The organism is Thioalkalivibrio nitratireducens DSM 14787, assembly GCF_000321415.2.
GTDB lineage: Bacteria > Pseudomonadota > Gammaproteobacteria > Ectothiorhodospirales > Ectothiorhodospiraceae > Thioalkalivibrio > Thioalkalivibrio nitratireducens.
This window is the reverse complement of the sequence record NC_019902.2, coordinates 3294026-3520652: the sequence shown is the minus strand read 5'-3', so window position 1 is coordinate 3520652 and position 226627 is coordinate 3294026. Positions and strand designations below refer to the sequence as shown.

210 protein-coding genes, 3 tRNA genes, 1 other RNA gene and 8 pseudogenes (2 of these 222 cut by a window edge) are annotated in these 226627 nt (G+C 66.6%); 130 read left to right on the top strand and 92 right to left on the bottom strand.

Going from position 1 to position 226627, the window contains the following annotated elements; genetic code table 11:
• The 5 genes from TVNIR_RS16110 to pmbA all read left to right on the top strand — a co-directional run.
• Positions 1-626, top strand: the final stretch of a protein-coding gene (locus TVNIR_RS16110; protein ID WP_015260142.1) for a YhdP family protein. The gene continues 3196 nt to the left of window position 1, outside the view; the window shows 626 of its 3822 coding nt (coding positions 3197-3822); its start codon lies off the left edge, out of view; its stop codon occupies positions 624-626.
• A 19-nt stretch (positions 627-645) separates the two neighbouring features.
• Positions 646-1488: a carbon-nitrogen hydrolase family protein gene (locus tag TVNIR_RS16105; RefSeq protein WP_043739851.1), complete on the top strand. Its 843-nt coding sequence runs from the start codon at positions 646-648 to the stop codon at positions 1486-1488.
• Between the two features lie 38 nt (positions 1489-1526).
• A complete protein-coding gene (gene tldD / locus TVNIR_RS16100; RefSeq protein ID WP_015260140.1) occupies positions 1527-2969 on the top strand; it encodes a metalloprotease TldD in 1443 nt (480 codons plus the stop codon).
• A gap of 82 nt (positions 2970-3051) precedes the next feature.
• On the top strand, positions 3052-3315 hold the full coding sequence (locus tag TVNIR_RS16095; protein WP_043739850.1) for a hypothetical protein: 264 nt from the start codon (positions 3052-3054) through the stop codon (positions 3313-3315).
• A 113-nt stretch (positions 3316-3428) separates the two neighbouring features.
• Entirely contained in the window at positions 3429-4787 is a 1359-nt protein-coding gene (pmbA, locus tag TVNIR_RS16090) for a metalloprotease PmbA (protein WP_015260138.1), read from the top strand.
• Between the two features lie 27 nt (positions 4788-4814).
• Here pmbA and TVNIR_RS16085 read toward each other — a convergent pair whose 3' ends face one another.
• From TVNIR_RS16085 to purM, 4 genes are read right to left on the bottom strand one after another with little or no spacing between them, the layout of a single operon-like run.
• On the bottom strand, positions 4815-6230 hold the full coding sequence (locus TVNIR_RS16085) for a dihydrolipoyl dehydrogenase family protein (protein WP_015260137.1): 1416 nt from the start codon (positions 6228-6230) through the stop codon (positions 4815-4817).
• Positions 6227-6976: a DUF3108 domain-containing protein gene (locus TVNIR_RS16080; protein ID WP_015260136.1), complete on the bottom strand. Its 750-nt coding sequence runs from the start codon at positions 6974-6976 to the stop codon at positions 6227-6229. Before TVNIR_RS16080 ends, TVNIR_RS16085 begins: the two co-directional genes overlap by 4 nt.
• Positions 6958-7692, bottom strand: a complete 735-nt coding sequence (gene purN, locus TVNIR_RS16075; protein WP_015260135.1) for a phosphoribosylglycinamide formyltransferase — start codon at positions 7690-7692, stop codon at positions 6958-6960. Before purN ends, TVNIR_RS16080 begins: the two co-directional genes overlap by 19 nt.
• Entirely contained in the window at positions 7689-8750 is a 1062-nt protein-coding gene (gene purM, locus TVNIR_RS16070) for a phosphoribosylformylglycinamidine cyclo-ligase (RefSeq protein ID WP_015260134.1), read from the bottom strand. Before purM ends, purN begins: the two co-directional genes overlap by 4 nt.
• Before the next feature lie 389 nt (positions 8751-9139).
• Here purM and TVNIR_RS16065 point away from each other — a divergent pair, with 389 nt between their 5' ends.
• Together TVNIR_RS16065 and hda are read left to right on the top strand one after the other, a co-directional pair.
• Positions 9140-9721 (top strand): CDP-alcohol phosphatidyltransferase family protein, encoded by a 582-nt coding sequence (locus TVNIR_RS16065; RefSeq protein WP_015260132.1) that lies wholly within the window; start codon positions 9140-9142, stop codon positions 9719-9721.
• 82 nt (positions 9722-9803) lie between these two features.
• On the top strand, positions 9804-10538 hold the full coding sequence (gene hda / locus TVNIR_RS16060) for a DnaA regulatory inactivator Hda (protein WP_043739849.1): 735 nt from the start codon (positions 9804-9806) through the stop codon (positions 10536-10538).
• 8 nt (positions 10539-10546) lie between these two features.
• On the opposite strand, the gene TVNIR_RS16055 is transcribed toward hda, so the two are convergent.
• Genes TVNIR_RS16055 through arsC form a run of 3 tightly spaced genes read right to left on the bottom strand, consistent with a single transcriptional unit; the run spans position 10547 to position 11876 of the window.
• Positions 10547-10924, bottom strand: coding sequence for a DUF2069 domain-containing protein (locus TVNIR_RS16055; RefSeq protein WP_015260130.1), 378 nt, complete (start codon positions 10922-10924; stop codon positions 10547-10549).
• Positions 10921-11523 carry an NAD(P)H:quinone oxidoreductase gene (wrbA, locus tag TVNIR_RS16050; protein ID WP_015260129.1) on the bottom strand — a complete coding sequence of 201 codons (603 nt, stop codon included), beginning with the start codon at positions 11521-11523 and terminating at the stop codon, positions 10921-10923. The genes TVNIR_RS16055 and wrbA overlap by 4 nt, the downstream gene beginning before the upstream one ends.
• Positions 11523-11876, bottom strand: a complete 354-nt coding sequence (arsC, locus tag TVNIR_RS16045; protein ID WP_015260128.1) for an arsenate reductase (glutaredoxin) — start codon at positions 11874-11876, stop codon at positions 11523-11525. Before arsC ends, wrbA begins: the two co-directional genes overlap by 1 nt.
• A 21-nt stretch (positions 11877-11897) precedes the next feature.
• Between arsC and TVNIR_RS16040 the strand changes: the two genes are divergently transcribed.
• A complete protein-coding gene (locus TVNIR_RS16040) occupies positions 11898-12191 on the top strand; it encodes an acylphosphatase (RefSeq protein ID WP_043739848.1) in 294 nt (97 codons plus the stop codon).
• Positions 12192-12378: 187 nt separating this feature from the next.
• Here TVNIR_RS16040 and TVNIR_RS16035 read toward each other — a convergent pair whose 3' ends face one another.
• Complete coding sequence (locus TVNIR_RS16035; RefSeq protein WP_015260127.1) at positions 12379-14097, bottom strand: proline--tRNA ligase; 1719 nt, start codon at positions 14095-14097, stop codon at positions 12379-12381.
• Positions 14098-14151: 54 nt separating this feature from the next.
• Complete coding sequence (locus TVNIR_RS16030; protein WP_015260126.1) at positions 14152-14493, bottom strand: phenylpyruvate tautomerase MIF-related protein; 342 nt, start codon at positions 14491-14493, stop codon at positions 14152-14154.
• Between the two features lie 205 nt (positions 14494-14698).
• Between TVNIR_RS16030 and TVNIR_RS16025 the strand changes: the two genes are divergently transcribed.
• From TVNIR_RS16025 to TVNIR_RS16015, 3 genes are all read left to right on the top strand, one after another.
• Positions 14699-15757, top strand: coding sequence for an efflux RND transporter periplasmic adaptor subunit (locus TVNIR_RS16025; RefSeq protein WP_015260125.1), 1059 nt, complete (start codon positions 14699-14701; stop codon positions 15755-15757).
• Positions 15754-19041 (top strand): efflux RND transporter permease subunit, encoded by a 3288-nt coding sequence (locus TVNIR_RS16020; RefSeq protein ID WP_015260124.1) that lies wholly within the window; start codon positions 15754-15756, stop codon positions 19039-19041. Before TVNIR_RS16025 ends, TVNIR_RS16020 begins: the two co-directional genes overlap by 4 nt.
• Before the next feature lie 144 nt (positions 19042-19185).
• Positions 19186-20070, top strand: a complete 885-nt coding sequence (locus TVNIR_RS16015) for an alpha/beta hydrolase (RefSeq protein WP_015260123.1) — start codon at positions 19186-19188, stop codon at positions 20068-20070.
• A gap of 31 nt (positions 20071-20101) precedes the next feature.
• Here TVNIR_RS16015 and TVNIR_RS16010 read toward each other — a convergent pair whose 3' ends face one another.
• From TVNIR_RS16010 to TVNIR_RS15995, 5 genes and pseudogenes are all read right to left on the bottom strand, one after another.
• Entirely contained in the window at positions 20102-21277 is a 1176-nt protein-coding gene (locus TVNIR_RS16010) for a phospholipase D-like domain-containing protein (protein ID WP_015260122.1), read from the bottom strand.
• Positions 21278-21288: 11 nt separating this feature from the next.
• Positions 21289-21918 (bottom strand): annotated as a pseudogene (locus TVNIR_RS21335) (spore maturation protein); the annotation flags it as partial.
• Between the two features lie 104 nt (positions 21919-22022).
• A pseudogene (locus tag TVNIR_RS21330) lies at positions 22023-22635 on the bottom strand (nucleoside recognition domain-containing protein); the annotation flags it as partial.
• Positions 22636-22784: 149 nt separating this feature from the next.
• Positions 22785-23636 carry an SDR family NAD(P)-dependent oxidoreductase gene (locus tag TVNIR_RS16000; protein ID WP_015260120.1) on the bottom strand — a complete coding sequence of 284 codons (852 nt, stop codon included), beginning with the start codon at positions 23634-23636 and terminating at the stop codon, positions 22785-22787.
• An 18-nt stretch (positions 23637-23654) separates the two neighbouring features.
• Positions 23655-24032, bottom strand: coding sequence for a DsrE family protein (locus TVNIR_RS15995; protein ID WP_015260119.1), 378 nt, complete (start codon positions 24030-24032; stop codon positions 23655-23657).
• 136 nt (positions 24033-24168) lie between these two features.
• Here TVNIR_RS15995 and TVNIR_RS15990 point away from each other — a divergent pair, with 136 nt between their 5' ends.
• The 19 genes from TVNIR_RS15990 (at position 24169) to msrB (ending at position 38307) form a co-directional block, all read left to right on the top strand.
• Positions 24169-24459 (top strand): FmdB family zinc ribbon protein, encoded by a 291-nt coding sequence (locus TVNIR_RS15990; protein ID WP_015260117.1) that lies wholly within the window; start codon positions 24169-24171, stop codon positions 24457-24459.
• An 11-nt stretch (positions 24460-24470) separates the two neighbouring features.
• The gene (locus TVNIR_RS15985) at positions 24471-25136 is read left to right on the top strand and encodes a DUF502 domain-containing protein (RefSeq protein ID WP_015260116.1); all 666 of its coding nucleotides are present in this window, start codon (positions 24471-24473) and stop codon (positions 25134-25136) included.
• A gap of 89 nt (positions 25137-25225) precedes the next feature.
• Positions 25226-27004: an aspartate--tRNA ligase gene (gene aspS, locus TVNIR_RS15980; protein ID WP_043739847.1), complete on the top strand. Its 1779-nt coding sequence runs from the start codon at positions 25226-25228 to the stop codon at positions 27002-27004.
• Positions 27005-27016: 12 nt separating this feature from the next.
• Positions 27017-27634: an esterase/lipase family protein gene (locus TVNIR_RS15975; protein WP_015260113.1), complete on the top strand. Its 618-nt coding sequence runs from the start codon at positions 27017-27019 to the stop codon at positions 27632-27634.
• A 94-nt stretch (positions 27635-27728) separates the two neighbouring features.
• Entirely contained in the window at positions 27729-28469 is a 741-nt protein-coding gene (locus tag TVNIR_RS15970; RefSeq protein ID WP_015260112.1) for a YebC/PmpR family DNA-binding transcriptional regulator, read from the top strand.
• Positions 28470-28473: 4 nt separating this feature from the next.
• Entirely contained in the window at positions 28474-28989 is a 516-nt protein-coding gene (ruvC, locus tag TVNIR_RS15965) for a crossover junction endodeoxyribonuclease RuvC (RefSeq protein WP_043739845.1), read from the top strand.
• On the top strand, positions 28986-29582 hold the full coding sequence (gene ruvA, locus TVNIR_RS15960; RefSeq protein ID WP_015260110.1) for a Holliday junction branch migration protein RuvA: 597 nt from the start codon (positions 28986-28988) through the stop codon (positions 29580-29582). Before ruvC ends, ruvA begins: the two co-directional genes overlap by 4 nt.
• A gap of 112 nt (positions 29583-29694) precedes the next feature.
• On the top strand, positions 29695-30744 hold the full coding sequence (gene ruvB / locus TVNIR_RS15955; protein ID WP_043739843.1) for a Holliday junction branch migration DNA helicase RuvB: 1050 nt from the start codon (positions 29695-29697) through the stop codon (positions 30742-30744).
• Positions 30744-31196 (top strand): tol-pal system-associated acyl-CoA thioesterase, encoded by a 453-nt coding sequence (gene ybgC, locus TVNIR_RS15950; protein WP_015260108.1) that lies wholly within the window; start codon positions 30744-30746, stop codon positions 31194-31196. Before ruvB ends, ybgC begins: the two co-directional genes overlap by 1 nt.
• A complete protein-coding gene (tolQ, locus tag TVNIR_RS15945) occupies positions 31193-31876 on the top strand; it encodes a protein TolQ (RefSeq protein ID WP_015260107.1) in 684 nt (227 codons plus the stop codon). The genes ybgC and tolQ overlap by 4 nt, the downstream gene beginning before the upstream one ends.
• 9 nt (positions 31877-31885) lie before the next feature.
• The gene (tolR, locus tag TVNIR_RS15940; protein WP_015260106.1) at positions 31886-32341 is read left to right on the top strand and encodes a protein TolR; all 456 of its coding nucleotides are present in this window, start codon (positions 31886-31888) and stop codon (positions 32339-32341) included.
• A gap of 18 nt (positions 32342-32359) precedes the next feature.
• Positions 32360-33430: a cell envelope integrity protein TolA gene (tolA, locus tag TVNIR_RS15935; protein ID WP_015260105.1), complete on the top strand. Its 1071-nt coding sequence runs from the start codon at positions 32360-32362 to the stop codon at positions 33428-33430.
• A gap of 10 nt (positions 33431-33440) precedes the next feature.
• Positions 33441-34730: a Tol-Pal system beta propeller repeat protein TolB gene (tolB, locus tag TVNIR_RS15930; RefSeq protein ID WP_015260104.1), complete on the top strand. Its 1290-nt coding sequence runs from the start codon at positions 33441-33443 to the stop codon at positions 34728-34730.
• A gap of 178 nt (positions 34731-34908) precedes the next feature.
• Positions 34909-35490, top strand: a complete 582-nt coding sequence (gene pal, locus TVNIR_RS15925; protein ID WP_015260103.1) for a peptidoglycan-associated lipoprotein Pal — start codon at positions 34909-34911, stop codon at positions 35488-35490.
• Between the two features lie 67 nt (positions 35491-35557).
• Positions 35558-36346, top strand: coding sequence for a tol-pal system protein YbgF (gene ybgF, locus TVNIR_RS15920; protein WP_015260102.1), 789 nt, complete (start codon positions 35558-35560; stop codon positions 36344-36346).
• A 10-nt stretch (positions 36347-36356) separates the two neighbouring features.
• Positions 36357-37043, top strand: coding sequence for a 7-carboxy-7-deazaguanine synthase QueE (queE, locus tag TVNIR_RS15915; RefSeq protein WP_015260101.1), 687 nt, complete (start codon positions 36357-36359; stop codon positions 37041-37043).
• Positions 37027-37755 (top strand): 7-cyano-7-deazaguanine synthase QueC, encoded by a 729-nt coding sequence (queC, locus tag TVNIR_RS15910; RefSeq protein ID WP_015260100.1) that lies wholly within the window; start codon positions 37027-37029, stop codon positions 37753-37755. Before queE ends, queC begins: the two co-directional genes overlap by 17 nt.
• Before the next feature lie 62 nt (positions 37756-37817).
• Positions 37818-37893, top strand: a tRNA-Lys gene (locus tag TVNIR_RS15905).
• Between the two features lie 33 nt (positions 37894-37926).
• Positions 37927-38307: a peptide-methionine (R)-S-oxide reductase gene (msrB, locus tag TVNIR_RS19335; RefSeq protein WP_015260099.1), complete on the top strand. Its 381-nt coding sequence runs from the start codon at positions 37927-37929 to the stop codon at positions 38305-38307.
• A 365-nt stretch (positions 38308-38672) separates the two neighbouring features.
• On the opposite strand, the gene TVNIR_RS15900 is transcribed toward msrB, so the two are convergent.
• Positions 38673-40274 (bottom strand): oleate hydratase, encoded by a 1602-nt coding sequence (locus tag TVNIR_RS15900; RefSeq protein ID WP_015260098.1) that lies wholly within the window; start codon positions 40272-40274, stop codon positions 38673-38675.
• A 196-nt stretch (positions 40275-40470) separates the two neighbouring features.
• A complete protein-coding gene (locus tag TVNIR_RS20065; protein WP_211263122.1) occupies positions 40471-40716 on the bottom strand; it encodes a globin domain-containing protein in 246 nt (81 codons plus the stop codon).
• 393 nt (positions 40717-41109) lie between these two features.
• Between TVNIR_RS20065 and TVNIR_RS15890 the strand changes: the two genes are divergently transcribed.
• From TVNIR_RS15890 to TVNIR_RS19885, 3 genes are all read left to right on the top strand, one after another.
• Positions 41110-41538, top strand: coding sequence for a hypothetical protein (locus TVNIR_RS15890; protein WP_015260097.1), 429 nt, complete (start codon positions 41110-41112; stop codon positions 41536-41538).
• A gap of 240 nt (positions 41539-41778) precedes the next feature.
• Positions 41779-42210, top strand: a complete 432-nt coding sequence (locus TVNIR_RS15885) for a CBS domain-containing protein (RefSeq protein ID WP_015260095.1) — start codon at positions 41779-41781, stop codon at positions 42208-42210.
• 496 nt (positions 42211-42706) lie between these two features.
• Complete coding sequence (locus TVNIR_RS19885) at positions 42707-42862, top strand: hypothetical protein (protein WP_015260094.1); 156 nt, start codon at positions 42707-42709, stop codon at positions 42860-42862.
• A 376-nt stretch (positions 42863-43238) separates the two neighbouring features.
• On the opposite strand, the gene TVNIR_RS15880 is transcribed toward TVNIR_RS19885, so the two are convergent.
• From TVNIR_RS15880 to TVNIR_RS15860, 5 genes are all read right to left on the bottom strand, one after another.
• Positions 43239-50414, bottom strand: coding sequence for a PKD domain-containing protein (locus TVNIR_RS15880; protein WP_015260092.1), 7176 nt, complete (start codon positions 50412-50414; stop codon positions 43239-43241).
• Positions 50415-50680: 266 nt separating this feature from the next.
• On the bottom strand, positions 50681-50854 hold the full coding sequence (locus tag TVNIR_RS15875; protein ID WP_169794282.1) for a hypothetical protein: 174 nt from the start codon (positions 50852-50854) through the stop codon (positions 50681-50683).
• Between the two features lie 85 nt (positions 50855-50939).
• Entirely contained in the window at positions 50940-52214 is a 1275-nt protein-coding gene (locus TVNIR_RS15870; protein WP_015260090.1) for an NAD(P)/FAD-dependent oxidoreductase, read from the bottom strand.
• A gap of 406 nt (positions 52215-52620) precedes the next feature.
• On the bottom strand, positions 52621-52833 hold the full coding sequence (locus TVNIR_RS19880) for a hypothetical protein (protein ID WP_157092295.1): 213 nt from the start codon (positions 52831-52833) through the stop codon (positions 52621-52623).
• Between the two features lie 202 nt (positions 52834-53035).
• Positions 53036-53500 (bottom strand): hypothetical protein, encoded by a 465-nt coding sequence (locus tag TVNIR_RS15860; protein ID WP_015260087.1) that lies wholly within the window; start codon positions 53498-53500, stop codon positions 53036-53038.
• A gap of 307 nt (positions 53501-53807) precedes the next feature.
• Here TVNIR_RS15860 and TVNIR_RS15855 point away from each other — a divergent pair, with 307 nt between their 5' ends.
• Entirely contained in the window at positions 53808-55439 is a 1632-nt protein-coding gene (locus TVNIR_RS15855; protein WP_015260086.1) for a peptidoglycan-binding domain-containing protein, read from the top strand.
• A gap of 255 nt (positions 55440-55694) precedes the next feature.
• Positions 55695-56153, top strand: coding sequence for a CBS domain-containing protein (locus TVNIR_RS15850; protein WP_015260085.1), 459 nt, complete (start codon positions 55695-55697; stop codon positions 56151-56153).
• A 72-nt stretch (positions 56154-56225) separates the two neighbouring features.
• Here TVNIR_RS15850 and TVNIR_RS15845 read toward each other — a convergent pair whose 3' ends face one another.
• The 15 genes from TVNIR_RS15845 to TVNIR_RS15775 all read right to left on the bottom strand — a co-directional run bounded on the left by TVNIR_RS15845 (position 56226) and on the right by TVNIR_RS15775 (position 73159).
• Positions 56226-57278 carry a galactose-1-phosphate uridylyltransferase gene (locus tag TVNIR_RS15845; protein WP_015260084.1) on the bottom strand — a complete coding sequence of 351 codons (1053 nt, stop codon included), beginning with the start codon at positions 57276-57278 and terminating at the stop codon, positions 56226-56228.
• Between the two features lie 97 nt (positions 57279-57375).
• Complete coding sequence (locus TVNIR_RS15840; protein ID WP_015260083.1) at positions 57376-58386, bottom strand: zinc-dependent alcohol dehydrogenase family protein; 1011 nt, start codon at positions 58384-58386, stop codon at positions 57376-57378.
• A gap of 223 nt (positions 58387-58609) precedes the next feature.
• A complete protein-coding gene (locus TVNIR_RS15835) occupies positions 58610-59365 on the bottom strand; it encodes a sulfite exporter TauE/SafE family protein (RefSeq protein WP_015260082.1) in 756 nt (251 codons plus the stop codon).
• Position 59366: 1 nt separating this feature from the next.
• Positions 59367-61331: a TRAP transporter permease gene (locus TVNIR_RS15830; RefSeq protein ID WP_015260081.1), complete on the bottom strand. Its 1965-nt coding sequence runs from the start codon at positions 61329-61331 to the stop codon at positions 59367-59369.
• 60 nt (positions 61332-61391) lie between these two features.
• Complete coding sequence (locus TVNIR_RS15825; protein WP_015260080.1) at positions 61392-62465, bottom strand: TAXI family TRAP transporter solute-binding subunit; 1074 nt, start codon at positions 62463-62465, stop codon at positions 61392-61394.
• Positions 62466-62772: 307 nt separating this feature from the next.
• The gene (locus TVNIR_RS15820; RefSeq protein ID WP_015260079.1) at positions 62773-63765 is read right to left on the bottom strand and encodes an MDR family oxidoreductase; all 993 of its coding nucleotides are present in this window, start codon (positions 63763-63765) and stop codon (positions 62773-62775) included.
• Positions 63766-63835: 70 nt separating this feature from the next.
• Positions 63836-64786 carry an MBL fold metallo-hydrolase gene (locus TVNIR_RS15815; RefSeq protein WP_015260078.1) on the bottom strand — a complete coding sequence of 317 codons (951 nt, stop codon included), beginning with the start codon at positions 64784-64786 and terminating at the stop codon, positions 63836-63838.
• Positions 64787-65103: 317 nt separating this feature from the next.
• A complete protein-coding gene (locus tag TVNIR_RS15810; protein ID WP_015260077.1) occupies positions 65104-66552 on the bottom strand; it encodes a bifunctional 2-methylcitrate dehydratase/aconitate hydratase in 1449 nt (482 codons plus the stop codon).
• A 148-nt stretch (positions 66553-66700) separates the two neighbouring features.
• A complete protein-coding gene (gene prpC / locus TVNIR_RS15805; RefSeq protein ID WP_015260076.1) occupies positions 66701-67858 on the bottom strand; it encodes a bifunctional 2-methylcitrate synthase/citrate synthase in 1158 nt (385 codons plus the stop codon).
• Positions 67851-68762, bottom strand: coding sequence for a methylisocitrate lyase (gene prpB, locus TVNIR_RS15800; protein WP_015260075.1), 912 nt, complete (start codon positions 68760-68762; stop codon positions 67851-67853). The genes prpC and prpB overlap by 8 nt, the downstream gene beginning before the upstream one ends.
• Positions 68763-69121: 359 nt before the next feature.
• On the bottom strand, positions 69122-69583 hold the full coding sequence (locus tag TVNIR_RS15795) for a hypothetical protein (RefSeq protein WP_015260074.1): 462 nt from the start codon (positions 69581-69583) through the stop codon (positions 69122-69124).
• 208 nt (positions 69584-69791) lie between these two features.
• Positions 69792-71606, bottom strand: a complete 1815-nt coding sequence (locus TVNIR_RS15790; protein WP_237251659.1) for an energy transducer TonB — start codon at positions 71604-71606, stop codon at positions 69792-69794.
• Between the two features lie 23 nt (positions 71607-71629).
• Positions 71630-72055, bottom strand: coding sequence for an ExbD/TolR family protein (locus tag TVNIR_RS15785; RefSeq protein ID WP_015260072.1), 426 nt, complete (start codon positions 72053-72055; stop codon positions 71630-71632).
• Complete coding sequence (locus TVNIR_RS15780) at positions 72052-72456, bottom strand: ExbD/TolR family protein (protein WP_015260071.1); 405 nt, start codon at positions 72454-72456, stop codon at positions 72052-72054. The genes TVNIR_RS15785 and TVNIR_RS15780 overlap by 4 nt, the downstream gene beginning before the upstream one ends.
• Complete coding sequence (locus tag TVNIR_RS15775; RefSeq protein ID WP_015260070.1) at positions 72437-73159, bottom strand: MotA/TolQ/ExbB proton channel family protein; 723 nt, start codon at positions 73157-73159, stop codon at positions 72437-72439. The genes TVNIR_RS15780 and TVNIR_RS15775 overlap by 20 nt, the downstream gene beginning before the upstream one ends.
• A gap of 378 nt (positions 73160-73537) precedes the next feature.
• On the opposite strand from TVNIR_RS15775, the gene TVNIR_RS15770 reads away from it, so the two are divergent.
• Positions 73538-74776: an alpha/beta hydrolase family protein gene (locus TVNIR_RS15770; protein ID WP_015260068.1), complete on the top strand. Its 1239-nt coding sequence runs from the start codon at positions 73538-73540 to the stop codon at positions 74774-74776.
• A gap of 168 nt (positions 74777-74944) precedes the next feature.
• On the opposite strand, the gene TVNIR_RS15765 is transcribed toward TVNIR_RS15770, so the two are convergent.
• The 9 genes from TVNIR_RS15765 to TVNIR_RS15725 form a co-directional block, all read right to left on the bottom strand.
• Entirely contained in the window at positions 74945-75721 is a 777-nt protein-coding gene (locus TVNIR_RS15765) for a hypothetical protein (protein WP_083499484.1), read from the bottom strand.
• 330 nt (positions 75722-76051) lie between these two features.
• Positions 76052-76480 (bottom strand): GlcG/HbpS family heme-binding protein, encoded by a 429-nt coding sequence (locus TVNIR_RS15760; protein ID WP_015260065.1) that lies wholly within the window; start codon positions 76478-76480, stop codon positions 76052-76054.
• A gap of 103 nt (positions 76481-76583) precedes the next feature.
• Complete coding sequence (gene iolE, locus TVNIR_RS15755) at positions 76584-77501, bottom strand: myo-inosose-2 dehydratase (protein WP_015260064.1); 918 nt, start codon at positions 77499-77501, stop codon at positions 76584-76586.
• Positions 77502-77504: 3 nt separating this feature from the next.
• Positions 77505-80219 carry an MGH1-like glycoside hydrolase domain-containing protein gene (locus TVNIR_RS15750; protein ID WP_015260063.1) on the bottom strand — a complete coding sequence of 905 codons (2715 nt, stop codon included), beginning with the start codon at positions 80217-80219 and terminating at the stop codon, positions 77505-77507.
• Complete coding sequence (locus tag TVNIR_RS15745; RefSeq protein WP_015260062.1) at positions 80216-82246, bottom strand: amylo-alpha-1,6-glucosidase; 2031 nt, start codon at positions 82244-82246, stop codon at positions 80216-80218. The genes TVNIR_RS15750 and TVNIR_RS15745 overlap by 4 nt, the downstream gene beginning before the upstream one ends.
• 3 nt (positions 82247-82249) lie before the next feature.
• On the bottom strand, positions 82250-83521 hold the full coding sequence (locus TVNIR_RS15740; protein ID WP_015260061.1) for an FG-GAP and VCBS repeat-containing protein: 1272 nt from the start codon (positions 83519-83521) through the stop codon (positions 82250-82252).
• 18 nt (positions 83522-83539) lie between these two features.
• Positions 83540-84022, bottom strand: coding sequence for a hypothetical protein (locus TVNIR_RS15735; RefSeq protein WP_015260060.1), 483 nt, complete (start codon positions 84020-84022; stop codon positions 83540-83542).
• Positions 84015-85103 carry a ferritin-like domain-containing protein gene (locus tag TVNIR_RS15730; protein WP_015260059.1) on the bottom strand — a complete coding sequence of 363 codons (1089 nt, stop codon included), beginning with the start codon at positions 85101-85103 and terminating at the stop codon, positions 84015-84017. Before TVNIR_RS15730 ends, TVNIR_RS15735 begins: the two co-directional genes overlap by 8 nt.
• Positions 85104-85116: 13 nt before the next feature.
• Positions 85117-86982 (bottom strand): GMC family oxidoreductase, encoded by a 1866-nt coding sequence (locus TVNIR_RS15725; protein WP_015260058.1) that lies wholly within the window; start codon positions 86980-86982, stop codon positions 85117-85119.
• A gap of 1285 nt (positions 86983-88267) precedes the next feature.
• Here TVNIR_RS15725 and TVNIR_RS19875 point away from each other — a divergent pair.
• A complete protein-coding gene (locus tag TVNIR_RS19875) occupies positions 88268-88519 on the top strand; it encodes a helix-turn-helix domain-containing protein (protein ID WP_237251658.1) in 252 nt (83 codons plus the stop codon).
• Between the two features lie 267 nt (positions 88520-88786).
• Here the strand turns inward: TVNIR_RS19875 and TVNIR_RS15715 are convergent, their stop codons facing one another.
• Positions 88787-89155 carry a cupin domain-containing protein gene (locus TVNIR_RS15715; protein WP_015260055.1) on the bottom strand — a complete coding sequence of 123 codons (369 nt, stop codon included), beginning with the start codon at positions 89153-89155 and terminating at the stop codon, positions 88787-88789.
• A gap of 268 nt (positions 89156-89423) precedes the next feature.
• Here TVNIR_RS15715 and TVNIR_RS15710 point away from each other — a divergent pair, with 268 nt between their 5' ends.
• The 6 genes from TVNIR_RS15710 to TVNIR_RS21395 all read left to right on the top strand — a co-directional run bounded on the left by TVNIR_RS15710 (position 89424) and on the right by TVNIR_RS21395 (position 95052).
• Positions 89424-92081, top strand: coding sequence for a DEAD/DEAH box helicase (locus TVNIR_RS15710; protein WP_211263121.1), 2658 nt, complete (start codon positions 89424-89426; stop codon positions 92079-92081).
• Positions 92078-93199: a helix-turn-helix domain-containing protein gene (locus tag TVNIR_RS15705; protein ID WP_015260053.1), complete on the top strand. Its 1122-nt coding sequence runs from the start codon at positions 92078-92080 to the stop codon at positions 93197-93199. Before TVNIR_RS15710 ends, TVNIR_RS15705 begins: the two co-directional genes overlap by 4 nt.
• 186 nt (positions 93200-93385) lie before the next feature.
• On the top strand, positions 93386-93811 hold the full coding sequence (locus TVNIR_RS15700) for a YchJ family protein (RefSeq protein ID WP_015260052.1): 426 nt from the start codon (positions 93386-93388) through the stop codon (positions 93809-93811).
• A 224-nt stretch (positions 93812-94035) separates the two neighbouring features.
• Positions 94036-94488 (top strand): helix-turn-helix domain-containing protein, encoded by a 453-nt coding sequence (locus tag TVNIR_RS15695; RefSeq protein WP_043739833.1) that lies wholly within the window; start codon positions 94036-94038, stop codon positions 94486-94488.
• Positions 94488-94874, top strand: a complete 387-nt coding sequence (locus TVNIR_RS15690) for a PIN domain-containing protein (RefSeq protein ID WP_015260050.1) — start codon at positions 94488-94490, stop codon at positions 94872-94874. The genes TVNIR_RS15695 and TVNIR_RS15690 overlap by 1 nt, the downstream gene beginning before the upstream one ends.
• Entirely contained in the window at positions 94822-95052 is a 231-nt protein-coding gene (locus TVNIR_RS21395) for a VapC50 family PIN domain-containing toxin (protein WP_471546499.1), read from the top strand. The genes TVNIR_RS15690 and TVNIR_RS21395 overlap by 53 nt, the downstream gene beginning before the upstream one ends.
• A 103-nt stretch (positions 95053-95155) precedes the next feature.
• Here the strand turns inward: TVNIR_RS21395 and TVNIR_RS15685 are convergent, their stop codons facing one another.
• On the bottom strand, positions 95156-95326 hold the full coding sequence (locus tag TVNIR_RS15685) for a cupin domain-containing protein (protein WP_015260049.1): 171 nt from the start codon (positions 95324-95326) through the stop codon (positions 95156-95158).
• Between the two features lie 481 nt (positions 95327-95807).
• Here TVNIR_RS15685 and TVNIR_RS15675 point away from each other — a divergent pair.
• The 7 genes and pseudogenes from TVNIR_RS15675 to TVNIR_RS15645 all read left to right on the top strand — a co-directional run.
• Positions 95808-96020: pseudogene (locus tag TVNIR_RS15675) on the top strand (nucleotidyltransferase family protein); the annotation flags it as partial.
• A 115-nt stretch (positions 96021-96135) separates the two neighbouring features.
• Positions 96136-96744, top strand: a complete 609-nt coding sequence (locus tag TVNIR_RS15670; RefSeq protein WP_015260048.1) for a plasmid pRiA4b ORF-3 family protein — start codon at positions 96136-96138, stop codon at positions 96742-96744.
• A 117-nt stretch (positions 96745-96861) separates the two neighbouring features.
• A complete protein-coding gene (locus TVNIR_RS15665; protein ID WP_015260047.1) occupies positions 96862-97059 on the top strand; it encodes a DUF2283 domain-containing protein in 198 nt (65 codons plus the stop codon).
• 251 nt (positions 97060-97310) lie between these two features.
• Positions 97311-97565 (top strand): ribbon-helix-helix domain-containing protein, encoded by a 255-nt coding sequence (locus tag TVNIR_RS15660; protein ID WP_237251657.1) that lies wholly within the window; start codon positions 97311-97313, stop codon positions 97563-97565.
• Between the two features lie 8 nt (positions 97566-97573).
• A complete protein-coding gene (locus TVNIR_RS15655) occupies positions 97574-97900 on the top strand; it encodes a type II toxin-antitoxin system RelE/ParE family toxin (protein ID WP_043739830.1) in 327 nt (108 codons plus the stop codon).
• 267 nt (positions 97901-98167) lie between these two features.
• Positions 98168-98380 carry a type II toxin-antitoxin system RelB family antitoxin gene (relB, locus tag TVNIR_RS15650; RefSeq protein WP_043739829.1) on the top strand — a complete coding sequence of 71 codons (213 nt, stop codon included), beginning with the start codon at positions 98168-98170 and terminating at the stop codon, positions 98378-98380.
• Entirely contained in the window at positions 98364-98636 is a 273-nt protein-coding gene (locus TVNIR_RS15645; protein ID WP_015260043.1) for a type II toxin-antitoxin system RelE family toxin, read from the top strand. The genes relB and TVNIR_RS15645 overlap by 17 nt, the downstream gene beginning before the upstream one ends.
• Here the strand turns inward: TVNIR_RS15645 and TVNIR_RS15640 are convergent.
• Together TVNIR_RS15640 and TVNIR_RS15635 are read right to left on the bottom strand one after the other, a co-directional pair.
• The gene (locus tag TVNIR_RS15640) at positions 98633-98878 is read right to left on the bottom strand and encodes a HipA N-terminal domain-containing protein (RefSeq protein ID WP_015260042.1); all 246 of its coding nucleotides are present in this window, start codon (positions 98876-98878) and stop codon (positions 98633-98635) included. The genes TVNIR_RS15645 and TVNIR_RS15640 overlap by 4 nt on opposite strands.
• The gene (locus TVNIR_RS15635) at positions 98871-99206 is read right to left on the bottom strand and encodes a helix-turn-helix domain-containing protein (protein ID WP_043739827.1); all 336 of its coding nucleotides are present in this window, start codon (positions 99204-99206) and stop codon (positions 98871-98873) included. Before TVNIR_RS15635 ends, TVNIR_RS15640 begins: the two co-directional genes overlap by 8 nt.
• A 637-nt stretch (positions 99207-99843) precedes the next feature.
• Here TVNIR_RS15635 and TVNIR_RS15630 point away from each other — a divergent pair.
• The 7 genes and pseudogenes from TVNIR_RS15630 (at position 99844) to TVNIR_RS19320 (ending at position 103655) form a co-directional block, all read left to right on the top strand.
• Positions 99844-100041 (top strand): DUF2283 domain-containing protein, encoded by a 198-nt coding sequence (locus tag TVNIR_RS15630; protein ID WP_015260040.1) that lies wholly within the window; start codon positions 99844-99846, stop codon positions 100039-100041.
• Between the two features lie 185 nt (positions 100042-100226).
• The gene (locus TVNIR_RS15625; protein WP_015260039.1) at positions 100227-100532 is read left to right on the top strand and encodes a nucleotidyltransferase domain-containing protein; all 306 of its coding nucleotides are present in this window, start codon (positions 100227-100229) and stop codon (positions 100530-100532) included.
• A gap of 74 nt (positions 100533-100606) precedes the next feature.
• Positions 100607-101002, top strand: coding sequence for a hypothetical protein (locus TVNIR_RS15620; protein WP_015260038.1), 396 nt, complete (start codon positions 100607-100609; stop codon positions 101000-101002).
• A 245-nt stretch (positions 101003-101247) separates the two neighbouring features.
• On the top strand, positions 101248-101526 hold the full coding sequence (locus tag TVNIR_RS15615) for a nucleotidyltransferase family protein (protein WP_471545495.1): 279 nt from the start codon (positions 101248-101250) through the stop codon (positions 101524-101526).
• 112 nt (positions 101527-101638) lie between these two features.
• Positions 101639-102105: pseudogene (locus TVNIR_RS15610) on the top strand (DUF5131 family protein).
• A gap of 185 nt (positions 102106-102290) precedes the next feature.
• On the top strand, positions 102291-102761 hold the full coding sequence (locus TVNIR_RS15605; protein ID WP_015260033.1) for a helix-turn-helix domain-containing protein: 471 nt from the start codon (positions 102291-102293) through the stop codon (positions 102759-102761).
• 3 nt (positions 102762-102764) lie between these two features.
• Complete coding sequence (locus TVNIR_RS19320) at positions 102765-103655, top strand: PIN domain-containing protein (protein ID WP_083499483.1); 891 nt, start codon at positions 102765-102767, stop codon at positions 103653-103655.
• Here TVNIR_RS19320 and TVNIR_RS15600 read toward each other — a convergent pair.
• The 7 genes from TVNIR_RS15600 to TVNIR_RS15565 all read right to left on the bottom strand — a co-directional run bounded on the left by TVNIR_RS15600 (position 103574) and on the right by TVNIR_RS15565 (position 115535).
• Positions 103574-104713 (bottom strand): beta family protein, encoded by a 1140-nt coding sequence (locus TVNIR_RS15600; protein WP_043739826.1) that lies wholly within the window; start codon positions 104711-104713, stop codon positions 103574-103576. The two genes, TVNIR_RS19320 and TVNIR_RS15600, sit on opposite strands and share 82 nt — an antisense overlap.
• 2 nt (positions 104714-104715) lie before the next feature.
• Positions 104716-105933 (bottom strand): ImmA/IrrE family metallo-endopeptidase, encoded by a 1218-nt coding sequence (locus TVNIR_RS15595; RefSeq protein WP_211263120.1) that lies wholly within the window; start codon positions 105931-105933, stop codon positions 104716-104718.
• Positions 105934-106546: 613 nt separating this feature from the next.
• Complete coding sequence (locus TVNIR_RS15585; RefSeq protein ID WP_015260030.1) at positions 106547-109369, bottom strand: BPTD_3080 family restriction endonuclease; 2823 nt, start codon at positions 109367-109369, stop codon at positions 106547-106549.
• Complete coding sequence (locus TVNIR_RS15580; protein WP_015260029.1) at positions 109366-109845, bottom strand: hypothetical protein; 480 nt, start codon at positions 109843-109845, stop codon at positions 109366-109368. Before TVNIR_RS15580 ends, TVNIR_RS15585 begins: the two co-directional genes overlap by 4 nt.
• Entirely contained in the window at positions 109845-111011 is a 1167-nt protein-coding gene (locus tag TVNIR_RS15575) for an AAA family ATPase (RefSeq protein WP_015260028.1), read from the bottom strand. Before TVNIR_RS15575 ends, TVNIR_RS15580 begins: the two co-directional genes overlap by 1 nt.
• The gene (locus TVNIR_RS15570) at positions 111008-114307 is read right to left on the bottom strand and encodes a site-specific DNA-methyltransferase (protein WP_015260027.1); all 3300 of its coding nucleotides are present in this window, start codon (positions 114305-114307) and stop codon (positions 111008-111010) included. The genes TVNIR_RS15575 and TVNIR_RS15570 overlap by 4 nt, the downstream gene beginning before the upstream one ends.
• A 166-nt stretch (positions 114308-114473) precedes the next feature.
• Complete coding sequence (locus TVNIR_RS15565) at positions 114474-115535, bottom strand: hypothetical protein (RefSeq protein WP_043739825.1); 1062 nt, start codon at positions 115533-115535, stop codon at positions 114474-114476.
• A 275-nt stretch (positions 115536-115810) separates the two neighbouring features.
• On the opposite strand from TVNIR_RS15565, the gene TVNIR_RS19870 reads away from it, so the two are divergent.
• On the top strand, positions 115811-116149 hold the full coding sequence (locus TVNIR_RS19870) for a hypothetical protein (protein WP_157092293.1): 339 nt from the start codon (positions 115811-115813) through the stop codon (positions 116147-116149).
• A 60-nt stretch (positions 116150-116209) separates the two neighbouring features.
• Positions 116210-116995, top strand: a complete 786-nt coding sequence (locus TVNIR_RS15555) for an NERD domain-containing protein (RefSeq protein ID WP_015260024.1) — start codon at positions 116210-116212, stop codon at positions 116993-116995.
• Positions 116996-117085: 90 nt separating this feature from the next.
• On the opposite strand, the gene TVNIR_RS15550 is transcribed toward TVNIR_RS15555, so the two are convergent.
• From TVNIR_RS15550 to TVNIR_RS20850, 5 genes and pseudogenes are all read right to left on the bottom strand, one after another.
• On the bottom strand, positions 117086-118855 hold the full coding sequence (locus TVNIR_RS15550) for a DEAD/DEAH box helicase (RefSeq protein ID WP_015260023.1): 1770 nt from the start codon (positions 118853-118855) through the stop codon (positions 117086-117088).
• A 102-nt stretch (positions 118856-118957) separates the two neighbouring features.
• On the bottom strand, positions 118958-119395 hold the full coding sequence (locus tag TVNIR_RS15545) for a (deoxy)nucleoside triphosphate pyrophosphohydrolase (RefSeq protein WP_015260022.1): 438 nt from the start codon (positions 119393-119395) through the stop codon (positions 118958-118960).
• Position 119396: 1 nt separating this feature from the next.
• A complete protein-coding gene (locus TVNIR_RS15540) occupies positions 119397-123485 on the bottom strand; it encodes a DUF3427 domain-containing protein (RefSeq protein WP_015260021.1) in 4089 nt (1362 codons plus the stop codon).
• A 134-nt stretch (positions 123486-123619) separates the two neighbouring features.
• Positions 123620-124063: a nucleotidyltransferase domain-containing protein gene (locus TVNIR_RS15535; RefSeq protein WP_157092291.1), complete on the bottom strand. Its 444-nt coding sequence runs from the start codon at positions 124061-124063 to the stop codon at positions 123620-123622.
• Between the two features lie 139 nt (positions 124064-124202).
• Positions 124203-124286: pseudogene (locus TVNIR_RS20850) on the bottom strand (DUF433 domain-containing protein); the annotation flags it as partial.
• 130 nt (positions 124287-124416) lie between these two features.
• On the opposite strand from TVNIR_RS20850, the gene TVNIR_RS15530 reads away from it, so the two are divergent.
• Entirely contained in the window at positions 124417-124776 is a 360-nt protein-coding gene (locus TVNIR_RS15530) for a hypothetical protein (protein WP_015260019.1), read from the top strand.
• Positions 124777-124896: 120 nt separating this feature from the next.
• Here TVNIR_RS15530 and TVNIR_RS15525 read toward each other — a convergent pair whose 3' ends face one another.
• From TVNIR_RS15525 to TVNIR_RS15500, 6 genes are all read right to left on the bottom strand, one after another.
• On the bottom strand, positions 124897-125124 hold the full coding sequence (locus TVNIR_RS15525; protein ID WP_015256994.1) for a rhomboid family protein: 228 nt from the start codon (positions 125122-125124) through the stop codon (positions 124897-124899).
• An 18-nt stretch (positions 125125-125142) separates the two neighbouring features.
• On the bottom strand, positions 125143-125988 hold the full coding sequence (locus TVNIR_RS15520; protein ID WP_015256993.1) for an ExeA family protein: 846 nt from the start codon (positions 125986-125988) through the stop codon (positions 125143-125145).
• Positions 125985-127424, bottom strand: a complete 1440-nt coding sequence (locus tag TVNIR_RS15515; RefSeq protein WP_015256992.1) for an IS481-like element ISTni2 family transposase — start codon at positions 127422-127424, stop codon at positions 125985-125987. The genes TVNIR_RS15520 and TVNIR_RS15515 overlap by 4 nt, the downstream gene beginning before the upstream one ends.
• Positions 127425-127521: 97 nt before the next feature.
• A complete protein-coding gene (locus TVNIR_RS20060) occupies positions 127522-128067 on the bottom strand; it encodes a hypothetical protein (protein WP_237251654.1) in 546 nt (181 codons plus the stop codon).
• Between the two features lie 283 nt (positions 128068-128350).
• The gene (locus TVNIR_RS15505) at positions 128351-128650 is read right to left on the bottom strand and encodes a hypothetical protein (protein ID WP_015260018.1); all 300 of its coding nucleotides are present in this window, start codon (positions 128648-128650) and stop codon (positions 128351-128353) included.
• Positions 128647-128937 (bottom strand): DUF4258 domain-containing protein, encoded by a 291-nt coding sequence (locus TVNIR_RS15500; protein ID WP_006745909.1) that lies wholly within the window; start codon positions 128935-128937, stop codon positions 128647-128649. The genes TVNIR_RS15505 and TVNIR_RS15500 overlap by 4 nt, the downstream gene beginning before the upstream one ends.
• Before the next feature lie 224 nt (positions 128938-129161).
• Between TVNIR_RS15500 and TVNIR_RS15495 the strand changes: the two genes are divergently transcribed.
• The gene (locus TVNIR_RS15495; RefSeq protein ID WP_015260017.1) at positions 129162-129791 is read left to right on the top strand and encodes a transglycosylase SLT domain-containing protein; all 630 of its coding nucleotides are present in this window, start codon (positions 129162-129164) and stop codon (positions 129789-129791) included.
• Between the two features lie 97 nt (positions 129792-129888).
• The gene (locus TVNIR_RS15490) at positions 129889-130551 is read left to right on the top strand and encodes a dioxygenase family protein (protein WP_015260016.1); all 663 of its coding nucleotides are present in this window, start codon (positions 129889-129891) and stop codon (positions 130549-130551) included.
• 411 nt (positions 130552-130962) lie between these two features.
• Here the strand turns inward: TVNIR_RS15490 and TVNIR_RS15485 are convergent, their stop codons facing one another.
• The 5 genes from TVNIR_RS15485 to TVNIR_RS15465 form a co-directional block, all read right to left on the bottom strand.
• On the bottom strand, positions 130963-131457 hold the full coding sequence (locus TVNIR_RS15485; protein ID WP_237251653.1) for a hypothetical protein: 495 nt from the start codon (positions 131455-131457) through the stop codon (positions 130963-130965).
• Positions 131458-131483: 26 nt separating this feature from the next.
• Entirely contained in the window at positions 131484-131696 is a 213-nt protein-coding gene (locus TVNIR_RS15480) for a hypothetical protein (RefSeq protein ID WP_043739824.1), read from the bottom strand.
• A 393-nt stretch (positions 131697-132089) separates the two neighbouring features.
• Positions 132090-133217 carry an AbrB family transcriptional regulator gene (locus TVNIR_RS15475; protein WP_015260013.1) on the bottom strand — a complete coding sequence of 376 codons (1128 nt, stop codon included), beginning with the start codon at positions 133215-133217 and terminating at the stop codon, positions 132090-132092.
• A 53-nt stretch (positions 133218-133270) separates the two neighbouring features.
• Positions 133271-133666: a DUF2237 family protein gene (locus TVNIR_RS15470; RefSeq protein ID WP_015260012.1), complete on the bottom strand. Its 396-nt coding sequence runs from the start codon at positions 133664-133666 to the stop codon at positions 133271-133273.
• Positions 133667-133870: 204 nt separating this feature from the next.
• Positions 133871-134242 carry a hypothetical protein gene (locus TVNIR_RS15465; RefSeq protein ID WP_157092290.1) on the bottom strand — a complete coding sequence of 124 codons (372 nt, stop codon included), beginning with the start codon at positions 134240-134242 and terminating at the stop codon, positions 133871-133873.
• A gap of 168 nt (positions 134243-134410) precedes the next feature.
• Between TVNIR_RS15465 and TVNIR_RS15460 the strand changes: the two genes are divergently transcribed.
• The 7 genes from TVNIR_RS15460 to TVNIR_RS15430 all read left to right on the top strand — a co-directional run bounded on the left by TVNIR_RS15460 (position 134411) and on the right by TVNIR_RS15430 (position 142284).
• A complete protein-coding gene (locus TVNIR_RS15460) occupies positions 134411-135379 on the top strand; it encodes a glutathione S-transferase family protein (protein WP_015260010.1) in 969 nt (322 codons plus the stop codon).
• 256 nt (positions 135380-135635) lie between these two features.
• Complete coding sequence (locus TVNIR_RS15455) at positions 135636-137309, top strand: NAD-dependent malic enzyme (RefSeq protein WP_157092289.1); 1674 nt, start codon at positions 135636-135638, stop codon at positions 137307-137309.
• A 172-nt stretch (positions 137310-137481) separates the two neighbouring features.
• Positions 137482-138693 carry an FtsH protease activity modulator HflK gene (gene hflK / locus TVNIR_RS15450; RefSeq protein ID WP_015260008.1) on the top strand — a complete coding sequence of 404 codons (1212 nt, stop codon included), beginning with the start codon at positions 137482-137484 and terminating at the stop codon, positions 138691-138693.
• The gene (gene hflC, locus TVNIR_RS15445) at positions 138693-139577 is read left to right on the top strand and encodes a protease modulator HflC (protein ID WP_015260007.1); all 885 of its coding nucleotides are present in this window, start codon (positions 138693-138695) and stop codon (positions 139575-139577) included. The genes hflK and hflC overlap by 1 nt, the downstream gene beginning before the upstream one ends.
• A gap of 17 nt (positions 139578-139594) precedes the next feature.
• Complete coding sequence (locus TVNIR_RS15440; protein ID WP_006745897.1) at positions 139595-139783, top strand: DUF2065 domain-containing protein; 189 nt, start codon at positions 139595-139597, stop codon at positions 139781-139783.
• 24 nt (positions 139784-139807) lie between these two features.
• Positions 139808-140986, top strand: a complete 1179-nt coding sequence (locus tag TVNIR_RS15435; RefSeq protein WP_015260006.1) for an ATP phosphoribosyltransferase regulatory subunit — start codon at positions 139808-139810, stop codon at positions 140984-140986.
• 2 nt (positions 140987-140988) lie between these two features.
• Positions 140989-142284, top strand: coding sequence for an adenylosuccinate synthase (locus TVNIR_RS15430; protein ID WP_015260005.1), 1296 nt, complete (start codon positions 140989-140991; stop codon positions 142282-142284).
• Between the two features lie 331 nt (positions 142285-142615).
• Here TVNIR_RS15430 and TVNIR_RS15425 read toward each other — a convergent pair.
• Positions 142616-142702: transfer RNA gene (locus TVNIR_RS15425), tRNA-Leu, on the bottom strand.
• A 150-nt stretch (positions 142703-142852) separates the two neighbouring features.
• On the opposite strand from TVNIR_RS15425, the gene rnr reads away from it, so the two are divergent.
• The 8 genes from rnr to alr all read left to right on the top strand — a co-directional run bounded on the left by rnr (position 142853) and on the right by alr (position 151470).
• Positions 142853-145705: a ribonuclease R gene (rnr, locus tag TVNIR_RS15420; RefSeq protein WP_043739822.1), complete on the top strand. Its 2853-nt coding sequence runs from the start codon at positions 142853-142855 to the stop codon at positions 145703-145705.
• Entirely contained in the window at positions 145702-146463 is a 762-nt protein-coding gene (gene rlmB / locus TVNIR_RS15415) for a 23S rRNA (guanosine(2251)-2'-O)-methyltransferase RlmB (RefSeq protein WP_015260003.1), read from the top strand. Before rnr ends, rlmB begins: the two co-directional genes overlap by 4 nt.
• A gap of 176 nt (positions 146464-146639) precedes the next feature.
• Positions 146640-147062, top strand: coding sequence for a 30S ribosomal protein S6 (gene rpsF / locus TVNIR_RS15410; RefSeq protein WP_015260002.1), 423 nt, complete (start codon positions 146640-146642; stop codon positions 147060-147062).
• Positions 147063-147116: 54 nt separating this feature from the next.
• A complete protein-coding gene (rpsR, locus tag TVNIR_RS15405; RefSeq protein WP_006745891.1) occupies positions 147117-147344 on the top strand; it encodes a 30S ribosomal protein S18 in 228 nt (75 codons plus the stop codon).
• Between the two features lie 27 nt (positions 147345-147371).
• Positions 147372-148286, top strand: coding sequence for a hypothetical protein (locus TVNIR_RS15400; protein WP_015260001.1), 915 nt, complete (start codon positions 147372-147374; stop codon positions 148284-148286).
• A gap of 228 nt (positions 148287-148514) precedes the next feature.
• Entirely contained in the window at positions 148515-148964 is a 450-nt protein-coding gene (gene rplI / locus TVNIR_RS15395) for a 50S ribosomal protein L9 (RefSeq protein WP_015260000.1), read from the top strand.
• 62 nt (positions 148965-149026) lie between these two features.
• Positions 149027-150388 (top strand): replicative DNA helicase, encoded by a 1362-nt coding sequence (gene dnaB / locus TVNIR_RS15390; protein ID WP_015259999.1) that lies wholly within the window; start codon positions 149027-149029, stop codon positions 150386-150388.
• Positions 150385-151470, top strand: a complete 1086-nt coding sequence (gene alr / locus TVNIR_RS15385) for an alanine racemase (protein WP_015259998.1) — start codon at positions 150385-150387, stop codon at positions 151468-151470. Before dnaB ends, alr begins: the two co-directional genes overlap by 4 nt.
• Before the next feature lie 124 nt (positions 151471-151594).
• Here the strand turns inward: alr and soxB are convergent, their stop codons facing one another.
• From soxB to TVNIR_RS15370, 3 genes are all read right to left on the bottom strand, one after another.
• Complete coding sequence (gene soxB / locus TVNIR_RS15380; RefSeq protein WP_015259997.1) at positions 151595-153367, bottom strand: thiosulfohydrolase SoxB; 1773 nt, start codon at positions 153365-153367, stop codon at positions 151595-151597.
• Between the two features lie 124 nt (positions 153368-153491).
• Positions 153492-154916 (bottom strand): M48 family metalloprotease, encoded by a 1425-nt coding sequence (locus TVNIR_RS15375; RefSeq protein WP_043739821.1) that lies wholly within the window; start codon positions 154914-154916, stop codon positions 153492-153494.
• A gap of 54 nt (positions 154917-154970) precedes the next feature.
• Complete coding sequence (locus TVNIR_RS15370; RefSeq protein ID WP_015259995.1) at positions 154971-155282, bottom strand: hypothetical protein; 312 nt, start codon at positions 155280-155282, stop codon at positions 154971-154973.
• A gap of 265 nt (positions 155283-155547) precedes the next feature.
• Between TVNIR_RS15370 and TVNIR_RS15365 the strand changes: the two genes are divergently transcribed.
• The 11 genes from TVNIR_RS15365 (at position 155548) to TVNIR_RS15315 (ending at position 163796) form a co-directional block, all read left to right on the top strand.
• Positions 155548-155880, top strand: coding sequence for a rhodanese-like domain-containing protein (locus TVNIR_RS15365; RefSeq protein ID WP_015259994.1), 333 nt, complete (start codon positions 155548-155550; stop codon positions 155878-155880).
• A 134-nt stretch (positions 155881-156014) separates the two neighbouring features.
• Positions 156015-156245 (top strand): sulfurtransferase TusA family protein, encoded by a 231-nt coding sequence (locus TVNIR_RS15360; RefSeq protein ID WP_015259993.1) that lies wholly within the window; start codon positions 156015-156017, stop codon positions 156243-156245.
• Positions 156246-156445: 200 nt separating this feature from the next.
• Complete coding sequence (locus tag TVNIR_RS15355; protein WP_043740795.1) at positions 156446-157120, top strand: 4Fe-4S dicluster domain-containing protein; 675 nt, start codon at positions 156446-156448, stop codon at positions 157118-157120.
• Positions 157121-157164: 44 nt separating this feature from the next.
• Entirely contained in the window at positions 157165-158571 is a 1407-nt protein-coding gene (locus TVNIR_RS15350) for a heterodisulfide reductase-related iron-sulfur binding cluster (protein WP_015259991.1), read from the top strand.
• On the top strand, positions 158568-159620 hold the full coding sequence (locus TVNIR_RS15345; RefSeq protein WP_015259990.1) for an FAD-dependent oxidoreductase: 1053 nt from the start codon (positions 158568-158570) through the stop codon (positions 159618-159620). The genes TVNIR_RS15350 and TVNIR_RS15345 overlap by 4 nt, the downstream gene beginning before the upstream one ends.
• On the top strand, positions 159595-160422 hold the full coding sequence (locus tag TVNIR_RS15340) for a hypothetical protein (RefSeq protein ID WP_043739820.1): 828 nt from the start codon (positions 159595-159597) through the stop codon (positions 160420-160422). The genes TVNIR_RS15345 and TVNIR_RS15340 overlap by 26 nt, the downstream gene beginning before the upstream one ends.
• Positions 160423-160580: 158 nt before the next feature.
• Positions 160581-161297 carry a 4Fe-4S dicluster domain-containing protein gene (locus TVNIR_RS15335; RefSeq protein WP_015259988.1) on the top strand — a complete coding sequence of 239 codons (717 nt, stop codon included), beginning with the start codon at positions 160581-160583 and terminating at the stop codon, positions 161295-161297.
• A complete protein-coding gene (locus TVNIR_RS15330; RefSeq protein WP_015259987.1) occupies positions 161290-162201 on the top strand; it encodes a CoB--CoM heterodisulfide reductase iron-sulfur subunit B family protein in 912 nt (303 codons plus the stop codon). The genes TVNIR_RS15335 and TVNIR_RS15330 overlap by 8 nt, the downstream gene beginning before the upstream one ends.
• A gap of 261 nt (positions 162202-162462) precedes the next feature.
• Positions 162463-162909: a biotin/lipoyl attachment domain-containing protein gene (locus TVNIR_RS15325; protein WP_015259986.1), complete on the top strand. Its 447-nt coding sequence runs from the start codon at positions 162463-162465 to the stop codon at positions 162907-162909.
• A gap of 11 nt (positions 162910-162920) precedes the next feature.
• The gene (locus TVNIR_RS15320; RefSeq protein ID WP_015259985.1) at positions 162921-163325 is read left to right on the top strand and encodes a DsrE family protein; all 405 of its coding nucleotides are present in this window, start codon (positions 162921-162923) and stop codon (positions 163323-163325) included.
• Between the two features lie 33 nt (positions 163326-163358).
• Positions 163359-163796 (top strand): glycine cleavage system protein H, encoded by a 438-nt coding sequence (locus tag TVNIR_RS15315; RefSeq protein WP_015259984.1) that lies wholly within the window; start codon positions 163359-163361, stop codon positions 163794-163796.
• Positions 163797-163951: 155 nt separating this feature from the next.
• Here the strand turns inward: TVNIR_RS15315 and TVNIR_RS15310 are convergent, their stop codons facing one another.
• Positions 163952-166060: a TonB-dependent receptor plug domain-containing protein gene (locus TVNIR_RS15310; protein ID WP_043739819.1), complete on the bottom strand. Its 2109-nt coding sequence runs from the start codon at positions 166058-166060 to the stop codon at positions 163952-163954.
• A 500-nt stretch (positions 166061-166560) separates the two neighbouring features.
• On the opposite strand from TVNIR_RS15310, the gene TVNIR_RS15305 reads away from it, so the two are divergent.
• The 8 genes and pseudogenes from TVNIR_RS15305 to TVNIR_RS15275 all read left to right on the top strand — a co-directional run bounded on the left by TVNIR_RS15305 (position 166561) and on the right by TVNIR_RS15275 (position 173110).
• Positions 166561-167463: a hypothetical protein gene (locus TVNIR_RS15305; protein ID WP_015259980.1), complete on the top strand. Its 903-nt coding sequence runs from the start codon at positions 166561-166563 to the stop codon at positions 167461-167463.
• A gap of 65 nt (positions 167464-167528) precedes the next feature.
• The gene (locus tag TVNIR_RS15300; protein ID WP_015259979.1) at positions 167529-167864 is read left to right on the top strand and encodes a hypothetical protein; all 336 of its coding nucleotides are present in this window, start codon (positions 167529-167531) and stop codon (positions 167862-167864) included.
• Between the two features lie 373 nt (positions 167865-168237).
• The gene (locus tag TVNIR_RS20240; protein ID WP_015259978.1) at positions 168238-168552 is read left to right on the top strand and encodes a transposase; all 315 of its coding nucleotides are present in this window, start codon (positions 168238-168240) and stop codon (positions 168550-168552) included.
• Positions 168516-168629, top strand: a pseudogene (locus TVNIR_RS20845) (transposase); the annotation flags it as partial. The gene TVNIR_RS20240 and the pseudogene TVNIR_RS20845, both read left to right, overlap by 37 nt.
• A 146-nt stretch (positions 168630-168775) precedes the next feature.
• Positions 168776-170479 (top strand): IS1182 family transposase, encoded by a 1704-nt coding sequence (locus tag TVNIR_RS15290; protein ID WP_052316648.1) that lies wholly within the window; start codon positions 168776-168778, stop codon positions 170477-170479.
• Between the two features lie 654 nt (positions 170480-171133).
• Positions 171134-171568, top strand: a complete 435-nt coding sequence (locus tag TVNIR_RS15285) for a hypothetical protein (protein WP_043739818.1) — start codon at positions 171134-171136, stop codon at positions 171566-171568.
• Positions 171569-171629: 61 nt separating this feature from the next.
• Positions 171630-172613 (top strand): lipoate--protein ligase family protein, encoded by a 984-nt coding sequence (locus TVNIR_RS15280; RefSeq protein WP_043739817.1) that lies wholly within the window; start codon positions 171630-171632, stop codon positions 172611-172613.
• 113 nt (positions 172614-172726) lie between these two features.
• Positions 172727-173110, top strand: coding sequence for a hypothetical protein (locus TVNIR_RS15275; RefSeq protein WP_015259973.1), 384 nt, complete (start codon positions 172727-172729; stop codon positions 173108-173110).
• A gap of 103 nt (positions 173111-173213) precedes the next feature.
• Here the strand turns inward: TVNIR_RS15275 and TVNIR_RS15270 are convergent, their stop codons facing one another.
• Positions 173214-173531: a hypothetical protein gene (locus tag TVNIR_RS15270; RefSeq protein ID WP_015259972.1), complete on the bottom strand. Its 318-nt coding sequence runs from the start codon at positions 173529-173531 to the stop codon at positions 173214-173216.
• Positions 173532-173929: 398 nt separating this feature from the next.
• On the opposite strand from TVNIR_RS15270, the gene TVNIR_RS15265 reads away from it, so the two are divergent.
• The 6 genes from TVNIR_RS15265 to pssA all read left to right on the top strand — a co-directional run bounded on the left by TVNIR_RS15265 (position 173930) and on the right by pssA (position 180437).
• Complete coding sequence (locus TVNIR_RS15265; RefSeq protein WP_015259971.1) at positions 173930-175093, top strand: aldo/keto reductase; 1164 nt, start codon at positions 173930-173932, stop codon at positions 175091-175093.
• 288 nt (positions 175094-175381) lie between these two features.
• Positions 175382-177100, top strand: coding sequence for a biosynthetic-type acetolactate synthase large subunit (gene ilvB, locus TVNIR_RS15260; RefSeq protein ID WP_043739816.1), 1719 nt, complete (start codon positions 175382-175384; stop codon positions 177098-177100).
• A gap of 15 nt (positions 177101-177115) precedes the next feature.
• A complete protein-coding gene (gene ilvN / locus TVNIR_RS15255) occupies positions 177116-177610 on the top strand; it encodes an acetolactate synthase small subunit (protein WP_015259967.1) in 495 nt (164 codons plus the stop codon).
• A gap of 304 nt (positions 177611-177914) precedes the next feature.
• The gene (gene ilvC / locus TVNIR_RS15250) at positions 177915-178931 is read left to right on the top strand and encodes a ketol-acid reductoisomerase (RefSeq protein ID WP_043739815.1); all 1017 of its coding nucleotides are present in this window, start codon (positions 177915-177917) and stop codon (positions 178929-178931) included.
• Positions 178932-179013: 82 nt separating this feature from the next.
• Entirely contained in the window at positions 179014-179673 is a 660-nt protein-coding gene (locus TVNIR_RS15245; RefSeq protein WP_043740793.1) for a phosphatidylserine decarboxylase, read from the top strand.
• Positions 179670-180437, top strand: a complete 768-nt coding sequence (pssA, locus tag TVNIR_RS15240) for a CDP-diacylglycerol--serine O-phosphatidyltransferase (protein ID WP_006745871.1) — start codon at positions 179670-179672, stop codon at positions 180435-180437. The genes TVNIR_RS15245 and pssA overlap by 4 nt, the downstream gene beginning before the upstream one ends.
• An 81-nt stretch (positions 180438-180518) precedes the next feature.
• On the opposite strand, the pseudogene TVNIR_RS20840 reads toward pssA, so the two are convergent.
• Positions 180519-180707 (bottom strand): annotated as a pseudogene (locus TVNIR_RS20840) (hypothetical protein); the annotation flags it as partial.
• Positions 180708-180909: 202 nt separating this feature from the next.
• On the opposite strand from TVNIR_RS20840, the gene TVNIR_RS15235 reads away from it, so the two are divergent.
• The 4 genes from TVNIR_RS15235 (at position 180910) to TVNIR_RS15220 (ending at position 184673) form a co-directional block, all read left to right on the top strand.
• The gene (locus tag TVNIR_RS15235) at positions 180910-182451 is read left to right on the top strand and encodes a 2-isopropylmalate synthase (RefSeq protein WP_015259964.1); all 1542 of its coding nucleotides are present in this window, start codon (positions 180910-180912) and stop codon (positions 182449-182451) included.
• Between the two features lie 11 nt (positions 182452-182462).
• Positions 182463-183278, top strand: a complete 816-nt coding sequence (locus tag TVNIR_RS15230; RefSeq protein WP_015259963.1) for a uracil-DNA glycosylase — start codon at positions 182463-182465, stop codon at positions 183276-183278.
• A 64-nt stretch (positions 183279-183342) separates the two neighbouring features.
• The gene (gene rimI, locus TVNIR_RS15225; RefSeq protein ID WP_015259962.1) at positions 183343-183810 is read left to right on the top strand and encodes a ribosomal protein S18-alanine N-acetyltransferase; all 468 of its coding nucleotides are present in this window, start codon (positions 183343-183345) and stop codon (positions 183808-183810) included.
• Positions 183811-183998: 188 nt separating this feature from the next.
• Positions 183999-184673 (top strand): tetratricopeptide repeat protein, encoded by a 675-nt coding sequence (locus TVNIR_RS15220; RefSeq protein WP_043739814.1) that lies wholly within the window; start codon positions 183999-184001, stop codon positions 184671-184673.
• 156 nt (positions 184674-184829) lie between these two features.
• Here TVNIR_RS15220 and TVNIR_RS15215 read toward each other — a convergent pair whose 3' ends face one another.
• Complete coding sequence (locus TVNIR_RS15215; RefSeq protein ID WP_015259960.1) at positions 184830-185024, bottom strand: NF038104 family lipoprotein; 195 nt, start codon at positions 185022-185024, stop codon at positions 184830-184832.
• A 238-nt stretch (positions 185025-185262) separates the two neighbouring features.
• Here TVNIR_RS15215 and TVNIR_RS15210 point away from each other — a divergent pair, with 238 nt between their 5' ends.
• The 4 genes from TVNIR_RS15210 (at position 185263) to TVNIR_RS15200 (ending at position 188251) form a co-directional block, all read left to right on the top strand.
• Positions 185263-186852: a peptide chain release factor 3 gene (locus TVNIR_RS15210; RefSeq protein ID WP_015259959.1), complete on the top strand. Its 1590-nt coding sequence runs from the start codon at positions 185263-185265 to the stop codon at positions 186850-186852.
• Positions 186853-187075: 223 nt separating this feature from the next.
• Positions 187076-187372, top strand: coding sequence for a hypothetical protein (locus TVNIR_RS15205; RefSeq protein WP_015259958.1), 297 nt, complete (start codon positions 187076-187078; stop codon positions 187370-187372).
• Between the two features lie 145 nt (positions 187373-187517).
• Complete coding sequence (locus TVNIR_RS20055) at positions 187518-187685, top strand: hypothetical protein (RefSeq protein ID WP_169794303.1); 168 nt, start codon at positions 187518-187520, stop codon at positions 187683-187685.
• 209 nt (positions 187686-187894) lie between these two features.
• Positions 187895-188251, top strand: coding sequence for a YajD family HNH nuclease (locus TVNIR_RS15200; RefSeq protein WP_015259956.1), 357 nt, complete (start codon positions 187895-187897; stop codon positions 188249-188251).
• A 259-nt stretch (positions 188252-188510) separates the two neighbouring features.
• Here TVNIR_RS15200 and TVNIR_RS15195 read toward each other — a convergent pair whose 3' ends face one another.
• Entirely contained in the window at positions 188511-190373 is a 1863-nt protein-coding gene (locus TVNIR_RS15195; protein WP_015259955.1) for an ABCB family ABC transporter ATP-binding protein/permease, read from the bottom strand.
• Between the two features lie 145 nt (positions 190374-190518).
• On the opposite strand from TVNIR_RS15195, the gene recQ reads away from it, so the two are divergent.
• The 3 genes from recQ (at position 190519) to dacB (ending at position 195147) form a co-directional block, all read left to right on the top strand.
• Positions 190519-192447 (top strand): DNA helicase RecQ, encoded by a 1929-nt coding sequence (gene recQ / locus TVNIR_RS15190; protein WP_015259954.1) that lies wholly within the window; start codon positions 190519-190521, stop codon positions 192445-192447.
• A 35-nt stretch (positions 192448-192482) separates the two neighbouring features.
• On the top strand, positions 192483-193220 hold the full coding sequence (locus TVNIR_RS15185) for a DUF3581 domain-containing protein (RefSeq protein WP_015259953.1): 738 nt from the start codon (positions 192483-192485) through the stop codon (positions 193218-193220).
• Positions 193221-193707: 487 nt separating this feature from the next.
• Positions 193708-195147: a D-alanyl-D-alanine carboxypeptidase/D-alanyl-D-alanine endopeptidase gene (dacB, locus tag TVNIR_RS15180; RefSeq protein ID WP_015259952.1), complete on the top strand. Its 1440-nt coding sequence runs from the start codon at positions 193708-193710 to the stop codon at positions 195145-195147.
• A 225-nt stretch (positions 195148-195372) separates the two neighbouring features.
• Here dacB and TVNIR_RS15175 read toward each other — a convergent pair whose 3' ends face one another.
• Positions 195373-195924, bottom strand: a complete 552-nt coding sequence (locus tag TVNIR_RS15175) for a hypothetical protein (protein WP_015259951.1) — start codon at positions 195922-195924, stop codon at positions 195373-195375.
• A 145-nt stretch (positions 195925-196069) separates the two neighbouring features.
• Here TVNIR_RS15175 and TVNIR_RS15170 point away from each other — a divergent pair, with 145 nt between their 5' ends.
• A complete protein-coding gene (locus TVNIR_RS15170; protein ID WP_015259950.1) occupies positions 196070-196507 on the top strand; it encodes a Z-ring associated ZapG family protein in 438 nt (145 codons plus the stop codon).
• 195 nt (positions 196508-196702) lie between these two features.
• Here the strand turns inward: TVNIR_RS15170 and TVNIR_RS15165 are convergent, their stop codons facing one another.
• From TVNIR_RS15165 to TVNIR_RS15150, 4 genes are all read right to left on the bottom strand, one after another.
• Positions 196703-199468 (bottom strand): valine--tRNA ligase, encoded by a 2766-nt coding sequence (locus tag TVNIR_RS15165; RefSeq protein WP_015259949.1) that lies wholly within the window; start codon positions 199466-199468, stop codon positions 196703-196705.
• A 126-nt stretch (positions 199469-199594) separates the two neighbouring features.
• On the bottom strand, positions 199595-200311 hold the full coding sequence (locus tag TVNIR_RS15160) for a type 1 glutamine amidotransferase (RefSeq protein WP_015259948.1): 717 nt from the start codon (positions 200309-200311) through the stop codon (positions 199595-199597).
• A gap of 26 nt (positions 200312-200337) precedes the next feature.
• A complete protein-coding gene (locus TVNIR_RS15155) occupies positions 200338-200763 on the bottom strand; it encodes a DNA polymerase III subunit chi (RefSeq protein WP_015259947.1) in 426 nt (141 codons plus the stop codon).
• Positions 200764-200778: 15 nt separating this feature from the next.
• Positions 200779-202266 (bottom strand): leucyl aminopeptidase, encoded by a 1488-nt coding sequence (locus tag TVNIR_RS15150; protein WP_015259946.1) that lies wholly within the window; start codon positions 202264-202266, stop codon positions 200779-200781.
• Positions 202267-202343: 77 nt separating this feature from the next.
• Here TVNIR_RS15150 and lptF point away from each other — a divergent pair, with 77 nt between their 5' ends.
• Together lptF and lptG are read left to right on the top strand one after the other, a co-directional pair.
• Positions 202344-203504 (top strand): LPS export ABC transporter permease LptF, encoded by a 1161-nt coding sequence (gene lptF / locus TVNIR_RS15145; protein WP_015259945.1) that lies wholly within the window; start codon positions 202344-202346, stop codon positions 203502-203504.
• Positions 203501-204568, top strand: coding sequence for an LPS export ABC transporter permease LptG (lptG, locus tag TVNIR_RS15140; protein ID WP_015259944.1), 1068 nt, complete (start codon positions 203501-203503; stop codon positions 204566-204568). Before lptF ends, lptG begins: the two co-directional genes overlap by 4 nt.
• Before the next feature lie 372 nt (positions 204569-204940).
• Here lptG and TVNIR_RS15135 read toward each other — a convergent pair whose 3' ends face one another.
• Complete coding sequence (locus tag TVNIR_RS15135) at positions 204941-206476, bottom strand: LysM peptidoglycan-binding domain-containing protein (RefSeq protein WP_015259943.1); 1536 nt, start codon at positions 206474-206476, stop codon at positions 204941-204943.
• A gap of 252 nt (positions 206477-206728) precedes the next feature.
• On the opposite strand from TVNIR_RS15135, the gene TVNIR_RS15130 reads away from it, so the two are divergent.
• A complete protein-coding gene (locus TVNIR_RS15130) occupies positions 206729-207280 on the top strand; it encodes a c-type cytochrome (RefSeq protein ID WP_237251650.1) in 552 nt (183 codons plus the stop codon).
• Between the two features lie 7 nt (positions 207281-207287).
• On the opposite strand, the gene TVNIR_RS15125 is transcribed toward TVNIR_RS15130, so the two are convergent.
• Entirely contained in the window at positions 207288-208115 is an 828-nt protein-coding gene (locus TVNIR_RS15125) for a hypothetical protein (protein ID WP_015259940.1), read from the bottom strand.
• A gap of 146 nt (positions 208116-208261) precedes the next feature.
• Positions 208262-209692: a phospholipase D-like domain-containing protein gene (locus TVNIR_RS15120; protein WP_015259939.1), complete on the bottom strand. Its 1431-nt coding sequence runs from the start codon at positions 209690-209692 to the stop codon at positions 208262-208264.
• A 137-nt stretch (positions 209693-209829) separates the two neighbouring features.
• Between TVNIR_RS15120 and parC the strand changes: the two genes are divergently transcribed.
• Together parC and htpX are read left to right on the top strand one after the other, a co-directional pair.
• On the top strand, positions 209830-212082 hold the full coding sequence (gene parC / locus TVNIR_RS15115) for a DNA topoisomerase IV subunit A (RefSeq protein WP_015259938.1): 2253 nt from the start codon (positions 209830-209832) through the stop codon (positions 212080-212082).
• 91 nt (positions 212083-212173) lie between these two features.
• Positions 212174-213064: a protease HtpX gene (htpX, locus tag TVNIR_RS15110; RefSeq protein ID WP_043739810.1), complete on the top strand. Its 891-nt coding sequence runs from the start codon at positions 212174-212176 to the stop codon at positions 213062-213064.
• Positions 213065-213194: 130 nt separating this feature from the next.
• Here the strand turns inward: htpX and TVNIR_RS15105 are convergent, their stop codons facing one another.
• Positions 213195-213854 carry an MBL fold metallo-hydrolase gene (locus tag TVNIR_RS15105; RefSeq protein WP_015259936.1) on the bottom strand — a complete coding sequence of 220 codons (660 nt, stop codon included), beginning with the start codon at positions 213852-213854 and terminating at the stop codon, positions 213195-213197.
• Between the two features lie 442 nt (positions 213855-214296).
• Here TVNIR_RS15105 and TVNIR_RS15100 point away from each other — a divergent pair, with 442 nt between their 5' ends.
• From TVNIR_RS15100 to TVNIR_RS15070, 8 genes are all read left to right on the top strand, one after another.
• On the top strand, positions 214297-215772 hold the full coding sequence (locus TVNIR_RS15100) for a sensor histidine kinase (protein WP_052316677.1): 1476 nt from the start codon (positions 214297-214299) through the stop codon (positions 215770-215772).
• Positions 215773-215809: 37 nt separating this feature from the next.
• Positions 215810-217174: a sigma-54-dependent transcriptional regulator gene (locus TVNIR_RS15095; protein WP_015259934.1), complete on the top strand. Its 1365-nt coding sequence runs from the start codon at positions 215810-215812 to the stop codon at positions 217172-217174.
• A 197-nt stretch (positions 217175-217371) separates the two neighbouring features.
• On the top strand, positions 217372-217773 hold the full coding sequence (locus tag TVNIR_RS15090) for a DUF4168 domain-containing protein (protein WP_015259933.1): 402 nt from the start codon (positions 217372-217374) through the stop codon (positions 217771-217773).
• A 133-nt stretch (positions 217774-217906) separates the two neighbouring features.
• On the top strand, positions 217907-218335 hold the full coding sequence (rplM, locus tag TVNIR_RS15085) for a 50S ribosomal protein L13 (RefSeq protein ID WP_015259932.1): 429 nt from the start codon (positions 217907-217909) through the stop codon (positions 218333-218335).
• Between the two features lie 38 nt (positions 218336-218373).
• Positions 218374-218766 (top strand): 30S ribosomal protein S9, encoded by a 393-nt coding sequence (gene rpsI, locus TVNIR_RS15080; RefSeq protein ID WP_015259931.1) that lies wholly within the window; start codon positions 218374-218376, stop codon positions 218764-218766.
• 37 nt (positions 218767-218803) lie between these two features.
• Positions 218804-218877 (top strand) — tRNA-Gln (locus TVNIR_RS15075).
• Positions 218878-218911: 34 nt separating this feature from the next.
• Positions 218912-219044: non-coding RNA, RtT sRNA (locus TVNIR_RS19290), on the top strand.
• Positions 219045-219266: 222 nt separating this feature from the next.
• Positions 219267-221423, top strand: coding sequence for a putative bifunctional diguanylate cyclase/phosphodiesterase (locus tag TVNIR_RS15070; protein WP_157092288.1), 2157 nt, complete (start codon positions 219267-219269; stop codon positions 221421-221423).
• On the opposite strand, the gene TVNIR_RS15065 is transcribed toward TVNIR_RS15070, so the two are convergent.
• On the bottom strand, positions 221374-222660 hold the full coding sequence (locus TVNIR_RS15065) for an MFS transporter (RefSeq protein ID WP_015259929.1): 1287 nt from the start codon (positions 222658-222660) through the stop codon (positions 221374-221376). The genes TVNIR_RS15070 and TVNIR_RS15065 overlap by 50 nt on opposite strands.
• 116 nt (positions 222661-222776) lie before the next feature.
• Here TVNIR_RS15065 and TVNIR_RS15060 point away from each other — a divergent pair, with 116 nt between their 5' ends.
• From TVNIR_RS15060 to TVNIR_RS20830, 3 genes and pseudogenes are all read left to right on the top strand, one after another.
• Positions 222777-223970, top strand: coding sequence for an O-succinylhomoserine sulfhydrylase (locus TVNIR_RS15060; RefSeq protein WP_043739807.1), 1194 nt, complete (start codon positions 222777-222779; stop codon positions 223968-223970).
• Positions 223967-225163, top strand: a pseudogene (locus TVNIR_RS20835) (DUF4147 domain-containing protein); the annotation flags it as partial. The gene TVNIR_RS15060 and the pseudogene TVNIR_RS20835, both read left to right, overlap by 4 nt.
• A gap of 132 nt (positions 225164-225295) precedes the next feature.
• Positions 225296-226159 (top strand): ferritin-like domain-containing protein, encoded by an 864-nt coding sequence (locus tag TVNIR_RS20830; RefSeq protein ID WP_043740789.1) that lies wholly within the window; start codon positions 225296-225298, stop codon positions 226157-226159.
• Here the strand turns inward: TVNIR_RS20830 and TVNIR_RS15050 are convergent.
• On the bottom strand, positions 226126-226627 hold the 3' portion of the coding sequence (locus TVNIR_RS15050; protein ID WP_015259926.1) for a UDP-2,3-diacylglucosamine diphosphatase. 260 nt of this gene lie beyond the right edge of the window; the window shows 502 of its 762 coding nt (coding positions 261-762); its start codon lies off the right edge, out of view — the gene reads right to left on this strand; its stop codon occupies positions 226126-226128. The two genes, TVNIR_RS20830 and TVNIR_RS15050, sit on opposite strands and share 34 nt — an antisense overlap.

Here is a 226627-nt window from a genome sequence, read left to right as displayed (position 1 = left end):
GTGGCGACGACTGGGGTGCCGGGCTCGCGGCCATCGGGGTGTCGCGGGCCCTGGAGCAGGGTACGGGTGTGGCGCGGTTCCAGCTCGCCTGGCCCGGGCCGCTTCACGCCCCGGATCCGGCCACCCTGCAGGGGCGCGTGGAGCTCGACCTTGCGGATGGGGCGCTTCGGGATGTCGACCCGGGTGCGGGCCGACTGCTGGGGCTGGTCAGCCTGGACGTGATCCCGCGCCGACTGCGCCTCGACTTCCGGGACGTTTATACTCAGGGACTGATCTTCGACCAGTTGGCCGGTGACGCCACGATCGACGGGGGCGATCTGCTGATCTCCGGACTCCGGATCGGCAGTCCCTCGGCGGTGGTCCGGGTCAGCGGTCGCACCGGGCTGGTCGCGCGGGACTTCGATCAGTCCATCGTGGTGGTGCCGCGCCTGCGCTCGACGCTCCCGATCGTCGGCGCACTGGTGGGCGGGCCGGTGGCCGGTGTGGTGGTGTTGCTGGTGGAACGTGCGCTGGGGATCGGGGATCAGGTGGAGGAAGCGGCGCGAGTGGAATATTACGTGACCGGTCCATGGTCCAATCCAGTAGTCAGAGCCCGGGTCAGAACGGAACAGGATCTAGTCGATTGAACAACCCACGGTGCATGTGATGACGAACGTTGCCGCGATCCAGATGGCGTCCGGACCCCAACCCCAGGCCAACCTGCTGGAGGCGAAGCGCCTGCTCCGCGAGGCGGTGGAGAAGGGCGCGAAGCTGGTGGTGTTGCCCGAGAACTTCGCGATGATGGGCATGCAGGAGACCGATGTGTTGAAGATCGCCGAGGAACCGCAGGCAGGCCCCCTCCAGGCCTTTCTTGCCGAACAGGCGCGGCGCTTCGGAATCTGGCTGGTGGGCGGCACGATCCCGCTGAAGACGCTCCGTGGCGACCGGGCCCGTTCGACCTGCATGGTGTTCGACGACCAGGGCGAGCGGGTCGCGCGCTACGACAAGCTGCACCTGTTCGACGTGCGCCTCCCGGACGGCGACGAGCGCTACACCGAGTCGCGGATCTACGAGCCGGGCGAGCAAATCGTCACGCTGGATACGCCTTTCGGACGGATGGGGCTGGCGGTCTGTTACGATCTGCGTTTCCCGGAACTGTTCCGTGGGCTGCTGGATCAGGGCGCGGAGTTTGTGGCGATGCCGGCGGCGTTCACCGCGCAGACCGGGCAGGCACACTGGGACATTCTGCTGCGGGCCCGGGCGATCGAGAACCAGATGTTCATGCTTGCCGCGGCCCAGGGCGGATTCCATGTGAACGGTCGCGAGACCTACGGGCACAGTGCGCTGATCGACCCCTGGGGCCGGGTCGTGGCGCAGCTCGGACGCAACCCGGGGGTGCTGGTCGCCGATCTCGGCTGCGAGTGCGTCGGCCGGATTCGCACGCTCTTCCCCGCCGTGCAACACCGGCGGTTGGCCTGCGATGTCGAGGTTTCCCCGGCCTCCGGCTGACAGGACCGGGCCCCACCATTCCAACCAGCGGAAACACGATGATCGACAATCTGGTGCGCGAAACCCTTCTGGAACCTGGCGGCGTGACCGAGGCGCAGCTCGGCGATGTGCTGGCGGCGGCGTTCGGACGCGGCACGGATGGCGGCGACTGCTATTTCCAGTTCATTTGCCACGAGGGCTGGTCCCTGGAAGACGGGCTGGTCAAGAGCGCGAGTTTCAACATCGAGCGGGGCGTTGGCATCCGGGTGATCGCGGGTGAGCAGACCGGTTTCGCCTATTCGGACGAGATCACGCTGCCAGCGATGCTCGAAGCCGGCCGGACCGCACGCAGCATCGCCCGGGTCGGCCAGACGGCGTCGGCGGCGGTCCGCCCCGGTGCGGTCCGCGATGTCCCGCTGTACCTGCCGGTCGACCCGCTGGGCTCCCTGGACGAAGGGCGCAAGATCGAGTTGCTCAAACATGTCGATGCGGTGGCTCGTGCTGCGGACCCGCGCGTGACCCAGGTGATCTGTTCCCTCTCCGGGGTTCGGGAAATGGTGCTGGTGCTGAATGCCGAGGGCGAACTGGTCACCGACCTGCGTCCGTTGGTGCGCCTGAACGTCCAGGTGTTGGTGGAGCAGGACGGCCGGCGCGAGTCGGGCAACGCGGGCGGTGGCGGCCGGTCCGGCTACGACTATTTCACCGACGATGACCGGGCCGGTGCCTATGCCCGCGAGGCGGTACGACAGGCCCTGGTCAACCTCGAGGCGGAGGATGCGCCGGCCGGGACGATGAAAGTCGTGCTCGGATCCGGGTGGCCCGGGGTGCTCCTGCACGAGGCGATCGGGCATGGACTGGAAGGCGATTTCAACCGCAAGGGAACGTCGGCCTTCGCCGGGCGGATCGGCGAACGCGTGGCGGCCCCCGGCATCACAATCGTCGACGACGGCACGCTGCCCGGCCGGCGCGGTTCGCTGAACGTCGATGACGAGGGAACGGTCACGCAGCGCACGGTGCTGATCGAGGACGGGATCCTGCGCGGCTACATGCAGGACCGCCTGAACGGCCGTCTCAGCGGCAGCCGTTCCACCGGCAACGGCCGGCGCGAATCCTACGCCCACCTGCCGATGCCGCGCATGACCAACACCTATATGCTCGCGGGCGACCGGGAACCGGAGGAGATCATCGCCTCGGTGGACCGCGGGCTCTATGCGGTCAACTTCGGCGGCGGTCAGGTCGACATCACCTCCGGCAAGTTCGTGTTTTCGGCGTCCGAGGCGTACCTGATCGAAAACGGGCGGGTGACCCGGCCGGTGAAGGGCGCTACCCTGATCGGCCATGGCCCCGACGTGTTGACCCGGGTCTCGATGATCGGGAACGATCTCGAACTGGATACCGGGGTCGGCACCTGCGGCAAGGAGGGGCAGGGCGTTCCGGTCGGCGTCGGCCAGCCGACACTGCGCATCGACGGCATGACCGTCGGCGGGACGCAGGCCGCGTGACCGGGCCGGCGTCGGCGCCCGCAATCCCCGGGCGCGGGGGACGGGCGCGGATCCTGTACGCAAGCGATTTCCGGGGGTGCACATGACCGAACTCGCATTGCTCGACCAGGAGCATCCGCTGCCGGAGGGCCGCGGGAACGACCGAATCGTCCAATGGCACGTGTTCCGGGCGCGCGGGCAGGCCGAGACCTTCGCCCATGGCGTGCGGCTGGCCCCGGGCCAGCGTCTCGTCGGAGGGTTCACCCGGGACAGCCTGGGGCGGCTCTACTGGGTCGGGGTCCAGGTCGACGATCTCGACGCCTGGGGCAACCGGTCCGCAGTCAACAAGCACGGTGCCAGCCCCTGACCGGGCGCTTGTGTCGGCCTTTTCCAAGCAGCCCAGTCCCCGCATCGGTCGCGGCCCTGGCGGGCCGCCTGTCGCCCGCTGCAGCCGGGCTCAACGCAGTACACGGAATCAGCATGGATCGAACGAACGAGATACAGGCCCTGTCGCATACCCCCGAATCCCTGCAGGAGCGGGTCGCCCGGGTGCTCGAACACACGCGCGCCTGCGGCGCGTCGGCGGCACAGGTCGTCGTCAGCCACAATGTCGGTCTCAGCGTGACCGTGCGCAGGGGCGAGGTCGAGACGCTGGAACACGAGCGCGACCAGCAGATGGCACTGGTCGCCTATTTCGGTCAGTCCAGGGGGGCCGCGTCGACCACGGATTTCAGCCCGGCGGCTCTGCAGCAGACGGCCGAGGCGGCGTGCCGCATCGCCCGCCACACCGAGCCGGATCCATGGGCTGGCCTTCCCGACGCCGACACCCAGGCCCGCGACTGGCCGGAGCTCGAGCTCGATCACCCCTGGGACTGCCCGTCGGACCAGGCGATCGAACTGGCGCGGCGCACCGAGGCGGCGGGCTTCGCGCTGGACCCGCGCGTGGACAACTCCGAGGGTGCGAGTGTCGGCACGCGCCGGGCGATGTTCTGGCTCGGTGACACCCAGGGTTTTATGGGTGGCTACTGCAGCACCCGGCACACGCTCTCCTGCGCGCTCGTGGCGCGGGATGCGGGCGGCATGCAGCGGGACTACGAGTACAGCGTGGCGCGCGACGCCGTGCACCTGGCCGAAGCCGAGGCGATTGGCCGGGCGGCGGCGGAACGTGCACTGCGGCGGCTCGGGGCGCGCAAGCTCGGCACCCGGCAGTGCCCGGTCCTGTTCATGCCGGAGATGGCGCGCTCGCTGATCGGCAGCTTCACGCGCGCCATCGGCGGGTCCGCACAGTACCGCAGGAGCTCGTTCCTGCTCGATGCCGCCGGTCAGGCAGTGTTTCCCGACTGGATGCAGATCGACGAATTGCCGCTGCTGCCGGGGGCGCTCGGCAGTGCCCCGTTCGATGGCGAGGGTGTGCGTACCCGGGAACGGGCGCTGATCGCCGGCGGCGTGCTCGAGGGCTACATCCTGGACAGCTATTCCGCGCGCCGCCTGGGGCTGCAGACGACGGGCAACGCCGGGGGAGCACGCAACGTGACCGTCCGGCCGCACCCGGGCGACCGTGGCTTCACGGATCTGCTCGCGGACATGGGCACCGGTCTGCTGGTCACCGAGCTGATCGGCCAGGGAGTCAACGCAGTGACCGGCGACTACTCCCGGGGCGCAGCCGGGTTCTGGGTCGAGAACGGCGCAATCGCCTACCCGGTCGAGGAGATCACCATCGCCGGAAACCTCCGCGACATGTATCGGCGGATCGCCGCGGTCGGGAACGACACCGACCTGCGCGGGAACACCCGGACCGGATCCGTGCTGATCGAATCGATGACGGTTGCCGGCGACTGAAGATCCGGCTGACCGCGCACCCGCCTCTCAGCGGCGGTGGCGCCGGCCGAAAATCGGATCCTGCAGCTGCCATTTCGCGGCCATGGTCTCGGTGGCGTTCAGGATTTCCTCGGCGCGTGCCGGATGGTTCCAGGTTCCCCGTGCCAGCCACGCCAGTGCGGTCTCGCGGTCGGGAGCGAGCGACAGCAGGTGGATCAGTTCCCCCGCGTCGCCGCCGACGATCTCGCCGCCGAGCAGGGCGCCGGTGTCCAGGTCGCCGATCAGGCGCACGAACCCCTCGGGTTCGTCCTGTCCCAGGGCCCGGGGCGAGGTCTCGAACGCAGCGAAGCCCACGGCAGGCTCGTGTCCCTCGTCCTCGGCCATGTCCTCGTTCAGGCCCAGGCGGGCCATTTCCACGGCGCTGTAGACGACCGTGGGCACGAAGCGGCCATCCTGGCGCCGATCCTCGCCGAGAATGTTGGCCACCGCGACGGTGGCGTCGGACAACGCGTGGTTCGCGGTCATCGAGTCGCCCGCGACGTCGCCAATCGCATAGACACCGGCGGCCGCTGTCTGCAGCGTCGGGCCCCGCTCGATGAACCCGCGGCGGTCGGTGCCGACCCCGACCCGTTCCAGGCCCAGGTCGGCGGTCACAGGCTGTCGCCCCGTGCCGAGCAGGACCCAGTCGACCTCGAAGCGCTCGCCACTTTCGGTCGTGATGGCGACCGTGTCGCGCCCGATCTCGGCCTTCGCGTAAGCCCGGATCCGCCGGGGCTCGATGCCCTGCGCCTGCAGTCGTTCGTTCAGGGTCGTCAGTGCCTGGACGCTGAAACCGAGGCGCGCGAGCGGTCGGGAGCGCGACAGCCAGGTCACCTCGCGGCCAAGCAGCTGCAAGATGAACGCGAACTCCGTCGCCACCACGCCGCTGCCGATGACCGCGACCCGCGCGCCCGCGGGAGGCGCGCGATCGAACAGGTCGTCGGTGGTCAGAACGCGCGCTGACGCGAGGCGGAACGGTTCCGGCACGATCGGTGCCGCGCCCGTTGCGATGATCGTGTGGCGGGCGCGCACCGTATCGGAACCCTCCGCGCCGAGGATGTCGATTTCTCCGGGACCGGCAAACCGCGCATGTCCGGCCCGGGTCTCGACCTTCAGGTGTTTCAGGTAGGCCCGGTAGCTTTCGCGGACGCGGTCGACGACTCCGCGCTGGTGATTCCAGGCGGCCGCGAGATCGCCGGCGAGGCTGCCGCGGATGCCGCGGGCGGCGAAAGTGTGCTGGGAGGCGATCAGGCGCGCGCTGTGGTACCAGGCTTTCTTCGGCACACAACCGCGGTTCAGGCAGCAGCCGCCCCAGCGGTCCCGTTCGACGAGAACCACATCGAGGCCCCGCAGGGCCCCGAGCACCGCGGCGCGGTAGCCGCCCGGTCCGCTGCCGATGACCGCGAGGTCGAAGGTTCCGGTCAACGAACGTCCCCGCCGGGGGCGGTCAGCGGGTCGTGCCACTCCAGCCGGGTCAGGTTCAGCTGGTACACCGATCCGTCGGCCTCGTAGTCCAGCCGCACCGGAACATAGCCGAGCCCCTCGGCAAACCAGCTCGACAGTGCCACGTCGCTGTCCGTGTCCCGGCGCGTGATCTGCACCGTCTCGAGCGGGCCCAGCACCGTGTCCAGCCGCTCGGTGCCTTCGCGCCCCATCGTGTAGCTGCGGATGCGGGTGCGTTCGAGTATGGTGACCCGGATCGCGTTGTCCAGATCGCCGCGGCGCAGGCGGTCGATGGTCAGGTAGATCGACGACAGGTAATCCTGCGTGCCCCCGGGGATCTCCAGGGCGAAGCCATCCTGGTTCACCTGCCCCTGGGCGCGGCCGGCGGGCCAGTCGAAGCGCGTCTCGACGCGCCGTTCACGGCGAGGGGTGATCTGGACGCTGCGCGACTGCAGCGGGCGGATCTCCGCGCCGTCGACCTGGAGCAGGGTCTCGCGGTTGAACTCGAAGCGCCCGAGCAGGCGCAGGAAACCCGAGACATGCGCGTCCATCGCCATTCTCACGTTTTCCCCCTCGTGGCTGAGGGTGCTCTGCACGGTCAGGGTGTTGCCGAGTACCTGTGCCTCGTAGGTGGCGGTGTAGCCCGGAAAGGGCGCCGGCGTGGAAGCCGACACCGGGCTGCTCGCGGCCGACACGAGCATCAGTACGGTCAGGGGGAGCCAGTGCATCGTCTTGCGGCCTCCGGGAGCTCGTCCAGCAGAAGCGGGCGTTCCAGCGGTTGCCCGTCGTACAGCACCGTGCCCCCGGCGGACTGAATGCGTCCTGAACAGATCAGCGCGATAGCTGCGGGGTAGAGCCGGTGTTCGGCCAACTGGACGCGTGCGGCGAGAGTCTCGCTGGTGTCGCCCGCACACACCGGTACCCGAGCCTGCATGATCACCGGGCCGCCGTCCAGTTCCGAGGTCACGAAATGCACGCTGGCCCCGTGGGTCGGCATCCCCGCGGCCAGAGCCCGCGCATGCGTGTCGAGGCCCCGCAGCGCGGGCAGCAGCGAGGGGTGGATGTTCACCATCCGCCCGGCAAACCGGTTCACGAACTCCGGCGTCAGCACGCGCATGAAGCCCGCCAGGATCACCAGGTCCGGGGCACTGGAATCCAGCGCGGCCGCGAGCTCCCGGTCGAACGCTGTCCGGTCCGGGAAGCTGCGGTGGTCCACAACCGTGCGGGCAATTCCGGCCGCCCGCGCATGTTCCAGGCCGGGTGCCTGGGGCCGGTTGGAGACGACCGTAACGATCGTCCCGTCGATCCGCCCGTTCGCGCAGGCTTCGATCAGCGCCTTCAGGTTGCTGCCCCGTCCGGAGATCAGGACGGCCAGGCGCCAAGGCCGCGAACCGGCGCGAACCGGGCCGGGGAACGACTGCGGTTCTCCAGCCTCCGGCGTCATGCGCTGAGGTAATGCACGGAAGGGGGGCCGGCCCCGTGCACCACTCTTCCAATCGGCCATGCCGGGATGCCCGCCAGGGCCAGACCCGAGGTCGCCGCGTCCACCGCCGATTCCGGCAACACGACGATCATGCCGATCCCGCAGTTGAACGTGTGCAGCATCTCCGGCTCGTCGATATTGCCGGCGACCTGGAGCCAGTCGAACACCGGCGGGCGCGGCCACTCCGCGAGGTCGATCCGTGCATGCAGCCCCGTGGGCAGCACGCGCGGCAGATTCTCGGTGAGCCCGCCGCCAGTGATGTGTGCCAGCGCATGTACCGGCTGCGTTTTCAGCAGTTCGAGCAGTGGGCGCACATAGATGCGGGTCGGGGCCAGCAGCGCATCGCCGAGCGACTGCGATACCCCGTCCGGGCCCTCGAACTGCTGATCGAGATCGGTGCCGCCGAGTTCCATCACCCGCCGGATCAGCGAGTAGCCGTTGGAATGCGGTCCGCTCGATGCCAGGCCCAGCAACACGTCACCCGCCTGCACCGAACTGCCGTCGAGCAATTCGTCTTTTTCAGCGATCCCGACCGCAAAGCCCGCGAGGTCGTAGTCCTCGCCCTGGTACATTCCCGGCATCTCCGCGGTTTCGCCGCCGACCAGTGCGCATCCGGCCTGCACGCAGCCGTCGGCGATGCCCTTGACCACATCGGCGGCGATGTCCACGTTCAGGCGGCCGGTGGCGTAGTAGTCGAGGAAGAACAGCGGTTCCGCACCCTGTACCACGATGTCGTTCACGCACATGGCGACCAGGTCGATACCGATGCTGTCGTGCCGCCCCAACATCTGTGCCAGCCGCAGCTTGGTGCCGACCCCGTCGGTGCCGGATACCAGCACCGGCTGTCGATAGCGGTCCAGCGGCAGTTCGAACAGCGCGCCGAAGCCGCCGAGGCCCGCGAGCACGCCGGGTCGACGGGTACGGGCGGCCTGGGGTTTGATGCGCTCGACCAGCGTGCTGCCCGCCTCGATGTCGACGCCGGCGTCGCGATAGGTCAGACCACTGCGGGAATCGGGCATGGGGGATCTCGTCAAACGGGGCAGGAAATGGTAGCGAGCGCGGGGGGCGCATGCAAAAGGGGCTCCGGAAAGTGCGCAGGCCTGTGCTATGTTGCGCGCTGTTTGCCGAGGCGGTTGAGGTCCTGGAGCGTGGTGGTGTCTCGACAAGGAACGGGGACGACGGACGGTGACAGCCTGTGGCATGCCGCCCGGCATGTCGTGTCCGTGTGCCCGGCCAGCTTGGCGCGGGGCCCGCACCTCCTGGCGATCGGATCCGGGAGGCGGCCGTTGCCCAGCGTCCCCGGTGCGGCCACGCCGTGCGTGTCGCGTGTCGACGGGCGGGTGGGTTGGGCAACATGGGGGCGGTCCCTGGCGGACGCCGGGCATGCCGCGGTGGGCCGCTGAACCGCATGCGCCTGCGCCTGCGCCATCTCCCCAATGCCGTGACCGTGTCGCGCATCGTGCTGACCGTGCCGATCGTCTGGTTCATGTACCGGGGCGACTACTGGCCGGCGCTGGTGCTGTTGGCGATCGCGGGACTGACGGATGCGCTCGACGGTTACCTGGTCCGCCGCTACGGCTGGAGCACGGCTTTGGGCGCCTGGCTCGATCCGGCCGCGGACAAGATCCTGATGCTCGGCGTCTATCTTGCGGTGACCCTGTCCGGATTGCTTCCGCTTTGGCTGCTGTTCCTGGTCGTCGGGCGCGACCTGTGGTTGACGGCCGGGTCGCTGGCCTATCGGCACTGGGTGGGGCCGCTGCAGATCGAGCCGCTGATGATCAGCAAGGTCAACACCTTTTTCCAGATTCTGCTGGTGCTCGGTGCGATCCTGAAGGTCGGCATCCTGAACCTTGATCCGGTCTGGGTTCACCTGCTGGTCGTGATCGTGAGCCTCACCACCGTGTTCAGCGGACTGGCCTATACCGTGGTCTGGGGCCGCCGCGCCTGGGTCCATTTCTTTCCGCCGGCCGGTGCCGGGCGCGGGGCATGATCCGTACCGCAGCGCCATGGCTGCAGCCGGCACCAGTCTCCGCCCGTGGTGGGAAACGCCCCGCCCGGGCATCGGGGGTGTGATGACGTATCAGCAGTTGCCGCTGGACCTGAGGCTGCGCGACAGCTCGCGGTTCGAAACCTTTCACGCCGGGAACAACGGCCTGGCCGTTGCCGCGGTACAGGCCGTCGCGCGGGCGTTCCCGGAGGCCGGTACCGGGGAGCGGCAGGTCTACCTTCATGGAGACGCGGGTTCCGGCAAGACGCACCTGCTCCAGGCGGCCTGTCACGAGGCGTTCTCGCGTGGTCACCGCTGCGGTTACCTGCCGCTCGCGGAGTTCGCGGCACGCGATCCGGCGGCCGTACTCGAAGCGCTGGACCAGCTCGACCTGCTGGTTCTCGACGACCTGCAGGCGGTTGCGGGGCAGCGTGGGTGGGAACGGGCGCTGTTCGGGTTGATCAACCGCGTGCGGGATCGCGACGGCCGTCTCGTGCTGGCTGCAAGGGCCGGACCGGACGGGATCGGCTGCCTGCTGCCGGATCTGGTCTCGCGCCTCGCCTGGGGACCGGTGTTCCGGCTGGAGCAGCCCGGCGAAGCCGGGATCCGGACCATCCTGCAGCAGCAGGCCGCGCGGCGGGGGCTCACGCTGAGCACCGCGGTTGCGGACTACCTGCTGCGCCACGAGTGCCGCGATCTCGACCGGCTGCTGCGCCTGCTGGACCGGCTGGATCTTGCCGCGCTGGCCGCGCAGCGGCGGCTGACGATCCCGTTCGTGCGCGCCGAGTTGCAGCGGCTGTCCACCGCCGGTGGCGACTGAACTGCCGCTTACCCGGTGCCGGAACCGGTTCCCCGGCGGTTCCCGTGCGCCAGCGGGCGCCGCCGGCGTAGATACAGCAGGCAGCCGGTGAACAGCATCAACCCGAATACCAGCATTGACAGGCCGTAGACCCGCTCTTCCGGCATTGCGGCCAGCGTGATGCCCAGAGCCACGTAGAACAGGGACAGCAGGCTGGTCCAGGCGTGCGTGTACGGTCGGCCGTGCAGCAGCCCCCGAAGCGGTGCGAGCAGCGGCAGGAGCAGCACCAGCAGCACCAGCGCGCGGGGCAGGTGTTGGGGTGGTGCGATCAGCGTCGTCCATAGCAGGATCAGGAAGAACAGCCCGAAGTATCCGGCCAGTGTGAGCCAGCGGCCGGCGGTTCTCACGGCCGCTTTTCGCCAGCGAGGCGCGCGGCCAGTCGCCCGACGCGCTGGCCCAGTGCCTCCGCGATCCGACGCTCGTCACGCGTGAGCGCGCGCCCGCCTTCGGGGCCCGCAACGTGCGACGCCCCGTACGGGCCGCCGCCGCCGGTCGTGCTGCCGAGTTCGGGCACGGTGTACGGTACGCCGACCCAGACCATTCCCTGGTGGATCAGCGGCAGCGCCATGCTCAGCAGCGTGGTTTCCTGTCCGCCGTGCATGGTCGAGGTGCTGGTGAACACCCCGAACGGCCGGTCGACGAGTGCGCCGGTTGTCCACAGTCCGCTGGTACCGTCGAGAAAGTGTTTCAGCGGTGCGGCCATATTGCCGAAGCGCGTGGGTGAGCCCAGTACCAGGCCATCGGTTTCCTCGAGATCCCGAGGCGAGGCGTAGGGTGGCCCCCGTTTGGGGACGGCGGGGGCCGCTTCACCGATGCCGGAGGCCACCGGCGGGACCGTCCGCACGCGTGCGGCAGCGCCCGACCTTTCCACCCCGGTGGCGACTGCGCGTGCGAGGCTGGCGGTGGCGCCGTACCGGCTGTAGTAGAGCACCAGAATCTCGGCCATCAGAGGATCTCCAGCACGCGCTCAGGGGGGCGGCCGATCCGGGCCTGCCCCCGGTGGACCACGATCGGCCGCTCGATCAGTTTCGGGTGCTCGACCATCGCCTGAATCAGCTGTTCATCGGACAGCGCCGGATCCTTGAGCCCGAGTTCCCGGTATTCCGCCTCGCCGGTGCGCAGCAGGTCCCGCGGCCGGATCCCCAGACGCCTGATCAGGCCGGCAAGGGTCTCGCGGTCCGGCGGGGCCTTCAGGTACTCGACGATCTCGGGCTCGATCCCCTGCTCCCGCAGCAGGCTGAGCGTGGCGCGCGACTTGCTGCAGCGCGGGTTGTGGTAAATACGGGGGGAATCGGTCATCAAAGCCTCCGGAGGGAAAACATGAATGCGCATGCCAATGGTACCGAGGCCCTGCGTTGTCGGGTAACCGGCCGGGTGCAGGGCGTGTTCTTCCGTGCCTCGACCCAGCGCCACGCGGTGGAACTGGGGCTGGTTGGATACGCGCGCAATCGCTCCGACGGGAGCGTGGAGGTGCTGGCAGTCGGTACGCCCGCAGCGGTGGCCCGCCTGCGCGCCTGGCTGGCCGAGGGTCCCCCGGCGGCGCGGGTCAGTACCGTCGATTGCGAGCCGGTCCCGGTGCCCGACCCGTTGCCCCGGGAGTTCGGGGTGCGCTGACCCTCACCCCCGGCCCTTTACTCCCGGCATCGTGCCCTGCGCCCTTCGGGCCAGCCTCCGGCTGTTCGAAATCCGCTCCCGGCGAATTTGTCCCGCAAGCGGGAGAGGGGAGAATGCCCTTCCCCCGGGAACGCGGGAGGGGTTGGGGAGGGGTTGGGGAGGGGTGCTGTGCACGGCACGCCGAGGATCAGCTGGACTCGGCGTGCCGCTCCCGCAGGAAGTCCAGCAGTCCCGCGCGTTCGATCCTGGATGCCTCCGGATTCTGCCTGCCCTGGTACTCGATCACGCCTTCGTCCAGTGCGCGTTCGCCGATCACCAGCCGGTGAGGCAGGCCGATCAGTTCCATGTCCGCGAACATCACCCCGGGGCGGATGTCCCGGTCGTCCAGAAGCACTGAGAAACCGGCCGCTTGCAATTCGTCGTGCAGCGCGGTCGCGGCATCGCGCACGCGCTGGGATTTCTTCGCGCCGATCGGGCACAGTGCGATATCGAATGGCGCGAGGGCTGCCGGCCAGCAGATCCCGCGGTCGTCGTGGTTCTGCTCGATCGCGGCCGCGACCACCCGCGAGACGCCGATGCCGTAACAGCCCATGGTCACGACGCGCTCGCGCCCGGACTCGTCGAGCACGCTGGCATTCAGGGCGCGGCTGTACTTTTCGCCCAACTGAAAGATGTGCCCGACCTCGATGCCACGGCGGATCCCGATCGGGCCGGAGCCGTCCGGGGCCGGTTCGCCGGCGGTGATGTTGCGCAGGTCGGCGCTGGCCGGCAGCGGCAGGTCGCGCCCCCAGTTGACCCCGGTCAGGTGGAAGCCGTCCTCGTTCGCGCCGGCGGCGAAGTCGGCGAGTCCGGCAAGCACGTGGTCGGCGAGTACCGGAAGCGGCAGCCCGACCGGCCCCAGTGACCCGGTGCCGGCCCCGATCGCTGCCCGGATCTCGGCGTCGCCGGCCATGCGCAGCGGCGCCGCGATCCATGGGTGCTTCTCGGCCTTGACCGCGTTCAGTTCGTGGTCACCGCGCAGTAGCACGGCCACGAGCGGAGCATCGGCCTCAGCGCTGCCCTCCAGCACCAGGGTCTTCACCGTCTGCGTGACCGGGATGCCAAGGAATGCGACCAGATCCTCGATGCTGTGCACGCCAGGGGTCGCCACCTTTTCCAGCTCCCGGCTGGGCGCCGGAGCGGGTGACGGCTGCGTTGTCGGGGCGAGTTCCACGTTCGCCGCATAGCCACCTTCGGAGAAGGCGATGCTGTCCTCTCCGGAGTCGGCCAGCACGTGGAATTCGTGCGATGCGCTGCCGCCGATCGAGCCGGTATCGGCCTCGACCGCCCGGAACTCGAGTCCGCAGCGGTTGAAGATCCGTATGTAGGCCGCGTGCATGGCATCGTAGGTGGCCTGCAGGCTCCCGGCATCGAGGTGGAACGAATAGGCATCCTTCATCAGGAATTCGCGTGCGCGCATGATACCGAAGCGCGGCCGCCGCTCGTCGCGGAACTTGGTCTGGATCTGGTAGTAATTCACCGGCAGTTGCTTGTAGCTGCGGATCTCGCGGCGCACCAGGTCGGTGATGACCTCCTCGTGCGTTGGGCCGAAGCAGAACTCGCGCTGATGGCGGTCACGCAGCCGCAACAGCTCGGCGCCATACTCGTCCCACCGCCCCGACTCCTGCCAAAGTTCTGCGGGCTGCACCGCGGGCATCAGGAGCTCCAGAGCGCCGGCCCGGTTCATCTCCTCGCGCACGATGTGCTCGACCCGACGCAGCACGCGTAGGCCGAGCGGCAGCCAGGTATACAGGCCGGAGGCAAGGCGGCGGACATAACCTGCCCGGAGCAGCAGCTGGTGGCTGATGACCTCGGCCTCGGCCGGGGTCTCCTTCAGGGTGTTCAGGGGAAACTGCGAGACGCGCATGGGGATTCCGTCGGGATCGTGGTGACAGGGCAGAAGCGCATTCAGGAAGCGGATTCAGAAGGTGGAGCTGTTCCAGCCCCAGAACTGGCGGGGGGCATCGCTGAATTCGATGTAGATACGGTTCGGGGCCACGCCGATCCGTTCCTGCAACCGGCTGCACAGGGCCTCGGACAGTTCCCATGTTCGCGCCTCGGGCAGGCCGATACTCTTCAGTTCGCAATACGCGAGCGGATCGGTTGTGCCCGCGAAGCGCATCGCCGCGTTGTGGGCCAGCCGTACCATCACGTAGCCTTCGGGTTTTCCGAGCCACTGGGCCACCGCGGTCGAGAGGTCGGCGGTAAGCGGCGAGGGATCGGCCGGCAGCGGGACGTTGGTCTCTACGCTGAGCAGGGGCATGGGCAGGTCCGGGGCTGGGTCGGGGTTCGCCGGGCAATGGTAGCAGCTTGGCAGACCGGCGGGGGAGCCGCGTCGCTGCGGGATCTGCACTACACTACAGGCGCTGGGGTTGAGGCTGCAGATCAGGCCGCTGGGCTTTATATTAGCCAATTCTAATATATAGGGATCCGGGACCGGGTCCGCATCAAACGAACTGGGGAATGCCATGACGCTTGAATCGATGAAACGGAGCGCGGCGGGGCTCGCGCTGCTGCTGGTCATGCCCGTGCTGGCGGGAGCGGCGGACCTGCCGTTCCTGACGGCCACGGTCGAACGCCAGACGCTGATGCAGGAGCGGATCGTTGATGGCCGGGTCGAGGCGGTGCGCCGTTCGACCATCTCCGCCCAGACATCGGGCCGGGTGCTCGAGGTCCACTACGACGTCGATGACTTCGTCGAGCAGGATGCCCTGGTGCTGCGCCTCAGCGACAGCGAACAGCAGGCGCGGGTGCGTGCCGCGGAAGGCAGCCTGAGCGAGGCCCGTACGCGGTTCCAGGAGGCGCGTTCCGAGTTCGAGCGCATCGAAACCATCTTTGCGGATGGGCTGGTGTCACAAACCGAATTCGATCGTGCACGGGCGGCGAGGGATTCCGCGCGCGCCCGCGTCGAATCCGCCCAGGCGTCGCTGGCCGAGGCGCGTGAGCAGTTGGGGTATACGCAGGTGGTCGCGCCGTTCGCCGGAATCCTTACCGAGCGCCACGTGGAGGTCGGCGAGTCCGTGAGCCCGGGAACACCGCTGGTCACCGGGATCAGCCTTGATCAACTGCGCGTCGAAATCAACGTGCCGCAGCGGCTGATCCAGGATCTGCGCCGCTACCGCGAGGCGCACGTGGTGCTGGATACCGGGGAGCGCATCGAGGTCGAAAGCCTGACGATCTTTCCGTACGCGGATCCGTCGACCAACACCTTCCGAGTGCGGCTGAACCTGCCGGAGACCGAGCGGGATCTGGGCCTGTTCCCGGGGATGTTCGTAAAGGCCGCGGTCAAGCTGGGCGAGGACCGGCGACTGGTGGTGCCGTCCGAGGCCGTGGTGTTCCGCAGCGAGGTCGTGGCCGTCTATACGGTCGACCCCGAAGGGCGCGTCGGGTTTCGGCAGATCCGCGTCGGGCGCGAGCTACCGGAGGGCTTCGAGGTGCTGGCCGGACTGCGCGAGGGTGAGCGCATCGCGCTGGATCCGGTCCATGCCAGCATCTACCTGAAGGAAGCACAGCAGGTGTCCCGATGAGTGCGGAGGACAAGCCGATGGGGATCTCCGGGCGCATCGCCCGGAAATTTCTGACGACGCAGATCACGCCGCTGCTGGCGCTGGTCGGCCTGATGCTGGGGCTGTTTGCGGTGATGATCACCCCCCGCGAGGAAGAGCCGCAGATCAACGTCACCATCGCCGACGTGTTCATTCCGTTCCCCGGCGCGACCGCCGAGGAGGTGGCACAGCTGGTCGCGACCCCGGCCGAGCAGGTGCTGTCCGAGATCGAGGGGATCGACGACATCTTCTCCACCTCGCAGCCGAACATGGCCAAGATCACGGTGCAGTTCAAGGTGGGCGAGGACCGGACCGATGCGCTCGTGCGGCTGTACACGCAGGTGTTCTCGAACCAGGACTGGCTGCCGCAGAACCTCGGCGTCGGAGAACCCCTGATCAAGCCGATGGGCATCGACGACGTGCCGATCGTCACCGTAACCCTGTGGACCGAGGACGAAACCCGTGGCGGCCATGACCTCGCCGCGGTCGCGCATGCGATCGAGTCGGAACTGAAGCGGGTTCCCGGAACCCGCGATATCTACACCGTGGGCGGCCCGGATCACGTCGTCCACGTGCGTTTCCGCCCGGAGGCGCTCGCCGGTTACAGCCTGTCGGTCGAGGAACTGCGCAACGCCCTGCAGGCGAGCAACTTCAGTCGCGATGCCGGCGCGCTGTTCCAGGACAACCAGGAAGTCCTGGTCCAGGCCGGCGACTTCATCACGCGCGCTGAGGACTTCGCCGGCCTCGTGGTGGGAATGCACGACGGGCGGCCGGTCTACCTGGACGACGTCGCCGCGGTCGTGCAGGGCCCCGGCTACGCGACGCAGCACGTGAGCTACGCCGACGGTGCGGCAGCCGACCGGGAGGCGCATCTCGGCCATATGCACCCGGCAGTCACGGTCGCGATCGCCAAGCAGCCGGGCACCAACGCGGTGGACATCGCCAATTCGCTGGTCGACCGCCTCGAGCAGTTGCGTGGCACTTACATCCCGGACGGCATCGAGACCACGATCACCCGCAACTACGGCGCGACCGCGGATCAGAAGGCGAAAACCCTGATCCAGAAGCTGATCTTCGCGACGGCCTCGGTGGTGGTGCTGGTCTGGATCGCGCTCGGCTGGCGCGAGGCCTTCATCGTCGGCACCGCGGTGGTGATCACGCTCGCGATCACCCTGTTCGCATCCTGGGCTTGGGGCTTCACGCTGAACCGGGTTTCGCTGTTCGCGCTGATCTTCTCGATCGGGATCCTGGTCGATGACGCGATCGTGGTGGTGGAGAACATCCACCGGCACATGAGCATGGGCAAGAAGAAGTTCCTCGAGGCGATCCCGGTCGCGGTGGACGAGGTCGGGGGGCCGACCATCCTCGCGACCTTTACCGTGATCGCGGCACTGCTGCCGATGGCCTTCGTCACCGGCCTGATGGGCCCGTACATGAGCCCGATCCCGATCAACGCCAGCATGGGGATGATCATCTCCCTGGCGGTGGCCTATGTGGTCACACCCTGGCTTACCTACAAGGTGCTGCGGCGCCAGGCCGAACTGCACGAACGTGCGATCGAGGCCGGCCACAGCGAGCACAGCGACGAGCAAGCCTCGAAGAAGCTGGCGAGGCTGTTCGACGTGATCCTGCGCCCGTTCCTCGGCGAGACGCGCAAGGCGGTGCTGTCCCGGATGGTGATGCTCGGCGGTACCGTGGTGCTGATCCTGGGCTCGGTGTCGCTGGTTTACTTCCAGGTAGTGGTGCTGAAGATGCTGCCCTTCGACGACAAGTCCGAGTTCCAGGTGGTACTCGACATGCCGGAGGGGACCAGCCTCGAACACACCAAGCAGGTGCTGAGCGAGATGGGAGACTACCTGCGCGCCGTTCCCGAGGTCCGCGACGTGCAGGTCTATGCCGGCACCGCTGCTCCGATTAACTTCAACGGTCTGGTGCGGCAGTACTACCTGCGCGAGGGCGCCCACCTCGGCGACATCCAGGTCAACCTGACCGACGCCAAGAAACGCGACCGCAAGAGCCACGACATTGCGCTGTCGGTGCGCCCGGAGATCAACGCGATCGCCGAATACCACGGTGGCCGCGTGAAAGTGGTCGAGGTGCCGCCGGGCCCGCCGGTGCTGTCGCCGATCGTTGCCGAGATCTACGGCCCCGATTACGACGGCCAGATCGAGATTGCGCACCAGGTTCGCGAGGTCTTCAAGAACACCCGGAACATCACCGACATCGACGACTCGGTCGAGCATCCCGGTCCCAAGCGGATCCTGCGTGTCGACCGCGAGCGCGCGGCACGGCTGGGTGTCTCACAGCAGTCGGTGGTGTCCGCGGTGCAGACCGCGCTGGCGGGCGAGGACGTGACCTTCCTCTACGGAACCAACGTGAAATACGCGGTGCCGGTGCGCCTGCAGTTCGAGGAGGCCGACATGGCCGACCTCGAGACGGTTCTCGGGCTGCACGTGCGCGCGCAGAACGGCGCGCTGGTGCCGATCTCCGAGGTCGTCGAAGTCGTCGACACCACGCGCGAGCATGCGATCCACCACAAGAACCTGCTGCCGGTGGTCTACGTGGTCGGGGATCAGGCCGGGGGAGTAGACAGCCCGCTGTACGGAATGTTCGACCTGTTCTTCCAGCTGCGCGACATGCCGATGGCTTTCGGCGAGCCATTGACCCAGCTGTTCATCGACCAGCCGGACAACCCCTACCGCTTCAGTCTGAAGTGGGACGGCGAATGGCAGGTGACCTACGAGACCTTCCGCGATATGGGCATCGCCTACTCGGTGGGTCTGCTCCTGATCTACCTGCTCGTGGTGGCCCAGTTCCGGTCGTACATGGTGCCGCTGATCATCATGGCGCCGATCCCCCTCACCGTGATCGGGGTGATGCCGGGGCACGCGTTCATGGACGCGTTCTTCATGGACGCGAAGTTCACCGCGACGTCGATGATCGGGATGATCGCGCTGGCGGGGATCATCGTGCGCAACTCGATCCTGCTGGTCGATTTCGTCAACGAGGAGATCCGGCGCGGCGTTGCGGTGATCGACGCGGTAGTGAATGCCGGCGCGGTGCGGGCCAAGCCGATCGTGCTGACCGGGCTGGCCGCAATGGTTGGTGCGGGCTTCATCATCGACGACCCGATCTTCAGCGGGCTCGCAATTTCGCTGATCTTCGGCATCCTGGTGTCCACGCTGCTGACGCTGGTGATCATCCCGGTGCTGTACTACCTGTACGTGCGCTCGCGGGTCGAACTGATCAAGGCGCAGGAGGCCTGACGGCATGCCCCGGTGCGGATGCGCCGGGGCCGCCGGCAGCCGCAACCTCCCCGGCCCCGCATCGCGTCTGTGCGCGGGGCGACGGCGTGATGTCCGGGACGGGAGGGCCGCCGACCGTCACCGGAACCCCGGAGGAGGTGAGCGATGGACCGATCCCTGCTGAGCCTGGCACTGATGGGCGCGGTCGCCTACGGGGTGTTCGTCGCGTTCCTGTACGTGACGCAGGAGCGCCTGATCTATTTTCCGGTCGCAGCGCTCGCGACCACGCCCGAGCGCCACGGCCTGGCGTACGAGGACGTGGCGCTGAGCGCGGAGGACGGAGTGCGCCTGCACGGCTGGTTCGTGCCGGCGCCGGAGGCACGCACCACCCTGCTGTTCTTCCACGGCAACGGTGGGAACCTGTCGCACCGAATCGATTCGCTGCGCATCTTTCATGACCTGGGGCTGTCGGTGCTCATTCTCAGCTACCGCGGCTACGGACGCAGCGAGGGTCGGCCGAGCGAGGCTGGAACCCGGCTCGACGCGAATGCAGCCTGGCGTTACCTGCGCGAGGAGCGCGGTGTGCCCGCGTCGGAAATCGTGATATTCGGCCGCTCGCTGGGCGCGGCGGTGGGGGCCGAGCTGGCCGCCCGGGAACCGCCCGGTGCAGTGATCCTGGAGTCGCCGTTCACCAGCGCCGCTGACCTGGGCGCCGAGGTCTATCCCTGGCTGCCGGTGCGCCTGCTGCTCCGCCACGAGTACGACGTGCTCCGCCCGGCGCGGGAGATCACGGCGCCGCTGCTGGTGGTGCACAGCCGCGACGACGAGATCGTGCCATTCGCGCACGGCCGTGCGATCGCGGATGCAACCGGTGCCGACCTGCTGGAACTGCGTGGCGGACACAACGACGCGTTCCTGCGTAGCCGGACGGCCTATGTCGAGGGGCTGAAGGTTTTCCTCGACACGGCGTTTTCGCCAGCAGCACGGGGGCCGCGCGAACGCCCTGTGGAGCGTCGCCTGGTTCGATCCGAGCCGCGCAGGCTGCCATGAGCGCAACGCCGCAGCACGGAACGCGCTCCCGTCAGCCCTGCACGGAGGGCGGATGGCGCAGCGCGCGCCGGTAGCTCCACTGCACCAGCAGGTCGTCGAGGCTGCCCAGCACCCGCTCCAGCAGGCGCAGGCGCAGGCCGCGTTGCTGCCACGCGGCAAAGGTCCATTCCTCGCTGAGCGTGAAGTCGTGCCGGAAGACCGCGGCCAGATCCTCCGCGAACACCGGGCCGGTGACTGCCTGGTTTGCTTCCAGGTTCCAGCGTAGCGTCCAGTGGTCGAGGTTGCTGGAGCCGATGCTTGCCCACTCGTCGCAGAGCACCATTTTCGCGTGCAAGAACCGGGGCTGGTACTCGAAAATGCGCACGCCCGCCTGGAGCAGTGGCCCGTAGAACCGGCGCCCCGCATGCCAGACCGCCGGATGGTCGTTGCATGGACCGGCGAGCAGCAGGCGCACGTCGACCCCGCGACGGACCGCGCGTTTCAGCGCCCTGCGCAGGCGCCGGGTAGGGGCAAAATAGGCGGTCGCGATCCACACGCGGGTGTGGGCCTTGCCGATCTGCGCCAGCACCGCCCGCATCACCGCCTGTCCGCCCGCACGGACGTGGCCCAGAACCTGCCCGTCCGGTATCGTCGCCGCCGGCGACGCGAGTGAGGCGGGGAGCGCAATCGCATCCCGGCTCCACTGTCGCCAGCAATCGGCGAACAGGCTGTGCCAGTCGGCAACGCAGGGTCCCTCCAGCGCCAGCATCACCTCGTGCCAATGCGCCCCTGCGCCCCGGGTCGCCGGGTCGAAGGCATCGGTGATGCCCATGCCGCCGACGAAGGCGAGACGACCGTCGACCAGCAGCAGCTTGCGGTGGTCCCGGAACAGGGCGACACGCCAGCGGACCCATCCCAGCGGGTTGTAGAAGGTCAGCTGTACTCCCGCGGCGCTGAGGTGGGCCCGTTCCGCAGACCCGAGCCCCTGTGTCCCGAAGCCGTCGAGCAGCAGGTGCACGTCCACCCCGCGTCGGGCCGCAGCCGCCAGCGCGTCGATGAAATGCTCGGCGGTGGCCCCGGAGGCGACCAGGTACATCTCGAGCAGCACCTGCTCGCGCGCGGTCTCGATCGCCCCCAGCATCGCCGGGATGAAGGTGCCGCCATCGACGTGCAACTCGTAACGGTGCGGCCCACGGGGCGGAAAGCCGCGGCGCCGCCATGGCCGCATCCGCTGTCGGGTCACAGGAACAGCCAGCCGACGATGAACACTGCCGCCATCACGCCCACCACGTCGGCGGTCAGCGCCGCGGCCAGGGTATGCCGGACCCGGCGCACCTGGATCGCCCCGAAGTACACCGCGAGTACGTAGAACGTGGTTTCGGTCGACCCCTGCAGGGTCGAGACCAGCAGACCGACATGGGTGTCCGGACCGGTGGCCGGATCCTGCATGATGCCGGCCATGATCCCGTAGGCACCGGAGCCCGACAGCGGGCGCAGCAGCGCCATCGGCAGCGCCTCGGGGGGCAGGCCGAGCGGCGTGGTCCAGGGCGCGAGCAGTCCGACGAACACCCCGAGCGCACCGCTCGCGCGCAGCATGCCCACCGCGACCAGGATCGCGACCAGATACGGGATGATGCGCAGCGCGACCTGGAAGCCCTCCTTCGCGCCCTCCACGAACACCTCGTAGATGCGCACCCCCCGCGCGACACCGAACAGCAGGAAGCCGACGATCAGGCCCGGGATGATCCAGGGGGCGATCGTCTGCCCGTACAGGATCGTCAGCGGGATGATGCCGAGTACCCCGAGCAGCACCAGCGCGCTCACCCAGCCCGGATAGCCCTGCGTCGGGACGTCGATCCCCAGCGGTTGCGATTCCTGCTGGGCCGACGCGCCACTGTCGCGGGCTTCGGCTGCCTGGTTTTCCCGGAGCTCCGGCGCGCGAGTATCCGCATCAGAAGGGCCGGCATCCGGCGCGGAAGCCGGTGGCAGAAAGAACCGTTGCAGCACCAGCGCGCTGGTGATCCCGGCGATGGTCGCGAACAGGGTAGCGAACAGCGTGGTCGGCAGGATCGCCGCCGGCTCGGCCGACCCCAGACTGGCCCGCAGCGCGATCACGCCCGTCGGCAGCAGCGTGATGCTGGAGGTGTTGATCGCGAGGAACAGCGCCATCGCGTTGGTTGCGGTGCCGGGGTGCGGGTTCAGCTTGTTCAGTTCCTGCATCGCGCGGATGCCGAAGGGCGTCGCCGCGTTGCCGAGTCCGAGAATGTTGGCCGAGAAGTTCAGGATCATCGCGCCCATTGCCGGGTGCTCCGGCGGCACGCTCGGGAACAGGCGGGTCATCAACGGGCGCAGCAGTCGCGCCAGTACCGTCAGCAGTCCGCCGGCCTCGGCGATCTTCATCAGTCCCAGGAACAGGGCCATCACGCCGACCAGCCCGATCGCGAGTTCCACCGCACTGCCCGCCGAACTGATCGCGGCCTGCGACAGCTCCTGCATCGGTTGACTGTCGGCGTCGATCTCGGTCAGTTCACGCCAGGCGGCGGCGAGAAAGGCGGCGAGGATCAGGACCAGGAAGATGAGGTTCATCGGCGCGGGCGACTCCGTGCGGTGGGGTTCTCAGCGGTTGTCCGAACGCGGTTTCCGGTTCTCCTGCCGCGTGCCGGGCCTTGTTCTCTCTTCTGTTCCGGGAGAGGAGCGTGCCCCCTCGCCCACTCGCAAGAGAGGGAGCATGGCCGTCAGCGGTTTTCCCCCCGGGACACCATGCGCATCACGGTGTCCATGACCCGGGTCGGCAGCAGCCATCTCAGGGTCGCGAACAGGTGGGTCGGCACGGTCACCCGGTAGCGGGTCTTCGGCCGACGCGCCTCGAGCGCATGCACGACCGCCTTCAGCACGGCCTCCGGCCCCAGCGTGAACGGGGCTTCCCGCTCCGCGTGTGCGAGGCGGCGTTCCATGCGTTCGTAGGTTTCGCGCCAGTGGCTCTCGCGCGGGCGGATGAAGCGCCGGTAGGCGAGAAAAGCGTTGGCGCGGAAGCGGCTGCGGATCGGGCCGGGTTCGACCAGCGCCACGTGAATGCCGCTGCCGTGCAGTTCCTGGCGCAGCACGTCGCTGAGGCCCTCCAGCGCGAATTTGGAACATACGTAGGCCCCGCGCATGCGCAGTCCGACCAGACCCAGCACCGAGCTGTTCTGGATGATGCGGCCGGCGCCCCGCCTGCGCATCGCCGGGATCACCGCGTTGGTCAGCTCGAGCCAGCCGAGCACGTTGGTCTCGAGCTGGGCCCGCAGTGCGGGGCGGGACAGGTCCTCGACCGCGCCAGGCTGCCCGTAACCGGCGTTGTTGAACAGCGCGTACAGTTCGCCGCGGGTTCGCGCGAGCACCTCGTGCACCGCACTGCGGATGCTCGCCGAGTCGTCCAGGTCCAGCCGCAGGGCTTCAAGACCCTGGCTTTTCAGACGTGCGACCGCCTCGCTGCTGCGCGCAGTCGCAAAGACCCGGTACCCGCGCTCGTGCAGGGCCAGTGCCACGTGCTCTCCGATACCGGAGGAGCAGCCGGTCACGAGTACGGTGCGGGCACGGTTGGTCATGTCAAACGGTCGGTCATGTCAGTAGGTCAGGGTCACCACGTGGTCCTCGATCACCTCGCCGATGAATGTGCCGCCGCCGTGCACGCCATCGAGTTGCGGGATCGCATTGTCCAGGGTCAGGCCGTGTTCTTCCATGGCTCCGGCACAGGCGAAAAACCGGCAACCCGCCTCATGCGCATCCTGCATGAAGCTGTAGACCGATTTCTCATGTGCCGTGCCCGGGTGAATGGTCTCGGCAACGCCCCGGATCAGCAGTTTCGCGCTGTCGCCGGCGAAGTACATCTCCACCTCCAGATCCATCACCGCGGCGACCGTGGCCTGGAAAAACGGTGCGCCGAGGGTGGTCGGGCGTTCGAGATTCAGGTTCAGCAGCATGATCACGATCTTGTCCGCCATGGATTCGTTCCAATTCTTCTCCACCGTTGCGCCGGCCTGGTGTGTCCCGCGCCGATTGTCGCAGGGGGGGTACTTTATTTCACAGGATTCAGTCGCATAATACGCGCATCCCTGTTCAACATCCGGAGTTCGAAACATGCCGATTTACGAATACGAGTGCAGTGCCTGTGGCGACCGTACTGAGGTCATCCAGAAGCTGAGCGACCCCGTGCTGACCGACTGCCCGGCCTGCGGGACGAGTGCCCTGAACAAGCTGGTGTCGGCCGCCGGGTTCCGCCTGTCCGGTGGTGGCTGGTACGAGACCGACTTCAAGAAGGACAAGCGCCGCAACCTGAAGGAGGATGCGACCAGGACCGATTCCGGCCCCGCCGGGGGGTGCGGTGCGCCGGCCTGCGGCTCCGGATCCTGCGCAGCCCCGCCGGCATGAGTGCCTGACCGGTGCTGAGCCACCTGCGTCGCTACCTGATCGCGGGACTGCTGGTCTGGGTCCCGCTGATCGTGACCGGGTTGATCATCAAGTTCCTGGTCGACGCGCTCGATTTCACCATCCTGCTGCTGCCCGCGAGCTGGCGCCCGGAGGCGATTCTTGGTTTCAGCGTGCCGGGCACCGGGGTGGTGGTCGCGATCGTGATCGTGTTCGCGACCGGTGTGGTTGCGGCAAACATCGTCGGGCGGAAGCTGGTCGAACTGGGCGAGGCGATCGTGGATCGGATCCCGTTGGTCCGGTCGATCTACAGTGCGGTGAAACAGGTGATGCGCACCGTGTTCGACGACGGCGGCCAGTCGTTCCGGCGCGTGCTGCTGGTCGAGTATCCGCGCAAGGGGCTGTGGACGCTCGGATTCCAGACCGGCGTCGGCGTCGGCGAGGTGCAGGCGCGGACCGAGCGCGACGTGCTGACCGTGTTCGTCCCGACCACGCCGAATCCGACCTCCGGGTTCGTGATCATGGTCCCGCGCGAGGATGCGGTCGAACTCGACATGTCGGTCGAGGACGGTCTGAAATTCGTGATGTCGCTGGGGGTCGTGGTGCCGGAGTGGCCGCCGTTGGCGAAGGGCGGCGTGAAGGCCGGCGCGAAGCTTGCGCCGGGGATGACCAAACCGTAACATCCCAGCCCCTTTTTGCGCGGGCGGCGGTGCCGCCCGCCGACCCATCAACCGGGCGGAACCCGCCTTTCTGGCTTGGAACTGGCGCAATGCGGACTCATTTCTGTGGACTCGTCACCGAGGCGCAACTGGACTCGGAAGTCACCCTTTGCGGGTGGGTCAACCGCCGGCGCGATCATGGCGGGGTGATTTTCATCGACCTGCGCGATCACGAGGGGGTGGTCCAGGTCGTGTTCGATCCGGACCGGGCCGAGATGTTCGCGCGTGCCGAGCAGGTGCGCAGCGAATACGTGCTGCGCGTGACCGGCCGCGTGCGCCGGCGTCCGGAAGGCACGACCAACCCCGAGCTGAACACCGGTGCGGTGGAAGTCCTGGGCCTCGACCTGGAAGTACTGAATGCCGCGCGCACCCCGCCGTTCCCGCTCGACGACGAGGACGTCGGTGAGGAGACCCGGCTGCGTTACCGCTACATCGACCTGCGCCGGCCGGTGATGCAGGAACGCCTGCGCCTGCGCGCACGGGTGACCCGCAGCCTGCGCCGCTTTCTCGACGATACCGGCTTCGTCGACATCGAGACTCCCATGCTGACCAAGGCGACCCCCGAGGGGGCCCGCGATTACCTGGTGCCCAGCCGCACCCACCCCGGTCACTTTTTCGCGCTGCCGCAGTCGCCGCAGTTGTTCAAGCAGCTGCTGATGATCGGGGGCATGGACCGTTACTACCAGATTACCCGCTGCTTCCGCGACGAGGATCTGCGCGCCGACCGCCAGCCGGAATTCACCCAGCTCGACATCGAGATGGCTTTCGTCGACGAAGCCGACGTGATGGCGCTGAACGAGCGCCTGATCCGCACGATGTTCCGCGACGTGCTCGGCGTGGAGTTGCCCGACCCGTTCCCGCGCATGACCCATGCCGAGGCGATGGCCCGGTTCGGCTCCGACCGGCCCGATCTGCGCATTCCGCTGGAATTCACCGATCTGACCGAGCGCATGCGCGACGTCGAGTTCAAGGTCTTCAACGCCCCGGCGAACGATCCGGAAGGCCGCGTCGCGGCGCTGCGCCTGCCGGGCGGCGGTACGTTGTCGCGCAAGGAGATCGACGACTACACCCGGTTCGTGGGGCGCTTCGGTGCCCGCGGGCTTGCGTATATCAAGGTCAACCGGGTCGCGGACGGCGTCGCCGGGCTGCAGTCGCCGATCCTGAAGTTCCTCCCTGACGAGGTGGCCCTGGAGATCCTCGAGCGCACCGGGGCCGAGGACGGCGACCTGATCTTCTTCGGTGCCGACAAGGCGAACGTCGTCAACGAGAGCCTGGGAGCGCTGCGGGTACAGCTGGGGCATGATCGCGGGCTGGTCGCGGAGGGCTGGGCCCCGCTGTGGGTGATCGATTTCCCGATGTTCGAGTGGGACGCAAAGGAAGGACGCTTCTATGCGCTGCACCACCCGTTCACCGCGCCCGCGGTACCGGACGCCGAGGTACTGCGCGCGGACCCGCGGGCGGCGCTGTCGCGGGCCTACGACATGGTGCTGAACGGTACCGAGGTCGGTGGCGGTTCGATCCGTATCCACCGCCCGGAGATGCAGCGCGCCGCGTTCGACCTGCTCGGGATCGGCGAGGCCGAGGCGGCGGAAAAGTTCGGCTTCCTGCTCGACGCCCTGACCCAGGGCGCGCCCCCGCACGGGGGTATCGCGTTCGGGCTGGACCGGCTGGTGATGCTGATGGCCGGCGCCGGCAGCATTCGTGACGTGATGGCCTTCCCGAAGACCCAGAGCGCCGCCTGTCCGCTGACCGACGCGCCGGCTCCGGTCGGTGACGTGCAGCTGCGCGAACTCGGGATCCGCCTGCGCGCCCAACCGCCCGCTTCCTGATTCCGGCGCCCGATGCGGGCCAGTGTCGTCACCATCCACGGCTGGCACCTGACCGGTGTCGAGATGTGGCCGCTGCGCCGGCGACTGCAGCGGCACGGGTTCGAAGTCCACGCGTTCCGCTATCGTTCGCGCCGCGAAACCCCCGAGCAGGCGGCGCGCTGCCTGAGGGTCTTCCTGGAGCGGATTCCGGGCGAGGTAATCCATCTGGTCGCGCATAGCCTGGGCGGCATGGTCGTGCGCCACCTGTTCGCGCTTGCCCCGGTACAGCGCCCCGGGCGCATCGTGATGCTCGGGGCGCCGCTGGCGGGCAGCCGCAGCGCGGCGCGCATGGCCGGCACGCGGGCCGGGCGCTGGTGGCTCGGGGCGGCGCTGGACCGCGGCCTGGTGGGCGGCAGCCCGGCGCTGCAGGGCCGCAGGATCGGCATGATCGCGGGCAACCGCGGGCTTGGCGTCGGCAGCCTGCTGCCCGGGACGCTGCCCCGCCCCAACGACGGCACGGTCGCGGTCGACGAGACCTACGGGCCGGAGGTGGTCCACCATCTCGAAGTGCCCTACGGGCATTTCCGCCTGCTGCTGGCGGGCCCGGTCGCGGATGCGGTGGTCCGGTTCCTGGAGCAGGGCGAATTCTGAGCCGCGGGGGCGACGGGCGGCCAGGACCGGCGGCAGCGGGTACACTGGCGCGGAACATTCTTCAGCTTTTTCATTCAACGACACGGGACGCACGATGGCCGGTCACAGCAAATGGGCGAACATCCAGCACCGCAAGAACGCCCAGGATGCCAAGCGGGGCAAGCTCTTCACCAAACTGATCCGCGAGATCACCGTCGCGGCACGGGCTGGGGGTGCGGACCCCGCGTCGAACCCGCGCCTGCGCCTGGCGACCGACAAGGCGCTGGCCGCGAACATGACCCGCGACACCATCGATCGCGCAGTCAAGCGCGGCGCTGGCGCGATGGAGGGCGACGCCTACGAGGAGGTGCGCTACGAGGGCTATGGCCCGGGTGGCGCCGCGATCCTGGTCGACTGCATGACCGACAACCGCAACCGGACCGTGGCCGATGTGCGGCACGCGTTCACCAAGACCGGCGGTAACCTGGGCACCGACGGCTCGGTCGCCTACCTGTTCGAGAAGAAGGGCGTGATCGAGTATCCGGCGGGCACCGACGACGAGAAGGTGATGGAAGCCGCGCTCGAAGGCGGTGCCGAGGACGTGCAGGTGGACGACGACGGCGCGATCGAGGTGCTGACCGGCCCCGAGGACTTCGAGCCGGTACTCGCGGCGCTGCGCGAGCACGGGGTGGAACCCGAGAACGCCGAGGTCACGATGCGCGCGGGAACCCTGGCCCCGCTCGACGAGGAAACCGCGCAGTCGGTACTGAAGCTGCTGAACATGCTCGACGATCTCGACGATGTCCAGAACGTCTACACCAACGCCGACTTTCCCGAATCCGTGACCGGCGCCTGATCCGATGCGCGTGCTGGGCATCGATCCGGGGTCCCGGGTGACCGGGTTTGCGGTGGTGGAGACGCACGGTGGCGCGCTGTATCCGGTCGGATTCGGCGTGATCCGGCCGGCTGCCGGCGAGATGGCCGCGCGGCTGGCGGAGATCTTCGCCGGGGTGGCGCGGGTGGTGGCCGAACTGCGGCCCGAGGCGCTCGCGATCGAATCGGTGTTCCTGGCACGCAATGCACAGTCCGCATTGAAGCTTGGGCAGGCGCGCGGTGCCGCGATCTGCGCGGCGGCCCAGGCGGGTCTGCCCGTGTTCGAATACGCGCCCCGGGCGGTGAAACTCGCCGTGGTTGGCAGCGGACGCGCGGACAAGACGCAGGTCCAGCACATGATGCGCCAGATCCTGCGCATCGAAGAGCCGCTGGCCGCGGATGCGGCGGATGCGCTGGCTGTGGCTGTCTGCCACTCGCACACCGAGCAGACCCGCGGCTACTCGAGCCGGCGCCTGGCCGCCGCGCAGGACGCTGCGCGATGATCGCCCAGCTCGAGGGCGTGCTGCGGGTGCGCGACCTGCAGGGCGTGGTGCTCGATGTGGGAGGAGTCGGCTACGACGTCGAGGTGCCGCTGTCGACGCTGGCCAGCCTGCCGGAAGTGGGAAACCGGGTCATCCTGTTCACCCACCTGATCGTGCGCGAGGATGCCCACAGCCTGTTCGGATTCCTGAAGGCGCGTGACCGCGATCTGTTCCGGCGGCTGATCCGGGTCAACGGAATCGGCGCGCGGCTGGCGCTGGCGATGCTCTCGACGATGGGTGCGGACGAGCTGGCGGGGCACATCACCGGGGGGCATACGGCCGCGCTGACCCGCATCCCCGGCATCGGCAAGCGCACGGCCGAGCGGGTCGTGCTGGAACTCGGCGAGCGGCTGGCGGATCTCGGCTTCGGGCCGGAAACCGGTGTGGCGGCCGGCGCGCCGGCTCCGGGGATCGAGCGCGAAGCGGCGGCGGCGCTGGAGGCGCTGGGATACCGATCGGCGGATGTCGAGCGCATGCTGGCGGCGGTCCGAGGCCAGGCGGAGACCACCGAGGCCCTAGTGCGGCTCGCGCTGCGTGCGACGCTGCGGTCCTGAACGCAAGCGCGGGTACGGTGCGATCCGGCAGTCGGGCGGTGGGTCGCAGGGCGGGTATCTATTGACCCGGGTTCGGGTGTAAACCGCGATCCCTTGAGGTCATACTGTGACGATGGAATCGCGTCTGGTCGACATGCACCGCCTTCCGGAGGATCGGGGAAGCGAGGTTTCGCTGCGTCCGCAGCGGCTGGCCGAGTTCACCGGCCAGCCGCGCGTGCTCGAGCAGATGGACCTGTTCATCCGCGCCGCGCGCGGCCGTGGTGATGCGCTGGATCATACGCTGATCGCCGGCCCCCCGGGGCTGGGCAAGACCACGCTGGCGCACATCGTCGCCCACGAACTCGGCGTCGGGCTGCGCCAGACATCGGGTCCGGTACTGGAGCGGGCCGGGGATCTGGCCGCGATCCTGACGGCGCTGGAGCCCCGCGACGTGCTGTTTGTCGATGAGATTCATCGACTGCCAGCGGTGGTCGAGGAGGTGCTGTACCCCGCGTTGGAGGACTTCCAGCTCGACATCATGATCGGCGAGGGTCCGGCGGCTCGCTCGATCAAGCTCGACCTGCCGCCGTTCACGCTGGTCGGTGCGACGACCCGCGCGGGCCTGTTGACCGCACCTTTGCGCGACCGGTTCGGCATCGTCCAGCGGCTGGAGCATTACAATGTGCAGGATCTGGCGGGGATCGTGCGCCGGGCGGCCTCGCTGCTCGAGGTTGGCATCGATGATGACGGCGCGATCGAGATCGCGCGCCGCGCGCGCGGGACGCCGCGCCTGGCCAACCGCCTGCTGCGCCGGGTCCGCGATTACGCGCAGGTGCGCGCCGACGGGCACATCTCCGGTCCGGTGTCGGGCGAGGCGCTCGATCTGCTGGCGATCGACGCCGCCGGGCTTGATGCGCAGGACCGGCGGCTGCTGGAGATCCTGGTGGAGAAATTCGACGGTGGTCCGGTGGGAGTCGACAGTCTGTCCACCGCGCTGAACGAGGACCGGGGAACACTGGAGGATGTCGTGGAACCGTTCCTGATCCAGCAGGGCTACCTGATGCGTACGCCGCGCGGGCGGCAGGCGACCCGGCAGACCTTTCTGCTGCTGGGGCTGCCCGATCGGGTGTCGGCCCGGCCGGACCTGTTCGGCTTTCCCGGTGCGCCGGGAGGCGAGGGCTGATGGTGAAACCTCTGCCGCCGGCGGCCGTTGGGCGCGGTGCCGCGTTCGTCTGGCCGGTCCGAGTGTATTACGAGGACACCGATGCCGGCGGCGTGGTGTACTACGCGAACTACCTGAAGTTCATGGAGCGCGCGCGCACCGAGTGGCTGCGCGGGCGCGGATTCGAGCAGGATCGCCTGCGGGACGACAGCGGGATCCTGTTCGTGGTGCGCTCGGTGGGCCTCGAACTGCGGCGACCCGCGCGTTTCAACGACGCCCTGTCCGTGAGCTGCCGGCCCGTGGCCCTGGGCCGCGCGAGCCTGGACGTGGGACAGGTGGTTTGGCGCGATGCGATGGAACTGGTCCGGGCGTCGGTCCGCCTGGCCTGCGTGGATGCCGAGCGCTTCGTGCCGGTGGCCATCCCCGCCCCCGTCCGGGCGGCGGTTGAATCGGATTTAGGAGACGAACTGTGAGCGTGGACCTCTCCCTATACCGGCTGATCATGGATGCCAGCCTGATCGTGCAATTGGTCATGGTGATCCTGGTGGTGGCTTCGGTGCTGTCATGGCTGGCGATCCTGGTCAAGGCCCGCACGATCAAGCTGGCGCACCGGGCGGCCGACGATTTCGAGGAACGGTTCTGGTCCGGGGTGGATCTGGCCCACCTCTACGACGGGGTCCGCCGCAAGACCGACATGTCCGGGATGGAGCACGTTTTTTCCTCGGGGTTCAAGGAGTTCCTGCGGGTGCGCCAGCATCCGCCCCACGTCGTCGATGCCACGCACCGCTCGATGCGGGTCGCGATCGCACGCGAAAGCGAGGATCTGGAACGCTATCTGCAGTTTCTCGCGACGGTCGGTTCCACCAGCCCCTACATCGGGTTGTTCGGGACCGTCTGGGGCATCATGCACGCATTCCTGGGGCTCTCGGGAGTGCAGCAGGCGACGCTGGCGATGGTCGCCCCGGGGATCGCCGAGGCGCTGATCGCGACCGCGCTCGGGCTGTTCGCGGCGATTCCGGCGGTGATCGCCTACAACCGGTTCGCGACCGACGTGGACCGGGTGATCGGTCGTTTCGAGAACTTCAGCGACGAGTTCGTGGCCTTGCTCGCCCGCCAGACCGCCGGGCGCGGGGCCGCGGACGCGCGGGAATAGGGTTCCGTCATGGCGGAAATGTCACGCCACAACGGGCGCCGGCTGCGGCGGCCGATGTCCCAGATCAACGTCGTGCCGTTCATCGACGTGATGCTGGTGCTGCTGATCATCTTCATGATCACCGCGCCGATGCTCCAGCAGGGGGTAGAGGTGGATCTGCCCGAGGCCGAGGCGCAGGCGCTGGAGACCGATCAGCGCGCGGCCGAGCCGATCGTGGTCACGGTCACCGCGGCCGGCGCGCTGAGCGTGAACCAGGGGCCGCTGGCCAACGAACCGTTGGCTGGTCCGCAACTGGTCGAACTCGTCACCGATCTGCTGGTCGCAAACCCGGGGATTCAGACCTACGTGCGCGGGGACCGTCATGTCGACTACGGCCGCGTAATGGACGCGATGGTCGCGCTGCAGCGCGCTGGCGCGGGTCGGGTCGGGCTGCTGACCGAACCGCCCCCCAGGGAAGTCGACTGACGCCTCCGTGAGCATGCCGTGTTCAGCCTGATTCGACAGCACTTCGGCCAGCTGCTGCTGGTGCTCCTGCTGCACGCGGTGTTGTTCGCAGCGCTGTTGCTGAACGTTTCGTTCCTGCAGCCATCGGCGTCGTCCGCGCTGCGTTTTTCCCCGGATCCGGCCGAGGTGATCGAAGCAGTCGCGATGGACGTTGAAACCTTCGAACGCATCGAGCGCGAGATCCGCACGGCCGAACAGGAACGGATCGCCGCCGAACTGCAGGCAGAGGAAGAAGCCCGCCGCGAGGCGGAACGCCTGCGCCAGGAGGAACTGCGGCGCCAGCGGGAGGAACAGGAGCGGCGCGAGGCCGAGGAGCGGGCCCGGCAGGAGGCGCTGCGTGCCGCCGAGGAGGCGCGCGAGGAAGCCCGGCGCGTCGCCGAGGAGGCCCAGCGGGAGGCCCAGCGCGTCGCCGAAGAGGCTCGGCGTATGGCCGAGGCCGAACGCGCACGCATCGAACAGGAGCGGCGCGAAGCCGAGGCCGAGCGCGCCCGTGCCGAGCAGGAACGCCGTGCGGCGGAGGAAGCGCGCCGCGCCGCCGAGGAGGCGCGCCGGGCCGAGGAGGCCGAGCGCCGGGAGCGGGAGGCCGCGGCTCAGCGGGAACGCGAGGCCGCGGAGCGGCGCCGGGCCGAGGAAGAGGCGCGCCGCCGCGAGGCCCAGGCGCGCGAACTGGAGGAACAGCGGCGGCGCGAGCAGATGGAACAGGAGCGCCAGCGTCTGGCAGCGGCACGCGCACAGCGCGAGGCCGCCGACCGGCGCGCTCAGCAGGATGCGCTGCGTGATGCCTACATTGCCGACGTCCAGGGTACGGTGGAACGCCGCTGGCGACGGCCTGAAGGCCTGCGCAGCGGTGACGAAGCCTTCGTGCTGGTGCGCGTGAATCCCGACACCGGGCGTATCCTGAGCTTTCAGGTCCAGAGCTGTTCCGGGGCGCCGGCTTTCTGCGAGTCCGTGCGCCAGACCATGGAACGCTTGCAGTCCCTTCCCCGTCCACCGGACGCTGCTGTCGTCCAGGGCGGAATCCGAATCCGTTTTGCGCCCGATCAGGGCTAGGTGACGAACGATGAAACGAAGAGGTCTTCAGATCTGGTTTCTGGGTGTGCTGATGCTGGTGGCCGGTCAGGCCGCGGCCGTGCTGGAGGTCACGGTCACCGAAGGCGTGACCGGGGCTATCCCGGTGGCGGTGGCGCCTTTCGCCTGGGACGGGGTCGGCAGCCCACCGGAGGATGTCGCGCAGATCGTCGGTGCCAATCTCGCGCGCAGCGGCCTGTTCGAGGTGCTGCCGCGCCAGGCGTTGCCCGCGGCCCCGGAGAGTCCGGACGGTTTCCTGGCCGAGAGCTGGGCCGCGGTGGGGGCCGAATACCTGGTGATCGGCCGCAAGCGACCCGAGCAGGGGCAGATTCTGATCGAGTTCCACGTGTTCGACGTACTCGCGAACCAGCGCCTCGGCGGCTTCCGAATCCCGGTGCCGCCGGACATGATGCGCCGCGGTGCGCACCGTGTCTCGGATATCGTCTACGAGGAGATCACGGGCGACAAGGGAGCCTTCAGCGCGCGGATTGCGTATGTCGGTGTCGCCGGTGAAGGGGATCAGCGGCGGTTCACGCTGGAAGTGGCGGATTCCGACGGTGCCAACCCGCGCACGCTGTTCCGTTCCAGCGAGCCGCTGATGTCGCCAGACTGGTCGCCGGACGGCCGGGACTTGGTGTATGTCTCGTTCGAGAACCGCCGTTCGGAGGTGTTTCGGCAGAATGTCGAGACCGGCGCCCGCGAGCGGATCGCGGCGTTCAAGGGTATCAACAGCGCGCCGGTGTGGTCCCCCGACGGCCGGCGCATCGCGCTGACTCTGTCGCGCGAGGGCACCGCCAATATCTACGTACTGGAACTCGCCAGCGGTGAACTGACCCCGGTGGTGCGGTCGAACGCGATCGACACCGAGCCGGCCTGGTCTCCGGACGGAGATTCGCTGTATTTCACTTCTGACCGTGCAGGTTCGCCCCAGGTCTACCAGGTACGGCTCCCGGGCGGCACTCCCCAGCGTCTGACCTTCGAGGCCACCTCGGCAGGTGCACCCACCGTGTCGCCGGACGGCAAGTCCGTGGTGTACGTTCACGCCGGCGACGGCGGCCTGCGGCTCGCGCGGCTGGACCTCGATTCGCGCCGGGTCACGCTGCTCACTCGGGGACGCTACGACAAGTCACCGAGTTTCGCACCGAATGGCAGCATGGTGATCTACTCCACCACGGATCGCGGCCGCGGCATCCTCGGGTCTGTGAGCCGGGATGGCCAGGTCCACCAGCGTCTGGCAGCCCGTTCGGGCGAGGTGCGCGAACCGGCCTGGTCACCGTTGTAGCCACTGCACGCCGGATGCCATCCGTGGCGGGCTGCGTTGCCACTGAAAAGCGCGATTCCGGGTCGCGCAGACCTTGCGTTTGCATTGCCGGTTCGCTTCCGACGAGTGCAGGAGTCGCCTGGGCGGCACGCGGACAATGCGCATGTTCCAACCTGATCCACCCATTGAGGAAAGCAAGATGAATGCACCGTTTCGTTGGGTTCTGGTACTGCTGATGGCCAGCGTGCTCGCCGCCTGTGCTCAGCCCAAGCGCGAGATGACCGATGCCGAGCGTGCGGCAGCCGAAGCGGCGGCGGCTGCGGCTGCTGCCGAGGCCGAGGCTGCCGCAGCCGAGGAGCGCGCGCGCAGGGAGGCGGAAGCTGCGGGGATCGGAGTCGACCGCGACCTGCGGGCCGATCCGCTCGACGATCCCCGGAGTCCGCTCGCGGAGCGCCTGGTCTATTTCGATTTCGATCGTGATACCGTACGCCCGGAGTTCATCCCGATGCTCGAGGCACATGCTCGCTACCTGTCGCAGCATTCCGGCGCGCGCCTGCGTCTGGAGGGACATACCGACGAGCGGGGAACCCGTGAGTACAACCTGGCGCTGGGTGAGCGGCGGGCCCAGGCGGTGCGCCGGATCATGACCCTAAACGGTGCTCGCGATTCCCAGCTGGACGTGATCAGCTACGGCGAGGAGATGCCCGTGGCCTTCACCCAGACAGAGGAGTCCTGGGCCAAGAACCGGCGCGTGGAACTTGTTTACGAGGTGCGCCGCTGAGCCTGGCCATGGTCCGGGCCGGCGCGGTGCGCGGCCCGAACCACGCCTGAAGTGGAGGAACCCATCGATGACTGGCCATACGGATGCGACCGTAAACCGCTGGACCCGGGGCCCCGTGACGGGGTTGCTGGGGCTCGCGATCGTATTTGCCTGGACCCCAGCCGGGGCACAGTCCGGCTCGCCCGTGGTCACGCAGCACCAGCTGCAGATGGTCGAGACGCGACTGGATCGGGTTGAACGCCTGCTTGACTCGGGCGTGCTGACGGAGATGCTGCAGAACACCGATGCGCTGCAGGCGGAGCTGCGCCAGCTGCGCGGGCAGGTCGAACGCCTGCAGCACGAGGTCCGCAGCCTGCGCGCCGGGCAGCGCGCCGAGATCCGTGCATTGGAGGAGCGCCTGGGCCTGCTTGAAGGCGACCGGACGGCGCCGGAGCCAGAGCCGCCCGAGCCCGAGGTGATCGACACGCTGCCGGATGCGGACGAGCAGGGGGCCTACCAGGCAGCCTTCGACCAGTTGATGTCCGGTGATTATCCGGAGGCGATCCTGCAGCTCGAGCGTTTCATGGAACGCTATCCGGACGGCGTCTACTCCGCCAACGCGCTGTACTGGCTTGGAGAGGCCAAGTACGCAAGCCAGGATTACGAGGGCGCGCTGGTCGATTTCCAGGCCGTGCGTGACCGCTTTCCCGACAGCGACAAGGCCAGCGACGCACTGCTGAAGATCGGTTACTCCCATTTCGAGCTGGGGCATGCCGACCCGGCGCGCGAGGCGTTGAACCGGGTGGTGTCGGAGTATCCGGGCACGACGCTCTCGCGCCTGGCGCAGGATCGGCTGCGGCGCCTGGAGGGTCGGTGATGGGCCGATGATGCAGACGTTGGCCGTGCCCGACCGGGCACGGGCGGATTCCACGGCGGTGCGGCTGCGGATTACCGAGACCTTCCTGTCGCTGCAGGGCGAGGCCGCACAGGTGGGCTGGCCCACGGTGTTCGTGCGCCTGACGGGGTGTCCGCTGCGCTGCCGCTGGTGCGACACCACCTACAGTTTCACCGGCGGCCAGATGCTCAGGCTGGACGGGATCCTGGACACGGTGGCGGGTTTCGCGGTCCGCCACGTTTGCGTGACCGGTGGCGAACCGCTTGCCCAGCCGGGCTGTCTCGCCTTGCTCGAGGCGCTCTGCGAGCGCGGATTCGCAGTATCGCTTGAGACCAGTGGTGCGCTGGACCTCCGGGAAGTCGACCCGCGGGTGCGCATCGTGATGGATCTGAAGGCCCCGGCATCCGGAGAAAGCGCCCGTAACCGACTGGATAACCTCGCGCTGCTCCGCCCGGGTGACCAGATCAAATTCGTGCTTGCCGATCGTGCGGACTTCGATTGGGCCCTGGACCTGCTGGCGCGTCGCCCGCGGCCGGACGGGGTCGAGGTGCTGTTCTCGCCGGTGTACGGCGAACTGGAACCGCAGCGGCTCGCCGAATGGATCCTGGAGGCGCGCGCCCCGGTGCGTTTCCAACTGCAACTGCACAAGCTGCTCTGGGGCGATGTCGCCGGCCGCTGACCGGTTCCCGGGCGACGCGGCAGAGCCCGGCCGTGCCGCGGTGGTGCTGCTTTCCGGTGGCCTCGACTCCGCGACTTGCCTTGCGCTGGCGCGCGCTGCCGGGTATGCCTGCCACGCGCTGAGTGTCGACTACGGCCAGCGCCACCGCGCCGAACTGAAAGCCGCGCGCCGGGTCGCGGCTTCCCTCGGTGCGGTCAGCCACCGAGTGATCCGGATCGACCTCGGGGCGATTGGCGGTTCGGCACTCACGGATCCCTCGATCCCCGTGCCGGAGGCTCCGACCCAGGGCATCCCCGCGACCTATGTGCCTGCACGCAACACCACGCTGCTGTCGCTGTCGCTGGGACTGGCCGAGGCGCTCGAGCTGCGCGAGATCTTTATCGGTGTCAACGCGGTCGACTATTCCGGGTATCCTGACTGCCGGCCCGAGTTCATCGCGGCCTTCGAGGATCTGGCCAACCTCGCGACGCGCGCCGGGGTCGAGGGTCGCCGTTTCCGGATCCGCGCGCCGCTGCTGACGATGACCAAGGCCGAGATCATCGGCGTCGGCACCGCCTGCCGCCTGGACTATTCGCTGACCGTCAGCTGCTACCAGGCCGACGCGGATGGCAGGGCCTGCGGTGTCTGCGACAGCTGCCGCATCCGCCGAGCCGGATTTGACGCTGCCGGTCTGCCGGACCCCACCCGCTACCGAACCGATGCCCCTGCCTGAACCCAAGCGGCGGGCACAGCTTGCGTTTTGTGCCCCAGCCCGTACACTAGGCGCCCTCGCCCGGGCCGTTAGCTCAGCTGGTAGAGCAGTGGACTTTTAATCCATTGGTCGTAGGTTCGAATCCTACACGGCCCACCAAATCTCAACAGCCGCCGGTACTGGCGCGACCTGTTGCCGCCGGGCCGCTACCGTATTCTGTTCGAAGGGACCACGGAACCGCCGTGGAGCAGCCCCCTGGACGGAGAGAGGCGCGACGGCACGTATGTCTGCGCGGCCTGCTTCCTTCCGCTTTTCGCCAGCGCCAACAAGTGCGCCAGCGGCACCGGCTGGCCCAGCTTTACCCGCCCGCTACCCGGAAGAGTCGGCACCAAGGCCGACTACAAGCTGATTTGGCCGCGCACCGAGTACCACTGCATCCGCTGTGGTGGCCACGAGGGCCATGTGTTCGACGATGGACCGCCGCCGACAGGACAGCGCTGGTGCAACAACGGGTTGGCACGGGAGATCGTCCCCGAGGGGGAAGAGCTTCCGGCGCTGAGGGGTGGATCCTGACCGCATCGCTGCGTGGAGCTTTAACCGTTCGCGGACCGGAGCCGGTTGCGGCCCTGCGGCCTTCCCCGCGTGCGGGACCCGATCCGCGTCGGATCGAGCCTACGAGTTATCTGCGGAGCACGCACCGGCACAACGGATGTTCGTGGTGTCCCGGAACCCGCAGGCGTGATTCCGGGTGGATGTTCAGGCCAGCTTCGACTTGTGCCCTGATCCTGCCGCTCTGCTCATCTAGACCCCGTCCGGACGTCTGCGCAGACCCGCCCGTTTAGTCGGGTGACCGCGAGTGGGTAATCATCCGCGGTCACCCGGTCACCCGGTCACCCGGTCACCCGGTCACCCGGTCACCCGGTCACCCGGTCACCCGGTCACCCGCCGCGGAGCAGGGTGCGGGCGGCGCGCATCAGCACGGCGGGGTCATGGTCGGTTCGGCGCACGGGTGGCGGCGCGCGCCCGCTGCCCGTGAGCGCATGCACTGCGGTCCAGGCCGAACGTACCGAGTATTCGACGGTGAACACGACATCGTCCGGCAACTCGCAGTATTGGCCGAGCACCGCGAAGTTGCGCGCTCCCTCGGGGATCACCGATGGACGGTCGCCTGGGGAGCGCGGCATGAACTGGCTGGTGATGTACGGCATCATGCAGGGAATCACCCGCGCGCCGCCCAGGAGAGACTCGGCTTTCTCGCCCAGGTGGAGATGGCCAGCCAGCTCCCTGAGGATTTCGTCGCCGCTGCACTGGGTCATGGCCTTGCCGGTGAAATTGCCTCGGCGCTGCGGATGAAGTCCGTAGCCCCAGAACACCCAGGCGTCTTCCGGCTGATCGCGGAAATGGGGCTGGCGGAACAGCACGACCGAGAGCAGCCACTGAGAATCGGTGAAGGTGACCAGCCCGCCGGTCCCGGCCTCGTTTCCGGTGAATCTCTGCATGTGTTCGAAAAAGGCGGGGCTGCGCAACGTCACCGAGAACGACTCCCACTTCGTGCGTTCGATGTCGTTGGCGAACGTGCCGGGCCGGCCGAACACGGGGTCAAGCGCGGCAAGGCGGTGCCAGAGTTGCCAGGCGGGTCCACCCGGTGTCGGTTCGGACGGCGGTGCATCGTTCGAGCCCAGCATGGCCCCCTCGGTCATCGAGCCCAAGGTAAGGAATACCCGGTCGTGCCCGGAGACTTCCAGCACCTGTTCGACGCCTTCTCGGTGCAGGTGCAGCGCGGTTACGCGAAGCTCGCCATGCTCACGCGCCAGCCGTGCATCCATGACCTTCGTGCCGGTCTCGAAGTGCACGCCCTGGCCCTGCAGCCAGCGCTGGATCGGCAGGATCAGCGCGTCGTACTGGTTGTAGCGTGTCCGCAGAATCCCCTCCAGGCGCCGGAATCCCGGAAGCAGATGCACGAAGCGCCGGAAATACCGGCGCAGCTCGATTGCGCTATGCCAGCTCTGGAACGCGAACGTGGTGCTCCACATGAACCAGAAATCGCTGGTGAAGAAGGAAGGTGCGAAGCAATCCGCGACGCTGCGGTTGGCGAGGGACGCTTCCGGCTGGGTCATCAGCCGTGCCATGTCGCGCAGGTCGCGTGCATCCAGCCCGAAGCGCAGCGGTTCCACCTTGCTGCCAGCGCGAACCAGCCGGCAGTTCGACGAATTCGATACCTCGTGGTTGAAGCGGTCGATCTCGTCCTTGAGGGTCAGACCTTCGCTGTCGATTGAGGGAACCGAGGCCAGCAGATCGAACGTGCAAGCGAAGTGCTGCTCGAACATGCGGCCGCCGCGGACCAGGTAGCCGGGGTCCGGCGTTCCGGAACCGTCGAGGCTGCCCCCCAGGCTTTGCCCCTGCTCGAAGATCCGGATCAGCTGGCCGGGCACGCCGGCATCTCGTATCAGCAGGATCGCGGCAGCGAGCGACGCGATGCCGCCCCCGACCAGGTAGTGCATGGCCGGGACGTCGTTCGGGGGCAACGATTCGGCGCTCATGTGCTTGCTGTCTTCGTGGTGGTGGGCAAGGGGTGCGGCGGTGTGGTTGCCGCCCTGAGCGACCGGACCGGTTGTCCGTGGCGGTTCAGGGTTGGTTGCGCACGTGGTCGGCGAGCCCAGCGCGCGTCTGGGATACCGCCTCGGGCAGCCGGCTGTTCGTCGGTTGCTCGTCCAGCGCCTGGCTCATGCACGGCATTTACTGGTTCCACGCCCCGACTTCGGTGGGGAACCGCAGGTGGCGCAGGCCTGGCATCGGGTGGCCGTATTCCTGCATGCGGGGCGGCAGGTCGCCCGGCCAGCCGGAGACGCACTTGAACAGCTCGTCCCGCGAACCGGAGAGATCCCGGGCGTGTAAGGTGCGGATTTCGAAGGCCTCGGGGAGGGGATCGATCAGATCGTAGCGACGGTCGTTGGGGACGCGCACGACGGTCTCGCCGTCCATCGCACCGGAAGGGACTTGCCGACGGGGGTTGTTCGGGCATGTATGGGCTCTCGGATAGCGTTCGTGCCGGGTTTTCATCACCAGTGTAGCGGTTGGAGTCGGGTCAGGGTGCCGCCACTTCAGTACCCGGGCGGCAACAGCCGCATCGTTTCGCCGGAACCCACGGTCCGCACGCCCATGCGTTGGCCGATGCCGCCACGGCAGGTGGCGTTGTTCGCCTTTTGCGCCCGCGCCCTTCATGGTTGGGGGTAGCCGCTTCTGCGCTGATCGTGAGCGAGGTGTCCGCTGGCCGTAGACCACTTCACCCCAGCAACAAACCGGCGGCGCGAGCCGCGGCCCAGCGGCGCCGCTCGCCCGCCCGGATGACGACCGGGCAGGTCGGGAGGAATGTCGATGGAGTTTTTTTCGACCGCGCATGTCAGGGTCGATGCCGAGGCATTGCAGCGCGAGTTGACGATCGAGCGGCTGCCGCAATGGTGTGCATCGGTGGATACGGTGCTTGAATCGATCGGAGACCACGGGCGCATCTATTGCGTCTGGGGCGAGTTCGCGGTGCACCGGGAGGCGATACGCGGTGGGGTGCGTTTCACCCTGCCCGGGTGCCCCAACGCGCTGGCCTGGACCGTCACCACGGATCTGCCGCCGGACCGCGCCACAGTGGTCATTCATTGCACGATCAACCGGCGTGAGCACGACCCGGACTTCGTCGAGACTATCGAGGCGTTCGTGGAAGACTGGCACCTCGGCCTCGAGGCGGGATTGCCGGATCCCACGGGGTTGGCGCAAGACCGAGGCATCGCCCCCAACGTCCCCCGGGGCTGAAATCGGGTTGAGTGGACGATTCACCCCGCCGCTGTTCCGGCAGGGCATCGTCGAGTACTCCGCTCGACGCAGGAATCCTTTTCCCCGTGCGAGCGACAGATGGCGCCGGCGGTGGCGGCTTCGACCGTCTGCAGTACGGTATGACCAGAATCCCCGGGCAGCGGCAGTTGTGAGGCAAATCAACACCCGCCCGCGCGACTGCGCGAAGATGGACGCAAGATCGGAGGAGGGGCCGAAATCATGCTCGACATCAGCGATATCATGACTCCCAGGCAGAACCTCGTGGTCGTCCACCCCGATGCAACCGTGGATGACGTCCGCCGCATCATGGCGGAGCACAGGATCCGTCACGTGCCGGTGCTCGATGCCTCCGGTGACCTGCTGGGGCTGGTTGCGCAAACCGACGTGCTGCTCGCCGGCAGCGATGGGCCACGCCACGTGCACGAGGTGATGGTGCATGACCTCGATACGGTGGATGAGCGCAGCAACGTCCGCCATGCCGCGCTGCTGATGCTTCGGCGCAAGCGCAGCTGCCTGCCGGTGACTCGTGAAGGGGAACTGCGCGGTCTGGTGACCGACGCCGACTTCCTCGGGGTGGCGATCACGCTGATGGAGCAGCTCGAGGCCGTCGAACCCGAAGCCGACGAGGGCGATACTCCCAACGAGCGGTGACGCGGTAGGCGCGACGGTCCGCCTGACGACCCGCGCGCTGCCGCGTGCAGGCCGGCTGTGCTGTTTCTGGCCGGCCGGCAACCGGGGGCCCGCCGACCCCAAGAACACGAGGGACTGCACCGTACTCAGCATCGGTGGTCACATCGCCCCCTCGGCGGTTCGGTGGCCATGTCCTCACCAGCGCAGCCGTCGAGACGCCGGTTTCACCGATTTCAGCGCCGGCGTTGACGGGGGCCAATCCCGCAGGCCGGAATCGTTGCCGGCCAGCGGTGCTGGGGGGTGAGCGCCTCCCGTGTTGTATGCGCGGTGTTGCTCTGACACACACTGTTACAAATTCGCACTTGCGCGAAATGTGCGAGCAACAGATGCCCCGTATCGTTGACGCTGTATGGGGTGTCCCTGGCGCAAGCGCACCGCCCGGTCTCGGGCTCTGCCGGCGCGGGTCAAGCATCACGTGCATCGATAGGTACGAATACCAGTTACAGGAGAAGTCATCATGCACCTCGACACTTTTACCCTGATGGGCATCGTTGCGGCCGTCGCCATCTCCGCCTTCGTCGTGCGCCTGATCGCGCGCGAGGCGGATGGTGCCCGCGGTCGGGCCGACTACAGCGACCACGTGAACGACGACAACGCCGTTGTGCGCCCGTGAACCGTCCGTGAACCCGGCGAAGGATTTCGGGGAGGCGGCCTGAAATGGCCGGAAACGGTGATCGCCGGCGGACAGGCCGGAGCCGTTTTCGGCGGGAGGTGGCAGAACGGCCAGCCGACGCCTCCAGGCCGTCGGGCCTGCATTTCCTCAGACGGGAATACCCCCCGCTGACCGGCACCCGGTCGGTGTGCTGCCCGGTTATTACGAGACCGTCCAGGGCCACGATTCCCCGGCCATTACTGGCGTTCCGGAACGCCGCAAGCCCTGGCCGAACACAACGCCCCCCTGGACCACAGCATGGCGGGCGCGGACGCATGCTCGTGCGATGGCTCACGCGGAGGCCCGGCCCGCGCCCGTCGCGCCTGCTGGTGACCGTTCAACCGCCGCCCGCGGACGGATCCGGCGTGAAGACCGGCCGGAGCGTATAGCCGCCCTGTCCGCTGGAGCGAACCACCCTCGCAAAATAGGTGCCCGGTGTCAGATCGGCTCGTTCCACTTCAGGGCTATGGCTGGTGCTGGCGCTCGCCAGACGCCGGCCGTCGGCATCTTTCAGCCGCAGGTACACCCGCAGGCTTTCCTCGGCGCTGACCGCGACCGCTACCCGGCCATGCGCTGTGGTCTCGAACCGGAACCAGTCCTCGGTATCGCGCTCACTCCGATCGAGATAGCCCAGCAAACCCTGAGTGTCCTGCCCCAGCGGAATCGGCTGCGCCTGTTCGATACTGTCGTTGGGTTCCCGGTCACTGGCGTAGGTCGTCGCTGCCAGCGTCGGCGTGATCACGTAGCCGCCCTGTCCGCTGGAGCGAACCACCCTGGCAAAATAGGTGCCCGGTGTCAGATCGGCTCGTTCCACTTCAGGGCTATCGCTGGTGCTGGCGCTCGCCAGACGCCGGCCGTTGGCATCTTTCAGCCGCAGGTACACCCGCAGGCTTTCCTCGGCATTGACCGCGACCTTGACCTGGCCATGCGCTGTGGTCTCGAACCGGAACCAGTCCTCGGTATCGCGCTCACTCCGATCCAGATAGCCCAGCAAACCCTGGGTGTCCTGCCCCAGCGGAATCGGCTGCGCCTGTTCGATACTGTCGTTGGGTTCCCGGTCACTGACGTAGGTCGTTGCTGCCAGCGTCGGCGTGATCACGTAGCCGCCCTGCCCGCTGGAGCGAACCACCCTGGCAAAATAGGTGCCCGGTGCCAGATCGGCTCGTGCGACTTCGGGGCTATGGCTGGTGCTGGCGCTCGCCAGGCGTCGACCGCTGGCATCTTTCAGCCGCAGGTACACACGCAGGCTTTCCTCGGCATGGACCGCAACCGTTACCTGGCCATGCGTCGTGGTTTCGAACCGGAACCAGTCTTCGGTATCGCGTTCGTCCCGATCCTGGTAGCCGAGCAGACCCGTGCTGTGCCGGTCCAACGGAATCGGCTCGCCGTGTTGCCGGACCTGTTCGAGGGTATCGTTGGGCCCGGAATCGTTGGCGACGCTTGGCGCGGACAGCCGGGTGCTCAAGCGATAGCCCCCTTCCCCGCTGGAGCGAACGACCCTGGCGTAGTAGGTACCCGGCGCCAGATCGGCCCGTTCGACGCTCGGGCTCGTGCCGGTGCTGGCGCTCGCCAGGCGCCGGCCGTCGGCATTCTTCAGGCGCATGTAGACCCGCAGTCCGTCGTCAGCCTGGACATCGACTCGCAGCGAGCCATGCCGCGGCACCTGGATTGCATGGCGCTGCTCGCGCGTATCGGAATCGAGTTGACCGGAGGCCTGCTCCAGATCGATCACGTCCGGTGGCGTAAGCAGGGAATCGGGATCGACCGTTGCCGCGGGCGGGGCGTCCGCGTCGGCGGGTTCGGCATCATCGGGCGTTGCCGGCACCGGAGGTGGCTGATCCTGCGCCACCATCACACTGCGACTCCCGCGGCCGAGGACCAGACCGGCGGCGTTGGTCGCGACCACTTCCACGGTGTAGCTGCCGGCATTGCTGGCCGAGAACGTCTGGCTGCTGCCGGTGGTGCCGTGGGTGCGGGCGCCGTCCGGTAATACCGACCAGCGGTAGCGCACTTCTCCCGGGGGTGTCGGCTGCACGCTGGCGTTCAGCCGCACCTCCTGCCCGGTGACGACCTGACCGCGGGGCACATCGACCAGCCCGCCGCGCTCGGGGTCCCAGGTCTGCGGGGTCGGGCCGCGGTGAACCGGCTCGCTGATCTGCACCTCGTAGGGCTGCCCCGAGTACGTGGCCTGGATCTCCGCCAGGGTGTCGCCGTGATAGGGCACCCGCACCCAGACATGCAGCGGGATGTCTTGCAGCGGCGCACGATCGCCATCGCCCACCGTGAAGCCGATTCGCGACGCGTTGTCGGTGTAGGTGCTGCGCGCGCTGGGCTGCACCCAGCGGTGATCGACGAGTTCGGCGGGCAGCGCCGGATCGCTGCGCACCTCCACCTGCACCTCGTCACCGACCCGGGCCTGGCCGTGCGGGGGGTCGAACACCAGCTCGAACCGCGGCGGCACCACCTCGATCTCGACCTGCTGCGACTCGACTGTCGGCAGACTGCTGTCCCGGGGCTTGCCCTCGGCCCACAGCAGCACCCGCCCCAGCCGGTCGAACGTGATTCGCGTCGCGGGCTCGGTGGTCACCGGTTCGTCGAAGCTCAGGTCCGGCGTTGCCTGCCAGGTGTAGCGCGTGACTTCGAGCCCGCCGCCGGTCGTCGCCGGCCAGCGGATCTGCGAGCCGTACGTAACCCGGGTGGGTGACTCGGCGATCCGCAGCACCGCGTCCGGCTGGCAGCGCGGCCGGATTCGGTAGTTCCATGCGGTGCCGCTTTCCGGGCCGTAGACGGTCACCTTGAACGCGTCGGCTGCGGCCTTTTCGAACACGTCGTCGGCTGCACCCCGCCCCGGGCCGGTTACGCCGCCGGGGTAGAGCTCGGGTCGGCGCGCGGCGCGCGCGGCCGATCCACGCCAGCCGGTGTCGAGCACCACGTTACCCACCGGGTACTCGACGACGAACTTGTCGGGCACGCTCATCGCGTTGTAGGAGAAATCGAAGGCCGTCCCTTCGGGCAGGCTGCCGATGTCCCAGACCTCGGTCGTCGTGCCGTAGCCCCCGCTCTTCGACGCGGTCCATTCCTCGCAGACGTCCAGAACCTGCTGCCGCTGTTCCTCCAGCTCGGAAAGATCGGGCGGTTCCGGCGCCGCGGGAGGTTCCTCGGGCGCGGTGGGTTCGGCGACGACCTCGGGCGGGGGCGAAGGCGCGTCCGGGTCTTCGAACTCGATCTCGATCGTGGTACGGACCGTTTGCACCCGATCGGGAATCAGTTGCGGATACCCGCTGTTGCAGCCGCGCCGATACCGCAGCGTGACCTGCGCGGTCACCGGGTAGGCCCTCTCCTCCAGCGCCTGGAACATCATTTGCCGGCCATCCGGTGTGCGCTGGGCGACACCGACCTCTTCGCCGTCCAGCGTCCAGTCGATGTCCAGCCAGAGGTAGTACGGCGGGATCGTCCCGCAACCGGGTCGGACCTCGTCACCGGCCAGGATGTCGAGCATCGACGCCAGTTCGGCGTGCAGCGCGGACAGGTCCATGCCGAGCGCTTCGAGCTGCACCGATACCCGGTTCAGTTCCGGCGTCTGCGCCGCTTCGGCGAGCGACACGCCAAGTGCCGCGGGGGCTCGCAAGTTCCCGGTATCGACTTGCAGCGTCAGCGTGGCGTCGTCGAGCATTTCCCAGCGCTCGCGGAATTCCTGCTCCAGGTCGGCGCGCCGGGAATGCCATTGCGCCAGAATCTCGGGTACACACTGCTGCGTCAGGCCGGTGGCCGCATCGACCGCATCGGGTTCGTCGGGGCTCGCGCGCAGGCCATGCCGCGCCGCAACCGCCGCCCGGTCGGCAACGAAATCCTCGACTTCCTCCGGAGTCGGGAACCGGCGCAGCAACTGCTCGATGCCCACCTCGGGCACCGCTTCGTCGAAAGTGCCGGCAAGCAGGATACGGCACGGTTCGGCCAGCAGCGGCCCCGGGTCGTTGACTTCGACGGTCAGTGCCGGTGCGATCACCTGCTCCTGCCCCGTCCAGCTTCCGGGAACCTCCCACTCGGCGAACAGCTCGACGATATTCGGGCCGGGATCGCCGAAACGCAGCTCGACGTCGGCACCGATACCCGACGGCCGGCCGTCGATCCGCCAGCTCAGCGTCGCGTCGTCCGGAATGTTGCTGCGCAATGCGTGGAACTCGTAGGCACGGTCCGGCTCGGCGAGTGCGCCGAGATCGCGCGGCGGCCGAATCGCCAGTTCGGGCAGCAGGGCATCGGCGCGGATATCGACACTCAGTTCGGCGGTCGCGCTGCCGTCGCGCAACACCCGGTCCGATCGGGTCCATTGCGCCCGGACCTCGAGGGTCCGTGGCCCGGGCTCCTCGAACATGTGCAGCAGCGTATCGCCGCGGCCGATTTCCGTACCATCCTCGAACCAGACGTACACCGTCTCCGACGGAATCGCCGTTGCGTCGAGTCCGAATGCGTAGGGTGTATCGGTCGCCGCGCGTTCTTCGATCACCGCCGGTGGCGGCAGGATCGCCAGCGCGGGTTCGACTGGCTGATAGTGAGCACGGAATTCGTCGAGCAGTTCCTCGATCTTCGCGCGTTGCGCGCGCGTATGCTCGAAAGCGGCCGAATGCCGGGTATGCAGATCGTGCGCGGCCCACCATTGCACCCGGTACAGCCTTTGCCGCGCATGCGTTGCCCCCTGCATCGTCGCTGCGGCGTCGTTCAACGCGATCGTCGCGGCGTGGATCGCCGTCTGTATGCGGCGATCGAACGGGTCATCGAGTTGGGCGCGGTTGTCGTTCAGCGCTTCGCGCTTGATCCGCAGCATCTGTGTTTCGTAGCGGTCCAGGTCGTCCATCGTCTCCTGGAACAGGCGCACCGCCAGACTGTGATCAAACGCCGGATCGGCGGTCAGCGGCGGCGAACCAGTCAGTGGCCGCGCAAGCAGCGATTCGGCACCGCCGGTCGCGGTGCGATACAGACTCTCGACGGTATCGCGGATCTCGTGCACCGCCGAATAGGCATCGTGGTAGCGCTGCAACGCCTGCATCGCCTCGATCCGCTGCTCCTCGGCGGACCCGAGCCAGCGCATGATCACGTTGCGCGTGCCCTCGTGGTTCAACCATGCCATCCCCACGCCGTGGATATCGAGTTCGTGGAACAGACGCTCGACTTCGGCGAGCAACGCCAGCGCGGCCTCGTCGCCGCCCTCGAGCCCCTGCTCGGCGCGATGCCGCGATTCGAGCGATTCCGTCACTGCCGCGCACAGCGCCGCCTCGACGTCGTTCCAGGCGGCGGTCCGCTGCTCGAGCAATGGCCGCATCGCATGCTGGGCCGCGGGCTCGAAGCGCGACAGCCCCGCCCAGCCCGGCTCTGCCTGCGCCGGGACGCGCTCGCCCAGCGCCTCGGCAAAATCGTCGATCGTGCCGGTCAGTGTGGCAACCTCGGCGCGCGCATGCTGAACGGCGGGATGCCGCCCCATGAAGCTCGCGGTCCCGCCGTACACGGTGCTCTCGAGCGCGCGCACGAAGGCGCGGGTACCAAAGGCGTTGATTCCGCTCAGCACCTCCTGGCTGAAGTTCCGTTCCTCGGACAACGCCAGCGCCCGCGTGAACACCCCTTCGACCCAGTATTCTCCGCCAGGCTGCAGCACATCGTCGAAGAAGCGGCAGACGGCATCCGATCCGGACCGGTACCCGTCCAGGCCCGTGAATCTGCCGTCGTCGTCGAAGCGCGCGGTCACGTACAGCACCATGAACTGGTGGTCGAACATGACCGCAGTGGTCAGGTCGATTACCGAACCGCCGATCGACTGCACCACCTGCGGCAGCGCGGTCTTGGGCGAAAGCATCAGAATCAGCGACCTGGCCAGCGCGGTGCCGTCGCGTTCGATCAGGCCGGTGTAAAGGTGGCTGGCGATCATCCCGTAGTAGGTCTTCGACGCCAGCGTGCGCCCGAGTGCGATGGCCAGTTCGGCATCGGATTGCGCGTCGCGGACCTGCACCATCAGGTCCAGCCACATCGACAGCGACTGCGCCCGGTTCTGAATCGCCCGGTCGGTGGCGGCGAGGTCGCGGTAGACATCGGCCAGAAAGCGAGAACTCTCGGTCGGGCGGGTCGTCAGCGCCTCGATCTCGGTACCGAACACGCGCAGCAATTGCTGCCCGAATTCGGTCTTGTTCAGGAAGTTGCGCAGGGTGACGACGTCTTCGCGCGCGACCTGCTCGCGCTCGGCCCGGCGCCAGGCCCGAAATTCATCGAGCTGCTGGAGCACGTTCTGTTGTACCCGCTGATCGAGCCGGGACAGCACCTCGCTGCGCCGGGCCGCGGGCAGATCGACCAGTTGCAACGCGAGGATGAAATTGGCCTGGCGGGCCTGCGGACCTTCGGGCATCACCCGGAGAACGTTCCCGAGGGTGTGCGCGTAGTTCTCGCGCGCCTGCTGCGCGAGGTTCTGCATGTCCGTGATGTCGCGCGGCGGCGTGCGGAGGCCGCGGCCGAACTGGGTGCGCGCCTGCGTGTGCAGATGGCGGTTGACCGAATTGATCCGCCGCAGATACTTGTCTCGCTCATATTCGAGCTGCTTGATCCGGGCTTCGTTGATCGCACGCTGACGCGCCGGCGCATCGGCCTGCTCGCGGAGCAGCCGGTCGATCTGCCGCTGCTTGCGTTGGGCCTGATCGACCATCTCGGCGACGTACATCCCGGCGTCGCGGTAGTCGATCGATTCCCCCGGCGTGCGCATCTGCGCCTCGACCCGGGCCGCCTCGACCCGGCTGTAGGTATCGGCGTCGCGGCGGCCGAAGTGCTCGGCGATGCGGTTGAATTCGGTATCGGTGGTCGCGTCGTGGGCGACCATGAAATCGGTTCCGGTGTCGAAATCGCGGGGATCCATCCGCACCGCGCCGCCGCTGCGCCGGCGCACCTCGAGCGCGACGGCCTGACGATACGCGGCCTCGACCCGCTGGATGTCCTCGAGCGTGACCGGCCGGCCGTCCTTGCGCCGGACCAGGAAATCGGTATCCGAGCCGATGCGCCACTCGCCGGCATCCGGTGCCGGCCGTTGCAGATCGAGTTCGTAGGCGCCCAGACCGCCGACCGCCTTGCGCGCGATCCGCAGATTCTCGTGCTGATGCCAGAACATCGCCTCCTGGTACTGGCGGTGCGTAAGATCGCCAATGCCGGGGACGCGATCCCAGTACTGCTCCGAAACGCCGCGCAGCGTGTGCAGATGGTTGATGTTCTTCAGCAGCACCGCCTGGTTGTGCGGATCGCTCAGGTCGGTGGCGGCACGCCAGATCTTATCGGCCGACTCCTGCCCGGCGGCAGAGCCGAGCATACCCGCCAAGAGGAGCAGGCAGGCCAGCAGGCCGCGAAGCCCGGTACGACCGGAGTGCGGGCGGTCGCCACGGCGATCCGGCTTGCTCTGCCAGCCACGGGCCGAGGACCCGTGCGCGCCTGCATTGGCGTCATCGACGGAATGGCGCGTGTAGTGCGGTTGCGGTTTGGTAGAAGGCATGGCTCTCGCGCCCTTTCGCAGCGCTCTCCAGCGCGGCTCGGGTTGCATCCGCAGAGACTGCGCGGGGGCCTGTTTTCCGGAAAGGCCCTTCCGGGTGGTGTCGAGTATCTGGTCCCTGCGTCAATAGCTCTGCTGACAGTGTGGGTTTTGTTCCGAGTTTACCCGAAATATAGACGGCGAGGGGCGCTTCTATTGCGCCGCAACATCGGCGTTTCCCTGACCACACGCTTGCGGCTGCTCGAACGCGCTCTCGTCGCCCTCGGGCGCTAGGTTCCCGTGGTTCGAAGGCTCCGCGCAGGACGCCTGCGCCGATGGCGCATCTGTGACCAGTCGTCGGCCTGCTCGATGAGACCCAGCGTCTCCAGGTGTGCGAAATTGTCGATGGCCGGCCCCGTACTCTCGCCCGCGCAGGTGAGAACGGCCGGGACCCGCTTGTTCATGATCGTGTTCTGCATGCGCCCGCAATGGTTGGAGACCACCGGGGCGACCGGTCATCGCCGCCCCGGATGTCACAGACCCTTCGCGCTAGTTCTCCAGCCGGCGGATGCCAAGGGCGCGCATCATGTACTTCTCGTACAGCGGCTCCGACGTTCCCTTCTTCATCTTTCGAATGAAATACTTCTCGAACGCGATCTTGGCCAGGTGAACCCACTTGCCGGCAGCGAACCAGTTCACGTCGCGCGGCGGCATCTGCGGCAGCGCCACGAAGGCCGCGCCGCGGTCCCCCATGTCGGCCAGGCAGATGGCGTGCCACGAGCCCTTGTAGTGGGCTTCCTTGCCGGCCAGGTCGGCCGCGATGTTGTGCACGATGGCGGTGACCATCGACTCGATCATGTACCCCGTCTTCGGAGCCCCGGTGGGTACCGGGGTCGCCTCCACCGGTGGAATCGCGACGCAGACGCCCGCGGCGAAGATGTTGCGGTAGGTGGGGTTGCGCTGGTGGTCGTCGATTTCCACCAGACCCCTGGCGTTGCACAGCCCCTCGGTCCGGGCCACCGCGTCGACGCCCGCGAAAGCGGGCAGCATCATCGCATGATGAAACGGAAGCTCGTGATTCCGGACCACGTTGCCGAGATCATCGAGTTGCTCGACGAACATGCGGCCCGCCTCGACACGAGTCGTGCGCGCATTGGTGATCCACCGGATGTCGTGGGAACGCAACTCGGATTCGAGCATGCCGCGCGAATCGCCCACCCCGGCGAGGCCCAGATGTCCGATCCACGGCTCGGAGGTCACGAAGGTGATCGGCACCTTGCTGCGCATCTTGCGCTTGCGCAGCGCGCGGTCGAGGATGAAGGCGTACTCGTAGGCCGGGCCAAAACAGCTGGCGCCCGGGAACGCGCCGATGATGACGGGCCCGGGGTTGTCCAGCAGGCGTTTGAAGTCCTCGTGGGCACGTTCGGCATGGTCCACGGTGCAGACGGACTGGGTGTGTCCGCCCTCGGGTCCTGCGCCCTCGACCTCGGAAAACATCAACTTCGGGCCGGTGGTGAGGATCAGGTAGTCGTAATCGAGCGTGTCGCCGTTCTCGAGGCGCAGCTGGCTGACGTCCGGCAGGATCTGCTCGACGCTGGATGCGACGAACGCGATTCGCTTGCGCTCCAGGTACGGCGCAATCGGCAGGGTGATCGCGTCCCGCTTGCGCCAACCGACGGCGACCCAAGGGTTCGACGGGACGAACTGGAAAACGTCGGTGGCGTTGACCACCGTGATCTCGTGCTCCGGCCCGAGTGTCTCGCGTGCCTCATAGGCCGCAGGCATCCCGCCCAACCCAGCCCCAACAATCACCACATGTGCCATATCCTGTTGCCTCCGATGGATGTGTCCTGCGCCATCCCTGCGGTCGAGATCAGCGATGGACGCTGCCATTGGAACGAACGCAGCTCTACCGAGTTCCTCGAATCGGGGTCGAGTGCTCGGCAAAGCGTCGAACCCGCGTGGGCGGGCAGGTGGGCGGGTGCAGGCACCAGGGCATCTCGCGGCCGGCACGCGGTGGTGTCCGTGGTGATACCGCGACCGGCGCAGGACCGCGAACGGATGACCCCATGATCGAACACGCCTCCGGGGTCTCGGCCTGGCCGCCGTGCCGGCAACGACTGGCTGCTGCAGGCCTCCGGTTTCAGGGTGGCTGCTCCGGCTACGCGCCGCCGGAGCAGAGCACCGTGGGGTGTCACCAGGCCAATCGATGGCCGGCGACGGGGCTTCGTCAGAAGGTCTTGCTGTGCGGGACGGTGATATTCCAGGAAACCTGGCCCCCACAGTCCTTCCAGGTTTCTCCAAAGGCCTGGGGGTTCATGTCGGCCCAGATATGCACCTTCAGGACGTCGCCGCTACTGGCGCTGGCCGCGTGCAACGGTATCGTCGTTCCGTCCTCCCCTGGACCCAGGGTGAGTCTCTGGCCGCCAGCGGGTACGGCCACGTTCTGTCCTTCCGGCCAGAGGTAGCCCTGGACGACCATTTTCGCGGTAAAGTCCGTGTGGTTTCTGAGCGTGGCCCTCCAGCCGTTCCGGCGTGACTCGCGCAGGGCCCGACCGCAAGCTTCAGCGGGGTAACACCCCGATGGCATGACGTCCATCCCGATGACCCGGCCTGATCAAGCGGGCGAGGAGTCGGCCGGGTTCCTAAAACGCGAAGTGCACGTGGTCGGTGTTGTTGTCGATATTGATGTCCGGCTGGATATGCACGGTGACCGTTCCCTCAAACTTTCGGACTTCCATCTCGATCACGGTACTGCCCCCCCGCGGAGCCAGCGCCGGAATCGGGCGGATCGCAAGGCGTGCATTGTCGGCAACGGGCATGCGCGAGTATGCAGCCAGGTACGCGGAACAGCGGTTGGAGGGGGTGTAGGGCCCGAGTCCTCTGTTCACGACCGTAACCCGAAGGCGGATCCGGTCACCGACGACATCGCCTTCCGTAGAGGTGATGGCCAGGTCGGGCAGGATCTGCCGTGCGGCATCTGGGATGCGCATCTGCACATCTGGCCGTTCCATGGTGGCGCCCGAGCCACCCCACTGTGCCGGGGCAGCGGTAGCCAGCGCGATCGCGATCGCGATGATGGGAATAAATCCGAAGGTGTGCGGTTTCATCAAATGCTCCTTGCTGCTTCAGTCCCGATCAATTGCCTGTCGGCAATGCTGTTTTCCATAGATCCTGTAAAACCTTATAGACCTTGTGAAGAGCATGGTCAATTGCGGCACGAAACGTGGGCGTCTGCTGCACGATCCGATGGTGCACACCCGAGGACACAGCCTGCCGGCATGCGCCTCGGACCGGGTTGCGTGCACTCCCATTGTGTAGAATCCAGTCGAGTGCGGTGAGCGTTTACGGACGCGACGCCGCACCGGTCGCCCGGATCGGCGGGCGTACCCGATTTCTGTACGGGAGGGCTGTGCCATGTCCGAGTTTCGTGCGATCTGTTGGTCAACTGCACTGCTTGGCTGTGCGGTCGCGTTCGGGTTTTGCTCGCCGGTGCTGGCGCAGCCCGGGACGGGTTTCCCGTCGGGCGAGCCGAGGCTTCTGATCGCGCAGACGTCGGGTACCGTGCTGGAGCTCCAGCGCGAGCTGAATCGGCTTGGATACGGCGCGGGACCCGAGGACGGGCTGATGGGCGCGAGAACACGCGAGGCGATCGAGGCCTATCAGCGCGAACACGACCTGCTGGTCGACGGCCGGGCCTCCGGGGCCCTGCTGTCGCATGTGCGCGCCACCGCGCAGGCCCGGACGCCTGCCGCCCCCGTGCCGCTGCCGCCGGGATTCGTGCCGGTGTCGCAGCTGGTTGCGGACATTCAGGAGGCGCTGCGTAGCCTTGGCTACGACGCGCCAGCCCCGTCCGGTCGACTCACCGAGGCAACGCGGGACGCGATCCGTGCCTACGAGGCCGACCGTGGGCTGTTGGTGTCCGGTGAGCCGAGTGCCGAGCTGCTGGAGCACATGCGCCGTCGCATCGCTGACCAGCAGCCCGCCCCAGCGGTCGATGCCGACACGATCGCCGGTATCCAGGCCGAACTGCGCCGGCGCGGTTACGCGATCGCCGTGGTCAGCGGCCGGATGGACACGCAGACCCGCGAGGCCATCCGCGAGTACCAGCAGGGGCGGGGCGTGCCGGTGACCGGTAAGCCCAGCCCCGCACTGCTGGCAGAACTGCGCGCGGCCGATGCCGAGCCGATCACCGATCCGGTCGTGACCCGTGACCAGCGTGCCGCGGCCCAGCGGATCCTGAACGCCCGGGGCTACGGCGCGGGGCCGCCGGACGGTGTACTGGGTCCGCGCAGCCGGGATGCAATCCGGACCTTCCAGGCCGACCACGATCTGCCCCCGACCGGCGAACTGACGTCGCGTACGCTGGAACTGCTCGGAATCGACGTTGCTTCAGAGGTGCCCGTCGCCGAGCCCCGCCCGTTCCGGGTCCGGGTCCACGATGCCTTCGCCGACGGCGACTACACGCGCGATCCGGCCTGGCGCGTCGCGTCCGGACAGTTCGAGGTCCGCGGCGGTGGCCTGACATCGGTGATCGTGCCGCCGTCGGCGCGTCCCGAGGATATCGGGCGCCAACTGCTGGGCGGGCTGCTGCAACAGCAACTCGGTATCACCATTCCGGGGCAGGAGAGCGCGGCGGTCGCCTATCTGCCGACCCGCATCACCCAGGAGTTCCGCGTGACCGCGGTGGTATCGGGATCCGCCGAATCTTTCGGCCACATCGATCTGGGGCCCTATGCAAGTGACATCCTGAACCACGGTTACCGGCTGAGCTACCGCGCCAGCCAGACGCGACCGCTGCAATTGCTGCTCGTCGACGAGAGCGGGACGTCGGTGATCGCCAGTGCTCGCTTAGACGCGGCCTCCGGTCGATCCCACCGGCTGGTCTGGGAGAGGGATGGCGATGGCCGGATGCGGGTATCCAGCGACGGCGAGATGCTGATCGACGTCGTCGACCGGAATCTCGAGTCGGACTTCGAGGGCTTCTCGCTGATCAACGGCGGCGGGGAATGGACGCTGCACGAGGTGACCGTGGAGGATCGCCGCTAGCAGTCTGTCGGGCTTGGGCTGCTAGCAAAACGAACCGGCAACGATTTTTTCGCATGTCCTGCGCGCCCTGCATTGGTTTTTCACCGAATCGGCCCGTGCCGCGGCGCACTGCCGGTTGACGGGTGAAGACCGCGGCGGGACACTCGTCGGCAAGAGGACGCGGAGATGTCCGGCCCAGGTCCGCGTCCGCGGGGGGAGCGGCGATCGATCTGGCGGTGCCGCTCGGGACCGACGAACCATAACGGAGAAAACGATATGTCTGTCGGGGAGATCTGCAACAAAGAAGTCGTTTCCATCGACCGCAAGGCCTCGGTGTACGAGGCGGCACGCATGATGCGCAATCACCACGTCGGCAGCCTGGTGGTCGTCGATCAGAACTCGACCACGCCGATGAAACCGGTCGGCATCGTGACCGACCGCGACCTGGTGGTGGAGATCATGGCGAAGGAGGTGCCGGAGGAGGTATTGACCGCCGGCGACATCATTGCGCCGGAGCTGCTGACCGCCCGCGAGTCGGACGGCATCTGGGAGACCATCATGCGCATGCGTGCGATGGGCGTTCGGCGCCTGCCGGTGGTGAACGCCGGCGGCAACCTGTCCGGGATACTGACGATGGACGACCTGCTCAAATTCCTGGCCGACGAGTTCAGCGACATCGTCCGTCTGATCCGGCGCGAGCAGATCCGGGAACGGGACACCCGGCCTCCGGACTGACGATCTGGCGCCGCCCGCGTTGGTTTCCGGGCTCGCGGTCGGTTCCCAGCGTGCCGGCACATGCCCGCGCAGTCAGCTCCCGAAAAAGGGGCGGGCGCCAGCCGCGAGCGTTTCCGGGCGGTGCAGCATCAGTTCGGTCTGCAGGCCCTTCTGCAGGTAGAAATCGTCACACCGGTAGTCGGGTGCCGGGTTCTGCCGGGTGATGATCCGGAGCAGGCACTGGAATCCGTCCGGCCGGGCCGGTTCCCGGCGCGCGTAGAGCGTGTAGTTGAAGCTCAGGTGCCCGAGATCCTCGTAGAATCGCAGGGTCGCCGACAAGCCCCGTGCGAGGTCGCGCAGCTCCCCTTCGTCGAGACGCAGCAGATCTCCGTCGGTTTCGTGCACCGCGACGATCTCGTTGCTGCCCAGCGGCGAGAACGCCGCGAGCCAGTGCCAGCGGCCGGTCGCGGCAATGTACCGGTCGCCGGAGGCGCGTTCCAGCTCGATCAGATCCCGGTGATACGGGGTTCCCTCGCGCGCGAGGTAATCCCGGCAGCCCCGCGCCAGCCGGGCGTGGTGGCTATAGGGTTCCGAGCCGATCAGCATCTGGAAATGCGGGTGCATCAGGCTGGCGCCGGCAGGAAACAGGTAGTTCCCGTGCATGCTGAGCCAGGCTGCATTCGGGTCGTGGCGCTGTGCCGCCTGCGCCACGCGTCGCAGCGCTGCCCAGGCGTTGCCGATCCGTTCCGGCGAGAACTCGTGCAGTTCCAGGAAATGGGCCTCCGACACGATCGCGACCGAGTGATGCCCGCCCATCGCGATCAGGTTGGGAAACGCGACCGCCTCGCCGACGCGGACCGTTCCGCCCGGGATCCAGTCGTCCGGGAAGCGCGCCACGCCAGCGACGCGGTCGGGGCAGAACACGCAGTGTGCGGGGCCTTCGTGCGCGAGCCGGGCGACGAGATCCCGGTCGACGTCGTTCAGGAACACCTTCAGCCCTTGCTCGATCGCCGGGTTGTACACGCTGGTGTGGCCCAGCAGCGGATCCCGGTAGACCTCGATGCGCTGGCGCTCGGGTGCGAAGTCCTTCAGCGGGTTCAGCAGCTCGAGGCTGTCCTCGAAGTGTTCGAACGCGATCGCGGCCATGCCTTCCTCCATTGCCGGCGGGGGCGTGTACGGCTCCGGGTGCGCCGAGCCGTGCGACAATACCGTGAGCATAGACGGCGCCGAGGGCGGCAGCCGGTTACGGGTACCGGTCCTCGTCCCCGTTCCGGGTCAGCAGGATCTTGCCCACGGCCTCGCCCGACTCGAGGTAGCGGTGCGCGTCGGCAATCTGCGCGAATGTGAACCGCCGTTCGGCCAGCAGGGGGCGTAACGTGCCTGCCTCCACCATCTCGGCCAGGTTGCTGAGGATCCACGACTGGTGTTTGAGTTCCAGCCCGTAGAGCAGCGGCACCGAGCGGAAGATCACGTGCAGGGTCAGGTTTTTCGCGTGCAGCGGCGACAGGTCGTGGGTCGAGCGCGTGTTGATCGAGCAGACCCGGGCCGACACCGCGGCCGCCTCGAAGCTGGCATCGAGGTTGGGTCCGCCGACGGTATCGAACACCAGAGGAAACCCGGCGCCGCCGGTCAGGCGCCCGACGTAGTCGGCGACCGGTTCCTGTCGGTAGAGGATGATGTCGTCGGCGCCGAGATCGCGGGCGATCGCGGCCTTTTGTTCGCTGGACACCGTGGTCGCCACACGCGCCCCGCGGGCCTTGGCGAGCTGGACCGCCACGTGACCGACACCGCCGGTACCGGCATGCACCAGCACGTGTTCGCCCGGCTGGATGTCGGCCCGGTCGACCAGCGCGCTCCAGGCGGTCATGAATACCAGCGGCAGTACCGCGCATTCCTCGAGCGGCAGCCGCTTCGGAGCCTGTGTCACCAGGTTCGCGTCGGCCACCATGAAGTCCGCGAGTGCCCCCGGGTGGCCGCGTACTCCTCCCGCGCAGCCGACCACGGCGTCGCCGACCTGGAAGCCCGCCACGCCTTCACCGACCTGGTCGACGATACCTGCAACGTCACCGTTCAGGATTGCCGGGAACTCCGGACCGGAACGGACCAGCCCCTTGCGGATTTTGATCTCGAGCGGATTCACGCTCGAGGCGTGCACGCGGATGCGCAGCTGGCCGGGCTCTGCCTGCGGATCGGGCAGGGTAGCCGGTTCGAACACTTCTGGGCCGCCGTAGCGGTGGATCACGAAGGCCTTCACTGTGAAATGACTCCTCTTGGTATGCGAATGGGCCGGGATCCATCTGAGCTTCGCAATGGATCCATTTCCGGGCACCGCGTAGAGCACGAAACCGCAGCGTGATGCGCCGCGGCGTCCAGGGTGCAATGGCGCTGGAGCACTGGCCGGCTCCGGGGCGGCGGCAGCCGGCCTGCGGCCGTTGCCTCCCGACGTTCCCGGGCAGGGGTGCGTATCGCCATGATCGTCAAAGCAGATCGAGCAGCAGTTTGACGATGATTACCGCGATCACCGCCAACGTGAAGCGCTGCACCAATATCGTGCCGCTCGGACCCAGCGTCACGTGGACTGCCGCCCAGGCGCCGGTCATGCTGCCGGCGGCAAGCACCAGCCCATAGGACCAGCTCACGTTCCCGGTCGCGGCGAAAATCAGCAGCGTCGGAATCATGTAGATCAGCACCACTGTCACCTTCAGCGCATTCACCTGCACCAGGTCGATCGCGAGCACGCGGTGCAGCAATACGATGAACAGGATGCCGACCGCGACCTGGAGGAAACCGCCGTAGAAGCCGATCACGAACATCGCCGCCAGCACCGGCCAGCGCAACTGAGCGGGGGCGAGCGTCAGCGTGCGGACCTGCGCGGGGGCGGGCATCAACATGATCGCGCTGGCCCCGATCATCACCAGGATCAGCACCCAGCGGAACAGGTCGTCGCCGACCCGCACCGCGCCCCAGGCACCGAGCAGCGCCCCGAGCACCGCCGGGACCGATAGCAGCCATGCCAGCCCACGGAACCGGTGACCCGCTCGCCGGAAGCGCCAGACCGCGGTGATGTTCTGCAGCACGATGCTCACGCGGTTGGTGCCATTCGCGTTCGACGCGTCCAACCCCATGAACATCAGCACCGGCAGCGTCAGCATCGATCCACCGGCCGAGAGCACGTTCAGGAAACCGGCGAGCGCGCCCACCGCCAGCAGCAGCAACGCCTCGGGGGCCGTCATCTCAGCCGGGCAGCCTTCGGAAACGCCACGCGCCAGCCAGTGTCAGCAGCAGCGTGGGGGCGGCGAACAACGCGGCCACCGACGGGTCGGGGTGGAAGATCGTTGCGCCGGCGATTCCGGCGAGGCCGATCCGCATGGGCAGGTCCAGCGCGCGCCTGGTATGGAATCGGCCCTGCAATGCAAAGCTGAGCGCCAGCGTTCCGGTCAGCACCAGCGCAAACGCCGGCAGCTGAGCCCAGCCAGGCTCGACGACCAGGTCCGGGCGACTGAACACCGCGCCCATCATCACCAGCAGCGGCATGCACAACACCAGCGCCGCGAGCATTGTGCGCACGAACGGCGCGTCCGCGATGCGCGAGGTCACGGCGGCGGTCACCGAGGTCGGCGGCGAAAGCTCGCCGAACACTGCGACCAGGAAGATGAAGAAATGCACCACCCAGGGATCGAGGCCGGCGCGGATCATGAACGGTGCGACGACGATCGCGGTCACGATGTAGGTCGGCGCAACCGGCAGCCCCATTCCGATCAGGTAGCCGAACGCGAATGCGACCAGCCCCATCACGAACAGGTTGATCGCCGCACCCTCCATCAGCAGCACGCCGACCTTGGTCGGGATGCCGGTGATGGTGAACATCGCGGTCAGGATGCCCAGCGTCGCGAGCAGGATCGTGAGCTCGCCGGTGATGGTCGCGAACGACTCGATCAGGCGCAGGAACGGCCGTGTCAGCTCGCGCAGAGACCAGGCGCGCGCGCGCACCGAACGCACCGCGAAGGCCACGGTCAGGAACCCGAACAGGTATACGAACACGGTCTGCGCCGAGGTCATCGCCGGCCGGCGTTCGACGCCCATCAAGTAGATCAGGCCGCCGACCGCGATCAGGTAGGACAGGATGTTGGTCCAGTCCATGAACCGCATCGGGCGCACGTCCGGGGTGACCGCGCGCGTGTAGTGCCGCGCCGCGAGCAGCCACACCGCGAACGCCACGCCGAGAAAGTAGACGATCGCCGGCGCAAAACCCCGGGCGACCACGTCGAAATAGCTCTTCCCCATGTAGTCGGCCATCAGAAAGGCCGCGATGCCCATCAGCGGCGGCATCAACTGGCCGCCCAGCGACGACGCCGTCTCCACCGCGGCGGCGGTGACCCTGGGGAATCCGGCCTTGATCAACACCGGGATCGTCGCCGAGCCGGTGGTGGCAGCGTTGGCGGCACCCGACCCCGAGACCGCCGCCACCGCGAACGAGCCGAACACCGCGGCCTGCGGCAGGGTCCGGGGCGAGTGCAGGGCGACCCGCGACGAACCGGTCAGGATCGAGTCGATGCAGCCGAAGGCGCGCAACACGGCGAGCACCAGGATGAACGACCCGATCAGCGTCAGGCCGAGCTGCGGCAGGCGCTCGAACACGCCGGTCGTCATCTCGACGCTGACCGCGCTGACGATCCGCGTCCAGTCCATGCCGGGGTGATGGAACATCCCGGGAACCACGTTGCCGTAGACCGCGTACAGGATCAGCGCCAGGTTCAGCAGGAACAGCGCGAAATAGCGCCGGCGCGTGTACTCCAGCACCAGCGCCGCGACCGCACCACCCACCGCGAGGTCGGTCGCGCTCCAGATCCCGAGCCGGTAGATCCGGATCTCGTCGAACTCCCGGTACAGGTACCAGGCCGCGTACAGCGCCACCCCGCAGTACAGCAGCGCGATCACGAACGGCGCGACGCTGCCGAGCCGCGGGTAGAGCGCCCCGTGGCGCAGGTCGTTCAGGAAGACCAGGCAGACGGTGAGCGGGACTGCGGTCACCGCGAGCAGGGTCGGGCCTCCCGTCCCGGTCAGGTAATACCGCGACAGGTAGCCGAAGAACGCGATCCCGGTGAGGAAGAAAAGAACCTGCGCGGCGCCCCGGAGCAGGCGGTCGACGCGCGCCTCCGGCGGGCTATCCGGCGCGGCCGGCGGGCCCGCTTCAACCACCGGAGCCGGGCCCTGCTGAGAGGTGGCGGGGCCCAGGCAGGCCGCTCCGGCCGCCCGCGGTCATGAACCGGCGATACGGTCGTCCCAGTCTTCGTTCCAGGCATCGTGCTCGCGCAGATAGCGCGCGAGCCCCGGGTGCACCCTCACCGAATCCACCGACGCGGCGACGCCTCGGCGCTGGATCTCGACCATGTCGTCGCGGATCTGGCGGAAGGCCGCGTCCGAGCGTGCCAGTTCGTCGGCATGGGCCTCGATCACGGTCAGCATGCGGTAGACGTCGTCCTCGGGTACCTCCAGGCCGACGTGGAAGCCGTAGAAGAACGGTGCCAGCACGACCTCGTCCACGCCCAGGTCGGCCTGGAAAGCTTCGGCATCGACTCGCACCACCTCGAGCCCGGCGGCCTCCAGGCGCGCGATCTCGTCGTCGCTGGGGTTCAGTGCCGCGACGTCGGTCGAGAGCAGTGCCTCGATCACCCAGGGCGCCGGGCTGGCCTCGCCGGTGCTGTAGATCACGAAGGCGTCGATCGCGCCGCCGGAAAGCGACGAGGCCACCAGCCCGAGATCCACCTCGACGTAGCGGTGGCCGACGTCCAGCGCGTTCATCGCGCGTTCCAGCGTGGCCCGCACGTCCCACGGGGCCGGGCCGGTGAACACCGGGCGGTCTTCCAGATCCCCCCAGCCGCCGAACCGGTCGCGATCGGCGGTGCGCACGCCGAGTCCGACCTCCATCGTGTAGGCCCAGAACGACTGCACCGGCTCGCGCTGCACCTGGTCGCGGAAACCGCGGAAGCGTCCCTCGTTCGCAGCGAGTTCGCCGAACGCGATGTCGGCGCCGTAATAGCCGTCGAACTGCCCGACCGCATAGCCCCGCACCGTTGCCAGCGCACCTGGGGTCGGCAGCACGGTGATCGAGTAATCCGGCATCTCGCGATTCAGCATCGCCATCAGCGCGACCTTCGCGCGATGCCCCGCCGAGCCGACCGCCGACGTCGCCCAGCGCAGTTCCTGCGCCTGCTCGGACCGTGCTTCCTGAACCCCGCCGAGCCCAATGCCAAGGACCAGGGCCAGTCCCGTGAACGCTGTGATGAAGGGTCGTCTCACTGCATTTCCTCCTGGTGTAAGGGCACCGGGCATGCAGTGGCATCCGTTCTGGCTGCGCGCCTGTTCATCCCGGTTCCGCCGTCGACGGCGGCCGGGTCCGGCTGCCGCTTGTTCTGGTCATGGGGACCGGTCCCACTGGACACGGATCCCGGTGACAGGGGTTCGCCGTCCGCCCGTGTACCCCGTCGTCTGGCCGACGCGGGATCCAGGCAGGGCGCAGCCCCGATGGTGCTGTCGGTACGGGTGGACCGGTCGGCCCGAACCCCGTGCCGGTCTACTCGTCCCGGTCCAGACGAACCTAGACCAAGTGCCGGTGATCCGCAAAGCCCGCCGCGTGGGGTCAAAGCGTCACGACCACGCGCCCCCGCACCTTTCCTTCGAGCAGGCGGTTGGCATGGTCCACGAGTCCGTCGAGCCCGATCTCGGTGGTGATGGCGTCCAGCAACTCGGAAGGCAGCAACGACGTCAGGCGGTTCCAGGTCGCGAGCCGCGTGTCGCGTGGGCACATCACCGAATCGATGCCGAGCAGCTTCACGCCGCGCAGCAGGAACGGCAACATCGTGGTTCGCAGCGCCGTGCCGGCCGCGAGACCGCAGGCGGCGACCGAACTTCCGTAGCGCATCTCCGCGAGCAGGTGGGCCAGCGGGTCACCGCCGACCGCGTCGATGCATCCGGCCCAGCGCTCGCTCAGCAGTGGTTTTGCCGGCGGTTCGGCGAATTCCGACCGGTCGACGACCCGGCTGGCGCCGAGTGCCTCCAGGTATCCGGCGTTCTCGGGCCGGCCAGTCACTGCAGCCACGGTATGGCCCAGGCGGGCGAGCAGGGCGACCGCGATGCCGCCCAGGCCTCCGGAGGCGCCGGTGACCAGCACCTCGCCGTTGCCGGGCGCGAGGCCGTGGTCCTCGAGTGCCTGTACTGCGAGCATCGCGGTGAATCCCGCCGTGCCGATCGCCATCGCCCCGCGGGGCGTCAGATCCTCGGGGAGAGGAACCAGCCAGTCAGCCCGTACCCGCGCCATCTGCGCATAGCCGCCCCAGTGGGTCTCGCCGACGCGCCACCCGGTCAGCAGTACCGCGTCTCCGGGCCGAAAGCGTGTATCGCCCGATTCGACCACGGTGCCGGCGAGGTCGACCCCGGCTACATGGGGATAGCGCCGCACGAGGCGCCCCAGGCCCTTCAGGATCATCGCGTCCTTGTAGTTCAGTCCGGAATGCGAGACCCGCACCAGCACGTCGCCTGCGGGAAGGTCCGCGGGCCGGAGCCGCCGTACCGAAGCCACCAGGCCTTCCGGACCCTCCTCGAGCACCAGCGCGTCGAAATCGCCGTTCGTCATTCGATCCCCCCGCAGCGTGGCTCAGGTGCCGGGATGCCACCCGCCCCATTGATGATGCGTAGTCGGTGGGTCATGCGCCACTGTCGAGCCAGACCTCCAGACCCTGGACATTCAGATCGACGTCCGGGCCGAGCAGTTCGCGGATCCGCGCTTCGGGAAGGGTGCAGCCGTGATCGCGCAGGCGCACAAGCAGCATCTGCATCATGTCGTCGCACAACCGCTGGTGCCGGGACGGGCCGGCATCGGCATGGGCGCGGGCCATCTCGACGTAGCGATCGATCAGCTCGTGCAGATCGCGCTGCAGGCGGTGCAGGTCGCCGACGCGGCTGTAATGGGTCAGGTACATGTAATTCAGGCCCTGGGCCACGAGGCGGCCCACCGAAGCGTGCAGCGCCTCGGGATCGAACTGCACCGGGGTGGTGGTGGGCAACACGAACGGGCCGCGTCCGGTATCGAACCACCGGTACGACAGGCCGAAGGTATCGCCGGTGAAAATGCCGTCGCCGGTCTCGTCGACCACGCAGAAATGGTGCCGGGCGTGCCCGGGAGTGTCCAGGAAACGCAGCCTTCGGCCGTTGAGATCCACCTCGTCGCCGTCGGCCGCCTCGATCACGCGCTCGGCCGGCACCGGCACGACCTGTCCGAACAGCCGGTTCATCTCCCCCTCTCCGTAGACCGCTGCCGCACCCGCGTTAAGTTTCGCCGGGTCGATCATGTGCCGGGCACCGCGCGGGTGGATCACCAGGCGGGCGTTCGGCAGCTGGCGCAGCAACGCGCCGGCGCCGCCCGCATGGTCCAGGTGCACATGGGTCGGGATCACGAAGTCGACGTGTTCGCGCGGGACCCCCTTGCGTTCCAGCACCCACAGCAGCGCCGGCACCGAGTGCGCGGTACCCGTTTCGACGAAGGCGGCGCGCCCGTCCTCGACGATCAGGTAGGTGGACACCTGGCCCTGTCGAAAGAGCTGGGCGTCGATCATGGTGATGCCCCGGTCCAGATCCTCGTAATACACGTCGTTCATCCCGGTTCCCGAAACCCAAGTACGTAACTCAGTAGGACGCGCCGCGCCGCGAAAAAATCCATCGACCCGCACCGCAGGCACCTGGACCCAGGCACGTACACTGGGGGCCCGGTTCGGGTGCGCTCGCGCCTGCACCCGCCCTCGACCGGAGGATCAGCCCGCTGCTGTACGTCGTGCCGCAGGCACAATGTCGCGGGCGCTGGCGATGACATGCGGTCTGAGTGAGGCTGGGCTGGCGTGGGTCGTTGTGCGTCCTGCATCGGCACAACCCACGAGAATCCTTCACGGTGGGGGATGGCGGGCGCGCGGCATGGCAATCAGATGACGAACAGGTCCATGAACTCGTGTACCGGCGTTGCTGCCAGTCGATCCGCGTCCTTGCACAAATCGAATATCCGCTGGGACCGGTTCGCCGGAAAGCGCGTGTGCAGCGCGTCCCGAAACTTCCGTTCCAGCATCGGGATTCCTTCGGTTCTTCGCCGCCGGTGGCCGATCGGGTATTCGATCTCGACCTTTTCCGTACACGATCCGTCCGCGAAGAAGACCTGCACCGCGTTGGCAATCGAACGCCGGTCGGGGTCGTGGTACTCGCTCGAGTAGCGCGGATCCTCGGTCACGCGCATCTTCTCCCGCAGCGCGTCGATGCGCGGGTCGGCGGCGACTTCATCCTGATAGTGGTGCGCGGTCAGCTCGCCGTAGATCAGCGGCACCGCGACCATGTACTGCAGGCAGTGGTCGCGGTCCGCCGGGTTGTGCAACGGCCCGTCCTTGCTGATGATGCGCAGCGCCGATTCCTGGGTGGTCAGCTCGACGCGCTCGATCGCGTCGATCCGTTGCTTCACCTGCGGGTGCAGTTGCAGCGCGCATTCCACCGCCGTCTGCGCGTGGAACTCGGCCGGAAAACGGATTTTGAACAGGATGTTTTCGATCACGTAGCTGCCGTATTCGCGCTGGAAGTGGAACCGCTCGCCATTGAACAGCACGTCGTAGAAGCCCCAGCGCGGCGCCGTGAGTACGCTCTGCAGCCCCATCTCGCCGTTCATCACCATCAGCGCCAGCCGCACCGCGCGGGCACAAGCGTCGCCGGCCGCCCAGGACTTGCGCGATCCGGTGTTCGGCGCGTGGCGGTAGGTGCGCAGTGCCTGGCCGTCCACCCAGCTTTGCGAAACCGCGTCGAGCACCTGCTCGCGGGTGCCTCCGAGCATGTGCGCAGCTACGGCGGCGGAGGCGACCTTGACCAGCACCACGTGGTCCAGCCCCACCCGGTTGAAGCTGTTTTCCAGCGCCAGCACGCCCTGGATTTCGTAGGCCTTGACCATGTAGCGCAGCACGTCACCCGCGGTCATCGCCGCCTGGCCCGCTGCCGCTGCCTGGCGGCCGAGGTGGTCGGCCAGCGCCAGGATGGTCCCGAGGTTGTCCGACGGATGTCCCCACTCGGCGGCGAGCCAGGTGTCGTTGAAATCGAGCCAGCGCACCATCGCGCCGAGGTCGAAGGCCGCCTGGATCGGGTCGAGCTGGAACTGCGTCCCCGGCACGCGCGCGCCGTTCGGGACGACGGTACCGGGCACCACCGGGCCGAGGTGCCGGGTGCACTCCGGGTGCTGCAGCGCCAGCAGTGCGCAGCCGAGGGAATCCATCAGGCAATGGCGCGCGGTGTCCAGCGCCTCGGGGGAATCGACATGGTAGCCGTGCACGTAGTCGGCGACGGCCTGCAGTTCCGGGTCGGCGTCCGGACGGACGTTTGCGTCGGCGATGTGCTGGCTCACGCATCTACTCCTGGTGCCAAGGCTGGGATTGCCACGGCCGCGGTAGCCGTAGGTTGTGCCGCAGGCACGACATCCGCTGTCCATGCAGCGGATCCCGGTACGCAGCGTTCGGTAGGCGGGGCGGATGTCATGGACCGTGGTTTCCGGGTCAGCGCTGGTCGATGGGTACCCATCGCAGGTCTTCCGGTCCGGTGTAGTTCGCGCCGGGCCGAATGATCTTGCCGTCCTCGCGCTGTTCGATCACATGGGCGACCCAGCCGGTGGTGCGGGCGATCACGAAGAGCGGCGTGAAAAGCGCGGTTGGGATGCCCAGCATGTGGTAGGCCACCGCCGAGAACCAGTCGAGATTCGGGAACATCTTTTTCAGGTCCCACATCACGGACTCGATCCGGTCGGCAACCGAGTACATGCTGTTCAGCCCCCGCGCCTCGGAAAGGCGGCGCGCCACCGCCTTGATCACCGCGTTGCGCGGATCGCCGATCGTGTACACCGGATGGCCAAAGCCGAAGATGATCTCCTTGCGCGCTACGCGCTCGCGGATGTCGGCCTCGGCCTCGTCCGCGCTCCGGTAGCGCAATTGGATCGCGCATGCCGCCTCGTTCGCGCCGCCGTGCCTGGGCCCCCGCAGCGCGCCGATCGCACCGGTGATCGCCGAGTAGATGTCGGAGTGCGTGCCCGCAACCACCCGCGCGGTGAACGTGGACGCGTTGAACTCGTGTTCCGCGTACAGGTTCAGCGAGGTGTGCATCGCCCGTACCTGGATCGCCGATGGTGCGCGGGCGTGTGACAGGCGCAGAAAATGACCGCCGACGCTGTCGGCGTCGGTCGCCACATCGATGCGCCGGCCGTTGTGGGCGTAGTGGTACCAGTAGAGCAGCGCCGGGCCGAGGCAGGCGAGCAGCCGGTCGCCGATCGCGCGGGCGCCGGCCGCGTTCCTGTCCTCCTTCTCGGGTTCGAGCGTGCCGAGCATCGACACCGCGGTGCGCATCACGTCCATCGGGTGGGTGGACGCCGGGATCCGCTCCAGCACGACGCGCATCGCGGCGGGCAGGCCGCGCAGGCCGTGCAGGCGCTCCTTGTAGGCAGCCAGTTCCGCCCGGTTCGGCAGGCTGCCGTGGATCAGCAGGTGCGCGATCTCCTCGAACTGCGCTTCGTCGGCGAAATCGAGGATGTCGTAGCCGCGGTAGTGCAGGTCGTTGCCGGTGCGGCCGACGGTGCAGATCGCGGTATTGCCGGCGACGGCGCCGGACAACGCCACCGACTTCTTCGCCCGCAGTGCGCCTCCCGCATTTCCCGTGTCAGTCATCTGCCTCCCCCTCCTGCCGGCGAAAGAGCCGGTCCAGTTGCGCCTCGTAGGAGTGATAGCCCAGGTGCACGTAAAGCTGTTCGCGCGTCTGCATCAGCTCCAGCACGCCCCGCTGCGTGCCGTCGCGGCGGATCGCCTCGTAGACCCGCAGCGCCGCCTGGTTCATCGCCCGGAACGCGGACAGCGGGTAGAGCACCAGGCGGACACCGGCATTCCCGAGTTCCCGAGTGGTGAACAGCGGCGTCCTGCCGAACTCGGTGACGTTCGCGAGCACCGGCACCCCGACCGCATCCACGAAGCGCCGGTACTGCTCGAGTTCGTACACCGCCTCGGGAAAGATCATGTCCGCGCCGACCTCGACGCAGGCGATGGCACGTTCGATCGCGGCGTCGATACCCTCGACGGCCAGTGCGTCGGTGCGGGCCATGATCACGAAGTCGCGATCCCGGGCATCGGCGCAAGCCTTGATGCGGTCGGCCATTTCCCGTTGCGTGACGATCGCCTTGCCGGGGCGGTGCCCGCAGCGCTTCGCCTGCACCTGGTCTTCGATATGGCAGCCGGCGGCGTCGGCCCGGACCAGTTCACGTACCGTGCGGGCGATACTGAAGGTGCTGGAACCGAAGCCGGTGTCGGCGTCGACCAGCAGCGGCCGGTCCGTCGCGTAGGTGATGCGGCGCACATCCTCCAGCACGTCGTGGAGCGTGCTCATGCCGAGGTCTGGCAGCCCGAGCGAGCCAGCCGCGACGCCGCCCCCGGAAAGGTAGAGTGCCCGGTAGCCAGTCTGCTCCGCGAGCAACGCGTGGTAGGCGTTGACCGCGCCCATCACCTGCAGCGGCCGCTCCTGGTCCAGCGCGGCGCGCAGGCGTGCGCCGGGGGTGGCAGCCGCCGGTCCCGTATCGTTCATCCGCGTTCTCCCGTGCCCGTGCTTCCGAGGTTCCGATGATGCACGGTGCCATCGCAAGGCGGAACCTGATATACGCGATTCCCCCGTTCCCCCGGGCGAGTCGCCCCCGACGCGGGTTTCGTAGTTTGCGTTGACAGACAGAACGGCGTTGGCCATTGGAGCCGGCTGCGCAGGTTGTGCCGAAATGCGCGATCGCCCACCGGCGCCAGGAACGGGCAGCGCGGGTTCCGGAAGATCCGCGCCGCTGGGGCTGTCGGAAGCGCCTGCGGCACGCCCGCGGAGCCGGATCCGGAACGAACCGGCCGGCTTCGGAGGTCGCGTCCGCATGCCGTGCAACGGCCGGCCCGACTCCAGGTCGGTCACTTGATGAACGGCACGCCCGCAATGCTGTCGGTTTCCATCTGCTCCAGGCAGTCACGGCGTTCACCGCTGGCGTCCTGACAGGCGATGACGTCGTTCAGCAGCAGGCGGCCGATGTCGGCGCAGGCCAGCCCGGCGATCGGAAACACGCGGACGCTGGTCTTGCCCGTGGGCAGCGGGGCCGCGTCGACCGCCAGCCGGCGCGCGATCACACCGTCGCCGTCGAAGATCACCACGTCCAGGCGCAGGCTCTCGAACGCAGCGGGGCTGCGGTTCTCCAGTACCAAGTAGGCGCGGCAGGAATCGTTGTCGGTTTCGAGCTTGTTCAACTGCACCGACACGGCCTGGCCGGTCTCGGCCAGGGAAGTCGACAGCGGCAGCATCCAGAGTGTGGCGAGGAACAGCAATGCCACGACGCCGGTGCCGGCGCGGTTCGGGAACAAGGAAAGGGCAGGGTGCATCACGGTCTCCTGGGGATCGATGGAAGTTGACGAACGGGAATGGCTTGATCTCGTGCCGGCGCTCGTGGCGGGATCCTGCGAAGCGATGGCAACGCCGGTCTGCCCCGAGTTGCCCGGGCTCGACCCGGGTGAGCGCAGCCGGCGACTGCAGGCTCGCTGCGCAAGGTGTCCGGCGTCATTCCGCGCATCCTCGCTTCCAGGGGCAGCATCAGCGTTCCAGCTGGAAATGGACCGGAAGGATCACCCGCACCCAGTCCGCGCCCATTTCCGGAGGGATCCACGGCAGCGGCTGTGCGCGGCGAATCATGTGCTCCACCGTGTTGTCCAGCGACCTGTGGCCCGAGCTTTGCATGATCGCATGATCCAGCACAAAGCCTTGCCGGTCCACCGTGAACAGCAGCAGCACGGTGCCCTCCTCGCGCCGTCGCTGCGCGATCCGGGGGTAATCCTTGTGTCGTTCCAGCGCCGCGTGCAGCGCGGCAAGGTAGCGCGCCTCGATTCCCGGCGCCGGAGTTCCCGGGGCGCGGGCCACGATCCCGGGCTCGGTCCGTTCCTGCAGGTCGTTGCGGTCCGGGCGCGCCAGGCCAGGATCCTCCTCCCGTTCCGGTGTCGGCTCCCGGTGCCCGGGCTGTGCCCCGGCCACGGGTGCTTGCGGTGCGGCGGGCGGATCGGGATCCGGAGTGACGGCTGTCCTGGGCTCCCGGGCCGGTTCGGGGGCCGGCTCGCGCGCCTGGACCACCTGCATCGGCGGAACCTCGGTCACGCGGACGGGTTCCGGCTCGCGTGGCGCCGGGATCTCCTCTGCCTCCCGGGGTAGCGCGGCCTCCGGCGCCACGTCCGGGACCGGGACGGCTGCCCCGGTGGCTGGCACCCGGGCCGCAACGGCCGGAACGAACTCACCGGGGGCCACTGCCACGGGATCCGCTTCGGCGAGGTTCACCGGGGCCGGAGCCGACAGCGGGCCGGGCGAAGGTAGAGCCTCGGGCCCGACGGCACTGACCAGTTCCGGGCCCTCTGCCGCCGCGGTTGGGGCGGGGGCGACCGGCGCCACGGCCACCGGATCCACGGCCACCGGATCCACGGCCACGACGACCGTGTCGGGATCGGTCAACAGGTCCGCAACCGTAGCCGGAGTGGCAAACACGACCGCCGGAGCATCCGCTTCCACGGTGATCGGCCCGGCGGGCGCCTCCAGCGGGGCGCCCGGCGTTGCAGCCGCCACGGTGGCGGGCGCGATCGCCTCCAGATCGGCCTCCGGCACCGGTACCTCCGGGCCGGCCGCGGGTTCGGCGGCAGCCACGGGATCCACGGCATCGAGCGGATCGATCGCGGCCACGGGCTCCGCGGCTGCGACTGCCTCGGCCACGGGAATCGCATCCGCGGCTCCCGGCGCCGCCTCCGGCGGCAGCGGATCCACCGCGTCAGCGGGCCGGTCCGGCACAGCGGTGTCTGCTGGACCAACGGTCTCGACCTCCACGGCAGGCCCCACCTCCACGGCAGGCCCCACCTCCACAGCCGGTTCGGTCGCGCGCAGGGGGGCGACCACCGGGGCCGCGACCGGTTCGGGCACCGCCCGCGATGTCGCCGCGACGGCCGGCAGCGGTTCGGCCGGGGGCACCCCGTCGAGTGCTTCGGCGGTGATGACCGCGTCGGGCGATGCGGCTATTTCCGCGGGGACGAGTGCGGCCACGCTCTCGGTGCCGACCGGTTCGGCGGTCTCAGGGGCAGCGGTGCCCGCGGGGTCTGCCGGCGCCGGCAGCGCTGCGACGGTTTCGGCAGGCAGCGCGGGCAGGGGTTCTGCTGGAAGGTCGGATACCCCGGCAGGCGCGGCCCCGGGTGATACCGGGTCCGGGGCCGCGGGGGATACCTCCTGCACCGCGCTTCCGAACCCCGGGAACAGCGCGATCTCGACGCCCGCAGGGGCGCCGGCGGGTGCCGCGGTCGGTTCCGGCCGTTTGCCCCAGGACATCAGGTACAGCGCCAGCACGAAGTGCAGGAGCAGCGCCCCGGCAACCCCTGTCACCCACTGTCCGCGGGTCGGGCGCATCATCGCCGCGGCAGCGTCAGCAGTTCCAGGCGTTCGACCCCGGCCGCGCGCAGCGCCTCCATCACCGCGACCACCCGTGTCGCCTCGGTTCTGCCGTCCGCCTGCAGATGGACGCGCAGCTCGCCGGTGTCCTGCGCGTCGATGCGGGTGCGGATGCGTGTCTCCAGTTCCCCCAGTTCGACCAGCCCGCCCGCTACCGCGAGCCGGCCGTCCCGCGCGATGAACACGGTCAGGTCTTCGGCCTGCGGCGTGCCGGCGCCTGCCGACTGCGCCGGTTCCATCTCGAACGGGCTCGAGGCGCTCATGTGCCCGGTGACCACGAAGAAGATCAGCAGCAGGAACACGATGTTGATCAGCGGGAGCACCCGGGCGTCGTGGTCCGGGGTGGGCCGCTGCAGCTTCAGGAATCGACCCTCGCCGATCATCGCGCCGGATCCCGGATCACCGAGACGTTCACTGTCCCCACGGCCACCAGCCGGTCCAGCACCGTCACCGTGCGTTGCAGATCGACCCCGGGGGTGGGTCGCACCAGCACCGTGGTCTCCGGCGCCCGCGCGACACGCGTGCCGACGCGCTCGGCCACCGTGTCCAGCGGCAGAAACTCTCCGGCGAAGCGCAGCCCGTCGGGACGAATCTCGACCAGTAGCGCTCCCTCGACCGATCCGCCCGCGGCCCCGGTCGTCGGCGCCGTCAGCCCGATCGCGCGCCAGTCCGTGAAACTCGAGGCGAGCATGAAGAACACCAGCAGGATGAAGACGACGTCGATCAGCGGAGTCAGGCTGATCAGCCCCCTGCGGCGCGTGCGCCTAACCTGGAGCGCGGGCATCGCTGCCGAGCCTCGGCGCATCGTCGTCATCGGCGTTCGCGCGTACCGACCCCGTGAACAACTCCTCGGTGAACAGCCGGGTAACCAGGTCGTCCATCCGATGGCCGATGCGCTCGACGCGGCCCTCCAGCCAGTTCAGCACCGCCACGACGGGGATCGCGACAGCGAGTCCGACCGCGGTTGTCAGCAGGGCTTCCCAGATGCCGCCGGAGAGCACGGTGACGTCGACCTGGGCGCCGGCCTTTTCCAGCGCCTGGAAGGCCTTGATCATCCCGACCACGGTGCCGAACAGCCCGAGCAGCGGTGCCAACGAGCCAATCACTTCCAGCGGGCGCAGACCGCTGCGCAAATCCTGCAGTGCCGCGTTGCCGTAGCGAATCATCTCTTCCCGGATCGTGTCCTGCGGCAGGCCCCGCTGCACGCCGTTCAGGCCGCGCGCGAGCATCTGCGCGGCGGGGTTGGGCGAGCGTTCGGCGCGGCGGATCGCATCGCGGGTGCGGCCGGCACGGTACAGCGACAGGGCCTTTTCGACCCCGCGCTGTTGCCCGATGCGCAGGCCGGAGAAATGCGCGAGCTTGGTCAGGATGACAGCCAGCGCGAACGCCGACATCCCGAGCAGGATTACCACCACGGGTCCTCCCAGGTCGAGAAAGCGCAGGAACTGATCTTGGTCCCAGCCCAGGGCGCTCAATTGGTCGAGCATCGCGAACCTCATCCGGCAGCAGCGCGCGCCGGTCAGCAAAGGGTTAAGGAAGAAGACAAGTGTATGAGCACACCGTTGCACCGACAAATGGCGCGCTGGCCCCCGGGCCACGACGAATCCATGGGGTCGGGTATTGGACCGGCAGAGGTACAGTGGGGCGCGGGGTTCACGATCGCGGATCGACTCAGCGCAACTGTTGGAGCCGTGGCCGGGTTGGCGTAGCATGCTCGGCCATCGTCCGATTTCCCGGCTCCGATGCAACGTGTCGCGGTGCGCCCGTTGTGTCGGAGCGGCCCGGGAATCGGGCTGTCTCGTTCCATCAAGAGGGGGCAGTGCGCCGGGGGATCCCGGGTCGTTATCGGCGGAGGAGACACGGATATGGGCAACGTTGAACGTGGCGCCACGCGAATCCACGGGTTTCATTCAGGAGAATTGGATTTCCAGTTGATGCGGGTGCTTGGCGCTTGCAGTTCCGGCGGTGGCAGCCCCGGCGAGATCATGGCTGCGCGAAGCCGCATGGACGATGACGATCCCGCGCGGTGGCCGGGGGCATTTGCGGCAACTGCCGACGATCTGATGGAAAAGGCGGATCTTGCGATGGCCAGGGGGCACGTCGTGTCAGCGCGCGACCATCTGCTGCGGGCGGCGAACTATTATCGCTCGGCGGAGTATTTCTCGGACCCCTTTGGCGCCGAAGCACAGCGACTGGGGTTGGCGAGCAGGGATGCCTTCGTTGCTGCAACCCGGCATCTGCCATTCGTCGTCAAGGCCGTGGATATCCCGTTCGAGGGTGCGGATCTGCCTGGCTACCTCGTTGTGCCACCCGGCGTTTCCGGATCGAACAAGGCGGTGATCTGTATGACCGGCTTCGACGGGACGGCCGAGGAGCTTTATTTCGAGACTGCCTTTGACGCGGTTCAGCGGGGGTTCACGGTGCTGATTGCGGAAGGCCCCGGGCAGGTCGGCACCATGCGCCGGTATCCCGATCTTACCTTCAGGCCGGATTATGAAGTGCCGCTCCGCGCCGTCGTCGATTTCGCCCTGTCATGCCGCGAAATCGCCCCGGATCGCCTTGCACTGTACGGAATCAGTTTTGGCGGCTACTTCGTGACCCGTACAGCCACGTACGACCGGCGCATCAAGGCCTTGATCGCCAACGCGCCCATCAGCGACATGCACGCCTACCTGTCCGGCCTTGCGTCAGCGGGGTTCGGGATGGACAAGGGTGGCGGAGACCTCCGCCTGGAGGAGATCGACCAGGTGCCGGACGACATCATGCCGACCACCACCAAGCTCGCGTTCAAGGCGGTGTGCCGCCGCTACGGCGTCGCCAGTTTCAGCGAGTGGATGGCCGCGCTGGAGGCGTACCGCGTCGAGGATCTGAGTCGCATCACCTGCCCGTCACTGGCCCTCGGAGGTGCGGGCGAGGGCGATGAAACGCTGCGGCAGATCGAGGCGTTTGCGGCATCGGTGTCGGGTTCCGTCACCACGCGAATCTTCGCAACGCGGGAGGGGGCCGACATGCATTGCCAGATGGGCAACTATCCCCTGTCCAATGCGGTCGTGTACGACTGGCTCGACGAAACGCTCGAAGAGCCGTCCACAGGAACGGACTGATGAGCTACGCGCTGCGCCAGGTCTTGCCGCGGCGCTTTTCGAGTGCCTGGTAATGGCCCTTCAACGCCGGAATCGTCGTGAGACCAGGGTCAGTATCGTATTGAATCGAACGGTTATCCGGGTCCGGACTCGGCAGCGGCCCGAACCACCCCGAAATGCGGCGCGGCCTCACAGCAGGTGAAGTACGTACGCAACGGGAACACCGAATAGCACTGCCCCCAGGACGAAGCTCGGCACGCAGGAAGCGCGGTCGTCGGGAATCTCGTTACGAAACACGTTCTGCAGCAAGTAGCCCGCCAGCAGGGCCACGATCAGGTCGGAGACGAACTCGGACGGTTCGAGCATCAGCCCCATGCCCCAGGCGATCAGAGGAGCACTCGCGAGTAGATAGCGCCCCCAGTGCAGGTAGGCCTCGTCGTGGTGAACGCTCATCAGGTAGTCCTTGTACACCAGGTGCATTCCGATTGCCGCCACGGAAAAGTAGACCATGGCGCCGTGTTGCAGCACCTGGTCGGGCATCGCGTAGATGATGCCCCAGGTGTAAAGCCAGACCGTCCCGATGTGCAGGGATGCCATACGGAACGCATCAGAACCCCGGGACTCCGATGGGCGCCGCTGCAGCAGGTAGAGCTCCAGGGCGTAGAAGCCCACCAGGCCCGCCAGCACCATGGGGTAGACGATATTGCCGACCTGACCGTGGATGTATTCGAACTCCGGCAGCAGGATCAGGATCGCATACGCTACCGCCATGCCGCCGGCCAATGAGTAGGCATGCCGGTCGTAAGAGGCGAACAGCCGGCGGCAATGCGGGGCAAGCAGGTGGATGGCGGCAAACGCCATGGCGGCCGCGAGGGTGTACGGGTGACCGGCAATGGTCGTGTATGTAACCTCGCCGTGCTCCACGGCCAGGGAGGTCGCGACATCGATTGAACTTGGTGTTTGCATTTCCTGGCTTCCCAGCGGTTCCGCAGTCGCAGTGGCGCGAAGCGAATGATAACCCGGCCTCCGCACGCCGAACGGCATTCCCTGCGCCAGGCGCGCGCGACGCCTGTATACGGACAGGTGCTGGGCGGGGTGGTGGGTCCACGCGATCCCCCGGGTTGATCAGGGTCCGAATGGCGGTGATGCGCTCAACCCCATGCGCCGATCGCGGAATCGGGTCCGCGGCAAATGCACGCGGGTCTTGGGCGGCACCCACACGTGGTGCAGTCTGCATCTGGGAACCCAGCCTCGTGGCAAGAAAGGCGGCGGCCGGGCATACCGGAGAACGGGTTGTCAGCGAGGCGGGGGGCGCTGAATGGCTTCTGCGCCCGCTTGCGCGATGGCCTGGTCATTCTCGACCGAGTCTCCCGACACACCGATGGCGCCGATCACGGTGTCGCCGTCCGCGATCGGGATGCCGCCCCCAAAGCTGACCAACCCGCCATTGGAGTGCTCGATGCCGTACAACGGGCCCTCCGGCCTGGAAAGCTCGCCGATGGTGCCTGACGGCAGGTTGAACAGCCGCGCGGTGCGTGCTTTCTTCAGGGCGACGTCGATCGAGCCCAGCAGCGCGCCGTCCATGCGCACGAAGGCCTTCAGGTTGGCCCCTGCGTCGACCAGGGCGATGTCGGACAGACATCCGAGTTCCGTGGCCTTCCCGATTGCTGCCGCGATAGCCGATTGGGCCTGATCGAGCGACAGATCCTTCGTTACCAGCGCCATGACGCCTCCTCGGGTGGGATTTCGTGAACCGATCGCAGCGGGTCGTGAACGGCGGTCGCCTCAGCGCATGTCGACCACCCGGAGTCGCGCAATGCGAAAAGGTTCACAGCCCCGTCACCTCGCGCAGGTACTCGCGTGCCATCTTTGCGTATTCCAGAGGCGCGGCCCTGGCGGGATCCTGTTCGGCCTCGACCACCAGCCAGCCCTGGTAGTCGTTCTCCGCAAGCACCTGCACGATGGGTCGGAAGTCGATGCAGCCACTGGGATCGCCCGGGACGGTGAAGATGCCTTCCTGGATCGCCTCCTTGAACGAGAGGTGGTCCCTGATCACCCGGTCCCGCACGGGCTGCCTGAGATTCTTGAAGTGCAGGTGTCCGATCCGTGACGCATGGTCCCGGGCCAGACTCAGCGGATCATCGCCCGAGAACAGCAGGTGCGCGGTGTCCAAAAGCAGATGGACATGCTCCGGGTCGGTCGACGCCAGCAACCGGTCCACCTCGGCTCGCGTCTGGACACCGGTGCCCATGTGATGGTGGTAGCAAAGCCGGATCCCCTCGGTGCTGGCGATTCGGCCCAGTTCGTTGAGCCCCGACGCGAGCGTATCCCACTGGCGGTCGTCGAACACGGGACGGTTGGCGAACAGCGCCACCGGGCGCTGGTGCACCGAGTGCCCTAGTTCGGCGACGACCATGGCGCTGCCGTTCACGGACTTGATGAACTCGAGTGACTGCCGGAACTCCGCGACCGTCCGCTCATACATGGCCTCGCAGGTGAAGAAGAGGCTCGTCCAGGGTTCGGAAACGCGCAGGCCCCGGAGGCCGAGCTCACGCGTGAGTTCCTCGACGTCGGTCGGGAACTTGTGGCCGACACTGCAGCCTTCGAACCCCGCCAGCGCCATTTCGCTCACGCACTGGCCGAACGGGATCCCGATATCGATATCCAGAAAATCGTCGTTCCACCACAGGGTGGGGGTGACACCGAATGAAATCTTGTTCCGGTCCAGCTTCGCGTCGTTTGCCATGTTTCAGCCCTTGCTGCTGAGGAGTTCTGCGGCCAGCCCCGTCCACCCGGTCTGATGGGAGGCGCCAATGCCGGCCCCGTTGTCGCCATGAAAGTACTCGTAGAACAGGAACAGGTCGCGCCAGTTGGGATCGTCCTGGAAGATCTCGTTGCCCCCGTGGACGGGACGTCTTCCAGCGGTGCCCCGTTCGAAGATTCCGACCAGGCGTTCGGCCAGATCGTCGGCGATCTCCCGAAGGTCGCATCTGCGGCCGGAGCGGGCGGGATACTCGATCTGGAAGCTGTCACCGAAGAACGCGTGATAGCGCCGTAGCGCGTCGATCAGCAGAAAGTTGATCGGGAACCATACTGGTCCGCGCCAGTTGGAATTGCCGCCAAAAAGACCGACCGACGACTCTGCCGGTTCATAGCGCTCACTGAGCGTCACCCCATCGATTTGCATGCTGAACGGTTTGTCCCGATAGGCCCGCGAGATGCCCCGGATGCCGTGAGGGCTGAGGAACTCGAGTTCGTCGAACACGCGGGTGAGCACGCGCCGGAGCTGTTCCGGTTTGACGAAGGTGAGCAGATGGCGCTCGGCACCCGAGTCATGCGTCGTCAGCGCCTGGTCGAGCAGTTCGGGATGCTGCGCAACGAACCACTCGATGCGCCCCTTGAGCCCCTTCGCGCTGGTCGGCTCGATCGCATCGAGATCCAGGACGGCCACCGGGAACAGCGCCACGATCCCCACCAGCGATCGCAGGCGCAGGGTATGGTACTGCTCGGGGTTTCCGCCGACCTTCAGGACATCATAGAAGAAGCCGTCCTCGTCGTCCCACACCGACACCTGGCCTTGCGAACGGCGCTCGATGCTGTTCATCGCGTCGGCGATGAAAACGAAATGCTGGAAGAACTTGCTCGCGAGTCGGGCATATTCGGTTGCGCCGTGTTCAGCCAGAATCAAGGCCATCTCCATCACGTTCAGGCTGAACATGCCCATCCAGCTGGTGCCATCGGACTGATAGAGATCCAGCGGTCTTCCCAGCTGCCCTTCCAGCTCGCCCAAGTGGCTTCGATCGATCACGGAGATGTTGTCAAGGCCCAGAAACCCTCCCTCGAACAGGTTCCTGTTGGAAGGATCCTTGCGATTCGTCCACCAGGTGAAATACATCAGGCAGTAGCGGAAGACGTCGGCAAGAAAGCGGGTGTCGCCGTCTCCGCCGCGTTGCTGCTTGTCGATGTGGAAGATGCGCAGCGCCGCCCAGGCGTGCAGCGGCGGATTGACGTCGTTGAACGACCACTCGTAGGCTGGAATGGCGCCGTTCGGGGACATGAAGAATTCACGTGCAAGGATCAGCAGCTGCTCCTTGGCGAACTCGGCGTCGAGGCGTGCAAACACCACAGCCTGAAAGCACAGGTCCCAGGAAGCGAACCAGGGATACTCCCACTTGTCCGGCATCGACAGGATATGGTCGGCGTGGAAGTGGACCCATTCGCGGTTGCGTTCGCGCGACGCGGGTGGCGCGGGGCCCGCCGGGTCGCCCTTGAGCCAATCCTTGACGATGTAGTGGTAGTACTGCTTGCTCCACAGCATGCCGGCGTACGCCTGGCGCTGAATGGCGCGGCGTTCCTCGCTCAGGTCCTGCGGCTGCAGGGCAGTGTGGAACTCGTCGGCTTCGGCCGAGCGTGTCCGCAGCACGGTGTCGAAGTCGGGACCGAACGGGTCGGCCATTGCGAGGTCATCGCACAGGCGCAGCCGGATCTCCTGCGTGGCACCGGGCGCGATCTCCAGGCGGTACACGGCCGCTGCCTTGGTGCCGGTCAGGGTGGGATCGACCGTGGGACTGCCGTTCACGATGTGATCGTTGATGCCGTCCTTGGGATAGGGAGGACTGTCGGCCATGCCCCATAGCCGCGCGGCATTGCTCTCGTTGTTTGCGAACAGGAGATCGTCGGTCCCCTGGCAATAGAGCGCCATCGGGTCGAGGCTGTCGTCGCCGGGGGCAGGCGTCGCGAGCACTGTGGAGATCCCAGCGCCATCGACGGGCTTCTTCCCCGCGAGATTTGGCGGCATGGACTCGAGATACCACGACCAGGTGTTCCGGAACCACAACGTCGGCAGCAGGTACAGGGTGGCGGGGTCAGGGCCGCGATTGGTTGCGCGGATCCTGACCAGGATGTCCTGGACCGCTCCCTTGGCATACTCGACCTCGACGTCGAAGTACCGATCGTCGGCGAAAACCCCGGTATCGATGAGCTCGAACTCCATCGCTCCCGGGTCGGTCTGCTTGCGTCGTGCGTTCTCTGCGACCAGCCATTCGTAGGGAAACGCCTGCTGGGGGTACTTGTACAGCCACTTCATGTAGCTGTGGGTCGGCGTATTGTCGAGGTAGAAATAGTATTCCTTGACGTCTTCGCCGTGGTTGCCCTCGGAGTTGGTCAGGCCGAACAGCCGTTCCTTCAAGATAAGGTCGCGGCCGTTCCAGAGCGCCAGGGCAAAACACAGCCGCTGCTGATCGTCCGAGATGCCGGCGAGACCGTCCTCGCCCCAGCGATAAGCGCGCGATCGCGCGTGGTCGTGCGGGAAATAATCCCAGGCATTGCCACCGGGGCTGTAGTCCTCGCGCACCGTGCCCCATTGGCGCTCGGAGAGATACGGCCCCCAGCGCAGCCAGCTCTCGGGGTGCCGGGCCGCATAGCTGCTGCGGAGACGGTCTGCTTCCTTCCCTTTCATCATCATGCGTCGACCTTCGGTGGTGGCTGGGAAACCGGGTCATGCGCCGTCTCGAAGCGCTCGATGCGCACCAGGGCGCGCAGAACCTCGCCGACACTCCATGCCTGAGCGATGCAACCTCTGGGCTCGAACGGGGCGTCCCCGTCGAAAATCTCGCTGATGGTGCCCAGTCCGGCATTGCCCAGGTGGTCGCCGAAGGGCTGCAACAGGCGCCGAGCCGCAGCGGGATCCTTGCGAACCCGCAGGTGTGCATCGACAAAAGGCCCGATCAGCCAGGCCCAGACCGTGCCCTGATGGTAGGCGCCGTCTCGATGGAACTGGTCGCCCTGATAGATTCCCTGGTAGGCGGTTTCCGACACTGCCAGGGAGCGCAGGCCATGCGAAGTCAGCAGGGTGCGGGCACAGGCATCGAGTACCAGGCCCTGCCGCTCCGGCGGTAGCGGGGACGCGTGGAGCGCCACCGCCAGGATCTGATTGGGGCGCAGGCAGGCTTCGTGCCCATCGGGTCCATCGAGTACATCGAAACAATGGCCCGTATCGGGATTCCAGAAGCGATCGAAGCCGGCCAGTGCCACACGGGCCCGCTCCCGGTAGGCCGCGCCGTCCTCGCCAAGCCGCTCGGCAAAATCGGCCATCGCACACAGGGCGTTGTACCAGAGCGCGTTGACTTCAACGGGTTTTCCGCTGCGCGGCGTGATCACATGGTCGCCGACCTTCGCATCCATCCACGTCAGCTGCACGCCATCGTGCTGCCAGCGCAGCAGGCCGTCGGCGGGGTCCACCCGGATGCCGTAGCGCGTACCCTTCACATGCCAGTCGACGATGTCCCGCAGCGTGGGCAACAGTCTGCGCAGCAGCGCATCGTCGCCGGTAGCCTCGTGATAGGCACGTACCGCCTCGAAGTACCAGAGCGTCGCGTCGACCGTGTTGTACTCCGGCTGTTCGCCTGCGTCGGGGAAACGGTTGGGGAGCATGCCGTCGCTGACGAACTGCGCGAAGGTCTCGAGGATCGGAGCGGCGATCTCCGGACGTCCGGCCGCGAGCGTCAGGCCCGGCAGGCTGATCATCGTGTCGCGTCCCCAGTCACCGAACCAGTGATACCCGGCGATCACGCTCTTGCCGTTGGGCCGCCCGGGAGAGGGCCGGTCCACGACGAACTGGTCGGCGGCGAGCACCAGCTGCTCGACCCACGGTTCAGGTTCGCCTGCGCCACCGGCGCGGGCGTTCCGCCACCGTTGCAGTAGCATTCGATCGCGTTCCCGGCGCCGCTCCAGGGCCCCAGTGTCGAGCGTGGGCGATTCTTCGGCGCTGGCCAGCAACACGAGCGTCTCGCCCGGGGCGATGCTGGCCTCGAAGGTGGCGGCGTGCACGTGGTCGTCGCAGTCGCGCAGGCCGCGCAGCGCTTCTGCTGGGAGCGCGAAATCGTGGTACATCTCGCAAGCGGCCGATATCGCCCCCGAGTTCGTTGCAAGCGTCAGCGCCAGCGCGTCGGGTCCGCCCGAAACCACGCACACGCGATCGCCGAGGACCTCGACCGAGACCGGCCAGGCGACCTGCCCGGTATTGTGAAACACCCGGTTGTCCACGATTGCCGCGGTGCTCAGTCGTACCGGTTCCACGGCCGCCACCACGGTGTACGCCACGTAGGTGGTGTTGGCTCCGTGCTCCATCCACACGCGCTTTTCGATCAGGGCATCGGCGCAGGCGAAGCACCACCGTGGGACCGAGCCCTCAAGATCGAAGGACTGCATGTTCCGGTAGCCGTGCGGCGCGATGTCGCCGCTCGCCCACCGGTTGCTGCTCAGAGCATGGGTGCCGCCGCGATAGGTTACGGTCTCTTCGAACTTCACCAGCATCAGGCGCCGGTCCACGGGGGGGCGCACGGCCGCGACCAGCAGGCCGTGATACGAACGGGTGAGCGATCCCGCCACAGTGCCCGAGGCGTAGCCGCCCGTGCCGTTGGTTACCAGCCACTCCCGCGACTCGGCAGTGCCCAGGTTGCCGGTGACTTCGCGGCCGAAGCGGATGGGCATCGCCTAAAGGCTCGCGAACCGGTTCAGGTAGATGTTGACCTGCGAGTTGTCGCAGAGGTAGTAGCCGGGGGTGTAATAGCCGGTGGTGGCGAAGTCCAGACGTCCGTCGCCGTCGAAATCGCCGACCGCGATGCGGGCAGCCGATGCGGACGAGACGCGCCAGCGCTCGAACAGACCTTGCTCGACGTCGATGGCCTTGTAGTAGTAGACACCCTGATGGGGCAGCGGACCCCGAAGCGCCACCAGGAACTCGTCGTCGCCGTCGCCATCGAAGTCGCCGGCCACGACGTGGTGGCCGGGCCCTTGAGTCTCGGGGTCGAAGGGTCCGAAGGTGTCGAGGATGGTTCGGCGCCAGGGATGATCGGTCAGCGCCTGGCCGGGTTTGCGCGTGTAGACGGTGACGATGTTGCCGTGAAAGGGGTCGATCGTCGCGATGTAGGCATAGGGATCGTTCCCCACGCGGCCATAGGCGACGTTCCCGCACCCCCGGAACGTGCCCGCCTGTCCGGTCTGATCACCCGCACCGAACGGTATCGTCTGCCATCGGGACTGTTCGACGTCGTAGTAAAACCAGCTGATGCCCTCTTCGCTGGCCAGCAGCACGGAGTCGAGCCCGACGCCGGAGCGTCCGCCAAATTTCTCGCGGACCACGCCATGGATGATGCGAAAGCTCTCGTTGTCGATGATGCGGCCGCGCCAGGAGGGGGCGGAGTGGACGTCATCCGGGCGGTCGAAGATCGTGACCGCGACCGGCTCATGGACCCCCTTGCCATAGGGCTGGCAGCCGACCACCGGCAAGGCCATCAACTCCAGCCGCTCGGTTTGCGTGAAATGCCCGAGTTGCAGGCGATGCGCCGCCATCAGGTCGCTGACGAAGTGCACCTTCCAGAGCTCATCGTCATCGTAATGCCCGGGGTTCTCGAGCCAGGAGATCTTGCCGTCTTCCGGCCGGCACCAGAACATGCAGTTGCCGTAATTGTGGGAGATCACCAGATCGTTGCGCCCGTTGCCGGCGATGTCGCCGGTATCGATGGCGACCGGCAACGGGAAATCGGCGATGGTCCGCCGCTTCCATGTCGGGTTCTCGTACCAGACGACCCGGCCCACGGCCAGGCCCGAAGTGACCAGATCCAGCTTGCCATTGCCGTTGATGTCCACGGCCTGGATCCAGTAACCGTCGTCCTGTTGGTTGGCGAGAGTCACCTTCTCGAAGAATGGCGCGCCGAGGGTGCCATCGTTCATGAACTCAAGGAGATTTCCGGGTTCGTTGCTCATAGGACGCCCTTTTCCTGGTTACGGGACATCGGGAAAGCGTGGCGGCTCGGCCCAGGTCCCGTATCCCGGACCCTTTGCCCCCGGCGGATTCGCGCCGACCGCGGGCCAGAGAAGCCCTTCGGTGTACGCGGCCGGCGAGACCACGAACGTCGAGTCGTGCTCCAGCACTCCGAAGGCATCCCGCCACGCGGCAGGGAGCTGGTACCAGGTGCCGATGTACCAGAGCTTGATGATGTTGCGTGCGATGGGCCCCAGCCGTTCGTCGCTGAGAATGCGGGCCCGCAACGACGCCTCCATCGCGGTGACATCGTCGCCGGACTCCGTCTGAATGGCACGGAACCGGCTGAGCAGTTCGCGGGTAGTGCCGTCTCCCACCACTTTGACGACGGTGGACAGGTAGGGCTCCGCCTGCCCGGTTCCCCGGAGTCGAAACAGCGGGAAGCCGGTCACGAAAGAGGAGAAGGCAAGGAAGTCCTGCAGGTTCTCCGCGCCGTTACTCATGGTCTCCCCCTTCCGAACTCCGGACGTCGAAGACGGGTGCAGCGTTGACGCCGTCCATCCCCGGAATCGGGTTCCGGATCAACTGTAGTGCGGATTCCTTGATGCGGAACATTTCGCCCACTGCGGCCTCGAGGAGCCCCGGTTCGCCGTTGAACGCTTGTGTCAGCGTTCCGAGAAGAGCCTGGTAGTCCGTGCCGAAGCGCACCGCGGCGGCATGCAGCTCGGAGTTCCTGGGGTAGTCGTCCAGACGGGCATTGCGCTTGACCGGGTAGGCGGATCCCCAGTCGACGGCGATGGGCTCGCCGCTCGGCTGGTCGGCCTCGTCCCCCTTCTGGTAGTAGCGCCCGAGCACGAGCTGTTGAAAGCGGTAGTAATGCGAGATCTCGCCTTCGTAGTCGTAAATCGCGCCGCCGATGCCCTCTCCCTGTTCGGAGATCAGGCGGATCGCCTCGAGGGCCGAGTCGAGGTCCACCACCGGGATGATCTCTCCGCCGCCCGAGTAGTAGAAATCGGGTGTGATCTGCCGGCTGGGGTCGCCGGAGAACAGGTTCTCGCCCCGTGCGCTCATCTCCTCGTGAAGGGATTTCAGCCCGCGGCCGATCTCGTGATAGAACTCGCCGATACTATAGAAATGCATCTCGGTGTCGTCGTCGTGCATGAACGTCGGCAGCACCGCACCTTCGGAGCGAGGGCGGCGCACGAACCCGGAGCCTTCTTCGGGCGAACGGGCGGGGCGCTCGATCTTTAGAAAGGTCTCCAGCGCTTCCCTGGAGAACGCCTGGATACCGACCTCGAAGTCGGTCTCTCCGTCCGGAAGCCGTGTCGGATATTGCGGCACGAAGCCCGGCCTCGTAAGTTCGGGTGAACCACCTACCGCGTTGAGCATGTTCGCCGCGAGTGTGAGGTGCAGCATTTCCTCCACGATGACCACCCGCAGGACGCGGGCTGCGTCCGAGTTGGTTCCCGGAGAGAGGGAGTACAGCGCCGTCAGGTAGGGCGGAATCGTGGCGTGTTCCAGTTGAAGCGCAGCGTGCAGGTACTTGTGCAGCTCTGCGATGCTCGTGATTTTTCGGAGGCTCATACCCTCTGACCCTCTAGGAGTTGGCTGCGGCGGTGGTGGTCGCTTGGTGCTGCTTGAGTTCCCGCACCATGTGCTTGGCGCTCAGGAACGACAGCGCCGACAGGGTGAGGGTCGTGTTGGCAGTGCCGATGGTCGGCATGCTGCCGGCACCGACCAGGTACAGGTTTTCGTGATCCCAGGAGCGCTGCCTCCAGTCCACCACAGAGTGATTCCGGGCATCCCCCATCACGTGCGTTCCGGCCCAGTGGTTGCCGCCCCGGATCACGTAGCCATCGCCCTGGTAACTGACGTAGCCGTAATCGATCGGGGAGTAGGTGGTACAGTCCTCCGCGCCCAGCCGCTGGTAGAGCCTGCGCGAGAGCTGCCGAGCGCAGGAGACGCCGGCCATGGTGTAGTCGGAAATACCGTAGGACACGATCGGGCGGAGGTTGCCGAGAGAATCCTTGTAGCCGCCTTCGACCGTGATCCGGTTGCTCGGCTCCGGGAGGGCCTCGACCATGCAGGCCAGCAGGACCTGGCGGGAAAGCCGGTCCACAAGCTTGTGCCGCAGGGCCGCTCCGAACGCGTTCTGCTTGTCCACGAACTCGTCCAGGTCGGTATACGGCGATCCCGTTGCCCACCCCCAGCCGTCGTTGTGCACGCCGACGCGGAAGGCCGCCTGCCGGCGCCGGAATGGGCCGCCGCGGAGGTCCTCGATGCCGGAGGTGCACTGCGTCCCGCGCAGCGAGCCGGCGATCTCCGGCGTCAGACCCCAGGTGAGGAGATAGGCGTGGTCCATCAGGTTGCGCCCGATCAGGCCGCTGCGCCCCGGCAACCCCGAGGCCAGCATCAGCCGGGCATTCTCGACCGCGTTGGCCGCGAGCACGAAGATGCGCCCGCGCACCGTCCCGGTCGTGTGTTCGGACGACGACGGATCGCGGTAGGCCTTGTACTCGATGTGGCTCACGCGGCCATCCGGCCCCACGTGAACCCGCGATGCCACCGTCTGCGCCAGCAGATCGACCCGCCCGGTGGCCAGGGCCTTGGCCAGGGTTTTCTTGGCGCTGTACTTTGCCTGGACCGGACAGATGGGAGTGCAGTTGATGTTTCCCTGGCAGCGCCCCCCCTCCTCGGCCGGGTGAACGCTTACCGCGCCAACGGGGGTATAGCCCCTCCCGTTGTCGTACCCGGGGTTGGGAATTCCGTTGCGGGCTTGTGGTGTACTGCGAATTGCGAGCGAGTAGGTTTCGCCGTCGAGCACCACCTCGGTACCGTCCAGGTTCCGGGCGAGCATCTTGTCGAGATACGACGGGGGCATCCTGCGCATGGGAAAGACGTAGTCGTCGCCGAAGTCCATACCGAGATAGTTCTGATCCTCGACATCGGCAGAGACGCCGAGCTCGAACTCCGCCTTGCGGTAATAGGGGGCAAGTTGTTGATACCCCAGGGGCCAGTCCAGCCCGACGCCGAAGCGGCTGCGCATCTCGAAATCCTGGGGCAGCATGCGCAGTGCCTTTGCTTCCCAGTGCATGGTCGTGCCGCCGACGACCCGGGTATACGTGCTGTCGATTGCCAGCGGACCCTTCTGCACCAGGTAGCTGCTCCCGTCGGTCTCGCCAGGCTGTAGCTTGCGCGTATCCGGACTCCTGGGCATCGGGGCATTGGAATTCTCCGGGTACGGGGAGTTGTTGTCCTTCGTCGGGGCAGCGTAGAACCGTTCCAGGTATTGCTGGTAAGCCGGGACCGTGAACTCGTGGCCGGGTCCTGCCTCCAGCACGAGGACGTGAAACCCATTGTCGCTCAGTTCCTTGGCGATGATGGATCCGCTCACGCCGGAGCCGACGATCACGGCATCGTAGGTCGTGTTCGCTGCTGTTGTGTGATCAACTTGACAGTTCATGCGCCTCGACTCCAGGCAGTCCGTACGTGATGTGCCCCGGTGCTGTGTCGCCCTCGGCGGCTTGTGAATCTGCCGAGGGAGATTCTGGTATTGGCATCGGGGTAAGAACGTCCAAAACGACTATGCCTGTTGTGTAGACGGGCATATTCCTATTAGTCAAGGCATATGGGGTGCCATCGCGAAAAAATGGCTCCCGATAAATCCGGATCATCGTTATATAATCGATTTCCTAATTATCCCGGAAGCTCCGCAAATTGGAACGGGCCGTCATCGAAACCACCGTCATCGCGAGGAGCGAAGCCTTTAGCCGCGAGCGCAGCGTGGCGGGACGGGCGATCCAAACGGCGTGAGTCGTCCCCACGCCGCCTGGATTATTCGCTGCGCTCACCCTGCGGGCCAGTCTTCGGCTGTTCAATGCGCTGCGCGCATTAGTGCCGCGCTACGCTCGCAATGACGAGCGACCGACGCAGAACGGCGTCGCACTCGCTGCGGAGGTTTCGTGATAATCAGCATCCCATCCCCGGGTCCATACCGGGGCAGGCGTTCGCGGAGAAACCGGGACTGCAGTGGGGCACCATCGGCACTCTGGTAACCCACATGATTTCATGTTGTCCTAGCAGTTTGTTTCTCAAGAGGATCGATTTTCGATGCCGTAGGGTGTCCTTGAAAGCAACCAATGGTGCGTGTCATTTGCTATCAAGCCCCGTGTGATCACATCCTTGTCAGCAGGGAACGGTTATTCTTGGTACGTGAGCTGATCGACATTCTCCTCGAGCTGCTGTTTCCGTGGGTTCCAGCCTTTCGGATACCTGATTATCACGGAAGCTCCGCAAGCTGGACTGGGCCATCTTCGAAACCAGCGTCATCGCGAGGAGCGAAGCCTTTAGCCGCGAGCGCAGCGTGGCGGGACGTGGCGATCCAGAGGGCGATGGTCCCCCCGCGCCGCCTGGATTACTCGCTGCGCTCGCCCTTCGGGCCAGCCTGCGGCTGTTCAATGCGCTATGCGCATTAGTGCCGCGCTTCGCTCGCAATGACGACCGACGCGGAGAGGTATCGCACTGGCTGAGGAGGTTTCGTGATAATCAGGTTCGGATATTGCGAGTTTCGTTTATTTCGAATGCTGTCGACTCAGGCCATCCGCCAACAGGACTCCGAACATGAGTACCCGTGACCCAGCCCCAAGCATTGCCCGATTCCAAAAACGGCACGCCTGGTCCATGCCAGTGCCGGGGAACTGAGCCGGTTACTGGCGGCGAAGCCACAGACGGACCGGGCGCAGATACGAATGGATGGGCACGACCTCGTCCTTCCCCGTCAGGCGCTGGCACTCTTGCGTGATCTGCTGGCGGAAATGGCGCAGGGAAACGCCGTGACCGTCGTGCCGACGCACGCTGAACTCACTGCGCAGGAGGCGGCCAAGCTCCTGAATGTTTCGCGACCGTATCTCGTGAAACTGTTGGAAGAGGGCAGGTTGCCCTACACGCGCGTCGGCGCCCACCGGCGCGTTCGCTACCAGGATTTGCTTGCACACAAGTAGAAGCAGGAGCAGGAGCAGCGGTCACAGGCTGCGCTGGATGAGCTTGCACGCCAGGCCCCGGAACTCGGCTTGGGCTACTGATGCGGTTTGTCGCCCTGCTGGATGCCTGTGTTCTCTAGCCCGCACCCCTGAGAGATATCCTGTTGCGACTGGCGGTCCCGAGTGCGTGGCCCGTTGCCGCGCGGATGCCCGGGTGCAGCCGCGCCCGGCTGGCGGTTCCGTGATCGATTGGAAATGAATGACTTGGCCCCGCTGCTGGGCCTCATGTCACATCGGTTCCGGATCGATGTCCTCGTAGGCATCGCGGGTGAACCGCGGGGTGCAGACGGCGAGAAAGACCAGATCGCCAGTGCCGACGTTGCGGATTCGCTGCGACGCACCCGGCGGCACCACGACCACGTCGCCCGCGCCGACTTTCAGCAGCCCCGCCCCGGCCACCTCGGCGCAGCCCTTTCCCTCGAGGATCACGTAGCGCTCGGTCACGCCGTTCAGGCGGTGAAGCCGTGTGGTCACGCCGGGTTCCACGCGGGCGCGCGCCACCGACACCGCGGCGTCGTCCGGCGTATTCCACCACTCGGTGATGTGGCAACGCTCCTCGAACCAGTACTCCGTCGGGGTTTGGACAGTCCGCGTCACCCGACGGTCCCTGATGCCGTTGGTGCCTTGGTCTGTATCGTTGCGCGGTACATGTTCGCGGCTCCCAGGTTGTTCATCGTCGCTGCTCGATTTCAGTCTAACCTCGCCGGCTGGGCGGGGTCTTGCGATTCAACACTGCACGGTGCGCCATCCCGGAGTGTGCCAGTGGAGCGACGCGTGTGCTGTCCCCGTGCGGGCGCGCACTGCGGTTGGAGCCGGTCCGTCAGGGCCGTTACGCTTCGGACCGTTGATTCCTGACAGGAAGCGCATGATGGACGTTACGGAGACGGGCCTGCTCGGATTGACCCCCGGTGGCCGGGTCGTGTGCGGGGATCCGGAGAGCCCTCTGTGTGCGGTTTTTGCCGAGAGCGAAGCGGCGGGTCTGGCGCACCTCGCGGGCCGGAAGGCCGCACACGGGGCTGCGGATGCCACATTGCTCTTTTGGCGGAGCATCGCCGAGGAATTCCTGCGGGCGATATGCCATCTGCCGGAGGGGTCGGACGATGCCCCAAGCGTGCCTCCCCCCGGAGCCACCCAACTGACAGAATGGATCCTGAACGCGCCTCCGATGCGGGGAGCGGAGTATCTCTCGGCGGCGGTGCTGGAAGCTGTCTGGAGCCGTTTGCAGGCCTGGACCCAGGACCGTGTGGTCGAGCTGGGCGGTGTCGCCGGCTTTCTGGAGGAGCACGCGCCATTGTGGTCGCGGGTCGGCAAGGTGACCGTGCACCTCGCCGAAAACAAGGGCGATGACACCCGGCCCTTCGCCTTCATGGCCTCCTACGCGTCGGGACTCGCCGCCTCCGGACGCCTGCGCCAACTGCCCCTGGGCAAGGCCCTGCAGGAATACGCCGGGGCGGGCAACAAGGCCGTTCTGCTCAAGCTGCTTCAGCCCCTGCACCGCGCTGGGCAGACCTGCCCCTTCATGGCGGAGCTGATCGAGAGCGGCGACATCTACCACCCGATCGCGTGGACACCTCAGGAGGCGCATACCTTCCTGCAGAGCATTCCCGCGTACGAGGATGCGGGGCTTCTGGTCCGCCTGCCGAACTGGTGGCAGAAACGCGGTCGCAGGCCAACAGTGACGGCGACCATCGGTGATGCCAAGGCGGGAGCACTGGGTCTCGATGCCCTGCTCGACTTCCGGCTCGATGTGGTGATCGATGGCGAGACGCTGAGTGCGCAGGAGGTGCAGACGCTGCTGCAGGGCGACGACGGACTGGTGTTCTTCCGGGGCCAGTGGATCGAGGTGGACCGCGAGCGGCTGCAACAGGCGCTCGACCACTGGAAGGCGGTCGAGGCCGAGGGCGGTTTGTCGTTCATCGAGGGCATGCGCCTGCTCGCCGGCGCGCCCGGGGACCTGAAAGACAAGGAGGAACTGGAAGAGCAGCGCGAGTGGGCCTTCGCACAACCGGGCGCGTGGCTCGCGGACACCCTGCGGCAACTGTCCGACCCGACGGCGTCCGGCCCGCCATCGGGGCTGCGAGCGACGCTACGACCGTATCAGGCCAGGGGGATGGAATGGCTCTGGTTCTGCGCCCGAACCGGTCTCGGAGCCTGCCTGGCCGACGACATGGGCCTGGGCAAGACCGTCCAGGTGCTGGCGGCGCTGCTGCGCAAACAGGCGGAACTGCCGGAGAGCCCGCCCGCCCTGCTGGTCGTTCCCGCCTCGCTGATCGGCAACTGGAAACAGGAGGCCGCGCGTTTCGCGCCGACCCTGCGCCTGTTCATCGCCCACCGCTCCGAGACGGCCGAAGCGGATCTGGCAGCACCGCCCCCGGAAACCCTGTCCGGCGCCGATCTGGTCATCACCACCTACGGGATGCTCACCCGGCTCGACTGGCCCGCCCGGGTCCGGTGGAGCTGGGTCATCCTCGACGAGGCGCAGGCGATCAAGAACCACGGCACCCGCCAGAGCAGGGCGGTGCGCAAGCTCGATGCCGAGGCGCGCATGGCCCTTACCGGAACCCCGGTGGAAAATCACCTGGGCGATCTCTGGTCGCTGTTCGACTTCATCAACCCCGGGCTGCTCGGCACCGCCTCGCAGTTCCGGGAGTTCGCCAAGACCCTGCGCAAGGATCACAACGCCCATTTCGGCCCCCTGCGCCGCCTGATCGCTCCGTATATCCTGCGCCGCCTCAAGACCGACCGAAGCATCATCGCGGATCTTCCGGACAAGACCGAGATGAAGGTGTACTGCGGGCTGACTGCGGTCCAGGCCAGGCTCTACCGGCAGACCGCCGGCCGCATGGAGAAAGAACTCGAACACAGTGACGGGATGCAGCGCCGGGGGCTCGTGCTGGCCTACCTGATGCGCTTCAAGCAGATCTGCAACCACCCGGACCAGTTGACCCGGTCGGGCGATTACGCCAACAGCGACAGCGCCAAGTTTCAGCGCCTCGCGGGGCTTTGCGAGGAGATTGCCTCGCGGGGCGAGAAGGCCCTGGTGTTCACCCAGTTTCGGGAAATGACCGAGCCGCTGGAGCGCAGCCTCGCGGGTGTCTTCGGACGCAACGGGCTGGTGTTGCATGGCGGCACTCCGGTGAAGGAACGCTCCCGAATGGTCGAGCGCTTCCAGCGCGAGGAAGGCCCGCCATTCTTCGTGCTCTCCCTGAAAGCCGGCGGCACCGGGCTGAACCTGACCGCGGCGTCTCACGTAATCCACTTCGACCGCTGGTGGAACCCCGCGATCGAAAACCAGGCCACCGACCGCGCCTTTCGCATCGGCCAGCGGCGTAACGTCCTCGTGCACAAGTTCATCACTTCGGGCACGCTGGAGGAAAAAATCGATGCGCTGATGGACGAGAAGCAAAATACGGCCGACGCGATTCTCGCTGATGGTGCGGAAAAGGCCCTCACCGAGATGGATGATCGCGAACTGCTCGAGTTCATCCGCCTCGACCTGAACCAGGCTGAAACCTCGCTATGAGCTGGAACTACAAACCCTATGTACCCGTGGCCCGACGCAGGGCCAAGGGGCTCCGGCACGTTGCCGCGATGAAAAAGCGGGGGGAAATCGTCGAACCGGTGGCGGCCGCCACCCCCCGGGGCCGGATCGCCGTGAGCTTCTGGGGCCAGGCATGGTGCGAACACCTCGAATCCTACAGCGATTTCGCGAACCGCCTGCCCCGTGGCCGCACCTACCTGCGCAACGGTTCGGTGCTGCATCTCGGCATGCGGCCGGGGACGATCGAGGCGCTGGTGATGGGCTCCGAGCTGTACCGGCAGAGCATCCGCATCGACCCGCTTCCCGCCGCGCAATGGGAGGCGCTGAAACAACGCTGCCAGGGCCGGATCGGTTCCCTGATCGAGTTGCTGCAGGGCAGGATTTCGGGCGAGATCATGGCCGTCGTGACCGATCGCGACACCGGCCTGTTCCCCCGTCCCGAGGAGATCCACCTGGGCTGCGACTGTCCCGACTGGGCAGACCTCTGCAAACACCTCGCGGCGATTCTTTACGGCGTCGGCGCCCGGCTGGACTCCGCTCCCGAGCTTCTGTTCACCCTGCGCGGTGTGGATCAGGCCGAACTGATCCAGGGCGATGCGACTGCGCTCTCCGGTGCGGGAAAACGGTCCTCACGGCAGACGCTGCCAGCGTCCGCCCTGAGCGATGTCTTCGGCATCGACATCGACGCCGACGATCCACCGGCCGACCTGCCGGTCCCCGCACCCAAGGTCCCGGATGCACGGGCCACAGACGATGCCGCGGTGACTCGGGACACTGGAACTGCTCGCAAGGCCGGAACTGCCGGCGGGGCCAGAACCGCTCGGGAGGCCGGCGTCGGCCCGACGCGGCGGGCTGCCAGGCGAACCGCGCGGAAACCGCCCGAAACCGAGACCGAGACCGAGACCGAGACCGGGATCGGAGCCACGCCCGCCGGCATTCGTGCCCTGCGCGAGCGCCTCGGCCTCTCCAGGGCCGCCTTTGCGGCAGAACTTGGCGTTTCTGCTCAGACCGTCGCCAATTGGGAGAATCGGGCCGGGACCCTGAGGCTCCAGACCCGGAGCCTGAACCGGCTGCGCCGGCTGAATGAAGCTTCCAGCTGACGGGCCCTATGCGGAGAGGCAATACCGATCCCGGACAAGGCGTTTCTACAATCCCGAACGGCGGTGGCAGCTCGCGTTCGGAAGTGACCGCTGACCCGCATTCGTCCAAGGCGGGCAGGTGATACCGGACCCCTTACCCTGGCAATCCGTTGACCCGGTCAGCCCATGTCTGTAGACGTGCGCGCCATGAGCAAGCGTGAGAAGCACGGTGGTGGAGCGGGCGAAGCCTGCCCTTGCGGGTCCGGCACGGCGCGTGAAGCCTGTTGCGGGCGCTATCTGGACGGGGAGGCCGCCGCGCCCACCGCCGAGGCGCTGATGCGTTCGCGGTACTCGGCGTTCGTGGAGGGGCGCCGGGAGTACCTGTTGCGGACATGGGCCGAGGAGACGCGTCCGGACGTGCTGGAACTCGATCCGGGACAGCGCTGGCTCGGTCTCAGCATTCGCGCCACCTCCGCGGGCGGGGTGGCCGACGATGTCGGCGAAGTGGAGTTCGTCGCCCGATCCCGGGTCGGTGGCCGCGGACTGCGACTGCACGAGCGCAGCCGATTCCGGCGCGTGGATGGCCAGTGGTTCTACGTGGATGGAAGCTTCCCCGGAAAACGGTTGGCCTGAGGGCTTGCACAGCGAAGGGCGGATTCGCTGCGACGCACCCGGTGGCACGATGCAGGTGACGACTGTGTTCTGTGCGGGACCCAGAGGGATACAGCGTGTACTTGCGGTGTCGGGGCGGGTGGGCTCGAGATGTTGCTACCGTGGGTTCCAGCCTTGCGGATATTGCGCGTTTCGTTTGTTTCGAATACTGTCGACTCAGGTCATCCTCCAAAAGGACCCCAAACATGAATGCCGTGAGCCTGCCCCAAGCATTGCCCGATTCCGAATCGGCACGCTTGGCCCATGCCAGTGCCGGGGAACTGAGCCGGTTACTGGCGGCGAAGCCACAGGCGGACCGGGCGCACATACGAATGGATGGGCACGACCTCGTGCTTCCCCGTCAGGCGCTGACACTCCTACGTGATCTGCTGGCGGAAATGGCGCAGGGAAATGCCGTCACCGTCGTGCCGACCCACGCTGAACTCACTACGCAGGAGGCGGCCAATCTCCTGAACGTTTCGCGACCGTACCTCGTGAAACTGTTGGAAGAGGGCAGGTTGCCCCACACCCGCGTCGGCACCCACCGGCGCGTTTGCTACCAGGATTTGCTTGCATACAAGCAGGAGCAGGATCAGCGGTCACAGGCTGCCCTGGATGAGCTCGCACGCCAGGCCCAGGAACTCGGCCTGGGCTACTGATGCGGTTTATCGCCCTGCTGGATGCCTGTGTTCTCTACCCGGCACCCCTGAGAGATTTTCTGTTGCGACTGGCCACGACCGGTCTCTTCGCGGCGCGTTGGACTGAGCGCATCCACGACGAATGGAGCCGCAACCTTCTGGAGAAGCGGCCGGAGTTGGCGGCGCAACTGGATCGAACCCGCAGGCTCATGAATGACGCCGTCGCCGACAGTATGGTCGGGGGGTACGACGCCTTGGTCGATAGCCTCAACCTTCCCGACTCCGACGACCGGCATGTTCTCGCGGCGGCTATCCACTGCCACGCGCAGGCGATCATCACGTTCAACCTGAAGGATTTCCCCCCAATCGGCGCTCGAGCCTTATGGCATCGAGGCACTTCACCCTGACCGGTTCATCGAACATCAGTTCGACCTGCATCAAGGACTGGTCATCGGCGCGGCAAAGAGCCATCGCGGGGCCTTGCGGAACCCACCGAAATCCGTAGCAGAGTATCTGGACACGCTGGCTGCTCAGGGCCTCGTGGTGACTGCCGACCGCCTTCGTGACTTCGAGCAATTGCTGTAGGAACCTGCTGGTTCTGGCTGGAGGCTGAGGTTCAACGGCTGCGGCTGACGGTTCCGTGATCGACCAGAAGCGAATGACTTGGCCCCGCCGCTGGGGCGTCACGTCACATCGGTTCCGGATCGATGTCCACGTGCGCATCACGGGTGAACCGCGGGGTGCAGACGGCGAGGAAGTCCAGATCGCAAGCACCGACGTTGCGGATTCGCTTCGACGCACCCGGCGGCACCACGACCACGTCCTCCGGACCGACTTCCAGCGGCGCCGCCGCAGCCACCTCGGCGCAACCCATCCCCTCGAGGATTGCGTAGCGCTCGGCACGCCCAAGGGGCCGATGCAGACTGCCTGGAACGCGATGCCGTACTCTGCACGATGACAGGCATCAAATGACCTCTTGAGAAACAAACTGCCACGCTGCACTGAAATCAGTGGGTTACCGGGATGCCGATAGTGCTGCGCCGCAGTCCCGTTTCTCGACGAACGCCTGCCCCGGTACGGACGGGGGTTGGGAGGCTGATTATCACGAAACCTCCTCAGCCAGTGCGACACCTCTCCGCGTGGTCGTCATTGCGAGCGAAGCGCGGCAATCCAGGCGGCGCGGGGAGGACCATCGCCGTCTGGATCGCCACGTCCCGCCACGCTGCGCTCGCGGCTAAGTCCGCCACGCTGCGCTCGCGGCTGAAGGCTTCGCTCCTCGCGATGACGCTGGTTTCGAAGATGGCCCAGTCCAGCTTGCGGAGCTTCCGTGATAATCAGGTGCCCTGTTTGGCTCGACGGCGAGAGATGCCGCTGAGGAGGGAAGCGATATCGATATTCTGGTGACCTTTGATGGCCCGGCCAGCTCGAAGCGGTATTTCGGTGTTCAGTTCTACCTGGAGGACCTGTTGACGTGTCCAGTGGATTTCGTCACCGACAAGGCGCTACGCCCGGAGCTGCGCCCGTATGTGGAAAGGGATGCCATCCATGTCTGATTTGTCTGGCGCGAAAAGCGACCCCGGCGCTGTGTCCATGCCCACACAGCGCGATTGATTGCCGCAAGGCAGTGACGGCACCGTCCACTTTTCCGACAAGGTACGAGGTCGAGCAGTGGCCAATCAGCGACGTGACGTGTTCCGCTTCCGGATCGAGCTTCTCGACATTCAGCCCCCGATCTGGCGGGAGATCCTGGTCCCGGCCAGTTATTCGTTCTGGGATCTGCACGTCGCGATCCAGGACGCGATGGGCTGGGAGGATTATCACCTGCACGAATTCCAGGTCCCCGAACCGGAGAGCGGGGAGCTGCTGCGCATCGGCTTACCGGACGACGAAGGGTTCGGTACGGGCACGGTGACGCTTCCCGGCTGGACCGTCGGCGTGATCGAATGGATCGAGGAGGCGGGCCAGACCTTCGACTACGACTACGACTTCGGTGATGGCTGGAAGCACCGCATCACACTCGTCGGCGTCGAGCCACGCATCAAGGGACAGCGCTATCCACAGTGCCTGGCGGGTGCCCGCGCCTGCCCACCGGAAGACTGCGGAGGGGTTTGGGGGTACGAGAACCTGGTCGAGGCCCTCCTGGATCCGAAGCACCCGGATCACGAGGACCTCCGTAACTGGGTTCCAAATGGTTGGGGGCCGGAGATCTTCAAGGCTTCCGATGTGCGTTTCGACAATCCCAAGCGGCGGTGGAAGCTCGTTTTCGGAGAGGCATGATTTCGTCATCTGCCGGTGGGCGCGGATCACCGAGATAGAGAATCGCTACCTGCGCGTGGTCTTGTTGTCCGACGGCGAGACCGTGCACAACGCATTTTTCGATCGAGGATTCAACCCATGAAGGTCAGCTACTTCGAGGACACCGACACCCTCTACATCGAGTTGCACGCGGGAGATGTGGCCGAGACGCGTGATCTGGACGAGAACACCGTGCTCGACCTGGATGCCGGTGGGCATATCTGCGCGATGACTTTCGAGCACGCCAGTCAGCGCACGGACGTGAAGCATCTCGTCGTCGAGGGGATCGCGGCCTGATCTCAGAACCCCCCGGGGGGGTCTTGTTTCGGCCAGGAGTCTGGCTGCCCAGAGCTTACGAGCACCGGACATCCGCGGCAAAGGCGCCGGGCCGAGGCCATCATCTTGATGACCGACGCTGTCGTACTTGTACGACACAACCAGCCAAAGAGCCGCCTGCGATGCTCGCTGTGAGACTCGACCGGCAAATGGAGAAGGAGCTTGTATTGCCAAATTTTGCCAAGGCCATCTAAACTCGGGCCATGACCACGATGAACATCTCCCTGCCCGAAAGCCTCAAGGCCTTCGTTGATGAGCAGGTTCGCCACCGCGGCTACGGTACCAGCAGCGAGTACGTGCGCGAACTCATCCGGCGTGACCAGGATCGCCTGCGGCTGCGCAACCTGTTGCTCACCGGCGCATCGTCGGCGCCCTCTGCACCGGTGAACGAGGCGTACTTCGACGGCTTGCGTGAGCATGTACGCAGTACCGCCCGGGCGGGTGGCAAGCCCAGCCGCAAGGCCTGACAGGCAGAATGAGCGTCAAGCCCGTGGTCCCGCGCGAGCAGGCCCAACGGGACGTCGAAGCCGCAGTCGATTTCTACCTCGCCGAGGATGCCGAAGCGGCCGCATTCGGCTTCATCGACGGCTTGCAGAAGGCCTACGCCCACATCAGCCGCCATCCCGCCACCGGCTCACCCCGCTACGCCCACGAACTCAACTTGCCGGGCCTGCGTCATTGGCACCTCCCGCATTACCCCCACCTCGTCTTTTACGTCGAACGCGCCGACCACATCGACGTCTGGCGCATTCTGCACGGTGAGCAAGACATCCCGTCGTGGATGCAGGAGTCGGACGGGTGATGATCCCGAGTCCGCGCGTGTGGGCATATCTGCGCGATGACCTTCGAGCAGGCCAGCCAGCGCACGGACGTGAAGCATCGCGTCGTCGAGCGGATCGCGGCTTGATCTCAGAACCTCCCCATGGCGACCTTGCTTCGGCCAGGAGTCTGGATGCCCGGAGCACACGAGCACCGGACATCCGCGGCATAGGCGCCGGGCCGAGGCCATCACGTTGTTGACCGACGCTGTTATACTTGTACGACACCACCAGCCAAAGAGCCGACTGCGATGCTCGCTGTGAGACTCGACCCGCAAATGGAGAAGGAGCTTGAACAGCTCGCCGCCGCTACAGGGCGCAGCAAGAGCTACTACGTGAAGGAGGCGCTTGCCGCGTACCTCGAGGACCGCGCCGACTACCTGCTGGCGCTCGCCGCCCTGGAGCGGAAGGAACCGCGCACGAGCCTGGCGGACGTGAGACGCGAGCTTGGCCTGGAACGTTGAGTTCATCGATACGGCCAGGCGTCAACTGGCCAGGCTCGACAGGAAGTGGCAGGCCGCCATCCTCGATTACCTCGAAGACGAGATCGCACCCCTTGACGATCCGCGCAGTCGCGGCAAGCCGCTCGTAGGCGACAGAAAGGGGCTTTGGCGCTATCGCGTTGGGGATTACCGCATCCTCTGCGAGCTACAGGACAACCACCTGATCGTCCTCGTGGTGACCATTGGGCATCGGCGCGAGGTCTATCGGAAGCGTTAGCCGTGCTGCATTGGGAGGAGTTGCTCGGTGTGGAAGAATGGCGTGAGCTTGCGCTTGATTGGGGGGAACTCGGTGATCAGATCACCGTAGCGATCCTTGAAATTCAGGCTCAGAGTCGGCCGGTCCTCGCTTTCGATATAGGCGTCGTTGAACGAGAAGAGTGATCGCTCGCCGCCGAGATGGGTCAGGGTGCCGATCGGCTCGCCGTGAAGGTGGACCGTAAGGACGGCGACATCAGGCATCTTGGTCGTCGTCCAACGAGTACGCGGGGGGGGCGCCGCCCTCGTCGGCTTCAGGATCGGCATCGTGAACGGCCTTGTTGCGAAGCGCCTCCTTGGTCAGAGCCCGGACAGCGGGAACCGCCTTGCGCGGGACGAGCGCAAGCTCGAGGTCCAGCGCATGCGCCAGCGCAACGAGGCTGGAGACGCGCAGATCGACGGTTCCCGCCTCGATGCGGGAAATCTGCGCCTGCGGGATACCCGCCAACGCGCTCAACTCGCGCTGGCTCAGCCCGCTGGCTGCGCGTGCGGCCCGGAGCCGTTCCGCTATCTCCTCCGTCCCATAAGCCATGTCGATGTTTAATACTGCATCAATAATATAATTCGATGTCGAATAAGGTATCGGCGACTGTGAAAGAGGTCAAGCTTCGGCCCAAGAAGGAGACGGAGGGAGAAGAAATAAATCCCTCCGTCCCATTTCCTGTAAGTGGATTCTCGGACAGGGTGGCGCCGTGCAGGTGCGCAAGCCGGCGGCGCTGGGGTGCGTGGGCGACCGGATGGCGGTTTCCCCTGACGGACCAGCGCAGACCTCTGAAGGGCTCGACACCAAGGGAAACGCAGAAAAAAGGGTCCTGTCATTGCGAGCGAAGCGCGGCAATCCAGGGGGTGAACACGAAATCAGTGCTTTATGGATCGCCACGTCGCTTCGCTCCTCGCGATGACGGATTAATCAGCGTTTCCCAAGGGAATGATGTCGATGAAGACGACAGCGTACTTCGACGCGACCCGCATCAGACCGGACCGCGTGGGAATCAGGGACGACTGGATTCGGCGAGTCCCGCAGTATCCGGAGAAAGAGCGCCGGCAGATGGATGGACATATCCGGCGGTGGGCGAGGATCGCCGAGATGGAAAATTGTTACCTGCCTGTGGTGTTGTTACCGGATGCGAAACCGTGCACAACGCGTTTTTCGATCGAGGATTCAAGCCATGAAGGTCAGCTACTTCGAAGACACGGATACGCTCTACATCGAGTTTCGGGCAGGCGACGTTGTCGAGACTCGGGATCTTGACGAAAACACCGTGCTTGACATGGATGCCGGTGGACATATCTGCGCGATGACCTTCGAGCACGCCAGCCAGCGCACGGACGTGAAACATCTCGTCGTCGAGGGAATCGCGGCGTAATCTCAGAACCGCCCACGGCGACCCCGTTTCGGGGTCGGGAGCCGGGATGCCCAGAGCATTCGAGTACCGGCCATCCTGGGCAAAGGCGCTGGGGCCAGGAAACTGCAGCCGAGCCTTCGGTTGAAGTCGAGGCGTTCCGGGCCTGTGCTAAGCTGCTGTTATGCCACACCGTTCAGGAAAGTGCGATGCGCCTGACAGCACAGCAGCGCCGGGTCATCAGGCGGGCCGCCCTCGACTGCTTCGGGCCGGAGGCGCGTGTCACCCTGTTCGGGTCGCGTGCTGACGACACGGCGCGTGGCGGCGATATCGACCTGCTGATCGAAACGCGGATCACCGACCCGCAAGAGATCGTCAACGCGGAAATCCGCTTTCAGGTGCAGGTTCAGCAGGCGATCGGCGAACAGAAGATCGACCTGCTCGTGAACTATCCTGGGCGTCGCGAACACCCGCCGATCTTTGCCATCGCCGAACGAACCGGGGTCAGGCTGTGACCGACGCAGCAGCACAGCAGCTGGCAGATGCCTGGCGACAGTGCCAGAGGCACGCTCATCACCTGAGGCATGCCATGGCCTCCCTGGAGGACAAGCTTCCACTGTCGGGCAGCCAGCTCGCCACTCTGGACGACGAAGCCGTTCAGGATCTCGATCAGTTCGTGCTCCGCTTCGGCCGGCTACAGGATGCCATCGGTGCTCGGCTGCTGCCGGCCGTTCTGCGCGTTCTTCAGGAGCCTTTCGAGGACAGGCCGGTGATCGACAAGCTGAACCGCCTGGAGAAGCTGGGTTTTCTCCAAAGCAGCGAACGGTGGCAGCGCCTCCGAGCGATTCGGAACCGCTGTTCCCAGGACTACCCTGAAGACCCCGACAAGAACGCCGCGCTCCTCAATGTGGCGTTTCGGTCGGTAGACGATGTCATGGCCATCCTGAAGCGAATCGAGCAGAAAATGGCCCTGCCACCAATCTGACGGCGGCAGCTGGTCACGGAAATCGACGCGGACAGACTTTCACACCGGATGGTCGGGGCCCACCGCCGGATCGCCTTCGAGGACCTGTTGGCATACGGGGGTGAGATGCGCCCCAGGCAGGGGGCTGCTCTGGAACGCATGGCCGAGAACGCGCGCGAACTCGGTCCGGATGAATGACGTGATGCACTCCCCTGTCTTACGATGACAGAACCAATCCCATTCATGGCCAACACATGAAACCCTCCATGGCCCTTGCGCTCAACCGGAATGCCGTTCGCGAGAGAATCAGGCGGTACCCGGCCACAAACCCTCGGGTGTTCGGGTCGGCTCTCCATGGCACCGACGAAGAGGGAAGCGACCTGGACCTTCTCGTGGACGCACTTCCCGGCGCGACCCTCTTCGACCTCGGAGGCTTGCAGGTCGAGTTGGAGGAGTTGCTCGGTGTGCATGTCGATCTCCTGACACCGGGGGACCTGCCCGCCAAGGTCCGCGCCAGGGTGCTGAGCGAGGCTCGACCGGTTTGACCGAGAACCGCCCTTCCGACTACCTCGACCACATGCGGCAGGCGGCCGCCAATGCCTGCGCGTTCGTCGAGGGACCTGCAAGCACTGCTACGCCGAGACCATCGATCGCGTGATGGCGGTGATTGCGCAGACGCCGCAACACACCTACCAGATCCTGACCAAGCGCGCCGAGCGCCTGCCTGGGTACTTCCGCCATCGCAGTTGCCCGCCGAACGTGTGGCTGGGGTGTCGGTGGAGGACCGGCAGTACGGTCTGCCGCGCATCGATCGGTTGCGCGAAGTGCAGGCACGGATCCGCTTCGGCTCCGTGGAGCCGTTGCTGGAGGACCTCGGCACCTTGGACCTGACCGGAATCCACTGGGTCATCGTCGGTGGTGAATCCGGCCCGCGAGCCAGGCCCATGCGGCCCGAGTGGGTCGACAACGTGCGCCGCCAGACCGAGGCCAGCGGCGCGGCCTTCTTCTTCAAGCAGTGGGGTGCCTGGGGTGCCGACGGCCGCAGGCGGGCGAAGAAGGCGAATGGTCGTGTGCTGAACGGGAGGACTTGGGACGAGACTCCGGGTCGTTGGGTTGGAAGCTGACGCGAAAAACCCCGTGATCAGATTTCGCACGCTGGGGGCGGTGGTACCGAGCGAGCCTGACCCGCGCCCTTCTTTGTGCTGCATTTGACGCGCTTGTTCCGTTTATCGACGATGCTCGTTTTCTCGGGAAACAGGGCAGTGGTTACGCCGCTTTCCGTGCAGGTAACTTCGACGAGGTAGCGACGATGACGGTGGTTGATCGGGTACGCGAGCTTTCGCCGCCACCGCTGTCCGAACAGGACAGGGAACTGGCGCGCGTCGCCCAGCGCTGCATCATGTCGGCACTGGACCATTCCAGGGCCGCGGCCATCACGCTGACCACCGAGACGGGCGAGCACCCGACGGTGGATGTGCCGCCAGCGGCGCTCAAGTTGTTCGGACAAGTTCTAGGTGCGATGAGCGAGGGACGCCCGATTGTGCTGATGCCGGCGAAACAGGAATTCACGACCGTGGAAGCGGCCCAATTTCTGAACGTGTCCCGTCCCTTCGTCGTCAAGGAGATCGACGCCGGCAGACTTCCCCACCGGATGGTCGGGACGCACCGCCGGATCGCCTTCGAGGATCTGCTGGCTTATGCGCGCGAGATGCGCGCCAAGCAGAGCGCTGCGCTGGAGCGCGTGGCGGAGAACGCGCGCGAACTCGGTTTGGACTACTGACCCGTGGCGGGAAACGCCCGGTACACCGCGGTGCTCGATGCCTGCGTGCTGGTTCCGATCGCGATGACCGATGCGCTGATGAGTCTGGCCACCGCAGGGCTGTTTGCGGCGAAGTGGACCACCCGCATAGAGATGGAGTGGCAGAATGCCCTGATCCGGATACGGCCGGATCTTGCCGGGCGCCTCGAGGTCAGGCGAGACAGCATGCGTGAGGCGGTTCCGGACTGGGAGATTCCAGAAGCCGCCTGGGCGTCTGTCGCCGTGGGCGTGACCCTTCCAGATCCCGATGATGTGCACGTGCTCGCTACCGCCATTGCCGGTCATGCGGACTGCATCGTCACATCGAACACGCGCGACTTTCCACCTGAGACTCTGTCCTCGTTCGGGCTGGAGGCGATGGACCCGGATCGATTCATCACCGCTCAGTGGGACTTGAATCCGCTTGTAGCCATGACCGCGTTCAAATTCATGCGCAGACGCTGGACGAGACCCGGCGCCACAGCCGAGCAGTTCGCCGAGGCCCTCGAACGGTGCGGTCTACCTGCCACGGGCCGCCGGATTATCGAGGCTGCCGAACTGATCTCAACAGGGCACGCGGGCAGTGGCACGAGTCGACCCGCCCATCGCGCAGCTTTCTTCACCTCGGGCCGATGTCAGGGATCACCCCACTCAGGGTATGGGGCAAGAAATGGCGTGCGTTGTCCCCGGAAAACGGAAAATCCAGATGGCCGGATTCGGCGTAAAACGCGGGGAGAATCGCTACCCGCGCGTGGTTCTGTTGTCCATCACTGCCAACGCTATCCGCGCCGCCTTTATGAGTTCGCGAGTGCATTGGTAGCTGGCACCAGTTGCCGTTCGAACTCGAGTATCTCGCTGAGAACACTGACGATGTGATGGTTCGTGTCGATACCGATCCATGTTGTAGCGTTACCCGGGAACTCGCCAAGACTGCAACGGAGAAGCTCGCCGTCTCCCCAGCTGAATCGCTCCCCACAGTAGTAGCCTGAAGTGGCGACGATGGCGGCGAGACGGTGATACTGCTTGCCCTTGTCGCGCTGCTGCATAGAGTGCCCGCGAGCCACGAAGTAATGCTGATCCGTAGTGTAGCGGATCTTTCCATTCCTATGAGGGGCTATGACCTCGTCGTTGCTATTCGGACCACGGACGCCATAGTCCCCGAACACTAGGGGAACGGACGGATGGATGGTGCGGATAGACCGCCAGGCGACCAGTTCACGACGGAGGACCATGCGCTCGGAGTCCTGATCTTTGACGATTTGGTTGATAACCGGTGGCAGCGAGCAACCGGCGAGTGCAAAGTACATAAACCCCTTGGAAAACAGAAGTTCCAGCGCACGCTCTAGACCGTCTTGGAGATGAGGAATTGGCTTGCCCGTGACATCCCCAAAGTCGACCAGAACGGCACACTCCGAGGCGCTGATCCCAATCGTGGTCATGATCTCTACGAGCCGACCCTCGAAGAAGGGTGGGTCCAGGAAGTCTTCCTCGATCGCGGACGAATCGAGCCTCAGGCAATAGTAGCGGCCCTGGGTTGGCCGCATCTGTCGCAGGGCCTGTTGGTACTCGAGGTCGTCCCAGCGGTCGTATCCGATTACTGGGCTGACCGCGACGCCGAGCGACTCGAGTGCATTGCTGGCATAGCTGAGCACATGCTCCCCGCCTTCCGTCCGAGCGTTCGGGGCCCAATGGAACATGTCCAGAAAAACGGGCATCCCTTTCCGAACCCGCGCAACGTGCTGCGCGACCTCATCCAAGTAGGCCTCCGTGATCGCCGTACTGTTCTCGAACCTCTTGGCCCTACGGACGCTATGTCCGAGCTTCGGCAGCTCAAACAGCGGTTGAATTCGTTCAGCGTGAGTCGAGTGCAGGTGAGACAGCGCATCGAATTCACCTTTCTTTGCTTTTAGTATCGGGATGTAAGTGGGCCTCATTCTCAGCCGAGCTCCTCTGCGTTGGAAGCGAATAGATGCCTGACTTCACCCTGGCCCACCAGTTCGGAGAACTGTTGATAGTTGCCGCTCTCGCGGCGTAGACGTCCGGCGATCACCGCCGGATGGACCTTTAGATCACGAGCCAATCTGTCTATCGTCTCGCGACTGGGTGACAAGTACGCGTCACTGCGTTTCCACATGACGCGCGGAATAAGTGCTTCACGGGCCAGCCTGTTCGCCTCTGCCTCGCGCCTGTCTTCAGAAGGAGCATCGAGGTCGTCAAGAAACGCCTCATCGGTGTCAACGTGCTTCCACAGGTGAGCAATCTCGTGAATCAGGGTGAACCAGAAGTTATCAATCCTGTCATGCCGTAAGGTCATGCCGATGACCGGCGTACCGTCAGCGTCCTTTAAGGCAGCCCCGTCCAGCATCGTTCCCTTCAGGTGCGGTTCTATCACAACAGCGATCCCGTGCTTCTCAAGAAACTCGACGGCGATCAAAGGGCCGCGCTCGGACCAACTCAGCTGCGCCACCTCGCGCAGGAAGCTTGCGGATAGGGCCGACCTCTCGAAAGGACCCAGTGTTTCCCTCTTCTCGCGCGCGCGCTGGACCACCCTTGCGAGCCAAGCGTAAAGAGCATACTTCGTTGTGGGCGAGTAAGCTTCGCCCCCCAGCGTCCGACGGAAAGACGACACGCCAAATCCCCAATCAAGGCTGGAGACAAAATCCTTGACCGTTTCTTCTGCCGATGCGGGCGCCTTGCCCGTCATCTTGCGAAGCCAGCCTCGCGCAACCATCTCCTTCAGCGGGAACTTGCGCCAGTCGACCGCCTCCCTTTTCGACTGTTCCGCATCCGAGATGCCAACTAGTGTTTCGGTTGAGATCCCAAGCCCCACGGACAGGGCTCGGATCATCTGCACAGTGAGTGGGCGCTTTCGTGACAAAACTTCTGACACCCGGCTTCGCGTCCCGAAGTAGGGCACGAGGTCGATTTGCTTCAAACCCTTCTCCTGCATTCGGAAAAGGATTGCGTCCACGGGGTCGGGCGCCTCAATCGGGTACTTCTGATTCTCATATGCCTCAATGAGCACTGTGAGCAACTCCAGCCGCTCGCTCTCTGGAGTTCCGCGGGGAGGCATCTGAGCCATCAGCATCTGTACCTCGTCCAAGTATGCGTGGTACTGCTGTTCAGTACGAATGACCTTTGCTTCCATCGGCATGCCCACTATTGCTTAAGCGCCTGAATTAGCGCGACCTGCTGGTGAAACAGGAACAGCGTCTCGATCATCGTTCCACCTCCGCAAACCGGAAACAGGAACTGCCCCTGGCTGCTACCGACACGTGCGCCCGGAAACTGCGTCAGTAGCTCGGATGGCTCACGCCACCGAGCGTGAGCTATCTCCGCCACCCACCCCGTAAGCCACCGATCCGTCTCGGGATCGACGCCCCAAAGGTCTTCCAGCTTTTTGCGTCCGAGCAGTCGCATATGTCTCGGTTCCCGAATTGGGAACAAAAATACTTGGGCCAGGAGCGGAAGTCAAGCGCAAGTTCCACATTCGGGAACGCGATCGTATCCCAGGTGTGGTTGTCCAGAACGTGTCCGGCGGCGGACAAGAAGATTCGCCTGTACAAAGGCGCCGGATCATCGCCGTGGAGCACACAAGGCGAGCGCAGCAGCGCCTGCGCTTCATCCTTAGTGCAGGCGCTGGCTGGAAAATGCGGACATATGCCGCGGGCCTGATCGAGCGCGTTTTCCAGGGGCAGTACGGCCCCGGAAAGTTTGCGGAACTCGTCGTAGACTGCGACTACTCAGAACCGAGCGACCCACACGGCTCAGCAATGGCGGTAAAGGGTATCCCGGGTCTGGGCTGGGTCGAATACGACATCCGAGCACCATTCGCCGAAGCCGCCGTGCTGATTGACGGTATCGGTCCATTCCCGTAAAGCCGCACGTTTTGCGCGGTTCTGTTCGGAGTCGGTGCCCTTCACTTCAAGTACCAGGGTTTTTCCGTTCGCCAGGCGGATCAGGTAGTCGGGGACGAAATTCCGGGACGATCCGTTCCAGAGATAGCGAATCCGAAATCCCAGGTGATCGTTCTTGGCCCAAGCGTGGATTTGCGGATCCTGCTCACAGATATCCGCGACGACCTTCTCCCAGGTACTGTCGTAGACCACGTGACTGATCTGTGAGCGTGTGGTTGCCCGGCACGGCTTTGTGGTGAGCCAGGGTCGCATCCGCGCGGTGGACCCGATCGGCTGGTGTTCGTCGAATAGCGGCTCGAGTCGTTCCAGGTTTTGTTGACGGACATAACGGTTCACGTGGGCCACGACCCGATCCATGTTCAACGCGAACAGCAGCCGTCGGCGCAGCGGGTCCTGGTGCCACAGACTCGGGATCTCGAGTTTGCCGGATTCCAGGAACGACTCGACGATGTGGATCAACTGTACTGCAAGGTACTGCCTGTCACCCGAGAATCCGCCCGTGTTCGCAAGAAACAGCTTCCGTGCTGCCCGGAACATCAGGTGCTGGAGTCGAAAATCATCGACGGCAGCCTCGAGGTCGATTGCCGAGACCTGCGCCAGATTCGGCACCCCAGTCAGCGACGGTGCGATCTCGGCATTCAGGGGCGTCTGCATCGGGTCGAGGGCCAACGATTCGACAGAATTCCAGTCCATTTGCAGCACGGGCCGCAACACGGACTGAATGCGCTCGACGTTCGGCCAACGGATTTCCAGGTGGTTGCGCCCGGGTTCCACCTCCACGCGCACGCTTGGGCGCGGGGGTGGCGGTGGCTCGCCCCCGCCGATGTCCTGAAACACGGAAAGGGGCACGCCGAACACGTTGACGTACTCCGGCAGCAGCAGGCCATCGGCATCCATGTCATGCGCGACCCGGCGCAGGCCGCGGCCGATCACCTGCTCGCACAACAACTGGCTGGTGAAGGCCCGCAACCCCATGATGTGCGTGACATTGGCGGCGTCCCAGCCTTCGGAGAGCATCGCCACGGATATGACGTTCTGCAGATGCTGTCCCGGCTGGCCACGCTTGCCCACCGTATCCACCAATGCCCGCAACTGCTCCTCCTGCTTCAGTGCGAGCAGGTCCTCGAGCCGGTCGTCGGCGAGACCGGCATGCCGCAGAATGGCTTCGAGGCGTTCGGCATAGGCCTTGTCCTTGGTGACCGACTCGCCGCGCTCCGCTTTTTCCAGTACCCGTGAGTCGACCCGCAGCGTCGCTTCGGGGATCTGCGTTTCGGGGATCAGGCAATCGCCGCTGTTGAAGAAATGTTCGATGCGCGAAGCCGTTTCGGTCCGGTTGCAGACCGTGAGCAACACCGGTGGGATCGTATGTCCGTTCTCCCGCCAGGCCGCTGCGGTCTCACGCCAGTCGTAAGCCAGGATGGTGTATGCCTTCTGGACGAGGTCCGGCAACGGTTCATGCGGCCCGGCTCGGCGATTCAGGTCGTCGCGAACCTCGCTTTCCCGATACAGGTGGTACAGCTTGCTAGCGTAGGTGGTCGCGTTCGGCAGTGCATCATCACGCACCACGATGCGGGGAGTCTTGACCAGGCCGGCTTCGATCGCGTCGTTCAAGCCAAAGTCGGAGATGATCCATTCGAAAAGGCCGCGCTCGGTGTTGCTCTTGCCCGTGGGTGCGAACGGCGTTGCCGTGAGATCGAAGCAACGGCGGATCCGACGCGTCTTGTGGATGCGATCCAGCCCCTCGATCCAGCGGGTCGCCTCGTCGAGATCGATCCCCAGTTCCTGCGCTTCCTTGCGACTCACTTTCACTTCGGCACGCTGCCGGTACGCATGGTGCGCTTCATCGTTGATCACGATCAGGTCCCGCTGCGTGGCGAGGCTGCCGAGTACCCGCCGCGTGAACGCCTCGTCACTCTCTGTGCCTTTCTTCACCACCGAGCGGTCGGGTGGTTTCAGCGGCATCAACGTGTGCCAATTCTCCACGCGCACCTCGACCTGGTTCAGCCGCTGCCGCAGGGATTCGTTCGGGCAGAGGTGAAACTCGTCGTAGACGTTGCGCGGGTCGCCGGGGTACAAGACTTGCAGGCGGTTCTTCACGGTAATCCCCGGGGCGATCACCAGAACAGCGCGCGAAAAGCGGCGATCCTTCGGGTACTGGATCGCGTTCAAAGCCTGCCAGGTGATGATCAGGGCCATGACCGGGGTTTTTCCGGAGCCCGTAGCCATCTTGTTGCAGACGCGTTCCCACGGCCCACCATCGCCCTGCAGGTAGATGCCCTGCCGGTACGGGTCCGGCGCCTCCAGCCACCAGATCAGGGATTCGATCGCCTCCAACTGGCAGAAGTAGAACGGAAATGGCCGCGGCCCGCCGATCCAGCTCCTGGAACCCGGCACCCACTCGCCGCGCGCGTGCCAGTGCTCCAGCAACTGCCGCGTGACGCTGGTGACTCCGGGCCAGCCGTGCGCGCGCCACTGGTCCACACGCTCGCGAATCCGGTTCACCGTCTCCAGATCTTCGATGCGCCGGGTGTTGTTCCGGGTGTCGTACAGCTCGTAGGCAGCCCGTCGGCGACCATCCACCACCTGCAGCACCTTGCCATTCGCGTCCTGCTCCCAATGGCGGGCCGGGGGATCGTACGGCGAGTTCAGGATCAGCGAGGTCGGAGTGTTCATGGAAGTGTGATCTGTTGGCGTGGCAGGTCCAGACCGTGCGCCCGCAACAGACGGGCTTGCGGCGTGTTCGGTGGAATTTTTACCGCGGACGTCGCCAGCCACACGAAGGGTTTCTGCTTACCCATCATCACGGTTATACGATTCAGCGCTGGTGCGCGGTCGCTCAGGTATCGCTTCAGCCATTGCAGCTTCTGGATGACTGCACGCACTTCGCTGGTCGAGGCAGGGTGCACTTCAATCCACACGGCCTGTTCGTGACCCGACCGATGTTCATAACCCAAGCCGTAATCCCAGCGCGGATCATGACGATATCGGGGGTCCGCCTGTAACGCTCCATCGATGTCGACGCTCCCCGTGAACGCACGGTCGCGCCCCCGGACCTGAGCGCGGTGCTCGCGCTTCAGGGCCTGCTTTCCGGGGTTGTAGCTGTCGTTCAACGGGTGCGCGGCGGCTTCCACTGCCTCCTTGAATTTCATCAGCGCTTCTCCGAGGGACCACGATTTGCCACCTCGGCCACGACATCCCCGACGTGCCCGGAGAAGCCGCTGAGTCCACCCCATCCGGATTCGGCCTCGTCAGCCGCCCCGGGATCCAAGTCCGAAATATCTTTCACCACACCGTCCGGCCTGAAGTAGTAGACCCGGCAGTCCTTGCTCAACGCGTCGCCCGCGATCTGCTTCGTGCGAGCCGTCGACTTCAACCCGAGCATGCGGAGCACATCCTTGGCCTGCCCACCGTTCTTCTTGAGAAAACCCAGGGCCCAGACCACGTCGAGGACATGGGTCGAGTGTGTGGACAGACAGACCCGATAGCCGCGGCAGAGAAGCTCCAGGACCAGCGCCATCGTCGCCGAGATCGCGTTCGGGTGCAGTCCCATCTCGAGTTCCTCGATCACGACCCACTCCAGCTTGTCGCGCCGGGAGACCTTGCTCGGCGGCATCAGCCAGTAGAACCCCAGCAGCAGGGGAACGAACTCCCGCTGCCCGGCCGACCAGACGAGATAGGGCAGCGCGCTGCCGTTTCCCGGTGCCTTCAGGGTCACCCGCCGCTGGAATTTCTCCGACCCGCTTTCCAAGCCGAATCCGCCGAAAATATGTTTGGAGATCAGTTCGCGGTACGCGTTGTTCAGCCGGTTGCTTTGGGGGAAAAGTTCTGGCTTCTGTGCAAACTCATTTTGAATAAGCTGATGCAAACGTTCGCTGAACGCACGCAGCGCAAACGGGTCTCCGGAACGGTACTCGGTGAACGTTCGGGTAAGCCCGTCGCGCAGGCTCATTACACGCTGGGCCGGAATGAAGAAAAAGCGTTCGTCGCGGGCTGTTCTGCGGCGGCCTTTGGCAAAGTCGGCCAGGTCTGTCTCAGCGCCGTCGACCGTCAGGCGGCTGGTATTCGGCAACCAGATTCCAGACATTCCTTCGCCGAAATAGAGTTCCAGGAAGCTGGCGAGGTCTCCGCCCCAGTCGATGTTGAACCGCCGGAACTCATCGTGAATTGACGGCCAGTCCACAATCAGCTTGAGCAGTTGCAGGAAGACACTCTTGCCCGTGGCTTGGGGCCCCACCAGAACGGTCAGATCGCCAAAATGGACATCGGCTTCGCGGATCTGTGCGAACTCTCGCAGCGAGAGACTCTTGGGCTTCATGGTCCGTCACCTGTCGTTGCGTCCAGCCGGATCACCCTCAGCGATTCGATGCCACGATCATCGACGATCTTGACCGCGATGCAGCGGTTGTCGCCCGGCACGAACGGCAGGGACTTCGTGCCATGAAAACGCTCCAGCAGGTCTTCGTTCAACTCGGCGCGAATGTCCTTGCGCAGCTTGAACCAGCCTTCCTTGCCACCGGCCATCGGGAAGAAGACCTGCCGCGGGTACAGCGAACGGTTGTCGTAGTCGGTATCCAGTTCCCACAGCGCAATGTTCTTCTTGCCGCCGGAGCGCAGCTCGCCGGTCTTGGTATCGAAGTAGTCGAAGCCATGCACCTCGACCTGCAGTTGGCCGTCCTTGAGCGTGCGGACCTCGACATCCGGCTGGCCCATCAGCCAGAACGACTCGTTGCCGGCGCGCGCCTTCTTCAGGTCTTCGGTCAGTAGGTCGGTATTCATCTGTACCTTCAGCGCCTGGATACCCTTGATGTTGTCGATATCCTTCGCTGCTTCCGGGTCGAAGGTGAAAGCGCAGAACACCAGCAGCCTCGGCAGTGGGAACAGCTCGCCCGCTTCGCGCATCGCGATCTCGACCTGTCGCTGCTCCAGCGCTGCGTGCTCCGGACCGAAACTCACCGCGACGCGCTCGCCGGTGTCCGCGACGGTGCCAACGGCGTGGATGTAATGGGTACCGGGTAGGGTGTCGAGGTCCATCAGCCGCAGCTTCTGCCCGCCCTTGCCGCGAATCCCGGCCTTCAGCAACTCTTCACGCCAGACTTTTTGCCGGGACGTCGCACCCGAGCGCGCCACGGCCACGTCGGCCTCGCGTGGCCTCTCGGCCTCGTCCAGACCGAGCACGGTCGCAAACGGTACCGCCTCGACGGTAAACGGCCCCGAGATGCGCAGCTTCTGGCGGCTCACATCGGTTTGGTCGTACAGCACTTCCTGCCCGGCGTGAGCCGCGATCGAAGCGTCCATCGCCCGCTGCATCGCCCGCCGTGCAGCGTGGAAGCCATCGAAAACCGTGCGCGCGGCCTCCGGCCAGTCCGGCGGGAAATCGAAGGGCACCTCCCATTCCAACAGGGCGTTGGCGGCGACCTGCTCACCGGAGGGTAACTCTACAGTGGCGCTGGCGGGGGCGGAGAAATCCACCTGTGTGCCCTTGCGCCCGCCCTCCGTGACCTTGAACCGGGGCGCCTTGCCCTTCAGCGCTGCGTTCAGCTCGTCCAGCGCTTGCACGACCGCCGGGTGCATGCGCGCATGGATTTCGTCGATTTCCGGATTGTTCGCGATCGACTTCAGCGTGACATGAGGCACCGTCTTGTAAATGAAACCGCCTCGCAAGCCCTCGTGTGGATGCTTGAGTTCGTAGTAGTCGTAGCTCGCGGTCATCAGCCGCTGTTTCGCCAGCGTAACCGAAACCCTCGAGGTGTCGCAGGTGATCCAGCGCCGTCCCCACTTCTCGGCGACAAAGGCGGTGGTTCCGGATCCGCAGGTGGGATCGAGCACCAGGTCGCCCGGGTCGGTGGTCATCAGGACGCAGCGCTCGATGACTTTCGTGATCGTTTGCACAACATAAGACTTCTCGTCCACGAACCCTGCTTGTGTAACATCTGACCACACATTAGTAATAGGCTGAACCGGAAAATCGTCGAAATACCGAACATACTGGACTGAGTTGGTGGATTGCTGAAGTCGGCCAGCTTTTGCAAGAAATCTCATTCCTGAAATTGTCGTTTTCCAGTGGTTTCGGTCGCCGGGGTGAAAATGTTGCCCATGGAAGGAGAAACGTACTGTGCCTGTAGGAGTCACTCCTTGAGAGGTTAGATTATCGAGCCTGTAAAGAGAAACGTTCGTTGGCAAGCGATCCCGGTGTTTCCGTTCGTGCCTTGTAAGTGGTCTAAGGACGTACCCGTCGAATCTGGCATGATTCAAGGCCCATCCCCCCGTTGCCGCTGTAACCTTATTCAAATATAGCTGTCGGTACTTTAATACACCTCTGTTCTTTGAATACCAAATCAGGTAATCAGCAACAGATCCGATGCCAACTGCGCTTTGCGACGTGGTGGTCAGGAAAGGGATCACGCCACTACAATTATCTTCTCCGAACACTTCATCCATGATCTCCCGCACATGATGCAGGTTCTCATCCGAAATCTGCACGAACACGCTCCCCGACTCATGCAGCAGTTCCCGTGCCAGCAACAGCCGATCGCGAAGATAGGTCAGGTACGAATGAATCCCCAGCTCCCAGGTGTCCCGGAACGCCTTGATCATTTCCGGTTCCTGGGTCAGGTCTGCGTCGTTGCGGTCCTTCACGTCGCGCTTGTTGACGAAGGGCTGAAAGTTGGAGCCGTACTTGATGCCGTAGGGCGGGTCGATGTAGATCATCTGGACCTGGCCGGCCATGCCTTCCTTCTGCAGCAGCGAGTTCATCACCAGCAGCGAATCACCCGTGATCAGCCGGTTTGCCCAGTCGCGGTCGTGCTTGTAGAAGTCGATGGCGTCACGCAGCGGCAGGTTCTCGAACGGGGCATGGAACAGGTCGGGCTGGAAGGCGGGCGCAGCCTTGCCCTTGCTGTCGCGGAGGCGCTTCTGCAATGCCGCCAGGATCGTGGCCGGGTCGATGCGTTCGTGCACATGCAGCGACACGGTATCGACGGTGAAGGCGGTGCGCTCGGCCTTGCCGGCCCAGTTCAGAAAGGGGGATTGCAGCCGCTTGAGTTCTTCCAGCGCCGCCTGCATCTGCTCCGGCTCGCCGGAGGCCAGGGCGTCGTCGATGATCCGTTCGATCTGCGCCCGGCCGACGTCGAATTGCAGTTCCGGGGCCAGATGCGGATCGTAGCGCCAGGTCTTTCGTTCCTCGACGCCATCCGAGTGGGTGTCCACCATGCCGACATGTGGGTTGTTCTTGCGCTTGTCGTCGTGGCGGTACGAGAGAACCTGATTGGATAGGCCACGCGCGCCGCACGGTGCGCGCTCGGTTCGCGGGCTTTGGCCTCCAGGCGGTTTCGGGGCCGCCGGCCCTGGGGCCTCCAGGGTGCGTAGGCTGAATTCAGTGTCGCCATGGGTCGCATGCTGAATTCGATGGATTGAACCACCGCGACCACGGCCCTTGCCGATACGCCCGTCGCGCAGCAGCGCATGGCGTGCCGCCTCGTAATCGGCACCGGACACATCTTCGCCAAGGGTCTCGGACAGCCGTTGGCGCGCTGCCATATTCCCGATGCTGCTCCCGTCCTCTGGCAACAGCGCCAGCAGGGTTTCCTGGATGCGGTTCAAGGTTTCGGGCATGCGCTTTTTCTCGTCCAGTCGGGGCCGAATGCCACTATGGGCGGTGGCGGGCCCGGCAAATCTTCGCGAAATGTCTTGGCCGGTGCAGTGCCGGCCGGGCAATCCGGTTGGCGTGTTGCACTGTCAGTCTAGTGGAGTTGACGCGGCTTCTCACACGCCGTGCTCGTCACCGCAACGCCTTACCGACACGGGTAAACGGATCGAACGCGAACACGTGTTCCAGTGGAACCTGTCCGCAGCGGCCGACGATTCGCCCGTGGAATTCCCGCCCGCCCGGATGAACACGCACCTTGGAGCCACAGATCGGGCATTTCGCCAGGAAGCGCATGAGAACCACTTCGTTCGCCTGTCGTGCTTGGTTGCGGCGCAGCAGAAGGAGCTTGTCGTCATGGGGATCGAAAATCCCCTGGAGCCACCAAGGTGCGCGGATCATTCGATCTTCAGCGAGGCGCTTGAGAGGCATTGCGCCGCTTACGAGTACGGCCGCAGCGAGAAAAATTGCCGCAAGGGTGGTGGGAAGCGGAAACCATCCCAGAATTCCCGCCAGCGCCACGGAGCCAAACAGTAAGGCAAACAACAGCGAGCCGAAGATCAACAGAACGAAGAATCCGGCTCGCCATCCGGTCAGGAGAAAGCCCTCCGACATCGCACGGGTCAGCCATCGCCGCTGCTCGCTGTCGTCCGTGTGGTATCGCAGGCCTCCTTCAGGGACCCGATAGCGTCGATCGCTGGGCGGGTCGGTTTGACTGGAAAGCGCCTGGAGGATCAGAAAGTACTCGGTTGGGTGTCCCCTTCCACCACCAGAATTCTTGCCGAGCTCTGGAACCTCGGCCCAACCCAGATCATCGCGGAAGTGCTGCGCGACGCCCTCCTGTTTGCGAGCCCAGATTGCTTGCAGGCTATCGAAGGCGGTACGGACTTTGCGGCTCGCTCGCGGCTCCTTTTTGGAATCGAGGTCGAGTTTGCTGTTGCGGTCGATGCCCCAGGCCCACGCCTTCCCATCGATCCCTGCCGCTGCTCTCGCGAGATCTTCGAAGGAGAACAAGGGGGTCCGTGCTCCGGAAGCTTCCGCAGTGAGGCGGCAAAGCGCCCGGAGTAGGGTGACGGGTTTCTGGTTGCGCTCATCCCAGTTTTCCGCGATGCCGCCCAGAATCTTCGCTGCGGCAGCGAGTTCATGTCGGTTTTCTGTCGGGTTTTGCCCGGTTTTTTCCTGTTCGCTCCCTGCCATCTTCGCTCCATGACCGTGAATTCCACTCATGCCGACGGAGATGTTCCATGCCTCGATCCCCGCTGTTTCAGACTTTCGCCGCCGCCGTCCCCGAGCCACCTGGCACGCTTCACTCGTCAGTCTGCGTCTTCGATGAACCTTTGAGCGGCGCTCACGAGCCAGCCTATTGTTGCCCAATCTGCGGAGAGATCGTACTGCCGAGACGAGGCGCTGGGCAGCCGGACCATTTCGAGCACGAGTGTGGCACGCCTTGTCCTCGGGCTCCGGAGGAAGCTTTGCGCTGGGCGGCGAAACAACTGATTGTTGCCGACCAGGCGGTTGCCTTACCCTCAGGCGAGCGTGGGCCATTGGGTGACTGTCGCGCCGATGTCGAACGTGACGGTGTCGTGGTAGACATCGAAGGCTCCTGGTTTGGATCAGGACGGATCGCAATCATGGTCACGGTTGATGAGGATCTGCATCACGACCGCCAGGCTGCCCTGGCGCGGTTGGAGGCACGTTCCATGCACATCCGGGTATCCAGCGACGTTTGGTCACGCTGGGATTGGGATGCCCTGCGGAGGGAGGCGCTTTACAATCCGGACAATCGCTTCTGGATCGCAGCACCGTGCTGAAGGCTGCGGAGTGGTGAATCGCGTCTAACCGAGTTGCTTTCAATGGCCGAGATGCCGCCTATGGATTTCATCACTCCGATTATCCAGGCCTTCGCTCAGGCTTGGTGGCTGTTTGCGATTCCTGCGGTCCTGGGGCTTCTGTTCGCGTTACTGGCTCTTCCAGCCGTGAAAGGTTATCTGGGAGAGTGGGTGGTGCGCGTTTCGGCCCGGAGGCTGCTGGATCCCGACACCTATGTTCCGCTGCACAATGTCACGCTGCGGACGCGTGACGGCACCACTCAAGTCGACCACGTGATCGTGTCCCCCTTCGGTATCTTCGTGATCGAGACGAAGAACATGGGCGGCTGGATCTTCGGCGGGGAGCGGGAGCCGCAATGGACGCAGAAGATCTTCCGGAAAACCTTCCGCTTTCAGAACCCCCTGCGGCAGAACTACAAGCACGTGAAGGCGGTGGAAGAAATCCTCGGGGTTCCGTCCGACACGGTCCACTCCGTGGTGGTCTTCATGGGCGACAGCCGTTTCAAGACGCCGATGCCGCCGAACGTGACGAAGGGTCTCGGATACATTCGTCACATCAAGTCGTTCCACGAGCGCGTGTTCGCGGAGGAGCAGGTTCGGGGACTGGTTTCCGACCTGGAATCGGGCCGCATGCGGCCATCGATGGAGACACACCGGAACCATGTGAGCAACCTGAAGAAGCGCGCGGATCCCACCGCCGAGCGCGCGTGTCCGGCCTGCGGTAGCCCGATGGTGATCCGCAACGTTCGCCGCGGTGCCCGTGCGGGTCAGCAGTTCTGGGGTTGCTCTGGCTATCCCAAATGCCGAGTGACGCAGGAGATCGGGTAGCGAGGCAAGCCGGTCATCGCCGATCGGGCGGCCCGGCCGACATGCCCATACGCGCGAGCGCAGCTGGCGCTCCACACTGCCCGTTTCACCTCACCTTGCCAACCTCGCGACAAACGCCGACTCCCGGTGGTATGTGATCACGAGCCGTTCCATCGCTCGTGTCATTGCTACGTACATGAGGCGGACCTCGTCTTCAGGGTCGTCGTGCTCATGAGGCAGATAGCCCATCCCGGGGATAGCCACGACCGGAAATTCCAGGCCCTTGCTGGAGTGGAAGGTGACGACCTTCACGCTGTCCTCGCCGGTGCGGTACCGGCGGCTGTCATGCGAACGATGGAGCCAGTCGACCGGGACGCCGGCGGCTGCCAGGCGACTGGTGAGTTTCTCGCCCATGAAGTGGTTTCGGTACACAATCGCCATGTCGCGCCACGGGGTGCCCTCGCCATGCAGTGCGCAAAGGCGATCCGCAATGTAGTCGGCCTCGGCGCTGAAGCTCGGGAGTCGGACAAGTTCCGGGGGCGGACCGTGCCGGGCGCTGCTTTCCGGAAGTACGAGCGGTACCCCGTCCTCGTCGGCATCGGCAGGTGTCAGCACGTCCTTGGCGAAGGCATGGGCGAGCCTGAGCACCTCGGTCGTGTTGCGGTAGTTCAACTTCAGGATGGTGGTGCGGCCCTGTGCCTGGATGCCGACGCTCTTGAAGCTGAACTTGCCGCGGCGGCTCTTGCCATAGATCGACTGCGCGTCGTCGTACAGGAGCAGCAGGGCGTTGGTCGCGGGGTCGACCATCTGCGCGAGAAGCTTCAGCCAGTGCGCGGCGAAGTCGTGTCCCTCGTCGATGAGGACGGCTCCGTACTGGCCGGCCGGAATCTGCTGGCGGTCGACTGCCTTGATCACACGCTGCACAAGCTGGTCAGCGTAGTCCTTGCCATCGCTCGGCAGCGGGACGTGATAGTGGACGAGCTGCGACCGGCACCAGGCGTGAAAGCTGCGCACACTCACCTGGTCCTCAAGCCCCTGCTCGCGCAGCAGAGCCTCGAGGCGGGTGGCGAGTGGCACGTTGAAGCAGAGCGCGAGGATGGGCCTGTTCATCGCCCGCGCAAGGTGTAAGCACCGGTAGGCGAGGATCATTGTCTTGCCGGAGCCGGCGACACCGTGGATCACGCGGTGCCCCTCACCAAGGCTGCGCGCGAGTTGTTCCTGCTGTAGGTCCATGACGCGGAGCAGGTCGGGCAGCGGCTCTTCCGTGTTTTCGAACAGTTCCGCCTGCGCAGCGCCGATTCGGATCTCCGGGAAGATGTGCCATCGGATCCGGTCGATCTGGGGCAGGGTCAGCACCTCGCCAAACTGGACGGAGAACATTCCCCAGAGCTTCTGCTGGAACGCTTCGGTGTCCACGTCCTCCAGAATCTCGTCCTGGCAGATCACCTGGTGCGGCGCGAGCACCTCGCCAAGATCGGTCGACTCGAACTGCCTACGCGTGATGTTGGCGAGCACCGCCCCGTAGCCCCACGGGAAGAGCAGCTTGCCCGCGTACGGGTGGCCCCCTGATGCGACGAGGGCCGGGTCTTTCTGGAGCAGGGAAGCAATCGCACAGGCGTACCCTCGGGCCTGCTCCAGGGGGTTGGCCTCGCTCACCAACCCGCGGGCGGTAAGGATGGACGCCCTGAACCGATGGATAGCCTTGATCGTGTCGAGGCGCCAGTCCTTCACCTCGAGTACCAGTAGCCCACGGCGCGGATGGAGCACGATGAAATCGGGGTGAAAGCCTCGGGAACCCACGGGAACGTCGTACCAAACGAGATAGTCGTCCTCCAGCTTGGCCTCGAGGCGACGGGCGAAGCGCTTTTCGCCTCCCGTCATTCGCGGGAGGCAGGAGTTGATGGAAGGTATCAGAGTGGCCAAGCCCGCATCCTGCCTACACTGTGGGTCGAAACAGCCTGCTTGTGAGGATGTTACAGCGCTTCAGCGCTTCGGTTCTTTGCGTAGAGGTATTCCAATAATGGCCTGCTGGCCATACCACACCGACCCCAGCAAAGGGATGTCTGCTGGCGCGATGGCAATCGCCTTGGTTTCGTCCGGTGCAAACCAGTCGAAGGCATCGTGAACGGTCATGTGCGTGATGTCACCCGAGGCCAAGGTCTGCAGGGCAATCAACTCGATACTCCCCCGATCGTAGTCGTACTCGGTTCGCGCCAGCTCTTCGCCTACCGTCACCACGAGCCCCAGTTCTTCCAGCAGTTCCCGCTGTAGCGCGGACTCCAGTGATTCGCCCGGTTCCACTTTCCCGCCGGGGAGTTCCCAGTGCCCTTCGAGGTGCTGCCCAGGCGCGCGGCGGGCGAGCAGGATGCGCCCGTCTGTGTCGCGGATGACCGCGCAGACGACTTGTTTGATCGGCGGCATTTCAGCCACCCACCTCGAAGATCACGCTCATCGGTCCGCTGCCGGTGTGGCTCTGGTAGCGGACCTTGCCGTGGTAAACGAACGGCGCGGCCTTGCCGCCGCTGAGCTTGGTGTCGCGCACGAACAGGTGGAGTGCGATGCCGCGGCGCTCGTGTTCGATGATCTCCCGGCCGCGTTTGCTCTGCGGGGTGGTGGAGTTCTGGGTCTGCCAGTGGAACGTGTGGTCGTCGATCCAGTGGTCCAGGTAGCGGTGGTCTTCTGCCTTGCCCTGCTTGTTCAACGTCACCAGCAGCACGTGCGCGTTCTGGTCTGCGAGTACGACGTGGCCGCTGTTCCAGTTGCCTGGGTTGAAGCTCTCGCCGAGCAGGGGCGGGATCTCCTCGCGCAGGAAGGATTCACCGACCGCGAGTTCCAGCGGTTCGAGCACGGCCCGCAGGCGGGCGATGGTGCGCATGGATTCGGTCGCTTCCAGGTCCTCGAACGCGGGGTTGTTGGCCTTGAGGATGTAGCGGCCGTCCGGGGCTTTTGTAACGACGCGCAGCAGGTACTGGTTGTCGCCGGCTTCGTCCTGGCGCTCGATCGCCATCACCGTGCCGGTGATCGAGCCGGCGTTTTGCGGGCTCACGAGTTCGAGCAGCAGGTAGTCGCCGTCGTGGATCGGGTTCTTGCCGCCGTCCATCGAGTTTCCGGTCGCGCGGGCGATGAAGTGCCGCGCCGGGTCGAGAGCCCCGTGGCCAGAACCGAGGCTCCGGTGTTCCTCGGCGTCGGCGCGGCCGGTCTTGAAGTGGCCGCAGGCGACGCGTAGGTTCGGGAAGAATGGCAGTTCGGTGCCGTCGGCGCGGGTCCGCTCGAAGGGAACGACGTTGTTTGCCGGCGCCGTCGCGGCGGCCCGCGCCTCGTAGGTGGCGAGGCGGTAGTCGATCAGTTCCTGCACGTGTCCGGTGAAGGGTTCGCGGTGCTCGGGCGGCACGTCGAAGGTTGGCTCGAAGCGTTCGTCGGCTACGCGGAAGAAGGTGCGTGCGGTGGCCGGCTGGTTGCCGCCGATCCAGGCGTTCACCGGGTTGCCGCGCCAGTAGCGCTGCCAGGCAGTGCTGGAACCGTCTCCGCCGGCGCGCATGGTTTCGGGCAGGTCGCTCAGCAGGGGGCGCCGGCGTTCGAGCACGGCGCGGGAGCGCTGCGCGAGCCGCTCGAGGTCGGGCGGCGTGGCCCAGCCGTCGAGTTCCTGGAAGGCTTCCAGCAGCACCATCTTGAAGCTCTTGGTCATCGGGGTGGTTTCGATGTCGCGCAGAAACTCGCGATGGGTTGCCGCGGCCTGTGCCTCGGCTTCGCCCAGGTCTTCGTTCGCCGCGACCAGTTCGAACCAGCTGCCGTACTCCTTGCGCATGCGTTGCACGTTCGCGCCGGAGCGGTAGAACTCGGCCAGCGTCGGGCGCCGGCCGAGGCCGTCCTTCAGGGCCTGGTAGTCCTTGGCGGTGCCGTCGGAGTCGAGCGCCTTCAGGAAGTCGATCAGCGCGAGGTCGTAGTTGATGAAGCAGCCGTCGGGCAGTTCGAGCCGTCCGGCTTCCAGCTTCCGCGCGAACGCGGCGAGTTCGCGGTAGGTCGCGCCGGCTTGGGCCAGCGCTTGGGTCTTGTGCAGGAAGGCGTGGTGGTTGCCGATGAAGTCGAGGACGACGAGCTTCTCCTTCCCCTCCGCCCTGCGCAGCCCGCGCCCGAGCTGCTGCAGGAACAGGATCTTCGACTCGCTGGGGCGCAGCATCAGGATGGTGTCGATGGTGGGCAGGTCGACGCCTTCGCTGAACAGGTCCACCGAGAAGATGACCTGCAGGCGGCCGTCGGTGAGCCGCTGCAGCGCCTCGCCCCGGCTCAGGCTCGAGCCGCCGTAGACGGCGGCGGCCGCGATGCCGTCGCGCTGGAACTGTGCCGCCATGAACTCGGCGTGCCGGATCGACACGCAGAAGGCCAGCGTGCGCTGCTGGGAGCGTCGGCGCCACTGCTTCAGCGCGTGCCGGGCGCGGGCGAGGGTGGCCAGCTTGTTCGAGAGCTGTTCCGGGTCGAAGCGGCCGTTGCGCCAGGGGATCTCGCGGTAGTCGACGGATTCGTCCCAGATGCCGTAGTAGTGGAACGGCGCGAGCAGCCCGGCCTCGATCCCGGCGAACAGGTCGCGGTTGAACACGAGGTTGTCGTCGCACAGCGACAGGATGTCGGACTGGTCGGTGCGGTCCGGGGTGGCGGTGAGGCCGAGCAGGAAGCGCGGCTCGAAGTGGCCGAGCAGGCGCCGGTAGGTGGGCGCGGCGGCGTGGTGGAATTCGTCGATCACGATGTAATCGAAGTGGTCCGGTGGGAAGCGCTCGAGGTGTGCGCTCTTGCCGAGCGTCTGCACCGAGGCGCAGAGCACGTCGACCTGCGCGTCGCGGGTCTGGCCCATGTAGTAGCCGATGCGTGCCCGGGTGCGGATGCGGGCGAAGGTGTCCGCGGCCTGGTTCAGGATTTCTTCGCGGTGGGCGACGAACAGCACGCGCCGGGCATCCATGTGCTCGGCGTCGAAGGCGGCGAGCCAGGTCTTGCCGAGACCGGTGGCGAGCACGACGAGCCCGCGCCGGTAGCCGTCGTGCCGGGTGGCTTCGAGGGCGGCGAGGGCTTCGGACTGGATCGGCGTGGGTTCCGGCGGCGGCTCGGTTTCCTGGCTGCCCGGCGCGATCGCGCGCGGCGGCGGGACGCGGCGCTTTTCGTAGGCGTCGATCCAGTCGTCGGTGAGCGCGACGGTGCGCGGGTCGCGGAAGATCTCCTCGAAGCGGGCGCGCGCTTCGAGGAAGCCGTCGTCGCCGGGGAATTCGACGCGGTAATTCCACTCTAGCCCGTCGGTGAGCGCCTGGCGGCTGATGTTGCTGGAGCCGATGAACGCGGTGCCGCGCAGCTGGTGGTTCGCGCCGAAGCGGGCCAACAGGTAGGCCTTCAGGTGGAAGCTGGTGCCGGCGGCGCGGAAAACGCGGGCCTGCGCGCCCTGTTCCTGCAGCAACATCAGCAGGCGCAGCGCCTCGGGGTCGGTCACGTCGAGATAGTCGCTGGTGACGATGCGGATACGGGCCGGGGGGCGGGTGGGCGGGTCATCGCGAGGGCCGGAGGCTCGAGGCGATCCCGGCAGCGGCTGGACTGCCACGTTGGCGATGCTTCCTCGCGGTGACGTCCGGACACCTCCACTGTCATCGCGAGGAGCGGAGCGACGTGGCGATCCATGCGGCGTGGATGTGTCCGGCTCTGTATGGGTTGCCGCGCTGCGCTCGCAACGACGGGTCTCGTGGTTCCGGGGGCGCTCAAGGATGTTTGGGGTCTGGGCGCGGTCGGGGCTCAGTGCGGCCTGCAGGTCGGGCAGCAGCATGCGCAGGCCGGTGACTTTCACGAAGCTGACGGCGAAGTCGATTTCGTCGGCGTGGGCGATCGCGTCGCAGAGTTGCGTTTGGAACGGGTTGGTCGGGTCGCCGGTTACGAGCCGGGCGGCGGGTGCGGTTTCCCGGCGCACGAGCGCGTTCAGCCAGGTTTCGGAGCGGTCCGGGCGCTCATCGCGGGTGAGCCAGCAGTCGATCGCGGCGATTTCCTGCAGCGCGGCCAGCCAGTCGCGCAGGCGCGCTTCGGTGGCATCGGTGAAGTGGCGGCCCTCGGCGTCGACGCGCTCGCCGTCTCCGTGCTTCAGGCTCAGGTACAGCACGCCGTCGGGCTTCAGTGCGGCCCAGAGGCGCTGCAGCGTGTTCGGGAGTTCCGCCGCGGGCAGGTGCAGCAGGCTGGCACAGGCCCAGATACCGTCGTAGGTGGCGCGCTCGTCGAGCTCTTCGAAGCGTTGCACCTGCACCGGCTGGCCAATGCGCTCGGCCGCGAGCCGGGCGATCTCCGGGGCGGCGTCGAAGGCGCGTACGCGGTAGCCCTGCTGCAGAAAGGCGAGGCTGTCGCGCCCCGACCCGCAACCGGCGTCGAGGATGAACCCGCCGGCGGGGATTTCAGCCAGGAAGCGTTCACGTAGCGCCGACAGGTCGACCCCCGCGGTGTCGGCGACATACCGCGCGGCATTCCGGTCGTAGTAGCCGACCGTGTCGGTCATCCGTGGTGCTTCCCCCTGTCCATGGGTCCGGAGTATAGGGGAGGGGGTGGATCAGGGGGTGAGCCGGACCCACTCGAAAAACGCCCGCGGTTCCTTCACGGCGCGCTCCGCCTTGGCTCGCAGGCGGCTCGCGTTCAAAACAGAAGGCCTTCCTCTTCGACCGCGTTGAGAAGCCCTTCAGCGGGTGACGCGCACGGAGCGTCCGGCCGGCCGGTAAACACCCACGGTTGGATGAGAACGCCAGTATCGAGAAAGACCTGATAGGCATCTTCGGCGATGTCCATCTGTTCCCGTATCGGGTCGTCAGTGGCATCGATGAAGATGGCCACGTCGGCGTCACTGTCGGGCCGGTGATCGCCTCGGGCTCGCGAACCGAAGAGCACCATGCCCGCAAAATGCGCGCCATAACGCTTTCGCACCAGGGGCTCGAACGCTGCCAGCGCCGAGCGTGTGTGCGGGTCGATGGTCGATGCGTTGCGCATGGGGCAAGAATAGGGCGTCCCGCGCCGTGTTTCCACAACGTCGGCGAGCAGGGCGACAAGCCGTGGGCTGCGGTTCTCGCCGAGCAGGAGTCTCAAGCCGCGGGCGAGATGGCCAGCCGCTGCTCGCGGGCGGCGGCGAACGCAAGCACCGCGCGGACATCTTCGGTGCTGAGATCGGGGAATCTTGTAGCAGCTCGGCCTCGGACATCCCGCCCGCCAGATACTCGAGCACATCATAAACGGTGATCCGGGCGCCCCGAATACACGGCTTGCCGCTGCGAATCGACGGGTCAACGACGATTCTGTCTTCGAGGTTCATGATGCTGGCACTGGCGTCAGCAAACAGAGCTTACCCGCAGTATGGCAAGCCATAGCAGCTTCATTGCCCCGGATGCCGGCCCGGGGCACTTCGACAGCCCGAACCTGGTCGCCCGGCTGAACTGCCGAGCGTGGCGTTCGCGCAGGACGGGAAGCTGGAGGTGTACACCATGGCCGTGCGCGGGCTGACGGATCTGAAGCCCGACCCGGAGCGGCAACTCAAGTACCTGGATTTCATCGACATCTACGCGGCGCTGGACGAGAATGAACGCATCGTCTACCGCCAGCGCTATCCCGAGGAGGTGGCAGAGATGACGCGGTTTGCGGAGCGGTTCATCGAAAAGGGCCGGGAAGAGGGCCTTGAGCAGGGTCTGGAGCGGGGTGTGGAGAAGGGTATTCGGCAGGGTGAGGCGCACATGCTGCTGAGGTTGCTGAACTTGCGCTTCGGAGTTCTGCCCCAGAGCGCCCACGAACACGTGGAATCTGCGTGAGTGTGATCACCTGATTTGATGTTGCGCTGATCACGTTCGTTGAGGGGTCTGCTCAGCACTAAGCCGCCGAACCCCGGGAGGGGGTTCGGCGGCGTCTCGAGCGCAGGGCTTGGGAGAGCTTCAGAACGGCGGGCTGTCCGGGTCTTCGTGTGGGATGGGATCGTCGGACAGGAAACTCAGTTGGGTCAGGTTTTCCTGCGAGCGTTCGTCGTGGTAGCGATGGATCTGCCCGAGGTAGTGGGATTCGAACAAGACCAGGAAGTCGCTGAACAGGGCCTGCAACGCGACGACGGAGGCGTCGCTGAGTTCGGGCCAGGGCAGCGATTGGGGAGAGGAGGATGAGCGCATGAGGGTCTCCAGAGGGTTTCAGCGGCGTGCGGCGGCGCGGCGCGGGATGGGTTTTTCGTTGGGGGCGAAGACGTCGAGGTAGAGTTTTTCGTCGAGCTGCGGCAGGTCGCGTTGGGCGGCGACGGCGAGCAGTTCGGCGGCCAGGGTGGTGAGCATCCGGTAGTTGCCGACGGCGTGGTCACAGAGGGTGTGCTGGAGCGCGGGGGTCATGAGGCTGGCGTTGCCGGCGGTGTCGAGCAGGTGTTGCAGGCAGGCTTGGAGTTCGTCGCGGCTGGCGGCTTCGGTGACCAGGCGGGTGCGGATGCGCGAGCCGAGCGGGATGAGTTCCTCGCGGCGCAGCTTTTCGGGCAGGCGGGCGTCGCCGGCGAGGACCACGCACAGGAGGGTCTGGGAGTCGAACCGGGCGCTGGCCATCAGGCGCAGTTCGGACAGGACCGCGGGGCTCATTTCCTGGGCTTCGTCGATCAGGAGCACGGCGCGCCGGCGCGTGGTGTCCAGGTGGGCGAACCAGTTCTCGCGCAGAGCCTTGAAGCCACCCCAGCGGTTGTGCGGGCGCAGGGGCACGCCGAAGAGATCACCCATCTCGCGGTAGAAGTCGGCGAGATGGCTCTGCGGGTGATGGATCGCGGCGACGGTGAGGTCGGGCAGCCGTGCCAGGCGTTCCGCGATCAGGCGCAGGACGGCGCTTTTGCCGGTGCCGGGGTCGCCGTGGACCATGGCGAAGCCACCTTCCCGGATCAGTCCCTGCTCGATGCGCCAGTAGAAGTCCTCGACCCGTGCTGGCACATAGAGTGCCTCGATCGGGATTTCGGTGGCGAACGGGTTCCACTTCAGCCCGTAGAGGGCGAGTAATTTCGGGTTCATGCGTCGTCCTCCTCGGGGATCGGCAGATAGGCTGGCGGCAGACCGGTGGCGGCGTAGTCGGCGAGCAGCTGGCGTAACAATGGCGCCATGCCCGAGGGCGGCAGCGGATCCAGCGGGGGCGTGGCAGGGGGTCGGGTGCGGCGTTGGCCGTGGGCGTGGGCGGACTTGTCGAGCGGCAGCACCGGGCACAGGAGGGTGCCGGTGTGCGGATCGACCAGATCGACGCGACTGCGATCCCAGCGCGCGTAACGCAGGTGCACCCGGTCGAGGTGCTGGTAGCGGGCGGGGATTTCGAAGCGCTGCCCGTCCAGCGAGACGGTGCCGTCGGAGCGCCGCTGGCGGCGGGTGACCTCGATGCGGAAGGCGTCGGCCAGGGCCGCGACCGGCGGGCAGTCCCGGCGTACGTTGGGTCCGGCCAGATAGCGTTGCAGCGGGGTGGTGCCGAGTTCACTGTGGTGAGTGCGGTGGTACTCCTGCTCGGCCCAGGCCTGCGTGGCCTGGTTCAGCACCTCCAGGGTGAGTGGCGTGTGCCCTTCCAGCATCGGCAGCAGACGGCCTTCGATACGTCCCCAGAGGGACTCCTGCTTACCGTTTTGATGCGGAGAATACGGTAGCGTGGTCTGGTGCAGCACGCCCAGGCGTTGCAGTCCGGCGACGGTTTCCTCGGCCAGCATCGCAGCGCCATTGTCGGTCATCAAGGCCCGCGGCAGGCCGCGCTTCATGAACGCCTGCGACAGGCCGTGCACCAGACCCTGGGCGCTCTCGTCCAGGTACCACTGGAGATGGCAGATCAGGCGCGAGCGATCGTCCAGGATGCCGAGCAGATACGGCTTGGCCCAGGTTCCGTCCCGGGTCAGCACCTTGCGCGAGCCGTGATGGAAGTCCAGATGCCACAGGGCCGCGACATGCTCCAGCTCGTAGCTGCGTACCTCGAGCCGTTCGAACCGGTCACGGGCCCGCTCGGCCCCTTCAGTATCCCGGCGCGGACGCGCCTGACGGTGCATCCCGTGCGCCTTCAGGTACCGCCGCACCGTGGCGTACGAGGGCATCCCCTCCGTGCAGCCGGCGAAGGCCGCACACAGGTTGTCGAAGTGCAACTGCGCGGTCCAGCCGGGATGCTCCCGGTACTGCTGCACCAGGGTCTCGATCACTACCGGCGTCAGGGCCATGAAGTGGCCCTTGGGCCGGCGCCGGTTGCGCAAGGCGGCCACCGGATCGGTGGCCGCGCGGGCCGCGTAGTACCAGCGCTCTAGCGTCGACACGCCGAAGCGCACAGGGCCTCCGGTGACCGGATGCCGCCAGTCGCGTTCGGCCAGTGCTGCCAGCGCCGCTTGCAACGCACCCGGCTGGGGTGGCGCCGCGAACAAAGGACCAATGATCGAGAAGCGCAGCCGCGCCCAGCGATCGCGGTGGCGTGGATCGTTGCCTGTGGTCAAAAGCCTTCTCCCAGTGTCGGCGGTACCGGCGGTACCACCCTCCTGAGGAGGCTATTTGTTACGCTCGGCTCTGCCTATTGACATCCTCTGCGGAAACTCAGCGCCCCTCGGGAGCCGTGACCGTGAGCGGCCAGAGCCACGTCAGTAACGCAAGCAACGGTGCCTGCCCCTGGCCCGGGATGCGCTCCAGAAGACCGGCCGGCAACCGTACCACCGCCACCGGCGGCAGGAACCGCGCACCCAGCACCTGCCACACCGCACTCTGCGCAAAGCCTTCGCGCCACCACCGGCGCCACCGCGCCAGAGTCCGCCAGGGAATCGACAACGCTTCACACAGTGCGGATGCCGCCGGGGTCCGCTCGCCCACCCGGGTCGACCCCAACACCACCACCCAGCCCAACCACACCCGCCGCCCCAGGAACCGCACCGACCTCGAGGTGGTCCGGCGCCGACACTGATGACAGCAAAAACTCAGCCGGGTCGAATACTCCACGCGGAACGCACCCGGACAGCCACGCGGCTTGCGCGGATAGTTCGCCTGATGCAAGGCACCGCCACAGTACGGACACCCCGCCGCCTGGACCTCAGCCGCCACGGTCTCATCGATGTAGGTCAGAAAGCGGAAAAACTGGGGATCGGACAACGGAACGTGGCACACTGTGAGCGTCTCTTGGCGTGGTAACCAGAGACTCCCCCGAAGGGCGCGTTTGTTCAAGCTCCCCGAGGGGGATCCCCCCTCAAACCTCACGCTGCCTGATCATTCCAGCCGCAAATCCCATCAGCAGCCATGACCGTGCTCATCTGCGGATGCCGATACGTTGCTGCGTTGGTCCGAGCGTGTGCTCACCGCAGCGACGCTGGACGAGGTGTTCCGATAACCGCTCGAGCGCGTGCAGGGTGGCCGCGGTACCGGGTCGCGCAGGACTTCAGTCCGTTTCCTTCAGTGTTCCCGATGCGTACTGATGGATGATCGAACTCACCAGCGTCTGGTAGGGCATGCCCTTGCGCAGCGCGATGGCCTTGATGCGCTGGATGTCGCGTTCCTGGAGGCGGACGGTGATGGCTCGCTTCCTCGACGTATCGGAGGCGACTGTCTGCCATTCGGCGACCCGTGCGGCGCGGTCGGGGTCCGACTGGAACTCACCGCGTTCTGCGGCCTCGATCACGGTTCGCTCCTCGTCGTCCAGGAACGGCGCGTCATGGCCCGTGTGCTTGGCTTTCTTCATGCTTCTCGTCTCAGCAGGTATTTCTTCTGGTAGATCCGGCTCCGGTAGATGGTCTTCAGGAACCGCCGGTTGCCTTCCTGAACGTAGGGTACGACACAGGCGTAACCGCTGATCTCAACGACCAGTATGCGCTGATGACCGTACCGGGAGGGGTTGGGGTGAGCCTCGTCAGCCAGGATGCGACCGCTTTCGATCGCTTCCAGCACATCCTCGAAGCCGATGCCGCGTTCATCCAGCAGCCTTTGATTCTTCTCGTCGTCCCATTCGATCCTGGCCGGTTCGTACATGCGGCTAGAAAATATCCGATGTACATTCAATGTCAATAAGCGGATGCCATGTCCGGGTTGGATCGCCCAGTCGGTACTGTCCTGGTGGTGCCCACACCTCGGTGGCGAACGTCCTCGCCCGCGGTTATCGCCCCGTGGTGCATCCGAGCGCCGGCTTGGTAAGCTGAAGGCAGGCCTCCAGACGCAGCGGGACCATGCAGATGCAATTTCCACGCAGGGCCACCATGGTTCGTACGCTGCTCGTCCTGGGGCTGATCGGGCTCACGATTGCCGGTTGTGCGACGCTTGGACCCGCTCCGCCGCCCCAGCAGGACAACCTGTGCGAGATCTTTAGCGAGCATCCGCGCTGGTATGACTATGCCCGGGATTCCGCGCGGGAGTGGGGTACGCCGATCGCGATCCAGATGGCCTTCATCCAGCAGGAGTCGTCGTTCCGCAGCCATGTGCGGCCGGATCGCAAGCGTCTGCTCGGGATCATTCCCTGGAGTCGTCCCTCTTCGGCCTACGGGTACGCGCAGGCGCAGGATCCGGTCTGGGGCGAGTATCGCGCGGAGGCCGGCAGCCTGACTGCGCGGCGCACACACATGAAGCATGCCACCGACTTCATCGGCTGGTACAACGTGCGCACGAACCGGATGACCGGGGTGTCGCTGCAAAACGCCGAGCACCTCTATCTCGCCTATCACGAGGGCCAGGGTGGCTACAATCGCGGTACCTGGCGCGGCAAGCCCGGGGTACAGCGGGCGGCACGCCAGGTCGCCCAGCGCGCCGCCCGCTACCGGAGCCAGCTGGATGCCTGCGAATCCGAGTTCCGTTGCCGGCGTTTCTACCAGTTTGCTCCGTTCTGCCGCTAGGGAAACGCTGAACAAAGGGTCCTGTCGTTCCGGGCGATGAATTCGCGACGCGGTTCGGTGTCGGAACCGCATGAACCATCATTCAGGAGGATGACCGATGTCCCATCATGCGAGAGTGCGCCGGCGGCTGGTTCTGGGCGGAGGCGCGGCGCTGCTGTCGCTGCCGCTGGGGGCTGCGCAGCGTGTCCTGACCCCGGGGCAGGCGGCCGGGCCGTTCTACCCGGTGACGCCCCCGTTGCACAAGGACAACGATCTAACCCGGGTCGCCGGCCGGTCCGAGCGGGCTGCGGGCCGGATCAGCGATCTGTCCGGGCGGGTGATGGAGGTGGACGGGCGGCCGCTCGCGGGCGTTCGTGTGGAGATCTGGCAGTGCGATGCGAACGGACGGTATCGGCACCCGCGCGATCGGCACACTGCGCCGGCGGACCCGAACTTCCAGGGCTTCGGCCATACGGTGACGGACGCCGAGGGCCGCTACCGCTTCCGCATCATCCGGCCTGTTCCCTACCCCGGCCGCACGCCGCACATCCACGCGGCGGTCTTCCGGGAGGGTGACTCGCCGTTCGTCACCCAGATCTACGTGGCGGGCGAACCGCGCAACGCGGACGATGCCTTGTTCCGCCAGGTTCCGGAGCACCTGCACCCGCTGCTGTTGGCGGACTTCCAGCCCGTGGAAGACCCCGTCGCGGAACTCGTGGCATCGTTCGACTTCGTGCTGTCGCCATCCCTGGTCGGGTTGTTCGGCGCGCCTGGCGCGTAGGGGAATCAGGCCCGGTCGCGCGGGTCGCACGGATCGCAGCCGACAGGTATGCCTGTTCGGGTGGAGTCAGCCCCAGTCGCGCGGGTCACACATTTCGCTGCCTGGACACGGGTGCCACACCCCGCACAGGCACCGGACGCGTGTCGCGCCGCCAATACGGCGCGGGGGGCACGAGAGGTCGATCGGGCGGCGTTTCAGGTCGTCGAGGTGGACCATTTGCAGGACCTGCGGCAGGTGGCCATGAAGACTGCCAGGCGCGCCACCGGCGTCCGGCACTTCCTTCCGCCCTGCGGAGGCATAGGTGTACCAGCAGTCGCCCGGTTTCAGGCAGGTGAATCCGAAGCCGGGTGCTGGCGCCGAGTACAAGGCGAGACCTGACCCTCTGGTACCTTTCTGGGGCGATCGTCGGGATCAGTGCAGTGTGCTGCCGCCATCGCTGCCTTCTGCTCGATGCGGCAGTAGTGCCGCGAACCTGTCCGCGGACTCGGTGAAGAGCCGGAAGCGCGGCTCGTCGAAGGTCTTCTTCCGCTTCGAGATACCCTTCGGCTTTACTTGGACCTGCGCGACCCAAGATCCCTGGCGGGTTTCCAGCGCGAATGAAACGAGATCGACGGCATAGGGCGACGTCTCGATCGATCCGTACTGTTCCAGGATGGCCTGGTACTTGCCCGCCTTTTCCGGTGGCAGCCCCCAGGCTTCCATGATTGTGAAGACGAAGTCCGCATCCTCCCGGGATGCCGCGCGGCGCACCTGCTCGGCGGAAGTGTCCTGCACGTCGCCATCGGCGGTGTTGAGCACAACGATGCTGATCGTTCGCTTCTCCGACGACCCGACGAAGGCGATGGGGCGAAGGTTCTCGCCATCCTCGAGAAGAACCCGCGCCCGCTCGACGAGCGGCGCAACCATCTTCCAGTAGGCCTCCGGTATCGCGCTCACGGCTGGTCCTCGCCCATCGACAGCGCCATCCGGTACGCGCGCTCAAACCGGGTGCCGGGATCCATTCCCTGAAGGAAATCACCGTGCCCGGTGATTGTGGCAACCTCGAAGGCCTGCGTTCCGGGGATGCAGGCATCCTGCGGAAGCACGGACGCGTCGAAGTCCCAGAGGGAGGGCTGCCGAAATTCTGGTGCGCTTGGTTCTCTCATGGATGATCGCCGCGGTAAGGGGAGCTGAAATGAATGCCCGAGTGTACACGATGAGCCCGGATGCCTGGGGGGCGTGCCTGGGGTCACGCACGTGCCTGGGGTCAGGTCTCGCATGGTGGCATTCCATTGAGTCGGGGGCGTGCCTGGGGTCAGGTCTCGCATGGTGGCATTCCATTGAGTCGTGTGTGGGAATGCTACCGAGAGAGACCTGACCCCATATTCGCTTGTGACCCCATATTCGCTACCGAGAGAGACCTGACCCCATGTTGTGTGTTGTTCGTGCTACCGAGAGAGACCTGACCCCATATTCGTTCTGTGACCCCATGTTCGTTCGCATGTTGTGACCCCATGTTGTGTTCATGTTTCTGTGCATGTTTCTGTGTGGCAAGTCGCTTACCGGGGCCCGCTGCGCCAGCGGTGTACGAGGTACCGGTCAACGATGATGAAGACGGCGGGTGCGGCGAGCATGATCACGGCGATGCGCAGTACCTGCAGCGTCGAGACCATGGCCGTGTCGATCCCCAGCGATAGCGCGATCAGCCCCATCTCGACCAGCCCCCCCGGCATCAGCGCCAGCAGCAGGCCGGCCGGTTCCACGCCCACGCGCTCCGCGAACACGATCGCGGCCAGCCACGATAACGCCATCATGATCGCGGCGGACCCGGTGCCCACCAGCAGGTAGGGCCAGACCCGCCGCACCGACACACCCGCAAAGCGCGCACCCAGCGCGGTGCCCACGACCACCTGGGCCGCGGCGATCAGTTCGAACGGGGGTGTCGCCGCGGTCCAGCCCGCCACGTGCACCGCGGCACTGAGCAGCATCGGGCCCACCAGCGCCGCTGCAGGAAAGCGCAGGAATTTGGCAGCCGCGTAACCGAACACCGCGCAGCCCGCCATCAGCAGGCCGTCGGACAGCGGGGTCTCCAGCAGGCTCGCCGCGGCTGGCGGCAGGGTCGGCACATCGAGTCCCCCGACGATACGGAACTGGAACGGGATCACCGCGACGATGACCACGATCCGGGTTGCGTGCATCAGCGCGATGATGCGGCTGTCGGCGCCGTGGGATTCGCCGGCCAGGGTCATCTCGGTGATCCCGCCGGGCGCACCCGAAAAGTACGCGGTGATCCGGTCCATCCCGAAGCCGAACCGCAGAAAGATCACGGCCAGCGCCATCGTGACCACGAGAAAGCCGAGCAGCACCAGCACCGCGCCGCTCCAGGCAGCGATCTGGTCGGCAATCTCCGGGGTGAACGCGGAACCGAGCATGACCCCGAGCACCGCGACCATCATGGTACGCAGCCGCGCGGGAATGGCGAGCCGGGCGCCGCCGAGGCTCGCGACCGTGACCGCGATCAGAGCCCCCAGCATCCAGGCGAGCGGGGCGCCCGCGAAGGCGAACAGCGCGCCCCCCGTGATGCCGACCCCGAGACCGGCCAGGGTGCGCGCAGCGGTCGCCTGCGACGGGCCGCCGATGTCGTCGGTGAGGGGTGCGAGGGGCCCCAGCAGGCTCGTCCTGCGCATGCGTCTGCCTTTTCGTTGCCGTCCGGTGCCGGGGCCGGCCCCTGGGCCGGCGGTCAGGAGAGGTCGATCGCGTGGCGCTTCAGGTCGTCGAGGTCGACGATTTCCAGGGCCTTGCGGTGGGTGGCCATCAGCACCACCCGCGGCGCGGCGCCGGCGTCCAGCGCCTCCTTCCAGCGCGCTGCGCACAGGCACCAGCGGTCGCCGGGTTTCAGGCCGGGGAAGCCGAATGCCGGCACGGGCGTCGACAGGTCGTTGCCTTGGCGCTTCGAGAACTCCAGGAATTCGCCGGTGACGCGTGCGCAAACGACGTGGCGCCCGAGGTCGTCCGGGCCGGTGGCGCAGTCGCCGTCGCGGTAGAAGCCGGTTACCGGTTCGCCCAGCGAGCAGGGCGCGAGTGGCTGGCCGAGCACGTTCAGGGCCGGGTCTCTGCCGGGTGGTCCGCCGTCCATCGCAGGTTCCTCGCGAGATGGGTGGAGTGCGCAGCGGAGTATACGGGCGCTACCCGGGAGCGGAGAAAAGGCCCGCGGATCGGGTGGCTTCCAGCTGTATGCGGCTGGCGGGGCGCGAACCGCCCCGCCCGGGTGGACCCGTCCGGGTGGGCCCATGCGGGTCGCGTTCCCGGTGCGCCCCGGACCCGGACGGCGCTGATCCTGTCAGCGCAATGTGCCGAAAAGCTCGCGCAGCATCAGCCTCAGCCGTTCCTCGCCCTTCACGTCGATCGTGGATCCGGTGATCGGGTTGCCGGTCAGCGAGAATTCCACCGGCACTCGCTCGCCCGAGGGCGTGATGACCACCGCGTTCCCCGAGCGCTTCCCGCTGAGGAGCCAGCCGTCCATGCCCACCGCCTCGATCTCGACCTGCCGGCTGCGGCCCTCGCTCAGCAGTTCGGTGAGTCCGGCCTTTACGTCTTGGGCCACGAACCATTCGCCGCCGACGTAGAGCCCGGCCACCACCAGTACCGCGACGACGGTTCCGACGAGTCCGCCGCCCATGCTGCGATGGGCATTCAGTCTTCCTGCGTTCATTGTGCTCCCCCGGCCTGTGGTTATGATGATATGGCGACGGGCCGCCATTGTGCGCTGACTCGGCGCCGAAGTGAAAGGCCGACCGGCGGCGGGTGCAACGATCCGGTGCGCGCCGGGTCGTATTCGGCAACACCGGGCGCCGACTGCGCCACCGATGAGGAGACCGTTATGAGCCTGCTGATCCGTGGGAAACTGCAAAGCGACTGGCTCGACGAGGAGACAGAGGACGGCGAGTTCGTGCGTCAGGACTCGCAGTTCCGCCACTGGGTCACGCCCGACGGGTCGCCGGGCCCGGGTGGTGAGGGTGGTTTTCCCGCCGAGGCCGGGCGCTACCACCTGTACGTGTCGCTGGCGTGCCCCTGGGCGCATCGCACGCTGATTTTCCGGGTTCTGAAGGGTCTGGAAGCCCTGGTTTCGGTGTCGGTGGTCAGCCCGTTCATGTTCGAGCCCGGCTGGAGTTTCCACCCGTATCCGGGCAGTACCGAGGATCACGTGAACGGTTTCGAATACCTGCATCAGGCCTACACGCTGGCCGAGCCGGAGTATACCGGTATCGTGACGGTGCCCGTGCTCTGGGACCGCAAGCGCCAGACGATCGTGAACAACGAGTCCTCCGAGATCATCCGGATGTTCAACACTGCCTTCGACGCGCTGACCGGCCGGCGCGAGGACTACTACCCGCCGCCGCTGCGCGCGGAGATCGACGCGGTGAACGAGCGCGTGTACGAGACGCTGAACAACGGCGTCTACCGAGCCGGGTTCGCCTCCGAGCAGGCCGCGTACGACCGTGCCTACGATCGCCTGTTCGAGACGATGGACTGGCTGGAGGAGCGCCTTTCCGGCCGGCGTCACCTGGTCGGCGAGCACCGGACCGAGGCCGACTGGCGGCTGTTCACCACGTTGGTGCGCTTCGATGCAGTGTATTACGGCCACTTCAAGTGCAACCGGCGCCGGCTGATCGACTACCCGAACCTCTGGGCGTACACGCGCGAGTTGTACCAGGTTCCGGGCATCGCGGACACGGTGAACCTCGACCAGATCAAGACCCATTACTACGGCAGCCACCGGAACCTGAACCCGAGCGGTATCGTCCCGCGCGGTCCCGAGCTGGACTTCACCGCCCCGTACGGCCGCTGATCCGGCCGCGCCGGGGCCGATTTCCGGACGTTCGAGCGTGTCGCAGCGGCTGCGTGTGGTGTCATCGTAGCTTGTGCCGACGCAGAAGGCGCTACACCCCTGCGTCGGCGGTCGTGCTGCACCCGCGGGTTCGTGCGACCGGTTGACCCGGCCCGGCGTGCGCCCGGATACTGCGAAGGTCGATGGTGGAGCACCGGGTCCGGATCGCTGCAGGCTTCCAGAACCCCCGGTTCCCGGCCCGCCGAGGATGACCTCGATGCCGCAGCAGACGACCGGCGGGGTACTGCCGGGACCGCTTCCCGAATGGTTTCCCCGAGGCCTGGCGCTGCTGCGCGACCCGGCGCTGAACAAGGGCTCTGCGTTTACCGAGCGGGAACGCGAGGTGCTGGGCCTGCGTGGCCTGCTGCCTCCGCACGTGTCCACCCTGGAGCAACAGGTCGACCGGGTGCTCGAGAATTTCCGGCGGCTCGATTCCCCGCTCGAGCGCTACATCATGCTCGAGAGCCTGCATGACCGGAACGAGGCGCTGTTCTTCCGAGTGATCATGGAGCATCCGGACGAAACCATGCCGGTGATCTACACGCCGACCGTTGGGGTTGCCTGTCAGCAGTACGGACACATCTACCGCAGCCCGCGCGGCCTGTACATCTCCGGCAAGGACCGGGGCCGGGTGGCGGAGATCATGCGCAACTGGCCCTACCGCGATGCCCGCATCATCGTGGTCACCGACGGCGAACGCATTCTCGGGCTGGGCGACCTCGGGGCCAGCGGCATGGGGATTCCGACCGGGAAGCTGGCCCTGTATACCGCCTGCGCCGGGGTACACCCCCGCCGTTGCCTGCCGGTGATGCTCGATGTCGGCACCAACAACGAGTCGCTGCTCGAGGACCCGCTCTATCTCGGACTGCGGCAGCGCCGGCTTACCGGCCCGGCCTACGACGATCTGATGGCCGAGTTCATCGCGGCCAGCCAAGAGGTGTTTCCGGGCATCGTCGTGCAGTTCGAGGACTTCGCGAACCACAATGCTTTCCGCCTGCTGCGTGCCTACCGCGAGCGCATCTGCTGCTTCAACGACGACATCCAGGGCACGGCGTCGGTCACGCTGGCGGGAATCCTTTCGGCGCTGCGGGTGACCGGCCGGCCGCTCCGCGAGCAGACTTTCCTGTTCCTGGGTGCCGGCGAGGCGGCCACGGGAATCGCCGACCTGCTGACCCAGGCGATGGTCGCCGACGGGCTCGACGCGGTCGCGGCGCGCGGGCGCTGCTGGATGGTCGACTCGAAAGGCCTGGTCGTCGGCGAGCGCACGGACCTGATCGAGCACAAGCGCCCGTACGCGCACCCCCACGCGCAGGTCACCGGTTTTGTCGAGGCGGTGCGGACGCTCGAACCCACCGCGATCATCGGCGTGGGCGCCGCCGCACAGGCGTTCAACCGCGAGGTGATCACCGCGATGGCCGAGATCAACGAACGCCCGATCGTGTTCGCGCTGTCCAACCCGACGTCGAAAGCCGAATGCACTGCTGAACAGGCGTACGCCTGGTCCGAAGGCCGCGCGCTGTTCGCCTCCGGCAGCCCGTTCGACCCGGTCGAGGTGGGCGGCCGCCGCTTCGTGGCACGCCAGGGGAACAACTCCTATATTTTTCCCGGCGTCGGCCTGGGGCTGGTCGCGGTGCAGGCGCTGCGGGTCACCGATTCGATGTTCTCGGTCGCGGCCCAAGCCCTTGCCGATGCGGTCGGCGAAGACGATCTCGCACAGGGCAGCCTGTTTCCAGCGTTGTCGCGGGTGCGCGAGGTCTCGGCGGACATCGCCGCCGCGGTGGCCGGGATCGCGTTCTCCGAGGGGCTGGCCGGGATCGACCGCCCGGCGGATTTGCGTGCGTTCATGCAGGAACAGATGTACCAACCGCGGTACGCCAGCTACGTGGACTGAATCGGACCACTGCCTGCCGCGGCCGCGTGCCGGTCTGCAGGACCCGGAGGCCGGGGCCAGGGGTTGCTCGATGGGAAGGGGGTACCTAGAATGCTCGGTTCTGCGTGACCCTCGCCGGAACCAACGGCCGGGTTTGCGTTCCTACCGGTTGGTACAACAGCGGAGTTTTTAGATGCCCTGGAACGAACCAGGAAACAATCAGCGCGACCCCTGGAGCGGTGGGCCGCGCGGTGGCGGCGGTGGCGGTGGTCAGCGGCCGCCCGATCTCGAAGAGATGATGCGCAAGCTTTCCCAGCAGCTGAGCGGGATCTTCGGCGGTGGGGGCAGCGGCGGCTCCGACGGTGGCGGCGGCATGGGCCGTCACTCGAAGGCCGTGGCCAGCCTGGCGGTGATCATCGCGGTGGTGGTGTGGCTGGCGTCGGGTTTCTACATCGTCAGCGAAGGCGATCGCGGGATCGTCTTCCGTTTCGGTGCCTTCCAGAAGGAATCGATGCCCGGGCCGCACTGGCACCTGCCGTATCCGATCGAGCGCGTCGAGATCGAGAACGTCGACAACATTCGCACGCTGCAGAACCGCGCGCTGATGCTGACGGCGGACGAGAACATCATCGACGTCGATATCGCGGTGCAGTACCGCGTGAAGGATCTGCGTGACTTCAAGTTCAACGTCCGCAATCCGGATGCCACGGTGCAGCAGGCGATGGAATCCGCGATCCGCGAGCGTGTGGGCAAGCACAACCTCGACTACATCCTGGGCGAGGGCCGTGGCGAGATCGCGTTGAGTGCCCGCGAGACCCTGCAGCAGGCGCTGGACTCCTACGGGCCGCCCGGTTCGCAGGGCGCCGGTATCATCATCACGGCGACGTCGATGCAGCAGGCGCAGCCGCCCGAGCCGGTGCAGGAGTCCTTCGCCGATGCGATCCGCGCGCGCGAGGACGAGGCCCGGTTCCGCAACGAGGCCGAGGCCTACGCGAACGGTCTGATCCCGCGTGCCCGAGGGCAAGCGGCGCGGGTGTTCGAAGAGGCCGAGGCCTACCGCGACCAGGTGATCGCGAGGGCCGAGGGTGATGCCGCGCGCTTCACCCAGTTGCTGGCCGAGTACCAGGTCGCGCCGAGCGTGACCCGCGACCGCCTGTACCTGGAGATGGTCGAGGCGGTGTTCCAGGGATCGAACAAGGTGCTGCTGGACATCGGCTCCAGCCACAACCTGACGCTGCTGCCGCTGGATCAGTTGCTGAAGGGCACCACTCCCGGCACCGCGCCGGCCGACGCTCCGCAGCCGCTGGATACGACGCGCGGTGTGTTCAGCCCCAGCGTGCCGGGCGGCACGGTCAATCGCCTGGGTACGACCCGGCCTGATCCGCGTGCTCGGGAGGTACGCTGATGTTTCGCATAGCAGCAATAGCCGCGGTCGTCGCGGTGATCGTAGTCGCCTTGTCCACCTACACCGTAGACGAGCGCGAGCGGGTTATCCTGTTCTCGCTGGGTGAGGTGCGCAAGCTCGACCTGGAGCCGGGGCTGCACTTCAAGTTCCCGCTGATCAACAACGTGCGCACCTTCGAGAAGCGCATCATGACGCTGAATATCCCGCCCGACCGGTTCCTGACCAGCGAGGCGAAGAACGTCATCGTCGACTTCTACGCCAAGTGGCAGATTCACGACACCGGCCAGTTCTACCGGGCCACGCGCGGCGACGAGCGCAACGCCGAGGAACGGCTGGCGCAGATCCTGCGTGACGGGATGCGCAACGAGTTCGCGCGTTACGAGCTGGCCGAGGTGGTCTCCGGTGAGCGCACGACGATCATGGGCGCGGTGCGTGACGTGGCCCGGGGAACCGCGCGCGAACTCGGCGTGAACCTGGTCGACGTCCGCATTCGGCGCATCGACCTCCCGGACGAGGTTTCGGAATCGGTGTATGATCGCATGCGCGCCGAGCGGCAACGCGTGGCCCAGGACTTCCGGGCACGTGGTCAGGAGGAAGCCGAGCGCATCCGGTCCCGGGCCGACCGCGACCGGACGGTCATCCTGGCGAATGCCTATCGGGAGTCCGAAGAGATCCGGGGTGCCGGCGATGCGCGGGCTACGGAAATCCTGGGCGAGGCGTTCGGAGCGGACGAGGACTTCTTCCGGTTCTACCGGAGCCTGCTCGCTTACCGCAGTTCGCTGACCGGCGATCGCAACACCTTCGTGCTGGAACCGTCGTCGGAGTTCTTCCGCTATTTCCAGGATCCCCTGGGATCGCGGGATCGCGCGCCGCTGCAGCCCTGACGGCAGCGGTCTGAGCCATGTGGTCGGACCTGGCAGCAGCGCTCGCGCTGCTGCTTGTTCTTGAGGGGCTGCTGCCGTTTCTGGTACCGCGCCGGTACCGGGAGTACTTGCTCGAGATCGCCCGTCTGCCGGAGGGAACGCTCAGGCTGTTCGGGCTGATCTCCATGCTGCTCGGTCTTGCGTTGCTGGCCTGGGTGCGCGGCTGAACCATGATTCACACGGGAAATACGATGGACGAAGTGAACCGGTGGTTGCTGCCGGATGGCCTCGAGGAGGCCCTGCCGGCCGCGGCCCGGCGCCTGGAACATCTGCGCCGTGCCATTCTCGACCAGTTCGATGTCTGGGGCTACGATCTGGTGATGCCGCCGATGGCGGAGTACCTGGACTCCCTGCTGATCGGCACCGGCCGGGAACTGGACCTGCAGACGTTCAAGCTGACCGACCAGCTCACCGGCAAGCTGATGGGCGTGCGCGCGGACCTGACCCCGCAGGTCGCAAGGATCGACGCCCACCGCCTGCGGGAGCCCGGAACGACGCGCTTGTGCTACGTCGGCACGGTGCTGCGCACCCGGGCCGACGAGTGGTCGGGTTCGCGTAGTCCGCTGCAGGCCGGAGCCGAGCTGTTCGGGCACGACGGTCTGGATAGCGATGTCGAGATCATTCGTCTGATGCTGGCCACGCTGGAGCGCTCCGGGGTCCGCGAGCCGAGCATCGATCTCGGTCATGTCGACATCTACCGTTCCCTGGCGCGCATGGCTGGACTCGACCCGGCGCAGGAGGCCGGGTTCTTCGAGTTGCTGCAGCGCAAGGCGCTCCCCGAGATCGAGCAGATGCTGGCCGAATGGCGCCTCGATGCCGAGGTCGCGCGCCAGCTCCGGGCGCTGGTCGATCTGAACGGCGGGCCGGAGGTGCTGACCGAGGCTCGGAGCGTGCTGGCCGCGGCTCCGGTGCAGGTGGCGGCCGCGCTCGAGCACCTTGCCGCCGTGGTCGAACGCTTGCATGCGGCTCGGCCGGGGCTGGACATCCACGTGGATCTCGGCGAACTGCGCGGATACTCCTACCATACCGGGCTGGTGTTCGCCGCGTTCGTGCCGGGTTCCGGGCAGGAGATCGCCCGGGGCGGGCGTTACAATCACATCGGCCGGGTATTCGGCCGCGCGCGGGCGGCTACCGGTTTCAGTACCGATCTCAAGCAGCTGATCCGGCTGGTGCCCGTGCCGGCGGATCGTGCACCCGATCATGTGCTGGCACCGGCGGAGGGGGATGCCGGGCTGGAAGCCGCGATCGCGGAACTGCGCGCCCGGGGGGTCCGGGTGCGCCGTGTGCTTGCGGGTGAATCTACGGATACATTGACCGAGGTCCCGCGCCTGCAGAAGCGCGGCGAGGTCTGGACTGTCGAGGAATCTTAGGTATGGGACGTTTCGTTGTGGTTCTGGGCAGTCAGTGGGGCGACGAGGGCAAGGGGAAGATCGTCGACCTGCTGACCGAGAATGCCGCTGCGGTCGTGCGCTTCCAGGGGGGGCACAACGCTGGACACACGCTGGTGATCGGGGGGCACAAGACCGTGCTGCATTTGATCCCTTCTGGCATCCTGCGTTCCCGGGTCGAATGCATGGTCGGCAACGGGGTCGTGCTGTCACCGTCCGCGCTGCTCGATGAAATCGAGATGCTCGAGGCACGCGGGGTTCCGGTGGCCGAACGGCTCCGGCTGTCCGAGTCCTGCCAGTTGATCTTGCCGCACCACGTGGCACTGGACCATGCCCGCGAGAAAGCGCGTGGCAAGGCCGCAATCGGCACGACCGGCCGGGGGATCGGTCCCGCGTATGAAGACAAAGTGGCCCGCCGCGGGCTGCGGCTGAGCGACCTGTTTCATCGCGAGCGCTTCGCGGCCAAGCTGGGCGAAGTGCTCGACTACCACAACTTCGCGCTGAAGCACTACTTCCACGCCGATACTATCGATTTCCAGTCGGTGCTGGACGAGAGCCTCGCGCAGGCGGAGCGGCTCGCGCCGCTGGTGACCGACGTCGCCGGGCGGTTGCATACGCTGCGCGCCGAGGGCAAGGATGTGATGTTCGAGGGGGCGCAGGGCGCCCTGCTCGACATCGACCACGGAACCTACCCGTTCGTGACCTCCTCGAACACCACCGCCGGTGGGGCATCGACCGGGTCCGGCGTGGGTCCGCGGCACCTCGATTACATCCTCGGGATCACCAAGGCCTACACGACGCGGGTCGGGGCGGGACCGTTCCCGACCGAGCTGTTCGACAGCATGGGCGAGCATCTGGCCACGCGCGGGAACGAGTTCGGATCCACCACCGGCCGCCCGCGCCGCTGTGGCTGGTTCGACGCGGTGGCGCTGCGCAGGGCGGTCGAGATCAACAGTATCAGCGGGCTGTGCATCACCAAGCTGGACGTGCTCGACGGCCTGGAGAACCTGCAGATCTGCATCGGCTACCGTTGCAATGGCGAGGTCATGGAGATTCCTCCGGCAGGGGCCGAGGCCTACTCGGCGTGCGAGCCGATCTACGAGGAGATGCCAGGTTGGCAGGAGTCGACTCTCGGGATCCGGCAGTACGATGATCTTCCGGCCAACGCGCAACGTTACCTGGAACGGCTGAGCAGCGTGGTCGGTGTGCCGATCGACATGATCTCCACCGGGCCGGACCGCGACGAGACCATCGTGCTGCGTGACCCGTTTGCGGTCTGAACCGGCGGCGGTTCTGGGCCCGCGTACGGGGGGAGGGGCACAGGCCATCCGCCGCGCGCAGAGGTATCCCGCGTGCAGATGCTGTGCCTGGCGCTGATGCGGCGAATGACGGCCTCCGGATGTTTCCGCCCCACGAAGGGGAGCCGCGAGGTAGTGCGGAACGGCGCCGTGTCATCCGGCATTCGGCCTGCGGGTTTGCCCCGCGGACGGATTGGCGCCGGTATGGTGGATGCTGGCCTCACACCGTTCCCGTCCGACGGGGGCGGAGACGGCCTGCGCACAATGGACGCGGGCCCCTGCGGGCTGATGACGAAGGTCTTGAAGGGGGGGGTGGTGCCGAGGAGAGGACTTGAACCTCCACGAGCTTACGCCCACTAGCACCTGAAGCTAGCGCGTCTACCAATTCCGCCACCTCGGCACGAGGGTGGATCTTGCGATCCTGCGCTTCAGGAAGGCGAAATATAGAGCCCCCCACGGGGCGTGTCAATCCATACGAGGATTCCGGGGCGCGACCGCGGAAGTCCCGCCGCCGCGACCAGCGGGCGGCCCATGAAAACGAGTGAAGGGAATGCCGAAGAAACGCAGTCAGCAGCCGCAGGTCGATCCGTATTTCGAGCGCGAGGCGCAGAAGTACGACAATCCGATCGCGAGCCGCGAGTTGATCCTGGAACAGCTGGTCGAGGCGGGTAATCCGCTGGGTTTCGACGAGATCGCGGCGCGTCTCGGGATCGACGGCGAGGAGCAGACGGAGGCCCTGCGCCGGCGTCTGCGTGCGATGGAGCGCGATGGCCAAGTGCTCTGCAACCGCCGCGGCTCCTACCTGCCGGTGAGTCAGGCCGACCTGATTCGCGGTCGGGTGATCGGCCATCCCGACGGTTTCGGCTTCCTGGTGCCCGACGATCAGACCGGCGACCTGTTCCTGTCGCCCCGGCAGATGCGCGGAGTGTTGCACGGGGACCGGGTGCTCGGCCGCGTGATGGGTGTCGATCACCGCGGGCGTCGCGAGGGTGGAATCATCGAGATACTCGAACGCGGATCCGAGCAGATCGTCGGGCGCATCCGGGTCGAGGACGGCGTGGGCGTGGTGACGCCGGACAACAAGCGCATCACCCACGACATTCTGATTCCCCCGGACGGGCTCGGCGCAGCCGGCGACGACCAGATCGTCGTCGTCCGGATCCGGCCGCAGGCGTCGCGCAAGGCTCGCCTGCGCGGCGAGGTGATCGAGGTGCTGGGCGAACACATGGCGCCGGGTATGGAGATCGACATCGCGATCCGCGCCCACGGCCTGCCGTTCCAGTGGCCCGACGAGGTGACCGCGGCCGCCGATCGCTTCGGCGCGCAGGTTCCGGCGACCGCCAAGCGCGGGCGCCTGGATCTACGCAAGAAGCCGCTGGTGACCATCGATGGCGAGGACGCGCGCGACTTCGACGATGCGCTGTTCTGCGAGGCGACGGAGACCGGATGGCGCCTGTGGGTCGCGATCGCCGACGTCTCCCATTACGTTGAGAAGGACAGTGCGTTGGACCAGGAAGCACGTACCCGGGGCACCTCGGTGTATTTCCCGAACCAGGTGATCCCGATGCTTCCCGAGGTGCTGTCCAACGGCCTGTGCTCGCTGAATCCGGACGTCGATCGCCTGTGCATGGTATGCGAAATGGAAATCGGCAAGCGCGGTGCCATTCGGGGCTTCCGTTTCCACGAGGGCGTGATGCGCTCGCACGCGCGGCTGACCTACACCCAGGTTGCGGCGATGCTGGTCGATGGCGACGAGGCGTTGCGGGAACGGTACGCGTCGGTGGTTCCGCACCTCGAACGCCTGCACGCGGCGTTCCGTGCGCTGAACGGTGCACGTAACCGGCGTGGCGCGATCGACTTCGATTCCACCGAGACTCGGATCGAGTTCGGCCCCGAGCGCAAGATCGAGCGCATCGTGCCGGTCGAGCGAACCGATGCGCACCGCCTGGTCGAGGAATGCATGATCGCGGCGAACGTGTCGGCCGCGAAGTTCCTGAAAAAGCACAAGGTCCCGGCACTGTACCGGCTGCACGACCGACCGCCGCCGGAGAAGATCGACGCGCTGCGCGACTTTCTGTCCGGCGTCGGGCTGACGCTGGAAGGCGGCGATGAACCGACGCCGGCGCACTACTCGGCGGTGCTGCGGGCCGCTGCCGACCGGCCGGACTGGCAGCTGATCCAGACCGTGCTTCTGCGTTCGCTCAGCCAGGCGAACTATGGGCCGAGTCTGAGCGGCCACTTCGGCCTGGCGCTGGCCGACTATGCCCACTTCACGTCGCCGATCCGGCGGTACCCCGACCTGCTGGTGCATCGCGGCATCCGCCATGTGCTGCGCGATGGCAAGGCCAGGGGCTTCGCGTATTCGCATTCGGACATGGAGCACCTGGGCGAGCATTGTTCGATGACCGAGCGCCGCGCCGACGACGCAACCCGCGACGCGGTCGCATGGCTGAAGGCCGAATACATGCAGGACAAGGTCGGCGATGTCTTCGACGGCGTGGTGTCCGGGGTCACTGGGTTCGGGCTCTTCGTCGAGATCGTCGACGTGTTCATCGATGGTCTGGTGCACGTGACCAGCCTCGACAACGATTACTATCACTTCGATCCGGTTCGCCACCGGCTCACCGGGGAACGCAGCGGCCGCACCTTCCGGATCGGCGACCGGCTGCGGGTGCAGGTGATCCGTGTCAGCCTGGACGATCGCAAGATCGACCTGCGTCTGATGGACGAGGAGCGGCCTGCGCGTCCCGAGAATAAGAGAAGCGCCGGCCGCGCACAGCCGGGCGCGGAGGCCACCGCACCGGAGGCCCCGGCTGCGGAGGAAAAACCGTCCCGCCGCCGCGGTCGCCGCCGGGATCCCGCCGGGGGCGCGGCGGTGCCGGCCGGGGAAGCACCGGCGCGCGCGGCCGGAGATCGAGACGCCGATGCCGAGGCGCTGGAGACGGACGCCCAAACCGGAGGAGAGACCGCAAGGGCGACCCGCAGGAAGCGCAAACCAGCGGCCGCGCCGGCGCCGGACACCCGAGAGCGGCGGGACGAAGGCGCTGCAGCCCCGGGCAGGAAGAAGCGTCCCGGTGGTCGACGGCCCAGTGCGCCGGAGCGCAAAGGCCGCCCGGAAACGGCGCGGCCTGCACCGGTGGAGGCCGGGGCGCCGGCAGAGGCCGCGTCCGACGCCGAAGCCGAGCGCCCGACCGGGCGGCCGCGCCCCCGCCGGCGCCGGCGCAGCGTGCAGCCTGCCGGTGAGGTCGCGCTCTTGATCCAGCCTTCCCGCAAGGCCGGCAGCCAGACGGACGACAGGCCTTCCGATCCGGCCGGCGGCGACGGTGGCGAGGCCAGGGCCAGTGACCCGCCGGCCCAATCCGCCCGGCGGGGCTCGAGGCGCAAGCGGCAGGACGATTCGTGAACACGCCCGAGGTGGTCGGGGGGCTGCATGCGGTGGAGGCGCTGCTGAGCCACGGGGCCGAGCGGGTCAAGCGGATACAGGTGGCGGCAGGCGCCGCTGATGCCCGGGTCGCGGCGGTCGCGACCCGTGCCCGGGCGCTCGGTATCAGCGTGGAGCGGGTCCAGCGCGAGCGGCTCGAGCGCGCCGCCGGCGGGCTGAGGCACCAGGGGGTATTGGCCTGGGTGAAGCCGCGCGACCGCGCGACCGAGGTCGACCTGGCAGATCGGGTCGCGGCGGGGGCTACCCTGCTGCTGGCGCTCGACGGGGTGACCGATCCGCACAACCTGGGTGCCTGCCTGCGCAGTGCCGACGCCGCCGGCGCCGCGGCGGTCATCGTACCGCGCGACCGCAGTGCCCAGTTGACCCCGGCGGCCGCGAAGGCCGCGTCCGGCGCCGCCGAGACCGTGCCGGTGGTGGCGGTCGCGAATCTTGCCCGTACCCTGCGCCAGCTCCGGGACCAGGGCTTCTGGGTGGTCGGTCTGGCCGGCGATACCGGCGGCACGCTGTATGACCTGGACCTGACGGTTCCCACGGTGCTGGTGCTCGGCGCCGAGGGCGAGGGGCTGCGGCGCCTGACCCGCGAGCACTGCGATCATCTCGCGGCAATCCCGATGCTGGGCACCGTCGGCAGCCTCAATGTCTCGGTCGCCACCGGCATCGCGCTGTTCGAAGCCGTGCGGCAGCGCCAGGCCGCCATCCGGCGCGGGAGAGCGCAGTAGGCGCACGGTGCTCGAACCGCCGCGGCGGCGACCTGATGATGCCATGCGTTTCCAGGCTTGCACCGCCGGGGTGACCTGGTTTAAGCTGCCGCGTTTTTCTCGCCGGTATCGGCGACTTCTTGCCTCACTTCCGGGTTCGTCCCTGGCGGGAGGCTGTTACCCGAAAGGAGCGTTACATGCGTCACTATGAAGTGGTGTTCATGGTCCATCCTGACCAGAGCGAGCAGGTGTCGGCGATGGTCGAGCGTTATCGCAGCATGATCGAGGCCCAGGAGGGTGTCGTCCACCGGCTCGAGGACTGGGGCCGCCGCCAACTCGCCTACCCGATCGAGAAGCTGGTCAAGGCGCACTATGTGTTGATGAACGTCGAGGCCGGCGAAGCGGCGCTGGACGAACTGGTCAGCGCGTTCCGGTTCAACGACGCGGTGTTGCGCCATCTGGTGGTCCGGATGGACAAGGCTGAGACCGAGCCCTCGCCGCTGGCCAAGGGCCGCGAGGAAGAGGAGACCGGTAAAGGTCGCGGCCGCCGCGAAGATCGCAGCGATCGTGACGAGGATGAAGAAGATGAAGGCGACGCGCGGCCCCGTGCGCGCGGATAGCCGCGTTCCCATCCCGGTTTCCCTGCTGTCCATCCCATTTCGAGGAGCTCTCCCATGGCCCGTTTTTCCCGCCGTCGCAAGTACTGCCGTTTCACTGCCGAAGGCATCGAGTACATCGACTACAAGGATCTGAATCTGCTCAGGAATTTCATTACCGAGACGGGCAAGATCGTGCCCAGCCGGGTTACCGGGACCAGCGCTCGCTACCAGCGCCAGCTGGCGACTGCAGTGAAGCGTGCCCGTTTCCTGGCTCTGCTGCCGTATACCGACAACCAGTTCTGAACCGCTTCCGGCTCGCGGGAGGCGCCGATGCGCGTACTGGCCGATTTTGCGATGCAGGGCCGGTGGCGGGCCGTCGGATCCGTCGCGGCACTGGGCGCGCTGGGGGTCTTCGTTCCGCCGGTCGCGATCCTCAGCGGCGCGGTGGTCGGGCTGGTCGCGCTGCGCCTGGGGATCGGGCAGGCGCTGTTCGTCGCCGGGTTCGGTTCCCTGTTCCTCGGCGCGGTGGTGTTTGCGCTGACGGGCGGATCACCGCTGGTCGGAGTGTTCGCCGGGCTCGCGCAGTGGCTCCCGGTCGCGGCGATGGGCGAGGTGCTCCGGCAGTCCGTTTCCTGGCGCGTCACGCTGTCGGTGGCGGCGGTGGTGGCCGGAGCGCTGGTGCTGACAGCGCGGCTGGTGGTGCCGGACCTCGAGTCGGCGTGGGTGGCAGTGGGGGTGCAGATGCTCGCGCCGTTCATCGAGGCAAACGGCACCCAGGCAGAGGACCTGGAAGGGGTGCTGGTTCAGGTCGCACCGTTCCTGACCGGCCTGCTTGCCGGGATCTTCCTGCTGAGCATGGTGCTCAGCCTGGTGATCGCACGGTACTGGCAGGCGCTGCTGTATAACCCTGGGGCCTTCGGAACCGAGTTCCGTGCGCTGCAACTGGGCCCCGGACCCGCGCTGGCGATGGTCGGGCTCGCGCTGGCTGGGCAGTTGCTGGCCACGCCGCTGGCGCTGGAACTCGCCTTTATCCTCGCCGTGCTGTTCTTCTTGCAGGGACTCGCGGTGATGCACGGCCTGACCCATGCCCGAAGCATGAACGCGTTCTGGCTGGTGGGGTTGTACGTGTTGCTGGTTCTGGCGCTGCCGCAGATGTTCCTGCTGATCACGGCTCTCGGCGCGGTCGACGGCGTGACGCGGCTGCGGGAGCGCCTGGCGGCACAGGACAAGGGGTCGGGGGACTAAAGGCGCGCGCGACAACCCCCTTCTGCCGGGTGCCGGGGCGCCTGACTGAGCCCCGGCAGTGTCGCGACGATCGTCCGGTGGCCGCTGCGCAAAGGCCGCGGGAACCCGCGCGACGATTCCCGGTTCGGGGCGGTGCCCACGCCGAGCATGCTCGGCCCGGGGTTCGCGTGTACACTTGCGCGGCCGGTGTGGATTCATTCAACGTTTCAGCTTTACAGGAAAACCACGATGGAAGTCATTCTGCTGGAAAAGGTCGACAATCTGGGCGGTCTGGGCGACAAGGTTCGCGTGCGTCCGGGGTATGCCCGTAACTACCTGCTGCCCCGGGGCAAAGCCAAGTTTGCCACGCCCGAGAACATCGCCGAGTTCGAGGCACGCCGTGCGGAACTCGAACGTGCCGCCGCCGAGGCGCTGGCCGCCGCCGAGGCGCGCCGCGAAAGCCTGGATGGCATGGTGGTGGAGATCACCGCGAAGGCAGGTGGCGAAGGTAAACTGTTCGGCTCGATCGGCGCTGCGGACATCGCCGATGCAGTGACGGCTCGGGGGATCGAAGTCGAAAAGCGGGAGGTGCGCCTGCCCGAGGGCCCGCTGCGCCAGGCCGGCGAGTACGAGCTCGAGGTGCACCTGTACACCGACGTAAACGCACAGATCCGCGTGATCGTGATCGGCGAGGAATGATCGACGCGGTCACTCCGCCCGGTCGCGGGCGGAGTGTGCGTTGCTGTTGCCACTAGTCGGCGATGACCTCTGGTATCCGGGTTCCTCCGCATTCGGTCGAGGCGGAACAGTCCGTGCTCGGCGGGCTGATGCTGGACAACGATGCCTGGGACCGCATCGCCGACCGGCTCGGCGCCGACGATTTCTACCGCCACGATCATCGGCTGATCTTCCGGGCGGTGGCGGCGCTGGCGGACCGCAACGCTCCGTTCGACATGGTCACGGTCGCGGAGCAACTACAGACTACCGGCGAACTGCAGGACGCCGGGGGACTGGCCTATCTCGGGCAGCTGGCGTCGCAGACCCCCAGCGCCGCGAATATCCGCGCGTATGCAGACATTGTGCGCGATCGCTCGGTGCTGCGCTCGCTGATCGCGGTAGGCACCGAGATCGCCGATTCGGCGTTTGTCCCTGAGGGCAGGCCGACGCGGGAACTGCTCGACCTGGCCGAACAGAAGGTGTTCGGGATCGCGGAGCACGGGGCCCGCGGAACCCAGGGCTTTCGGGGCATGAAGCCGCTGCTCGCGGCCGCAGTGGAACAGATCGAGTACCTGTTCGAAACCAAGAGCCCGATCACCGGCACCCCGACCGGGTATCAGGATCTGGACGAGCTGACCTCGGGGCTGCATCCGGGTGACCTGGTCGTGGTGGCCGGGCGGCCCTCGATGGGCAAGACGAGCTTCGCGATGAACATCGCCGAGTACGTGGCGATGAAGACGGCGCAGCCGATCGCGGTGTTCAGCATGGAGATGCCCGGCGAGCAGATCGCAATGCGCCTGCTGTCGTCGATGGGGCGGATCAACCAGCAAAAACTGCGCTCGGGCCGCCTCGACGATGGCGATTGGCCGCGGCTGACCAGTGCGGTGTCGATGCTGTCGGAAGCCCCGCTCTACATCGATGATACCCCGGCGCTGTCGCCGACCGAGCTGCGCGCCCGTTCGCGGCGCCTGATGCGCGAGCACAAGGGGCTGGGCCTGATCGTCGTCGACTACCTGCAGCTGATGCAGTCGCCGGGCGGGCGCGAGAACCGCGCGACCGAGATCTCCGAGATCTCGCGCTCGCTGAAGGCGCTGGCCAAGGAACTGAGTGTTCCCATGATCGCGCTCTCGCAGCTGAACCGCTCGCTGGAGCAGCGCCCCAACAAGCGCCCGGTGATGTCCGACCTGCGCGAATCGGGCGCGATCGAACAGGACGCGGACCTGATCGTCTTCGTTTATCGTGACGAGGTCTATAACGAGGAAAGCCCGGACAAGGGCACCGCGGAGATCATCGTGGCGAAGCAGCGCAACGGCCCGATCGGGACGGTGCGCCTGACGTTCCGGGGCCAGTACACGCGTTTCGAGAATTATCACCCCGACGTCTACGGTGTCGGCGCCGAGGCGTGAAGCGTGCCGCCGTCATCCATCGAAGTCCGCGGGCGCTGCGCCACAATCTGGCACTGGCGCGCTCGCTGGCACCCGGCCGCCATGTCTGGACGGTGATCAAGGCCGATGCCTACGGGCACGGGATGGAGTGGGCGGCCGGCGTGCTGGAGGACGTAGCCGACGGGCTGTCGGTGTCCTGCCTGGAAGAGGCGCGGGCGTTGCGCGACGTCGGTATCGGCGCACCGATCCTGGTGCTGCAGGGGCCGCGCAGCGCGGCCGAATGGCGGCTCTGTGCATCGCACGACCTACAGCCGGTGCTGCACGAGGAGGCACAGCTTCCGGGACTGGAGGCGCTGCGTGAGCCGCTGCCCGGGTTGTGGATCAAGCTCGATACGGGCATGCACCGGCTCGGTTTCGTGCCGTTGAAGGCGCAGTCGCTGTACGCCCAGCTGCACCGCCATCCGGCTGCCCGAAACGGCCTGCACTGGATGACGCACCTGGCCTGTGCCGACCAGCCTGAACACCCGCAGAACGCGGTGCAGCTGGAGGCCTTCTCGCATGCAGTAGCGGAACTTCCTGGAAAGCGCAGTTTCGCGAATTCCGCCGCCGTGGTCTCGGGGCTTGCCAGCGCGACGAAGCTCGGCGAGTGGCTCCGCCCGGGGATCATGCTCTACGGCGCGAGCCCGCTTGACGGCGAGAACGGCCCGGAACGCGGGCTGCGTCCGGCAATGACGGTGACCGCGCCGCTGATCGCGTTGAAGTCCCTCGAGCCCGGGGCCAGCGTGGGCTATGGTGCGACCTGGACCGCGGAGCGGCCGACGCGGGCCGGAGTGGTCGCGATCGGTTACGCGGACGGCTATCCTCGGCACGCACCTTCCGGAACGCCCGTGCGGGTGCACGGGCGTGAATGCCCGCTGATCGGTCGGGTGTCGATGGATATGCTCGAGATTGATCTGACCGGCGTTCCAGAGGCCAGGGTCGGGGATAGCGTCACGCTCTGGGGGCAGGGGCTGCCGGTCGCACGCATCGCCCGCGCGGCCGGCACGATCAGCTACGAACTGCTGACCCGTGTCGCCGAGCGCCTGCGCGTCGCCGAATCCTGACGCGCTCCTCGTTTCCGCGGCATCGATATCGCGAGTCCCATCCATCCGGCCGGAGGCGAAGCGCCAAGAAAGAACCCCGCCGCATGGCGGGGTTCCGGTCCTGTGCCGAGCGTGCCCGGCGAGGTCAGGTCTTCGCGGTCGGCACGTAGCCGAGGTTGTCCTCGCCGACCCCCTTGACCACGGGTTCGTTCAGGTCGTCGATGCGCACGGTCTTGCGGTCGCGCAGGTAGTCGGTGACCACGTCCCAGATCTTGCGCCCGGTGTCGCCCGCCGGCTGTTCCTGCACGCTGGCCCAGCCCGCCACCACGTATTCCTTGTCGGGATCCAGCGGCTTGCCGTCGAACTCCATCTCGAGGATGCGCTCGCCAATACTGTTGCCCGGGTTGATCGCGTACTTCAGGCCGCCGACGCGGACCATGTCGCCGCCCTGCTGGAAGAACGGATCCTCGTGGAACAGGTTGTCGGCGACGTCCTCGAGGATGGTCTTGATCTGTGCGCCGGTCATCACGTTTCGGGTCACAGCCGGGTAGGTCAGGCCGGTCTGGTCCATCACGTGTTCGAAGGTGATCGGCATTCCCGGCAGCACCGAGGTGCCCCAGCGGAAGCCCGGCGAGAACGCGATCTGCGCATCGATCTGTTCGTTCAACGCGTCGACGATCAACTGGTCGAAGGTGCCGTTGAAGTTGCCGCGACGGAACAGCAGGCTCTCGGTGACCGCCAGTTCCTCGGATAGTTTCTGCTCCATGTTGAAGGTCTCGCCGTCGAAGGTGACCTCCTGGTTGCGCATCGTGGTGATGTAGTCCTGCATCTCGGCGTCGCCCTCGATCAGGTTCGAGAACACCGGCAGCAGGTTGTACTTCCAGCCCTGGATCTTGCCGTCGCGGAAGTCGAAGTCCATCACGCCGAGGAACTTCGCGTTGGAACCCGCGTTGGTCACCAAGCAGGTGCCGCCGTTCGGGGTTTTCACCGGGGTCGGTGCCGGCACGCCATCGTGCGTGTGGCCGCCGAAGATCGCGTCGATGCCGTCGACCATGCTGGCCATCTTCAGGTCCACGTCCATGCCGTTGTGCGACAGCACCACGACGATCTCGGCGCCCTCGGCACGGGCTGCATTGACCTGGCGCTGCATGTCGTCCGGGCGGATGCCGAAGGTCCACTGCTCGACCATGAAGCGCGGGTTCGCGATCGGGGTGTACGGGAACGCCTGGCCGACGATGGCCACGTTCACGCCGTTGATCTCGCGGATCACGTAGGGCTTGAAGATCTGGTCGCCCCAGTCGACGTCGGTCACGTTCTGCGCAACGAAGTCGATCCCCGCATCGGCGAAGTCGTTCTCGACGATCTCCGATACGCGGTCGGCGCCGTAGGTGAATTCCCAGTGCCCGGTCATGACGTCGACGCCCAGCAGCTTCTGTGCATCGACCATGTCCTGCGCGTAGGTCCAGACGCCGGTGCCGGTGCCGCCGCCCCAGGTGTCGCCGCCGTCCAGCAGCAGTGCGCCCGGCCGCGAAGCTTTCATCTGTTTCACCAGTGTGGACAGGTGCGCGAAACCGCCGACGCGGCCGTACTGCTCGGCTGCCTTGACGAAGTCCAGGTAGGTGAACGCATGCGACAGCTTGCCACCGCCGTCGATGCCGAAGTGCTTCAGCAGTGCCTCGCCAACCAGGTGCGGGGGCTGGTTGCGCATCCCTGCAACGCCGATGTTGATGTTGGGCTCTCGGAAGTAGACCGGGTTCAGCTGTCCGTGGCAGTCCGTGTAATGGAGCAGGCTGACGTTGCCGTAGCGGGGCAGATCGTACAGCGAGCGGCCGTTGCTGCCGGCGAAACTGTGCAGCGGGAAGCCCGCGACGCTGGCGGCGGCCAGGATCTGCAGGAATTGGCGACGGTTCATGAGCATCGGTGTTCAACCTCCAGTTGAGTGGGTAGGGTTCCAGCGGCTCCGTACGACACGACAGGGAGCAAACAATCTACAGGACGCGTGGCCACAGGCCTTCATTCCCCATGGTGGTGCCCGCCGCTGCTCAGCGTGGCATGTCCTGCGCGACCTGGCGGGCCGTGTCCCGCTTGTGTTCGATCCGTTCGATGTCCCGCGGGCTGGCGTCCCGCGCCGCCAGTGCATCATCGAACTGGCGCACGGCCTCCGTGTACTGGCCTCGGTGGAAGAAATACTCGGCCATCGCTTCACGGCTGACCGCGATGCGGCCGCCGGCGTCGGCGGCCTCGGCCTTCAGGCGCAGCAGGGCGGGGTCCGGGGTGATCTGGTTGCGCAGCAGTCGATCCACGACCCGTACCGCGTCTCCGTGCCTGCCGGATTCGTGCAGCACCCGGGCCTGCAGCTGCCGAACCACCGGGTTGCCGGGATAGATCGAGTCGAGTTCATCGAGCCGTTCGAGTGCCGCAGGATGGTCGTTCCGGCGCCGCATCTGTGCGACCTCGGCAAGCGTCAGCGTAAGGGTCGGCGCTTCGAGCGGGGGAATACGGTCAAGTAGTCTCGCCGCCTCGCGGGTCTGGCCCAGCTCGAGATATGCGACAGCGGCCTCGTAGAGCTGAACCGGATCGTGGTCGCTGGTGGCCGTGAAGCGTCGCACGCTGCGCTGGGGGTCTCCCAGTGCTCGCACCCGGGCCTGCACCCACGGGAAGGCACCGGTTTCGTCGCGGGTGAAGCTGCCCTGAATCTGTTCGGCACGGCCGCGCGCGTCACTGATGCGGCCCAGGGTCACCGGGTGCGTTCGCAGGTACTCGGGCACCGCGTCTTCGGCCCCGCGGGTCAGTTCCTGCAGGCGCTCGAAGAAGTCTGCCATCGCATGCGGATCGAACCCCGTCGATGCCAGCACCTGGATGCCGACACGGTCGGCTTCGGCCTCGTTGGCGCGGGTGTAGTCGATCTGGGACTGGATGCCAGCAGCCATCCCCCCGGTAATCGCGGCCTGGGCCAGTTGCGGATCGATGCTGGCAGCCAGGATCCCGGCCAGTACCGCCAGCCCGGTGGCGAAGTTGATGTCGCGCCCGCGCGCGAACATGCGGGCGATGTGGCGTTGCGTGACATGGGCGATTTCGTGCGCCATCACCGCAGCAAGCTCGGCCTCGTCCCGCGTTTCCAGGATCAGGCCGCTGTGCATGCCCACGATCCCTCCGGGCATCGCGAAGGCGTTGATCTGGCGGTTGTCGACCGCCAGGAAGTGAAAGGCGCCGGTGGTGTCGGGCGCGTTCGAAACCAGCCGCTGCCCCAACGCGTCGAGGTAGAAGTTGATCTCCGGGTCGTCGACCAGCGGCATTGCACGCCGGATCTCGCGTAGCAGCGATCGTCCCAGTTCAAGCTCCTCGGTGGTGGTCAGCAGACCGCCCGAGGCATCGCCGAGGCTGGGCAGTCGGGGTGACTGGGCGAGCGTGCCGGTGCCCAGCGCCAGTGTCGCGAGGAACAGCAGAACGGTGAGGGGGCTTTTCATCGATCGAGAGTCCGTGGTGGCGGACACTCGCAACCCGGTCCTCCAGGGGCCAGGCTACTTGCCCAGGCCGGGTGCCGAGGAATACGTCCGCATGCTGTCGCGCGATTCCCACAGGCTCGGTTTCAGCATTGCTTCCGGAAGCATGAAGCGCTTGCGATCCAGTACCGGGTGGGTCCGCACGATTCTGACCACGTCATCATAGCGAAGTTTGACCAACAGGCCGATGTGCTGCCCCGAGGTGTGTCGGGCGATCATGTAATCGTCCTCGGTCCGGTGCACGTAGAGGTTGGCCGGACGCAGCCGTCCGTCGCGGTTGCGGAGGGTCACGGCATAATGGCCGTCGGGCCTGAACGCACTTTTCTCCACGGGATGCGCCCTCCTGGGTCTGGTCATTCCAAACCCTGACACACTACCATGGTAGCTGCCCGCTGCGGCAAGGCCACACTGCGGGCGGCGTGTATATTGGCATTCGCTTATATATGGACTATGCTTCCTGGCTACGCGTTTCCGGGCGCTTGCCCTGTGGCGGCATCCGGAATCCGACATGTCCCCGCTTCCGGCGGCGAGGTCCCTCCCGAGTCTGCTGGGGACGGTCGTTGCGGAGCGGGCTGGATCCGACGGGAGGAGTGCCGTGTTCGGAATATCGATCTCAGAAGTAACGCCTCAGACCCTTGAGGAATGGGACGCCGAAGGCCGCCCCTACCGCCTGGTGGACGTGCGTTCGATGGCGGAAACGGAGCGGGGCGTGTTGCCTGGTGCGGAACTCGTTCCGCTGCACCTGATCCCGTTGCGCAAGGACGAACTGTCCGGTGACCGGCCGGTCGTGCTGTACTGCCAGACCGGGGCCCGTTCGGGGCAGGCGTGCGCGTTTCTCGCCCAGCAGGGAATCACGAACGTGCACAACCTGGTTGGCGGGATCGCGGGCTGGGCTCGGTCCGGGAAGCCCATTGTCGCACCAGATTAGTACTTTCTTGTATTAGCGCCCGTGTTCGTCTATCAGTTTCGCGACCATTCTGCGATGCTGTACCGGTCTCGCGCATGCCGACTGCGGCGGACATTCACTTAGACCTGCTGAGAAATGGAGAGGAGAAACGAGTAATGGCCAATTTCGACCAAGAACTGGACGCCTCCGGACTGAATTGTCCGCTGCCGATCCTGCGCGCCAAGAAGACGCTGGCCGCGATGGAGGCTGGCCAGGTTCTGCACATCATCGCAACCGATCCCGGTGCCGTGAAGGACTTTCAGGCATTCGCGAAGCAGACTGGGAACGAGTTGCTGGAACACCGGGAGGAAGGAGGCAAGTTCTTCTTTCTGATGAAGAAGGGCTGAATCCTGGCAAGCCCCGAATGGCCGGTCCCCGAGGGATCGGCCATTTTTTTTCGTGAATGCCTGAGTACAGCGGGCGGGAAATCCGGCGTTCACCCTGAGGGAAATGGAGGTCCGGCTTAGACCGAGTCTAACCTAGGATTTCCGGGTTCCCGGTGCCCCGCACAGCGAAGAAGAGGTGCGAGATGGCGACGTATGCCGAGATGCAGCAGATCTTCGACGACATCCGTGGCGACTTCCGCTACGACCATGAACTGAACGGCTGCCTGAACTGCGGCATCTGCACCGCGACCTGCCCGTCGGCGCAGTTCTACGACTATTCTCCGCGCGAGATCGTGCAGCTGCTCTGGACCGAGAACGTCGAGCAGATCTACGACGCGATGCAGGAGAAGATCTGGGCCTGCGCGCAGTGCATGACCTGCGCCGCCCGGTGCCCGTTCAAGAATTCCCCCGGTGGCCTCGTCGCGATCATGCGTGAGGTCGCGATCAAGCACGAGATGCAGTCGGCCAAGGACGTGCTGCGCCCGTTCGGTCGCGTGATGCTGAAGCTGATCACCACCGGCAACCAGCTCTCGCCGGACATGATCCAGCCGGACCATTTCCCCGACTGGGGCCCGAACATCCAGAAGGTGGAGGGTGACCTGCGGATCCTTCGCAAGGCGATCCCGGTCAAAACCCTGCAGACCGTGGAGACCGCGTGGGAGGTCTCGCTGAAGACCTCGGTCGAGATGTACACGATCTGGGAGATGACCGGGGTTCTGAAGTCCCTCGAGCTCATGGACGAAAACCTCTTCGACGTCATCGAAGACTTCATCGACGAGAAGCGTGAAGACTACGAGGAATGGCTCGAAGAGCAGGAAGAAGACGACGGCGCCTGAGCACCCGCCGTCCGAACCGTCCGCCCGCACCAGGAGCACAGACGATGAGCGACCACACCCCAGGCAACCACAACCAGACCGCGCAGGGTGCCGGTCCCGGCACGATGAAACCCGGCTTCCACAACACCGACGGCCAGGGCATCGCCGGTCACGGCTCGTTCTTCCAGGCCACCGATCTCGCGCGCGAGGACGCGATCAAGGCGACCGACTGGGTGCGCAAGCACGTCGACCGCCGTACCATCGATCTTGGCGACCGGATGGACGATGCCCGTGAGCACATGTACGAGCTCGAGAAGGACGGCCAGATCATCATCCACCGGATCGGCGAGCAGCACGAACCGGTGACCGTGAAGACCCTGTTCGGCTGGGACAAGCAGATCCCGACCAAGCAGCTCTGGCATCACAAGTCCTGCGGGCAGTGCGGCAACATTCCCGGCTACCCGACCTCGCTGCTGTGGCTGATGAACGGGTTCGGTTTCGTGCCCGGTAAGGATTACCTCGACGAGACCGACCAGACCTCGTGTACCGCATGGAACTACCACGGCTCAGGGATCGGCAATGTCGAGTCGCTGGCCGCGGTGTTTTTGCGCAACTTCCACCAGGCCTATGTCTCCGGAAAGCAGCACGGCCACGAGCTCGGCCACTTCTTCCCGCTGGTGCACTGCGGCACCTCCTTCGGGAATTACAAGGAGATCAGAAAGTACCTGATCGAATCGGCCGAACTCCGCGAGAAGGTCACGAAGATCCTCGGCAAGCTGGGCCGCCTGGTCGACGGCAAGCTGGTGATACCGGAGGAGATCATCCACTACTCCGAGTGGGTGCACGTGATGCGCAACCGGATCGCCTCCGAGCTGCAGACGATCGACGTATCGAACATCCGCACGACGGCACATGTCGCCTGCCACTACTACAAGATGGTGCACGAGGACGCGATCTACGATCCGGATGTGCTCGGTGGCAACCGCACCGCGATCATCACCTCGACCGCGAAGGCGCTGGGCGCCCAGGTGATCGACTACTCGACCTGGTACGACTGTTGCGGTTTCGGATTCCGGCACATCATCTCCGAGCGCGAGTTCACCCGCTCGTTCACGATGGACCGCAAGATTCGGGTCGTGCGCGAGGAGGCCAACGCCGACGTGTTGCTCACCAACGACACCGGCTGCGTGACGACGATGGACAAGAACCAGTGGATCGGCAAGGCGCACGAGCAGAACTTCCAGGTGCCGATCATGGCCGAGGTGCAGTTCGCCGCACTGGCCTGCGGTGCCGATCCATTGAAGATCGTGCAGCTGCAGTGGCACGCCTCGCCCTGCGAGGATCTGGTCGAAAAGATGGGCATCTCCTGGTCCGAGGCCAAGAAGCACTTCCAGGCCTACTTGAAGGAGGTCGAGGCCGGGAACATCGAGTACCTGTACAACCCCGAGCTCGCGTATGGAGGCAAGGTATGAGTCAGGACACGGTGTTGATCGTCGGCGCGGGTCCGTCCGGGCTCTCGGCCGCGGCCAATGTGTCCGCGGCCGGTTACAAGGCGGTGATGGTCGAGAAGGAGGACGTGCTCGGCGGCGCGCCGATCCTTTCCGGCTACGCGAAGCTGGTGCCGTCCGGCGAGTGGGCGAAAGACGCGATCGGGCGCATGGTCCAGCGTGTCGAGGACGACGGCCGCGTGACCGTCCACAAGGGCACGAAGGTCACGACGCTCGACGGCGACGCCGGTGATTTCACCGCGACGCTGGGCAACGGCGAGACCGTGAGCGCCGGCGCCGTGGTGCTGGCTACCGGGTTTACCCACTTCGACTCGATCAACAAGCCGGAATGGGGGTTCGGGACCTTCGAGGACGTGCTGACGACGACGCAGATGGAGCAGATGGTCGCCGCGGGCAAGGTCGCCTGCCCGTCCGACGGGCGCGTGCCCGAGCGCGTCTGCATCCTGCTGTGCGTCGGTTCTCGGGACCGCCAGATCGGCCGCGAATGGTGCTCCAAGGTCTGTTGCACCGTGTCGGCGAACCTGGCGATGGAGATCAAGGAAATCTCGCCCGAGACCGACGTGTTCATCTACTACATGGACATCCGCACCTACGGACTCTATGAGGACAAGTTCTACTGGAAATCCCAGGAGGAGTTCAAGACCAAGTTTGTGAAGGCGCGGATCGCCGAGGTGACTGCCTCCGGCGACGGACGCCTGCTGGTGAAGGGCGAAGACACGCTGGTCAAACGCCCGATCGTGATACCGTTCGACATCGTGGTGCACGCGATCGGCATGGACCCGAACCTAGATAACCCGGAGCTCTCGCAGGTGTTCGGCGTCGGACTCGAGAAACACGGTTTCATCGAGCACGCCGAGATCTACACCAATACCTGTGGCACTACCCGCCGCGGGATCTATTCCTGCGGCGCTGCGTACGGCCCCGAGTCGATCGACGACTCGATCGCGCAAGGTGCGGCGGCCGCGGGGCGTGCTGTCGGTGATCTCTATGCGCTGGTTCGCAAGGCAGGCTAACCCCGGCGGCGCGGAGGTGTCGCCCGAGCCGCTCCAGGTGACCTTCGACCGCGAAATCCTGGCGGCGAAGCTCGCGCATCTGCGCGCGGCGATCCGGGAGGCCGGTGGGGTCGACGGGCTGGCGACCTTCATCGAGGCACTGCGCAGCAAGCACGAGGTATTCGCGGGCATTGCCGCGAAGGGAGACGCGCTCGACGGTGCGGACCTGCGCACCCTCGGCGGGCTGGTGTTCTCGGTGCGGCGCCGGCTCGCCCCGGTACTGGCCGAGCGCGAGGGTGCGCTGACCCGGGGCGTGCGCGAGCTTCTGGCGTCCGGCTTGTCGGCGGACGACCGCCTGCACGCCCTCGCGGCACTGGCCGGCGAGGACCGGAAGCTGCGCCGGGGGCTGTGGGACTTCGGTGCGGAGATCCTGCACTTCAGCGCTCCCGAACAGGTGCCGCCCGGGAGCCGCTGGGTCTGGGATACCGGTACCGCGACCGGCGCCCTGCGCGAGTTTATCCGCGGCAATGACACGCTGCGCCAGGTTCCGATCGGCGACGGACTCGCCGCGATCGAGGGCGCACGGCAGTGGTTCTACGCGGCGCTTTCCGACGAGGGTTTCTACCGGGATCTGCCGTTTGTGACCGACCTGGTCTGGGCACAGGCGTATTCGGACTATGCACGGTCGCTGTCGATGCACCTGGGCCTGATCGACGCGCAGTTCGGCGCCAGGCAGGATCCGCTGGAGCTCGTGGTGAAGATCCTCGGCATCGATGCGCCGGGCGGGCGCTTGAAGGCGGTACGTGACGAGCCGCTGCACTGACTGCCGGTGGCCAGCCGCCGCTGCCGAACCGTGTACGGGCGAGCCACGGAAAGCACGGGAACACAGCGAATGGCTGACCGATCCATTTCATTGCGTGGCTGATTTTCGCGTCACCGTAGGCTGAGCCCGGTACTCCGGGTTCCGGGAGAAGGAAGGTCATGGCGATACACGAGAAGTCACTGATCGAAACGGAACGGCTGCTGGAGCACGATTCGCTCGTCGTCGACGGCGTCGATGTCTCCGGCCAATGGAATACGATGATTACCCCTCGGACGATCGTCGACTACGACGATGACTTCGAGGCGAAGATCCAGTCCTACGTCGGCGGGGAGTACGTGCACCGCTGCTGGCAGTGCGGTTCCTGCACCAATTCCTGCACGATGTACGCCCAGAACGTCCAGTTCAATCCCCGGTACTGGATCTACCTGACCCGGCTCGGTCTGACGGACGAACTGATCAAGGACAAGGACATCATCTGGCAGTGCGTCTCGTGCAACAAGTGCACCAACATCTGCCCGAAGGACGTAAAGCCCGAGGGCGTGATGAAGGCGCTCTCGCACTGGCTGGAAGAGGAGGGCATTACCGAGAAGTCGCCGTCGCGCATCTTCGACGAGGAGTTCACCGACCAGGTCTACGACTACGGGCGGATCGAGGACTCCAAGGTGATGAAGAACTTTTTCAAGGAGAGCGGGCAGCCGCTGGTGCAGGGCTGGCTCGTCGAGTTCACGAAGCGGATGATCAAGAGGCTGCCGGTCGCGCACCTGGTCCGCCTCGGTACGAACGTGGTCTTCACCCCGAAGACGAAGAGTTGGGGCAAGACCGGCGAGGTGCTGAAGGCCTACGTCCGCGAGCAGAAGGAGGCCGCACATGGCTAAGGTTGCATACTACCCCGGCTGCGCGCTGGAGGGGTCCGGCGGCCCTTACGACCGCTCGACCCGGCACCTGGTGAAGGCGCTGGGCCTGGAGATGGAGAACCTGCGCGACTACAACTGCTGCGGCGCGATGGAGGTGAAGAACGTCCACCCGATGCTGCAGACGTACCTGTCCGCGCGCAACCTGGCGATCGCCTCCGAACAGATGGGGCTCGACACCGTGATGGCGCCCTGCAACGGCTGCTACCACAACCTGAAGAAGGCCGAGTTCGAGACCGCGACTTCGCAGCAGGTGATGGACACGGTGCAGGATCTCGCGCGCAAGGCAGACGACCCGGTGTACACGGGCGACGTGCGCACGCTGCACCTGCTCGAGTGGCTGATGGAGGAGCTGGGACCGGACGGCATCAAGCAGAGGATGACCAGGAGCCTGAACGGGATCCGGATCGCGAACTACTACGGCTGCATGTATACGCGGCCGCGGCAGATTTTCCCCGAGAAGGACCAGGGTCCCGGCTCCGAGTCCAGCTACCAGCCGCATTTCATGGACGACCTGCTCGCCGCGGCCGGCGCGGTGAACGTTGAGTACCCGCTGAAGACGGCCTGCTGCGGCGGTGCGCACACGCTGTCGGACTCCGACACCTCGACCCAGCTGGTGCTGAACCTGCTGCAGTCGGCGGAGGATTCCGGCGCTGAGGTCATCGCGACCGAGTGTCCGACCTGTCACTCGGGCCTCGAAATGCACCAGGTGCGTGCCGAGACCGAGTTCGGGATCAGGACTGGCGTCAAGGTGCTGTACTTCACCCAGCTGCTGGGTCTGGCGCTGGGTCTGTCCCCGCGCAAGCTCGGCATCCACGAGAACGTCAGCGACTCGATCGGCCTGCTGAAGGAGAAGGGCGTCATTTGAGGAAGCGCCCCGGTGGGCGATTGGGTCGCGGTTCTCCGGTGACGGGTGGGGCGGAAGGGCGAATCGTCGTTCGCCAAGTCACGCGAACTGGCCGGCGCTGGCGTTGCGTACGTTCGGGTTTGCCCGGGCGCCGAGCGGCGGATCACGGGCTCTGGCCTGTTGCGCCCTGCAATGCGTCGGAGTGGGGAGGACGAGCGCGGCGTTTACCCGCCGCCGGGCGTGTTCGCCGCGACGGGCCGCAGGTCCGACAGGAGGCCATCGATGGAATGCAACGGCTGCGAGTTTCACCCGGAACTGTTTTATGACGACGAGTTCCAGGTCTGGCTCCGGCGCGAGGACGACGACACCCTGACCGTGGGTATGACCGACCTTGCACAGACTATCGCGGGCAAGATCATTCATGTGCGGGTCCGCCGGCCTGGTACGCGTCGCCCGCCGGGCAAGCCGGTGGCCACGATCGAGAGCGGAAAGTGGGCTGGCCCGGTCCCGAACTTCATCGACTGCACGATCGTCGAAGCCAATTCGCAGGTGCTGGAGAATCCGGTCCTGCTGAATTCGGACCCGTACAATGCCTGGATCGCGCGCGTCGAGGCCGTGGAGGGTGCCGACGCCGCGCTGCGCGCATTTCTTACGGGCGACGAGGCCGAAGACGGCTATTGCCACCGTGTGCGCGACGAGGACATCCATTGCCAGCGCAGCACGCGCTGAGTTCGAGGGTCATGTTGATGACGGCGGAACACTATCTCGACAACGAGGGACAAAAGGTCGTGATCATTATGACTTCGGGGCCCTCCGAGCCGGCACGCTGTGCGACACCGTTCTATCTTGGTTCGGTGCTAGCCGCGATGGACAACGAGGTGCGGATTTTTTTCACGATGGAGGGTGTGCGCCTGATGCAGACCGGCGTTGCAGAGGGCATGGCGGCCATGGAGGGCGGAAAACCGATTATCGATTTCATTCGCGATGCAAAGCGTGCGGGTGTCGCGCTGCATGTTTGCCACCCCGCTTTGCCGGGGTATAAAATCGAGCCATCCACCGACCTCATTCCCGAGGTCGATGAGGTGAACCGGGCCAGCGAGCTTGCCGACCTGCTTTTGCAAAGCGACAAGACACTTACCTTTTAGTTCCATCTCATTTCTTGATTTCTGGAGGGCATCATGGGCGTAGTGCGGGGCTGTGAGGTTCCTGAGGACCTGCTTTACAACATTGACAATAATGTCTGGATCCGCAAGGAGAGCGACGGAACCGCTACCGTGGGTTTGACCTCCTATGCGTGCTCGCTGGCCGGGCAGATCGTTTCCTATACGCCGAAGAAGGTCGGCAAGGCGGTCAAGAAGGACAAGTCCTGCGCCACCGTCGAGTCGGGCAAATGGGTCGGGCCGGCGAAGACGCCGGTCTCCGGTGAGGTGGTCGCGACCAACGACGCGGTGGCCGCGAAGCCCGGGTTGATCAACGAGGATCCCTACGGCGAGGGCTGGCTCGTGAAGATCAAGCCGGATGACTGGGATGGCGAGACCGGAGACCTGAAGACCGGCGGCGATGCGCTGGCCGCGTTCGAGGCAAAGATGGACAGCGACGGCTTCGGCGGCTGCTGAGACCTGGTGACCCTCTCCCGCAAGCGGGAGAGGGTAGAAAAGCCCCGCCCCCGATCGCGAGGGAGGGGGTGGGGAGGGTGCAGTGCGCGGCCCTGCCGCAACGCAACGACACTTACCCTGACCCCGAATGAGCGCTCAGTGCCTGATGCCCGCCGTCAGAACTCCGCGTACCAGGTCAGCCCGATGCTGCGACCGGGCGCCCGCAGATCCTGGACGCCATTGGCAGGGTCGATCCGGTCTTGCGTCATTTCGTTCACGTGTTCGCGGTAATCGCGGTCGAACAGGTTGGTGACCGACAACGTCAGCTCTTGGCCCTTCAGTCCGGTGGACGGACCGAAGCGGTAGCCGACCGCTGCATCGACGGTCGTGAAGCCGGGGGTCTTGCGTTCGGATCCCCCGCTGAACCGATCCGCGGTGCGATCCTGTTTCGCCACGGTACGGACCTGTCCCCGCCACTGCCATGCACGGGGAGATTGCTGCGCAAGACCCACGCTCAATTCGGAAGGCGGCATCTGGTACAGGGGTTCGCGGAACGCCGGATCCCGGTTGTCGCCGCGCAGCCAGGTTCCCCAAGCAAAGGCCGACAGACCGTCGCCGAGGTCGTGATCGACACTGAACTCGGCGCCCCGGATCCTCGCGCTGTCCAGGTTCACGGTCTGTTTCACGGTCGGGGCGATCACCTGTCCGCCGATGTAGTCGCGCACGCGGCTCTCGTAGGCCGCGACGGTGTAGCGGGTGTTTCCGATCTGGCCCCGTGCCCCGACCTCTACGCTGCGGTTGCGCTCGGGCTCGAGTTGCGGATTGCTGAACCAGGTGAAGCCGTCGCTGTAGGGGTAGGTCAGGTAGCGCTCCAGCAGCCCTGCCGAGCGGTACCCCTCGGCTACGCTGGCAAAGGGACTGAAACCGCGATCGAGCTCCCAGATCACGCCGGCGGACCACGACAGGTTGTAGTCCGTCTTGTCCAGCGGCGCGGTTACGCCCAGCGCGCGGTCGGCGCTGCCCTCGACCTCGTCGTAGCGGGCGCCGAGGGTCACGGTGAAGTCGTGCAGGTAGATGTCGTCCTGCACGAACACCCCGCGGGACTCCAGGCGTCCGTTGTCGATCAGCTGCATCCGGACGTCGGGTTGAAAATCGGGTGCGAAGCCCACGAAGGAGACGGGGGAGGCTTTGAGTTGCCAGCCCTCGACGCCGGCCAACACCACGTGGCGCGGATGCGGCGACAGTTCGACCTGCAGGCGGCCGCCCCGGGTGTCGAAATCGGTGTCCGATGTTCGGTAGTCCTGGGCGCGCTCACGGTTCCAGTCGTAGTTGCCGCGCTCCAGATCCTGACGATAGAGCGACGCCGTCAGGCGCGCGCCCCACGGGCCGCCGAGCTCGCCCTCGTAACGGCCTTCGACCAGATCCCGCTGCTGGCGTGGGGTGTAATGCGTGTTCAGGCCGTCCGGCTGGTGCAGCCCGGTTCCGGGCGGTGGCACGATCGGATCTTCGAGAAAGCGCCTCGAGGCGAGGTACCACACATCCTCGCGCCGGTCGCGCTGGGTACGCAACTGCACCTCGTGCCCGGGTGCAAGCCGCGCGCGGTAACGCAGATGCAGGGCCCCCTGGTCGGTGCCACTGTCGTCCAGGCGTTCGCCCGCGCCGGTCTTGTAGTCGCCGACATCCAGCCACGCAGCGGACAGGTCGAGCAGCTGGGTGGCGTTCGACAGCGAGGTGCCTACCGCGCCCCGAAAGCCGTCGTCCACCGAGGTATAGCCCAGGCGGGTCCAGCCGCTCACGTCGGGTTCGTCGGTGAAGCGGCCACCGCGGGTGATGATGTTGATCACCCCGCCCATCGCGCCGGCCCCATAGAGGACCGACCCCGGGCCGCGAATCACCTCGATGCGTTCGACCAGGTCGACGTTTACGTACGACGCGAGCGAGCCCCGGGCGGGGGGCTGCATGGCATTCACGCGTACGCCATCGATCAATACCAGCACCTGGTCCCGCTTCAGGCCGCGGATGATCGGATCTACCCCGACCGAACCGTCCACCGCCAGCGATACTCCCGGTTCGCCTCGGAGCAGGTCGCCCAGCGTCCGGGCCTCGCGGCGACGGATCTCGTCGGCCTCGATCACGTTCACCGATGCCGCGGTTTCGGACACGAGGGCCTCGTAGCCCTTCGCGGTAACAGTGACGGGTTCCAGCACAAGCGCCTCGTCGGCGTGTGCAACGGCCGCGGCAATGGCCGCGGTCAGGCTCAAAACAGCGGTTGCGTTACGGCGCATCTGCATCCCCCCTGGGATTCTGCGGTCGGTGGACACCCCCCGGTGAAGCCGGTCGCGTAAGACTCCCGGGCGGGCAGCACTTGCATCGAAACGAAGCGGCGGGCTTGCCCCTGTTCCCGGCAGGCCAACGCCGTGGATCCTGTGTGCCACCTGGAACCTGTGGTGACACAACCATTGTTTCACAATATAAGCACGCTGAACCCATGGTACCGGACGAAATATGCGGACCGCACGGCCGACGGCTCGATAACGCCTGCCTTCGGCCTCGGAATCGGGTTTTGACGCCGGCCGGAAAAGGGCCTAGATTCCGGCCCATGGTCACCTGCACGCAGAAGCCCCGTCGCCAAGCGGGGCTTCTGCGTGCTGGTCATCGGTACAGGGCGGCCGATGGTGCTGGCCGCAATCAGAATGCCCGGAAAATCGCCGTGCGCGGCGGCGTTTCCCGCGCGCCCGGCCCGAACCGTTTCGCAACCACTGTTCGCAACCACTGGGAGAACGCCATGCCGATTTCGATCCTGACCCGTGGGGTGCTGGTCCTGCTGTTGCTGGGGGTCGCAAGCGTCGTGCACGCCGACTACCTGCGGCCGATGGTGCTGGCGTATGCCAAGCCCGGTACCGATGTCGAGGCGGAAGTCGCGACGGTACGGGAGCGCCTGGGCGAAGCGGGTTTCCGGATTCTCGGCGACTACTCGGTGACGGATTCGTCCCATGTGCTGGTGGCGACCTCCCCGGCGCTGTTGGAAGTGGCGGCCAGCATGCCTCGGGCGGCCTATATCGCGCCCCTGCGGGTGGCGGTGACGCGCGTCGATGGCGAGGTGCAGGTGAGCTACAACCACCTCGAATACTTCCGCCACGCCTACCGGATCGACCGATCGCTGGAGCCAGTGATGGCCGTGCTGGCCGATGCCCTGGGCGCACTGGAGAGCTTCGGGGCCGAGGGGCTGAGCCCGTCGGTACTGTCCCGCTACCGGTACGCGTTCGGGATGGAGCGTTTCAACGATCCTTACGAGCTCGCGCATTACCCGGATCGCGAGGCGGCACTGGCCGCGCTTGGTGCCAACCTCGGGGAGAGCCGGGGTGGCGTGCGCGAGGTCTACCGGGTGGATATGCCGGGCCGTGACGCGACGCTGATCGGCGTCGCGATCCGCGAAGACGCCGGGGCGGAGCGCAATGCAGCCGATGCCCACCAGCTGGCCACCGTGGATGTCGGGGACCGGCGCCACACGGCTTATGTACCGTACGAAATCCTGGTGGAAGGTGGCCGCGTCGAGGCTCTGCACATGCGTTTCCGGATGGCGTTGCACTTTCCGGATCTGCGCATGGTGGGCGAAAATTCCTTCGTGCAGTTGCGGCGCTCGCCGGCTGCGGTGGAACGGGCCTTGAGCCTGGCCGCCGGGGGCTAGGGCATGAAGCCCGGCCGTGCCAGGCGGCAACCGCAGGGATCCGTGTCCACGGGAGGGCCTACCCCATGACCGACATCGCGTCCCGGTTGCGGCCCATCCGCGCCGGGCTGGCCGATCTTCAACGGGAATTGACCGAGGCCGGGCAGCCATCCCTGGCCCAGCGCGCGCAGGATCTGTTGCGGGAGCTGGACACGTTGACCGGTTCTTCCGGCTCCGTGCCCCGACCTGCCCGCCGGCGGAAGCCGGCGCGTCGCAGGGACGAGGTGGAGAAGTGCCCGCGGTGTACGATCCGCAGCCTGCATCCGGTGCCGGAGCAGGTGCGGGAAGGCGCGGACGGAGCCGAGGAGATCCTCTGGCACTGCTCGAGTTGCGGCTTCGAGGAGTGGCGCGACGATGCCTGAAAACCCCGCCGCGCCGCCTGCGGCACGCGTGGTCCCCGGCCACGCGGACGCGTTGATGCACGCGCGTAGGTAACGTGAAAATCCAGCCGCGGAAGAACACGGAAATCGCGGAAGGTGAAGCGGATTGAACCCTTTCCCGTGTCTGTCCGTGCTTTCCGTGGCTCGCCTTTCCATCTTGCAGGGTGGCCGCTGGCTATGAAAGTTAGCGTGAAAGTCACGGCCTGTCTCGTGTCCCTGGCGACCCGTAGGGCGGAAGAGCGCAGAGACTGTGAAAGTATTCGCCCCGAGTCTCGGTTCGGGGGTGGGGGCTTGGTAGAATTGGCGCACGCTGTGATGCCCCCCCCCACGTGCATGGGGCGATTGAGGAAAGCCGATGCTGAGCGAGCCTGAGTCTGCACCACCGGAAGCGTTGACCCTGTGGCCGTCCCCGGAGGACGGTGGACCCCCGGCGGCGGCCGGTCCGGAGCCGCGCCCGCCGTTGCCCCGGTCGCGGCGGTACAAGGAAGGGCCGTCGGGAGAGCAGCCGCTGCTGCTGCCGGCGTGCGTGGACGACTACGTGGCGGCGAACCATCCGGTGCGGGCGATCGCGGCCTACGTGGAGATGCTGGACCTGGAGCGGTTGGGCTTTCGGCATGCCGGGGTGCGCTCACGGTGGGGCAGCCGGCGTACGCGCCCGGCGATCTGCTGAAGTTGTATCTCTATGGCTATCAGGAGCGGGTGCATTCCAGCCGGCGTCTGGAGGCCGAGTGCCGCCGCAACCTCGAGGTGATGTGGTTGCTGAACGGGCTGCGCCCAAACTATCACACGATCGCTGATTTTCGTAAGAACAACGCCGCGGCACTGAAGGCGGCGAACCGGGAGTTTGTGCTGCTGTGCCGGGAGCTGGGGCTGATCAGCGGGACCCGGGTGGGGTGGACGGGAGCTTCTTCCACGGCAATGCGAGTGCCGCCAGCGTCAAGACCAAGAAGCAGTTGGAAGCGGAGCTGGCCGCACTGGAACAGGACATCGACGGCTACTTGGCAGCGCTGGAGCGAGGGGACGCCGACGCAGCGGCGGCCGAAGCGACAACGGTGCGGGCGATCGCGGCCTACGTGGAGATGCTGGACCTGGAGCGGTTGGGCTTTCGGCATGCCGGGGGTGCGCTCACGGTGGGGCAGCCGGCGTACGCGCCCGGCGATCTGCTGAAGTTGTATCTCTATGGCTATCAGGAGCGGGTGCATTCCAGCCGGCGTCTGGAGGCCGAGTGCCGCCGCAACCTCGAGGTGATGTGGTTGCTGAACGGGCTGCGCCCAAACTATCACACGATCGCTGATTTTCGTAAGAACAACGCCGCGGCACTGAAGGCGGCGAACCGGGAGTTTGTGCTGCTGTGCCGGGAGCTGGGGCTGATCAGCGGGACCCGGGTGGGGGTGGACGGGAGCTTCTTCCACGGCAATGCGAGTGCCGCCAGCGTCAAGACCAAGAAGCAGTTGGAAGCGGAGCTGGCCGCACTGGAACAGGACATCGACGGCTACTTGGCAGCGCTGGAGCGAGGGGACGCCGACGCAGCGGCGGCCGAAGCGACAACGGTCAGCGCGCAGCAGCTTGCGGATCTGCAGGCGCGCGCGCAGCGCCGGCGAGAGCAACTCGAGGAGTTGGCCCGGACCGGCGAGACCCAGATCTCGCGGACCGATCCGGACGCCCGGCGCCTGAGCAAGAACGGGCAGAAAGTGACCGGCTACAACGTGCAGAGCGTGGTCGATGACCAGCACCACCTGATCCTGACCCACGAGGTCACCAACGCCGGAAACGACCTGGGCCAACTGGTGCCGATGGCGGAACAGGCCCGGCAGATGCTGCTCGATGGGCAGACCACGGAAGCCGCACAGCCGCTCGAGGTGTTGGCGGATGCCGGTTATTTCACCGAGTCCGACATCGCGGCCTGCGCGTCGCGGGGCATCGTGCCGTATGTGCCGGTTCCGGAGAAGACCGGTGCGGCCGAGCGGGCCGGCCGTCTGAGCGCCCGGGAGTTTGTCTACGACGCCGAGCAGGACCGGTACCGCTGTCCGGGTGGGGAAGCCCTGCATCCGTACGGCCAGCCGGATACCCGTAACGGCGTGAACTACCGGCGCTATCGCAGCCGCGCGTCGGTCTGCCAGTCCTGTCCTCTGAAGGCGCAGTGCCTGCCGCCGGCCGGCAAGCGTCGGGAGATTCTCCGCTCCGAGCACGCCGAGGCGGTGGAGCGGCATCGGGAACGGATGGCGGCGGCGCCGCAGGTGATGCGCCAGCGCGCGGCGCTCTGCGAACACCCGTTCGGAACCCTGAAGCGCTGGCTGGGGTGGGACCACTTCCTGGTACGGGGGTTTGACAAGGTGCGCGGTGAGATGGCGATGATCGTGCACAGTTACAACTTCCGCCGCGTGCTCAGCATCCTGGGGGTTGCGGCCTTCATCGCCTACTGCCAGGCGCGGGGCGTTGCGCGCGGCTTTCTTGCGGCTTGGTACGGGCTCCTCGAGCGCCTCTGCCAGCCGTTCTGGGGTCGCGATGACCCGTGGCCCATGGCCGGGACCGTTAGCGGCTCGCACCGTCCACGCGCGGCTCCGTTCGTCCCAGTGCGTTTCACGCCTGCTCCCTAGCATCGGTGCCCATTCTTTCACGGTCTCGCAGCGTCATCCGCCACATGGCGTTCGCAGTGCCCAGGCGCCCGCAGCATCCCCAGCGCCGGCTGGCGGATGACGGCCTTCGGCCTCTTCCGCCCTACGCCTCTTTCATCATCGGGGGTGCCGCGCGCCCGGCGGCATGACAGTTAGCGTGAAAATACGCCGCCCGAGAATCGTATGTCTCTGATTCATAATCGTAGTTTCATCCTTCGGGGTGCCTCGCGGCCGAGGGCATGAAAGTTAGCGTGAAAATGCAGCCACGGAAGGACACGGAAATCACGGAAGATGAGACGGATCCAACCCCTTGTCCGTGTCTTTCCGTGCTTTCCGTGGCTCGTCTTTTCATCTTGCGGGGTGGCCGCTGGCCATGAAAGTTAGCGTGAGTCGCGTGTGCCGTGCGTTCCTTGCCCGGGCTTGAGCCGCGGCGGATGCGTGGTCCGTGCAGTGCCGGTCTCGCGCGCATGCTCTCGCCGGGTATCGCGCCGGGCCGGATTCCGAAGGTATTTCCCCGCACAGCGCAGGCTATGCGGCGTCGTTGCGGTGCCCACTACCCCGGTTCCCCGGGGCCATTTAGGGTGGCCACGGCCGCTTTTGTATGCTCTTTCGGATTGCCGCAGCAGGGCCGTGTGCATGAAATCCCAGAAGATCACCCACATCGGTGAGATCCGCAACGAATTGAACAAGTACCGGCGGGGCAGAAAGCTCGACATCCACCAGTTCAATCAGGTCGCGAGGCTGGCTTGGCTCGGACGGGTCGTGATGCAGCCTCTGGACCCGCAGGATCCGGACTGTACGTCGTTTCTGGTCTATGTCCAGGAGCCGGATGAACTCGCGGCGCATATCCTGGACACGGATCAGGAACTGGTCGGGGCGATGCATATCGTCGACGGGAAGCAGGCGCAGGCATTGGTCCGGATCCTCCGCGGTGGCGTGGAGGAGCGCGCCAAACTCTACCAAGACCTGTCCCGCAGCGACTTCTACTTCCGCTACTTCTACCGTCCGGACGACGCTCAGAACCCGTCGGATGAGCGGTCGAGCGGTCCCCAGGGCGACCACGAGGGCTGATTTCTTGATCCGTCCTCCGGCGCTCGCTTTTCTGGATGCGGGCAGCCTCTCTGCCCCTGCGATGCATGCCTTGTACACCGGCATGACCGCCTGCACTGGCGAGGCGGATCCGATGCGGGTGTTGTGGCTGGTCAGCGCCGAGGCCCATGTGTCCGTGGGTGCGAGCCAGAATGCCGCTGCCGACCTGGATCTCGCGGGTTGTGTTGCCCAGGGTATCCCGGTGGTGCGGCGGTCCCTCGGGGGCGGTGCGGTGTGGATCGACTCCGACCAGCCCTGTTTTTTCCTGGTGCTGCCGCGCAGGGCCCTCGCGCGCGGTCATCGGCACCTGTTCTCACTCGGCATGGGGCTCGCGGTGGCTGTGCTGCGACAACTCGGGCTCGAGGATGTCGAAATGCGCAGCCAGGATATCTGGGTCCATGGCCGCAAGATCATGGGGACCGGCGCGGCGACGCTGGAGAATGGCTGCGTGTTCGGTGCGAGTTTTCTCCAGCATTTCCCGGCCGAGCGCTTCCTCGCCTGCATCCACGAGCCCAGCGAGGGGTACCGGGACTGGATCCTGCCGGCCCTGCGCGAGGGCGTCACCGACTGCGAGCACGAACTGGCGCTGACGCCAGACGTCGAGGCTTTCCGCGCGGCCCTGCACACCGCGCTGTTGCAGCGATTCGGCGTGACACCCCAGGTCGAGACCCTGGCTCCGGCCGCCCGCGATCACTGGATTGCCCGGGGGCGGGAAGAACTGGACGAGATGGAGCAGGCCGAGACCCGGCCCGCGGTTCCCGGCGGCATCCGCATCAACCGTGCGAACCACGTATTCGAGACTCGTTCGCGCTGCGGCCGCCTGCGCTTGCACGTGACAGGCACCCGGATCCGCCGCATCTGGTGCGAGGAACCCCGAATCGACCGCGTGCTCCAGGAAAACGTGATCGGTCTTGCACCGGAGCGGCTGGTGCTGCGCGCGGGTCTCGGCTCCCGGCTCGACCCCGGACTGGTCGACGAGATCAGCTGCCGGATCGACGCGCTCTACCGCGGCATCCGCAACCCCTAGTGGGCCATGCGGAAGAGCCCCCACCCGGTCATGGGGGAGGCTTGGAGGACGGGGTTGTTGCCCTTGCCGTGCCCCGGAGCCACCACGACCGTACACAAACCAGGAGCTCCGTCATGACCGAACCGACCATCGCACGCCGTCTCGAACGCCGCCTGATCCTGATGACCCGAGACCCCGGGATGATCCGTGCGGTCGAGGCACTGGTGGAACCACCGTGGCAGATCGTCACGACCACCGATCTCGACGCACTGGGTGCCTGGAACGAACTGTTGCTGTACCGGTTCCTGCTCCTCGACCTCGACGAGGTCGAGGCTTTCGACCCGCTGGACGTGATCCGCATTCTGCGCATGGAGTACCAGATCAACCTGCCGGTGTTCTGTTTCGGCGGCGACGAGGACATTCAGGACGAGATGCGCCTGTCGCGCGCCGACCGTTTTTTCGACCGCGAGGAGATGCTCGCACGCCTGCCCGAGTTCCTGCGCCAGTACGGTTGGTAGCAACGCGTGATGCCGCTGGCGGTAGGTGGCACGAGCCGGCCACGCCGAACGCCTGCCGTGCCGGGGGGGGGCTGAGAGTCGCGATGCCTGCGAAGCGACCGACTCAGCCCACTGGCGCGTGTTCCAGCACGTCGATGCGGATCTTCTCGCGGTACTGTCCAGCGTTGCCGTCGACCTCGATCATGCCCACCCGTGTGCCCGGGGTGTCGAAGCTGAACCTGCAGTCGAAGGTGCCGGGCAGGGTGATGGTGTTCTCGCAAAGCGCCTCGTCACCCACGGTGAAGGTGGCCTTCGCCTCGCCCGTTCCGTTCAGCACCACCTGGAGCCGGAACTCCGTGTTCACCGGGCGGCGGTAGAACGCGGGATCGCGGTTCGCGTTGTACTGCAGGTTGTTCAGCTTCACGAGTTTCACAAGCTTCATGCCGGTTCCCCTCAGGCGCATGCATCCGCGGTGACAAGGCAGGTGTTCGAGAAGATCCCAAGGATACCGGAATCCTGCACGCATCCACGGATTCCGAGGGGCCGAGTGGGGGCACCGCACCCCGAGGCGCTGCTGCGGAGCTGGCAGGACACCGTTTCGCTGCCGCTGCGACGTGATCGGGATGTTGCAGGGGTCAGTAAGAGTAGGTCCACCGTGCCGCCTCGCGTTTCGGGCTGCCCTGCGCCCACCGCAGTTCGCACGTGGGCTCGCGAAGCACGACATCGGTTTCGGTCTGTCGGGCGGGTCTCGGGTAGTGGGGGTCTCCCTGAAACAGGGGGCGCATTTTTACGGTGCCCCCTGCGTCGCGTAGCATGCGGATTCCATAGTCGGGGTTGCTGATGGAGCCGCAACGAGCACGGATTCCGGGCTACGCGAACGCGAAGGCGACGCGCGCTTATGCCGAACGGCACGTCAAGGCCGGGGATGGCGCCGAGGGGCATTACAGCGAATACACCCGATCGAAGCTGCGCCTGTCGAGCCTCGGCGTCGGTACCTTTGGCGGCGCGGCCACGCCCGAGGTGGACGGCCGAATGGCCGCAATCGTCGCCCGGGCGCTGTGCTCGGGTATCAACGTGATCGATACCGCGGCCCATTACCGCTACGGGCGTTCGCTGGCGGCGGTTGGCACGGGAGTGCGCGTGGCGCTGAACGCGGGGGTGCCGCGCGAGGCGATGTTCCTGATCGGAAAAGGCGGTTTCCTGGCGTTTCCGGGTGGGCCGCCGGCGGACTTCGACCGCTGGTTCGAGCGCGAGATTGCCGCGCAGAGGCTCGGGAGCCGGCAGCACCTCGCGAAGGGTGCGCACCTGTTGACCCCGGAGTACATCGACCACCAACTGGATCTGTCGCGCCGCCTGATGGGGGTCGAGACCCTGGACGTGTTCCTGGTCGACCAGCCCGAGGTGCATATCCCGCAGATCGGCAAGGAGGAAACCAGCCGGAAGCTGGAACCCGTGTTTGCGCTGCTGGAGCGGGCGGTGCGCGAGAACCGCATTCGCGGCTACGGGATCTCGACCTTCGACGGCTTCCGGGTGGAGACCGACGCGCCGCTGTTCCAGTCGCTGACCTCGATGCAGGCGCTGGCCGAGCGCGCTGCCCGGGCCGTGACCGGCGACGAGCGCGCGCGGCACCATTTCAGGCTGGCGATGCTGCCGTTCAACCAAGTGATGCCGGAGGGGTTTGCCCGCTTCAATACCGCGACCGGCCAGGGCAACGTGGCGTCGCCGCTGCAGGCTGCGCACCAGCTCGAGGTGTACGTGATGGCCTCGCACACGCTGCTGAAGGGGCACCTGGCGCGGCAATCGGTCGACGTGGTCGCCGAACGCCTGGCGGACTATCCCAATCCGGCACAGAGGGCACTGCAGTTCAACCGCTCGACGCCGGGGCTTGGCACTTCGCTGGTCGGGCTGAGCGCCCCCGAGCATCTCGACGACCTGCTGGCGGTCGCGGGTCGCCCGTTGCTGGAGCGCAGGGATTACCTGGGGATGTACCGGAGGGCCGAGTGATGCCGGTGGATCCGGCAGCCTGTGCAGGGATGCGTGCCCTGCCGTTGTGCACTCACCCTCACCTCTGCCCCTCTCCCGCCTGCGGGAGAGGGGATCCGAGCACGACCCGCCGCAATGCATTCTCCTGCGCCGGGCCTATGCTCAGCGTCGTTCAGCAATGGCCAATATTCGTTCATCACGGAACCGTGAAAGTGAAGCCATTTCGTATTACGATGTGTAGCCATTTTTGACCCGATGTCCGCGTTCCAACACGATCGCGCCGTTGACCCCTCAGGAATCATCGAAGCCATGTCCGAGACCTCTGCGAAGCCCACCGCCATCACCGGCGCCGAAATCTTTGTCCGCTGCCTTCAGGAGGAGGGTGTCGAGGTCGTATTCGGTTACCCGGGCGGTGCGGTCCTGCACATCTACGATGCGCTGTACAGGCAGGACAAGGTTTCGCACATCCTGGTACGCCACGAGCAGGGCGCGGTGCACGCCGCGGAGGGCTACGCGAAGTCCTCGAATCAGTGCGGCGTCGCGCTGGTGACCTCGGGCCCGGGTGCGACCAACGCGGTGACCGGCATCGCCGACGCCTACATGGACTCGGTGCCGCTGGTCGTGTTCACCGGGCAGGTGCCGACCAACCTGATCGGCAACGACGCGTTCCAGGAAGTCGACACGGTCGGCATCACCCGCCCCTGCGTGAAGCACAATTTCCTGGTCAAGGACGTGAACGACCTCGCGACGACGATCAAGAAGGCGTTCTATGTCGCGACGACCGGCCGACCCGGCCCCGTGGTGGTCGACATCCCGAAGGACGTGACCGCGCAAACCGCGGTGTTCGAGTATCCGAAGCAGATTCGGATGCGTTCCTATAACCCGACCACGCGTGGGCACGGCGGCCAGATCCGCAAGGCGCTCGACCTGATCCTGTCGGCGCAGAAGCCGATGCTCTACACCGGCGGCGGCATCATCCTGGGACAGGCGTCCGACGCACTGACCGAGTTCACCCGCCGGCTGGGCTACCCGATCACCAACACGCTGATGGGCCTGGGCGGTTTTCCGGCGTCGGATCCGCTGTTCCTCGGGATGCTGGGGATGCACGGCACCTACGAGGCGAACATGGCGATGCACTACGCCGATGTCGTGATCGCGATCGGTGCACGTTTCGACGACCGGGTGACCGGCAACATCGAGAAGTTCTGTCCCTACGCGAAGATCGTCCACATCGACGTCGATCCGGCGTCGATCTCGAAGAACGTGAAGGTCGACGTGCCGATCGTCGGCCAGGTCGAGCCGGTGCTGCGCGAGATGCTCCGGGAACTGGAGTCGATGAACCGCGAGCCCGACGCGGAGGATCTGGCGGCCTGGTGGCGCCAGATCGAGGAATGGCGGGCGAAGGACTGCCTGAAGTTCGACCGAGCCTCGCCGATCATCAAGCCGCAGTTGGTCGTGCAGAAGCTCTGGGAACTGACCGGCGGCGACGCGATCGTGACCTCGGACGTCGGCCAGCACCAGATGTGGGCAGCGCAGTTCTACCGCTTCGACAAGCCGAATCGCTGGATCAACTCCGGCGGGCTCGGGACCATGGGTGTCGGTCTGCCGTTCGCGATGGGCGCGCAGTTTGCGAACCCCGACGCGACGGTTGCCTGCATCACCGGCGAGGCCAGCATCCAGATGTGCATCCAGGAACTGTCGACCTGCCTGCAGTACCAGCTGCCGATCAAGATCGTGAACCTGAACAACCGCTACCTGGGCATGGTGCGGCAATGGCAGGAGTTCTTCTACCAGGGCCGCTATGCGATGTCGTACATGGACGCGCTGCCCGATTTCGTGAAGCTCGCCGAGAGCTACGGGCATGTCGGCATGCGCATCGAACAGCCGGGCGACGTCGAGGGGGCATTGCGCGAGGCGCTGGCGATGAAGGACCGGCTGGTGTTTCTGGACTTCATCACCGACCAATCCGAGAACGTCTACCCAATGATTCCGGCGGGCGCCGGCCAGAACGAAATGATCCTGGTGTAGGGGAAAGGGACCAGCATGCGACACATCATCAGTCTGTTACTCGAGAACGAATCGGGCGCGCTGTCGCGCGTGTCCGGCCTGTTCTCGGCCCGCGGCTACAACATCGAGTCGCTGACCGTCGCCCCCACCGACGATCCCAGCCTGTCGCGGATGACGATCGTGACCAGCGGTTCCGAGGAAATCATCGAGCAGATCACCAAGCAGCTGAACAAGCTGATCGACGTGGTGCGCCTGATCGACCTGACGCCCTACCGGCACATCGAGCGCGAAATGATGATGGTGAAGGTCAAGGTGGCCGAGTCCGGTGACCGCGAAGAGGCGAAGCGCCTGACCGACATCTTCCGCGGCAGCATCATCGACGTCTCGCAGGAAACCTATGTGATCGAACTCACTGGCCACGGGAGCAAGCTGGATTCGTTCCTGGAGGCGCTTCAGGGTTTTCCGGTGATGGAGGTCGTGCGCTCGGGCGTGATGGGCATCGCCCGCGGCGAGGTGGCGTTGCACCTCTAACCGGGTGCCGCGCAGGGCGGAAAAGCAGCGTAGGGCGGAAAAGGCCGAAGGCCGTCATCCGCCATTCGGCGCGAGGCCAGGCCCGGACGCATGGCTTCCACGGACGCCGCAGGGCGGATGACGCCGCGCGCTTCCTCCCTGCCGGGGGATGCCCCGGCAGGGAGGCGATCCGCCACCCCGGCTGCTGATCTCGGCACGCGTGCGACAAAGCCCTATACTGGCGCGCGACCGGGCTGGACTGGACGAATCTCACGGCCACCGCTGCGGCGGCCGTGTTCATTTTGGGCGACAAGGAAACACGAACATGAATCTCTACTACGACAAAGACGCCGACCTCTCGATCATCCAGGGCAAGAAGGTCGCGATCATCGGCTACGGCTCGCAGGGCCACGCCCACGCGAACAACCTGAAGGATTCCGGTGTCGACGTCACCGTCGGCCTGCGCCCCGGATCCGGCTCCCGCGCCAAGGCCGAGCAGTCGGGCCTGAAAGTCGCCGACGTCCCCGAGGCAGTGGCCGCGGCCGACCTGGTGATGATCCTGACCCCCGACGAGTTCCAGGCCCGGCTGTACAAGACCGAGATCGAGCTCAACCTGAAGCAGGGCGCGACCATGGCGTTCGCGCACGGGTTCGCGATCCACTACAACCAGATCGTGCCGCGCGCCGATCTCGACGTGATCATGATCGCGCCGAAGGCCCCCGGCCATACCGTGCGCAGCGAGTTCGTGAAGGGCGGCGGCATCCCGGACCTGATCGCGGTGTTCCAGGATGCCTCCGGGCGCGCCCGCGACACCGCGCTGTCGTATGCCTCGGCCATCGGCGGCGGCCGCACCGGCATCATCGAGACCACCTTCAAGGACGAGACCGAGACCGACCTGTTCGGCGAGCAGGCGGTGCTCTGCGGCGGCGCGGTGGAGCTGGTGAAGGCGGGTTTCGAGACGCTGGTCGAGGCCGGGTACGCGCCGGAGATGGCCTATTTCGAGTGCCTGCACGAGCTGAAACTGATCGTCGACCTGATGTACGAAGGCGGCATCGCGAACATGAACTACTCGATCTCGAACAACGCCGAGTACGGCGAGTACGTGACCGGGCCGAAGGTCATCAACGAGGAGTCGCGCTACGCGATGCGCGAGGCATTGCACCGGATCCAGACCGGCGAGTACGCGAAGGCATTCATCCAGGAAGGCGCGGCCAACTATCCGTCGATGACCGCGTACCGGCGGCTGAATGCGGCGCACCCAATCGAACAGGTCGGCGAGCGGCTGCGCGCGATGATGCCCTGGATCACCGCGAACAAGCTCGTCGACAAGAGCCGCAACTGATCCGCGGCGGCCCGGCCGCCCCGGCATGTCGGGGCGGTTCCGTTCCCGCCGCTTCCAGCCGCGAATCCGAACCGAGTTTCCGATGTTTCCGATAGCGCCCGAAGGAAGGCTGTTCGTCGTCGGCACCGCATGGCTTGCGGTGATCACGCTGCTGTTCGGCTACACCGAGCCCGGGGCGTTTCTCGTGACGCTGGCGGTGGCCTTGCTGCTGGTGTTCCGCGATTTCGTGCGCCGGGATCCGCCGGTACAGGCACTCGGACTGGTGGCCCCGGTGGACGGTGTCGTGCAGTCGCTCGATCAGGGCACCGATCCGTTCACCGGCAAGCCGGCGCAGCGGATCGTGATCCGCCAGCGGGCGTTGGGCGAGTACCATCTGCATGCCCCGCAGGAGGCGAAGCTGCTGCGCCGCGCGTGGCCCGGCAGGGACACCGGCGATCCGGTCGATCCCCAGCTGAACGGTCAACTCGGGTTTGCCTTCGAGACCGACGAGGGGCAAGGCTTTTCGCTGGCGTTCGACCTGCGCCGCTGGCCGCGCTTCGTTCGTGTCGGCGCGGTGACCGGCAGCCGCATCGGGCGCGGCAAGCGGCTTGGGTTCGCGGGATTCGGCAGCACCGTGACCCTGTGGGTTCCGGCCAAGTCGGCGCTGACGGCGAGGCCCGGGCAACGCGTGTTCGCCGGAATGGATCGAATCGGTGATCTGCCCGGACACGCGGCGCGACCAACCGGGGAACCCGGCGGATGAGCGCCGAGTTGCCTGGCGGACCGGAATCCGACGCGCGGCGTCGGCGCGGGGTCTTCCTGCTGCCCAACCTGTTCACCACCGGGGTGCTTTTCTCCGGGTTTTTCGCGATCGTCTCGGCGATCAACGGCGACTTCATGACCGCGGCGATCGCCGTCTACGTCGCGATGGTGCTGGACGGGCTCGACGGACGGGTGGCACGGCTGACCAACACCCAGAGCGAATTCGGTGCCCAGTACGACTCGCTGTCGGACCTGGTCGCGTTCGGTCTCGCTCCGGCGCTGGTCGTCTACCTCTGGCAGTTGCACGAACTCGGGAATCTGGGCTGGGTCGCGGCGTTCTTCTACGCCACGGCCGCCGCGCTCAGGCTTGCACGGTTCAACAGCCGTCTCGCGGTCGCCGACAAGCGTTTCTTCCAGGGGCTGCCGAGCCCGGCGAGTGCGGCCTTCGTGGTCGGTACGGTCTGGGTGATCGAGGACATGGGGGCGTTCGCCGAAAATCCGGCGGTGCTGATGGCGCTGGCGCTGCTGGTGGCGGTGCTGGCCGGTGTACTGATGGTCAGCAACCTGGCCTATTTCAGTTTCAAGGACATGGACTTCCGCCACCGGGTGCCGTTCTTCGTGATGCTCGCCGTGGTCGGCGTGCTGATGCTGGCTGCGCTGGACCCGCCGAAGGTATTGCTCGCGGGCTTTACGCTGTACGCATTGTCGGGGCCGCTGCTCACCTTGGAGCGCTGGCGGCGCCACCGCAGCCGCAAGTCGTCCTGAGCCGTGCGTCAGCGCCCCGGCCCCGGCGGGCAGGACGTCGGCCGCGAACCCGACCGGGGCAGTGTCCGACACTCGGTCCGTGTGGCCACCCCCGATGCTGAAAGAGGCGTAGGGCGGAAGAGGCCGAAGGCCGTCATCCGCCAGCCGGCGCCTGGGGTGCCGCGGGCGCCGGGGATGCGCGAACGCCGAGCGGCGGATGACGCTGCGCTATTCCGCCCTACGGGTCGCCAGGGACACGAGACAGGCCGTGACTTTCACGCTAGCTGGCATGGCTCCGGGCCACCCCGAACGATGAAAAAGGTTAGCCACGGATGCACACGGATGAGCACGGATAGGGTTTCAACCAAGAAACATCCGTGTGCATCCGTGGCAAAGAACGCCTTCGGCCCTTGTCCGTGCCTTCCGTGGTTGTATTTTCACGTTAAGCTACGCGGGTGTGGAAACGATCCCTCGAGTGGCGGAATAGCGAGACATGACCCAAGACCGACTGATCATCTTCGATACCACCCTGCGTGACGGCGAACAAAGCCCCGGCGCGTCGATGACGCGCGAGGAGAAGCTGCGCATCGCACACTTGCTCGAGAAGCTCCGGGTGGACGTGATCGAGGCCGGTTTCCCGGCCGCAAGCCCCGGCGACTTCGAGGCGGTGCGTGCGGTCGCGCGCGCGGTGAAGGACAGCCGCGTTTGCGGGCTGACGCGTGCCCGCGCCCCGGACATCGATCGCGCCGCCGAGGCGTTGAAGGACGCGGCCGCTCCGCGCATCCACACCTTCATCGCGACCAGCTCGATCCATATGCAGCACAAGCTGCGCATGACCCCGGAACAGGTCATCGAGCACGCGATCGCCGCGGTGCGCCACGCGCGCAACTACACCGACGACGTCGAATTCTCGGCCGAGGACGCCGGCCGTTCCGAGATCGATTTTCTGTGCCGGGTGATCGAGGCGGCGATCGACGCGGGCGCGCGCACGATCAACATCCCGGACACGGTGGGCTATGCGATTCCGCAACAGTTCGGGGCGACCATTGCGACCCTGCTGGAACGTGTTCCGAATTCGGACAAGGCGGTGTTCTCGGTGCACTGCCACAACGACCTCGGGCTGGCGGTCGCCAACTCCTTGGCTGCGGTGCTGAACGGCGCGCGCCAGGTCGAGTGCACGATCAACGCCCTGGGTGAACGCGCGGGCAATGCGTCGCTGGAGGAGATCGTGATGGCGGTGCGCACGCGGCAGGACATTTTCCCGGTCGAGACCCGCATCGACGCCACGCAGATCGTGCCCTGCTCGCGGCTGGTGTCCAACGTGACCGGCTTTCCAGTGCAGCCGAACAAGGCGATCGTCGGTGCGAACGCTTTCGCGCACGAATCCGGCATCCACCAGGACGGTGTGCTGAAGCACCGCGATACCTACGAGATCATGCGTGCCGAGGACGTGGGCTGGAGCGCGAACCGGATCGTGTTGGGCAAGCACTCCGGTCGCAACGCGCTGCGCACCCGGCTGCTCGAACTCGGGGTCGAATTCGACAGCGCCCAGCTGGACGATATTTTTTTACGATTCAAGGATTTGGCGGACAAGAAGCACGAGGTCTTCGACGAGGACTTGCAGGCACTGGTATCGGAGGCGGCCCCCGAGGAATCCGACCGCTACCGCCTGCGCTCGCTGCACGTCTGTTCCGAAACGGGCGTCACCCCGCGCGCCGAGATTCAACTCGAGATCGACGATCAGCTGCGGTCCGGGGCTGCGGAAGGCAGCGGCCCGGTCGACGCGTCGTTCCAGGCGGTGGAGTCGATCGTGAACAGCGGCACCGAGTTGCTGCTCTACTCGGTGAACAACATTACCTCGGGCACCGACGCGCAGGGCGAAGTCACCGTGCGCCTGTCCCGGGCCGGGCGCATCGTGAACGGGCTGGGGGCGGATACAGACATTGTGATCGCGTCGGTGAAGGCCTACCTGCACGCGTTGAACCGGCTGACCGTGCCGGCCGAGCGGGCGCATCCCCAGCACGACGGCGTCTAGGACCTGACCGGATGCCGCTGAGCCGGCGACAGCGCGAGGTTCTGCAGGAGCTGGGGATCCCCGTCTGGGTGCCGCGCGAGCGCCCGGTCCCGCCGCCGGCACCGGGCGCCGACACCGACCCTGCGAATGAGCGCGGCAACGCGATGCCGCGGCAGGCGGTGGCGCCGCCGGAACCGCCCGCGGCAGACACCAGGAGGGAACCGGCGCCACGCTCGCCGGTCTCCCCGGTGCCAGTGTCTCCTTCGGCCGAAACCGTGCCGCCCGTGGCACAGCTGGACTGGGAGGCTCTGCGCGCGCGGGTCGCGGAATGCGCGGCCTGCGCGGAACTGGCGGCGCGGCGCACGCAGACCGTGTTCGGCGTGGGCGACCCGGACGCCGACTGGCTGTTCATCGGCGAGGCACCCGGGGCCGAGGAGGACCGCTGCGGGGAGCCCTTCGTGGGACGCGCGGGGCTGCTGCTCGACAACATGCTGGCCGCGCTGGGGCTGCGCCGGGGCGAGAACGTCTATATTGCCAACATCCTGAAGTGCCGCCCGCCGGGAAACCGCGATCCGAAGACTGAGGAGGCTGCCGCCTGCCGGGGATACCTGGACCGGCAGATCGAACTGATCCGCCCGCGGGTGATCGTCGCCGTCGGCCGGGTGCCGGCGCAGGCATTGCTGGATACCGATGCGCCACTGGGCCGGCTGCGCGGTCGCGATCTGCAGTATCGGGGTGTACCGCTGGTGGTGACCTATCATCCTGCCTACCTGCTGCGTTCGCCGACCGAGAAGGCCAGGGCCTGGCAGGATCTGCTGCGTGCCCGGGCATGTCTGGCTGCAGGCTGAGCATTGCCGACTCTCGCCTGCGCGCTGGCTGTTGTGGCCCGGGGAGCGTGGAAACCGTCGGGCGATGAACGCGCGCGTCGAACCCCAGCCTGTGGTGCGCCCGATGCGGCCCGAAGATGTCGACCGGGTCATGGAGATCGAGCGTCGTGCTTACCCGTTTCCCTGGACTGAGGGCATCTTCCGCGATTGCCTGCGTGTCGGCTACGACTGTCGGGTACTGGAACTCGATCGCGACCTGGTAGGGCATGCGGTGCTGACGCTGGCGGCCGGCGAGGCACACCTGCTGAACCTGTCGGTCGACGTGCGCCGGCAGCGCCAGGGGTTGGGCCGCTTCCTGTTGCGGCGCTTGATCGCCGACGTGCGGCGCCGGGGGGGCGAGACCGTGTTCCTCGAGGTGCGTCCGTCCAACGTGGCGGCCGTAGCACTGTATCGTTCCGAAGGTTTCGCACACATTGGCACGCGTCCCCGCTATTATCCTGGGGAACAGGGCCGCGAGGCTGCCTGGGTGTTCTCGTTGCGGACGGTGCCTTGAACGGATCCCCCTGCCGTGGTGGGAGCGTGGGCCCAGGTCCTGAGTGGATCCGGGTGCGGGGTTGTCCCGGCAGCGCTGCACCCGAGCCGGATGATGGCTTTGCGGTCGGCCCGGTTTGCGGCTAGTCTTTGCCGATCAGTCAGTGGGTTGGTGAACGAATCCAGAACGACATTCAGGAAGGTGCAGGCATGAGCAATACGATTCCCGGGATACTGGCGCTGGCCCTTTTCCTCGCCATCGGCTTCGCTTCGCCGGTGCTTGCGCAGGCACCCAGTGCGGAGGAGCGGCAGCAGGAGCTGCTGCGCATCTGGTACGAAATCCGCGAGGGGGCTGCGTCGAAGGGCGAGGTCGAGGCCAAGTACGATGTCGGCGTGGCCAACTACCTGGGACGAGGGACGGCCCAGGATCGCGCGAAAGCTGTGCACTGGTTCCAGCGTGCCGCCGACCGTAACCATGCAAGCGCGCATCATTATCTCGGCTACATGTACGCGGTGGGCGTGGGTGTCGAAGCCAACCCGCAGAAGAGCCTCGAGCATTACCGCCTCGCAGCGGAGCTCGGGAACCAGGATGCGCAGTATTCCGTGGGCCAGGCCTACGAGTACGGGCGCGGGGTCCGCCCGGATCTACGCGCCGCGGTGCGCTGGTATCGGGCGGCCGCGGAACAGGGTGAGCCGCAGGCGCAGACCCGCCTGGGCGATCTGTACCTGGTCGGGCGCGGTGTGGACAGGGACGCCGAGGAGGCCTACCTCTGGTACGGGCTCGCACGCAACGAGGAACGCATGGCCGAGGCCCGCCAGCGTTTGACCCGCAGCCAGATCGCCGCAGCCGACGAGCGCGTGCGCGCCCTCAGCGCAGCTCGCTGACCGGCCGGCCGGTCAGCGGCGGTGCCGATTGCCGTCTCCAGCCCGCTGTAGAGCAACCAACAGGGAGCCGATGGCCGCTTCACCGGGGCCGCCAGCGCCAGAAGGCAGTGGCGGCCCGTCCGGTTGCAGTGAATGCGTTGGCGCTTTCCCGTGCTGTCAGTCGTCGTCCTTGTCGCTCTTGCCGCCAGGGGTGACCGCGCCGATGACGCGGCCGGTGGTCTTGACCGTGCCCTTGGTCACACTGGCCGCCGCACTCGCCGTGGTCCCGGCGACCTTGACCGCGGTACAGCCGCTAGTCAGCGCGGCAAGCAACACGGGCAGTACCAGAAGCATCAGGGAGCGGAGGTGCATGGTCGTGCTCAGGTTCGCGTACTTCCGGGTTAAGCGGACGGTGGTGGTCGTAAGTACGTGCGGTGGTTGGCGGGGATGTGGCGGTGCCACCAACCCCTCGCCGCGAGGCTTGGGTTGGTAATGGTGCAGGATAGGGCGGAAAGGGGCAATCGACGTCCGGAGTTCGAGGGGCGGATTAAACCTGCGCAAGGTCTGTTTCGCCGGTATAATACAACGTTTTTCCCGCTCGAGCCCCCCGATGTCGTTCCCCCAGGAAACCGCCCGCCGCCGCACGTTCGCGATCATCTCGCATCCCGACGCCGGCAAGACCACGATCACCGAGAAGCTGCTGCTGTTCGGCGGTGCGATCCAGCTCGCCGGGACCGTCAAGGGGCGCAAGAGCGCGCGCCACGCGACCTCCGACTGGATGGAGATGGAGAAACAACGCGGGATCTCGGTGACTTCGTCGGTGATGCAGTTCCCGTACCGCGACCGGATCGTGAACCTGCTCGACACGCCGGGTCACGAGGACTTCTCCGAGGATACCTACCGCACGCTGACCGCGGTGGACTCGGCGCTGATGGTCATCGACGCGGCCAAGGGCGTCGAGGAGCGCACGATCAAGTTGATGGAGGTCTGCCGGCTGCGCGATACGCCGATCATGACCTTCGTGAACAAGCTCGACCGCGAGGGGCGCGACCCGATCGAGTTGCTCGACGAGGTCGAGGGCGTGCTGAAGATCCAGTGCGCGCCGGTGACCTGGCCGATCGGCATGGGCAAGCGCTTTCGCGGCGTTTACCACATGGCTCGGGATGCGGTGCATATGTATTCGCCGACCCACGGCGGCAAGATCCTGCGGGGCGAGGTGATCCAGGGGCTCGACAATCCGCGCCTGGACGAGGTGCTGGGTTCCCAGGCACAGGATCTGCGTGAGGAGTTGGAACTGGTGCAGGGGGCGTCGCACGCATTCGATCTGGACGCGTATCTCGCAGGAACCCAGACGCCGGTGTTTTTCGGTTCGGCGATCAACAACTTCGGCGTGCAGGAGCTGCTGGATGACTTCGTCGAGTACGCTCCTGCGCCGCAGCCGCGCGCAGCGCGCTCGCGGGTGGTCGAAGCGTCCGAGACGGCGTTCAGCGGCTTCGTGTTCAAGATCCAGGCGAACATGGACCCGAACCACCGTGACCGCATCGCGTTCCTGCGCATCTGCTCCGGCACCTTCACGAAGGGGGCGAAACTGCGCCACGTGCGTTTGGGCCGAGACGTGAAGATCCCCGATGCGCTGACGTTCATGGCGTCGGATCGCGAGCACGTGGAGACGGCATACCCCGGCGACATCATCGGACTGCACAATCATGGCACGATCCGCATCGGGGATACCTTCACCGAGGGCGAGGCCCTGAACTTCTCGGGGATTCCGAACTTCGCGCCCGAGCTCTTCCGGCGCGCGCAGCTGCGCGATCCGCTGAAGATGAAGCAGCTTGCGAAGGGGCTGCAGGAACTCTGCGAGGAGGGTGCCACGCAGCTCTACCGCCCGCTGACCAATAACGACCTGATTCTGGGCGCGGTCGGCGTGCTCCAGTTCGACGTGGTCGCCGAGCGCCTGCGCACCGAGTACAAGGTCGACTGCCGGTTCGAGAACGTGAACGTACAGACCGCGCGCTGGGTCAGTTCCAACGACCCGAAGCGGTTCGAGGAGTTCAAGGACAAGGCGGCGAGCAACCTAGCGATCGACCACGGAGGCGACCTCGTGTACATCGCGCCGACGCGCGTAAACCTGCAGATGGCGATGGAGCGATGGCCGGAGGTCGAATTCCATTCCACGCGAGAGCACGGCGTCGCCGCCTGAGGAAACGCTGGGCGAAACGCTGAACGAAGGGCTCTGTCGTTGCGAGCGAAGCGCGGCAATCCAGGTGACTCCGACGACCACCTGGGCTTGATGCGCTGCGGACGGCGTTCGGCCCCCGTAGTGGACGCTGGCACCTGGCTGGCCTGTTCCCAGGCTCTCCGATAGACTCCCCGGGGACCGGTGCACGGGCGCCAGCCCGTCGCCTGCACCTTGGAGAACCGAGATGAAGCCCCATGCCTGGATCCTGCTTCTGCTGCTGTCGCTCGCCGCGGTTCCGGGTTGTGCGATGAACGAGACCCGGGAACTTCCGGAACCGCGCGCCGGCGTGGTGGCCGACATGGCCGAGTTCGAAGCGTTCCTCGCGTTGGTGCCGACGCCCGACGAGTTCCAGGAGGTCTACCCGGACGTGGTCTTGATCCTTCCCGGTGACATCGCCACCCGCGAGTACCGCACCGACAACAGCCGCTACTTCGCCGACCTCGACGAGGAAGGACGGATCACCGGGGGCAGTTTCCAGTAGGGGGGTCATCAGTAAGGCCTCTCGGGACCTGCTCGTGTGCAGGAGGCGAACCCTCTCGCGGATCGCCACCGGGTAGTCAGGAACGGTTCCTGCAGGGGCATCGTTGCGCGATCCGGCTCGTGGAACCCGCGCGCGGAGGTGGGCCATGAAGCGAGGCAGGTGGCGTTGGAAAAAGACGAAGGTTCTGGTGGAGGCCGCCATCATTGGCCTGACCGCCGGGCTGCTGATCATCCTGTTCACCGAGAGTGGCGTCGATCGGCAGCGCAGCGCGGTCGGCGCGGCGATGGAGTGCCACGGCACGCGTTCCTGCTGACTGCGCGCGCCGACTCCGGACCCGATCGGATCGATCCCTGGCAGGGGCTGACCGCACGTGCGTCTTCGCGCTGGCCGCCGTCAAGGCGGTCCGCTCGGCTGCACCCGATCGGGGCGCAGTTCTCGTGCAACGCCCGAAAATGGGGCAGGGGAATTCCCAAGCGGCCGGTGTTCGCCTAAAGTCGGGTCAGACGACGACGGAGACGGAGCATGAGCCAGCGCGATTCCTCACGGCTGGATGCGATCGTGGCCAAGGCCCAGCGCGAGAAGGCCGAACGCGAGCAGGGCTACCGCGAGCGGGCCCTGAAGATGTATCCCTGGGTCTGCGGGCGCTGCGGGCGCGAGTTCAACGCCGCGAACGTGCGTGAACTCACGGTGCACCACCGCGACCACAACCACGACAACAACCCGCTGGACGGCAGCAACTGGGAACTGCTGTGCGTCTACTGTCACGACAACGAGCACCAGCGTTACGTGGACGCGACCCCGGGTAGCGACAAGGCATCGGGTAAAGGCGCGACTCACAACCCGTTCGCGGGCCTGGGCGACCTGCTGAAGCGCGACTGAGCTGTGCGCGGCTGTCCGGCCGGGATCCCTGCTGGGCGGCGGGCGGCCCCGAGGCCAAAAGGACTGCCGGACCGACGGGCTCCAAAGGGGCGCCATGGAGTGCGAGCTTGCCCGCCCTTTCGCTCCCGCACCTTGTCGCGGGCGGTGCGCAGAGCGCCCTTCTCGCCGACACCGTTCGGGCGGTGCCGCCTTGCGATTGCCGGCGCAAGCCCCGTTCCGATCCGTCCGCCATCGCCGCATCCCGGTTTCCCTCGTACGCTCACGGACCGCGCCCGGGTTCGGGCGCCGGTTCGTGGTGGGGATCGAAATCCCGGGCCGTGCTGCTCCCGCGCGGTGACCCGCTCTCGTGCTGGTGTTCCCAGAGGCGCCGATAGGCGCCGTCTTGTTCTAGCAGCTGCAGGTGGGTGCCCTGTTCGATCACGCGGCCATTCTCGAGCACGACGATGTTGTCGGCATCCATCACGGTGGAAAGTCGGTGCGCGATCACCAGCGTGGTACGCCGTGATGCGACCTCGTTGAGCGCGGCCAGGATCGCCTTCTCCGATCCCGAATCCAGCGACGAGGTGGCCTCGTCGAAGACCAGGATCGGCGGATCCTTCAACAGCATTCGCGCAATCGCGATACGCTGTTTCTCGCCGCCCGAAACCTTGAGCCCACGCTCGCCGACGACGGTATCGAGCCCGTTCGGCAGCCGTGACACGAAGTCCTCGAGGTGGGCGAGGCGCACCGCCTCGCGGATTTCCTCGGGCGTCGCGTCCGGGCGCCCGTAGGCGATGTTGTAGGCGATGCTCTCGTTGAACAGCACCGTGTCCTGAGGGACCACGCCGATTGCGCGGCGCAGGCTGTCCTGGGTCACCTCGCGGATGTCCTGCCCGTCGATCGTGATCCGGCCTCGATCGGCGTCGTAGAAGCGGAACAACAGCCGCGAAAGCGTCGACTTGCCAGCCCCGCTGGGTCCGACCACCGCGACCTTCTGGCCCGCCGGAATTTCCAGCGAAACGCCTTCAAGGATCGGACGGTCCGGGTGGTAGCGGAAACGCACGTTTTCGAAGCGTACCGTGCCGGCGGTGACGTGCAGATCCGGTGCGCCCGGGCGGTCTTCGACCTTCACCGGCTTTTCGAGCAACCCGAACAGCCGCTCGATGTTGGCCAGCGACTGCCGGATCTCGCGGTAGACGAAACCCAGGAAGTTCAGGGGGATGAACAGCTGGATCATGTAGGCGTTCACCATCACCAGATCGCCGAGTGTCATCGTGCCCGCCGCGACCTGGTAGGCCGCCAACACCATCATCACCGTGATCGCGGTGGCGATGATCAGCGCCTGGCCGCTGTTCAGCAGTACCAGCGACAGCACGTTTTTCATTCTGGCGGTTTCCCAGGCGGCGAGTCCCCGGTCGTAGCGCTCAGCCTCGAAGCGCTCGTTGCCAAAGTATTTCACGGTCTCGTAGTTCAGCAGGCTGTCGATCGCTCGGGTGTTGGACTCGTTGTCGCGCAGATTGGCCTCGCGCACGAAACGGGTGCGCCACTCGGTAACCCAGACGGAGAAGGCAACGTACACCACGATCGCCGCGAACACGGTGAACGTGAAAATCGGCCCGACCGCGACCAGCAGGATCACCGCGACCAGCAGGATCTCGACCATCGTCGGCAGGATGTTGAACACCATGAAGCGCAGCAGGAAGCTGATTCCGGCGGTGCCTCGCTCGATGTCGCGCGACAGCCCTCCCGTCTGCCGCGACAGGTGGAACCCGAGTTCCAGCCGGTGGAGGTGCTGGAACACCCGCAGCGCGGCACGGCGCATCGCCCGTTCCGCGACGCGCACGAACACAGCGTCGCGCAGTTCCCCGAAGAATGTCGCGGAGAATCGCAGCAGGCCATAGGCGATCAGCAGGGCCAGCGGGACGGTGACCAGTGCCTCGGCGGTGCCGGCGCCCTCGAAGTGGTCGACGATGTACTTCAGCGCCAGCGGCACGGTGACGTTCGCGAGCTTGGCCAGCCCCATCAGGCCCATGGCCAGGAACAGGCGTCCGCGAAACTCGGACAGGTACGGCAGCAGGCTGCGGATGATGCGCCAGTTCACGGCCCCGTCGGGCGCGTCAACGAGCGATGCGTGCCCACGCATGGCAGAATTCCCGGTTCATTGAGGGTGGATGCAGGGCGGCCACTCTAGGCGCGGTGCGCAGCGCGGTCCAGTGTGCCCGGCGGGAAGCGCGGTTTGCATCGCCCCCGGAGGTCGATCCGACTGCCCACGGACGGGAGAGAACGGGATGTGGAACGTGGATGATGAACCGTTGCCTGAATCTGAGCGCGCCGTGAGCCTCACTGCCCAGGCCGGCGGCGATACGGAGCCCTCCGGGGCGGGGCAAAGATCCCCGGATCCCGTGCGGATCCTGTCCGAGGTCTTCGGCTATTCCGGTTTCCGCGGCCGCCAGCGCGAGATCATCGACTGCGTCGCCGGGGGTGGGGATGCCCTGGTCCTGATGCCGACCGGCGGCGGCAAGTCGCTCTGCTACCAGATTCCGGCACTGATTCGCCCGGGCTGCGGGGTGGTCATCTCGCCGCTGATCGCACTGATGCAGGACCAGGTGGCTGCCCTGAGGCAAAGTGGTGTCCGCGCGGCTGCACTGAATTCCGCGGAATCGCTCGCACGGAACCAGGAGGCTGAACGGGCGCTGCTCGATGGCCGACTCGACCTGCTGTACATCGCCCCGGAGCGCCTGATGCTGCCGCGTACGCTGGATCTGCTGGCGCGTGCGCGGGTCGCGCTGTTCGCGATCGACGAGGCACACTGCGTGTCACAGTGGGGCCACGATTTCCGCCCCGAGTACATCCAGCTCTCGCTGCTGGCGGAGCGCTTTCCGGGCGTGCCGCGCCTGGCACTGACCGCCACCGCCGATGCCCCGACGCGGCGGGAGATCGTCACCCGACTGGGGCTGGAACGGGCCCGGCAGTTTGTCAGCCGTTTCGACCGTCCCAACATTCGCTACCGCATCTCGCAGTCCGATGCCGGCGGCGGGAGCGCGCGTGACCGGCTGCTGCGTTTCATCCGCCAGGAACACCCGGGAGAGGCCGGGATCGTCTATTGCCTGAGCCGCAAGCGCGTGGAGGCGATCGCAGATTGGCTCGCGGCTCAGGGGCTGGAGGCGCTGCCGTATCATGCCGGCCTGAGTGTGGCGGAGCGCGACCGCAACCAGAAGCGGTTTCTGACTGGGGAAGGCGTGATCATGGTCGCCACCATCGCCTTCGGCATGGGAATCGACAAGCCCAACGTCCGTTTCGTGGCCCACCTGAACCTGCCCAAGAGCATCGAGGCTTACTACCAGGAGACCGGGCGCGCCGGACGCGATGGACTGCCAGCGGACGCCTGGATGCTGTATGGCCTGCAGGACGTGATCACCCTGCGCCAGATGCTCGACCAATCCAATGCGGACGACGGCCACAAGCGCGTCGAACGGCAGAAGCTCGAGGCGATGCTGGGGCTCTGCGAACTCACCAGCTGCCGGCGCCAGGCGCTGCTCGCCTATTTCGGCGACGATCTCGACTCGCCCTGCGGGAACTGCGACACCTGCCTGGAGCCGCCCGCGACCTGGGATGCCACCGAGCCCGCGCGCAAGGCGCTGTCCTGCGTCTATCGCACGGGCGAGCGTTTCGGGGTGAACTACCTGATCGACGTCCTGCGGGGCCGCGAGACCGACCGCCTGCGGGCGTTGGGGCACCATCACCTGAGTACCTTCGGGATCGGTACCGAACTCGAGCCCGCCGAGTGGCGCGTGCTGTTCCGGCAGCTGATCGCGCGCGGCCTGTTGCGGACGGATCTCGATGGCCACGGTGGACTGAGCCTGGACGAGTCCTGCCGTCCGCTGCTGCGCGGCGAGACCACGGTGGAGCTGCGCCGCGATCAGCGTCCGGCGAGGTCACCGCGCGAACGCGGCAGCCGGGCGGCCAGGCCCGCTGCCGACCTGGCCCCCGAGGATCAGGCGCTGTGGGATGCGTTGCGCGCCTGCCGACGCCGACTCGCGGATGCCCAGGGCGTGCCGCCCTATGTCATCTTCCACGACGTGACGCTGGCCGAGATGCTGCACGAGGCTCCAGTCACGCTGGACCAGATGGCGGGGATATCGGGTGTCGGCATCAGCAAGCTCGATCGCTATGGAGACGAGTTCCTGAGGGTCATCCGGGGTCATTTGGGGCTATAGTGCACGGGTTCCGACCACTTGCCCGGGGAAAAATGGTGACCGACGGTTCCTTTCTGCAATCCTTCCATGCCCTGCGCGATGGGCTCGTGTACATCGAGCCCGAGCAGGCCAGCCGCTTCGCCAAGGAGATTGCCGGGGATTTCAACCCGATCCACGATCCGGGCTCGCGGCGCTTCTGCGTCCCCGGAGACCTGCTGTTCGCGCTGGTGCTCGCACGTTACGGCGTCAGCGCAAGGATGCATTGCCGCTTTGTCGGCATGGTCGGGGCCGGAGTGGCGCTGGTGTTTCCCGAGGATCCCGGCACATCGTTCGCCGTGATGGACAGCCAGGGCAAGAAGTACCTCGAAGTGGAGCGGGATGGGCCGGTGGTCACGGACGCCTACACAATCGAGGCCCTGACGCGAAGCTATGTCGCGTTCTCCGGCGAGAATTTCCCCCACGTGCTCGTGCCGCTGATGGAGCGGCACGAGGTGATGGTGAATCCCGCACGCCCGCTGGTGATGTACGACCGGATGTCGCTGTCGCTGCGCGAACCGGTCGGCAGTCTCACCGAGACCGTGCAGCCGCACCTGAAGGAAGCCGACATGCGGGTCGACGGCAAGCGCGGGGAGGCGCGGCTCGATTACGCGCTATGCGTCGACGGCGAGCCCTTCGCGGCCGGCAGCAAGCACCTGGTGTTGAGCGGGCTGCGCGCCTACGATGCCGAGGCGGTGCGGAAACTGGTGGACGAGTACGCGGGGTGGAAAGCGCGCTACGCCGGGGCCACCGCCTGAACCTCCGATCGCGCTGCCGGCGGCACCGGGAGGGTCCATCGTGGCCGCCGGGGTGCGGGTTCTGCACCGTGCGGGTGCATCGCTGAACCAGAGAATGGGGCCGGGAGCCCGGTTGGGCGTGGTCCGTGTCCTGCAGGCCACTGCTCAGGCCCGAAAGCCGAGGAAGGTGACCCATGCGGATCCTGCGCCGGTGGCCGCGATCGACCGGAGCGATCCGGGGCACTGGACGGGCGGGGACGCGATGCAGGAGACCCGCTTGTCACCCGGGCGGCCCCGTGCGCACCATGATACATCCGAACAATGACAGGGGAGGACCGCCCAGATGATCGCAGGGCATCGTTCAGGCAAGGGACGCGGCTGCTGCACACGGGCAGTCGCGGAGTCATTCGGTCCGGCGGAGCGGCTGGGTGCGAGTTCTGACCGATCCCGGGATCCCGGCAGCCAGCGCCGGTCCGCCCGCCGGGTGGTACCAGGGTCCGCGGCGAGCATGTGGCTGACGCCGGCCGTCGCCTGGTTCCTGCTGGTGATCCTTGCTGGCCCGACAGCGGCGGCGTCATCGTTCACGCTGCTGCCCGAACCCCTGCAACAGGCCATACGCGGGCAGAACCTGCCGGCCGATGCCGTCGGCCTGTGGGTGCAACGCGTGGGTGACCCGCAGCCACTGGTGCAGTTGCACGCCGACCGGCTGTTCAACCCGGCCTCGACGATCAAGCTGGCGACGACCCTCGCGGCACTGTCGCAGCTGGGTCCGCATCATGTCTGGGAGACGGAAATTTACGGCACCGGCCCTGTACGTGACGGCGTGCTCCACGGGGACCTGATCCTGCGCGGCGTCGGCGATCCGGGCATGGTCAGCGAGGAGCACTGGCGCATGCTGGCGGCCCTGCGGCGGACCGGGCTGCGCCGCATCAACGGTGACGTGCTGCTCGATACCAGCCAGTTCCGTCTGCCGGCCGAGGATCCGGGGGCCTTCGACGGGCAGCCGCTGCGCGCCTACAACCAGCCGCCGCACGCATTGCATGTGAACGCCAACGCGCTGCGTTTCCACGTGCTGCCCGAGCCCGACGGGCGTAGCATCCGCGTCGAGGCCGATCCGCCGCTGCCCGGTCTGCCGATCGAGAATCGCCTGCGGGTATCCAACGGCAGCTGCGGTACCTGGCAGCGGGGCATCCGCTACGAGGTCGTCGACAATAGCGCGGGCGGGCCGCGGGTCCGCTTTTCCGGGGACTACCCGGTGAATTGCGGCAGTTTCGAGCTCCTGAGGACCGCGGTGGCGCCCGAGATCTACAATCGCGAGCTGTTCCGGCTCCACTGGGGCCAGTGGGGCGGGGAGTTGACCGGCGAGGTTCGCTATGGCACGGGCCCGGACGCCGTCGGTGAGCCGCTGTCGGTGCACGCGTCACGACCGCTCGGGGAAATCCTCCGCGTGGCCAACAAGTGGAGTTCGAACGTGGCGACCCGGCAGCTGGCGCTCACGCTGGGTGCCGAGCGGTTCGGTCCGCCGGCGACGGTCGACAAGGCCCGCCAGGCCCTGTACCAGGCGCTGGGCGAACACGGCGTCGCGGTTGGCGGCATGGTGATCGATAACGGCTCCGGGCTCAGCCGGCACACGCGGATCACGCCGTTGCAGCTGGCTCAGGTGCTGCAGGCAGGATGGGACAGCCCTTGGCGCCCCGAATTCGTGTCGTCGATGGCGATTGCGGGTCTCGACGGCACCCTACGCCGGCGTTTCCAGGACGGGCCCGAGCGTGGGCGCATGCACCTGAAGACCGGGCACCTGAACCAGGTTTCGGCGGTCGCCGGATTCGTGCGGACCCGCAGCAACGAGGACGTGATGGTCGTGTTGCTGGTGAACCACGAGAACGCCCATACCGGTGCCGGCGTTCGCCTGCAGGACGCCGTGCTGCGCTGGGTGCATGCTCTCTGAGCGGAGCCGGTCGGATGTCGTCCGTATCGGTTCCGCTTGCGGAAACCGGGTTCGTTCTGCCGTGCCTGCGGCGTCTCCTGCCGGCAAGGCCGGCACCGGCCCTGGGCTTCGAGAACCTCTGGGGCTTCGAGAACCTCTGGGCCTTCGAGAACGCGGCGGGCTGTGCCTCGCGCGGGCATGCGGCGGTGCCGAACCGGATCGCGGCGGACCGCGGCGGCGTTGCGTTCAGTGTCGCTCGAGTTTGCCCAGTTCGGTCAGCAGCGACAGCACCAGGGATTCTCCCTGTGCACCCATTCCGCGGCACAGCGTGTCGGGATCCCGTTCTCCGTCCACCAGGCGCTTGGTGATTCCTCCGATGCGCGCCATGTCCCCGCCGGCCCGGGTCATCTGCTCGGCCATCTGCGACAGCCAGTGCAGTGCCTGGGCGTCGCCGCGGCTGGCCGCATGGATCACCTGCGCGAGACCCGGTGCCGCCTGGCTCGGATCTGGACCCGATTCTGGATCCGGGAGCGTAGACGGGTCCTGAAGTCCGGCGAGGATCGCGCTCACGATCACGGTGTCTTCGTCGTCCAGGCCGCGCAGCAGCGCGGGGTCGCGGTCCCCGTTCAGGATCTTGCGGATCCGCGCGACCAGGTCGGCCCATCCGCCCTGTTCGGCCTGGGTGAGCACGGGTCCGAGTTCCGCACGTGCATCCGGATTCTGGGCCGCCTGTACCACCAGCCGGATCAGGTCTGCATGGGTAAGGCGGATCTGTTCATCACGGGGGGACAGGGCCATGGCGGTACCGACGGGCTGGCGAGGGTGGCCCCAGACGATAGCGCAGTTGCCAGGGCGGGGCGAGCCCCTGACAGGGGCTTCCTGTACCTCGCGGTCCGCCGTCGGGCACAATAGGTTTCAGGGATACGCGCTGAGGAACGAAGCGGTGGAAGAGCAGATGACGATGGGTCTCTGGTTGCTCCTGATCCTGTTGGCGGTGGCGCTGGCGGGAGTGCTGGGGTTCTGGATCGGCCGGACGACCAGCCATGAGCGGCGCCTGATCCGCGAACTGGAGAGCGAACTCGACAGCCGCATGCAGGAACTCAACCGCTACCGCAGCGCGGTGAACCAGCATTTCGATCGAACCGCGACGCTGTTTGCCGGGATGGCCGGGGCGTACCGCGATCTGTACCACCACCTCGCCGAGAGTTGCGAGGAGCTGGCCGACAAGCCCACCCGGCAGCGGCTCGAAGAACGCGCGGGCCGGTTGCTCGCCAACGTGCCGGTGCGCGAAGGCCGCGAAGGACGGTCCGAGCCGACGCAGTCGCGCAGCTCGGACGCCCGCGAACGCGAGATCGATCTCAAACCCCCGCGCCCCGATTGAACGACCCGCACCCTTGGGAGCGAGCGTGCTCGCGAACGCGCCGCAGACACGGTAAACGTTGGTGCCTTGGCGATCGCCGATTCGCGTGCGAGGCGTGCTCCTGCACGGTTGAAACGGCGGCCTTTGCAGGGACGCGCCAAAGGCACGGCGGCGTTGGCGCGTGACCGATCCCTCGTTCTTGCGGGAGGCACGGTCCTACAGGCGGCGGATGCGCTCGAGCTGGGCGCCGAGGTCGCTGCGGGCCGCGCGGAGCTCGGCGACCCGGGCCCGTTCCTTTGCGACCACCTCCGCGGGTGCGCGGGCGACGAAGCTCTCGTTGGCCAGGCGCGATTCGCTTTGTTCCAGGTTCCGGTCCAACTTGCCGATCTCCTTGGTGAGGCGCGCGATCTCGGCATCCTTGTCGATCAGCCCGGCGAGAGGAATCAGCAGGCGCATCTCGCCGACCAGCGACAGCGCCGATTCTGGCGCCTCTTCGCCCGGGTTCAGCCAGGTGACCGACTCGGGTTTCGCCAGGAAGTCCAGCAATGTGCGGTGGCGCAGGAAACGCTCCTGGTCGGGTTCGGTCCAGTTCTGCACCAGTACCGGTAACAGCTTGCCCGGCGCGATGTCCATCTCGGCCCGGATCCGGCGCAGGCCGGTGATGAAGCCTTTGACCCACTCGAGTTCGGTACCGGCGGCGGCATCGGCCGGGAAATCCTCCGTTTCGACCCAGGGCCGTTCGACCAGGAAGCGGGCGTCGACGCCGACGGCGGGTTTCACGTCGTTCCAGATCGCCTCGGTGATGAACGGCATCATCGGGTGCAGCAGCCGCAGCAGTGCTTCCAGTACCTGCACCAGCGTGTGCCGCGTCGCGCGCTTCACCGAGGCATCCGCATCGCCGTTCAGCACCGGCTTGGTCAGTTCGAGGTACCAGTCGCAGTAGTCGTGCCAGGTGAAGTCGTACAGCGTCTGCGCGGCCAGGTCGAAGCGGTAGGCGTCGTAGTGGGCCGTCACCGCGGTGGCGGTTGCGCGCAGCCGGTCCTGGATCCAGCGGTCGGCCAGTGTCGGCATGCGCGCGTCGGGACCGAGCCCGGTGTCATGCCCGTCCACGTTCATCAGCACGAAGCGCGCGGCGTTCCAGAGTTTGTTGCAGAAGTTGCGATAGCCCTCGATGCGCCCGAGGTCGAACTTGATGTCGCGTCCGGTGGTCGCGAGCGCCGACAGCGTGAAACGCAGCGCGTCGGTGCCGAACGCGGGGATGCCCTCGGGGAATTGTCCGCGCGTGGCCTTGGCGATCTTCTTCGCCATCTGCGGCTGCATCAGCCCGGCGGTGCGCTTCTCGACCAGCGCGTCGAGCGTGATGCCGTCGATCAGGTCGATCGGGTCGAGCACGTTGCCCTTGGACTTGGACATCTTCTGGCCTTCCGCGTCGCGGATCAGCCCGGTGATGTAGATCTCGCGAAAGGGAACGTCGTCCATGAATTTCAGGCCCATCATGATCATCCGGGCGACCCAGAAGAAGATGATGTCGAAGCCGGTGACCAGTACGCTGGTGGGGTAAAAGCGACCCAGTTCATGTGTCTGCTCCGGCCAGCCGAGCGTCGAGAACGGCCACAACGCCGAGCTGAACCAGGTATCGAGCACGTCCTCGTCCTGCGCGAGCGCGACCGCCGGCCCCAGACCGTGGCGTTCGCGCACCTCGGCTTCCGAGCGTCCGACGTAGACTTTCCCTTCGGCGTCGTACCAGGCCGGGATCCGGTGGCCCCACCAGATCTGGCGCGAGATGCACCAGTCCTCGATGTTGCGCATCCACTCGAAGTAGGTCTTCGACCAGTTCTCGGGCACGAAGCGGATACGCCCGTCCTCGACCGCCCGGATCGCGGGCTCTGCCAGCGGGCCGGCCTTCACGTACCACTGGTCGGTCAGGAAGGGCTCGATCACCGCACCGCTGCGGTCCCCGCGCGGGACCATCAGCCGGTGGTCAGCCACTTTCTCCAGCAGGCCGAGGGCCTCGAGATCCGCGACGACCCGCTTGCGTGCCTCGAAGCGGTCCAGGCCCCGGTAGGCCTCGGGCGCATTCTCGTTCAGGCGTGCGTCGATGGTGAACAGGTTGATCAGCGGCAGGTTGTGGCGCATGCCCACCGCGTGGTCGTTGAAGTCGTGCGCCGGCGTGATCTTCACGCAGCCGGTACCGAATTCAGGATCGACGTAGTCGTCCGCAATCACCGGGATGGTCCGCCCGGTCAGCGGCAGTTCGACCTGCTGCCCGATCAGGTGCCGGTAGCGCTCGTCGTCCGGGTGCACCGCCACCGCGGTGTCACCGAGCATCGTCTCGGGCCGGGTGGTGGCGACCACCAGGTGCCCGGTGCCGTCGGTCAGCGGGTAGCGGAAGTGCCAGAGCGAACCCTGCTCTTCCTCGGACAACACCTCGAGATCGGAGACCGCGGTGTGCAGCACCGGGTCCCAGTTCACCAGCCGCTTGCCGCGGTAGATCAGCCCTTCGTCGTACAGGCGAACGAAGACATCGGTGACCGCGTTGGACAGTCCTGCATCCATCGTGAAGCGCTCGCGCGACCAGTCGATCGAGTTGCCGAGTCGGCGCATCTGCGCGGAGATCGTGCCGCCGGATTGCTCCTTCCAGTCCCAGACCGCCTTCAGGAATTCCTCGCGCCCGAGGTCGTGGCGGCTCTTGCCGTCGGCCGCGAGCCGGCGCTCGACGACCATCTGCGTCGCGATGCCGGCGTGGTCGGTGCCGCCCTGCCACAGCACCGCGTCGCCGCGCATGCGCCGGTGCCGGATCAGTGCGTCCATCAGCGTGTGCTGGAACGCGTGCCCCATGTGCAGCGTTCCGGTGACGTTCGGCGGCGGCAGCAGGATGCAGTAGGGCGGGGCATTGGCGTCGCGCACCGCGAAGCAGCCGCTTTCCTCCCACTGACGGTACAGATCCTGCTCGATCGTGCGCGGGTCGAAGCTCTTGTCCATGACGGGCCGGGGGCTTGGAATCAGCGGCGCATTATAGCGGGTGGCGGGCAGCGAGCGGTGCGCCGATGGTCGCACGGACACCGCGGTTGGCGGCGGGCCGGGGCGGATCAGGGGATCCGCGGGCGGTCAGTCGTCGTCGCGGCGCAAAACCTCGCCCGCGCGCCGGGCGCAGTCGAGGAAGGCGTCGAGCAGATCGAACAACGCTGCGTGCATGGTCGGATAGGCAGCGCGTTCGGCGCGGAGCCGGGCGGCATCCTGCATCCATGGCCCCGGAATCAGGTAGTCGGCGTCGTGGGTGCAACAGGCGTCGATCCATTGCGGTGTCGCTTCCAAGTGGCATTGCAGGCCGAGGCCAAGACCATCGCCGGTAACGAAGATCTGGTTCCGGCAGGCATCGCTGGCTGCGAGCCGATACGCGTCCTCGGGCAGATCGAAGGTGTCGCCATGCCAGTGCAGGGCCGTCGTCTCAGCGGGCAGCGGCAGGGCGTCGCCGACGCGCCGGATCGGCCAGAAGCCCACTTCGCGCACCGGGTTCGGAACGACCCGGGCACCCAGTGCATGAGCGAGCTGCTGGGCGCCGAGGCAGATGCCGATCACGGGAATCCGCTCGGCCATGGCCGCACGGATCAGCACGCGTTCGGGCTCGATCCACGCGTGGATACCGGTGTCGTGAACACTCATGCCGCCACCGAGAACCACCAGGCACTCGAACGCGGCGGGTGCGGGCAGTGCCTGGCCCTGGTACAGGGGGTAATCGGTCTTTTCGTGGCCGCGGGCGCGGGTCCATTCGTCGAGGGCCGCGGGACCCTCGTGGGGTACGTGCTGGAGTATCGCGATGCGCATCGATTGGTGGTCGGGCTGGGTCGCGGTCAGGGGTCGATCTCGTGGTGCTCCAGCGGGTAGCCGCGTTCCTTGAAGAAGCGGTAGCGCTCGCGGCCCCGTGCCCGTGCCGTCGCGTCGCCGCCGACCAGATCGGCGACGCGCTCGAAACGCCCGAAGTACTCCGGCACTTCGGGCGCGAGGTTGATCAGCACGTCGCAGCGGTCTGCGGGAGCCGCCTGGTCGTGCACCGTGACCGGGCTGTCGGGATCGTTGACATCGGTGCCATGTGGCAGGAACGCGATGTCCTCGAAGGTCCACAGCAGCCGGTCCATCTCGTCTGTGCTGCCCGCGTCCGGCGTATGGATGTGCACGTGGTGGCCCATCCTGCTGACCTTGCGCGCGAGGCGGCAGGCAAACAGGCGCCGCGCTTGCTCATCGCGGGCCGCGAGCAGGTAGAAGGCGACGCGCGTCATCAGGGTTCCGAGCGCCTACTGAGCAGCCTGGTCCAGCAGGTAGTGCATCAATAGCGGTACCGGGCGCCCGGTTGCGCCCTTTTCCTTGCCGCTCTTCCATGCCACCCCGGCGATGTCCAGGTGCGCCCAGGGATACTTTTCCGCGAAGCGCGCCAGGAAACAGGCAGCGGTGATGGTGCCGGCAGGGCGGCCGCCGATATTGGCCATGTCCGCGAAATTGCTCTTCAGCTGCTCCTGGTATTCGTCCCACAGTGGCAGTTCCCAGGTGCGGTCGTGGCTGCTCTCGCCGGCCTGCTTCAACGCAGCCACCAGATCCTCGTCGTTGCCGAGCACCGCGCTGGCCTGGTGCCCCAACGCGATGATGCAGGCGCCGGTCAGCGTCGCGATGTCGATCACGGCCTTGGGCTTGAAGCGCTCGACCCAGGTGAGCGCGTCGCAGAGCACCAGGCGCCCCTCGGCGTCGGTGTTCAGGATCTCGACCGTCCTGCCGGACAGGGTCTTCACGATGTCGCCGGGGCGTGTGGCACGACCGTCGGGCATGTTCTCGGCGCTGGTGATCACGCCCACCACGTTCAGCGGCAGCTTGAGTTGACTGACGGCCTTCATCACGCCAAGCACGGTTGCGGCGCCGCACATGTCGTACTTCATTTCGTCCATGGCCTCGCCCGGTTTCAGCGAGATGCCCCCGGTGTCGAAGGTGATGCCCTTGCCGACCAGCACGATTGGCGCCGCGTCCTTCGGCCCGCCGCCGTACTCCAGCGCGATCAGGCGCGGCGGGCGCTCGGAGCCCCGGCCGACAGCCAGGATCGCATTGGCGCCGAGTTTTTCGAGTTCCTGTTCGTCGAGCACGGTGGCCTCGAGCTTCTTGTGTTCCTTCGCGAGCGCCCGTGCCGCCTCGGCCAGCGTCTCCGGGTAGAGGTCGTTGGGCGGGGTGTTGCCGAGATCGCGGGTGTGATTCGAACCAGCGAGGATCGCGGCAGCCTCGATGCAGGCCTTCTCCGCATCGACCGCCTGATCTTCGGCCACGCAGAAGATCACCCGCTGCAGCCGGATAGGCTTGACCTCCTCCTTGCCCTTGTAGTCGTTGAACCGGTAGGCCGCGTCGCCAATCCCGGCGACCAGCGTCCGTATCAGCCAGCCGATGTCCTGTCCGGTCGGCAGCAGATCTCCGGCGGCGATGGCCACTGTGGCGGCCGGGCGTTCGGCGAGCAGTTTCGCGACCGCCGTGCAGGCCTTGCGCGCGGACCCAGCAGCGAACTCCTTCGGTTTGCCGAGCCCGGCCAGCACCGTGCCCGCGGCGCCCTTCGCGCTGGCGGGGATCAGCAGCGTGCTGCCGGCCTCGCCATCCATCTCCCCCGCCTTGAGCACGTTCCCGATGCCACCTTCCAACGCGGCGTCCAGGGCCGTGGCAGTGGTGCCGAGCTTGCGTTTCTGGAACACCCCCACCACGCGCAGGCCGGCCCTGGGTTTGTCGATCGGATCGGTAGTGACCGAGAATTGCATTCGAAACCTCGCGCGACGGGAAAGGGTTTGGACGCTAATCTTAGCAGTGTGTGTAAAGAAACGACCAAGGATGCGGAATGGCCGGTGGGGCCGTCGTGCTGGCGGTTCCGCGAACCCGGGGCGGTCGCCGCGTGATTCGTCCGCTGCTGATCGAGCGTTTTCTTGCCCGCGACTTCCTGGTGACCCAGGCCGCGGTCACCGCGGTGCTGCTGCTGGTTATCATCGGCGGTGTGCTGGGCCGTGTCTTGCGCGACGTCGCGGAAGGCCGGATTCCTCTCGACGTACTGCCGGCGCTGGTGGCGTTCGGGTCGTTCAAGGGGCTGATGCTCCTGTGGCCGGTCGCGCTGTTCCTGTCGTTCCTGTTGGTGCTGGGCAGGATGCAGCGCGACAGCGAACTGATCGCGATGCAGGCCGGCGGCGTATCTTTCGCTCGTCTGTATCGGGCGATCTACCTGGTCGCGATTCCTGCGGCGCTGGTCCTGTTGTTCCTGATGTCGTTCGTGGTGCCCCGGGTGGAAGCGATGGTGGATCAGCTTCGGGACCGGGCGGACCAGCGATCCGACCTGGTGGGGATCACGCCGGGCAGATTTCTGCGCTCGCGTGTGGGTGACCAGGTGTTCTTCGCGGAAAGTCTGACGCCCGACCGTCAGGCGCTGCTCGGCGTGTTCATCTACCACGAGCGTGCCGATGGTATCGCCGAGGTCACGGTGGCGACGCGGGCCATCGCGGAGCTGCACGCCAGCGCGCGCTATCTGGTTCTGGAGGACGGCCACCGTTACGTCGGCGTTCCGGGCGAGGGCTCCTTTCAGATGCTGGATTTCGATCGCCTGCGCATGCGCGTGCCGGATCCAACATTGGCGGAGCCTAGGCGCAGTCTCGACGGGGTTCCGATCGCGGAGCTCTGGGAACAGCGGCACCAGCCGGTGTTCCGTGGGGAACTCGAGTGGCGGCTGGCGATGCCGGTGTCGGTGCTGATGCTGGCTCTGGTCGCGCTGCCGCTGGGGCTGGTGCCCCCGCGCAGCGGGCGATACGCGGCGGTGCCGCTGGCGATCGTCGTGTATGCCCTGTATGCAAACCTGCTGATCATGGGCAAGTCCTGGGTGATCGTCGGGCAGGTGCCGATGTGGCTCGGGCTGTGGTGGGTGCACCTGCTGCCATTGTCGGTCTGGCTGGTGCTGTCGTGGCGCCGGTGCCTGTGGCCGGTCCTGCTCCGGCCGATGAGGGACGGTTCGAGATGACGACGGTACTCGGCCGCTATGTGATCGCCCAGGTGCTGATCGGAACCCTGTTCGCGCTGTTGCTGCTGGTGACCCTGGACGGCGTGTTCGCGCTGATCGGCGAACTGGGTGACATCGGGCGCGGCCAGTATGGGCTCTGGGAGGCGGTCGTCTACGTCCTGTTGACTCTGCCACGTCGCGTCTACGAACTGGTGCCGACGGCGGCCTTGCTGGGGAGTCTGCTGTGGCTCGGCAACCTGGCGTCGAACAGCGAGTTGACGGCGATGCGCGCCGCCGGCGTAACGCGGGTGCGACTCGTGAGCTGGGTGATGCAGGGCGGCCTGGTGGTGGTGGTGGGCATGGTCGGCCTGGGCGAACTGCTGGCGCCCGAGGCCGAGGCGCGTGCGCAGCACCTGAAGGCTTTCGCATTTGACGAGCGGATGACGGTCGGCCGGATCGGTCTCTGGGCCCGCGACGGCAATCGGATCGTCCATGCCGATGCGGTCCTGCCCGGGGACCGGCTGGCCGGAGTGCGTGTGATCGAGTTGGGTCCCACCGGGGGGGTGCGGTCGATCACGAAGGTGGACCGGGCCGAGTTCGAAGGAGACCGCTGGCGGTTGTTGGAGGTCGCCCGATCACGGGTATCACCGTTCGGCGTGATTCCGGAAAGGCAGTCCGAGGAGATCTCGGACCGGCTGCTGGCCCCGGAATATTTCGGTGTGCTGGTGGTGGAGCCGCGCCAGATGGCCGCTGGCGACCTGGCGCGATATATCCGGTACCTGCAGGAGAACCATCTCGAGTCCGCCGCCTACGAAGTGGCCTTCTGGCAGCGTGTCATTCTGCCGGCCAGCACCTGGGTGATGCTGCTGCTGGCGATCCCGTTCCTGTTCGGACACCAGCGCGAGGGCGGCGCCGGGCGACGCCTGTTCATTGGGCTGGTGCTCGGTGTGGGTTTCGTGATCGTGATGCGAACGATGACGCACATGGGACTGGTCTACGACCTCCCGCCCTGGGTCGCCGCCAGTGCGCCGCTCTGGCTGTTCCTGCTGATCGCGCTGGTGGCGCTGGCCAGGGTACGGGGTTGACGCAGGTATCCCGTCGGACGCATCGGCATGCAGCCGTAGCCTTTCTCCCGCGAGGCAGACCTGCGCAAGGATCCTGGCGTGAAAGAACGCGCCTGGCGTGCGAGCCGGTGCGCTGCGCGGGACTGACCCAAATCGGGTACTCCAGTGCCGGGTGCGGCTGCCCGGGGAACGCGCATGGCGGCGTTGCCGGAACCTTGAGGCGCCGGCCGGTGATGCGGGGGATTGCGACCGCGCCGTGTCGGGAACGCGCAGGGCCGCATCGGCTGTGCGGCCGGGGGCGTCGTCACGGGCGCCGGGCGCGGCCCGGGAGGGCCTCGGAGTACTCTCTGGACCGTACCCCGGCACACGCACGGCGCACCGGGGTACGGCTTGTCACGGCAGGATCAGGGTCGTTCCGGGCCAGACCTGGTCCGGGGTTTCCAGGATGTGGCGGTTGGCCTCGTAGATCTCCTGGACCTGGGGCCAGGTGTTGCCTTCGCCATAGAACCGGGCCGCGATCATGCCAAGTGTTTCCCCGGGCTTCACCTGGTACAGCGTTCCCCCTTGGGCGCGGACCACCAGTGCCTGCTCGCGGCGCAGTTGCTCGGCGGCTGCCTCGATGGCTTCCAGCTGTCGTGGTTCGGCGCTGCTGCCCGGCCGCAGTGCGCGGTTGGCAGCGCGCAGCTCGCGAGCATGCTGGGCGGCCTGTGCGCGGACGGCTTCCAGATCCAGCGAGCCTCCCTCGTCCGGCGGCAGCATCGCACGCAGGCGGGCGAGTTCGCGTTCGCTCTCGGCCTGGGCCTCGGTGCGTGCCTGTTGCACAGCGGCCAGTTCTTCCTGCAGGGCGGCCTGGTTGGATTGTGCGCGGGTCAGTTCCGCCTGTGACTCGTCCAGTCGCGCCCTGAGATCGTCCATGCTGGTTTGTAGCGTGGCGAGTTCATCGCGGGCCGCCTGTTGTTCCTGCCGGAGGTCTTCGTTCGCGTTGCGGACTTCGCTCAGTTCGGTCCGGGCGGACGTCAGCTGGTTCTCGAGGTCGGTGATCTCGGCGCGGAGCAGGGCGCGTTCCTCGCCCTGGGCGGCGAGTTCGGTACGGGCCTGGGAGAGCTCGGCCTCGAGGATCTCCTTGGCGGCCTGCAGGTCCGCGGCGGCGTCCTCGGCCTGTTCGCGGCCCTGGCGGGCGTCGCTGGCGACGGCCTGTGTCTCGGTCAGCTGGTTCTCGAGGTCGGTGATCTCGGCGCGGAGCAGGGCGCGTTCCTCGCCCTGGGCGGCGAGTTCGGTACGGGCCTGGGAGAGCTCGGCCTCGAGGATCTCCTTGGCGGCCTGCAGGTCCGCGGCGGCGGCCTCGGCCTGTTCGCGGCCCTGGCGGGCATCGCTGGCGACGGCCTGTGTCTCGGTCAGCTGGTTCTCGAGGTCGGTGATCTCGGCGCGGAGCAGGGCGCGTTCCTCGCCCTGGGCGGCGAGTTCGGTACGGGCCTGGGAGAGCTCGGCCTGGAGTATTTCGTGGGCTGCGCGCAGGTTGGCCAGCTCGTTCCGCGCATCCTCGGATTCTGCCCAGGCCTGGTCGGCCGTGGCTTGGAGCTCGGATAGCGTCCGGTTGGTGGCCTCGAGTTCGCCTTCCAGCGAGGCGATGTCGGCGCGGAATAGCGCGCGTTCCTCTCCGTGGGCTGCGAGTTCGGTCCGGGCGGTCGACAGCTCTGCAGAGAGCATCTCGTTCTCGTCGCGCAGGTTGCCGAGCATGCCCTCCATGGAATGGATCCGTTCCAGCAGGGCGTCGGGCCCGGTCTCCGAGGCAGCGTTTTCAGCGGCGGTCTCGGCCTGGCCCGTGCCGGAAAGGCTCAGGGCCAGGAACAGCGCGCCCGCGACCAGTACAGGTCGCGGGAACCCCGGTCGTCGGGCCCGTGGCTGCAGCGGGGGTTGCGAGTCGTTCATGGTGCGGTCTCCTTGGGGCGGTGGTTGGTCCGGTGCGGTATCGTGTTGGCCCGGAAATCGTTCTTCTCGTTGACCGTGGGAGGTTGTCCGTCGGCGAACCTGAATGGCTTCAGTTCGGGGCGGTTGTCCTCCACAGTGTAGTCAGCGTGCCGCGTATCGGCTCAAGTCTCAAGGTTTCGGGCTGCCCCGGTGCCGAAGTGGGTTCCCACGCGGCAGTCGGACGGACGTTTTGACTCGGAGGTATCGGATTCGATGATGGACCTGGTTCATGGCGGCGAGGTTGAGGTTGATGCGCGAGCACGGCCGTTACGCGAGCGAAAACGACCCGGTCGCGCGCGGGGAGTGGCCGCGGCGCACCTCGCGATTGCCGCAATCGTGATTGCGGGGCTGCTGGTGGCCGGCTGCACGGAGCCCCCGCGCGAGGCAGAACGACGGGATGCGGAGACCGGCCGGTGGTATACGGTCGAGCAGGTCATGCAGGGCGCTCCGCTGTATGTTGCGTACTGCGCATCGTGCCATGGTGGGCAGGCCGAAGGCGCCGAGGAATGGCGACGGCGCCTGCCGGATGGCCGCTGGCGGCCGCCGCCGCTGAACGGCACGGCGCACACCTGGCACCACCCGCTCTGGCAGCTGCGGCAGCAGATCCGGGAGGGCTCCGATCCCGAGCACGGCGACATGCCGCCGTTTGCGGATATCCTGTCGGCTGCGGAGATCGATGCCGTGATCGCCTGGTTTCAGAGCCACTGGCCGGACCGGATCTACGCCGCATGGCTGGACTATGACGCCAATTTCCCTGCGCCCTGAGGGCTGGTCAGCGCGGGAGGGTCAGAACTCCTGCCGCTGGGGCGCCGGCGACCGCCGGCGCCGTTGCCTTCAGTGTCTCGAGGTCTTGCGGGTGGCGGTCGATCTGCGCCAGGGCACGCCGGAATACCGGCCGCAGGGCCGCCTTCAGGTGCCTGCGCGCCTGCCCCGCCGGGATGTCCTTCAGCCTGCAGAAGAGGGCTAGCGCATAGGTCAGGTCGGCCCGCGAAAGGTAGCCGCTGCGTTCGGCTGCCGGCCCCTGGCAGGAACCACAGCGGTTGACCCGCACGCTGAAGGCGGTGTTCGCCAGCATCAGCCCGAAGCCCATGAAGACGCTGACTAGTTCGGTGACGTGTGGCCAGTTTTCTCGGCCCCCGGGCGGGGCCTCGGGGGCGGAAGCGGCGACATGCTGCGCGAAATCACGCGCGAAGGTCGCGATCAGCGCTTCGGGGTTTCCGACCAGTTCCGGTGAATAGCTGAACAGGGCGGTGGAAACCGCCCCGTCTGTCGCCTGGGCCGGTTCCTTGCGGGCGCGGTATGCGGGACCCGGTGCATGGCGGGGGTAGGGCTGCGCGGTCAGCGCACCCGGTTCCAGCAGGTGGCAAGGCCAGTGGTCGAGGCCGGCGTGCCTGCGGACCGACTCGAACATCAGCTGCGCCATGCCGTGCACGCTGCTGGCGCGGCCCGGAAAGTACTCAGGAGTCGGCAGCACCAGGTCGGTCTTGCGGAAGAATACCCCGGGACCCTGGTGGCGCAGCGCCCACGCGAAGACTTCGTGGATCCACTGCCGGGTCGTTTCATCCAGCAGGGGGTCGCGGCGGAACAGGTTCAGGAACATCGGCTCGCGCCTCCGGCGTTACGGGTTGGCGTTTGCGGGTCCGGCCCGCGGAAGATCACATCCATGGGTTCAGACTACACCGTCGACCGCACACGCTGCGACTGGCATGGACGCGAGTCACGCGCGGGGGGCGAGGGCCGTGCCGGTTAGAGGTACGGCGTCAGGAGCCGTGCGGCCCCGTCGCGCAGGCGCATCGGGATCGGCCGTTTCTGGATCTCGGCGAGATCCAGCCGCCGCGAGCGTGCGCGCAGCTCGGATGCCCAGCGGCCCAGCCGGCGGCCCAGTTCGGCGTCGTAGCATTCGACGTTGAACTCGAAATTCAGCCGCAGGCTGCGTGGATCCCAGTTGCCCGACCCGAACAGTACCCAGCACTCGTCGACCAGCATCAGCTTGCTGTGGTTGAACGGCGGCGGGGTGAGCCACAACCGGCAGCCACGTTCCACTAGTTCCGTGTGCAGCGGGTTTCCGGCCCACTGCACCAGGCGCAGATTGCTGCGTTCCGGAAGCAGGATGTCCACCTGTACCCCGCGCAGCGCTGCGGTCTTCAACGCGCCGAGCAGGCCGACATCGGGCAGGAAGTAGGGCGTCACGATGGTGACCCGCTCCCGGGCCTCGGCCAGCGCCGCCAGCAGCGTGAACTGCAGAACCTCGAAGTCTTCGTCGGGGCCGTCGGGAAGCCCCCGGCACGGTGTGTGGCCGGGCGGCGGACCGGCCGGCCGGTCCGATCCCGGTGCGGTCGTGACCCGTTCCCGCGTACTGAAGTGCCAGTCCTCGCAGAAGATCGCCTCGAGCTGCTCCACCACAGGCCCTTCGATTTCGAAGTGGAGATCGTGAATCGGGTGCTTGCCGGGGGCGGTCCGGCAGTGACCGCGCCGGATGTTCATGCCGCCGGTGAATCCGATCGTGCCGTCGACGACCAGCAGCTTGCGGTGATTCCGGAGATTGAATACCGCGACGGTGCGCGGCAGCTGTACTGGCAGGAACGCCGCGGTACGGACCCCGAGCCGGCGCAGATGCCGCAGCATGCTGCGGCGGCTGTAGCGGGCGCCGATGCCGTCGATCAGCACCCGCACGTCGACGCCACGGTCCCGGGCGGCCTTCAGCCGCTCGGCGAAATGCAGGCCGATGGGGTCGGCGTCGAAGATATAGGTCGCGAGGGTCACGCGCCGCTGCGCCCCGTCGATCGCGTAGAGCATCGCCTGGTAGGCCCGGTCGCCATCGAACAGCGGGGTCACGCGGTTACCCGGCGCAACGGTGAACGGGCTCAGCGCGTCGCCGGAGCCGAGCAGCCCGCGCCAGCGCGCGCTCAGGTCGGGGTCCACGTCGAGGCTGCGGTGAGCGGCCGGGGCGGGGCTGTGGCCCTCGCGCAGCGCCCGGGCGCGCCTGCGGATGCGGTTTATTCCGAACAGCCAATACAGGATCGAACCGGCCAGCGGCAACAGGAAGATCAGGCCGACCCAGGCGATCACCGCCCCGGTCTCCCGGCGCTGCAGCAGCGCATGTACCGCGGTGGCGACGGCCAGCAGGAATACGGCGGCCGCGATGCCGCTGGCGATCCAGCCTGTCTCCAGGTCCAAACCGGTCCCCCGTGCCGCGAAATTGCGTTGGAATGCGCGATCCGAACTGGCTACAGTACGGCCGCGCCCGGCGCCGGGCAAATCGGCGCTGGGGGCCATCCCTCTGCCCTGCAGCCCCCGAACCGGAGCGCAACGCAATGCCCGAGAACCTGACGCTGGACTTCGCGGATGCCGAGCGTCTGCCGCTGAAGGATTTCACCGAGAAGGCGTACCTGGACTATTCCATGTACGTGATCCTGGACCGGGCCCTGCCTCATGTGGGCGACGGCCTGAAGCCGGTGCAGCGGCGGATTATCTACGCGATGAGCGAGCTGGGACTGACCGCGACTGCGAAGTACAAGAAATCCGCGCGTACTGTCGGGGATGTGCTCGGCAAGTTCCATCCGCACGGCGACAGCGCCTGCTACGAGGCGATGGTGCTGATGGCGCAGCCGTTTTCCTACCGCTACCCGTTTGTCGACGGGCAGGGCAACTGGGGCTCGCCGGACGACCCGAAGAGCTTCGCGGCGATGCGCTACACCGAGTCGCGGTTGTCGCGCTACGCCCAGCTGCTGCTGTCCGAACTCGACCAGGGGACGGTGGACTGGGCGCCGAACTTCGACGGCACGTTGGAAGAACCGAAGGTGCTGCCTGCGCGGCTTCCGAACGTGCTTCTCAATGGTGCGACCGGGATCGCGGTGGGCATGGCGACCGACATCCTGCCGCACAACCTGCGCGAGGTCGCGGCTGCTTGCGTGCACCTGCTGAAACACCCGGATGCGACCGTGGACGACCTGATCGAGCACATCCCCGGCCCCGACTTCCCCTGCGAGTCGGAGATCATCACCTCGCGCGGAGACCTGCGAAAGATGTACGCGAGCGGGCATGGAGCGGTGCGCGCGCGGGCCCGCTACGAGCGCGAGAACGGCGATATCGTGATCACCGCGCTGCCCTACCAGGCCTCGGGGGCGCGGGTGCTGGAACAGATCGCGGGCCAGATCAACGCGAAGAAGTTGCCGATGGTCGAGGATCTGCGCGACGAGTCCGACCACGAACACCCGACCCGGCTGGTGATCACCCCACGCAGCCAGCGCGTCGACATCGAGGGTCTGATGGTCCACTTGTTCGCGACAACCGACCTCGAGAAGAGCTACCGCGTCAACATGAACCTGATCGGTCTCGACGGTCGCCCGCGGGTGAAAAACCTGCGCGAACTCCTGATCGAGTGGCTGGGGTTTCGCGTGGCGACCGTGCGCCGGCGGCTGCAGTGGCGGCTCGACAAGGTGCTCGCGCGGCTGCACGTGCTGGCCGGCCTGCTGATCGCTTATCTGAACATCGACGAGGTGATCCGGATCATCCGGGAGAACGACAAGCCCAAACCGGTGCTGATGGAGCGCTTTGGCCTCAGCGATATCCAGGCCGAGGCGATCCTGGAACTGAAGCTGCGGCACCTGGCGAAGCTCGAGGAAATGAAGATCCGCGGCGAGCAGGATGAACTTGCCGCCGAGCGCGAACAACTGGAGAAGACCCTGGCGTCGGAGCGGCGCCTGAAGCGCCTGGTCGCGGACGAGATTCGCACCGATGCCGAGAACTTCGGCGACGACCGCCGGTCGCCGCTGGTCGAGCGCTCGGCCGCGCAGGCGCTCGAAGAAACCGCGCTGGTGCCGACCGAGCCGCTGACCATCGTGCTGTCGAAAATGGGCTGGGTGCGTGCGGCGAAAGGCCACGAGGTGGACCCGGCCGCACTGAACTACAAAGCGGGGGATGGTTTCCTGGCCGCGCTCGCCGGACGCAGCAATCAGCCGGTTGCGTTCCTGGATTCGACCGGCCGCGCCTACACGCTGCCGGCGCACACGCTGCCGTCGGCGCGCGGGCAGGGCGAACCGCTTTCCGGACGCGTGACGCTGGCAGACGGCGGCCACTTCGTCGGACTTGCAACCGGGGCGTCGGATGAGCGCTGGGCGCTGGCCACCGATCACGGTTATGGATTCGTGGTCCGGCTCGGCGACCTGTTCAGCCGCCAGAAGGCCGGCAAGGCCGTGCTGAACGTGTCTGCCGGGGCGGGTGTGCTGGCGCCACAGCGGCTGCGCGAGGCCGAGACCGATCGGATCGCGCTGGCAACCTCCGAGGGTCACCTGCTGGTGATTCGTGCGGCCGATCTGCCGGAGATGGCGCGCGGCAAGGGCAACAAGATCATCGGTATCCCTGCGGCCCGCCTGAAAGAAGGCAAGGAGCGGGTGGTGGCGATCGCAGTGCTGCCCGAAGGCGCGACGCTGGTGGTGCACGCCGGGCGCAGGTTCAAAGGCATGGGCCCGTCCGAGTGGGCCGAGTACGAGGGCGAGCGGGGCCGGCGGGGTCTGAAGCTGCCGCGCGGCTACCAGAAGGTGGACCGGCTGGAGGTGCAGCTGTGAGGCAGGTGCACAAGGCTTGAATTTCTCGGGTTCCGCCCCATCTATAATGCCCGGTCAATCCTGAATTTCTGGTCAATCGCTCGGAGTCACCATGAAACGTATCATGCTGTTTTTGGGTACGAACCTCGCCATCATCGTGGTGCTGAGCATCACGCTGCGCATCCTCGGGGTGGAACGCATCCTGGACGAGCAGGGCGTGGGTTTGAACTTGAATGCGCTGCTGGTCTTCGCGGCGGTGTTCGGTTTCGGCGGCTCGTTCATCTCGCTGGCCATTTCCAAGTGGATGGCCAAGAAGACGATGAACGTCCACGTGATCGAGGAGCCCCGCAACGCCACCGAGCAATGGCTGCTCGAGACCGTCCGACGCCAGGCTCGGGCAGCTGGCATCGGGATGCCCGAGGTTGGCATTTACGACTCACCCGACCCCAATGCGTTCGCCACCGGCATGAGCCGGAACAACGCGCTGGTCGCGGTCAGCAGCGGGCTGATGCGCAGCATGAGCCAGGGCGAGGTCGAGGCGGTGCTCGGTCACGAGGTGGGGCACGTCGCCAACGGGGACATGGTGACCCTGGCGCTGATCCAGGGGGTGGTGAACACCTTCGTGATTTTCCTGGCACGGGTACTGGGCCATTTCGTGGACCGGGTCGTGTTCAAGAACGAGCAGGGGCACGGACCGGCGTTCTGGATCACCACCATCGTCGCCGAGATTCTGCTCGCGATCTTGGCATCGATCATCGTGATGTGGTTCTCGCGCCAGCGCGAGTTCCGGGCCGACGAGGCAGGTGCGAAGCTCGCGGGCCGCGACCAGATGATCGGTGCGCTCGAGTCGCTGGCGCGCGCCTCCGGCCGGCCGGTCGACATGCCCGATCAGATGGCGGCCTTCGGGATCCGTGGCGGCGTGCCGCAGGGGATCAAGCGTCTGTTCATGACCCACCCGCCGATCGAGGAGCGGATCATGGCGCTGAAGGGAATGCGCGGCTGACTGCCATGGCCCTGCGCCATCGCTGGCGATGAAGAACTTCCTCCCCCACTTGCTGGGGGAGGGTGTTGAGGGCGGTCGGCACGCGGGTGTGAGGCACCCCGAAGGATGAAAGCAGGCCACTGAGCGTCAGTCAGCCTCGCTGCGCCGCGATCGCCTGGTCGCTGACGAAGGGGTTGTGCCGGCGTTCCTCCCCGAAGGTGGACATCGGTCCGTGGCCGGGAATGAAGCGGGTTTCCGCACCGAGCGGCCACAGCTTGGTCACGATCGAGCGCAGCAGGTCCGCGTGGTTGCCCCTGGGGAAGTCCGAGCGGCCGATGCTGCCGGCAAAGAGTACGTCCCCGACCAGGGCCAGGTGACTGGGCGCATGGTGGAAGACCACGTGCCCCGGCGTATGGCCGGGGCATTCGTACACGTCCAGAATCTGCTCGCCGACCAGGACCCGGTCGCCATCCCGGAGCCAGTGGTCGGGCAGGAAGGCGGCCACCTCTTCGGTGCCAAACATCCGGGCCTGCATCGGCAACTGCTCCAGCCAGAAGCGGTCCGCCTCGGCGGGCCCCACGATCGGGATGCCGGCGCGGTCTGCAAGTTCACGTGCCGCGCCCACGTGGTCGAGATGCCCGTGGGTCAGCAGGACCTGGCGCAGAACCAGCCCCCGGGTCGCGGCCTCGTTCAGCAGCGTTCCGGCAGACCCGCCCGGATCCACCCAGGCCGCTTCGCCGGTGGTTTCGCACCAAATCAGCGTGGCGTTCTGTTCGAACGCGGTGACGGGGATGCTGACGAATCCGAGCATGGCGGGCTTCCGTTTTGGCGGTGTCACAGGCGCTGGCCGTAGCGTTGCATTGGGGCCGGGGGATCCCGAAACCCGTGGCGGCCGACCGTGTCATTGTTGCAGACGGTGTTTCCTGCTTCCACGTGGGGTGCGAACGACGATCCGCCGGGGAAGCGCGAAGGCCGGCGGGGGTGTTGACACGACATCCGTAATATTAGAAACTGCTCATACGTTGATCGCATGCCCCCCTGCTGCGGTCAGCGTACTCCTCCATCCTCCTTTGGTGGTTATTCGCGCGGACTTCGGTCCGCGCTTTTTTTTTGCCCTGTTCCCGCCCATGCGTCGCCCCAGCGTGTTTCCGGCCCGCGGAGCCCGTGACCTGATGCAGGCGTTCCGGCTGCGTCCGCGATCTGCGCGATGAGCGGGGTTGCCGCTGCTGCCGACTGCCTCCATGATCGTGACTGTGTCATTCCGACTCAACAATCTGCGCAACGCCGTGCTCGCCTTCGTGCTGGTGCCGCTGCTCGGAGTGCTGATCGCCCTCGGCATGCTGGGCCTGCGGGAGTTCGAACAGCAGATGCAGCTGCGTATGCAGGAGGACATCGAACTGGTGGCGCGGTCGATTCGGCTGCCAATATCGACCGCGATGATCCGGCGCGATGTGATGGACGTGCAGCAGGCGCTGGATTCGGCGTTCCAGCTCGAGCAGGTGTTCGGGGTCTACGTCTATGATGCGGGCGGCGACCTGATCGCCACCAGTGGGCCGCGCAGCCCGTCACTGGACCGCCGCCGCGACGCCCGGCTGATCACCGCGACCGGTAGCCAGGGCGCGTTCGACGAACGCCATGGTCGCGAGGTGTTCTCGTTCTTTCTACCGCTGACTGACGCGGGGGGACGCATCATCGGTCTTCTGCAGATCACCCGGGATGTTTCCCGCTTCCAGGCCTACATCGCGCAGATGCGTTGGCAGGGCGGGGTGGCGATCGCGGTATTGTCCTTGCTGTTCCTGCTGGTGGTTCTGTGGGGCTATTACCGCGCGGTTGGGCGCCACGTGGATCGGCTGGCCCAGGCGATGCGGCGGATCGGGGAGGGCGCGCGCGGGCTTCGGGTGCCCGAGCAGGGTCCGGACGAACTGCGGCTGCTGGCGACGAACATGAACGACATGATCCAGCGGCGCGAGGATTCGGAGCAAGCCCTTGAAGTGCAAAGGGCGCAGCAGGCCGAACTCGAGGCCCGGCTGCGCCAGTCCCAGAAACTCGCGGCGATCGGACAGCTCGCCGCCGGGGTGGCCCATGAACTGGGCACGCCGCTCGGCGTGATCGCCGGCCGTGCCCAGCGGGCGCGTCGCCGGGCCGGAGCAGACTCCCCGCTGACCCGGGAGATGACCAGCGTGCTCGACGAACTGGGCCGGGTCGAAGGAATCGTGCGGCAGCTCCTGGATTTCGCCCGCAGGAATCCGCTGAACCTGCGCGACCTGAGCCTGAAAGGGCTGGTCGCGGACGTGGTCGCGCGTGCGCGCACCGCGCACGACCGCCCGGATGTCAAGATCTGCGTCCAGGCCCCCGCGAACGCCGACGACCTCCGGGTCCAGGTGGATCCGGTGCGGCTGGAGCAGGCGCTGGGCAACCTGGTCGGGAATGCGATCCAGGCAGCCCGCACCCGGGTCGTCGTGCGCTGGTGCCAGCTGCAGGACACCGCGGATTCCGCTGTCGAACTGTCGGTGGAGGACGATGGCCCCGGCATCGCCGAGGAACACCGGGACCATGTCTTCGATCCGTTCTTCACGACCAAGCCCGTGGGTGCGGGAACCGGGCTGGGGCTTGCGGTGGCCCATGCCGCGGTGGAGGATCACGGTGGCCGGATCTGGCTGGATCGCGAGCCGCAGAGTGGTACGCGTTTCGTGATGACACTGCCCGTGGATGGGGAACGCGCCTCGTGACCGCGGGGCACGATTAATGGCTGGGGACGGGCCGTCCATGCCGGAGGCGGTACTGGTGGTCGAGGATGACCCCGGCCACCGTAGCCTGTTGGACGAGGAACTGACCGACGCGGGATATGTGGTACATGCGGTCGCGAGTGCCGAGGAGGCATTCGACGCGCTGGGAGAGCGTTCGTTCGCACTGGTGGTGAGTGACCTGCGGTTGCCCGGGGCGGACGGCTTCGCGGTGCTCGAGCGGGCGCGGACACTGGTGCCCGCTCCCGGCGTGATCATGCTCACCGGGTTCGGCACCATCGACCAGGCCGTGCATGCGCTGAAGGCCGGTGCGGACGACTTCCTGACCAAGCCGGTCGATCTGGAACACCTGTGCCTGGCCGCGGACCGCGTGCTCCAGACGCGCCGCCTGCGGGCCGAGGTCCAGCAGTACCGCGAAGCGCTGGGAGACCACGGGTTTCACGGCATGCACGGGCGCAGCCCGGCGATGCTGCGCCTGTTCGAACTGATCCGGCGCATCGCGCGATCCGACGGCAGCGTGCTGGTCACCGGCGAGTCGGGCACCGGCAAGGAACTCGTCGCACGGGCGCTGCACGAGGAGAGCCCGCGTGCCGGCGGCCCGTTCGTTGCGATCAACTGCGCCGGGATTCCCGAGACCCTGCTCGAGTCGGAACTCCTGGGCCATGCGGCCGGCGCGTTCAGTGGCGCCCGCGGGGCGCGCAAGGGGCTGTTTCTAGAGGCGGACGGCGGAACGCTGTTCCTCGACGAGATCGGCGAGATGCCCCCGGCGATGCAGACCAAGCTGCTGCGGTTGCTGCAGGACGGCCGCGTCCGGCCGGTCGGTTCGAACGACGAGGTCGCGAGCGACGTGCGCATCGTGGCGGCCACCCACCGTGACCTCGCCGAGCTGTTGCGCGAAGGCCACTTCCGTGAAGACCTGTTCTACCGCCTGGAGACGTTCCGGATCGAGGTGCCTCCGCTGCGGGAACGGGGCGAGGACATCGAGCGGCTGGTGTTCCACTTCCTGCGTCGGCAGGCCGCGGCGCAGGAGGTTCCATTGCGAGGGCTGGCTCCCGAGGCGCTGCGGATGCTGCTGGGCTATCGGTTTCCGGGCAATGTGCGGGAACTCACCAGTCTGGTCGAGCGCGCCGCGACCCTGGCACAGGGCGAGGTGATCCAGCCGGAGGATCTGCCGGAGCGCGTTTGCGACGACCCGGGGAATGCGCGGGCCGTCGTGGCTGATCCCGCTGCAGGTGCACGCGACGAGGAGTGGTACACGCTGGAAGAACTCGAGGCGCGCTACATCCGCCAGGTGCTTGCCCATACCGGCGGTAACAAGCAGCGGGCCGCCCGGATCCTGGGTATTGGCCGCAAGACCCTGTACCGGAAATTGGGGGGTGACCTGTGACACTGCGAAACGGGGCGCTTTGACGCATGTGTCGAAATGACACGAACGGGGCGGCGCCCGGAGCTGGGTAGATCCTCCTTGGTTCGATCTCATCTGTCGGAAAATCAAGTAAATTCTAGTTTTTGGCCGATCCTGGCACGATCACTGCTACGCCTTTCGGTGCAATCCAGACCAATGCAACCGAAAGGAGCCTATTGATGACGATTCGCAAGACCACGCTGACCCTGGCGCTGACTTCCCTGTTCGCCCTCGGCGGTACCGCTCTGGCGCAGGACTACGGTGGTGCCGGCGCGGCGCCGCCTCCCGCCTACGGTGAAACTACCCCGGGCTCGGCAGCGCTCACCGAGCAGACCGTCGACACCTTTGTTGACGCCTTCATCGCGGTGCAGCAGATCCGCGAGGACTTCGCCGAGCGGCTCCAGTCAGCATCCGACGAGCACGAGGCTCAGACGATGCAGCAGGAGGCCCAGCACGAGATGATGCGCGCCGTCGAGGAGTCCGGGATGAGCGTACAGGAGTACAATGAAGTCGCGATCGCGCTGCAGGACGATCCCGAACTGATGCAGCAGGTACAGGAGAAGGCGGCGGACCGGATGTAATCCGCGCTTCCGCCCCAGCAGGCCGCTCCCTCCGGGGGGCGGCCTGCTGCCGTTCTGCGGTCCCTTGAATAACGGGCGCGGCTTGGTTATGCTTCCGCGCTTTCTGAAAAGCCCCGCACTCGGAGCAACAGGCATGAAAACCATAAGCGCCAAGCCGGCCGAAGTCGAACGCGACTGGTACCTCGTCGATGCCGACGGCAAGACCCTGGGCCGGCTCGCCACTGAGATTGCCCGTCGCTTGCGCGGCAAGCACAAGCCGATGTATACCCCGCACGTCGATACGGGCGACTACATCGTCGTGATCAACGCCAAGAAGATCCACGTGAGCGGCAACAAGGCCAACGACAAGATGTATTACCGCCATACCGGGTATCCGGGTGGCCTGAAGCAGGCGAACTTCACCCAGATGATCGAGCGCGCCCCGGAACGGGTGCTGGAGCTGGCCGTGAAGGGCATGCTGCCGAAGAACCCGCTGGGCCGGGCGATGTTCAAGAAGCTGAAGGTGTACGCCGGCAGCGCGCATCGTCATGCCGCCCAGCAGCCGCAGCCGCTCGAAATCTGATTCCGGGCCACAGCAGAGACGTCGAGGACAACGCATTCATGGCAACGAACCAGAACTATGGCACCGGTCGCCGCAAGACCGCCTCGGCGCGCGTCTTTCTGCGCCCGGGCAAGGGTGACATCACCGTCAACAACAAGTCGCTCAACGACTATTTCGGGCGCGAGACCTCGCGCATGGTCGTCCGGCAGCCGCTGGAGACCGCCGAGGCCACGGACCGCTTCGATGCGGTCGTGACCGTGAAGGGCGGTGGTGCCAACGGCCAGGCTGGCGCGATTCGCCTTGGCATCGCCCGGGCGCTGGTTCAGTATGACGAGACACTGCGTTCGCCGATGCGCCAGGCGGGCTACATGACCCGTGACGCACGCGAGGTTGAGCGCAAGAAGGTCGGCCTGGCCAAGGCCCGCCGCGCCAAGCAGTTCTCGAAGCGCTGAGTTGCCGACCCGGAGCCCCGCTCCGGGCCTTCCCGATTGGGGGATCGTCTAGCGGTAGGACTACGGACTCTGACTCCGTCAACCCAGGTTCGAATCCTGGTCCCCCAGCCAACATGCAGAAGGCCCCCTCGTGGGGCCTTCTGCATGTTGATCGAGCACGGCCAGGGTTCGAACCTGAAAGGTTCGACGCGCGAGGCGCAGCCGAGCCGAACAGCGCCGCTTGCGGCGCTGGCCCGAAGGGCGAGGCCGTAGGCCGAGTAATCCTGGTCCCCCAGCCAACATGCAGAAGGCCCCCTCGTGGGGCCTTCTGCATGTTGATCGAGCACGGCCAGGGTTCGAACCTGAAAGGTTCGACGCGCGAGGCGCAGCCGAGCCGCGACCATGCCCGTCACGCCGGAATGCGGGTTGAGACAGGAGCCAGCGCCACGCGGTTCGGGCCTGACGCGAACCTTCTGCCTGGCGCCCATCCGGGGCGCAGGTGCTCCGGCTATACTTGGGAAATGCACGAGGATTCGGCAACCGGGAGTCGCGCGCAGCAAGGCGAAACCGACCATTCTGTCTCCGCGGCCGGGCCAGATTCACCGGAGCGCTTTACGGCCGAGCGCCTGCTGCACTGCTACCGCGAACTGTTCGACCGGGCCCCGGTGGGTTACATGGTGGTGGACCGGCGCGGGAGGATTCTGAAGGTTAACCAGACCGCGTCGCTACTGCTGTCGACCGAGCCCAGCAGGCTCGTCGGCCGGCGCATCGGGGTGATCGTGGCGCAGCCGGAGCGCAGCCGGCTCCGGCGTTTTCTGGCCGGTGTTTTCGACGAGCCGGAGCAAAGGACCCGGGAGATCACGCTCGTCACCCGTGGTAGTCCTGCGACCTGGATCCGTCTGCAGGCGCGGGCCGACGGTCCCGGGCATCGTGCGCTGATCGTCGCGACCGATTTTCGCGACCTCGGGGTCAGTCCGGACGAGATGGAGATCGCGGTCTCGGTTTACCAGGTGCTCGACCATGCGGTGATGATCGCCGATGCCGATAACCGCATCGTTTCGGTGAACCCGCGGTTCACGGAGATCACCGGTTACCCGCCGGGCGAGGCGGTGGAGCAACGGACCAACCTGCTGAAATCGGGTTGCCAGGATGACGCTTTCTATCAGCGGATGTGGCACGCGCTCGAGACCAACGGGCGCTGGCAGGGCGAGTTATGGAACCGGCGCAAGAGCGGCGAGGAGTTCCTCGAGTCGCTGTCGATCCATACCCTGCGCGACCGGGAAGGACGCGTTCTGCGGCGCGTGGCGCTGTTTTCCGACATCACCGACCAGCGCCGCGCGGTGGAAGAGGCCCAGCGGCAGGCCAATTACGATCCCCTGAGCGGGCTACCGAACCGGAGCCTGTTCCTCGACCGCCTGGAGCAGGAGGTGCGCAAGGGGCAGCGCAACGGGCGTTCCGTGGCGCTGCTGTACCTGGATCTCGATCACTTCAAGGAGGTGAACGATACCCTCGGGCATCAGGCCGGCGACCGGCTGCTGCAGGAGGCGGCACGGCGTATCGGGGCGAGCGTGCGCGAAACCGATACCGTGGCCCGTCTGGGGGGCGACGAGTTCACGGTGGTGATGGCCGACCTGAGCGAACTCAACCGTGTAGACGTCGTGGCACAGGAGATTATCGATGCCCTGGCCCGGCCGTTCCCGCTCGGTTCGGAGGTGGTGCAGGTCTCCGCGAGTCTCGGGATCGCGTTCTTTCCTGCAGATGCCGGTGACGCTGCCGAACTGGTCGACCACGCGGACCGCGCGATGTACGCCGCCAAGAAGGCTGGCAGGAACCGCTACCAGTACTTCACGCCGCAGCTGCAGTCGAGCTTGCGCGAGCGGCATCGACGCATCGCCGACCTGCGCAATGCTCTGTCGGGGCGCCAGTTCCGGGTCTATCTGCAGCCGGCGGTCGATCTGGTTTCAGGGGAGATACGCCTGCTGGAGGCTCTGCTGCGCTGGCAACATCCGGACCAGGGCCTGATCCTGCCCGCGCAGTTTCTGCCGCTGGCCGAGGACATCGGCATCATGGGTGAAATCGGTGAGCTGGTCTTCGAGAACGTGTTCGGTGTGATCAAGGCCTTGGAGGGAACGCCTGCCGGAAGTTCGCTGCGCATCGCGATCAACCAGTCGCTGCGCGAACTGGGGCATGGCCGCGGTGGACGGGGCTGGGTGACCCACCTGCAGGAATACGGGCTTCCGGTCGAGCGGGTGGTGTTCGAAATCACCGAACGGACGCTGATCGAGGGCGGAACCATGGTCGAGTCCCAGGTGCGCAGGCAGATCGAGCGGGGCGTCGCGGTGGCGCTGGACGATTTCGGGACCGGGCAATCGTCGATGACCTGCCTCGAGCGCATCCCGTTCGAGTACGTGAAGCTCGACGGCAGCGTGGTCCGCCGCATCCCGCACGACCGGCCAGCCCGGGCGTTCCTCGATGCTGCCATCGTGCTGACCGGCAGCCTCGGGATCCGGCTGATTGCCGAAGGCGTGGAGACGGAGGCTCAGCGGGACTACCTGCGGGCCGCCGGCTGCGGGTTCGCTCAGGGCTTTCTGCTGGGGGCACCCGTTCCCGCCGAGCACTATCAGCGTGTCAGGGGCGCGGCTCAGGCGAATCCGCGTCGTCGCCCGGGTGCAGGGTGACGGTCTCGTGCGGATCGGACTCGGTGCGCGGGTCGATCTCGGCGGCGACTACGCTGGTGCGGGTGACCGGGACGAACTCGGTCATTTCGGGTCGGGGCACCGGGGGTTCGCGGCGCAGTTCCATGCCCACGAAGGCGATGAAAAGCAGCAGTACACCGGCGAACGCGAGAGGTAGCACCGACGCTGTGGTCACGACCAGAACCAGGCCGGCGAGCATCGGACCCAGTGCGGCCCCGATGCCGTTCATCAATAGCAGGCCGCGGGTGGCTTCCAGTGCCTCGGAGGCATCCAAGCGGTCGTAGGTCTGTGCGACACTCAGCGCGTACAGCGAGAACGCGAAGCCGCCCCAGACCAGAGCCAGCGCAACGATCAGGCCCGGCGGATGTCCGATCGCCAGGAAGATCCCGACCGACCCCATTGCGGTCGCGGCCGCAACCACGATCAGCGCCTTGCGCCGGTCGCGCCGGTCGGTCGCATGGCCGATCGGGTACTGCAGCAGTGCCCCGCCGAAGATGGCCGCGCTCAGAAAAAGGGCCACCCCGGAATCGGCGAGGCCGACCTCGCGGGCGAACACTGCCGCAAGGCCCCAGAAGGCGCCAGTGACCAGGCCCGACACCCCGGCCCCGGCCGTCCCCACCGGTGCGCGGCGGTACAGTTCCCGTAGCGGCAGTCGAGCCGTCTGGATCGGCACCGGCTGCGTGACCGGCGTCAGTGCGATCGGGATCAGGCCCAACGCGAACAGGATCGCGACGAGCATGAAGCTCTGCACCGTTTCCGGACCGTAGACCAGCAGCAGGAACTGGCCGATGCCCAAGGCCAGCAGGCTGGCCATCATGTAGATGGCAAACACCTGCCCTCGTTTCTCGACCACCTGTTCGTTCAGCCAACTCTCGATGACCATGTAGGTGCCCAGCAGGCTGATCCCGTTGATCAGTCGCAGCACCCACCAGACGACAGGGTCGACCCAGAGTCCGTGCAGCAATGCCACCACCGCGGAGAGCGCGGCTAGCGCGGCGAAGCTGCGGATGTGCCCCACGCGCCCGATAAGCGCAGGCATCAGCCACGTCCCAACGATGTAGCCGATGAAGAAGGCCGACATCACCAAGCCGATGGTGAACTCGGAAAAGCCTTCCGAGACCGCGCGCAGGCCGAGCAGGGTGCCGACGAGCCCGGAGCCCATCAGCAGGATGCTCATGCCGAGCAGCAGGCTGAACACGGAGCGTACGGTGGAACCCATTGCGCGCGGATCCGGGGCCTTTGGGTGGGAGCGCAAGAGGCAGTATAGTGTACCGAATGCCCATGCGAGCCCCGGCGCTGTCCGGGGCCGCTGCCCAGCCAGACCCCGGAATGCCGATGCAGGAATTCGACCCGACCGAGTACGCCCCCGAAACCGTTGCCGTGCGTGCCGGGTATCGCCGCACAGCCGAGGGCGAGCACTCCGAGGCGATTTTTCCCACCTCGAGCTTCGTGTTTGGCAGCGCCGCGGAGGCGGCCGCGAGGTTTTCGGGCGAACAGCCGGGCAACATCTACTCGCGCTTCACCAACCCCACGGTCCGTACCTTCGAGCAGCGCCTGGCCGCGATGGAAGGGGGCGAGGCCTGCGTGGCCACCGCCTCCGGCATGGCGGCGATCCTGGCCACGTTCATGGGTCTGCTGCGCGGCGGCGATCACGTGGTCTGCTCGCGTTCGGTGTTCGGCACCACTACCGTGCTGCTGAACAACTACCTGGTGCGTTTCGGCGTCGAGGTCACCTATGTGCCGCTGTCGAACGTCGATGCCTGGTCCGAAGCGACCCGCCCGAACACCCGCCTGTACTTCTGCGAGACCCCGTCGAACCCGCTGGGTGAACTGGTCGACATTCGGGCACTCGCGGCGCTCGCACAGGCCCGCGGGGTGCTGCTGGCAGTCGACAACTGTTTCTGCACCCCGGCGCTGCAGCGGCCGCTGGCCCTGGGCGCGGACCTGGTGATCCACTCGGCGACCAAGTTCCTCGACGGCCAGGGGCGCTGCCTCGGTGGCGCGGTCGTCGGCGATGCCGAGCGCGTGGGCAAGGACGTCTACGGTTTCCTGCGCAGCGCGGGGCCGACGCTGGCGCCCTTCAATGCCTGGGTGTTCCTGAAGGGGCTCGAGACGCTGCATCTGCGCATGCGCGCGCACAGCGAGAACGCGCTGGCACTCGCGCGCTGGCTGGATGTGCATCCGGCGGTGACCGCGGTGCATTATCCCGGGCTCGTGGATCATCCGCAGCATGCTCTGGCCAAGGCGCAGCAGCAGGGGTTCGGCGGCGTCCTGAGCTTCGAGGTCGCGGGCGGGCGCGCCGCGGCCTGGTCGGTGATCGATGCCACCCGGATGCTGTCGATCACCGCGAACCTCGGCGACACCAAGAGCACCATCACCCACCCGGCCACGACTACCCACGGCCGGCTGGAGCCGGACCAGCGCGAAGTCCAGGGGATTACCGAGGGCCTCGTGCGTGTGGCGGTCGGGCTGGAGGCCATGGCGGATCTGCAGGCGGACCTGGCCCGGGGGCTGGACCGCCTGGCGTGAGTGATCCCGAGCCGCTGCACAGCTGGTATCGCGCTGCAGTGGCGGCAGTGCACGGCGCCCATGCCGTGCAAGCGGCGCTGGCCCGCGAAGAAACCCCGGCGCACCCGGTGCACGTACTGGCCTGGGGCAAGGCCGCGGACACGATGCTGCAGGGTGCGGCCTCGGCCTGGCCCGGAGTGATCTCCCGGGCCCTGGTCGTCGCGCCCGCCGATGCGCAGGTCCTGACCTCCGGCCTCGGGTTTCCGGTGCAGCGCAAGGCGGGCGAACACCCGGTACCGGCAGCCGCGAGCTTCGCGGCCGGCGAGGCGGTGGCGGCCTTCCTGCGCACGATTCCGGCTGCGGAGGCGCTGCTGGTGCTGCTCTCGGGTGGCGCATCCAGCCTCGCGGAACTTCCGCGCGCGGGTGTCGAACCGCAATGGCTGGCCCAAGTCAACGCTCGCCTGCTGGGTGCTGGGCTGGAGATCCGGGCAATGAACCGGGTGCGGGCACGGCTGTCGCGGCTGAAGGCGGGCGGGGCGCTGACGTTCTGCCGCACGGGCGACATCCGCGTGCTGGTGATCAGCGACATTCCCGGGGATGCACTGGCCAGCATCGGATCCGGCCCGTTCTGGCCGCCGGATCCAACGGAAACCCGGGAAGCCCCTAAGACCGGGTGGCCGGATCTCGACCGCTGGCTGAGCGCCCTCGTGCCGCCTCCGACGGCGGGGCCACGCCCGTCGCACCGGCGCGTCGCCAGCAATGCCGATGCGCGCGCAGCCGTGCTCGCGGCGGTGGCCGGTGACGGACTGCCTGGCCAGGACCACGGCCTGTTCCCGGACGGCGCGGGGCATCGGGTCGCCGCCCAACTCGTCCGGCGGCTCCGGCATGCACCGGCCGGGGTGCATGTATGGGGAGGCGAGGTGCCGGTATGTCTACCCGCGCGCCCGGGCCGCGGCGGCCGGGCACGCCACCTTGCGGCGGAATTGCTGCTGCTCTGGGCTGCCCGGGGCTGGCCGCGGCCGCTGGCCGTGCTGGCCGGGGCGACCGACGGCGCCGATGGCGACGGGGCGGCGGCCGGTGCGTGGTTCGCTGACGGATCTCCCGCGGCCGATTCCCGTACGCGCAAGGCGCTGCGCGAAGCCCTGCGCCGCGCCGATACCGGCGGCTTCTGGGACCGGGTCGGGCAGTCGCTGCCCGGGGGCGCGACCGGAACCAACGTAATGGACCTGCTGGTGGTGCGCCTTGGGCCCGATGCGCCCGCCGCCCGTGCGTTTGCGCGTTGCTCCGATGGAGCGGACGGGACCGGCGCCCGCGACGGGGTTGCGCACGTGTCGGCACCCGAAGGCATGGCACCGGTCCCGGGTGCCCTGCGGCCCCGCGGCACCCCGCCCGGTGTGTACGCGATGGCGCTGAGGGCGCTGCGGGTGCGCGACCCGGAGCACAAGTGCGAATGTGCCGACAGGCTGCTCGAGGCCTGGCGCGCGGGTGACCTGCAGGTGCAGGCCGAGGATCCGCCTGCGGAACGCATCGAGGTTCCCGGCCGCCCGGCGCGGCCGGCACTGGTGCGGCCACAGGAGCTGCCGCGGCGCGGCCTGCACACCGAGCGCGGCCGGCAGGCCCTGCTGCATGCGATCGCGCACATCGAGTTCAACGCGATCAACCTCGCGCTGGATGCGGTCTACCGGTTCAGGGAGTTGCCTGCGGAATTCGTCAGCGACTGGCTACAGGTCGCCGCGGAGGAGGCAAGACACTTTCGCGTGCTGTCCCGCCGACTCCATGAAACGGGATGCGACTACGGCAGCTATGGCGCGCATAACGGGCTGTGGGAGATGGCGGTAAAGACCGACGCCGACCCGATGGAACGCATGGCGCTCGTGCCGCGCGTGCTTGAGGCTCGGGGGCTGGACGTGACTCCGGGCATGATCCGCCGGCTTGAGGCCGCCGGGGATACCGCGAGCGCGGCGGTGCTGGAGGTGATCCAGCGTGAGGAAGTGGGTCATGTCGCGATCGGGTCGTGCTGGTTCCGTTTCCTGGCGCGTCAGCGCGGACTGGATCCGGAGGCGACCTTTCTGGATCTGCTGGTGCGCCACATGCCCGGGCGGGTGCGCCCGCCGTTCGCACTGGATGCGCGCCTCGCGGCGGGCTTCAGCCGGCGCGAGATGGCAGCGCTGGCGGCTCAGGCAGGGGGGTGGCCGGCGTCGGACGGGTAGTCCTGACCGTCTAGCGTGAGCAGCCGGGGGCCACGGGCGTCCACCGCGAGATAACCGGGCCGCTCATCCCAGGCGGGCAGCACGCAGCGCAGGCAGGGCCGCCCGTCGACCTGCAGTCCGTGGATTGCGGGCCTGTGGGTGTGGCCATGGATCAGGAGCGAGACGCCGTGTGCGCGCAGCACTTCGGTCACCGCATTCGGGTGAACATCGGTGATGTCGCGAGCCTTCTGTCGGCCCGCGTCGCGGCTCGCGGCGCGCAGCCGTTCCGCTTCGGCGATACGCTCGGGTAACGGGCGGGCCAGAAAAGCCTGTTGCCAGTCAGGCTGGCGCACGATCTCGCGGAACTTCAGGTAATCGATGTCCGCCGTGCACAGGCTGTCGCCGTGCATCAGCAGCGCGGGCCCGCAAGGAAACGGGACCCGCAACTCCTCCGGGGCAATCTGCATCCCGGCCCGCTGGGCGTACCCG

Excerpts from the sequence above, each read along its gene's own strand:
- TVNIR_RS15550 (WP_015260023.1), bottom strand. The coding sequence starts at position 118,855 with ATGACGGGAGGCGAAAAGCGCTTCGCCCGTCGCCTCGAGGCCAAGCTG.
- TVNIR_RS16030 (WP_015260126.1), bottom strand. The coding sequence starts at position 14,493 with ATGCCCCTGCTCAGCGTAGAGACCAACGTCCCGCTGCCGGCCGATCCC.
- TVNIR_RS15785 (WP_015260072.1), bottom strand. The coding sequence starts at position 72,055 with ATGATCGGCGAGGGTCGATTCCTGAAGCTGCAGCGGCCCACCCCGGAC.
- TVNIR_RS15780 (WP_015260071.1), bottom strand. The coding sequence starts at position 72,456 with ATGCCCGCGCTCCAGGTTAGGCGCACGCGCCGCAGGGGGCTGATCAGC.
- queE (WP_015260101.1), top strand. The coding sequence starts at position 36,357 with ATGCAGACGTTGGCCGTGCCCGACCGGGCACGGGCGGATTCCACGGCG.
- TVNIR_RS15500 (WP_006745909.1), bottom strand. The coding sequence starts at position 128,937 with ATGTACGAACCGGCCAGGATCGAATGGGACGACGAGAAGAATCAAAGG.
- TVNIR_RS15095 (WP_015259934.1), top strand. The coding sequence starts at position 215,810 with ATGCCGGAGGCGGTACTGGTGGTCGAGGATGACCCCGGCCACCGTAGC.
- rpsI (WP_015259931.1), top strand. The coding sequence starts at position 218,374 with ATGGCAACGAACCAGAACTATGGCACCGGTCGCCGCAAGACCGCCTCG.
- TVNIR_RS15355 (WP_043740795.1), top strand. The coding sequence starts at position 156,446 with ATGCAGCAGATCTTCGACGACATCCGTGGCGACTTCCGCTACGACCAT.
- lptG (WP_015259944.1), top strand. The coding sequence starts at position 203,501 with ATGACGACGGTACTCGGCCGCTATGTGATCGCCCAGGTGCTGATCGGA.
- TVNIR_RS15795 (WP_015260074.1), bottom strand. The coding sequence starts at position 69,583 with ATGCACCCTGCCCTTTCCTTGTTCCCGAACCGCGCCGGCACCGGCGTC.
- TVNIR_RS16010 (WP_015260122.1), bottom strand. The coding sequence starts at position 21,277 with ATGCGGCCATGGCGGCGCCGCGGCTTTCCGCCCCGTGGGCCGCACCGT.
- TVNIR_RS15525 (WP_015256994.1), bottom strand. The coding sequence starts at position 125,124 with ATGCGCTCATCCTCCTCTCCCCAATCGCTGCCCTGGCCCGAACTCAGC.
- TVNIR_RS16065 (WP_015260132.1), top strand. The coding sequence starts at position 9,140 with ATGCGCCTGCGCCTGCGCCATCTCCCCAATGCCGTGACCGTGTCGCGC.
- TVNIR_RS16105 (WP_043739851.1), top strand. The coding sequence starts at position 646 with ATGACGAACGTTGCCGCGATCCAGATGGCGTCCGGACCCCAACCCCAG.
- prpC (WP_015260076.1), bottom strand. The coding sequence starts at position 67,858 with ATGACTGACACGGGAAATGCGGGAGGCGCACTGCGGGCGAAGAAGTCG.
- TVNIR_RS15455 (WP_157092289.1), top strand. The coding sequence starts at position 135,636 with ATGCCGCAGCAGACGACCGGCGGGGTACTGCCGGGACCGCTTCCCGAA.
- TVNIR_RS15350 (WP_015259991.1), top strand. The coding sequence starts at position 157,165 with ATGAGCGACCACACCCCAGGCAACCACAACCAGACCGCGCAGGGTGCC.
- TVNIR_RS15400 (WP_015260001.1), top strand. The coding sequence starts at position 147,372 with ATGCGCGTACTGGCCGATTTTGCGATGCAGGGCCGGTGGCGGGCCGTC.
- TVNIR_RS15485 (WP_237251653.1), bottom strand. The coding sequence starts at position 131,457 with ATGGTTGCGCCGCTCGTCGAGCGGGCGCGGGTTCTTCTCGAGGATGGC.
- TVNIR_RS15555 (WP_015260024.1), top strand. The coding sequence starts at position 116,210 with ATGGATTTCATCACTCCGATTATCCAGGCCTTCGCTCAGGCTTGGTGG.
- rpsF (WP_015260002.1), top strand. The coding sequence starts at position 146,640 with ATGCGTCACTATGAAGTGGTGTTCATGGTCCATCCTGACCAGAGCGAG.
- lptF (WP_015259945.1), top strand. The coding sequence starts at position 202,344 with ATGGCCGGTGGGGCCGTCGTGCTGGCGGTTCCGCGAACCCGGGGCGGT.
- purN (WP_015260135.1), bottom strand. The coding sequence starts at position 7,692 with ATGACGCCGGAGGCTGGAGAACCGCAGTCGTTCCCCGGCCCGGTTCGC.
- TVNIR_RS15570 (WP_015260027.1), bottom strand. The coding sequence starts at position 114,307 with ATGCCCGAAACCTTGAACCGCATCCAGGAAACCCTGCTGGCGCTGTTG.
- TVNIR_RS15660 (WP_237251657.1), top strand. The coding sequence starts at position 97,311 with ATGAACATCTCCCTGCCCGAAAGCCTCAAGGCCTTCGTTGATGAGCAG.
- TVNIR_RS15880 (WP_015260092.1), bottom strand. The coding sequence starts at position 50,414 with ATGCCTTCTACCAAACCGCAACCGCACTACACGCGCCATTCCGTCGAT.
- TVNIR_RS15705 (WP_015260053.1), top strand. The coding sequence starts at position 92,078 with ATGAGCTGGAACTACAAACCCTATGTACCCGTGGCCCGACGCAGGGCC.
- TVNIR_RS15175 (WP_015259951.1), bottom strand. The coding sequence starts at position 195,924 with ATGGCCCTGTCCCCCCGTGATGAACAGATCCGCCTTACCCATGCAGAC.
- TVNIR_RS16095 (WP_043739850.1), top strand. The coding sequence starts at position 3,052 with ATGACCGAACTCGCATTGCTCGACCAGGAGCATCCGCTGCCGGAGGGC.
- TVNIR_RS15740 (WP_015260061.1), bottom strand. The coding sequence starts at position 83,521 with ATGAGCAACGAACCCGGAAATCTCCTTGAGTTCATGAACGATGGCACC.
- ilvC (WP_043739815.1), top strand. The coding sequence starts at position 177,915 with ATGAATCTCTACTACGACAAAGACGCCGACCTCTCGATCATCCAGGGC.
- TVNIR_RS15210 (WP_015259959.1), top strand. The coding sequence starts at position 185,263 with ATGTCGTTCCCCCAGGAAACCGCCCGCCGCCGCACGTTCGCGATCATC.
- TVNIR_RS15285 (WP_043739818.1), top strand. The coding sequence starts at position 171,134 with ATGAAATCCCAGAAGATCACCCACATCGGTGAGATCCGCAACGAATTG.
- TVNIR_RS15340 (WP_043739820.1), top strand. The coding sequence starts at position 159,595 with ATGCGCTGGTTCGCAAGGCAGGCTAACCCCGGCGGCGCGGAGGTGTCG.
- TVNIR_RS15200 (WP_015259956.1), top strand. The coding sequence starts at position 187,895 with ATGAGCCAGCGCGATTCCTCACGGCTGGATGCGATCGTGGCCAAGGCC.
- TVNIR_RS15585 (WP_015260030.1), bottom strand. The coding sequence starts at position 109,369 with ATGAACACTCCGACCTCGCTGATCCTGAACTCGCCGTACGATCCCCCG.
- TVNIR_RS15270 (WP_015259972.1), bottom strand. The coding sequence starts at position 173,531 with ATGAAGCTTGTGAAACTCGTGAAGCTGAACAACCTGCAGTACAACGCG.
- TVNIR_RS15710 (WP_211263121.1), top strand. The coding sequence starts at position 89,424 with ATGATGGACGTTACGGAGACGGGCCTGCTCGGATTGACCCCCGGTGGC.
- TVNIR_RS15725 (WP_015260058.1), bottom strand. The coding sequence starts at position 86,982 with ATGAACTGTCAAGTTGATCACACAACAGCAGCGAACACGACCTACGAT.
- TVNIR_RS15600 (WP_043739826.1), bottom strand. The coding sequence starts at position 104,713 with ATGAGGCCCACTTACATCCCGATACTAAAAGCAAAGAAAGGTGAATTC.
- TVNIR_RS15835 (WP_015260082.1), bottom strand. The coding sequence starts at position 59,365 with ATGACGGCCCCCGAGGCGTTGCTGCTGCTGGCGGTGGGCGCGCTCGCC.
- TVNIR_RS15695 (WP_043739833.1), top strand. The coding sequence starts at position 94,036 with ATGAATGCCGTGAGCCTGCCCCAAGCATTGCCCGATTCCGAATCGGCA.
- ruvC (WP_043739845.1), top strand. The coding sequence starts at position 28,474 with ATGCGCGTGCTGGGCATCGATCCGGGGTCCCGGGTGACCGGGTTTGCG.
- TVNIR_RS15770 (WP_015260068.1), top strand. The coding sequence starts at position 73,538 with ATGGGCAACGTTGAACGTGGCGCCACGCGAATCCACGGGTTTCATTCA.
- TVNIR_RS15060 (WP_043739807.1), top strand. The coding sequence starts at position 222,777 with ATGCAGGAATTCGACCCGACCGAGTACGCCCCCGAAACCGTTGCCGTG.
- TVNIR_RS15325 (WP_015259986.1), top strand. The coding sequence starts at position 162,463 with ATGGAATGCAACGGCTGCGAGTTTCACCCGGAACTGTTTTATGACGAC.
- TVNIR_RS15465 (WP_157092290.1), bottom strand. The coding sequence starts at position 134,242 with ATGAACGCAGGAAGACTGAATGCCCATCGCAGCATGGGCGGCGGACTC.
- relB (WP_043739829.1), top strand. The coding sequence starts at position 98,168 with ATGCTCGCTGTGAGACTCGACCCGCAAATGGAGAAGGAGCTTGAACAG.
- TVNIR_RS15615 (WP_471545495.1), top strand. The coding sequence starts at position 101,248 with ATGGCCCTTGCGCTCAACCGGAATGCCGTTCGCGAGAGAATCAGGCGG.
- TVNIR_RS15460 (WP_015260010.1), top strand. The coding sequence starts at position 134,411 with ATGAGCCTGCTGATCCGTGGGAAACTGCAAAGCGACTGGCTCGACGAG.
- TVNIR_RS15655 (WP_043739830.1), top strand. The coding sequence starts at position 97,574 with ATGAGCGTCAAGCCCGTGGTCCCGCGCGAGCAGGCCCAACGGGACGTC.
- purM (WP_015260134.1), bottom strand. The coding sequence starts at position 8,750 with ATGCCCGATTCCCGCAGTGGTCTGACCTATCGCGACGCCGGCGTCGAC.
- pmbA (WP_015260138.1), top strand. The coding sequence starts at position 3,429 with ATGGATCGAACGAACGAGATACAGGCCCTGTCGCATACCCCCGAATCC.
- TVNIR_RS15105 (WP_015259936.1), bottom strand. The coding sequence starts at position 213,854 with ATGCTCGGATTCGTCAGCATCCCCGTCACCGCGTTCGAACAGAACGCC.
- htpX (WP_043739810.1), top strand. The coding sequence starts at position 212,174 with ATGAAACGTATCATGCTGTTTTTGGGTACGAACCTCGCCATCATCGTG.
- TVNIR_RS15495 (WP_015260017.1), top strand. The coding sequence starts at position 129,162 with ATGGTTCGTACGCTGCTCGTCCTGGGGCTGATCGGGCTCACGATTGCC.
- TVNIR_RS15855 (WP_015260086.1), top strand. The coding sequence starts at position 53,808 with ATGTCCGAGTTTCGTGCGATCTGTTGGTCAACTGCACTGCTTGGCTGT.
- TVNIR_RS15430 (WP_015260005.1), top strand. The coding sequence starts at position 140,989 with ATGGGACGTTTCGTTGTGGTTCTGGGCAGTCAGTGGGGCGACGAGGGC.
- TVNIR_RS20065 (WP_211263122.1), bottom strand. The coding sequence starts at position 40,716 with ATGGACGGCGAGACCGTCGTGCGCGTCCCCAACGACCGTCGCTACGAT.
- TVNIR_RS15975 (WP_015260113.1), top strand. The coding sequence starts at position 27,017 with ATGCGGGCCAGTGTCGTCACCATCCACGGCTGGCACCTGACCGGTGTC.
- TVNIR_RS15760 (WP_015260065.1), bottom strand. The coding sequence starts at position 76,480 with ATGGCGCTGGTAACGAAGGATCTGTCGCTCGATCAGGCCCAATCGGCT.
- rpsR (WP_006745891.1), top strand. The coding sequence starts at position 147,117 with ATGGCCCGTTTTTCCCGCCGTCGCAAGTACTGCCGTTTCACTGCCGAA.
- tldD (WP_015260140.1), top strand. The coding sequence starts at position 1,527 with ATGATCGACAATCTGGTGCGCGAAACCCTTCTGGAACCTGGCGGCGTG.
- ruvA (WP_015260110.1), top strand. The coding sequence starts at position 28,986 with ATGATCGCCCAGCTCGAGGGCGTGCTGCGGGTGCGCGACCTGCAGGGC.
- TVNIR_RS19875 (WP_237251658.1), top strand. The coding sequence starts at position 88,268 with ATGGATGGGCACGACCTCGTCCTTCCCCGTCAGGCGCTGGCACTCTTG.
- TVNIR_RS15750 (WP_015260063.1), bottom strand. The coding sequence starts at position 80,219 with ATGATGATGAAAGGGAAGGAAGCAGACCGTCTCCGCAGCAGCTATGCG.
- TVNIR_RS15890 (WP_015260097.1), top strand. The coding sequence starts at position 41,110 with ATGGAGTTTTTTTCGACCGCGCATGTCAGGGTCGATGCCGAGGCATTG.
- TVNIR_RS16025 (WP_015260125.1), top strand. The coding sequence starts at position 14,699 with ATGACGCTTGAATCGATGAAACGGAGCGCGGCGGGGCTCGCGCTGCTG.
- pal (WP_015260103.1), top strand. The coding sequence starts at position 34,909 with ATGAATGCACCGTTTCGTTGGGTTCTGGTACTGCTGATGGCCAGCGTG.
- TVNIR_RS15860 (WP_015260087.1), bottom strand. The coding sequence starts at position 53,500 with ATGAAACCGCACACCTTCGGATTTATTCCCATCATCGCGATCGCGATC.
- TVNIR_RS20055 (WP_169794303.1), top strand. The coding sequence starts at position 187,518 with ATGAAGCGAGGCAGGTGGCGTTGGAAAAAGACGAAGGTTCTGGTGGAG.
- TVNIR_RS15160 (WP_015259948.1), bottom strand. The coding sequence starts at position 200,311 with ATGCGCATCGCGATACTCCAGCACGTACCCCACGAGGGTCCCGCGGCC.
- rimI (WP_015259962.1), top strand. The coding sequence starts at position 183,343 with ATGAACGCGCGCGTCGAACCCCAGCCTGTGGTGCGCCCGATGCGGCCC.
- dacB (WP_015259952.1), top strand. The coding sequence starts at position 193,708 with ATGTGGCTGACGCCGGCCGTCGCCTGGTTCCTGCTGGTGATCCTTGCT.
- TVNIR_RS15305 (WP_015259980.1), top strand. The coding sequence starts at position 166,561 with ATGCCGATTTCGATCCTGACCCGTGGGGTGCTGGTCCTGCTGTTGCTG.
- TVNIR_RS15575 (WP_015260028.1), bottom strand. The coding sequence starts at position 111,011 with ATGAAGCCCAAGAGTCTCTCGCTGCGAGAGTTCGCACAGATCCGCGAA.
- TVNIR_RS15730 (WP_015260059.1), bottom strand. The coding sequence starts at position 85,103 with ATGAGCCTCCGAAAAATCACGAGCATCGCAGAGCTGCACAAGTACCTG.
- TVNIR_RS20240 (WP_015259978.1), top strand. The coding sequence starts at position 168,238 with ATGCTGAGCGAGCCTGAGTCTGCACCACCGGAAGCGTTGACCCTGTGG.
- TVNIR_RS15135 (WP_015259943.1), bottom strand. The coding sequence starts at position 206,476 with ATGAACGACTCGCAACCCCCGCTGCAGCCACGGGCCCGACGACCGGGG.
- TVNIR_RS15320 (WP_015259985.1), top strand. The coding sequence starts at position 162,921 with ATGTTGATGACGGCGGAACACTATCTCGACAACGAGGGACAAAAGGTC.
- hflK (WP_015260008.1), top strand. The coding sequence starts at position 137,482 with ATGCCCTGGAACGAACCAGGAAACAATCAGCGCGACCCCTGGAGCGGT.
- TVNIR_RS16040 (WP_043739848.1), top strand. The coding sequence starts at position 11,898 with ATGAATGCGCATGCCAATGGTACCGAGGCCCTGCGTTGTCGGGTAACC.
- parC (WP_015259938.1), top strand. The coding sequence starts at position 209,830 with ATGCCCGAGAACCTGACGCTGGACTTCGCGGATGCCGAGCGTCTGCCG.
- TVNIR_RS15265 (WP_015259971.1), top strand. The coding sequence starts at position 173,930 with ATGGAGCCGCAACGAGCACGGATTCCGGGCTACGCGAACGCGAAGGCG.
- TVNIR_RS15505 (WP_015260018.1), bottom strand. The coding sequence starts at position 128,650 with ATGAAGAAAGCCAAGCACACGGGCCATGACGCGCCGTTCCTGGACGAC.
- TVNIR_RS15280 (WP_043739817.1), top strand. The coding sequence starts at position 171,630 with ATGCATGCCTTGTACACCGGCATGACCGCCTGCACTGGCGAGGCGGAT.
- TVNIR_RS15520 (WP_015256993.1), bottom strand. The coding sequence starts at position 125,988 with ATGAACCCGAAATTACTCGCCCTCTACGGGCTGAAGTGGAACCCGTTC.
- TVNIR_RS15900 (WP_015260098.1), bottom strand. The coding sequence starts at position 40,274 with ATGAGCGCCGAATCGTTGCCCCCGAACGACGTCCCGGCCATGCACTAC.
- TVNIR_RS15605 (WP_015260033.1), top strand. The coding sequence starts at position 102,291 with ATGACGGTGGTTGATCGGGTACGCGAGCTTTCGCCGCCACCGCTGTCC.
- TVNIR_RS16000 (WP_015260120.1), bottom strand. The coding sequence starts at position 23,636 with ATGACCAACCGTGCCCGCACCGTACTCGTGACCGGCTGCTCCTCCGGT.
- TVNIR_RS15480 (WP_043739824.1), bottom strand. The coding sequence starts at position 131,696 with ATGAGAGAACCAAGCGCACCAGAATTTCGGCAGCCCTCCCTCTGGGAC.
- TVNIR_RS15825 (WP_015260080.1), bottom strand. The coding sequence starts at position 62,465 with ATGCCCGGTGCCCTTACACCAGGAGGAAATGCAGTGAGACGACCCTTC.
- TVNIR_RS15335 (WP_015259988.1), top strand. The coding sequence starts at position 160,581 with ATGGCGATACACGAGAAGTCACTGATCGAAACGGAACGGCTGCTGGAG.
- hflC (WP_015260007.1), top strand. The coding sequence starts at position 138,693 with ATGTTTCGCATAGCAGCAATAGCCGCGGTCGTCGCGGTGATCGTAGTC.
- TVNIR_RS15155 (WP_015259947.1), bottom strand. The coding sequence starts at position 200,763 with ATGACGCGCGTCGCCTTCTACCTGCTCGCGGCCCGCGATGAGCAAGCG.
- TVNIR_RS15070 (WP_157092288.1), top strand. The coding sequence starts at position 219,267 with ATGCACGAGGATTCGGCAACCGGGAGTCGCGCGCAGCAAGGCGAAACC.
- wrbA (WP_015260129.1), bottom strand. The coding sequence starts at position 11,523 with ATGGCCGAGATTCTGGTGCTCTACTACAGCCGGTACGGCGCCACCGCC.
- TVNIR_RS15360 (WP_015259993.1), top strand. The coding sequence starts at position 156,015 with ATGGCCAATTTCGACCAAGAACTGGACGCCTCCGGACTGAATTGTCCG.
- TVNIR_RS15275 (WP_015259973.1), top strand. The coding sequence starts at position 172,727 with ATGACCGAACCGACCATCGCACGCCGTCTCGAACGCCGCCTGATCCTG.
- ruvB (WP_043739843.1), top strand. The coding sequence starts at position 29,695 with ATGGAATCGCGTCTGGTCGACATGCACCGCCTTCCGGAGGATCGGGGA.
- TVNIR_RS15625 (WP_015260039.1), top strand. The coding sequence starts at position 100,227 with ATGCGCCTGACAGCACAGCAGCGCCGGGTCATCAGGCGGGCCGCCCTC.
- TVNIR_RS19885 (WP_015260094.1), top strand. The coding sequence starts at position 42,707 with ATGCACCTCGACACTTTTACCCTGATGGGCATCGTTGCGGCCGTCGCC.
- soxB (WP_015259997.1), bottom strand. The coding sequence starts at position 153,367 with ATGCTCATGAACCGTCGCCAATTCCTGCAGATCCTGGCCGCCGCCAGC.
- TVNIR_RS15235 (WP_015259964.1), top strand. The coding sequence starts at position 180,910 with ATGACCCAAGACCGACTGATCATCTTCGATACCACCCTGCGTGACGGC.
- TVNIR_RS15970 (WP_015260112.1), top strand. The coding sequence starts at position 27,729 with ATGGCCGGTCACAGCAAATGGGCGAACATCCAGCACCGCAAGAACGCC.
- ybgF (WP_015260102.1), top strand. The coding sequence starts at position 35,558 with ATGACTGGCCATACGGATGCGACCGTAAACCGCTGGACCCGGGGCCCC.
- TVNIR_RS15765 (WP_083499484.1), bottom strand. The coding sequence starts at position 75,721 with ATGCAAACACCAAGTTCAATCGATGTCGCGACCTCCCTGGCCGTGGAG.
- TVNIR_RS15745 (WP_015260062.1), bottom strand. The coding sequence starts at position 82,246 with ATGCCCATCCGCTTCGGCCGCGAAGTCACCGGCAACCTGGGCACTGCC.
- TVNIR_RS15130 (WP_237251650.1), top strand. The coding sequence starts at position 206,729 with ATGATGGACCTGGTTCATGGCGGCGAGGTTGAGGTTGATGCGCGAGCA.
- arsC (WP_015260128.1), bottom strand. The coding sequence starts at position 11,876 with ATGACCGATTCCCCCCGTATTTACCACAACCCGCGCTGCAGCAAGTCG.
- TVNIR_RS15545 (WP_015260022.1), bottom strand. The coding sequence starts at position 119,395 with ATGCCGCCGATCAAACAAGTCGTCTGCGCGGTCATCCGCGACACAGAC.
- TVNIR_RS16080 (WP_015260136.1), bottom strand. The coding sequence starts at position 6,976 with ATGCACTGGCTCCCCCTGACCGTACTGATGCTCGTGTCGGCCGCGAGC.
- TVNIR_RS20830 (WP_043740789.1), top strand. The coding sequence starts at position 225,296 with ATGGCACCGGTCCCGGGTGCCCTGCGGCCCCGCGGCACCCCGCCCGGT.
- TVNIR_RS15375 (WP_043739821.1), bottom strand. The coding sequence starts at position 154,916 with ATGAAAAGCCCCCTCACCGTTCTGCTGTTCCTCGCGACACTGGCGCTG.
- recQ (WP_015259954.1), top strand. The coding sequence starts at position 190,519 with ATGTGGAACGTGGATGATGAACCGTTGCCTGAATCTGAGCGCGCCGTG.
- TVNIR_RS15820 (WP_015260079.1), bottom strand. The coding sequence starts at position 63,765 with ATGACGAACGGCGATTTCGACGCGCTGGTGCTCGAGGAGGGTCCGGAA.
- TVNIR_RS15690 (WP_015260050.1), top strand. The coding sequence starts at position 94,488 with ATGCGGTTTATCGCCCTGCTGGATGCCTGTGTTCTCTACCCGGCACCC.
- TVNIR_RS16015 (WP_015260123.1), top strand. The coding sequence starts at position 19,186 with ATGGACCGATCCCTGCTGAGCCTGGCACTGATGGGCGCGGTCGCCTAC.
- TVNIR_RS15640 (WP_015260042.1), bottom strand. The coding sequence starts at position 98,878 with ATGCCTGATGTCGCCGTCCTTACGGTCCACCTTCACGGCGAGCCGATC.
- TVNIR_RS15310 (WP_043739819.1), bottom strand. The coding sequence starts at position 166,060 with ATGCGCCGTAACGCAACCGCTGTTTTGAGCCTGACCGCGGCCATTGCC.
- rnr (WP_043739822.1), top strand. The coding sequence starts at position 142,853 with ATGCCGAAGAAACGCAGTCAGCAGCCGCAGGTCGATCCGTATTTCGAG.
- rplM (WP_015259932.1), top strand. The coding sequence starts at position 217,907 with ATGAAAACCATAAGCGCCAAGCCGGCCGAAGTCGAACGCGACTGGTAC.
- TVNIR_RS16020 (WP_015260124.1), top strand. The coding sequence starts at position 15,754 with ATGAGTGCGGAGGACAAGCCGATGGGGATCTCCGGGCGCATCGCCCGG.
- TVNIR_RS15165 (WP_015259949.1), bottom strand. The coding sequence starts at position 199,468 with ATGGACAAGAGCTTCGACCCGCGCACGATCGAGCAGGATCTGTACCGT.
- hda (WP_043739849.1), top strand. The coding sequence starts at position 9,804 with ATGACGTATCAGCAGTTGCCGCTGGACCTGAGGCTGCGCGACAGCTCG.
- TVNIR_RS15990 (WP_015260117.1), top strand. The coding sequence starts at position 24,169 with ATGCCGATTTACGAATACGAGTGCAGTGCCTGTGGCGACCGTACTGAG.
- TVNIR_RS15700 (WP_015260052.1), top strand. The coding sequence starts at position 93,386 with ATGAGCAAGCGTGAGAAGCACGGTGGTGGAGCGGGCGAAGCCTGCCCT.
- TVNIR_RS15205 (WP_015259958.1), top strand. The coding sequence starts at position 187,076 with ATGAAGCCCCATGCCTGGATCCTGCTTCTGCTGCTGTCGCTCGCCGCG.
- ilvB (WP_043739816.1), top strand. The coding sequence starts at position 175,382 with ATGTCCGAGACCTCTGCGAAGCCCACCGCCATCACCGGCGCCGAAATC.
- TVNIR_RS15540 (WP_015260021.1), bottom strand. The coding sequence starts at position 123,485 with ATGACCGACACGGTCGGCTACTACGACCGGAATGCCGCGCGGTATGTC.
- TVNIR_RS15065 (WP_015259929.1), bottom strand. The coding sequence starts at position 222,660 with ATGGGTTCCACCGTACGCTCCGTGTTCAGCCTGCTGCTCGGCATGAGC.
- TVNIR_RS15475 (WP_015260013.1), bottom strand. The coding sequence starts at position 133,217 with ATGCGCAGGACGAGCCTGCTGGGGCCCCTCGCACCCCTCACCGACGAC.
- TVNIR_RS15885 (WP_015260095.1), top strand. The coding sequence starts at position 41,779 with ATGCTCGACATCAGCGATATCATGACTCCCAGGCAGAACCTCGTGGTC.
- TVNIR_RS15440 (WP_006745897.1), top strand. The coding sequence starts at position 139,595 with ATGTGGTCGGACCTGGCAGCAGCGCTCGCGCTGCTGCTTGTTCTTGAG.
- TVNIR_RS15315 (WP_015259984.1), top strand. The coding sequence starts at position 163,359 with ATGGGCGTAGTGCGGGGCTGTGAGGTTCCTGAGGACCTGCTTTACAAC.
- TVNIR_RS15125 (WP_015259940.1), bottom strand. The coding sequence starts at position 208,115 with ATGTTCCTGAACCTGTTCCGCCGCGACCCCCTGCTGGATGAAACGACC.
- prpB (WP_015260075.1), bottom strand. The coding sequence starts at position 68,762 with ATGAACGATACGGGACCGGCGGCTGCCACCCCCGGCGCACGCCTGCGC.
- TVNIR_RS15300 (WP_015259979.1), top strand. The coding sequence starts at position 167,529 with ATGACCGACATCGCGTCCCGGTTGCGGCCCATCCGCGCCGGGCTGGCC.
- TVNIR_RS15630 (WP_015260040.1), top strand. The coding sequence starts at position 99,844 with ATGAAGGTCAGCTACTTCGAAGACACGGATACGCTCTACATCGAGTTT.
- TVNIR_RS15595 (WP_211263120.1), bottom strand. The coding sequence starts at position 105,933 with ATGCCGATGGAAGCAAAGGTCATTCGTACTGAACAGCAGTACCACGCA.
- ilvN (WP_015259967.1), top strand. The coding sequence starts at position 177,116 with ATGCGACACATCATCAGTCTGTTACTCGAGAACGAATCGGGCGCGCTG.
- TVNIR_RS15220 (WP_043739814.1), top strand. The coding sequence starts at position 183,999 with ATGAGCAATACGATTCCCGGGATACTGGCGCTGGCCCTTTTCCTCGCC.
- TVNIR_RS15150 (WP_015259946.1), bottom strand. The coding sequence starts at position 202,266 with ATGCAATTCTCGGTCACTACCGATCCGATCGACAAACCCAGGGCCGGC.
- TVNIR_RS15845 (WP_015260084.1), bottom strand. The coding sequence starts at position 57,278 with ATGGCCGCGATCGCGTTCGAACACTTCGAGGACAGCCTCGAGCTGCTG.
- TVNIR_RS15565 (WP_043739825.1), bottom strand. The coding sequence starts at position 115,535 with ATGGCAGGGAGCGAACAGGAAAAAACCGGGCAAAACCCGACAGAAAAC.
- TVNIR_RS15635 (WP_043739827.1), bottom strand. The coding sequence starts at position 99,206 with ATGGCTTATGGGACGGAGGAGATAGCGGAACGGCTCCGGGCCGCACGC.
- TVNIR_RS15345 (WP_015259990.1), top strand. The coding sequence starts at position 158,568 with ATGAGTCAGGACACGGTGTTGATCGTCGGCGCGGGTCCGTCCGGGCTC.
- tolB (WP_015260104.1), top strand. The coding sequence starts at position 33,441 with ATGAAACGAAGAGGTCTTCAGATCTGGTTTCTGGGTGTGCTGATGCTG.
- iolE (WP_015260064.1), bottom strand. The coding sequence starts at position 77,501 with ATGGCAAACGACGCGAAGCTGGACCGGAACAAGATTTCATTCGGTGTC.
- TVNIR_RS15665 (WP_015260047.1), top strand. The coding sequence starts at position 96,862 with ATGAAGGTCAGCTACTTCGAGGACACCGACACCCTCTACATCGAGTTG.
- TVNIR_RS15875 (WP_169794282.1), bottom strand. The coding sequence starts at position 50,854 with ATGAACAAGCGGGTCCCGGCCGTTCTCACCTGCGCGGGCGAGAGTACG.
- TVNIR_RS15090 (WP_015259933.1), top strand. The coding sequence starts at position 217,372 with ATGACGATTCGCAAGACCACGCTGACCCTGGCGCTGACTTCCCTGTTC.
- TVNIR_RS15245 (WP_043740793.1), top strand. The coding sequence starts at position 179,014 with ATGTTTCCGATAGCGCCCGAAGGAAGGCTGTTCGTCGTCGGCACCGCA.
- TVNIR_RS15195 (WP_015259955.1), bottom strand. The coding sequence starts at position 190,373 with ATGCGTGGGCACGCATCGCTCGTTGACGCGCCCGACGGGGCCGTGAAC.
- TVNIR_RS15815 (WP_015260078.1), bottom strand. The coding sequence starts at position 64,786 with ATGAACGACGTGTATTACGAGGATCTGGACCGGGGCATCACCATGATC.
- TVNIR_RS15580 (WP_015260029.1), bottom strand. The coding sequence starts at position 109,845 with ATGAAATTCAAGGAGGCAGTGGAAGCCGCCGCGCACCCGTTGAACGAC.
- TVNIR_RS15995 (WP_015260119.1), bottom strand. The coding sequence starts at position 24,032 with ATGGCGGACAAGATCGTGATCATGCTGCTGAACCTGAATCTCGAACGC.
- pssA (WP_006745871.1), top strand. The coding sequence starts at position 179,670 with ATGAGCGCCGAGTTGCCTGGCGGACCGGAATCCGACGCGCGGCGTCGG.
- TVNIR_RS15490 (WP_015260016.1), top strand. The coding sequence starts at position 129,889 with ATGTCCCATCATGCGAGAGTGCGCCGGCGGCTGGTTCTGGGCGGAGGC.
- TVNIR_RS15470 (WP_015260012.1), bottom strand. The coding sequence starts at position 133,666 with ATGGACGGCGGACCACCCGGCAGAGACCCGGCCCTGAACGTGCTCGGC.
- TVNIR_RS15775 (WP_015260070.1), bottom strand. The coding sequence starts at position 73,159 with ATGCTCGACCAATTGAGCGCCCTGGGCTGGGACCAAGATCAGTTCCTG.
- TVNIR_RS15850 (WP_015260085.1), top strand. The coding sequence starts at position 55,695 with ATGTCTGTCGGGGAGATCTGCAACAAAGAAGTCGTTTCCATCGACCGC.
- TVNIR_RS15435 (WP_015260006.1), top strand. The coding sequence starts at position 139,808 with ATGGACGAAGTGAACCGGTGGTTGCTGCCGGATGGCCTCGAGGAGGCC.
- TVNIR_RS16035 (WP_015260127.1), bottom strand. The coding sequence starts at position 14,097 with ATGCGCGTCTCGCAGTTTCCCCTGAACACCCTGAAGGAGACCCCGGCC.
- dnaB (WP_015259999.1), top strand. The coding sequence starts at position 149,027 with ATGACCTCTGGTATCCGGGTTCCTCCGCATTCGGTCGAGGCGGAACAG.
- TVNIR_RS15620 (WP_015260038.1), top strand. The coding sequence starts at position 100,607 with ATGGCCTCCCTGGAGGACAAGCTTCCACTGTCGGGCAGCCAGCTCGCC.
- TVNIR_RS15230 (WP_015259963.1), top strand. The coding sequence starts at position 182,463 with ATGCCGCTGAGCCGGCGACAGCGCGAGGTTCTGCAGGAGCTGGGGATC.
- TVNIR_RS15215 (WP_015259960.1), bottom strand. The coding sequence starts at position 185,024 with ATGCACCTCCGCTCCCTGATGCTTCTGGTACTGCCCGTGTTGCTTGCC.
- TVNIR_RS15330 (WP_015259987.1), top strand. The coding sequence starts at position 161,290 with ATGGCTAAGGTTGCATACTACCCCGGCTGCGCGCTGGAGGGGTCCGGC.
- ybgC (WP_015260108.1), top strand. The coding sequence starts at position 30,744 with ATGGTGAAACCTCTGCCGCCGGCGGCCGTTGGGCGCGGTGCCGCGTTC.
- aspS (WP_043739847.1), top strand. The coding sequence starts at position 25,226 with ATGCGGACTCATTTCTGTGGACTCGTCACCGAGGCGCAACTGGACTCG.
- rplI (WP_015260000.1), top strand. The coding sequence starts at position 148,515 with ATGGAAGTCATTCTGCTGGAAAAGGTCGACAATCTGGGCGGTCTGGGC.
- tolR (WP_015260106.1), top strand. The coding sequence starts at position 31,886 with ATGGCGGAAATGTCACGCCACAACGGGCGCCGGCTGCGGCGGCCGATG.
- TVNIR_RS15735 (WP_015260060.1), bottom strand. The coding sequence starts at position 84,022 with ATGAGTAACGGCGCGGAGAACCTGCAGGACTTCCTTGCCTTCTCCTCT.
- queC (WP_015260100.1), top strand. The coding sequence starts at position 37,027 with ATGTCGCCGGCCGCTGACCGGTTCCCGGGCGACGCGGCAGAGCCCGGC.
- TVNIR_RS15870 (WP_015260090.1), bottom strand. The coding sequence starts at position 52,214 with ATGGCACATGTGGTGATTGTTGGGGCTGGGTTGGGCGGGATGCCTGCG.